The organism is Thermotoga maritima MSB8 (assembly GCF_000008545.1).
In the GTDB taxonomy this organism is placed as follows: domain Bacteria; phylum Thermotogota; class Thermotogae; order Thermotogales; family Thermotogaceae; genus Thermotoga; species Thermotoga maritima.
Map to the genome: position 1 here is coordinate 461,374 of NC_000853.1, position 230,686 is coordinate 692,059.

The 230,686-nt window shown below is 47.1% G+C and carries 223 protein-coding genes, 10 tRNA genes, 1 other RNA gene and 3 pseudogenes (2 of these 237 running past the window's edge); 120 read left to right on the forward strand and 117 right to left on the reverse strand.

Annotated features, from left to right (window positions below; all coding sequences use genetic code 11):
* The 5 genes in view from TM_RS02225 to TM_RS02245 are tightly spaced (at most 13 nt apart) and all read left to right on the forward strand, a layout consistent with a single transcriptional unit that may run on beyond the window.
* Positions 1-159, forward strand: partial view of a GntR family transcriptional regulator gene (locus TM_RS02225; protein ID WP_004081527.1) — the final stretch only. Its footprint begins 486 nt before the window's first position; 159 of the gene's 645 nt are visible here — the last part of the coding sequence; its start codon lies off the left edge, out of view; its stop codon occupies positions 157-159.
* Positions 160-165: 6 nt separating this feature from the next.
* Positions 166-1,611 (forward strand): D-tagaturonate epimerase UxaE, encoded by a 1,446-nt coding sequence (gene uxaE / locus TM_RS02230; RefSeq protein WP_004081526.1) that lies wholly within the window; start codon positions 166-168, stop codon positions 1,609-1,611.
* A gap of 5 nt (positions 1,612-1,616) precedes the next feature.
* Entirely contained in the window at positions 1,617-2,375 is a 759-nt protein-coding gene (locus TM_RS02235; protein ID WP_004081525.1) for an SDR family oxidoreductase, read from the forward strand.
* Positions 2,376-2,388: 13 nt separating this feature from the next.
* Positions 2,389-3,672 (forward strand): lactate racemase domain-containing protein, encoded by a 1,284-nt coding sequence (locus TM_RS02240; protein WP_010865122.1) that lies wholly within the window; start codon positions 2,389-2,391, stop codon positions 3,670-3,672.
* The gene (locus tag TM_RS02245; RefSeq protein WP_004081523.1) at positions 3,669-5,099 is read left to right on the forward strand and encodes a gluconokinase; all 1,431 of its coding nucleotides are present in this window, start codon (positions 3,669-3,671) and stop codon (positions 5,097-5,099) included. The genes TM_RS02240 and TM_RS02245 overlap by 4 nt, the downstream gene beginning before the upstream one ends.
* Here the strand turns inward: TM_RS02245 and TM_RS02250 are convergent.
* The 7 genes from TM_RS02250 to TM_RS02280 form a co-directional block, all read right to left on the reverse strand.
* Positions 5,087-6,463, reverse strand: a complete 1,377-nt coding sequence (locus TM_RS02250) for an aspartate ammonia-lyase (RefSeq protein ID WP_004081522.1) — start codon at positions 6,461-6,463, stop codon at positions 5,087-5,089. The genes TM_RS02245 and TM_RS02250 overlap by 13 nt on opposite strands.
* Positions 6,460-7,674, reverse strand: a complete 1,215-nt coding sequence (hydF, locus tag TM_RS02255; RefSeq protein ID WP_004081521.1) for a [FeFe] hydrogenase H-cluster maturation GTPase HydF — start codon at positions 7,672-7,674, stop codon at positions 6,460-6,462. Before hydF ends, TM_RS02250 begins: the two co-directional genes overlap by 4 nt.
* Before the next feature lie 120 nt (positions 7,675-7,794).
* Entirely contained in the window at positions 7,795-8,310 is a 516-nt protein-coding gene (gene purE, locus TM_RS02260) for a 5-(carboxyamino)imidazole ribonucleotide mutase (protein ID WP_004081520.1), read from the reverse strand.
* A complete protein-coding gene (gene purK, locus TM_RS02265; RefSeq protein WP_004081519.1) occupies positions 8,298-9,440 on the reverse strand; it encodes a 5-(carboxyamino)imidazole ribonucleotide synthase in 1,143 nt (380 codons plus the stop codon). The genes purE and purK overlap by 13 nt, the downstream gene beginning before the upstream one ends.
* Before the next feature lie 13 nt (positions 9,441-9,453).
* The gene (locus TM_RS02270; RefSeq protein ID WP_004081518.1) at positions 9,454-11,589 is read right to left on the reverse strand and encodes a BamA/OMP85 family outer membrane protein; all 2,136 of its coding nucleotides are present in this window, start codon (positions 11,587-11,589) and stop codon (positions 9,454-9,456) included.
* The gene (gene thyX / locus TM_RS02275) at positions 11,586-12,248 is read right to left on the reverse strand and encodes an FAD-dependent thymidylate synthase (RefSeq protein ID WP_004081517.1); all 663 of its coding nucleotides are present in this window, start codon (positions 12,246-12,248) and stop codon (positions 11,586-11,588) included. The genes TM_RS02270 and thyX overlap by 4 nt, the downstream gene beginning before the upstream one ends.
* A 90-nt stretch (positions 12,249-12,338) precedes the next feature.
* Positions 12,339-12,491: a hypothetical protein gene (locus tag TM_RS02280; RefSeq protein ID WP_004081516.1), complete on the reverse strand. Its 153-nt coding sequence runs from the start codon at positions 12,489-12,491 to the stop codon at positions 12,339-12,341.
* A gap of 56 nt (positions 12,492-12,547) precedes the next feature.
* Between TM_RS02280 and TM_RS02285 the strand changes: the two genes are divergently transcribed.
* The 14 genes from TM_RS02285 (at position 12,548) to rpoC (ending at position 25,900) form a co-directional block, all read left to right on the forward strand.
* Positions 12,548-12,623: transfer RNA gene (locus TM_RS02285), tRNA-Met, on the forward strand.
* A gap of 106 nt (positions 12,624-12,729) precedes the next feature.
* A tRNA-Met gene (locus tag TM_RS02290) sits at positions 12,730-12,802 on the forward strand.
* A 23-nt stretch (positions 12,803-12,825) separates the two neighbouring features.
* Positions 12,826-12,901 (forward strand) — tRNA-Thr (locus TM_RS02295).
* A gap of 9 nt (positions 12,902-12,910) precedes the next feature.
* Positions 12,911-12,997: transfer RNA gene (locus tag TM_RS02300), tRNA-Tyr, on the forward strand.
* A gap of 25 nt (positions 12,998-13,022) precedes the next feature.
* Positions 13,023-13,172, forward strand: a complete 150-nt coding sequence (gene rpmG, locus TM_RS02305; protein ID WP_004081515.1) for a 50S ribosomal protein L33 — start codon at positions 13,023-13,025, stop codon at positions 13,170-13,172.
* A 4-nt stretch (positions 13,173-13,176) separates the two neighbouring features.
* A tRNA-Trp gene (locus tag TM_RS02310) sits at positions 13,177-13,252 on the forward strand.
* Positions 13,253-13,278: 26 nt separating this feature from the next.
* On the forward strand, positions 13,279-13,476 hold the full coding sequence (secE, locus tag TM_RS02315) for a preprotein translocase subunit SecE (protein WP_004081514.1): 198 nt from the start codon (positions 13,279-13,281) through the stop codon (positions 13,474-13,476).
* 11 nt (positions 13,477-13,487) lie between these two features.
* The gene (gene nusG / locus TM_RS02320) at positions 13,488-14,549 is read left to right on the forward strand and encodes a transcription termination/antitermination protein NusG (protein ID WP_004081513.1); all 1,062 of its coding nucleotides are present in this window, start codon (positions 13,488-13,490) and stop codon (positions 14,547-14,549) included.
* A 47-nt stretch (positions 14,550-14,596) separates the two neighbouring features.
* Positions 14,597-15,022, forward strand: a complete 426-nt coding sequence (gene rplK, locus TM_RS02325) for a 50S ribosomal protein L11 (RefSeq protein WP_004081512.1) — start codon at positions 14,597-14,599, stop codon at positions 15,020-15,022.
* Between the two features lie 23 nt (positions 15,023-15,045).
* Complete coding sequence (gene rplA, locus TM_RS02330) at positions 15,046-15,747, forward strand: 50S ribosomal protein L1 (protein ID WP_004081511.1); 702 nt, start codon at positions 15,046-15,048, stop codon at positions 15,745-15,747.
* 140 nt (positions 15,748-15,887) lie between these two features.
* The gene (rplJ, locus tag TM_RS02335) at positions 15,888-16,427 is read left to right on the forward strand and encodes a 50S ribosomal protein L10 (protein WP_004081510.1); all 540 of its coding nucleotides are present in this window, start codon (positions 15,888-15,890) and stop codon (positions 16,425-16,427) included.
* 15 nt (positions 16,428-16,442) lie between these two features.
* Entirely contained in the window at positions 16,443-16,829 is a 387-nt protein-coding gene (gene rplL, locus TM_RS02340; protein WP_004081509.1) for a 50S ribosomal protein L7/L12, read from the forward strand.
* Positions 16,830-17,019: 190 nt separating this feature from the next.
* Positions 17,020-20,811 carry a DNA-directed RNA polymerase subunit beta gene (locus TM_RS02345; protein WP_004081508.1) on the forward strand — a complete coding sequence of 1,264 codons (3,792 nt, stop codon included), beginning with the start codon at positions 17,020-17,022 and terminating at the stop codon, positions 20,809-20,811.
* 16 nt (positions 20,812-20,827) lie between these two features.
* Positions 20,828-25,900, forward strand: a complete 5,073-nt coding sequence (gene rpoC, locus TM_RS02350; RefSeq protein ID WP_004081507.1) for a DNA-directed RNA polymerase subunit beta' — start codon at positions 20,828-20,830, stop codon at positions 25,898-25,900.
* 50 nt (positions 25,901-25,950) lie between these two features.
* On the opposite strand, the gene TM_RS02355 is transcribed toward rpoC, so the two are convergent.
* The 26 genes and pseudogenes from TM_RS02355 to TM_RS02480 form a co-directional block, all read right to left on the reverse strand.
* The gene (locus tag TM_RS02355) at positions 25,951-27,795 is read right to left on the reverse strand and encodes an ABC transporter substrate-binding protein (RefSeq protein ID WP_004081506.1); all 1,845 of its coding nucleotides are present in this window, start codon (positions 27,793-27,795) and stop codon (positions 25,951-25,953) included.
* A 64-nt stretch (positions 27,796-27,859) separates the two neighbouring features.
* Positions 27,860-30,388 carry a DNA polymerase III subunit alpha gene (locus TM_RS02360; RefSeq protein ID WP_004081505.1) on the reverse strand — a complete coding sequence of 843 codons (2,529 nt, stop codon included), beginning with the start codon at positions 30,386-30,388 and terminating at the stop codon, positions 27,860-27,862.
* Complete coding sequence (locus TM_RS02365; protein WP_231556608.1) at positions 30,385-31,266, reverse strand: RluA family pseudouridine synthase; 882 nt, start codon at positions 31,264-31,266, stop codon at positions 30,385-30,387. The genes TM_RS02360 and TM_RS02365 overlap by 4 nt, the downstream gene beginning before the upstream one ends.
* The gene (gene lspA / locus TM_RS09600; protein WP_004081503.1) at positions 31,178-31,738 is read right to left on the reverse strand and encodes a signal peptidase II; all 561 of its coding nucleotides are present in this window, start codon (positions 31,736-31,738) and stop codon (positions 31,178-31,180) included. The genes TM_RS02365 and lspA overlap by 89 nt, the downstream gene beginning before the upstream one ends.
* Positions 31,739-32,587, reverse strand: coding sequence for a CheR family methyltransferase (locus TM_RS02375; RefSeq protein WP_004081502.1), 849 nt, complete (start codon positions 32,585-32,587; stop codon positions 31,739-31,741).
* Positions 32,529-33,245, reverse strand: a complete 717-nt coding sequence (locus TM_RS02380) for a hypothetical protein (RefSeq protein ID WP_004081501.1) — start codon at positions 33,243-33,245, stop codon at positions 32,529-32,531. Before TM_RS02380 ends, TM_RS02375 begins: the two co-directional genes overlap by 59 nt.
* Positions 33,246-33,253: 8 nt before the next feature.
* On the reverse strand, positions 33,254-34,015 hold the full coding sequence (locus TM_RS02385) for a YebC/PmpR family DNA-binding transcriptional regulator (RefSeq protein ID WP_004081500.1): 762 nt from the start codon (positions 34,013-34,015) through the stop codon (positions 33,254-33,256).
* A complete protein-coding gene (locus TM_RS02390) occupies positions 34,015-35,352 on the reverse strand; it encodes a PP2C family protein-serine/threonine phosphatase (protein ID WP_004081499.1) in 1,338 nt (445 codons plus the stop codon). The genes TM_RS02385 and TM_RS02390 overlap by 1 nt, the downstream gene beginning before the upstream one ends.
* Complete coding sequence (locus TM_RS02395) at positions 35,345-35,713, reverse strand: response regulator (RefSeq protein WP_004081498.1); 369 nt, start codon at positions 35,711-35,713, stop codon at positions 35,345-35,347. The genes TM_RS02390 and TM_RS02395 overlap by 8 nt, the downstream gene beginning before the upstream one ends.
* On the reverse strand, positions 35,706-36,299 hold the full coding sequence (locus TM_RS02400) for a TIGR03936 family radical SAM-associated protein (RefSeq protein ID WP_004081497.1): 594 nt from the start codon (positions 36,297-36,299) through the stop codon (positions 35,706-35,708). Before TM_RS02400 ends, TM_RS02395 begins: the two co-directional genes overlap by 8 nt.
* Positions 36,296-37,285 (reverse strand): TIGR00374 family protein, encoded by a 990-nt coding sequence (locus TM_RS02405; protein WP_081625174.1) that lies wholly within the window; start codon positions 37,283-37,285, stop codon positions 36,296-36,298. The genes TM_RS02400 and TM_RS02405 overlap by 4 nt, the downstream gene beginning before the upstream one ends.
* Before the next feature lie 40 nt (positions 37,286-37,325).
* Positions 37,326-37,955 carry a hypothetical protein gene (locus tag TM_RS02410; RefSeq protein ID WP_004081495.1) on the reverse strand — a complete coding sequence of 210 codons (630 nt, stop codon included), beginning with the start codon at positions 37,953-37,955 and terminating at the stop codon, positions 37,326-37,328.
* Complete coding sequence (pdxT, locus tag TM_RS02415; RefSeq protein WP_004081494.1) at positions 37,952-38,518, reverse strand: pyridoxal 5'-phosphate synthase glutaminase subunit PdxT; 567 nt, start codon at positions 38,516-38,518, stop codon at positions 37,952-37,954. Before pdxT ends, TM_RS02410 begins: the two co-directional genes overlap by 4 nt.
* A 3-nt stretch (positions 38,519-38,521) precedes the next feature.
* Positions 38,522-39,403, reverse strand: coding sequence for a pyridoxal 5'-phosphate synthase lyase subunit PdxS (gene pdxS / locus TM_RS02420; RefSeq protein WP_004081493.1), 882 nt, complete (start codon positions 39,401-39,403; stop codon positions 38,522-38,524).
* A 13-nt stretch (positions 39,404-39,416) separates the two neighbouring features.
* The gene (locus TM_RS02425; protein ID WP_004081492.1) at positions 39,417-40,712 is read right to left on the reverse strand and encodes a hypothetical protein; all 1,296 of its coding nucleotides are present in this window, start codon (positions 40,710-40,712) and stop codon (positions 39,417-39,419) included.
* 10 nt (positions 40,713-40,722) lie between these two features.
* Complete coding sequence (locus tag TM_RS02430; protein WP_008192125.1) at positions 40,723-41,247, reverse strand: cysteine hydrolase family protein; 525 nt, start codon at positions 41,245-41,247, stop codon at positions 40,723-40,725.
* 37 nt (positions 41,248-41,284) lie between these two features.
* Positions 41,285-41,373 (reverse strand) — tRNA-Ser (locus TM_RS02435).
* Positions 41,374-41,440: 67 nt separating this feature from the next.
* Positions 41,441-42,694 (reverse strand): outer membrane porin OmpB, encoded by a 1,254-nt coding sequence (locus TM_RS02440; RefSeq protein WP_004081490.1) that lies wholly within the window; start codon positions 42,692-42,694, stop codon positions 41,441-41,443.
* Positions 42,695-42,728: 34 nt separating this feature from the next.
* On the reverse strand, positions 42,729-43,931 hold the full coding sequence (locus TM_RS02445; RefSeq protein WP_004081489.1) for an outer membrane anchor protein OmpA1: 1,203 nt from the start codon (positions 43,929-43,931) through the stop codon (positions 42,729-42,731).
* A gap of 82 nt (positions 43,932-44,013) precedes the next feature.
* A complete protein-coding gene (gene tyrS / locus TM_RS02450) occupies positions 44,014-45,219 on the reverse strand; it encodes a tyrosine--tRNA ligase (protein ID WP_004081488.1) in 1,206 nt (401 codons plus the stop codon).
* 4 nt (positions 45,220-45,223) lie between these two features.
* Positions 45,224-45,453 (reverse strand): annotated as a pseudogene (gene secG, locus TM_RS02455) (preprotein translocase subunit SecG).
* Between the two features lie 19 nt (positions 45,454-45,472).
* Positions 45,473-48,223 carry an excinuclease ABC subunit UvrA gene (gene uvrA / locus TM_RS02460; RefSeq protein WP_004081486.1) on the reverse strand — a complete coding sequence of 917 codons (2,751 nt, stop codon included), beginning with the start codon at positions 48,221-48,223 and terminating at the stop codon, positions 45,473-45,475.
* Entirely contained in the window at positions 48,220-49,368 is a 1,149-nt protein-coding gene (locus tag TM_RS02465) for a TIGR00529 family membrane protein (RefSeq protein WP_004081485.1), read from the reverse strand. Before TM_RS02465 ends, uvrA begins: the two co-directional genes overlap by 4 nt.
* A gap of 63 nt (positions 49,369-49,431) precedes the next feature.
* Positions 49,432-49,506, reverse strand: a tRNA-Gly gene (locus tag TM_RS02470).
* An 11-nt stretch (positions 49,507-49,517) separates the two neighbouring features.
* A tRNA-Leu gene (locus TM_RS02475) sits at positions 49,518-49,604 on the reverse strand.
* Between the two features lie 5 nt (positions 49,605-49,609).
* Positions 49,610-49,685, reverse strand: a tRNA-Lys gene (locus TM_RS02480).
* Positions 49,686-49,784: 99 nt separating this feature from the next.
* Here TM_RS02480 and TM_RS02485 point away from each other — a divergent pair.
* Positions 49,785-54,032, forward strand: coding sequence for an acyl-CoA dehydratase activase (locus tag TM_RS02485; protein ID WP_004081484.1), 4,248 nt, complete (start codon positions 49,785-49,787; stop codon positions 54,030-54,032).
* On the opposite strand, the gene TM_RS02490 is transcribed toward TM_RS02485, so the two are convergent.
* Genes TM_RS02490 through TM_RS02505 form a run of 4 tightly spaced genes read right to left on the reverse strand, consistent with a single transcriptional unit; the run spans position 54,016 to position 56,675 of the window.
* Positions 54,016-54,723: an ABC transporter ATP-binding protein gene (locus TM_RS02490; RefSeq protein ID WP_004081483.1), complete on the reverse strand. Its 708-nt coding sequence runs from the start codon at positions 54,721-54,723 to the stop codon at positions 54,016-54,018. The two genes, TM_RS02485 and TM_RS02490, sit on opposite strands and share 17 nt — an antisense overlap.
* Positions 54,720-55,670, reverse strand: coding sequence for an ABC transporter substrate-binding protein (locus TM_RS02495; protein WP_004081482.1), 951 nt, complete (start codon positions 55,668-55,670; stop codon positions 54,720-54,722). The genes TM_RS02490 and TM_RS02495 overlap by 4 nt, the downstream gene beginning before the upstream one ends.
* Positions 55,667-56,419, reverse strand: coding sequence for an ABC transporter permease (locus TM_RS02500; RefSeq protein WP_004081481.1), 753 nt, complete (start codon positions 56,417-56,419; stop codon positions 55,667-55,669). Before TM_RS02500 ends, TM_RS02495 begins: the two co-directional genes overlap by 4 nt.
* Positions 56,391-56,675: a thiamine-binding protein gene (locus TM_RS02505; RefSeq protein WP_004081480.1), complete on the reverse strand. Its 285-nt coding sequence runs from the start codon at positions 56,673-56,675 to the stop codon at positions 56,391-56,393. The genes TM_RS02500 and TM_RS02505 overlap by 29 nt, the downstream gene beginning before the upstream one ends.
* A 72-nt stretch (positions 56,676-56,747) precedes the next feature.
* On the opposite strand from TM_RS02505, the gene TM_RS02510 reads away from it, so the two are divergent.
* Together TM_RS02510 and prmC are read left to right on the forward strand one after the other, a co-directional pair.
* Entirely contained in the window at positions 56,748-57,056 is a 309-nt protein-coding gene (locus TM_RS02510; protein WP_004081479.1) for a metal-sulfur cluster assembly factor, read from the forward strand.
* Entirely contained in the window at positions 57,005-57,853 is an 849-nt protein-coding gene (gene prmC, locus TM_RS02515) for a peptide chain release factor N(5)-glutamine methyltransferase (RefSeq protein WP_004081478.1), read from the forward strand. The genes TM_RS02510 and prmC overlap by 52 nt, the downstream gene beginning before the upstream one ends.
* Here prmC and TM_RS02520 read toward each other — a convergent pair.
* From TM_RS02520 to TM_RS02530, 3 genes are read right to left on the reverse strand one after another with little or no spacing between them, the layout of a single operon-like run.
* Positions 57,834-58,313 carry a DUF6115 domain-containing protein gene (locus tag TM_RS02520; protein ID WP_004081477.1) on the reverse strand — a complete coding sequence of 160 codons (480 nt, stop codon included), beginning with the start codon at positions 58,311-58,313 and terminating at the stop codon, positions 57,834-57,836. The genes prmC and TM_RS02520 overlap by 20 nt on opposite strands.
* Positions 58,314-58,349: 36 nt before the next feature.
* A complete protein-coding gene (locus TM_RS02525) occupies positions 58,350-59,084 on the reverse strand; it encodes an NAD-dependent protein deacylase (RefSeq protein WP_004081476.1) in 735 nt (244 codons plus the stop codon).
* Complete coding sequence (locus tag TM_RS02530; protein ID WP_227738421.1) at positions 59,056-59,679, reverse strand: DUF4897 domain-containing protein; 624 nt, start codon at positions 59,677-59,679, stop codon at positions 59,056-59,058. Before TM_RS02530 ends, TM_RS02525 begins: the two co-directional genes overlap by 29 nt.
* A 48-nt stretch (positions 59,680-59,727) precedes the next feature.
* On the opposite strand from TM_RS02530, the gene trpS reads away from it, so the two are divergent.
* From trpS to scpB, 3 genes are read left to right on the forward strand one after another with little or no spacing between them, the layout of a single operon-like run.
* Positions 59,728-60,714 (forward strand): tryptophan--tRNA ligase, encoded by a 987-nt coding sequence (trpS, locus tag TM_RS02535; protein WP_004081463.1) that lies wholly within the window; start codon positions 59,728-59,730, stop codon positions 60,712-60,714.
* Between the two features lie 9 nt (positions 60,715-60,723).
* Positions 60,724-61,413 carry a segregation and condensation protein A gene (locus TM_RS02540; RefSeq protein WP_004081460.1) on the forward strand — a complete coding sequence of 230 codons (690 nt, stop codon included), beginning with the start codon at positions 60,724-60,726 and terminating at the stop codon, positions 61,411-61,413.
* Positions 61,391-61,894 carry an SMC-Scp complex subunit ScpB gene (scpB, locus tag TM_RS02545; RefSeq protein WP_004081456.1) on the forward strand — a complete coding sequence of 168 codons (504 nt, stop codon included), beginning with the start codon at positions 61,391-61,393 and terminating at the stop codon, positions 61,892-61,894. Before TM_RS02540 ends, scpB begins: the two co-directional genes overlap by 23 nt.
* Here scpB and TM_RS02550 read toward each other — a convergent pair.
* Genes TM_RS02550 through TM_RS02590 form a run of 9 tightly spaced genes read right to left on the reverse strand, consistent with a single transcriptional unit; the run spans position 61,859 to position 70,188 of the window.
* Entirely contained in the window at positions 61,859-63,115 is a 1,257-nt protein-coding gene (locus TM_RS02550) for a PhoH family protein (RefSeq protein ID WP_004081454.1), read from the reverse strand. The two genes, scpB and TM_RS02550, sit on opposite strands and share 36 nt — an antisense overlap.
* A gap of 4 nt (positions 63,116-63,119) precedes the next feature.
* Positions 63,120-63,680 carry a 3'-5' exonuclease gene (locus TM_RS02555; protein ID WP_004081452.1) on the reverse strand — a complete coding sequence of 187 codons (561 nt, stop codon included), beginning with the start codon at positions 63,678-63,680 and terminating at the stop codon, positions 63,120-63,122.
* 12 nt (positions 63,681-63,692) lie between these two features.
* Positions 63,693-64,547, reverse strand: coding sequence for a VIT1/CCC1 transporter family protein (locus tag TM_RS02560; protein WP_004081450.1), 855 nt, complete (start codon positions 64,545-64,547; stop codon positions 63,693-63,695).
* The gene (locus TM_RS02565; RefSeq protein WP_004081448.1) at positions 64,531-65,523 is read right to left on the reverse strand and encodes an ABC transporter ATP-binding protein; all 993 of its coding nucleotides are present in this window, start codon (positions 65,521-65,523) and stop codon (positions 64,531-64,533) included. The genes TM_RS02560 and TM_RS02565 overlap by 17 nt, the downstream gene beginning before the upstream one ends.
* 12 nt (positions 65,524-65,535) lie before the next feature.
* Positions 65,536-66,024: a hypothetical protein gene (locus TM_RS02570; protein ID WP_004081446.1), complete on the reverse strand. Its 489-nt coding sequence runs from the start codon at positions 66,022-66,024 to the stop codon at positions 65,536-65,538.
* On the reverse strand, positions 66,021-67,175 hold the full coding sequence (locus tag TM_RS02575; protein ID WP_004081444.1) for an ABC transporter ATP-binding protein: 1,155 nt from the start codon (positions 67,173-67,175) through the stop codon (positions 66,021-66,023). Before TM_RS02575 ends, TM_RS02570 begins: the two co-directional genes overlap by 4 nt.
* A gap of 3 nt (positions 67,176-67,178) precedes the next feature.
* A complete protein-coding gene (locus TM_RS02580) occupies positions 67,179-68,183 on the reverse strand; it encodes an ABC transporter ATP-binding protein (RefSeq protein WP_004081442.1) in 1,005 nt (334 codons plus the stop codon).
* A 12-nt stretch (positions 68,184-68,195) separates the two neighbouring features.
* Positions 68,196-69,137: an ABC transporter permease gene (locus TM_RS02585; RefSeq protein ID WP_004081440.1), complete on the reverse strand. Its 942-nt coding sequence runs from the start codon at positions 69,135-69,137 to the stop codon at positions 68,196-68,198.
* 13 nt (positions 69,138-69,150) lie between these two features.
* Positions 69,151-70,188 (reverse strand): ABC transporter permease, encoded by a 1,038-nt coding sequence (locus tag TM_RS02590; protein WP_004081437.1) that lies wholly within the window; start codon positions 70,186-70,188, stop codon positions 69,151-69,153.
* 122 nt (positions 70,189-70,310) lie between these two features.
* Between TM_RS02590 and ssrA the strand changes: the two genes are divergently transcribed.
* The 3 genes from ssrA (at position 70,311) to groL (ending at position 72,770) form a co-directional block, all read left to right on the forward strand.
* Positions 70,311-70,666, forward strand: a transfer-messenger RNA (tmRNA) gene (ssrA, locus tag TM_RS02595).
* 197 nt (positions 70,667-70,863) lie between these two features.
* The gene (groES, locus tag TM_RS02600) at positions 70,864-71,139 is read left to right on the forward strand and encodes a co-chaperone GroES (RefSeq protein ID WP_024103730.1); all 276 of its coding nucleotides are present in this window, start codon (positions 70,864-70,866) and stop codon (positions 71,137-71,139) included.
* Positions 71,140-71,153: 14 nt separating this feature from the next.
* On the forward strand, positions 71,154-72,770 hold the full coding sequence (gene groL, locus TM_RS02605) for a chaperonin GroEL (RefSeq protein WP_004081434.1): 1,617 nt from the start codon (positions 71,154-71,156) through the stop codon (positions 72,768-72,770).
* Positions 72,771-72,956: 186 nt separating this feature from the next.
* Here the strand turns inward: groL and TM_RS02615 are convergent, their stop codons facing one another.
* The 4 genes from TM_RS02615 to tmung are packed head-to-tail and all read right to left on the reverse strand — an operon-like array spanning position 72,957 to position 76,755.
* Positions 72,957-74,756: an AAA family ATPase gene (locus tag TM_RS02615; protein WP_004081432.1), complete on the reverse strand. Its 1,800-nt coding sequence runs from the start codon at positions 74,754-74,756 to the stop codon at positions 72,957-72,959.
* Entirely contained in the window at positions 74,728-75,657 is a 930-nt protein-coding gene (locus tag TM_RS02620) for an SDR family oxidoreductase (RefSeq protein WP_004081431.1), read from the reverse strand. The genes TM_RS02615 and TM_RS02620 overlap by 29 nt, the downstream gene beginning before the upstream one ends.
* Complete coding sequence (locus TM_RS02625; RefSeq protein WP_004081427.1) at positions 75,654-76,172, reverse strand: metal-dependent transcriptional regulator; 519 nt, start codon at positions 76,170-76,172, stop codon at positions 75,654-75,656. Before TM_RS02625 ends, TM_RS02620 begins: the two co-directional genes overlap by 4 nt.
* Positions 76,173-76,176: 4 nt before the next feature.
* Positions 76,177-76,755, reverse strand: coding sequence for a type-4 uracil-DNA glycosylase (gene tmung, locus TM_RS02630; protein ID WP_004081422.1), 579 nt, complete (start codon positions 76,753-76,755; stop codon positions 76,177-76,179).
* Positions 76,756-76,864: 109 nt separating this feature from the next.
* Between tmung and fliJ the strand changes: the two genes are divergently transcribed.
* Positions 76,865-77,299 carry a flagellar export protein FliJ gene (gene fliJ / locus TM_RS02635; protein ID WP_010865139.1) on the forward strand — a complete coding sequence of 145 codons (435 nt, stop codon included), beginning with the start codon at positions 76,865-76,867 and terminating at the stop codon, positions 77,297-77,299.
* Here the strand turns inward: fliJ and TM_RS02640 are convergent.
* On the reverse strand, positions 77,296-78,801 hold the full coding sequence (locus TM_RS02640) for a YifB family Mg chelatase-like AAA ATPase (RefSeq protein WP_004081420.1): 1,506 nt from the start codon (positions 78,799-78,801) through the stop codon (positions 77,296-77,298). The genes fliJ and TM_RS02640 overlap by 4 nt on opposite strands.
* A complete protein-coding gene (locus TM_RS02645) occupies positions 78,798-80,531 on the reverse strand; it encodes a proline--tRNA ligase (RefSeq protein WP_004081418.1) in 1,734 nt (577 codons plus the stop codon). The genes TM_RS02640 and TM_RS02645 overlap by 4 nt, the downstream gene beginning before the upstream one ends.
* 71 nt (positions 80,532-80,602) lie before the next feature.
* Between TM_RS02645 and TM_RS02650 the strand changes: the two genes are divergently transcribed.
* The 4 genes from TM_RS02650 to TM_RS02665 are packed head-to-tail and all read left to right on the forward strand — an operon-like array spanning position 80,603 to position 83,352.
* On the forward strand, positions 80,603-81,514 hold the full coding sequence (locus tag TM_RS02650) for a TIGR01212 family radical SAM protein (RefSeq protein WP_004081416.1): 912 nt from the start codon (positions 80,603-80,605) through the stop codon (positions 81,512-81,514).
* Positions 81,515-81,524: 10 nt separating this feature from the next.
* Positions 81,525-82,550, forward strand: a complete 1,026-nt coding sequence (locus tag TM_RS02655) for a clostripain-related cysteine peptidase (protein WP_015646107.1) — start codon at positions 81,525-81,527, stop codon at positions 82,548-82,550.
* Positions 82,551-82,555: 5 nt separating this feature from the next.
* A complete protein-coding gene (locus TM_RS02660; protein WP_227738441.1) occupies positions 82,556-83,161 on the forward strand; it encodes a hypothetical protein in 606 nt (201 codons plus the stop codon).
* Complete coding sequence (locus TM_RS02665) at positions 83,158-83,352, forward strand: DUF6485 family protein (RefSeq protein ID WP_004081411.1); 195 nt, start codon at positions 83,158-83,160, stop codon at positions 83,350-83,352. The genes TM_RS02660 and TM_RS02665 overlap by 4 nt, the downstream gene beginning before the upstream one ends.
* Before the next feature lie 9 nt (positions 83,353-83,361).
* On the opposite strand, the gene TM_RS02670 is transcribed toward TM_RS02665, so the two are convergent.
* Both TM_RS02670 and mnmA read right to left on the reverse strand, forming a co-directional pair.
* Entirely contained in the window at positions 83,362-84,291 is a 930-nt protein-coding gene (locus TM_RS02670; RefSeq protein ID WP_004081407.1) for a GAF domain-containing protein, read from the reverse strand.
* A complete protein-coding gene (gene mnmA, locus TM_RS02675) occupies positions 84,288-85,364 on the reverse strand; it encodes a tRNA 2-thiouridine(34) synthase MnmA (protein ID WP_004081405.1) in 1,077 nt (358 codons plus the stop codon). Before mnmA ends, TM_RS02670 begins: the two co-directional genes overlap by 4 nt.
* Before the next feature lie 81 nt (positions 85,365-85,445).
* On the opposite strand from mnmA, the gene hslV reads away from it, so the two are divergent.
* The 17 genes from hslV to TM_RS02765 all read left to right on the forward strand — a co-directional run bounded on the left by hslV (position 85,446) and on the right by TM_RS02765 (position 102,374).
* Entirely contained in the window at positions 85,446-85,976 is a 531-nt protein-coding gene (gene hslV, locus TM_RS02680; RefSeq protein ID WP_004081403.1) for an ATP-dependent protease subunit HslV, read from the forward strand.
* A gap of 11 nt (positions 85,977-85,987) precedes the next feature.
* The gene (gene hslU, locus TM_RS02685; protein ID WP_004081401.1) at positions 85,988-87,379 is read left to right on the forward strand and encodes an ATP-dependent protease ATPase subunit HslU; all 1,392 of its coding nucleotides are present in this window, start codon (positions 85,988-85,990) and stop codon (positions 87,377-87,379) included.
* Between the two features lie 10 nt (positions 87,380-87,389).
* Positions 87,390-88,019 carry a hypothetical protein gene (locus tag TM_RS02690; protein WP_004081399.1) on the forward strand — a complete coding sequence of 210 codons (630 nt, stop codon included), beginning with the start codon at positions 87,390-87,392 and terminating at the stop codon, positions 88,017-88,019.
* Between the two features lie 209 nt (positions 88,020-88,228).
* The gene (locus tag TM_RS02700; protein WP_004081397.1) at positions 88,229-88,993 is read left to right on the forward strand and encodes a class I SAM-dependent methyltransferase; all 765 of its coding nucleotides are present in this window, start codon (positions 88,229-88,231) and stop codon (positions 88,991-88,993) included.
* Complete coding sequence (gene miaA / locus TM_RS02705; protein WP_004081395.1) at positions 88,990-89,907, forward strand: tRNA (adenosine(37)-N6)-dimethylallyltransferase MiaA; 918 nt, start codon at positions 88,990-88,992, stop codon at positions 89,905-89,907. The genes TM_RS02700 and miaA overlap by 4 nt, the downstream gene beginning before the upstream one ends.
* Before the next feature lie 36 nt (positions 89,908-89,943).
* Positions 89,944-90,216: an RNA chaperone Hfq gene (gene hfq / locus TM_RS02710; protein WP_004081393.1), complete on the forward strand. Its 273-nt coding sequence runs from the start codon at positions 89,944-89,946 to the stop codon at positions 90,214-90,216.
* A 13-nt stretch (positions 90,217-90,229) separates the two neighbouring features.
* Positions 90,230-91,450 carry a GTPase HflX gene (gene hflX / locus TM_RS02715; protein WP_004081386.1) on the forward strand — a complete coding sequence of 407 codons (1,221 nt, stop codon included), beginning with the start codon at positions 90,230-90,232 and terminating at the stop codon, positions 91,448-91,450.
* Positions 91,447-92,388 carry a methionyl-tRNA formyltransferase gene (gene fmt, locus TM_RS02720; RefSeq protein WP_004081384.1) on the forward strand — a complete coding sequence of 314 codons (942 nt, stop codon included), beginning with the start codon at positions 91,447-91,449 and terminating at the stop codon, positions 92,386-92,388. Before hflX ends, fmt begins: the two co-directional genes overlap by 4 nt.
* Positions 92,385-92,597 carry a heavy-metal-associated domain-containing protein gene (locus tag TM_RS02725; RefSeq protein ID WP_004081382.1) on the forward strand — a complete coding sequence of 71 codons (213 nt, stop codon included), beginning with the start codon at positions 92,385-92,387 and terminating at the stop codon, positions 92,595-92,597. Before fmt ends, TM_RS02725 begins: the two co-directional genes overlap by 4 nt.
* Before the next feature lie 16 nt (positions 92,598-92,613).
* Positions 92,614-93,783, forward strand: a complete 1,170-nt coding sequence (locus tag TM_RS02730; protein ID WP_004081380.1) for an ABC transporter ATP-binding protein — start codon at positions 92,614-92,616, stop codon at positions 93,781-93,783.
* A gap of 15 nt (positions 93,784-93,798) precedes the next feature.
* On the forward strand, positions 93,799-95,538 hold the full coding sequence (locus TM_RS02735) for an ABC transporter substrate-binding protein (protein ID WP_004081378.1): 1,740 nt from the start codon (positions 93,799-93,801) through the stop codon (positions 95,536-95,538).
* A 58-nt stretch (positions 95,539-95,596) separates the two neighbouring features.
* On the forward strand, positions 95,597-96,562 hold the full coding sequence (locus tag TM_RS02740) for an ABC transporter permease (protein ID WP_004081376.1): 966 nt from the start codon (positions 95,597-95,599) through the stop codon (positions 96,560-96,562).
* Positions 96,563-96,575: 13 nt separating this feature from the next.
* Positions 96,576-98,126, forward strand: coding sequence for an ABC transporter permease (locus TM_RS02745; RefSeq protein WP_004081374.1), 1,551 nt, complete (start codon positions 96,576-96,578; stop codon positions 98,124-98,126).
* A 1-nt stretch (position 98,127) separates the two neighbouring features.
* Entirely contained in the window at positions 98,128-98,709 is a 582-nt protein-coding gene (locus TM_RS02750; RefSeq protein ID WP_004081373.1) for a sigma-70 family RNA polymerase sigma factor, read from the forward strand.
* Between the two features lie 6 nt (positions 98,710-98,715).
* A complete protein-coding gene (locus tag TM_RS02755) occupies positions 98,716-99,333 on the forward strand; it encodes a hypothetical protein (RefSeq protein ID WP_004081371.1) in 618 nt (205 codons plus the stop codon).
* A gap of 183 nt (positions 99,334-99,516) precedes the next feature.
* A complete protein-coding gene (locus TM_RS02760) occupies positions 99,517-100,101 on the forward strand; it encodes a hypothetical protein (RefSeq protein ID WP_004081369.1) in 585 nt (194 codons plus the stop codon).
* A complete protein-coding gene (locus TM_RS02765) occupies positions 100,098-102,374 on the forward strand; it encodes an ATP-binding protein (protein ID WP_004081368.1) in 2,277 nt (758 codons plus the stop codon). Before TM_RS02760 ends, TM_RS02765 begins: the two co-directional genes overlap by 4 nt.
* On the opposite strand, the gene TM_RS02770 is transcribed toward TM_RS02765, so the two are convergent.
* Together TM_RS02770 and TM_RS02775 are read right to left on the reverse strand one after the other, a co-directional pair.
* Positions 102,371-103,225 carry a cation diffusion facilitator family transporter gene (locus tag TM_RS02770; protein WP_004081367.1) on the reverse strand — a complete coding sequence of 285 codons (855 nt, stop codon included), beginning with the start codon at positions 103,223-103,225 and terminating at the stop codon, positions 102,371-102,373. The genes TM_RS02765 and TM_RS02770 overlap by 4 nt on opposite strands.
* 13 nt (positions 103,226-103,238) lie before the next feature.
* A complete protein-coding gene (locus tag TM_RS02775; protein ID WP_004081366.1) occupies positions 103,239-104,507 on the reverse strand; it encodes a TrpB-like pyridoxal phosphate-dependent enzyme in 1,269 nt (422 codons plus the stop codon).
* Between the two features lie 45 nt (positions 104,508-104,552).
* On the opposite strand from TM_RS02775, the gene TM_RS02780 reads away from it, so the two are divergent.
* From TM_RS02780 to TM_RS02790, 3 genes are read left to right on the forward strand one after another with little or no spacing between them, the layout of a single operon-like run.
* On the forward strand, positions 104,553-105,371 hold the full coding sequence (locus tag TM_RS02780) for a fumarate hydratase (protein WP_004081365.1): 819 nt from the start codon (positions 104,553-104,555) through the stop codon (positions 105,369-105,371).
* The gene (locus TM_RS02785) at positions 105,361-105,855 is read left to right on the forward strand and encodes a FumA C-terminus/TtdB family hydratase beta subunit (protein WP_004081363.1); all 495 of its coding nucleotides are present in this window, start codon (positions 105,361-105,363) and stop codon (positions 105,853-105,855) included. The genes TM_RS02780 and TM_RS02785 overlap by 11 nt, the downstream gene beginning before the upstream one ends.
* Before the next feature lie 5 nt (positions 105,856-105,860).
* Positions 105,861-106,991: an NAD(P)-dependent malic enzyme gene (locus tag TM_RS02790; protein ID WP_004081360.1), complete on the forward strand. Its 1,131-nt coding sequence runs from the start codon at positions 105,861-105,863 to the stop codon at positions 106,989-106,991.
* Here TM_RS02790 and TM_RS02795 read toward each other — a convergent pair.
* The 5 genes from TM_RS02795 to TM_RS02815 are packed head-to-tail and all read right to left on the reverse strand — an operon-like array spanning position 106,983 to position 112,999.
* Positions 106,983-108,221, reverse strand: coding sequence for an ABC transporter permease (locus tag TM_RS02795; protein ID WP_004081357.1), 1,239 nt, complete (start codon positions 108,219-108,221; stop codon positions 106,983-106,985). The genes TM_RS02790 and TM_RS02795 overlap by 9 nt on opposite strands.
* Positions 108,203-108,937 carry an ABC transporter ATP-binding protein gene (locus TM_RS02800; RefSeq protein ID WP_004081352.1) on the reverse strand — a complete coding sequence of 245 codons (735 nt, stop codon included), beginning with the start codon at positions 108,935-108,937 and terminating at the stop codon, positions 108,203-108,205. Before TM_RS02800 ends, TM_RS02795 begins: the two co-directional genes overlap by 19 nt.
* Positions 108,938-108,948: 11 nt before the next feature.
* Positions 108,949-109,794, reverse strand: coding sequence for a homoserine kinase (thrB, locus tag TM_RS02805; RefSeq protein ID WP_004081349.1), 846 nt, complete (start codon positions 109,792-109,794; stop codon positions 108,949-108,951).
* Entirely contained in the window at positions 109,791-110,837 is a 1,047-nt protein-coding gene (gene thrC / locus TM_RS02810; protein WP_010865143.1) for a threonine synthase, read from the reverse strand. Before thrC ends, thrB begins: the two co-directional genes overlap by 4 nt.
* Positions 110,837-112,999, reverse strand: coding sequence for an aspartate kinase (locus TM_RS02815; protein ID WP_004081345.1), 2,163 nt, complete (start codon positions 112,997-112,999; stop codon positions 110,837-110,839). The genes thrC and TM_RS02815 overlap by 1 nt, the downstream gene beginning before the upstream one ends.
* A gap of 228 nt (positions 113,000-113,227) precedes the next feature.
* On the opposite strand from TM_RS02815, the gene ilvB reads away from it, so the two are divergent.
* Genes ilvB through leuB form a run of 9 tightly spaced genes read left to right on the forward strand, consistent with a single transcriptional unit; the run spans position 113,228 to position 124,134 of the window.
* Positions 113,228-114,973, forward strand: coding sequence for a biosynthetic-type acetolactate synthase large subunit (gene ilvB / locus TM_RS02820; protein ID WP_004081342.1), 1,746 nt, complete (start codon positions 113,228-113,230; stop codon positions 114,971-114,973).
* A complete protein-coding gene (ilvN, locus tag TM_RS02825; RefSeq protein ID WP_004081340.1) occupies positions 114,970-115,485 on the forward strand; it encodes an acetolactate synthase small subunit in 516 nt (171 codons plus the stop codon). Before ilvB ends, ilvN begins: the two co-directional genes overlap by 4 nt.
* Positions 115,485-116,495: a ketol-acid reductoisomerase gene (ilvC, locus tag TM_RS02830; protein ID WP_004081338.1), complete on the forward strand. Its 1,011-nt coding sequence runs from the start codon at positions 115,485-115,487 to the stop codon at positions 116,493-116,495. Before ilvN ends, ilvC begins: the two co-directional genes overlap by 1 nt.
* On the forward strand, positions 116,485-118,149 hold the full coding sequence (ilvD, locus tag TM_RS02835) for a dihydroxy-acid dehydratase (RefSeq protein WP_004081337.1): 1,665 nt from the start codon (positions 116,485-116,487) through the stop codon (positions 118,147-118,149). The genes ilvC and ilvD overlap by 11 nt, the downstream gene beginning before the upstream one ends.
* A gap of 12 nt (positions 118,150-118,161) precedes the next feature.
* Entirely contained in the window at positions 118,162-119,778 is a 1,617-nt protein-coding gene (cimA, locus tag TM_RS02840; RefSeq protein ID WP_004081335.1) for a citramalate synthase, read from the forward strand.
* On the forward strand, positions 119,765-121,306 hold the full coding sequence (leuA, locus tag TM_RS02845) for a 2-isopropylmalate synthase (protein ID WP_004081333.1): 1,542 nt from the start codon (positions 119,765-119,767) through the stop codon (positions 121,304-121,306). Before cimA ends, leuA begins: the two co-directional genes overlap by 14 nt.
* Before the next feature lies 1 nt (position 121,307).
* Positions 121,308-122,561: a 3-isopropylmalate dehydratase large subunit gene (gene leuC / locus TM_RS02850; protein ID WP_004081330.1), complete on the forward strand. Its 1,254-nt coding sequence runs from the start codon at positions 121,308-121,310 to the stop codon at positions 122,559-122,561.
* Positions 122,562-122,565: 4 nt separating this feature from the next.
* Complete coding sequence (leuD, locus tag TM_RS02855) at positions 122,566-123,066, forward strand: 3-isopropylmalate dehydratase small subunit (protein ID WP_010865146.1); 501 nt, start codon at positions 122,566-122,568, stop codon at positions 123,064-123,066.
* Positions 123,067-123,069: 3 nt separating this feature from the next.
* On the forward strand, positions 123,070-124,134 hold the full coding sequence (leuB, locus tag TM_RS02860) for a 3-isopropylmalate dehydrogenase (protein WP_004081326.1): 1,065 nt from the start codon (positions 123,070-123,072) through the stop codon (positions 124,132-124,134).
* 17 nt (positions 124,135-124,151) lie between these two features.
* Here the strand turns inward: leuB and carB are convergent, their stop codons facing one another.
* Both carB and carA read right to left on the reverse strand, forming a co-directional pair.
* Positions 124,152-127,451 (reverse strand): carbamoyl-phosphate synthase large subunit, encoded by a 3,300-nt coding sequence (carB, locus tag TM_RS02865; RefSeq protein WP_004081324.1) that lies wholly within the window; start codon positions 127,449-127,451, stop codon positions 124,152-124,154.
* Positions 127,451-128,629 (reverse strand): glutamine-hydrolyzing carbamoyl-phosphate synthase small subunit, encoded by a 1,179-nt coding sequence (carA, locus tag TM_RS02870; RefSeq protein WP_004081322.1) that lies wholly within the window; start codon positions 128,627-128,629, stop codon positions 127,451-127,453. The genes carB and carA overlap by 1 nt, the downstream gene beginning before the upstream one ends.
* Positions 128,630-128,840: 211 nt before the next feature.
* Between carA and TM_RS02875 the strand changes: the two genes are divergently transcribed.
* From TM_RS02875 to corA, 3 genes are all read left to right on the forward strand, one after another.
* Entirely contained in the window at positions 128,841-129,572 is a 732-nt protein-coding gene (locus TM_RS02875) for a PHP domain-containing protein (protein ID WP_004081319.1), read from the forward strand.
* Positions 129,573-129,669: 97 nt separating this feature from the next.
* On the forward strand, positions 129,670-130,218 hold the full coding sequence (dps, locus tag TM_RS02880) for a DNA protection during starvation protein (RefSeq protein ID WP_004081317.1): 549 nt from the start codon (positions 129,670-129,672) through the stop codon (positions 130,216-130,218).
* Positions 130,219-130,299: 81 nt separating this feature from the next.
* On the forward strand, positions 130,300-131,355 hold the full coding sequence (gene corA / locus TM_RS02885) for a magnesium/cobalt transporter CorA (RefSeq protein ID WP_004081315.1): 1,056 nt from the start codon (positions 130,300-130,302) through the stop codon (positions 131,353-131,355).
* Between the two features lie 21 nt (positions 131,356-131,376).
* On the opposite strand, the gene TM_RS02890 is transcribed toward corA, so the two are convergent.
* The gene (locus TM_RS02890; RefSeq protein ID WP_004081311.1) at positions 131,377-131,916 is read right to left on the reverse strand and encodes a hypothetical protein; all 540 of its coding nucleotides are present in this window, start codon (positions 131,914-131,916) and stop codon (positions 131,377-131,379) included.
* An 86-nt stretch (positions 131,917-132,002) separates the two neighbouring features.
* Between TM_RS02890 and TM_RS02895 the strand changes: the two genes are divergently transcribed.
* The 5 genes from TM_RS02895 to TM_RS02915 are packed head-to-tail and all read left to right on the forward strand — an operon-like array spanning position 132,003 to position 135,193.
* Positions 132,003-132,554: a hypothetical protein gene (locus TM_RS02895; protein ID WP_004081309.1), complete on the forward strand. Its 552-nt coding sequence runs from the start codon at positions 132,003-132,005 to the stop codon at positions 132,552-132,554.
* Positions 132,551-133,930 (forward strand): MFS transporter, encoded by a 1,380-nt coding sequence (locus tag TM_RS02900; protein WP_004081307.1) that lies wholly within the window; start codon positions 132,551-132,553, stop codon positions 133,928-133,930. The genes TM_RS02895 and TM_RS02900 overlap by 4 nt, the downstream gene beginning before the upstream one ends.
* Positions 133,851-134,330 carry a flavin reductase family protein gene (locus tag TM_RS02905; protein ID WP_010865148.1) on the forward strand — a complete coding sequence of 160 codons (480 nt, stop codon included), beginning with the start codon at positions 133,851-133,853 and terminating at the stop codon, positions 134,328-134,330. The genes TM_RS02900 and TM_RS02905 overlap by 80 nt, the downstream gene beginning before the upstream one ends.
* Positions 134,327-134,995 carry a DNA/RNA nuclease SfsA gene (sfsA, locus tag TM_RS02910; RefSeq protein ID WP_004081303.1) on the forward strand — a complete coding sequence of 223 codons (669 nt, stop codon included), beginning with the start codon at positions 134,327-134,329 and terminating at the stop codon, positions 134,993-134,995. The genes TM_RS02905 and sfsA overlap by 4 nt, the downstream gene beginning before the upstream one ends.
* Before the next feature lie 3 nt (positions 134,996-134,998).
* Positions 134,999-135,193: a hypothetical protein gene (locus TM_RS02915; RefSeq protein WP_004081301.1), complete on the forward strand. Its 195-nt coding sequence runs from the start codon at positions 134,999-135,001 to the stop codon at positions 135,191-135,193.
* Between the two features lie 18 nt (positions 135,194-135,211).
* On the opposite strand, the gene TM_RS02920 is transcribed toward TM_RS02915, so the two are convergent.
* From TM_RS02920 to ftsY, 4 genes are read right to left on the reverse strand one after another with little or no spacing between them, the layout of a single operon-like run.
* A complete protein-coding gene (locus TM_RS02920; protein WP_004081299.1) occupies positions 135,212-135,625 on the reverse strand; it encodes an Rrf2 family transcriptional regulator in 414 nt (137 codons plus the stop codon).
* A gap of 1 nt (position 135,626) precedes the next feature.
* Positions 135,627-137,291 carry a peptidoglycan DD-metalloendopeptidase family protein gene (locus tag TM_RS02925; protein WP_004081297.1) on the reverse strand — a complete coding sequence of 555 codons (1,665 nt, stop codon included), beginning with the start codon at positions 137,289-137,291 and terminating at the stop codon, positions 135,627-135,629.
* Complete coding sequence (locus tag TM_RS02930; RefSeq protein ID WP_004081295.1) at positions 137,267-137,923, reverse strand: DUF2225 domain-containing protein; 657 nt, start codon at positions 137,921-137,923, stop codon at positions 137,267-137,269. The genes TM_RS02925 and TM_RS02930 overlap by 25 nt, the downstream gene beginning before the upstream one ends.
* Entirely contained in the window at positions 137,920-138,804 is an 885-nt protein-coding gene (ftsY, locus tag TM_RS02935) for a signal recognition particle-docking protein FtsY (protein ID WP_004081293.1), read from the reverse strand. The genes TM_RS02930 and ftsY overlap by 4 nt, the downstream gene beginning before the upstream one ends.
* Positions 138,805-138,917: 113 nt before the next feature.
* On the opposite strand from ftsY, the gene TM_RS02940 reads away from it, so the two are divergent.
* From TM_RS02940 to polC, 6 genes are all read left to right on the forward strand, one after another.
* Complete coding sequence (locus TM_RS02940) at positions 138,918-140,297, forward strand: DegQ family serine endoprotease (protein WP_004081291.1); 1,380 nt, start codon at positions 138,918-138,920, stop codon at positions 140,295-140,297.
* A gap of 96 nt (positions 140,298-140,393) precedes the next feature.
* A complete protein-coding gene (locus TM_RS02945; RefSeq protein WP_004081290.1) occupies positions 140,394-141,545 on the forward strand; it encodes a DegT/DnrJ/EryC1/StrS family aminotransferase in 1,152 nt (383 codons plus the stop codon).
* The gene (gene lnt, locus TM_RS02950) at positions 141,538-143,001 is read left to right on the forward strand and encodes an apolipoprotein N-acyltransferase (protein ID WP_004081289.1); all 1,464 of its coding nucleotides are present in this window, start codon (positions 141,538-141,540) and stop codon (positions 142,999-143,001) included. The genes TM_RS02945 and lnt overlap by 8 nt, the downstream gene beginning before the upstream one ends.
* Complete coding sequence (queA, locus tag TM_RS02955) at positions 142,976-143,983, forward strand: tRNA preQ1(34) S-adenosylmethionine ribosyltransferase-isomerase QueA (protein ID WP_004081288.1); 1,008 nt, start codon at positions 142,976-142,978, stop codon at positions 143,981-143,983. The genes lnt and queA overlap by 26 nt, the downstream gene beginning before the upstream one ends.
* An 82-nt stretch (positions 143,984-144,065) precedes the next feature.
* Positions 144,066-144,563 carry a crossover junction endodeoxyribonuclease RuvC gene (gene ruvC / locus TM_RS02960; RefSeq protein ID WP_004081287.1) on the forward strand — a complete coding sequence of 166 codons (498 nt, stop codon included), beginning with the start codon at positions 144,066-144,068 and terminating at the stop codon, positions 144,561-144,563.
* Complete coding sequence (gene polC / locus TM_RS02965) at positions 144,550-148,653, forward strand: DNA polymerase III subunit alpha (protein WP_004081285.1); 4,104 nt, start codon at positions 144,550-144,552, stop codon at positions 148,651-148,653. Before ruvC ends, polC begins: the two co-directional genes overlap by 14 nt.
* On the opposite strand, the gene TM_RS02970 is transcribed toward polC, so the two are convergent.
* On the reverse strand, positions 148,650-149,189 hold the full coding sequence (locus TM_RS02970; protein WP_004081283.1) for a GNAT family N-acetyltransferase: 540 nt from the start codon (positions 149,187-149,189) through the stop codon (positions 148,650-148,652). The genes polC and TM_RS02970 overlap by 4 nt on opposite strands.
* The gene (gene proC / locus TM_RS02975; protein ID WP_004081281.1) at positions 149,190-149,957 is read right to left on the reverse strand and encodes a pyrroline-5-carboxylate reductase; all 768 of its coding nucleotides are present in this window, start codon (positions 149,955-149,957) and stop codon (positions 149,190-149,192) included. It lies immediately after the preceding gene.
* 89 nt (positions 149,958-150,046) lie between these two features.
* Here proC and TM_RS02980 point away from each other — a divergent pair.
* From TM_RS02980 to TM_RS03005, 6 genes are all read left to right on the forward strand, one after another.
* Positions 150,047-150,122, forward strand: a tRNA-Thr gene (locus TM_RS02980).
* A 78-nt stretch (positions 150,123-150,200) separates the two neighbouring features.
* Positions 150,201-151,445 carry a tRNA lysidine(34) synthetase TilS gene (gene tilS, locus TM_RS02985; protein ID WP_010865151.1) on the forward strand — a complete coding sequence of 415 codons (1,245 nt, stop codon included), beginning with the start codon at positions 150,201-150,203 and terminating at the stop codon, positions 151,443-151,445.
* Positions 151,432-153,264 carry an ATP-dependent zinc metalloprotease FtsH gene (gene ftsH / locus TM_RS02990; RefSeq protein ID WP_004081278.1) on the forward strand — a complete coding sequence of 611 codons (1,833 nt, stop codon included), beginning with the start codon at positions 151,432-151,434 and terminating at the stop codon, positions 153,262-153,264. Before tilS ends, ftsH begins: the two co-directional genes overlap by 14 nt.
* The gene (locus TM_RS02995; RefSeq protein ID WP_010865152.1) at positions 153,261-153,686 is read left to right on the forward strand and encodes a thioesterase family protein; all 426 of its coding nucleotides are present in this window, start codon (positions 153,261-153,263) and stop codon (positions 153,684-153,686) included. Before ftsH ends, TM_RS02995 begins: the two co-directional genes overlap by 4 nt.
* Complete coding sequence (locus TM_RS03000; RefSeq protein ID WP_004081275.1) at positions 153,646-155,106, forward strand: B12-binding domain-containing radical SAM protein; 1,461 nt, start codon at positions 153,646-153,648, stop codon at positions 155,104-155,106. The genes TM_RS02995 and TM_RS03000 overlap by 41 nt, the downstream gene beginning before the upstream one ends.
* Positions 155,100-156,404, forward strand: coding sequence for a nucleotide sugar dehydrogenase (locus tag TM_RS03005; RefSeq protein ID WP_004081274.1), 1,305 nt, complete (start codon positions 155,100-155,102; stop codon positions 156,402-156,404). The genes TM_RS03000 and TM_RS03005 overlap by 7 nt, the downstream gene beginning before the upstream one ends.
* Here TM_RS03005 and TM_RS03010 read toward each other — a convergent pair.
* Genes TM_RS03010 through TM_RS03025 form a run of 4 tightly spaced genes read right to left on the reverse strand, consistent with a single transcriptional unit; the run spans position 156,391 to position 160,646 of the window.
* A complete protein-coding gene (locus TM_RS03010) occupies positions 156,391-157,098 on the reverse strand; it encodes a rhomboid family intramembrane serine protease (protein WP_004081273.1) in 708 nt (235 codons plus the stop codon). The two genes, TM_RS03005 and TM_RS03010, sit on opposite strands and share 14 nt — an antisense overlap.
* Positions 157,095-158,177, reverse strand: coding sequence for a Gfo/Idh/MocA family protein (locus TM_RS03015; protein WP_008192388.1), 1,083 nt, complete (start codon positions 158,175-158,177; stop codon positions 157,095-157,097). The genes TM_RS03010 and TM_RS03015 overlap by 4 nt, the downstream gene beginning before the upstream one ends.
* A complete protein-coding gene (locus TM_RS03020; protein WP_004081271.1) occupies positions 158,107-159,012 on the reverse strand; it encodes a DMT family transporter in 906 nt (301 codons plus the stop codon). The genes TM_RS03015 and TM_RS03020 overlap by 71 nt, the downstream gene beginning before the upstream one ends.
* Positions 159,009-160,646 (reverse strand): putative manganese-dependent inorganic diphosphatase, encoded by a 1,638-nt coding sequence (locus tag TM_RS03025; protein ID WP_004081270.1) that lies wholly within the window; start codon positions 160,644-160,646, stop codon positions 159,009-159,011. Before TM_RS03025 ends, TM_RS03020 begins: the two co-directional genes overlap by 4 nt.
* 81 nt (positions 160,647-160,727) lie before the next feature.
* Here TM_RS03025 and TM_RS03030 point away from each other — a divergent pair, with 81 nt between their 5' ends.
* The 5 genes from TM_RS03030 to TM_RS03045 are packed head-to-tail and all read left to right on the forward strand — an operon-like array spanning position 160,728 to position 164,373.
* The gene (locus TM_RS03030) at positions 160,728-161,738 is read left to right on the forward strand and encodes a rod shape-determining protein (RefSeq protein ID WP_010865154.1); all 1,011 of its coding nucleotides are present in this window, start codon (positions 160,728-160,730) and stop codon (positions 161,736-161,738) included.
* Positions 161,738-161,914, forward strand: coding sequence for a hypothetical protein (locus TM_RS09605; protein WP_244261692.1), 177 nt, complete (start codon positions 161,738-161,740; stop codon positions 161,912-161,914). The genes TM_RS03030 and TM_RS09605 overlap by 1 nt, the downstream gene beginning before the upstream one ends.
* Positions 161,883-162,362: a hypothetical protein gene (locus tag TM_RS03035; protein WP_244261693.1), complete on the forward strand. Its 480-nt coding sequence runs from the start codon at positions 161,883-161,885 to the stop codon at positions 162,360-162,362. The genes TM_RS09605 and TM_RS03035 overlap by 32 nt, the downstream gene beginning before the upstream one ends.
* Positions 162,359-162,703 (forward strand): hypothetical protein, encoded by a 345-nt coding sequence (locus TM_RS03040; RefSeq protein WP_004081266.1) that lies wholly within the window; start codon positions 162,359-162,361, stop codon positions 162,701-162,703. The genes TM_RS03035 and TM_RS03040 overlap by 4 nt, the downstream gene beginning before the upstream one ends.
* Positions 162,700-164,373, forward strand: a complete 1,674-nt coding sequence (locus TM_RS03045) for a penicillin-binding transpeptidase domain-containing protein (protein WP_004081264.1) — start codon at positions 162,700-162,702, stop codon at positions 164,371-164,373. Before TM_RS03040 ends, TM_RS03045 begins: the two co-directional genes overlap by 4 nt.
* Here TM_RS03045 and TM_RS03050 read toward each other — a convergent pair.
* The 5 genes from TM_RS03050 to TM_RS03070 all read right to left on the reverse strand — a co-directional run bounded on the left by TM_RS03050 (position 164,318) and on the right by TM_RS03070 (position 169,186).
* On the reverse strand, positions 164,318-165,046 hold the full coding sequence (locus TM_RS03050) for an amino acid ABC transporter ATP-binding protein (protein ID WP_004081262.1): 729 nt from the start codon (positions 165,044-165,046) through the stop codon (positions 164,318-164,320). The two genes, TM_RS03045 and TM_RS03050, sit on opposite strands and share 56 nt — an antisense overlap.
* Positions 165,043-165,693 (reverse strand): amino acid ABC transporter permease, encoded by a 651-nt coding sequence (locus TM_RS03055; RefSeq protein ID WP_004081260.1) that lies wholly within the window; start codon positions 165,691-165,693, stop codon positions 165,043-165,045. The genes TM_RS03050 and TM_RS03055 overlap by 4 nt, the downstream gene beginning before the upstream one ends.
* A gap of 14 nt (positions 165,694-165,707) precedes the next feature.
* On the reverse strand, positions 165,708-166,448 hold the full coding sequence (locus TM_RS03060; protein WP_004081258.1) for a basic amino acid ABC transporter substrate-binding protein: 741 nt from the start codon (positions 166,446-166,448) through the stop codon (positions 165,708-165,710).
* A 38-nt stretch (positions 166,449-166,486) separates the two neighbouring features.
* Complete coding sequence (locus TM_RS03065) at positions 166,487-167,803, reverse strand: NCS2 family permease (protein WP_004081255.1); 1,317 nt, start codon at positions 167,801-167,803, stop codon at positions 166,487-166,489.
* 123 nt (positions 167,804-167,926) lie between these two features.
* Positions 167,927-169,186 (reverse strand): ABC transporter substrate-binding protein, encoded by a 1,260-nt coding sequence (locus TM_RS03070; RefSeq protein WP_004081252.1) that lies wholly within the window; start codon positions 169,184-169,186, stop codon positions 167,927-167,929.
* Between the two features lie 94 nt (positions 169,187-169,280).
* Between TM_RS03070 and TM_RS03075 the strand changes: the two genes are divergently transcribed.
* The 5 genes from TM_RS03075 to TM_RS03095 are packed head-to-tail and all read left to right on the forward strand — an operon-like array spanning position 169,281 to position 175,640.
* The gene (locus tag TM_RS03075; RefSeq protein WP_004081251.1) at positions 169,281-170,543 is read left to right on the forward strand and encodes a carbohydrate ABC transporter permease; all 1,263 of its coding nucleotides are present in this window, start codon (positions 169,281-169,283) and stop codon (positions 170,541-170,543) included.
* Positions 170,544-170,552: 9 nt separating this feature from the next.
* Positions 170,553-171,005: a hypothetical protein gene (locus TM_RS03080; RefSeq protein ID WP_004081249.1), complete on the forward strand. Its 453-nt coding sequence runs from the start codon at positions 170,553-170,555 to the stop codon at positions 171,003-171,005.
* Positions 171,002-172,639 carry a carbohydrate ABC transporter permease gene (locus TM_RS03085; protein WP_004081242.1) on the forward strand — a complete coding sequence of 546 codons (1,638 nt, stop codon included), beginning with the start codon at positions 171,002-171,004 and terminating at the stop codon, positions 172,637-172,639. Before TM_RS03080 ends, TM_RS03085 begins: the two co-directional genes overlap by 4 nt.
* Positions 172,640-172,652: 13 nt before the next feature.
* Positions 172,653-174,293 carry a CehA/McbA family metallohydrolase gene (locus TM_RS03090; protein WP_004081241.1) on the forward strand — a complete coding sequence of 547 codons (1,641 nt, stop codon included), beginning with the start codon at positions 172,653-172,655 and terminating at the stop codon, positions 174,291-174,293.
* Positions 174,294-174,296: 3 nt separating this feature from the next.
* Positions 174,297-175,640 carry an NAD(P)/FAD-dependent oxidoreductase gene (locus TM_RS03095; protein WP_004081235.1) on the forward strand — a complete coding sequence of 448 codons (1,344 nt, stop codon included), beginning with the start codon at positions 174,297-174,299 and terminating at the stop codon, positions 175,638-175,640.
* Here the strand turns inward: TM_RS03095 and TM_RS03100 are convergent.
* Positions 175,628-175,942: a hypothetical protein gene (locus TM_RS03100; RefSeq protein WP_227738424.1), complete on the reverse strand. Its 315-nt coding sequence runs from the start codon at positions 175,940-175,942 to the stop codon at positions 175,628-175,630. The genes TM_RS03095 and TM_RS03100 overlap by 13 nt on opposite strands.
* A 77-nt stretch (positions 175,943-176,019) precedes the next feature.
* Between TM_RS03100 and TM_RS03105 the strand changes: the two genes are divergently transcribed.
* The 4 genes from TM_RS03105 (at position 176,020) to rpsR (ending at position 177,605) form a co-directional block, all read left to right on the forward strand.
* Positions 176,020-176,475, forward strand: a complete 456-nt coding sequence (locus tag TM_RS03105) for a metal-dependent transcriptional regulator (RefSeq protein WP_004081231.1) — start codon at positions 176,020-176,022, stop codon at positions 176,473-176,475.
* A gap of 76 nt (positions 176,476-176,551) precedes the next feature.
* Positions 176,552-176,938: a 30S ribosomal protein S6 gene (rpsF, locus tag TM_RS03110; RefSeq protein ID WP_004081227.1), complete on the forward strand. Its 387-nt coding sequence runs from the start codon at positions 176,552-176,554 to the stop codon at positions 176,936-176,938.
* Positions 176,938-177,363, forward strand: coding sequence for a single-stranded DNA-binding protein (locus TM_RS03115; RefSeq protein WP_004081225.1), 426 nt, complete (start codon positions 176,938-176,940; stop codon positions 177,361-177,363). The genes rpsF and TM_RS03115 overlap by 1 nt, the downstream gene beginning before the upstream one ends.
* A 14-nt stretch (positions 177,364-177,377) precedes the next feature.
* Positions 177,378-177,605 carry a 30S ribosomal protein S18 gene (rpsR, locus tag TM_RS03120; protein WP_004081224.1) on the forward strand — a complete coding sequence of 76 codons (228 nt, stop codon included), beginning with the start codon at positions 177,378-177,380 and terminating at the stop codon, positions 177,603-177,605.
* A 25-nt stretch (positions 177,606-177,630) separates the two neighbouring features.
* Here the strand turns inward: rpsR and TM_RS03125 are convergent, their stop codons facing one another.
* Positions 177,631-177,978: a hypothetical protein gene (locus tag TM_RS03125; protein WP_004081223.1), complete on the reverse strand. Its 348-nt coding sequence runs from the start codon at positions 177,976-177,978 to the stop codon at positions 177,631-177,633.
* A 117-nt stretch (positions 177,979-178,095) separates the two neighbouring features.
* Between TM_RS03125 and TM_RS03130 the strand changes: the two genes are divergently transcribed.
* The 7 genes from TM_RS03130 to TM_RS03160 all read left to right on the forward strand — a co-directional run bounded on the left by TM_RS03130 (position 178,096) and on the right by TM_RS03160 (position 182,971).
* The gene (locus tag TM_RS03130) at positions 178,096-178,971 is read left to right on the forward strand and encodes an MBL fold metallo-hydrolase (RefSeq protein ID WP_004081221.1); all 876 of its coding nucleotides are present in this window, start codon (positions 178,096-178,098) and stop codon (positions 178,969-178,971) included.
* The gene (locus TM_RS03135) at positions 178,971-179,681 is read left to right on the forward strand and encodes a queuosine precursor transporter (protein WP_004081219.1); all 711 of its coding nucleotides are present in this window, start codon (positions 178,971-178,973) and stop codon (positions 179,679-179,681) included. The genes TM_RS03130 and TM_RS03135 overlap by 1 nt, the downstream gene beginning before the upstream one ends.
* 5 nt (positions 179,682-179,686) lie before the next feature.
* On the forward strand, positions 179,687-180,778 hold the full coding sequence (locus tag TM_RS03140; RefSeq protein WP_004081216.1) for a glycosyltransferase family 4 protein: 1,092 nt from the start codon (positions 179,687-179,689) through the stop codon (positions 180,776-180,778).
* Positions 180,775-181,854 (forward strand): non-hydrolyzing UDP-N-acetylglucosamine 2-epimerase, encoded by a 1,080-nt coding sequence (wecB, locus tag TM_RS03145; protein ID WP_024103726.1) that lies wholly within the window; start codon positions 180,775-180,777, stop codon positions 181,852-181,854. The genes TM_RS03140 and wecB overlap by 4 nt, the downstream gene beginning before the upstream one ends.
* Positions 181,855-182,121: 267 nt before the next feature.
* Positions 182,122-182,241 (forward strand): WD40 repeat domain-containing protein, encoded by a 120-nt coding sequence (locus TM_RS03150; RefSeq protein ID WP_010865162.1) that lies wholly within the window; start codon positions 182,122-182,124, stop codon positions 182,239-182,241.
* 18 nt (positions 182,242-182,259) lie between these two features.
* Positions 182,260-182,670: a HEPN domain-containing protein gene (locus TM_RS03155; RefSeq protein ID WP_004081206.1), complete on the forward strand. Its 411-nt coding sequence runs from the start codon at positions 182,260-182,262 to the stop codon at positions 182,668-182,670.
* Positions 182,621-182,971: a nucleotidyltransferase family protein gene (locus TM_RS03160; protein ID WP_004081204.1), complete on the forward strand. Its 351-nt coding sequence runs from the start codon at positions 182,621-182,623 to the stop codon at positions 182,969-182,971. The genes TM_RS03155 and TM_RS03160 overlap by 50 nt, the downstream gene beginning before the upstream one ends.
* Positions 182,972-183,025: 54 nt before the next feature.
* Here the strand turns inward: TM_RS03160 and TM_RS03165 are convergent, their stop codons facing one another.
* Positions 183,026-184,183 carry an AAA family ATPase gene (locus tag TM_RS03165; RefSeq protein ID WP_015646113.1) on the reverse strand — a complete coding sequence of 386 codons (1,158 nt, stop codon included), beginning with the start codon at positions 184,181-184,183 and terminating at the stop codon, positions 183,026-183,028.
* A gap of 255 nt (positions 184,184-184,438) precedes the next feature.
* Between TM_RS03165 and TM_RS03170 the strand changes: the two genes are divergently transcribed.
* Both TM_RS03170 and TM_RS09780 read left to right on the forward strand, forming a co-directional pair.
* On the forward strand, positions 184,439-185,836 hold the full coding sequence (locus tag TM_RS03170; protein ID WP_004081198.1) for an ATP-binding protein: 1,398 nt from the start codon (positions 184,439-184,441) through the stop codon (positions 185,834-185,836).
* 177 nt (positions 185,837-186,013) lie between these two features.
* Positions 186,014-186,103 carry a hypothetical protein gene (locus TM_RS09780; RefSeq protein WP_321162763.1) on the forward strand — a complete coding sequence of 30 codons (90 nt, stop codon included), beginning with the start codon at positions 186,014-186,016 and terminating at the stop codon, positions 186,101-186,103.
* Between the two features lie 598 nt (positions 186,104-186,701).
* Here TM_RS09780 and TM_RS09610 read toward each other — a convergent pair.
* From TM_RS09610 to TM_RS09620, 21 genes and pseudogenes are all read right to left on the reverse strand, one after another.
* Entirely contained in the window at positions 186,702-189,074 is a 2,373-nt protein-coding gene (locus tag TM_RS09610; RefSeq protein WP_228378911.1) for an AAA domain-containing protein, read from the reverse strand.
* Between the two features lie 564 nt (positions 189,075-189,638).
* Positions 189,639-190,571 (reverse strand): annotated as a pseudogene (locus TM_RS09615) (DUF4011 domain-containing protein); the annotation flags it as partial.
* 140 nt (positions 190,572-190,711) lie between these two features.
* Positions 190,712-191,905 (reverse strand): glycosyltransferase family 4 protein, encoded by a 1,194-nt coding sequence (locus tag TM_RS03180; protein ID WP_004081194.1) that lies wholly within the window; start codon positions 191,903-191,905, stop codon positions 190,712-190,714.
* A 116-nt stretch (positions 191,906-192,021) separates the two neighbouring features.
* A complete protein-coding gene (locus TM_RS03185; protein ID WP_004081192.1) occupies positions 192,022-193,461 on the reverse strand; it encodes a lipopolysaccharide biosynthesis protein in 1,440 nt (479 codons plus the stop codon).
* A 108-nt stretch (positions 193,462-193,569) separates the two neighbouring features.
* Positions 193,570-194,478: pseudogene (locus tag TM_RS03190) on the reverse strand (glycosyltransferase); the annotation flags it as partial.
* Complete coding sequence (locus tag TM_RS09795) at positions 194,424-194,585, reverse strand: glycosyltransferase (RefSeq protein WP_024103724.1); 162 nt, start codon at positions 194,583-194,585, stop codon at positions 194,424-194,426. The gene TM_RS09795 and the pseudogene TM_RS03190, both read right to left, overlap by 55 nt.
* Before the next feature lie 181 nt (positions 194,586-194,766).
* Positions 194,767-195,933 (reverse strand): glycosyltransferase family 4 protein, encoded by a 1,167-nt coding sequence (locus tag TM_RS03200; protein ID WP_004081188.1) that lies wholly within the window; start codon positions 195,931-195,933, stop codon positions 194,767-194,769.
* A 533-nt stretch (positions 195,934-196,466) separates the two neighbouring features.
* Positions 196,467-197,513, reverse strand: coding sequence for a glycosyltransferase (locus TM_RS03205; protein ID WP_004081185.1), 1,047 nt, complete (start codon positions 197,511-197,513; stop codon positions 196,467-196,469).
* Between the two features lie 115 nt (positions 197,514-197,628).
* The gene (locus tag TM_RS03210) at positions 197,629-198,780 is read right to left on the reverse strand and encodes a hypothetical protein (RefSeq protein ID WP_004081183.1); all 1,152 of its coding nucleotides are present in this window, start codon (positions 198,778-198,780) and stop codon (positions 197,629-197,631) included.
* Positions 198,773-199,918 (reverse strand): alkaline phosphatase family protein, encoded by a 1,146-nt coding sequence (locus tag TM_RS03215; RefSeq protein ID WP_004081181.1) that lies wholly within the window; start codon positions 199,916-199,918, stop codon positions 198,773-198,775. Before TM_RS03215 ends, TM_RS03210 begins: the two co-directional genes overlap by 8 nt.
* 4 nt (positions 199,919-199,922) lie before the next feature.
* Complete coding sequence (locus TM_RS03220) at positions 199,923-201,098, reverse strand: glycosyltransferase family 4 protein (RefSeq protein ID WP_004081178.1); 1,176 nt, start codon at positions 201,096-201,098, stop codon at positions 199,923-199,925.
* A gap of 34 nt (positions 201,099-201,132) precedes the next feature.
* Entirely contained in the window at positions 201,133-202,194 is a 1,062-nt protein-coding gene (locus TM_RS03225; protein WP_004081176.1) for a glycosyltransferase, read from the reverse strand.
* On the reverse strand, positions 202,191-203,447 hold the full coding sequence (locus TM_RS03230) for an O-antigen polymerase (protein ID WP_004081174.1): 1,257 nt from the start codon (positions 203,445-203,447) through the stop codon (positions 202,191-202,193). Before TM_RS03230 ends, TM_RS03225 begins: the two co-directional genes overlap by 4 nt.
* A gap of 10 nt (positions 203,448-203,457) precedes the next feature.
* Positions 203,458-204,495: an SDR family oxidoreductase gene (locus TM_RS03235; RefSeq protein WP_024103721.1), complete on the reverse strand. Its 1,038-nt coding sequence runs from the start codon at positions 204,493-204,495 to the stop codon at positions 203,458-203,460.
* Positions 204,495-205,799, reverse strand: coding sequence for a glycosyltransferase family 4 protein (locus TM_RS03240; protein ID WP_004081170.1), 1,305 nt, complete (start codon positions 205,797-205,799; stop codon positions 204,495-204,497). The genes TM_RS03235 and TM_RS03240 overlap by 1 nt, the downstream gene beginning before the upstream one ends.
* A complete protein-coding gene (locus TM_RS03245; protein WP_004081168.1) occupies positions 205,778-207,004 on the reverse strand; it encodes a sugar transferase in 1,227 nt (408 codons plus the stop codon). Before TM_RS03245 ends, TM_RS03240 begins: the two co-directional genes overlap by 22 nt.
* 26 nt (positions 207,005-207,030) lie before the next feature.
* On the reverse strand, positions 207,031-207,441 hold the full coding sequence (locus TM_RS03250) for a glycoside hydrolase family 73 protein (RefSeq protein ID WP_004081166.1): 411 nt from the start codon (positions 207,439-207,441) through the stop codon (positions 207,031-207,033).
* A 40-nt stretch (positions 207,442-207,481) separates the two neighbouring features.
* Positions 207,482-207,844, reverse strand: a complete 363-nt coding sequence (locus TM_RS03255; protein ID WP_004081164.1) for a sigma factor — start codon at positions 207,842-207,844, stop codon at positions 207,482-207,484.
* Positions 207,837-208,070, reverse strand: a complete 234-nt coding sequence (locus tag TM_RS03260) for a hypothetical protein (protein WP_004081162.1) — start codon at positions 208,068-208,070, stop codon at positions 207,837-207,839. The genes TM_RS03255 and TM_RS03260 overlap by 8 nt, the downstream gene beginning before the upstream one ends.
* A gap of 18 nt (positions 208,071-208,088) precedes the next feature.
* Entirely contained in the window at positions 208,089-208,298 is a 210-nt protein-coding gene (locus TM_RS03265) for a DUF2922 domain-containing protein (RefSeq protein ID WP_004081161.1), read from the reverse strand.
* Positions 208,299-208,380: 82 nt separating this feature from the next.
* Positions 208,381-208,506, reverse strand: coding sequence for a DUF1659 domain-containing protein (locus tag TM_RS09620; protein ID WP_010865171.1), 126 nt, complete (start codon positions 208,504-208,506; stop codon positions 208,381-208,383).
* Positions 208,507-208,708: 202 nt separating this feature from the next.
* On the opposite strand from TM_RS09620, the gene TM_RS03275 reads away from it, so the two are divergent.
* The 6 genes from TM_RS03275 to TM_RS03295 are packed head-to-tail and all read left to right on the forward strand — an operon-like array spanning position 208,709 to position 216,353.
* Complete coding sequence (locus TM_RS03275) at positions 208,709-211,687, forward strand: SLBB domain-containing protein (protein WP_004081159.1); 2,979 nt, start codon at positions 208,709-208,711, stop codon at positions 211,685-211,687.
* Between the two features lies 1 nt (position 211,688).
* Positions 211,689-212,891 carry a hypothetical protein gene (locus TM_RS03280; protein ID WP_004081158.1) on the forward strand — a complete coding sequence of 401 codons (1,203 nt, stop codon included), beginning with the start codon at positions 211,689-211,691 and terminating at the stop codon, positions 212,889-212,891.
* 13 nt (positions 212,892-212,904) lie between these two features.
* Positions 212,905-213,510 carry an HAD family hydrolase gene (locus tag TM_RS03285; protein WP_004081157.1) on the forward strand — a complete coding sequence of 202 codons (606 nt, stop codon included), beginning with the start codon at positions 212,905-212,907 and terminating at the stop codon, positions 213,508-213,510.
* Between the two features lie 4 nt (positions 213,511-213,514).
* Entirely contained in the window at positions 213,515-214,138 is a 624-nt protein-coding gene (locus TM_RS09625) for a hypothetical protein (protein ID WP_244261694.1), read from the forward strand.
* The gene (locus TM_RS09630; protein WP_010865173.1) at positions 214,135-214,932 is read left to right on the forward strand and encodes a hypothetical protein; all 798 of its coding nucleotides are present in this window, start codon (positions 214,135-214,137) and stop codon (positions 214,930-214,932) included. The genes TM_RS09625 and TM_RS09630 overlap by 4 nt, the downstream gene beginning before the upstream one ends.
* A 14-nt stretch (positions 214,933-214,946) precedes the next feature.
* Positions 214,947-216,353, forward strand: a complete 1,407-nt coding sequence (locus tag TM_RS03295) for a clostripain-related cysteine peptidase (protein ID WP_004081155.1) — start codon at positions 214,947-214,949, stop codon at positions 216,351-216,353.
* 7 nt (positions 216,354-216,360) lie between these two features.
* Here the strand turns inward: TM_RS03295 and TM_RS03300 are convergent, their stop codons facing one another.
* A complete protein-coding gene (locus tag TM_RS03300) occupies positions 216,361-218,283 on the reverse strand; it encodes an exopolysaccharide transport family protein (protein ID WP_004081154.1) in 1,923 nt (640 codons plus the stop codon).
* Positions 218,284-218,310: 27 nt separating this feature from the next.
* Positions 218,311-219,156, reverse strand: a complete 846-nt coding sequence (gene nadE, locus TM_RS03305; RefSeq protein ID WP_004081153.1) for an NAD(+) synthase — start codon at positions 219,154-219,156, stop codon at positions 218,311-218,313.
* A 59-nt stretch (positions 219,157-219,215) separates the two neighbouring features.
* On the opposite strand from nadE, the gene TM_RS03310 reads away from it, so the two are divergent.
* From TM_RS03310 to TM_RS03325, 4 genes are read left to right on the forward strand one after another with little or no spacing between them, the layout of a single operon-like run.
* Positions 219,216-219,746 (forward strand): Holliday junction resolvase-like protein, encoded by a 531-nt coding sequence (locus tag TM_RS03310; protein ID WP_004081152.1) that lies wholly within the window; start codon positions 219,216-219,218, stop codon positions 219,744-219,746.
* Between the two features lie 4 nt (positions 219,747-219,750).
* Positions 219,751-220,233, forward strand: a complete 483-nt coding sequence (gene ispF / locus TM_RS03315; RefSeq protein WP_004081151.1) for a 2-C-methyl-D-erythritol 2,4-cyclodiphosphate synthase — start codon at positions 219,751-219,753, stop codon at positions 220,231-220,233.
* On the forward strand, positions 220,215-220,613 hold the full coding sequence (locus TM_RS03320; RefSeq protein WP_004081150.1) for a nucleotidyltransferase family protein: 399 nt from the start codon (positions 220,215-220,217) through the stop codon (positions 220,611-220,613). The genes ispF and TM_RS03320 overlap by 19 nt, the downstream gene beginning before the upstream one ends.
* On the forward strand, positions 220,570-221,058 hold the full coding sequence (locus TM_RS03325; RefSeq protein ID WP_004081148.1) for a hypothetical protein: 489 nt from the start codon (positions 220,570-220,572) through the stop codon (positions 221,056-221,058). The genes TM_RS03320 and TM_RS03325 overlap by 44 nt, the downstream gene beginning before the upstream one ends.
* 1 nt (position 221,059) lies before the next feature.
* Here TM_RS03325 and TM_RS03330 read toward each other — a convergent pair whose 3' ends face one another.
* The 7 genes from TM_RS03330 to TM_RS03360 all read right to left on the reverse strand — a co-directional run bounded on the left by TM_RS03330 (position 221,060) and on the right by TM_RS03360 (position 226,607).
* The gene (locus TM_RS03330) at positions 221,060-221,794 is read right to left on the reverse strand and encodes a hypothetical protein (protein ID WP_004081146.1); all 735 of its coding nucleotides are present in this window, start codon (positions 221,792-221,794) and stop codon (positions 221,060-221,062) included.
* Positions 221,754-222,560 carry a Cof-type HAD-IIB family hydrolase gene (locus tag TM_RS03335; RefSeq protein ID WP_004081144.1) on the reverse strand — a complete coding sequence of 269 codons (807 nt, stop codon included), beginning with the start codon at positions 222,558-222,560 and terminating at the stop codon, positions 221,754-221,756. The genes TM_RS03330 and TM_RS03335 overlap by 41 nt, the downstream gene beginning before the upstream one ends.
* Entirely contained in the window at positions 222,538-223,398 is an 861-nt protein-coding gene (locus tag TM_RS03340) for a phospholipase D-like domain-containing protein (RefSeq protein WP_004081143.1), read from the reverse strand. Before TM_RS03340 ends, TM_RS03335 begins: the two co-directional genes overlap by 23 nt.
* Positions 223,361-224,692, reverse strand: coding sequence for a tRNA (N6-isopentenyl adenosine(37)-C2)-methylthiotransferase MiaB (miaB, locus tag TM_RS03345; protein WP_004081141.1), 1,332 nt, complete (start codon positions 224,690-224,692; stop codon positions 223,361-223,363). The genes TM_RS03340 and miaB overlap by 38 nt, the downstream gene beginning before the upstream one ends.
* 72 nt (positions 224,693-224,764) lie before the next feature.
* Complete coding sequence (speE, locus tag TM_RS03350; protein ID WP_004081139.1) at positions 224,765-225,646, reverse strand: polyamine aminopropyltransferase; 882 nt, start codon at positions 225,644-225,646, stop codon at positions 224,765-224,767.
* Positions 225,647-225,659: 13 nt separating this feature from the next.
* The gene (gene speD / locus TM_RS03355; protein ID WP_004081137.1) at positions 225,660-226,052 is read right to left on the reverse strand and encodes an adenosylmethionine decarboxylase; all 393 of its coding nucleotides are present in this window, start codon (positions 226,050-226,052) and stop codon (positions 225,660-225,662) included.
* A gap of 24 nt (positions 226,053-226,076) precedes the next feature.
* Entirely contained in the window at positions 226,077-226,607 is a 531-nt protein-coding gene (locus TM_RS03360; protein ID WP_010865177.1) for a cupin domain-containing protein, read from the reverse strand.
* Between the two features lie 281 nt (positions 226,608-226,888).
* Here TM_RS03360 and TM_RS03365 point away from each other — a divergent pair, with 281 nt between their 5' ends.
* From TM_RS03365 to TM_RS03385, 5 genes are all read left to right on the forward strand, one after another.
* Entirely contained in the window at positions 226,889-227,401 is a 513-nt protein-coding gene (locus TM_RS03365; RefSeq protein ID WP_004081119.1) for a rubrerythrin family protein, read from the forward strand.
* A 12-nt stretch (positions 227,402-227,413) separates the two neighbouring features.
* Entirely contained in the window at positions 227,414-227,809 is a 396-nt protein-coding gene (locus tag TM_RS03370; protein WP_004081116.1) for a class II SORL domain-containing protein, read from the forward strand.
* A 10-nt stretch (positions 227,810-227,819) separates the two neighbouring features.
* Positions 227,820-227,981: a rubredoxin gene (gene rd, locus TM_RS03375; protein WP_004081114.1), complete on the forward strand. Its 162-nt coding sequence runs from the start codon at positions 227,820-227,822 to the stop codon at positions 227,979-227,981.
* Between the two features lie 155 nt (positions 227,982-228,136).
* Positions 228,137-228,928, forward strand: coding sequence for an SAM hydrolase/SAM-dependent halogenase family protein (locus TM_RS03380; RefSeq protein ID WP_004081113.1), 792 nt, complete (start codon positions 228,137-228,139; stop codon positions 228,926-228,928).
* Positions 228,925-229,854, forward strand: coding sequence for a hypothetical protein (locus TM_RS03385; RefSeq protein WP_004081112.1), 930 nt, complete (start codon positions 228,925-228,927; stop codon positions 229,852-229,854). The genes TM_RS03380 and TM_RS03385 overlap by 4 nt, the downstream gene beginning before the upstream one ends.
* 6 nt (positions 229,855-229,860) lie before the next feature.
* Here TM_RS03385 and TM_RS03390 read toward each other — a convergent pair whose 3' ends face one another.
* Positions 229,861-230,106, reverse strand: coding sequence for an acyl carrier protein (locus TM_RS03390; protein ID WP_004081111.1), 246 nt, complete (start codon positions 230,104-230,106; stop codon positions 229,861-229,863).
* Positions 230,107-230,139: 33 nt separating this feature from the next.
* Positions 230,140-230,686, reverse strand: partial view of a ribonuclease J gene (locus TM_RS03395; RefSeq protein WP_004081110.1) — the 3' portion only. 1,022 nt of this gene lie beyond the right edge of the window; the window shows 547 of its 1,569 coding nt (coding positions 1,023-1,569); its start codon lies off the right edge, out of view; its stop codon occupies positions 230,140-230,142.

Genomic DNA, 230,686 nt, shown 5'->3' on the forward strand with positions numbered 1-230,686 from the left:
CTGAACGAAAGATACGTCGTTTCGAACAGGGAACACAAAGAACTCATAGAGAGAATCATCAGCGGCGATAAAGAAGGCGCTATTGAAAAGTTAAAAGAACACTTGAAAAATGTGGAGGCGGAGACCATAAAGAACCTGTACACATATGAAAGGAGTTGAGAAGTTATGGTCTTGAAAGTGTTCAAAGACCACTTTGGAAGGGGATACGAAGTTTACGAAAAGTCTTATAGAGAAAAGGATTCTCTTTCTTTCTTCTTGACAAAGGAAGAGGAAGGAAAAATTCTGGTGGTGGCTGGAGAAAAGGCACCTGAAGGTCTGTCGTTTTTCAAAAAACAGCGGGCGGAGGGTGTTTCGTTCTTTTTCTGTGAGAGAAATCATGAGAACTTGGAAGTTCTCAGAAAATACTTTCCAGATCTCAAACCAGTTCGAGCGGGATTGAGAGCGTCTTTTGGAACAGGTGACAGACTCGGTATCACCACACCGGCTCACGTGAGGGCGTTGAAGGATTCAGGGCTTTTTCCCATCTTTGCGCAGCAGTCGGTGAGGGAGAACGAGAGAACGGGAAGGACCTGGAGAGATGTGCTGGACGATGCCACATGGGGAGTTTTCCAGGAGGGATACAGTGAGGGATTCGGAGCGGATGCAGACCATGTGAAGCGGCCGGAGGATCTTGTTTCGGCTGCAAGGGAAGGTTTCACCATGTTCACAATCGATCCTTCGGATCATGTGAGGAATCTTTCAAAACTTACAGAAAAGGAAAGAAATGAGAAATTCGAAGAGATTCTGAGAAAGGAAAGGATCGACAGGATCTATCTCGGTAAGAAATACTCTGTTCTCGGTGAGAAGATCGAATTCGATGAGAAGAATCTCAGAGATGCGGCGCTCGTGTATTACGATGCGATTGCCCACGTGGATATGATGTATCAAATTTTGAAAGACGAAACCCCGGATTTCGACTTCGAAGTGTCAGTTGACGAAACAGAAACTCCTACGAGTCCTCTCTTCCACATTTTCGTTGTGGAAGAACTCAGACGAAGAGGTGTGGAGTTCACCAATCTTGCCCTGAGATTCATCGGCGAATGGGAAAAGGGAATAGATTACAAGGGGGATCTTGCACAGTTCGAGAGAGAAATCAAAATGCACGCAGAAATCGCAAGGATGTTCGAAGGATACAAAATATCACTCCACTCTGGAAGCGACAAATTTTCCGTGTATCCTGCTTTTGCTTCCGCGACAGGAGGCCTTTTCCACGTGAAGACAGCCGGAACGAGTTATCTTGAGGCGGTGAAGGTCATATCCATGGTCAACCCGGAGCTCTTCCGGGAGATCTACAGGTGTACTCTCGATCACTTTGAGGAAGACAGAAAGTCCTATCACATATCTGCGGATCTGTCGAAAGTTCCGGAAGTAGAGAAAGTGAAAGATGAAGATCTTCCAGGTCTTTTTGAAGACATCAACGTGAGACAGTTGATCCACGTCACCTACGGCTCTGTTCTGAAAGATGCATCTTTGAAAGAACGGCTATTTAAGACGCTTGAACAAAACGAGGAACTCTTTTACGAAACTGTGGCAAAACATATAAAAAGGCACGTGGATCTGCTGGAGGGGTGAAAGAGGTGTTCGATCTCAGGGGGAGGGTTGCCCTCGTAACCGGTGGCTCTCGTGGGCTGGGTTTTGGAATCGCTCAGGGGCTGGCAGAGGCCGGATGTTCAGTGGTCGTTGCAAGCAGAAATCTGGAGGAAGCATCAGAAGCGGCTCAAAAGTTGACAGAAAAATACGGTGTTGAAACGATGGCTTTCCGATGCGATGTTTCAAACTATGAGGAAGTGAAAAAACTTTTGGAAGCAGTGAAAGAGAAATTTGGAAAGCTCGATACGGTGGTCAACGCTGCGGGGATAAACAGAAGACATCCAGCGGAAGAATTTCCTCTCGATGAGTTCAGACAGGTGATAGAGGTGAACCTTTTTGGAACTTACTACGTGTGTAGGGAGGCCTTTTCACTCCTGAGAGAATCCGATAACCCCTCTATCATAAACATAGGATCTCTCACCGTTGAAGAAGTCACCATGCCCAACATATCCGCGTACGCTGCTTCGAAAGGGGGCGTAGCTTCTCTCACAAAAGCTCTGGCGAAGGAATGGGGAAGGTACGGCATAAGGGTGAATGTGATAGCGCCGGGCTGGTACAGAACCAAGATGACAGAGGCTGTGTTCAGCGATCCAGAAAAACTGGACTACATGCTCAAGAGGATACCCCTTGGCAGAACGGGTGTACCAGAGGATTTGAAGGGTGTGGCAGTCTTCCTTGCTTCCGAAGAGGCGAAGTACGTGACTGGACAGATCATATTTGTAGACGGTGGTTGGACTGCGAATTGAAGGGGTGAGGCCAGTGACGGTGTATCTGGAAGGAGATCCTTTGACCGAAGAGAAGATAAAAGAAGGTCTTTCAAAATTGGTTGAAGATCTTGGAAAAGTGAAAAAAGTGCTGGTGGTGCACACAGATTACACCCGTGTGGATTTCACCCACTTAGTAGCAAAGAACCTCTACAGATTTCTCCTTGAAAGAGGTCTGAAAGAGTTTCATACGCTCAACGCAAGTGGTACACATAGGACTATGAAAATTGAAGAGTTCGAAAAGAAACTCGGTATCTCAAGAAACGAAAGAAGAGTGTTTTTCCATAACCATGAGTTTTTCAATCCTGAAGCACTGGCGTTTGTTGGCACGCTACCGGCTGGTTTCGTTTCAGAGATGACCGAGGGAGATCTGGAAGAGGAGATACCGATAAAGGTGAACAGACTTCTCTTTGAAGATTTCGACGCGATCTTTTTCATAAACGGTACAGTTCCTCACGAATCAACAGGTTTTTCCGGTGGCTTGAAGATCGTTATTCCGGGAATTGCCAGCACGGAAGTTGTAGATACTTTCCACTGGGCAGCAGTTCTCATGGGCATTCCAAAACTCATAGGCACAGTGGACAATCCCGCGCGTAAGATCATAAACAGGGCATCGGAGATGATCTTTGAGAAGATAAAAGCAAGATCCTTCACACTCAACATGGTGTACGAAGAGGAAGAAGAAGTGATTCCAAGAGCTCTCTACATAGATGAAGGATACGAAGGCTTTTTAAGGGCATACGAAAAAGCTTGCGAGCTCAGCTCTCAACTTCACGTGAAATACATAGACCGACCTCTCAGAAGGGCTGTCCAGGTGATAGGAGAGGAATACGATGAAGTCTGGACGGCGGGGAAGGGTTCCTACAAGCTTCAAAGACCAGGTGTGATGGCAAAGGGCGGTCAGATCATCATCTACGCACCGCACATAAAGAGGTTCCACTCCAACCCGCAGATGGACAAGTGGATCAGGGAAATAGGATACCACTGTAAAGACTACGTGAAGTGGTATCTGAAGAAACATCCCGATTTCAACAAGAACGTTGCAGCACATGTGATCAACGTAAGAGGAGCTGGAACGTTCGATCCAGAAACGGGTAAAGAGGAGTTCGAATTCGATGTGATTCTCGCTACCTCCATTCCTGAAGACGAATGCAGGGCAGTGAACCTTGGATACATGGATCCGTCGAAGATCAAAAAAGAAGATTTCATGGATGAGGATAGTCTCTGGATAGTCCCGGGTGGAAAGTACCTCTACGATCTGAAGGAGAGGAGAGGATGATAGCGGCCATAGACATTGGAACAGAGAGCGCTCGTCTTATGTTCAAAAGTAACGGTGAGTGGAAAGTTCTGAAAAAGTCATATAGAATCTTCTTTCCATCACCCGAGGCGGCAGAACAGGACCCGAATGAGATCTTTTCCGCTGTTTTCGATCTTTTAAAGCAAGTACCCAACGAGGACGAGGTTCTCTACGTTGGTATGAGCTCTGTGTTCCACAGCATCATCGGTCTTGATGAAAATCTCAATCCGGTTACTCCCCTCCTCAACTGGGCAGATAGAAGATCCTTTCGGGAAAAGGAAGAACTGGAGAAGAAGTACGGTGTCAGGTTCTTTTACGAAAAAACTGCGTGCCCGCTCCATCCGATGTACTGGCCTTCGAAGATCCTGTGGATGAAGAAAAACTCGAATGCGAAAAAGTTCTGTTCGATAAAAGCTTACATCGTCAACAAGATGACTAGAGAATTTGTGGAAGAGCTTTCTCTCGCATCTGGAACCGGTATGATGAACATACATTCCCTCGAATGGGACGGGGAAATCCTGGAGATCACGGGAGTGAGGAAAGAAGATCTTCCTGAGATCAAATCACCTTACACACAGTTGAGGGTGAAGGATGAAATAGCGAAAGAGCTCGGCTTCAAGAAAGTCTACCTGGTCCTCGGCGGTGGAGACGGAGTGATGACGAACGTAGGAGTGAACGTGATGGATCCTGATTCAGCCACCGTGACGATCGGAACGAGCGGCGCGTTTCGTGTTGTCATGGACAGACCGGTGATCGATCGGGAGGGGATTTCCACCTGGTGCTATCTGATCGATGAGGAGAACTACGTTCTCGGCGGGGCGATAAACAACGGTGGTATCGTTCTCATGTGGCTGAGGGACATCATGAAATTCAAAGACTACAACGATATCATAGAAGAAGCAAAGGAGTCTCCAGCTGGTGCGAACGGACTGGTATTCCTGCCGTTTCTCAACGGGGAAAGGGCACCGCACTGGAGAGAAAGATACAGGGGCGTTCTGGTAGGGCTCACTTCCTCTCACAGAAGGAGTGACATTGCAAGAGCGGCACTCGAGGGAATCTGCTTCAGGATAAAGGACATACACAACGCGGTTAAAAGAGTGGGAAGTGTTGATCCCAATCGAATCGTTGCGACGGGAGGTTTCACCAGCTCTCCGTACTGGGTCCAGCTCTTATCGGACGTTCTTGGAAAGGATATAATCGTCACAAACGTGGAGAATCCTTCCGCTTTTGGAGCCTACGTAATGGCTTTGAAATCGCTGGGAGAAGATGTGGAAGGCTTTATCGAAAAAGAGGTTCGGGTAGAGCGGGTGTTTCACCCTGATTCTGAAAGAAACGCGGTGTACGAGAGACTGTACAATGATTATAAGTTCCTGTACGAAAAACTCGTGGACTATTATTACAAGGAGTAGCCAAGCCCCGTCATCTTTTTGAGGTTGAGAACCTTCAGTATCTCTTCGACAGGAATGTTTTTCTCCTGGGATAGAATTTCAACGGCTTTCTTTATGTCCCAATTCGCTTTTTTTATTGCTTCAGAGACCGCTTCGTATCCAAACAACTTTATCAAAGGTGTGAGGTTCGAAACAGACCTTCGAAGGTGTTCCTCACACCGCTCGTTGTTCGCTTTTATTTTTGAGATGTAGCTGGCGAGTGATCTACAGGCGTTTGTGAGGAGTGTGAGAGATTTCAGTGTGAGGTGAACTATCAGAGGAGCGAACTGGTTGAGTTCTAAATTCCCAAGCGCGCAGGCATGGTTCAGGATCATGTCGTGACCGAAAACCATATGACAGATTTGCATTACGTACTCGGAAACAACCGGGTTTATTTTTCCTGGCATGATGGAGCTTCCCGCCTGCACAGCTGGAAGAATCAGTTCCCCGATCACGGTGTTTGGTCCGCTTCCCAGCAGTCTGATGTCGTTTGAAATCTTGTAGAGGTTCACAGCAAGGGATTTCAAAAGACCATGAACCTCGGCAAAAACGTCCCAGTTCTGCGTGGCGTCTATGAGGTTTTCTGCTTTAGCAATCTTCACTTTCGTCACTTCTCTCACCTTTTCCACGATCTTGAGGATGTAGTCTTTCGGCGCCCCAACTCCCGTTCCGATGGCCGTTCCCCCGATGTTTACACTTCTTATTCTTTCTTCGACTTTGTAGAGCCTCCATCTGTCTCTCGCGAGGGCATCCGCGAAGGCACCGAATTCCTGCCCTAACATGATGGGCGGTCCATCCATGAGCTGTGTTCTTCCCGGTTTTCTGATGGAGTAGAACTCCTTCTCTTTCTCCTGAATCTTCTCCTGAAGGTTTATCACTTCATCTATGAGTCTTCTGAGTTTCACGATGGTGGCGATTTTCGCACTCGTTGGGAAGGTATCGTTTGTGGACTGGTGCAGGTTCACGTGGTCTATGGGATCGACCAGGTATTCTCCTTTCTTTCCACCGAGTATTTCCGTAGCCCTGTTTGCGATCACTTCGTTTACGTTCATGTTTATGGAAGTTCCAGCCCCACCAGAGAGTGGATCCACAACCACGTGTTTTTTCAGGTCTTCCCATTCGTCACAGGCTTTCACAATGGCGTTTCCTGTTCGTTCGTCCAGATAACCAAGCTCTGTGTTCAAAAGGGCGCAGGCTTTTTTCACCATGAAATAGGCCCAGATGAAAGTTTCGTCGAGCTTTTCACCCGTGGATGGGAAGTTCATGAGGGCTCTCTTTGTGTGTATTCCATAGTAGACTTCGCCTTCTATCTCCAGTTTCCCGAGGTAATCGCGTTCCTTTCTCACACCTTCACTTCCTCTCTGAAGGGACGTATCGCCCGGTCGAGTACTCCATGGAGGTAAGAGATCGTCACACCGTAGTTCGTCATGGGAATACCGAGTCTCTTTGCCATTCTCACCCTTCTCATCATAGCTGCCCTGTTCAGAACACATCCTCCGCAGTGAATGATGAGTTTGGCACCCTCGATCTCTTCGAGATCCGGGAAATCCTTTCCCGCTATGACTTTGAAGTTCAACTGGGCTCCCGTGTGGTTCACAAGCCACCTTGGAATCTTTACCCTTCCGATGTCTTCGGTGAGAGGTCTGTGGGTGCAGCCTTCCATGATGACAACAGTGTCTCCGTCTTCCAGCTCTTCTATCTTTCTCACGCTTTCCACAAAGTAAGCCAGATCTCCTCGATATCGTGACTCCACAATGGAAAAGGTGGTGAGCTCCACGTCTTCCGGGACATCAGACGCTACTTTCATTACCACCTGAGAGTCTGTGATGACGAGTTTTGGTTTCATCCCTATGTTTTCCATCACGTACCTGAGCTCTCTTTCCTTCACCACGAGGGCGATGGCTTCTCTGTCGAGGGCTTCCCTGATCGCATGGACCTGAGGCATGATGAGCCTTCCCTTTGGAGCACCGAGATCTATGGGAACCACGAGGATCACAAGATCGCCGCCATCTATCAGATCACCGAGGTAAGGAATCTCTTCATCACCCGGAAGAATTTCGGAGATGGTTTTTCCGATATCGTCGAATCCCTTTTTCTGCAAAGCCGAAACAAGGAGTACTTTCGCTTCGTAACGGCTTTCGTAGAGTCCCTTCAGCTCTTCGGCCTTTTCTCCAAGAACGTCGATTTTGTTTACGACAACTACGAAGGGAATTTCCATCTCTTTGAAAAGATTGACAACGTCGTCTTCGTACGGTGTCGGTTCGCTGTCTGTTACGAGTATTCCACAGTCCGCTCTGTAGAATACTCTCCTTGCTTTCTCCACTCTGAGTCTTCCAAGTTCTCCCACATCATCGAGCCCAGGAGTGTCGACCAGCGTTACAGGGCCTACGGGGTAAAGCTCCATGGATTTGTAAACGGGATCTGTCGTGGTGCCTGCGTATTCACTCACGATGGACACGTTTTGTCCAACGAGTGCGTTCATGAAGGATGATTTTCCAACGTTTCTCCTTCCAGCGACAACGATGTATCTCCTGAAACCAGCGTCCGGCAATCTCACGATATCACCCTCTATAAAGAAAAATCCCCTTCGCACGACCGAAGGGGTGAGTTCCCCCTCGGTGTCGGGTGCCCTCCACCTCAGGTGGAACGGTCTTTTTCATGTTAATTTTATCACAATTTACTCTTTCTGGTTCAGATATTCTTTGTAACCAATTTGTTCTAATCTTTGGGCTTTTTCCAGAACTTCCCGTTTCATTCTTTCTTTATACTCTTTTACCTTCCTTGCGATCTCCGGATATTTGATTCCCAGAATAGACGCAGCAAGGATTCCCGCGTTCTTCGCGTTGTTTATGGCAACGGTGGCAACGGGCACACCCCCTGGCATCTGAACTATGGAGAAAAGAGAATCCAGACCGTTCAGTGTGGATGTTTTCACGGGAACACCTATCACAGGAAGGTGGGTGATGCTTGCCACCATTCCTGGAAGGTGAGCCGCTCCCCCCGCTCCCGCAATGATCACTTCTATTCCCCGTTCTTCGGCGTTCTTTGCGTACTCGAACATGCGATCCGGTGTCCTGTGAGCGGAAACGATCGTAATCTCGTAATCTATTCCGAATTCTTCCAAAATTTCAGCTGCCTGCTTCATTACAGGAAGATCGGAGTCACTTCCCATGATGATTCCTACCCTTGGCACATCGCTCCCTCCTCCGAGACGACTTTCAGTATTTTCTTCGCTCTGAGCGCTTTTTCGAGCGCTCTTTCAACGTCTCTATCCACCACCGTGAAATGTCCCATTTTTCTGTACGGCCTGGTTTCTTTTTTTCCATAGAAATGAAGCGAAAGACCTTCTATGGCCAGAGCTTCTTCCAATCCAATGAGGGCGGGTTTTCCATAATATCCTTCCTCACCGAGGAGATTCACCATCACCGCGGGGATGAGAAGCTCCGTTGATCCGAGAGGCAGGTTCATGATCGCTCTAATGTGCTGTTCGAACTGGCTCGTCACACACGCTTCGATGGTGTAATGGCCGGAGTTGTGTGGCCGTGGAGCGATCTCGTTGACGAGTATCTCACCCTGTTTTGTGAGAAACATCTCTATTCCAAAGATACCGACACCTTCTAACGCTTCTACAACACTCGTTGCAATTTCTCTGGCGATCTTCGAGTATTTTTCTTCTATCCTGGCAGGGGCTATCACTGTATCGCAGATGTTCGCATCTTCGTCGAAGTACATCTCCACCACGGGATAACATGCTATTTCTCCTTTTTCGTTTCTCGCCACCATGACAGCGAGTTCTTTCTCTATCTCAACGAACTCCTCAAGGTAGGTCTCGCCTTTTATAGCGTTTTCAAGATCTTTTTCGTTTTTTATGATGAACACCCCTCTGCCGTCGTATCCTCCCTTTCTCGCCTTTTGAACAACAGGGAAACCGAACTCCCTGACGTCGCTTTCCAGATCCTTCACAAGTTTGTATTCAGGAACTGGGATGCCGTTTTTCTTCAAAAATTCTTTTTGAACGAACTTATCCTGTATGATTTCCAGGGTGTACGGAGAGGGATGTATTTTGTAACCCTCGTTGTAGAGTTTCTTCAACGTCTGAACGTCGATGTGTTCAAGATCGTAAGTGGTGACATCTGAACCTTTCACCAGATCTTCAATTCTTTCTGAGTCAAAAAAGCCCGCGACTATCTGTTCGTCCGCCACCTGTCCAGCGGGGCTTCTGGGAGTTGGATCGAGCACTATCACGTAAAAACCCATCTTCTTCGCTTCGAGGGTCATCATCTTGCCAAGCTGGCCACCGCCGATGATACCGATCTTTTTCAAATCTCCTCCCTCCTCACCAGCTTCCCATGAAGAAGTAGAACTGCCAGTCTTTTTCGTTGAATCTGTAGGCACCGCCAACTTCCACGCTTCCAAGAAGGGGAACGACGAGATCGAGTTTCACTCCTGCTGAGGAGAGAGTGTTCATATTTCCGTTCTCTTCTATTCCGCCGTAGTCGACGAACAGTCCAGTGACGACGGGTACGTTTTCTTTCTGGAGAATCCAGTTCAGATCGGCTGAGAGTTTGAACATCTTTTCAGTCTCGAAGTAGTTGTAACCACGTACCGCGTAAGGTCCGGAAACTTCCAAAAGTTCCGTTCCAATTTCGTTGCGGACCATTCCGCCTGTGCCTTTGAAGCTCCAGAAGAGACTTTCAAAGATCGGATAGTACGCCTCACTGGTCAGAATCCCTTTCCAGTATTTCTGGTCATTCAGTCCGAAGAGACCTGCCCGCGTCAGATCGAAAGAAAGATAATACCCTTCCGTTGGAAGAATGGCCGAGTTTTTCGTGTTGTACCTGTATTTGAAGAGTGCTGCCAGTGTTCCTTTGCTGTCTTCAACCAGTTCCTTTTCGTAGAGCGCACCGACTCCAAAGGAGTGTCCCTTGTACGGAAGGGTGGAAACAATCCCTTTCAGGCTGACCGTGTCTGTTCCGCTAGAGGTAGCATAATTTGTGTATCCTGCTCCAAGTTCGAGATTCATAGGAACATCGAGTTTGATGGGAAGTTTGACCGTTCCCTCAACGCTTCTTTCGATGAATCCAAGGTTTAAGTCAATCGAGAACGACTCTCCGTATCCGAAGGAGTTCACAGCAGAGAGTTGAACGGTTCCGGAGAATCCCTGCCACCACTCACCCTCTTTTGGCATGGTCCAGCCGAGCCCACCGATGAAGTTTCTCGTCTTTTCCGCTTCCTTCAGATCTACAACAACGTCGACTTGAGTTGCGTTCTGAGAGAGTTGTGGATAGATGTTCACCGAGTCAAAGTACCTGCTGTTCTGAAGGTAGGAATACGTGAGCATGATCTCCTCTTTGTTGAGAGGTTCTCCTTCCTTTATGGTGATCAGGTTTTCCACCACGTACGGTCTGGTTCTCTTCAGCCCTTCTATTTTGACCGATCGGACGTACTTCTCATAGACATTGAACACGAGCCTGTCATCTTCCACCCTGGCTTCTACCCAGACGTACGGATAGTTGTTTCTTTCATAGAAATCCACCAGCCTGTTCATGGCAAGAAGAATCTGAGAATTCGTGTAGGTCTCATCCGTAGAGAGACCGGACGCGCGGAGCAGTTCCTGATCTGTGAAGATCGTGTTTCCATGGAAGAGGATCTCTTTGAATTTTTTCTCTCCTTCGAATATTCTTCTCTGCACCACGTTGATGACCATGATGACGACGTTTTTCTCTTCGATATCCTTCACCGTCGTCTTCTTGAAGTCCACGGATGTTTCCCGGGAGAAGAAGGGATAGGAGTTCAAAACGGAGATGAGTTTGTTCACCTCTGAAAGGGTAGGATAGAAGTCCTTTTTACTCATCGTGAAGAATCTGACAAGAGGAGAGGAAGCGTAGTAATCTCTCAGGGTCTTTATCTTTGCTTTCGACAGGATGGACACGATGTCCAGCCCATCCGTTTCACCGTTGAACACGATGTCCCAGAGAGCGTACTCTTTTACAACTATTCTGTAAGTCCCGTTCTCGAAACTTCCGTTTATCTCCACAAGGAAGTACCCTGCTTCCTGGTACCTGTTTCTGATCGCTTCGAACGTTTCTTTCAAAAGGTTCACGTTCAACGGCATGCCTTTCTCGATTTTAACGAGCTCTTCGAGTTCTTTTTTGTCCACCAGACCAGGGCCCTCTATTTCCAGTTTCCAATCTTTGACAACTGGATTTTCCTCCAGTGAGACGACAAGTCTGTAGCCCACATCAGCTGGTTCCAGAGAGGGTGTTAGAGAGGAGAAATATCCAAGGTTGAAGACTTTTTTCAGATACTCCTGAATTTCATCGGATGATACCTCTCCGAAGAGTTTTCCGACTTTTTGAACTATGAATTCGGAATTGAGTGTGTTCAATCCCTTGAAATCGACTTCTGAGATGTAAATTGCCATCGCGGAAACAGCCAGCAGAACCATCAGAAGAACCAGTTCTTTCTTCATACCTGTACCTCCTTCAGGATATCTCCTTTATAAGCATACTTAAGAAATGCCTCAAAAGTCCAGGGACACTTCTCTTTGAAAATTCTCGCGATTGCCAGAGCGTACTGTTGAATTTCCCACTGAGCGTGAGAATCTGCCCTCAGGTTCAAAAAGTTCATGAGACTTCTTGCGTTCACAGTCCAGAAAAACCTCGTGTACAGATTCAAAGGGAGCACTATCCTTGCCACTTCTCGAGGAACACCGCTTTCTATCAACTCCAGATACGTTCGATACGCTTTATCGACTATTTCTGAGATCTTCTCCGTCACCCGTTCGGGAGGGATGGTCGTTTTGTACCCTTCCAGGCGTTCGGGAGAGGGAATGTAGAATTCGTAGGAGAGCTTCGAGTATCTGCCGCTCAGTTCGTTGTAAGAAGCGATCCTGTGTCTGAACCACTGCCTCGCCACGAATATAGGGGCTTTCACGTGGAAAGTGAAGACAATATGTTCGAAAGGTGTCTCGTGACCGTGTTTCATGAGATATTCGATGAGATGTCTATCCCTTTCTTCGTCTTTCAAACCCATATCGAAAGAAACGCGGGCAGCCCGTACAGCGGAGAGGTCGTTTCCCATCACATCCACAAGTTCAACGAATCCTTTGTCCAAGATATCGATCTTCATCGATATCCTCCCTTCCGGAGAGTGCTCGTTGTTGGAGGGTGCCGGTCTTTTATAACAATACTAACATATAAGCTTAGAGGGCTGAAGTTTTCAGCCCTCCTTTTTGGTCATGATCTTGACAATCGTTTTTTCGATCCGTTCTCGGTCTATCTTATTTCCGTCCTTTAAAATCTTCAGAGCGGCTTTTATCACGAGAATTCTCGGATATTTTACGAGCATTTCCTTGATGGGATCTTTCTTCATGCTGATCACACTCCTTGACAACGGGGTTTTGTTAGAATATAATCTGATAGCGGTGTGGGCTCGTAGCTCAGTTGGCAGAGCGCCCGGCTCATAACCGGGTGGTCGGGGGTTCGAATCCTCCCGAGCCCACCAGTTCCTGAAGGAGAGCACGGCTCTCCTTATTATTTTAACACATCGTTCAAAGATGTTCGAGGTTGACAAAGAAAAGCTCTGATAGTAAAATTAATGAACGGTCTTGGGCGGCGTAGCTCAGCGGCGAGAGCGGGTGATTCATAATCACCGTGTCGTGGGTTCGAGTCCCACCGCCGCCATAGGTCATCGGAAAGGAAATAGGGCCAGCGTAGCTCAACCGGTAGAGCGACTGATTTGTAATCAGTAGGTTGTGGGTTCGAGTCCCACCGCTGGCTCCAAAAGTATGTGGTGGGGTGCCCGAGTGGCCAAAGGGGGCGGACTGTAAATCCGCTGGCAGAATGCCTTCGGAGGTTCAAATCCTCCCCCCACCACCAGATTTTTTGAGAAAGGGTGGAAGATATGCGAGTGAAAGTGGCTCTGAAATGTTCTCAGTGCGGTAACAAGAACTACTACACCACAAGGAACAAGGACAAAAGAGCAAAGCTCGAACTGAGAAAGTACTGCCCAAAGTGCAACGCCCACACGATTCATACCGAAACGAAAGCGTAATCGCAGGGCCGTAGCTCAACTGGTAGAGCGCCGGTCTCCAAAACCGGTGGTTGCGGGTTCGAGTCCTGCCGGCCCTGCCATTTTTTGATCTGAGGGGGCATCGAGAATGGAGAAACTCCGAAAGTTCTTCAGGGAAGTCATCGCCGAAGCAAAGAAAATTTCCTGGCCCTCCCGAAAGGAGTTGCTCACTTCTTTTGGTGTTGTTCTCGTGATACTCGCTGTTACAAGTGTTTATTTTTTTGTGCTTGATTTCATCTTCTCGGGAGTTGTGAGTGCGATTTTCAAAGCGCTGGGAATAGGATAAGGTGATAGGTGATGAAGAAAAAGTGGTACATAGTCCTTACTATGTCCGGTTACGAGGAAAAGGTTAAAGAAAATATCGAAAAGAAAGTCGAAGCCACCGGGATAAAAAATCTGGTGGGCCGTATTGTTATTCCTGAAGAGGTAGTTTTGGACGCCACCAGCCCTTCCGAGAGGCTCATACTTTCTCCGAAGGCCAAATTACACGTGAACAATGGAAAAGATGTTAACAAAGGGGATTTGATAGCTGAAGAACCTCCTATTTATGCTCGAAGAAGCGGTGTGATCGTTGACGTGAAGAACGTCAGAAAGATTGTTGTGGAAACCATCGATAGGAAGTATACGAAGACGTATTACATTCCCGAGTCTGCGGGAATCGAGCCGGGTTTGAGGGTTGGAACGAAAGTGAAGCAGGGACTGCCGCTTTCGAAAAACGAAGAGTACATCTGTGAACTGGATGGAAAGATCGTTGAGATAGAACGAATGAAAAAAGTGGTCGTTCAGACACCCGATGGTGAGCAGGACGTTTATTACATTCCTTTGGATGTTTTCGACAGGGATAGGATAAAAAAAGGAAAAGAAGTGAAACAGGGGGAAATGCTTGCGGAAGCCAGGAAGTTCTTCGCCAAGGTTTCGGGAAGAGTCGAAGTGGTGGATTATTCAACAAGAAAAGAGATCAGAATCTACAAGACGAAAAGAAGAAAACTCTTCCCGGGTTATGTGTTCGTGGAAATGATCATGAACGATGAGGCCTACAATTTCGTTCGTTCCGTGCCATACGTTATGGGGTTTGTCAGTTCGGGAGGACAACCCGTTCCCGTAAAAGACAGAGAAATGAGACCTATTTTGAGACTCGCGGGCCTCGAAGAGTACGAAGAGAAGAAGAAACCTGTGAAGGTCGAACTCGGTTTCAAGGTTGGAGACATGGTGAAGATAATAAGCGGTCCCTTCGAAGATTTTGCGGGTGTTATAAAGGAAATCGATCCAGAGAGACAGGAATTGAAAGTAAACGTAACTATATTCGGACGTGAAACTCCTGTTGTTCTTCATGTTTCTGAAGTGGAGAAAATCGAGTGAGAAAACGTGGGAGGAGGAATCCGCACCACGCATAGGGAGGTTCGAACATGGCGAAGAAAGTAGCGGCTCAGATTAAATTACAACTGCCTGCCGGAAAAGCCACGCCGGCTCCACCCGTTGGACCCGCCTTGGGTCAGCACGGTGTTAACATCATGGAGTTTTGTAAAAGGTTCAATGCCGAAACAGCGGATAAAGCAGGCATGATACTTCCTGTTGTTATCACAGTGTACGAAGACAAGTCGTTCACTTTCATCATCAAAACACCACCTGCTTCCTTCCTTCTCAAGAAAGCAGCGGGTATAGAGAAGGGTTCTTCCGAGCCAAAAAGAAAGATAGTTGGAAAAGTTACCAGAAAACAGATTGAAGAAATAGCGAAAACAAAGATGCCAGATTTGAACGCAAACAGCTTGGAAGCAGCCATGAAGATCATTGAAGGAACCGCTAAGAGTATGGGAATAGAAGTAGTGGACTGATGTAACGGAAAGGAGGAGGCGCAATGCCGAAGCACTCCAAGAGGTATCTTGAAGCAAGGAAACTGGTGGACAGAACAAAGTACTACGATCTTGACGAAGCCATAGAACTCGTTAAAAAAACTGCCACGGCGAAATTCGATGAAACGATAGAACTCCACATTCAAACTGGAATAGACTACAGGAAACCTGAACAGCACATCAGAGGAACGATCGTGCTTCCACACGGGACAGGTAAGGAAGTCAAGGTTCTGGTGTTTGCCAAAGGTGAAAAGGCAAAAGAGGCTTTGGAAGCGGGCGCGGATTACGTAGGAGCTGAGGATCTTGTAGAAAAAATAGAAAAAGAAGGTTTTCTCGATTTCGATGTGGCAATAGCCACACCTGATATGATGAGAATAATCGGAAGGCTCGGAAAGATTCTGGGACCAAGAGGTTTGATGCCATCGCCCAAATCTGGAACGGTGACTCAGGAAGTAGCAGAAGCGGTTAAAGAGTTTAAAAAAGGAAGAATCGAGGTCAGAACGGACAAAACTGGGAACATCCACATACCCGTTGGTAAGAGGAGCTTCGATAACGAGAAACTGAAGGAAAACATAATCGCGGCAATAAAACAGATTATGCAGATGAAACCCGCAGGTGTGAAAGGACAGTTCATAAAAAAAGTGGTTTTGGCTTCTACAATGGGACCCGGTATAAAATTGAATCTTCAGAGTCTGTTGAAAGAGTAAAGCAATCGAAAACTCAATAAGACGCCGTAGATGGCAGGGCCCGTGGGGTTAAAGATCCTGCCGGAGGCGTCCCAGAAAGGTTCTATGACCTTTTTGTGGACCCTCCGGGGTCCACAAAATTTTTTTGGGAGGTGAATCCTTTGCTGACCAGGCAACAGAAAGAACTCATAGTTAAAGAAATGAGTGAAATATTCAAAAAGACATCGCTGATACTCTTTGCCGATTTCCTGGGTTTCACGGTAGCTGATCTCACCGAGCTTCGTTCTAGATTGAGAGAAAAGTACGGAGATGGAGCAAGGTTCAGGGTTGTGAAGAACACTCTCTTGAATCTCGCTCTCAAGAACGCTGAGTACGAAGGTTACGAAGAATTTCTCAAGGGACCCACAGCTGTACTCTACGTCACTGAAGGAGACCCTGTAGAAGCTGTCAAGATAATTTACAACTTTTACAAGGATAAGAAAGCGGATCTTTCGAGGCTCAAGGGTGGTTTCCTCGAAGGAAAGAAATTCACGGCAGAAGAAGTGGAAAACATTGCGAAACTCCCATCCAAAGAAGAGCTCTACGCTATGCTCGTTGGTCGTGTGAAAGCTCCGATTACCGGTCTTGTGTTTGCATTGAGTGGTATTTTGAGGAATCTCGTGTATGTGCTCAATGCTATTAAAGAGAAAAAATCTGAATGATGGAGGTGTTTGAAGATGACGATTGATGAAATCATCGAAGCGATTGAGAAACTCACAGTTTCAGAGCTTGCAGAACTCGTGAAGAAGCTCGAAGACAAATTTGGAGTGACTGCTGCTGCACCTGTGGCTGTCGCTGCTGCCCCAGTTGCTGGAGCAGCTGCCGGTGCCGCTCAGGAAGAAAAGACAGAGTTTGACGTCGTTTTGAAGAGCTTCGGCCAGAACAAGATTCAGGTCATCAAAGTTGTCAGGGAAATCACCGGACTCGGTCTCAAGGAAGCCAAAGACCTCGTCGAAAAAGCCGGTTCACCCGATGCAGTCATTAAGAGCGGTGTTTCCAAAGAAGAGGCAGAAGAGATCAAGAAGAAACTCGAAGAAGCTGGTGCTGAAGTGGAACTGAAGTAAATTTTCGTTTGTGAAAAAAGAATGTTGCAACCCTGTACCGCCTCTTGCCGGTACAGGGTTTTTGTGTTTTAATAAATAGAGTGTGGTACAAACGTTCTTCCTCACCATGTTGTTTCCTTTCCGTTCGATCCAAGCAAAACCCGGGAGAGAAATCCTGGGAGTTTCTTATTCCACATTGAGAGGTGAGAAAATGAAAGAGATCTCTTGCGGTAGGAGGACGAGGGTTTCTTTCGGCAAGAGCCGAGAGCCCCTGCCAATTCCAGACCTCGTGGAGATCCAGAAGAGTTCCTACCGAAGATTCCTCGAAGAAGGTTTGCTTGAAGTCCTCAAGAAATTTTCTCCCATTTATTCGCAGGCGACCCGCTCAGATTTGAGAAAATCAGACAGAGGATTTGCTCTCGAGTTTGTTTCAACCAGAACTGGAGAACCTGCCATCGATCCCCTTGAATGTAAAGCGAAGGGTCTAACCTACAGTGTTCCGATATATGCGACGGCTCGCCTTACCGACATGAAAAGCGGTGAGATGAAGGAAGAAGAAGTGTTCCTTGGCTACATTCCCTACATGACGGATCGTGGAACGTTCATAATAAACGGAGCAGAAAGGGTTGTAGTCAATCAGATAGTGGTTTCCCCAGGGCTTTACTTCTCGTCTGAGTACATAGACAGAGAAGAATACGGCGGGTACTTTCTCCCTTCTCGAGGTGCATGGCTCGAAGTCATCCTCGATCCCTACGATGGAGTTCTTTACGCGGGCCTTGACGGAAAGAAGGTCAACCTTTTCCTCTTTCTGAAAACGATCGGTTACGAAAAAGATGAGGATATCCTCTCCCTTTATCCCACCTATCTGGATGCCGACGATGAAGACAGTCTCCTGCTCCACGTGGGCTCCATTCTGCTCGAAGACATCTACGATGGTGGCAGGAAGATCGCTGAAAAATGGGATATCCTGACCAAAGATCTCGCGGAAAGGATTCTGATGATAGATGACATAAATCAGATAAAAATAGTTCATCCAATAGCTCAAAATACATTTGAAAAGATGCTGGAAGTGGTGTCTTCCTCGAGCGAAGAGGGAGAGGAAGAAGAGGAAAAGACAAAGATTTACGGTTTAAACGAAGTCACCGTTGTGGACGCATATCTGGAAATTTTCAGGAGATTGCGACCCGAAGAACTTCCAAGAATAAACGCGGCAAAAAGGTATCTGCACGACCTCTTCTTCAATCCGGAAAGGTACGATCTTTCCGAGGTGGGAAGATACAAAGTCAACGAAAGACTCAGAAACGCTTACATCAGGTACCTCATAGAGGTTGAAGGGGAAGATCCCGAAGAGGCGAGGAAGAAGGTTTACAACGAAACTTCTCTCGTTCTGAAACCACTTGATATAGTCCTCGCTTCCAGAATTCTCTTCGACTACTTTGAGAGAAGATATGTCAACGATTTTGAAATAGATTCCTACGAGTTGAAGAATCTGATCAGAATCTTCAAGGAAGAATACTTGGAAAAGAGAAAAACGGCTCCCTACGATCTCAGAAAACTTGTATCTGTGTTCCGGAGAAATTACGGAGTAACATCTGATCTCGGTGTGTTTGCTGCTATCAGGTATGTTTCCAACATAAACAAAGAGCTTCCTTCGATACCTTTCGATACGAAGGATCACCTCGGGAACAAACGTGTTAGAACCGTTGGAGAACTCGTTCAGAGAGAGTTCGAGAGATTGTTCGCAAGGGCGCAGAAGGCCATTCAGGAAAGACTCACACTCATAAACTCTTTGAGTAAGGTTTCCATTCAGAGCCTTATAAACATAAAATCCATCATATCAACGGTCAACCAGTTCTTCGCGATGAACCAGCTTTCTCAGTTCATGGATCAGGTGAATCCTCTGTCGGAACTCACTCACAAAAGAAGGGTTTCTGCTGTCGGACCCGGTGGATTGAGAAGAGAATCCAAAGTCTTCGAAGCAAGAAACGTGCACTACTCTCAGTACGGAAGGCTGTGTCCCATTGAAACACCCGAAGGCGCGAACATAGGATTCATAACATCTCTGGCTATATACGCTAAAATCGATGAATACGGATTTCTCATGACTCCTTATAGAAAGGTAGTCAATGGAAAAGTAACGGATGAAGTGGTCTATCTGAGGGCCAACGAAGAAGAAGAGTACAAAATCATACCTGCCACCACACCCGTGGATGAAGAGGGCAACATAATACCAGAGAGAGTAGTGGCTCGAATGGGTGAAGATATCAGGCTTGTTCCCAAAGAAGAAGTAGATTTCATGGATGTATCGACGAAGCAACCCTTCAGTGTCTCGGCTTCACTCATTCCGTTCCTCGAACACGACGACGCCAGCCGAGCCCTCATGGGTTCGAACATGCAGAGGCAGGCCGTCCCACTTCTGAAAACAGAAGCACCCCTCGTTGGAACTGGAATGGAATGGGAAGCAGCGAAAAATTCTGGTTATGTTATTCTCGCAGAACACGATGGAATAGTGAAAGAGGTCGACGCTGCCAGAGTTGTTGTTCACAGAACGGACGAGAATGGAAATCTCATGTACGACGATAAAGGCAATCCAGTGGTTGATGAATACAGACTTCTAAAGTTTGTGAGATCCAACCAGGATACGATGATAAATCAAAAACCCATCGTGAACGAAGGCGATTTTGTGAAGAAGGGTGATCCCATAGCCGACGGTCCGGCAACCGACATGGGAGAACTGGCACTTGGAAGGAACATCCTCGTTGCCTTCATGCCATGGGAAGGTTACAACTACGAGGACGCCATCCTTGTGAGTCAGGAGCTTCTCGAAGAAGACGTCTTCACATCGATCCACATAGAAGTTTATGAAACTCAAGCAAGAGAAACGAGGCTCGGTCCTGAAGAGATCACCGCTGATATACCGAACGTGAGCAAAGAACTTCTGAAAAATCTCGATGAGAACGGAATCATCAGAGTTGGAGCGTACGTTGTGAGTGACTATGGAGTGGGTTCTCAGGCGATACTGGTTGGAAAAGTGACGCCGAAAGGCGAAGGAGACACAACACCCGAAGAAAAGATCATCAGATCCGTTTTTGGTGAACGCGGAAGAGACGTGAAGGATACATCTCTCAGGCTGCCTCACGGGGTTGAGGGAAGAGTTATAAGGGTCGATGTTTACGATCAAAACGATATAGCAGAACTGGGAGCGGGAGTTTTGAAACTCGTCAGGGTGTACGTTGCCTCAAGAAAGACGCTCGACATCGGAGACAAACTCGCAGGACGCCACGGAAACAAAGGAGTCGTTTCAAACATACTTCCAAAAGAAGACATGCCGTTCCTACCCGATGGAACACCGGTTCAGATGGTACTGAACCCGCTGGGAATACCTTCACGTATGAACGTCGGTCAGATTCTGGAAACGCACCTTGGATGGCTCGCCAAACTAACTGGAAAATGGTTCGCAACTCCTGTGTTCGAAGGGGCGAAAGAAGACGAAATTCTCAGACCGCTCTACGAAGAAAGGAAGAAGAGAGGCCTTCACCTTGGAGACGACGAAAACAATCCGAATGGAAAAGTGGTTCTCAGAGATGGAAGAACGGGAGAACCCTTCGACAATCCTGTGGTGGTTGGTTACATGTACATGCTGAAACTCATCCATATAGCCAAAGAAAAGATTCACGCAAGGTCCACAGGACCGTACTCTCTCATTCACCAGCAGCCTCTCGGTGGAAAGTCTCACTTCGGTGGACAGAGGCTTGGAGAAATGGAGGTCTGGGCTCTGGAGGCCTATGGAGCTGCTCATACTCTTGCGGAGATGCTCACCATAAAATCCGACGACATAAAAGGAAGAAACGAAGCCTATAAAGCCATACTGAAGAACATGAATATACCTGAACCTGGTGTTCCCGAAAGCTTTAGGGTTCTCATCAAAGAACTCAGAGGTCTCGCGCTCGATGTGAGACTCTACGATGAGAACGGTAACGAGATAGATATCGACAAGTACTGATTGGGAGGTTGGTAGAATGCCAATGTCCTCTTTCAAGAGGAAGATAAAGGCAATTCAGATAAAGATAGCCTCTCCGGAAGTGATAAGAAGCTGGTCTGGAGGAGAGGTCAAGAAACCAGAAACGATCAACTACAGGACATTCAAGCCCGAGAGAGACGGCCTTTTCTGTGAGAGGATTTTTGGTCCTGTGAAGGACTACGAATGTGCCTGTGGTAAGTACAAGGGGAAGAAATACGAAGGTACCGTCTGTGAAAGGTGTGGAGTCAGGGTCGAATCCAGAGAAGCCAGAAGAAAAAGAATGGGACACATAGAACTGGCAGCACCCGCTGTGCACATCTGGTATCTCGAGAGCATACCGAGTGTTCTCGGAACACTCTTGAACATGAGCACTTCAGACCTGGAAAACATCATCTACTACGGCAGTCGCCGTGTCATAGAAAGAGCTTTTATTGTGACTGATCCCAAAGATACTCCGTTCTCCCAGGGGGATGTGATCTACGAGACCGAGTACAGGATATACAGAAAAAAGTGGGATTTCGATGTTGAACAGGCGTTTGTGGTGAAGAATCCAAAATCTCCTGTTCTTTCCGATATCGATGGAGAAGTGACTTTGAAGACAGAAAAGTCCATCACAGGAAGGGAAATCACCTGGATCATTGTGAAGAACATCACCAGAGCCACACACACGGTGCTCCCTGGAATGATTCTCGTTGTGAAAGATGGCCAAGAAGTGGAAAAAGGACAGGATCTGACAAAAGAAATGACAATCGACCCTGTTTACGCTCCGTTTGACGGTCACGTGGAAATAGATGAACTTTCGAATACTATTACGTTGAAACCTCTCACAACCAGTAAGGATCAGCCGGTTGTTTTCACGATTCCTTATGGAGCGAAGATTCTTGTTTCGAACGGCCAGAAGGTGAAAAAAGGTGATCAGATCACGACTTCTACCAGCCTCCCAGCCGTCAAAGCGAGCATATCTGGTACAGTGAGATTTGGTTCCAACCTCAACATAAGAGCACTTGAAGACGGAAACTTCGAAGTCCTTTCCACCGGTGAAGTCTATGTAGAACAGGTTATAGAGGAGAGAAAATATCCTGTCTTTGAAGGAGCGCTTGTCTACGTTAACAACGGCGACCAGGTGAAGAAAGGAGATCACCTGGCTGACAGATTCCTCTTCGAGGAAGAATACCTCTCTGCCACCGAGTACAAAATCTTCGAGTCGCACTATCCAACCATGTTCGATGTTGAAGAGAGAACGGAAAACGACAGACCGATTGTGGTCATAACGGATATAGATCCCGAGGTTTCCAAAGAAACGGGTTTGAAGGTTGGCGATATAGTCACAGAAAACGAGTACGAAGCATACCTTCAGATCTATCCAGAAAAGATAGTGGCTGATGCCGGGGCACAGGCGATAAAGAAACTGCTTCAGAATCTGGATCTGGAAGCGCTTCAGGCAGAAATTGAAGCGGAACTCAAAAAGTTACCTTCTTCCAGCTCGAAGGCGATAAAGCTCAGAAGAAGGTTGAAGATGGTAAAGGATTTCCTGAAATCTGGTAACAAACCCGAATGGATGGTTCTTGAGGTTGTTCCTGTGATTCCACCCGACCTCAGGCCGATGATACAGATCGAGGGAGGAAGGTTCGCCACAACAGACCTCAACGAACTTTACAGAAGACTCATAAACAGAAACAACAGACTCAAAAAGCTTCTGGAGCTCGGGGCACCTGAGATCATTCTGAGAAACGAGAAAAGAATGCTTCAAGAAGCGGTTGACGCTCTCATTCACAACGGTTCTGATTCGGAAGGAAAGAGAAGCAGAAGAGCCGTTTTGAAAGATAGAAACGGTAGGCCTCTGAAATCGCTCACCGATCTACTGAAAGGAAAGAAAGGAAGATTCAGAAGGAACCTGCTTGGAAAGCGTGTGGATTACTCTGGAAGAGCGGTTATTGTCGTGGGCCCAAATCTGAAGATACACCAGTGCGGTATTCCAAAGAAAATGGCAATGGAGCTCTTCAAACCGTTTGTTCTGGCGAAACTCCTTGGAGAGGGTTCTTCCAGCAAAACCATGAGAAAGGTCAAGAAAGCGATCATAGAAAAAGAGATGCCGGAAGCCTGGGAAGTGCTTGAAGAAGTGATAAAGGGAAGCGTCGTTCTTTTGAACAGAGCTCCCACACTCCACAGGATGTCAATTCAGGCGTTTGAACCAAAACTCGTTGAAGGAAACGCCATACAGCTCCATCCTGTCGTGTGTCCACCATTCAACGCGGATTTTGACGGTGACCAGATGGCGGTTCATGTACCGCTTTCGGCCGCGGCGCAGGCAGAGGCAAGATTTCTCATGCTTTCGAGATACAACATCATCTCCCCAGCACACGGGAAGCCGATTTCGCTGCCGACGCAGGATATCATCATAGGTTCTTACTACCTCACAACAGTTGGTAAAGAATTCGACTCACTGAAAGAAGAAGATGTGAAATGGAAGTTCTCTTCGCCCGAAGAGGCGATGCTGGCTTACCACCTTGGATTCATAAAACTTCACACTCCGATTCTGATAAAGGTTGCTGTCAACGGCGAGGAAAAACGAATAAAGACGACTCTGGGAAGAGTGATCTTCAACGGCATTCTCCCGGAAGATTTGAGGGATTACAATAGAATTTTCGACAAAAAACAGATAAACGCTCTCGTCTATGAAACGTTCAAGAGACACGGTATAGACAGAGCTGCGGATCTCTTGGATGACATAAAAGACATCGGTTTCCACTACGCAACCGTTTCCGGTCTGACTCTCTCGTTGAAAGATCTGAAGATACCACCAGAGAGAGATGAGATTCTCAGGAAGACCTGGGAGAAGGTCAGAATAATCGAAGAGAATTACGAAAAGGGCTTCCTGACGGAGGAACAGAGAAAGAGTGAAATCATACGACTCTGGATGAGTGTGACGGAGGAGATCACAAAACTCACATCCAAAACGCTCGCAGAGGATCCGTTCAACCCCATATACATGATGGTGAACTCTGGTGCTAGAGGTAACATAGATCAGGTGAAACAGCTCGCCGGTATCAGAGGTTTGATGATCAAGGCGTACGACCCAAGATCCAGGGAAATAAAGTCCAAGATCTTCAAGGGTCAGGCGATCCACGAAGCACTCACATTCGATTACCCGGTCGATAAGAACCTCAGAGAAGGTGTTGACATCCTGCAGTTCTTCATTTCCACCTACGGTGCCAGAAAAGGACAGGTTGACACAGCAATGAACACATCCTTTGCGGGATATCTGACGAGGCGTCTTGTGGATGTAGCCCAGAGCGTTACAGTGGCGGAACCCGACTGTGGAACACATGAGGGAATCAGAGCCATGGATCTGATAAAAGAAGGAACAGTCGTGGAAAAGATGAACGAGTTCCTCTTCGGTAGAGTGCTCGCAAGGGACGTGCTTGATCCAGAAACAAAAGAAGTTTTAAAGAATCCAGAAACGGGCAAGGAATACACGAGAAACACCATGCTCACAGACGACGATGCGAACTTCCTGGCTTCTTACAAGAAAATGGTTGACGTTGTGAGGTACGAAGAGATAGACATAACAGAACTCTCACTCCCCAACATGTACGCCGAGATAGCAGAACCCGTTGGAGAGTACGAAGAAGGAACGGAACTCACCTGGGATGTGATAAAAGCTGCTAAGAACGAAGGGAAATACCGCATAAAGGTGAAGGTCTATCCTGTCGTTGGAACTGTTTACGCGGAAGAGGAACCTTTGTACGATAAAAAAGGTGAAAGACAGCTTCTCGTGTACCAGGAAGTGATAAACGAGATCGTGGCGAAGATGCTCGAAGAAAATGGAATAGAAAAAGTTTCCGTGAGACCCGATATCATTGTGAGATCGCCTCTCACCTGTGAGTCCGAGTACGGCGTCTGCGCTGCCTGTTACGGTATGGATCTTTCCAACCACAAGATAGTGAACGTCGGAGAAGCGGTGGGAGTTGTGGCCGCTCAGTCCATAGGAGAGCCCGGCACACAGCTCACGATGAGAACATTCCACGTTGGAGGAGTCATGGGTGCGAGCGACATCGTCAGCGGTCTCACAACTGTGGAGAAGACGTTCGAACCGTACGCGTTCTTGAGAGAAGAAAAGAGCGGTGGAAAGAAAGAAATCAGAAAATACTATGGATCCGAAGCCATTCTGTGTGAGGTCGATGGTTTCGTTAAAGACATAGCAACCGATGAAAGTGGTAGAACGGTGATTTACATCGAGGATTACGCCGGTAACATCCACGCTTACAAAGTACCGAAGAGAGCGAAAGTAAGGGTAGAAAAAGGCCAGAAAGTCCTGAGAGGAGAAACCCTCACCAGCGGCGCCATTGTGTGGTGGAAACTCCTGGAGCTCGAATCAGAAAAAGGTGTAATGACGGCGATGAATCTGCTGAAGATCATAAAGAACGCCTACGTCCAGCAGGGTGTGAGTATACACGACAAGCACTTCGAGATCATATTCAAACAGATGCTAAGCATGGCAACGATCGTCGATCCTGGAGACAGCGATTACTTGCCGGATCAACTTGTGCCGCTTGTGGATATAAAGAGATTCAACAGGGAAATCCTCGAAGGAAATGCGAAAGTGGAAGAGAACAGGAAGTGGGTCATAGGAAAGACGCTCGCGAAGAGGATCATCACGGAAACAGAAGAGGGAGAACTCGTGGAACTCGCGCAAAAAGGCGATGAAGTGACCGAGGAACTTTTGAAGAAGATCATAGAAGCGGGAATAAAAGAGATCGACGTCTTCGAAAAAGATAAAGTTGTGACGTACCAGATTCTCCCGAAGGAACCTATCAAGTACAAGAGAAGACTCCTGTCGCTCAAGAAAGCGGCTCTTAACTACCCCGGCTGGCTCAGCGCGGCTGCGTTCGAAGAAACTGCGTGGGTGTTGACCGCAGCGGCGATCGAAGGAAAGGTCGATCCGCTCATTGGATTGAAGGAAAACGTGATCGTTGGTCAGCTGATACCCGCAGGAACCGGTCTCGATGTCTTCGCGGGAATCCAGGTGGAAGAAACCCCAAGGGCTGCAGTGGAAGAAGAACTCGCGTGAGAAACAAAAAGAAAAAAAGAAGGGGCTCCTTTCGGAGCCCCTTTTATTTTTTACTCTTCTGCTTTCCAGAGCACGTAGTAGTCGTCGCCAGGTCTCATTGGATTGTGGTACCATCCTTTGACCCAGCTTCTCTGGACTCTCACACCGAGCGGCTGATAGAGAGGCATACCGAGGGCGTGCTTCATTGCGAACCTCTGGATCTCTTCGTAGAGTGCCTGTCTTTCTGCAGGATCGGTCTTCGCGATCGCTTCTTCTATGAGTTCGTCGAGACTTCTGCCACCAAGGTCGGGATGTGGTGTGGAAACAAACTTTCTGAAGTTTTCACCCTGTCTTCCAGAGTAAACTCCTGCACTGTGGTAGTATGTGAAGATGAAGTTGTGAGGATCCGGATAATCTGCGAGCCATCCTATGATGAAGGCAGGCACTTCTCCTCTCTTGGTTGCGTCGAGATACGTAGGCCACTGAACGCCTCTCACTTCAACTTTAAACTTCGGATTGATCATCTCGATGTATGCCTTCAGCATTTCTGCGGCTTGTCTTCTCACTTCATTTCCGGTGTTGTAAAGCAACGTGATCTTGAATCCTTTCTTCCAGACTTCACCGTTCCATGCCTTCTTGAAGTACTCCGTTGCTTTCACAATATCGAAGTGTGGAGCGTCGGGATCGTTCAGCAGCTCTTCGTTGAATCCGAGGAGTCCTTCTGGAAGGTCTGTTGGTATCTTTCTACCAAGACCTTTGAGCACTTCGTTTATGAATGTGTCGTAGTCGAACGCGTAGATGAAGGCTTTTCTCACATTCTCATCGCTGAAGAAATCGGGTGGTATTCCGTTTCCGTCGAGTTTTCCAGAGCCTATGTACTTGCTGTCTTCGGGAACGTTCCACGCGAAGTGAAGGGATGTTACCGCAAGTTCAGGAAGTCCCTTTACAACGGTGACACCGGGTTTTCCTTCCACCTGCTCGAGGTACTGGGTTGGGACAGCACAGATATCGGCGTCTCCCTGAAGGAACATCGCCCTTCTTGTGCTCCACTCGTCGATTCCCCAGATAATGACTCTTTTGATCTTCGCGGGTTCTCTCCAGTAGTTGTCGTTTCGCTCGAGGATGACTTTCTGCTGAGCTCTGTCCCATTCGACGAATTTGAAGGGTCCAGTTCCGTTCATTCTCGCGTAGAGAGGAGAATCTTCTTTTCTGATATCGTGGTACTTCCACCAGGTATCGGCTCTTCCGTCCCAGCATCCTATCTCTATACACCACTCTTTGTCGAGGACAGCACTCCAGCTGGCGCTCTGGGCGAGTATGTACATGAACGGTGCGAAGGGTCTCACAAGGTGGAACACAACGGCGTCACCTTCAACTTCGATGGCGGGATCGATGTAATCCGTGTAGATCTTTATGAGAGCGTCTCTGTACTCTGGAAGCGGCTCACCGTTTTCGTCGAAGAGTTCGCTATAAGGCTTGCCGATCTTTTCCTCGACGAAAGTTTCCAGTGAATCCACACCGAACAGGGCTTCCCAGAGCATCCACATGGGACCCGCTGTTGGATCGAAGATGAGACCTCTTTCAAAGCTGTATTCCACGTCTTCTGGTGTGAGATCTCCTCCTTCGTGGAACTTCACGCCTTTCCTGATGTAGAACTTGTAAGTTTTCCCGTCGTCCAGAATTTCCCATCTTTCCGCAAGGCGTGGTTCGAATTCTGTGAGGCTCTCTCCTTTGTAAGCGATCAGGTTCTCGTACACGTTGTAGATAACTTCACCACTCGCCGTGTCATAAGCGAAGTGTGGGTCGAGAGTGTCGGGTTCTCCAATGGTGGCGTCGATTATGGTGTCAGGGTTCTTCACTTCGGCCAGTACCAGAACTGATAGGACTGCCAGGAACAGCACAAACAGTTTCTTCATAGCGAAACCCCCTTTCCAAAAATGTGATGACTCCTTACTATATTTGAATTATAGCATACTGTGCCTATCGGGGAACGACTCTGTAGCGATATTCATCCGTTAGAGGTCTGTATCCTTCATACCTTACGACAGCCCCGTTTTTAAGGACTTCCGTTATCTCGTTTTGACCAGCCTTTTCCAGTGTCGCGGTAAAATCCACTCTGTACACGAACCTGGTGTTTTCGTTGAAGGGCCAGATTTTTATGATCTTCTGGAGGGGAGAAAGGAGTACAAGGTGAACACCATCGGGAACGTCTGTTCTCACACGGCAAACGGAAAGACCATCCGTCACGATGTTTCTCGAAACTCTTTTGACAAGCACAGGAAGGATCCTACCATACGTGAAGACATCGTCTATACGGGCAAAGAGTCCTGTGGGAACTTCATGAACGGGTGTCAACGGGAATCCCATGCTCTTTTCCTCGAGCTCGGTGATGTCTCCTATTTTGATGTTTGAACTTTCCTGCTCTACCTTTTCTCCGAAGAGGCTTCGAATCTCCAGAATATCTTTTTCCACCCTTTTGTTCAGTTCCTCTAGTGCTAGTTTTCTGTTTTCATAAAGTTTGTCGAAGGCGCCTGCTGTGATCAAGCTTTCCACAACGTTTCTCGGAACTCCGGTTACCCTCTCCTGAAGTTCCCTCACACTGCTGACCGGCCTGATTTTTTCGATCTGTTCAACCAGGGTCACGCCCACTCCTTTCACAACCGTCAGGGGAAGGTAAACGTCTTTACCGTGAAAGACCAGATCTTTCCCAGAGATGTTGATATCTGGAGGATGCACCCTGTATCCTTCATTTCTCAGTTCCTGAACGGCAAGGAAGATCTTTCCAGCGTCGGAAGAATTGTACGCAAAGTAGAGTTTGAAAAATTCTTCAAGATGATGGGCTTTCAAATATGCCGTCTGGTATGTGATGTGGGCGTACGCGACGCTGTGGGATTTGTTGAAGGCATAAGAGGAAAAGTTCAGGAGGATCTCGAGAATCTGTTCTGCGTTTTCCATGCCTTTTTCAAGAAGGCCTTTTTTCATCTTTTCAAGGAGAGGTTCCATTTTTTCTCTTTCTTTCTTTGCAATGGCCCTTCTCAAAATATCCGCTTCGGTGCCTGAGAGGCCCGCGAACATGGCGAGTCGCATGATCTGTTCCTGATAGATCAGAACCCCTCTTGTCTCTGGAAACATCTTCCTGAAAAACGCGGGAACGTTCTTCGAATTCGAAAACATAACGTCCAAGCCAGACCTCAATGGACCAGGTCTGTTGAGGGCAAGGAGAATGGAGAGTTCGTCCATGTTTCTGGGAGAGATTCTTCTGCATAGTTTTCTTGCCTGGAGACCTTCGAGCTGAAACACACCGAGAGTTTTTCCCTTGGAGATGAGATGATACGTTTTTTCATCCGAGTAATCGAAAATTTCTTTTTTGAAATCCTTTATGAACGAGAGTGTTTTAAGACCCAGTATATCGATCTTCACAACACCTATTTCTTGAAGATCGTACATGTCGTAGTCCGTTATCGGGATATCTTCTTCTGTTCTTGTAGGTAGTGGCAGAGGGTTTTCTGAGATCACGACTCCCGCGGCGTGAACACTGGGGTGGTGCGGCAGTCCGTAAACGGTTTTGTAGATTTCGTTTTTCTCTTCAAGAGACGCATCTGGAAGAACGGAGTTTATGAGGTTTTTCAGAGATTTCTCTGTGAGGTTTCCGAAGGTTGAAACTTGATAGACTTGAAAAGACTTTGATAATTCCTTTATCAGGTCTTTTCTTCTCCTGTCTTCCACATCCACATCTATATCGGGTGGTTCCTGCCTTTCTTCGTTCAAGAAGCGTTCGAAGAGAAGGTCGTATTTTATTGGATCTACCTCTGTTATTCCGCACAGGTATGCAACGAGAGAACCAACCGCACTTCCTCTTCCAGGACCGACTTTTATGCCCATTTTCTTTGCGATCTCTACCACTTTTTCCACCGTGTAGATGTACGGGGTGAAACCCTTTCTTTTTATCACCTCGAGTTCTCTTTTCAGACGGCTAATGTACTCTTCACCCAATGGTTCTGCCTTTTTTATTAGTAATTCGTTCCAATTTTTAGGAGGAGTGGGAAATCTGTGATTCACTCTGAGATCGTAGGCTTCTGCGTTCAGAATGTCGGCCACATCTTCACATTTTTCTGGAAAACCCTGAACGTCTTCGTCGAGTCCGAAGATCTTTCTCATGAAGATGCTGGCCTTTTTTTCAGAGGCATCGAGATATCTCACAGGTGTTAGTTCGCTTTCTTGGAAAACAGGTATGTCTTCGATTTCATGTGTTTCTCCGTTGTAGTACCTGACCAGGCTGTCGAATTCCTCTCTGTTTCTCGCGACGAAGATTCTGCCGTCTTTCCAGAGACCGTGAACCGGTATCAGGCCGTGTTTCCTCATGATCGTGTTGAACTTCACGGCGGCGTGGAAGTTTCTGTCGGCGAGGATGACTGATTTCAGTCCCTTTCTTTTCAAGAGAAGGGCCAGTTTTTCGAATCGAACGACTGAGCCATCGAAAGAATAGGGAGATATCACCCATGGAATCATGATCTTTCCCTCACGTATTCATGGATCCTTCTGATGGCTTCTTTGAAGTCCTCCGGCAGAGGTGAGACGAACTCCATCCATTCGCCCGTTCGAGGGTGGAAGAAACCGAGTTTCAGGGCGTGAAGCATCTGCCTTTTTATTCCGAAGATCTCATCCTCTTTCGGCTTCCCGTAGATTTTGTCTCCCATAATCGGATGACCGAGGCTTTTCATGTGCACCCTGATCTGGTGTGTTCTACCTGTTTTGGGAAAGGCGAGAACGAGTGTAGCGACATCATCGAACCTTTTCAGAACTCTGTACTCTGTGATCGCTTCTTTCCCTGTTTCAACGACAGCCATTTTTATCCTCAGAACAGGGTGCCTTGCGAGAGGAAGGTCGATAACTCCTTCATCATTTTTCATTTTGCCCTTCACCAGGAGTATGTAAGTCTTCTTCACCTTTCGATCTTTGAACTGCTTCGAGAGGCTCTGATGGGCGAAGTCGTTCTTGGCTACCACTATAACACCGGAGGTTTCTTTGTCGAGTCTGTGAACTATTCCCGGACGGAGCTTTCCCCCAACTCCCTGAAGATCTTTGCAGTGATGAAGAAGGGCGTTCACAAGAGTTCCGCTGAGTTTGGAGGGAACAGGATGAACGATCATGTCTCCGGGTTTGTCGATAACTATGATGTCTCTATCTTCATAAAGAACTTTCAATTCTATCTCTTCGGGTTGAACGGTCGCTTCCTGCGGCTTTTCAGGGAGGTCAACCTCTACTATTTCACCCTCTTTCAACTTGTAACTTGGTTTTTTAATCTGACCGTTGACCTTCACTTTGCCCTCTTTTATCGCTTTTTGAATCATTGATCTCGAGATCCATGATGGTGTCTTCTCCTTCAAAAACTGATCCAGTCTCCAGCCCTCTTCTCTTTTTTCGACTCTCCAAACTTTCATTGTCTCCACCTCTGAAAACTCCCAGTATCATAAGCGCTCCTCCGACTATGATGAACACATCCGCTAGGTTGAATATCGTTGGGAGAAAGGTCAAGTTCAGAAAATCAAGAACGTATCCGAATCTGATTCTGTCGAGAAGGTTGCCGAGAGCTCCCCCAAGAATGAAGCCCATGGCTATTCTTTCCAGCCTGCTGAACTTGAAAATATAAGGAAGCAGGGAGAGAAAAACAACAACGAACATCACGGTCCAGAGAAGCTGTTCGGAAAGATTTTTAAACAACCCGAGTGCGATTCCTCGGTTGGTTGCCTTCACGAATCTCAAAAAACCCGGAACTATGAAAAAAGTTCCGTGTATCTCGCTTGCTATCCGCTTTGTAAGCTGATCCAGAACAATTGTGAGAACCATCACAAACGCCATCTATTTCACCTTTCTGTAGATGAACGGTTTGTATATCTCGAATCCCAGTTCTTTGTAGTTGAAAATTCTTTCGGTGTTTCCGACGAAGAGGAACCCTCCCGGTTTCAGAGATTCAGCGAACTTTCGGTAAAGCTCATTTTTCGCTTCTGGTTCGAAGTAAATAACCACGTTTCGACACACTATCAGGTCGAAGTTCTTTTCGAACGGATCCTTCAAAAGATCGTGCCTTTTGAATTCCACGATTTTCTTCACAGAATCTTTTATCCTGTACCTTCCATCCGGTAGTTTCTCGAAATATTTTTCCAGGTATTCCTTTGGAGTACTGACGAAGGCCCTTTCTTCGTAAATCCCTTCCTGGGCCCTTCTTAGCACGCCGATGTCGATGTCCGTTGCCAGAATACGAGTTTTATAGGAAAGATTGAGTTCGTGAACCAGGATGGCCAGAGAATACGGTTCTTCTCCAGAGGAGCAGCCCGCACTCCAGAACTTCATTCTCAGAGAATTTTTTGCAATCAAAGGAATGATCTCATCTCTCAGTTCCCACCACTTTTCCGGATTTCTGAAGAACTCTGTCACGTTTATCGTCATCTTATCCATGAATTCATCGAGGTACTTCTTGTCCTTTATGAGCATGTTCAAATACTCTCTGTATCCCACGTTGTACTTTCTGAGAAGAAGTTCTGTTCTGCGCTTTACCCTCTGTGGTTTGTAAGAAGAGAGGTTCAGTCCGAACCTCTTTTCAACCTCTTTCACGAACCATTCGAATTCTTCCTGAGGGAATTCCTTCCACTCAAAATTCGACTGAAATTTGAAAGGCCCAATTTTCTTTTCCGATCTTTCCTCCTGCATGAAATCTACCCACCTTCCAGCTTCCTTCTACGTAGTCACTGTTGATGAAGATCCAGCCGTTTTCCTCCAGCAATGCCAAACCGGGTTTGAATTCTCCATCGTAAAGAAAACGAACCACCGTTTTTTTGTGTTCAAAGATCAAACCAATCCAGTTCGAAACACCAACTTTTAAACTTCCAAGTTCTAACCAGACACCGGGCTTTTCGTTTTCAACGAAGAGTTCAAGACCTGTATCGAACACTTTGAAGTTCAGCCCAATGTGGTAGTTATCATCGTTCGACAAAACGAGAAACACGGGTTTCTCCGTGAAAAAGAAAACATTTTCTCCGTTCCAGATTCCACCCATGAAACCAAGTCTCACATTCCAGCTCTTTTTGAACGGCACAAAGGTCGCTTTCAAAACTGCCGGTGCGTGATATTCGAACGAAAAATCATCGATTCCGAATCGGAAATAAACAGGATTGTCATAAATGAAAGGAAGGAGAGAGGGCTCCCCTTCCGAAAAACTTGCAAAGAAATCGAATCTGAACTTTCCTTCTATGAAATCTGTTTTGAGTTCAGGAGACAGTACAAAACCCACTATGGGAGTTTCATCATAAACTCCTGCTCCCACTTCGATGAAACCAGCGTATGCAGGAACAGTTGCCAGAATAAACAAAATCAGGATTATCCTTCCAGTCTGGAAAGTATCTCCTCCATCTCTTTGTCGTCCATTTCAAAGTTCGAATACACTTCCTGCACGTCGTCCATATCTTCCAGTGCGTTGAGGAATTCGAGGACTTTTTCGGCATCTTTACCCGTGACTTTCACCGTGTTTTTCGGAATGAATGTTACCTTCGCTTCCACTTCGTAACCGGCTTCTTCCAGCTTGCTCTTCACTTCTGAAAGATTCTCAGGTGCTGTGATTATCTGTATCGGATCTTCTGCGTCTTTTATGTCTTCCGCTCCCGCGTCTATAGCAATCATCATGAGCTCTTCCAGGTCTTTCACCTTGTCTCTCGAGATTTCGATAACTCCTTTTCTCTCGAATATCCAGCTCACCGAACCGCTTTCTGCAAGACTGCCACCGTATTTGTTGAACAGATGCCTGAGTTCCTGAGCAGTTCTGTTCTTGTTGTCTGTGAGCGCTCTGATGTACACAGCGACTCCTCCGGGTGCGTACCCTTCGTAGATCACTTCCTGGTAGTCTACACCTTCGAGTTCTCCCGTTCCTCTTTTTATGGCTCTTTCAATGTTTTCTTTGGGCATGTTTTCCGCCCTTGCTCTTTCAACTGCTGCTCTCAATCGCGGGTTTGTTTCTATGTTTCCTCCTCCTTCCCTTGCTGCAACGATGATTTCTCTGATCAGTTTTGTGAAGATCTTGGATTTCTTCGCATCCTGGGCCATCTTCCTGTGTTTAATATTGGCCCACTTGTTGTGACCTGACATCATTCCACCTCCTGCTGTCCTTTATATTTTAACACCACAATTGTCATATCATCGTGCTGCTGGGCATCTCCCATAAACGATTTAACTCTTTTTCTCAGTGCCTCCAGCAATTCAGCGGGTGTTTCACCTTTAAATTCCCTTAGAATCTTTTCGAGCCTTTCGTATCCGAATTCCTCACCCGCTTCGTTTCTTGCTTCTGTCAATCCATCAGAGTAGGATATCACGAATGTATCGGGTTTCAGGTGAATGGTGTGTTTTTTGTATTCCCACTCCGTTATACCAATTGGGATCGCGGAAGCTTCGATCTTGACTAGCTCTCCCTTATGCAAGAAATAAACTGGATTGTGGCCTGCGTTTATAAGATTCAAAGTTCCATCTGGAGATATCTCTATAAAAGCCATCGTTACAAAGCGATCGTTTGTCATGTCTTCACAGAGAATGGTGTTCAGCCTGTTCACAAGCTTTTCCAGATCGGGACACGTGGTGACCAGTACTTTCAGATAACTCCTCACAGCGCTCATGAGCAGAGCCGCCGGTACACTCTTTCCTGCCACATCACCCACGACTGTGAGAAATCTTTTCTCCTGTGACACGAAGAAATCGTAATAGTCTCCACCAACTTGAACAGCGGGTTGAGAGCAGGCATCTGCTTCTACGAAACCAATCTCTGGAATTTTCCGGGGAAGAAGATTTGTCTGTATCTGTCTTGCTATGTTCAATTGTTCTTCCAGTCTTTCTCGCTCTATCTCCTTTTTGAGAAAATCCAATCTGTCGAGAGCACTCGCTATGTATCTTGCCGTCATCTCAGCTATTTTCCTGTCGCCGGCGGTGAAAACCCCTCCGTCTTCTTTTCCAACGAAACACACATATCCGTAGTATTTGTTCCCTTTTATCGGTACAAACAGAAGATTTGAAAATTTCTCAGATTTCCCGGGTTCTATCAGAACAGTCTTTTCTGGATTTCCTATTTCTGGTTCTATTTCTTCTCTGTTCAGATCCCCGACTGTCAGTTCACTTTCAAGATGAACGAGATAGCTTTCGAATTTTATCACGTTCCTGAGGAGTCGAATAACCTTTTCCAGTTTGTCCTGCAAGTTCAAAGGAAATTCAAATGTTCCGAAAATCTCCGAGATTTCAAGCAGAGTTGATATTTCTTCGTACGAGCGCGAGAGTTCTTCGATCTGAGCTTCCATGAACATGGCCTGCTCTTCTAAGCTTTTTCGATATTCGTTTATCTCGTACTCCAGGATCTTCAGAAGATCATCTATTCCCTTCGAACAGTCGTGTTCAAGATTCAAGATTTCAGCGATTCTTTCGCAAATTTCCCTTTCATTCATTTAATAGATGCTTCACCTCCTCGATGAACTGGGAGGGACTGAACGGCTTTCTCATGACCTTTCTGGCACCCAGGGAAAGTGCCAGAGATTCGTCTTCTTCACCACCCTTTGCCGTGAGGACTATCACCGGAATTCTTTTCCATTCTTCTTTTTCCTGAAGCTTCTTCAACACGGTGAATCCATCCATCACGGGCATCATTATGTCGAGAACTATCAGGTCTGGTGTAAACTCCGAAAGCTTTTCCAGGGCTATCTGCCCGTTTTCCGCTTCTATCACTTCGTAACCTTCTTTTTTCAGATTGAAAGAAACGATTTTTCTCAGAACCGCCGAGTCATCAACGAGAAGAACTTTTTTAGACACGCGTACCCCTCCTTTCGAGGAGAGAAGAAAGAGGACCGTGTTCGGTCATGGCTTCTTCACATATGGGTAAGAAAAAAGTTCCTTCTTCTGCAAGGAGTAACGGGTTTATCAGTTTCTCCCTCTTTTGAGTATACCTGAAGATGTGATACTTTTTTCCACTCGATATTTCAAAATCAAGAAGACTCTCTTTGAACGAAACTTTTTTGTTCTTTTTCAAAATAGTCTTCTCCAGATCCACAGGTTTTTCTGAGATCACTAAGAAACGATACGAGTTGACCAGTTCGTTGATGTTTCCATCGAAGATCCATGCACTTTCTAAAGCGAAATCCTTTGGGAGAATGCTTTTCAGGGTTTCTATGTGTTTTTCTGAGATGTTTTTCACAAAGAGTTCCACGTAGAAAGCGAGGTTCACCACACCCACCGGCATGGCGTCGAGGAAACTCATCTTCGGTTTTGGATGGAAACCTTCCGTGAAAACGATCGAAAAATCTGCTCTCCTTATGGATCTTTCCACGAGTTTTATGGACTCAAGTGTTGAGAGAAATCTCCTCATTCCTTTTTTCTTGAATCTGAGAACGATCTTCATTTTGTCACTTCCTTCGGATAGCGGTAAATCAAGAGGAATGCTATACCAATGAATATCGGAAGGTAATAGGTGGAAATCCTCCAGATGAGAATGGAGGCGAGTGTTTTTTCGGAAGAATTCAAAATCTTGGAAAAAACGATCTGATAAACCGCTTCCACTCCTCCACTCGCTCCAGGAGTGGGTATGTAAAACACGACCAAACTCAAGAAATAGAAGAGGCCTGTGACATCAAGGAAACCTATTTTTCCGGATGTGAGCCAGATGGCAAGGTAGAGAACAAAAGATTGAACAAGCAGGGAAATGAAAGTGAGAGGAAAATCAAAAAACATAAAGCCGCTTTTCCAGAGTACTTGAACACTTTCCTTCAATTTTTCTGTCCATTCGAGAAATCTGGTATCCCAGTCTTCTGCTTTGGTGATCTTTTTGATGAGTCGATCTATCCATCTTATTCTTTTGAAAGCGTTAAAAAGACGTGCGATGAGGGGAGGATTTATCAGCGCAGACATCAAAACAGCAATGAACAATACGCTGATGAGGTACGCGAGAAGTATCAACTTTGAAGTCAAAAGTGCGTTCGAGAAGAGAAAGTTTCTGTATCTCACAAGGCCCAGAATCGAAAGAACAGTAACGGAGATCAGGTATTCTACAAATCTGGAAAGAATCACGTTCACATTGTGTTCAGATTTGAAACCCATTTTTGAGAGGTGATACGTCTGGAAAAACTGTCCTCCAAAATAGAAAGGGGTGAGCATGCTGAAGACAAAACTCATGTAATTGTTGAAGAAGGCATCGTACAGTGGAAACTTCTCTTTCCACACAAATGAGTAGAGCCATTTCATCCTGAGAGAGTCTATGACGATAGAAAAAACAAATGTTCCGCAGAGAAGGAACATGTAAAGGAGAGATTTCAAATGAAAATATCTGGAAAATTCAGCGGGATCCACTTCCCTGAAAATAAAAACAACGGCGAGAAATCCAAAAGCCAGTGCCAGAATTATGTTGATCCACTCTTTTTTACTCAGATTTTTACAACCTCCTCAGAGAGGATTCAAGAGATGCAAGCAGATCTTCAACGGTTTCCATCCAGTCTTCGACCTGGGCGACTCCGTACTCGAGCATCGGCTGTTTTGTCCAGTCCAATCTCAGGAACTTTCTCTTCAACCTTTTGAGGAGTCTTTCCGCGCCTTCTTTCGATGTTCCGGGAAGAACGATCATTATTTCGTTTCTCTTCAGGAAATCGAATCTATCAGAAGACCTCAAAAGTTCTCGAAGGAGTTCATAGACACGTCTTGCCGTACCGTCATCTTCGAAGAAGAGATAGATAACAGAAAGTGGAAATCCGTATCGCTTTGATTTTTCGAATTCGTCTTCGAGATAGCTGAGGATACCAAATGGGAATATCAGGTACGCTTTCATCATTTCGAATTTTCTTCTCAGCAGAAAATCCGGAAGGCGTGGATCGATCACGTCCAGCACACCTTCCGGAACCTTCTCAGGTACGTTCTTTGAAACCAGAATCACCCACCGACCCTGTTTTTTCAAATCGTCGGTGATGATCACATCCGCCGATTCATTTATGAAAAAACCTGCCTCTTGAACGATACTGGCTATTCGTTCACGGAGTTTTTCATCTTCCAGATCAATCTTCACTTTCATTTCACCATCTCCAGGAAGTATCTGTGCAGTCTCAAATCGTCGGTGAGTTCTGGGTGAAACGTGCACGCGAGTATATTTCCTTCTTTCACTAGAACAGGATCATAGTCGTAAGTTGCCAGAATTTCCACATTCTTTCCTGTTTCAACGATCCTCGGAGCCCTTATGAAAATGGCTCTGAACGGATCTTTTCCTACAGCGGGTATCTCTACAAACGTCTCAAAACTTTCGACCTGTCTTCCGTAGGCATTTCTTTCAACGGTTATGTCCAAAACTCCTAGTTTTTCCTGAGAGTAGTTTTTGATGCGCTTTGCGAGAAGGATCACACCGGCACACGTTGCAAAGACGGGAAGGCCGTTGTTTATTCTTTCCACCAACTTTTCATCCATATCCATCTCTTTGAGAATTCTTATCATGGTGGTCGATTCTCCACCGGGCAGAATGAGGCCATCCACCATGTCCAGCTGCTCTGGAAGTTTCACTATCAGGGTCTCAACTCCGAGTTTATGGAGAGCTTCCACGTGTTCTCTGACGTCTCCCTGAACACCCAGAACGCCTATCTTCATTCTTTACCACCCTCTCTCCTGCATTCTCACTTCGAGTTCTTCGACATCGAGCCCTCTCATCGGCTCTCCTATGTCTTCGGAGATCTTGAGGAGTATCCTTGGATTGTCCCAGTAGGTAACGGCCAGCACCATGGCTTTCGCCATCTTTCTCGGATCCTTGGACTTGAAGATACCGGATCCCACGAACACTCCATCTGCTCCGAGCATCATCATGAGAGCCGCATCCGCAGGAGTTGCCACACCACCCGCTGCGAAGTTCACAACGGGAAGTCTTCCAAGTCTCTTGACCTCTCTGAGAAGCTCGACGGGAGCTCCTATTTCTTTTCCGTAAGCGACGAGTTCTTCGTCTTCCATCTTCGTCACCTGTTTTATCTGTTCCATCACCCTTCTCATGTGCTTCACTGCTTCTACAACGTTTCCCGTTCCGGCTTCTCCCTTCGTTCTGATCATGGCTGCACCTTCCGCTATTCTTCTGAGAGCTTCCCCGAGATCCCTTGCACCGCAGACAAAGGGCACTTTGAATTCGTGTTTGTTGATGTGGAACCTGTCGTCAGCTGGTGTGAGGACTTCGGATTCGTCGATGAAGTCAACTCCGAGTTCCTCCAGTATCTTTGCTTCGGCTATGTGACCGATTCTCACCTTCGCCATCACAGGGATGGATACTGCTTCCATGATTTCCCTGATCTTTGCGATGCTTGCCATTCTGGCGACTCCACCCTCTTTTCTGATATCGGCTGGAACTCTTTCGAGGGCCATTACCGCAACGGCTCCCGCTTCTTCTGCGATCTTGGCCTGTTCAGCAGAGGTGACGTCCATGATGACGCCGCCTTTGAACATCTCCGCAAAACCCTTCTTTATGATCCAGGTACCCTTTTTGATTTCCATCGCGTTCACCTCCTCACTCTTCCTCCCAGTAGCGTTTCCCCACTTTTTTCAATCTGGGATTTTCTATCTTGTATCTTCCCACCTTTGCACAGTGTCTTCCATTGACTTCAACGATGTCTGCTGTGATGTCTACCTTCTCCCTCAGCAGGCGAGAACCGACACCATAAGCGTCTGCCGGCACTCCCAATCTTTCGAATAGATCTATCTTCTTCTCGTCGAATCCTCCGGAGACGACTATCTTCAGATCCCTGAGTCCCACCTTGTCGAACTCCTGACGAGCTCTCCAGACGAGTTCCGGACACACTCCAAAGGAGGATTCGTCTTTTGGGACCACAGATTTATCTCTCAGGTTCCCGGAGGTGTCGAACCTCACACCCCATATCTTGTTCTTTCCAGGACCTATGATCGGTGATGGATCCGTTACTCCCAGTTTGAACGGCTTTTTCATCACGTACTCGTAGAACTTTTCGATGACCCTGAAGGTTGTTCCTATCACATCGTTGTCCCAGTCCACAAGAACGATCCTGTTCACATCTTCTTCCATGTGTCTGTCAAAAGCGATGGCAGCGTCCTCGGTCTTCCCGTCGTAGCAGGCTATCAGAGCATGGGGCATCGTTCCCATGGATTTGACACCCCAGTAATCCGCGTTCGCGTCTGTAGAAACTCCAAAGGCCCCCGCTTTGAGAGCTGCGTAGCCGTCCGTTGCCTGGACCCAGTAGTGATCGAAACGGGCACTGAAAAAGAGCACGGGTTTTCCTCTCGCTGCCTTCACCACTTTCTTGACGGCCGTTGCCGTGCTGGTGGCTCTTGCGATCACACCAAGAAGAACCGTTTCGAGATACCCGAAATAGGTGGGATCTCCCTCTATTGTCATTATCGGCTCTCCTTCTTTCGCTTCCTCGCCGTCGTAAAGGGCGTGTACTTCTATTTCATCCCATTTGTCTACCCAAAGATCGTTCAGTTTCAATCTGAGGTCCCACTTTTTCTGTGTGAGCTCCAGAATCTTCTGAACGTCCATTTCAACCGAGGCAGCCTGCATTTCTTTGTCTAATTTCAAGATCTCTTCGAAGAGCTCTCTCGCTTTTTCCTCGTCTTTGTAGTATCCCGTGCAAAACTTCAGAATGGCGAGGGCCTCATCAATTCCGCAGATTACGGCGTCTTTTCTTGGAAAGAACTGATAGTACACCCGTGGGTGGCGGCTGTCTCTTTTCAGGACCTTCACGTAGTTTATGAAGTATATGTCCGAGTAGTAACCGTTTCTGATGCGGTCGATGGGAACCTTGAAGACCTCGGGGCTGAGTCTTTTCACATTGATCACCTCAAATGAATTCTGCTCCTAAAATTTCTTTCATTTCCCTCAGCGCAAAGCGGTGAAGCTCTTCATCGTAAGAAGCGACGCCTTCAGTGATTATTTTAACAGGGATATCCCTGTTTCTCAACTCTTCGACGGTGAAGAGCACACAGATGTGTGTTACAACTCCACAAACGTAAATTTCGTCTATTTCGTTGTCTCTGATTATCTTTTCAAGATTCGTGTTGTAGAAGGCACTGTATCGGTTTTTCTTCACAGAGAAATGATTTGGATAATCTTTCAAAGCTTTCTCGAGTTTTTCAGTGAGTCTTGCACCATCAGTGTTTGCAACGCAGTGTTTTGGCCAGATGTTGAATTCTCTGTCTTCAGGATCGTGCCAGTCCTGTGTGGTGATGATGGGAAGGTTTTCCTTTTTGAACTCTTCAACCCACTTCAAAATGGGATTGATCACCTTTTCTGCTCCTTCGAAGTAAAGAGCACCGCCTTCGTCAACGAAATCCCTCTGGAGGTCCACTACAAGAAGGGCTCTCACGTTTTCACCCCCTAAAAAGAAAAGCCCCGTACGGGGCTGGCGGAGGCGGTGGGACTCGAACCCACACGGGCCTTCCGGCCCACCGGTTTTCAAGACCGGCTCCTTAGCCAGTTCGGACACGCCTCCAGTTTTAAATTATACAACAAAACAAAACCCCCGGCAAGTGCCGGGGGTTGATTTGCGGTGGTGTGGATTAGAATGCAACGGAAGCTTTCAAGTAGAGGTACCAGGTGAAGTAATCGTTGATATCAGCAGTACCATCACTATTGGAATCAAACAGAGTTCCGAAGAAGAATCCTGTTGTGAGAGGTCCGTAGACGTAGCTGGTGTCGACGTTGTAACCCAGTTCGTTGGTGGCAACTTTGTATTGTGCAGCTGCTTTGACTGTAAGATTTTCAACGGCTGTGACTGTCAGGTTGGCATCGATGGTGACATTAGTAGCAGAAGCGACAGCATCATCCCAGGAAGCGCTCACATTTGCCTCTGCCATATCGGAGTCGTAAGCAAGAGCAAGCGTCACAGGCAGGCTGAAAGAATTGGCATCAAGATCGTAAGTCGGTGTCAGTTCTGCACTGAAGGTCACTTCATCGGTGACACCAGCTTCCGCTTTGAGACCAACTTTCACGAGTTTGGATCCCCAGGGTGCTGTCCAGCCATCGCCATCAACAGAATCATCGTCGTAGTATGTGGGGGCTCCTTCAGAATAGACAAAGTATGGAGACACCGTCAGAGTAACAGGTTCCATTTCAAAGGATTTGCTGTACTGTGCTTCTACCAGGTACATGCTGGTTGCTTCGTAGGCGTAGGCAAGATCGACCACGAGATTTTCAAGGATGTCTTTTCCAGTGAGATTCAAGTGGGCAGCATAGCCATAGGCGCTTGTGGCATTGTTCGTATCAGTATCATAGAACGCACCGAAGAGTGTCGCATCAAGGAGATCAAGGTTCGTCACACCGAGTTTCAGAGCAACAGCGTCGTCGAAGTAATTGTTGGTATCATTCGTGGCGTTGGTGAGATCTGTCTCAGACACAATGTCTGCAAAGTAGGCGGTCAGAGAAATTCCTTCAAGACCAAGTTTTGGCGTAAATTCAAGTGCTCTGTCTCCTACGTAGTAGAACACATAGCCATCCCCATAGATATCAGAGTTGTAGTAAGTGAGATCGAACAGATCCGTTGTGACAGCTATCTTGCTGAGAGAAGCGTCTGTTCCAAGGACGTCAATGGAAAATTCTGCTGTAATGGTAGCAGGTGCTGTTACACTGCCAGAGCTTGGAGAAATGGACACAGACAAATCACTAATACCACCTTCAAGATCGATGCCTTCTTCATCGAGGTACGCGTTGAAGTAGCCAGTTCCAGAGACATTGACTTTAACGACGTCTTCGTAGGCAAACGCTGCTGTGACTAAAAGACCCAGTACCAGGAAAAGAGCGAGCAACTTCTTCATAACATCTTACCTCCCCTCAGAATAAATTTTGGTTTTATTTACCACTGATTGCGATCAGAATGAGACCGAGAATTCCAAAGAACGCACCTGTGAGGATGCTGAGATTCCTGTTGTAAGCCTTCACGCTTTCGATTTTGTCCTCGAGTTCCGCCTTCACCTGATCGATCTTTTCGTTAGTCTCGTTGTACTTCATGTTGAGGTCTTCTTCGAGAGACGACGTTTTTCCGTAGAGGTTGACGATATCCTGTTCATGAAGATCAACCGTCTTCTGTATCTCCGCGTCCTTTTCCTTGAGAGCGGAAATTTCATCGTTCAATTTGCTTTCTGTGTCGAGGAGTTTTGTGTAGACCATGTTCAACGTTTTCTCCTGTGACTCTATTTTAGCAGAAAGTTCGGCCTTCGTGTCAAGTATTTTTTTGTTGAGATCTTCGTTGAGTGCAGCGACTTTGTTGTAGAGGTTTATGATGTCTTTTTCGTGAAGTTCGACCATTGCGGAGATTTCTTCATCTTTCCTGGAGAGTTTCTCTTCTGTCGCGGCGATTTTGTTGTTGAGTTCTTCGTTAACGGAACTGATCTTGTTGTAGATGTTTATGATGTCTTTCTCGTGAAGGTTGACTATTCCTTCGAGATCGGCGATCTTGTTTCCAAGGTCCTTTTCAAGGGCTGCGAGTTTTTCGTTCACTTCGGAGATCTTTGCGTCCACATTCTCCTTGTATCTTTCGTAGTCTCTGGAGAGATTTCCAAGTTTGAGCCCGATGTTGTTCACAACTTCTCTGTTGAGCGAGATCTCTTTGTCGAACTCCATCTCGATCTCTTCTTTCACAGCATCGATCTTCTCGAGCAGTTCTCTTTCGGTTTCTGTGAGATTGGCCTGAGTGGTACCTATCTGAGATGCAAGAGTGTCCAGTATGCCGGTGAGACCGTTAACCTTCTCCTCGAGGGCCATGTACTTGTCGGAGAGGTTTCCAACGACCTGTGCCAGATCACCTGAAGCACCCGCAAGCATCTTCTGTTCGATGAAATCGAGGAGCCTGCTCACCGCAGTCGCTGCTTCGTATCTGGTGATGTACCTGTCCCCTTTGAACTCGCCGTCCGGATAACCTATGAAGATACCCCTCTGCCACAGCTTCCAGACGTACTCGTAAGCCCAGTGATCTTTTGGAACATCAGGGAAGAACGCGAACATCGCTGAGAAGAAAACGGACAGCATTGCAACGGTAAGAAGAACTCTCTTCATGGGACAAACCTCCCTTCTCATTGATCACAGTTAAATCCTGTGGTGATTATACCATCCCGTCCAAAGGAAATTCAAGAGTTTTCTAAAGTTTTTTTGTCTCTCCACCTGATATTCTGTAGAACTTCCTCTTTCCAACTCTCAAAACTCGCTCTCCATCAGGTTCTACAGTGAATTTTATGTCCTCTATCCTCTCTCCGTCGATGTACACTCCACCTTGAGAAACGAGTCTTTTAGCCTCACTTTTGCTGGATGCAGCTCCTATCTCCACGAGGAGATCCACGATGTTCTTCTCCTGAGAAATCTCAACGACCGGCATCTCGTCAGGAATTTCTTTCTTTTGAAAGACTTTCACGAAGTGTTCCTGGGCCTTCTTTGCGTTTTCTTCACCATGGAAGAAGCGCGTTATCTCGTACGCGAGAACCATCTTCACGTCTCGTGGATTGATCGTTTTTTCCTTCATCTTTCTTTCGTACTCTTCGATCCGTTCTTCTGGGATGTCCGTGAGAAGGCGCATGTATTTTATGATGAGTTCATCAGGTATGGACATGAGTTTGCCGTACATCTCCTCGGGCGGATCGTTGAAAGCGATGTAGTTTCCGTAGCTTTTGCTCATCTTCAATTTTCCGTCTGTTCCCTCGATGATCGGCATCGTCATGACGATCTGGGGCTCTTGACCGTATTCTTCCTGTATCTTCCTTCCCACAAGGAGGTTGAAAAGCTGATCCGTTCCGCCGAGTTCCACATCTGACTGGATGGCAACGGAATCGTAGGCCTGTGCGAGCGGATACAGAAACTCTGATATGGCAATGGGAATGCCTTCTTTGAATCTCTTTGCGAAATCGTCTCTCTCGAGCATCCTCGCAACCGTGTACTTCGAAGCCAGAATGATCACATCTGCGAAGGTCATCCTGTCGAGCCACTCACCGTTGAAGCGAAGTTCCGTTCTTTTGGGATCCAGTATTTTGAAGGCCTGCTCCTGATAGGTCTTTGCGTTCTCCAGAACCTCTTCTTTGGTCAGCATGGGGCGTGTTTCGTTTCTTCCGGAGGGATCACCAATACGTGCGGTGAAGTCTCCTATGATCAGAACGACCGTGTGACCGAGATCCTGAAATTCTCTCAACTTCCTCAGAACGACCGCGTGACCCAGATGCAAATCGGGCCTTGAGGGATCCACACCGAGTTTCACGCGGAGTTTTCCTTTTCTTTTTATTCTGTCGAGGAGTTCTTCTTCACTTATGAGGTCAACAACGTTTCTTTTGAGAATTTTCACCTGTTCCTCCGGCGTCATCCCATCACCTCGTTAGAACGAAAGCTGTTACTACGCAGGAAACGAAAAAGAGTACAGACAGGACAAGAGTGATCTTTCCACCGGTGTCGAGGCCTTTTCTTCTTCCAAAAACGGTGTGAAGTCCTCCACTTCCGAAGCACCACCGAGCTCTGAGAATTTCGACATCTGCACCTGGACCATGTAGATGAGAGCCACGCTTATGATGGTGTGAACGATTAGGAAAAACGTCTTCATCACTACACCTCCCTGGGCATTATAACACGTTCTTCAAGAATCTTCCGGTGTAAGAGTGAGGATTCTTTGCTATTTCCTCTGGTGTTCCCGTTGCAACTATGTAACCACCTTCTTTTCCACCTTCAGGACCGAGATCTATGATGTGATCCGCGTTCTTTATGACATCGAGATTGTGTTCTATCACGATTACGGTGTTTCCTCTATCTACCAGCCTGTGGAGCACTTCCACGAGTTTCCTCACGTCTTCAAAGTGAAGTCCAACAGTTGGCTCGTCGAGTATGTAGAGGGTTCTCCCTGTGTCCCTTTTTCTCAATTCAGACGCAAGCTTTATTCTCTGCGCCTCACCCCCGGAGAGGGTGGTGGCCGGTTGCCCGAGTTTCACGTATCCCAAGCCCACATCGTGCAAGACCTGAAGCGTTCTCTTTATAGAGGGTATGTTCTTGAAGAACTCCAGCGCTTCATCCACCGTCATATCGAGTATATCAGAAATGTTCTTTCCTTTGTAGGTTATCTCGAGTGTTTCTCTGTTGTATCTCTTTCCCTTACAAACATCGCACTCCACGTACACATCGGGAAGGAAGAGCATCTCTATCTTCACGTAACCCTGACCCTGACAGGCTTCGCACCTTCCTCCCTTCAGATTGAAGCTGAACCTGCTCTTGTTGTAACCACGTGCCTTAGCAGCGGGGGTCATGGCAAAGAGGCTTCTTATTTCGTCGAACACCTTGGTGTAGGTGGCTGGGTTGCTCCTCGGTGTTCTTCCAATGGGAGATTGGTCAATTGCAATCATCTTGTCGATGTTCTCGTGTCCCTCAATTGAGTCGAATTCTCCAGCGGGAAGTTTGGTTTTGTGAAGGAGGTTCATCAGCGCCGGGTAGAGCGTTTCCATGACGAGGGAGGATTTTCCGGATCCCGACACTCCCGTGACACAGACGAAGACACCGAGGGGAATCTCAACGTCTATGTTTTTCAGATTGTTGTGACGAACGCCTTTGATCTTCAAAGACGCGTAAGGAAGCCGCCTCGTTTTGTTTACTGTGATCTTTCTTTTCCCCGAGAGGTATTCACCCGTCAGAGAGCTGTCTGGATTTTTCAAAAGTTCATCCACAGTGCCCTGGAAGACGACCCGACCGCCGTTCGTTCCTCCACCTGGTCCGATGTCTATAATGTGGTCAGCGTTCCTGATCACTTCTTCGTCATGTTCCACCACTATCACCGTGTTTCCAAGATCCCTGAGCTTTTTGAGGGTCTTTATCAGTCGCTCTGTGTCCCTCGGGTGGAGTCCAATAGTCGGTTCATCCAGCACGTAGATGACTCCTGTGAGACCCGAACCTATCTGCGTTGCGAGCCTTATTCTCTGAGATTCTCCTCCAGAGAGTGTGGTGGCGGATCTGGAGAGAGTGAGATATTCTAGTCCAACGTCCACGAGGAATTCGAGCCTTTTTTCTATTTCCTTCAGGAGTTCTCCCACGATTTCCCGCTCTCTTTCGGTGAGATTCAGATTCTTCAAAAATTCGAGTTCTTCTGAGATAGAAAGCTCGGTGAACTCGTGTATGTTCAAACCGTTTATCTTCACAGAGAGGGCTTCCCTGTTCAATCTTCTCCCACCGCAGACGGAACAGGTTCTCTGTACGATGAAGTTCTTTTCCAGCCACTCCTTCATTTCAGGAGATTCCGTTTCTCTGTGCCACCTCTGAACTTTTGGAACCACTCCTTCGAAACGATCATCTCCGTACAAGATGAACTCTTTCACATCTTCAGGCAGATCTTTGAAGGGAAGGTGAGGGGAAACGCCTCGCTTTTCTATCTCCCTTGCGACCCATCTCGAGAGCCTTCTGTCCCATCTGTACGGAATGATCGCACCCTCGAGAACGCTCTTCTCTTCGTCTATCACGAGGGATGGATCCACCTCAAATGTGAAGCCAAGGCCGTGACAGTTCGGACACGCACCATACGGACTGTTGAAAGAAAACAGCTTTGGTGTGATCTCTGGAAACCCAATACCACACACCGGGCACATGAGGTTTTCGCTGAAGATCTTGCTTTCTCCGGTGTCGACGTTTCTGATCTCGACGAATCCTTTTCCTTCCCTCATTGCTAGCTCGAGACTGTCCAGTATCCTGTGTTCGTTTCTGGTTTCAAGGATCAACCTATCGACCACCAGCTTCACAGTGTGTCGTTTGTTCTTGTCGAGTTCCGGCACTTCCTCGAGTCTGTAAATCTCGCCGTCTATTTCTATTCTCGCGAATCCTTTGGAAATGAACTCTTCGATCTCTTTTTTGAATGTTCCTTTCTTCTCCGTCGCAACTGGTGCGAGTATGTAGATTCGACTCCCTTCTTTGAAAGAATTGAACAAATCCTGAAGGATCTCATCGATGCTCTTTTTCTCGAGAGGCCTTCCGCACTCAGGGCAGTGGGCTTTTCCTATCCTCGCGTAGAGCACCCTCAGGTAATCGTAAATTTCCGTCACCGTTCCAACGGTTGATCTGGGATTGTGAGAGACGGTTTTCTGATCTATGGCTATGGCGGGGGAAAGCCCTTCTATTTCGTCAACATCAGGTTTTTTCAGGTTGCCGAGGAACTGTCTCGCATACGTAGAAAGTGACTCCAGATATCTTCTCTGTCCTTCGGCGTATATCGTGTCCATGGCGAGTGAAGACTTTCCCGATCCCGAAACTCCCGTTATGACAACAAGCCTATTCTTTGGAATCCTCACGGTTATGTTTTTCAGATTGTGAACTCTTGCTCCTTTCACCACGATTTCGTTCACAGGATCACCCCCAAAACGAGGGCGCCGAGGATCAGAGTCAGCACCAGTGGGAGGAACACCTTCTTTAGAATGTCGAACACCTCTACCTCGAAGAATTTCGCAGACAGCACTACACACAGATGAACCGGAGACAGTATGACACCACCCACAGCGAACATGTAGGTGTACACGGCGTACTTGCTGCTGAACACCTCCATCAAAACGGGAAGAGAAATACCAACGGCTGCCTGTGTGATACCCGTGGAGATTCCCGACACGAGAGGTAAAAATATGAGAAGGATCCAGGGAGAAAGGTTCCATCTGACAAATTCAGCCGCGATGCCTTCACCCACGCCGGAGTGTTCAACTACGACTTTGTAGATGTAAACAAAAAAGAGGACGAGAAAAACATCCCACTTATTGAAAACCTGCTTCAGAGTCTTTAGAAGGTATCTTCTCCTGAATACCGCATAACCCGATGTGCTCAAAAGAAGTGCGAACCATCCTGAAACTTTGAAAAGGAGTATGAGAACACCCGTTCCCAGAACAGGTATCAGTGGAAAAAGATTGAAAAACGATCTAGGTTTAGAGAGACAAGGAAGTTGCTTCCCATTGAAAAAAAACCATCCCAGAAAAAAGGCTATGGCGAACACAGGAAAGAGAGTCAGAGAAACCTTTCCCGGATGAATTCCGGAGAGTTCAGAGACGAGCACCACAGCGGGATATATGGGCCAGAAGAATTCTATCGTGTGTCTGAACCAGTAGTTCTTGACGGCGAGTTTCAACGAGTTCTCTTCGGGAAGTGAGTTCTTCACTATGGGAGCTGTGAAGAGAGCTCCGCCGGGCATCGGCATGAGACCTATGAGAGCGGGGACGAACGAATCCACGTTCTTCGAAAAGATAGTTCGCATTTCCTCGGAAAAGCGGCTGTAATCACCCGATTTTTCCATCATCCCTGAAAGAAGGTATATCAGAAAAACCGTCACTATGAGTGACCAGAAGGAATCTGAAGAGACTGTCCAGAAAAAGATTTCCAGAATGTTCCTCACCTTGAGAGAGAGAATCATCACGATGACACCGGAGAGCAGAGAAATGGAAAGTTTTTTAAAAACTCTCTGCACAACAATGACTGTGAAGAGGGATAACAACACCGACAGAGTGTTCAAGGCTCTTCTACCTCCACGACATAAAGAAAAAGAAGAAGGGGAAATTTCCCCTTCTTTTTTGTCTGGAGCGGGCGACGGGATTCGAACCCGCGACCCCCAGCTTGGCAAGCTGGTGCTCTACCACTGAGCTACACCCGCCTGCTCTATCTTGGTGCGAGAGGTGGGACTTGAACCCACACGGGCTTCAGCCCACTGGATTCTAAGTCCAGCGCGTCTGCCAGTTCCGCCACTCTCGCACCGCTGGTGACCCGGGTGGGATTCGAACCCACGACCCCCTGATTAAAAGTCAGGTGCTCTGCCTGCTGAGCTACCGGGTCGCCGGTACAAATGATATCACAGACTGGAGAGGATTTCAAGAGGTGAGTTGAGACTGCGAACGGTAGGTGTTAAAATATTCAACAAAGAGGTGATGTGAAATGACCGGCGTGTGCATCGGTTCCTCGAGTGTTTCATTCTACAGTGAAAAGGAGAAAGGAAATCTTCCTCACAACGGAGATCCCCTCGCCCTTCTTTCCATGATGATCCCCACCTTTCTCGATGAAGGACCAGTGGTCATCACAGGTCGAAAGACAAGAAAAATAATAGATCTGCCTCAGATATCTGAAGCAGAGGCAACGGAAATCGCTTACAGGCATCTCATAAAAAAATACGGAAAGGTCGAAGCCGTTGTCAGTGCCGGCGGGGAGAACACCATTCTCTACAGAGTGAACGATAAGGGAATCATAACCGGCATATACACGGGTAGCAAGTGCGCCTCGGGAACGGGGGAATTCTTCCTTCAGCAGCTTCAGAGGATGGGAATATCTCTTGAGGAGGCGAACAGTGTCGAGACGGAAGAGTACTATGAACTCTCCTCGAGGTGTACCGTTTTCTGCAAAAGCGATTGCACCCACGCGCTGAACAAAGGAGTTCCAAAAGAACTCGTTCTGAACGGCCTTGGAAAGGTGATGGCCGACAAGATAGTGGAACTGGCTCACAAGGCAGGAGTGAAGAAAGTCCTCCTTGTTGGTGGAACGACGAGAAACAGGCTCATGTTGAAGCACCTGGAAAGAGTTCTGGAAGTGATCGTTCCGGAAGAAGCGCTGTTCTTCGAAGCCTATGGGGCTTACCTGTGGGGAAAGCTGAACGGAGTGGTATCAAAAAAGACCTTCACGATCAAAAAAGAAGAAATTACCAGTTTTCCCACTCACGAGCCTCTCAAAAAGTACCTGCACATGGTCGAGTTCAAGGAAATGCCGTTCCAGCAGGCAAGAGATGGAGATGTGTGTGTGCTGGGAATAGACGTTGGATCCACCACAACGAAAGCGGTGCTGATGAGATACGATGATGAAGCCATCCTGGCGGGAGTGTACCTTCGAACTCTGGGAGATCCCATAAGAGCGGCACGACAGTGTTACTCTTCTATATTGGAGCAGCTCAACGGGACGAAAGTGAAGATAATCGGACTCGGTGTGACGGGCTCAGGGAGGAAGATCGTTGGGCTGTATTCTCAGACCGACGCCGTGTACAACGAGATAATGGCACATGCAAAGGCGGCTGCTCATTTCGATCCGGAGGTGGACACGATTTTCGAGATAGGAGGTCAAGATGCCAAGTACACTTATCTGGTGAACGGGGTTCCGGCGGATTACGCGATGAACGAAGCCTGTTCAGCCGGGACGGGATCTTTCCTCGAAGAGGCAGCGGGAGAGTCCCTTGGAGTCCACTACACCGAGATCGGAGATCTCGCTCTGAAAGGTGAAAATCCACCGAACTTCAGTGATCAGTGTGCGGCCTTCATAGGAAGCGACGTCAAGACGGCGGTGAACGAAGGGATCTCCAAAGAAGACATATGCGCCGGGCTTGTGTACTCCGTGTGTATGAACTACCTGAACAGAGTGAAGGGAAGCAGACCCGTAGGAAAGAAGATCTTCATGCAGGGCGGGGTTTGCTACAACAAAGCGGTGCCTGTTGCCATGGCTGCTCTCGTAGGGAAGAGCATAGTTGTTCCCCCGCACCCGGGTTTGATGGGCGCTTACGGAGTGGCTCTGCTCACCAAGGAGAATCTTGAACTCGGTTTTCTGGAAAAGAAAGAGTTCAAACTGAAGGAGTTGATTTCCAGAGAAGTCAGATACAGAGGAACGTTCATCTGTCCCGGTGGGAAAGAAAAATGCGATAGAAAGTGTGAGATCAGGATCATAGAGATCGATGGAAAGCGGTTCCCGTTCGGTGGTGCCTGCAACAGGTACGAAAACGTGCTGAGACACGCCAACATAGACAGCACGAAGTACAACTTCGTCAAAAACAGGGAGAAATACATATTCCACTTCAAGAGAGAAGTGAAGGGAACAAAGACCATCGGTTTGAGCAGATCTTTGGCGATGAACAACCTTTTCCCACTCTTCTACACCTTCCTCACAGAACTCGGTTTCGACGTTGTGATTCCCGAAAAGTCTGACAGACGCGGCTGGGAGATGATGAACTCCGAATTCTGCTTCCCGGTGGAACTTTCCCACGGCTACATGTACGATCTGATTTCGAAGAATCCGGATCTGATATTCGTTCCAAGGTTGAGAGGAATCAAAGTGGAAAATTCAGAGAACTACAACGTCTTCTGTCCCTTTGTTCAGAGTGAAGTTGACTGGCTCACATCTGCGTTTCCTGAACTGGAAGAAAAGCTCGTGACGGGCTATTTTGATTTCTCGCGCGGTGATGAAAAGGAAGAATTTCTCAGAGTGGCTGAAAGGCTTGGAAGATCACGCGAGGAAGGAGAAAGGGCCTTTGAAAAGGCCTGGAAGGCTTTCAACGAAAGGTTTAATCTCATAAAGAAACAGTGGGATGAATTCCTGAAGGTTCTTGATGAATCAGAATTCGGTGTGGTTCTCTTTGGAAGATCTTACAACGCCTTCTCTTCCGATGCGAACATGGGAATCCCCGAAAAATTCGCCACCCGCGGAATTCCCATCATCAACTTCGATTCCATACCCTTCGAGGATGAAAAGGGCTACAGAAACATGTACTGGTCATGGGGGGAGATGATTCTCAAAGCGGCACGTTTTGTCGAAAAGCATCCAAAACTCTTTGGGGTTTACATCACCAACTTCAGCTGTGGGCCTGATTCCTTCATCATCTCTTACTTCAGAGACATAATGGCGAAGAAACCATCGCTCGTTCTGGAGCTCGACAGTCACACGGCAGATGCGGGCATAGAAACGAGAATCGAAGCCTTCATAGACATTGTGAAGAGTTATCTCAGACTGCAGAGAAAGAACGAAGAGAGAAAGAGTGCGAAAAGACCCCAAACGGTTCTGGAGAAAAACACCCTCTACGTGATCACTCCGGACGGAGAGAGACTGCGACTCAACGATGAAAGGGTGAAGGTTGTTTTCCCGTCGATGGGTCAGTTCGGGTCTCAGTGTCTTTCTGCGGCTTTCAGATACTACGGTGTCAGGTCCGACGTTTGTCCTCCACCGGACGTCGAGGAGTTCAAACTCGGAAGGGGAAACTCTCTTTCGAAGGAGTGTCTTCCTCTTCAACTCACTCTTGGAAGCCTCATAAAGTACATCAGAGAGAAAGCAACCGATGACGAGATCATACTTTATTTCATGCCAGAGACGATGGGGCCGTGCCGCTTCGGGCAGTACAGTGTCTTCATGAACCTGTGGCTCGACAGGAACAACGTGAGGAACGTGACGCTCTTCGGGTTGAACTCTGAAAACGCCTACGCGGGGCTTGGAATCGCTTTCAGGATCAGAGCATGGCTGGCTATTGTCGTTTCTGATGTATTCTTCGATGTGGAACGCGCTGTGATGACGCTGGCGAGGGACAAAGAAGAAGCAAAGAAAGTCCTCGAAGGATGCAGGGAAAAGATATTGAACAGTCTTGCGAACGATTCTCTCAGGGACTTCTTCAAAACACTCGATGAAGTCTCAGAGATACTTTCGGGTGTTGAGAGAATAATGGATTACGAAAAGGCGCCGAAGGTGCTGCTCACAGGAGAAATCTATGTGAGAAGAGACGAGTTTTCCAGAAAACACCTCGAAAACCTGATGGAGAAGAACGGGATCATCATGCACATATCGCCGGTCCACGAGTGGATCTATTATACGGATTATCTGTACCTCAACAGGTTGATCTCTCCGAATTCCACCCGCGTGGACAGACTGAAGAAACGAATCGAGATCCTCGTGAAAAGGTACGTAGAGAGAAGGGTGAAAAAAATCTTGGAAAAGAGCGGCTTTTACAGGGTTCAGATGGTGGATGTGGAAGCCATTGTTGACGCGGCGAAAGACTACCTCAATCCGAAGCTCACCGGAGAAGCGATCCTCACCATAGGAACCATCCTTCATGAAATCGTGAATCACTACGATGGTGTCATCTCCATAGGACCCTTCGGTTGCATGCCGAGCAGGATAGCGGAAGCGGTTGTGAAAAAAGGCTTGAAAGAACAAAAAGAGAAGACCACAGGGGTTTTGAGAAAAGTACTGGACGAGTTCGGAGACCTTCCTGTGATACACATAGAATCCGATGGGAATCCGTTCACACCAACGGTTCAAAGCAAGCTGGAGGCATTCATGTTCCAGGTCAGAAGATTGAGAAACTACCTGAACGGTCTGCTGAACACGGAGAACACCCTGGAGGAAACTGAAGAGACTCTTCCTGAAAACATCAGGGTTGATTCATGAGAGTCTCCAGCACCTCTTCTTCTATTTCTGAAAAACGAGGATCGGAGAAAGTTTTTATGGTTCTTGGCTTTGAAAACGGCACGCGTATTTCCTTCAAAATCCTTGCGGGGCGATCGGAGAGGATCAATATTCTGTCTGAAAGGAAGACCGCCTCCTCCACGTCGTGAGTGATGAGTACGACTGTGCTTTTCATCCTGTGTACGATCTCAGAAAGCCATATCTGGAGTTTCTTTCGAGTGTAGGCGTCAACCGAAGAAAAGGGTTCATCGAGTACGAGAAGCTCCTCTCCCGATAAAACGGCCCTCAGAAGGGACAGTTTCTGTCTCATACCGCCACTCAGCTGGTACGGCCTTTTCTCTTCAAAGCCAGAAAGACCGAATCGTTCGAACAGTTCTTTTATGTTCGATGGCGGCTGTTCTTTTCTGAGAACGAGTGGGAGCACGGCGTTTTCATAGACGGTCATCCAGTCGAACAGCACATCCTTTTGAGGACAGTATCCAAGACGAGAAGTGAAAATCTCTATCTTTCCCTCGTAGGGAATCAGTCCCAGGATAGCCTTCACAACGGTTGTCTTTCCACATCCGGATGGTCCCACAAGGGAGAGGATCTCTCCCCTTTGAACCTCCAGGGAGAGATCCTCCACCGCTTTGAGTTCTCCGTATCGAACCGTGAGTTGGGATACCTTTATCACGGTAGGAACTCGTTTGTGAACGCCTTCGTCACGTCTATCATCTCTTTCAGGAATCCCATAGAGTGAAGCCATTCCGCGTATCTCCTCCAGACTTCTTCTTTCTGGTAGCCCCATTTTTCCGCGTCCGCTTTGTACTGGCCTGCGAGGTACTTTTGAGATTCTACAACGATCTTTTCATCCAGTTCCGGAGCGTATTTGAGAAGTATTTTGGCTGCCTCCACAGGGTGCTGTATTGCGTACTCGTATCCCTTGGCCGTGGCTCTCAAAAATCTTCTCACGAGATCTGGCTTTTGTTTCATGAGAGATTCGCTCGTTATCAGAACCGGTGTGTAGTAGTCAAAGACTTCGTCTATATCCTTCAGCGGGAGAAACTCTATCTCTATCCCTTTCACCTTGCTGGCAACGCCGTCCCATCCGTAGAAGATCCAGGCAAAGTCGAACACATCGTTCAGCGTTCCTGCGAAGAAATCCATCTGTCCCACGTTCACAAAAATCACCTTTGAAGGATCTGCACCGTATTTTCTCATGATGTATTCTATGGTCGCCTTCTCTATGGGAGAACCCCAGCTTCCGTATCTCTTACCCTCCCAGTCTTTCACACTTTTGATTCCTTCGTCCTTTAGCCATGCGAAACCTGAAGTGTTGTGCTGAATGATGGCAGCTATGGAGACGATGGGCATTCCTTCTCCTCTGGAGAGGGTGACCGCTTCCTGATAGCTCACGCCGAATTCCGCTTTTCCACTCGCTACAAGCTGTTCCGCCGTCAACCGAGACGGTTGAACGATCTTCACATCCAATCCTTCTTCTCTGTAGAATCCAAGGTCCTTGGCTACGTAGAGCCCCGTGTGGTTCGTGTTGGGATACCAGTCCAGTACCACCGTTACCTCTTCAGCGAAAAGTGCGAGGACAGAGATCAGAAACATCGCAATGAAGATCAGTCTCTTCATTGTACCAGCCTCCTTTCCTCGAACCAGGGTGTGAGTTTCCTGGAGAGAATATCAGCTATCTTGAAGACGACAACACTGAGCAAAACTACAACTATCACAGAGAGAAAGAGCCTGTCGGCTCTGAAGGTGTTCATCGCCCTTATCATGTATATGCCCAGACCCTTTTCTGCTCCAAGCCACTCTCCTATCACAGCGGAAACCACAGCGTATGTGGCGGATATCTTGAGCCCAGAGAGAACGTAAGGTAACGTGTGCGGCAGTACAAGGTACCTGTAGATCTGGATCTTTGTTGCCTTCATCACTTTGAAAAGATCCAGAGCGTCCTGATCGATCGTTCTGAATCCTTCGAGAGTGTTGAGTGCAACTGGAAAGAGTGTGACGAACGCTACTATGCCTATTTTCGTGCCCACGCCCAAACCGAACCAGATGATGACGAGCGGTGCCACGGCCACGATGGGTATCGCCTGTGAGATGATGAGGATCGGGTACATTACCTCTTTCACTGTCTGGAACAGATCCATCAGAACCGCAAGCCCCACTCCCAACACGAGGCCTATAACCAGGCCAGAAAAGGCCTCAAGGATCGTGTAGAGACTGTGATCCATCAAGATTTTCCACTGCGAAAGCCCTTCGAGGACTATGGAAGAAGGTTTGGGAAGAAGATACTGTGGAACTTTCGAGAACTCCCACACGAAAATCAAAGCTATAAAAAACAGCCATTTAGCGGTACTTCGATACCTTCTCTTCAATCGTGATACCTCCAGCTTTGTAATCGATGTCCAGCTGTAGAACGAATCGTTTCGCGAACTGTTCAAGGTATCTGGCAAGCTCTTTCACACGATCCATGATTTCTTCGAATTCACCTTCCACGGTGGTGTTGGAGGGACCCACTTCGTATTTCATGCCCCATGAAGAGATCTTTTCGATCGCTCTGTCGATCACCTCGTGGAGTCTTCCATCTTCCACGGCGGGAACCACCTTTATGGAAACCGTTACTTTCGGCATTTTTCCACCTCCTCAATTCGGCTCTTCTAATTTGAATTATAACATAGTATAATAGAACCGGGAGGGATGCCGATGTCGAAAAAGGTGACTAAAGAAGATGTTCTGAACGCCCTGAAAAACGTGATCGATTTTGAACTCGGTCTGGATGTGGTGAGTCTGGGTTTGGTGTACGACATCCAGATAGACGATCAGAACAACGTGAAGGTCCTCATGACGATGACCACACCCATGTGTCCTCTCGCCGGAATGATTCTTTCCGACGCCGAAGAGGCGATAAAGAAGATCGAAGGAGTCAACAACGTGGAGGTGGAGCTCACATTCGACCCACCATGGACACCAGAAAGAATGTCTCCGGAGCTGAGAGAAAAATTTGGAGTCTGATAAGAGACTGCTCTGGAAAACTCGAGGGAGTGACCGAAACTTCTGTTCTTGAGGTGTTACTCATCGTTTCCCGGGTGCTTGGGATCCGCAAGGAAGATCTCTTTTTGAAAGACCTGGGAGTTTCTCCAACTGAGGAAAAAAGGATTCTGGAACTCGTGGAGAAAAGAGCAAGTGGATATCCCCTGCACTATATCCTCGGTGAGAAAGAGTTCATGGGCCTTTCTTTCCTCGTGGAAGAAGGCGTTTTTGTTCCAAGGCCGGAGACGGAGGAACTGGTCGAACTCGCCCTCGAGCTGATAAGAAAGTACGGAATAAAGACAGTCGCAGACATAGGAACAGGAAGCGGAGCCATTGGAGTGAGCGTTGCGAAGTTCTCCGATGCGATCGTTTTCGCGACGGACGTTTCTTCCAAAGCCGTTGAAATCGCCAGAAAAAACGCGGAAAGACACGGTGTTTCCGACAGATTCTTTGTGAGAAAAGGTGAGTTTCTTGAACCGTTCAAAGAAAAATTCGCATCGATCGAGATGATCCTTTCGAATCCTCCATACGTGAAATCGAGTGCTCATCTGCCAAAAGATGTTCTTTTCGAGCCTCCAGAGGCACTTTTTGGAGGAGAGGACGGTCTTGACTTTTACAGAGAATTTTTCGGCAGGTACGATACGAGCGGAAAGATTGTGCTGATGGAGATAGGAGAAGACCAGGTGGAGGAGTTGAAAAAGATCGTTTCCGACACTGTTTTCCTGAAGGATTCCGCCGGAAAGTACCGTTTTCTCCTTCTCAACCGGCGTTCCTCTTGAACAGCTGGAGTATCAGTCTAACTTCTCCAACCGTGATACCAAGATTTTTGGCGATATCCACTTCTGAAAATCCCCTGTCGTACATCGAGACGATTCTTTTTTCTATAGCGGTTTCCAGTTCCTCTTCTTTTTCTTCGACTTTCGTTTCTTCCTGCTCTTGAATAACAGGGATAATTGGTTTTTCCATCTTTTCAGATTTTTCCCCGCCATTTTCAGAGGAGAAGATCCTTTCTCTTTCTATCTCAGACATCTTAACCATCAGCCTCGACATCACGGTGTTGGCCTCGGATATGAGTTTTCTTAACTCTTGTGTCTTCTTTTCGAGGAGTTCGAGTCTGTTGGCCGACAGGTAGCGGAACTTTCCCATGAGTTCCATGATCCTCTCTTCTATATCCTCCTGATTTGGCTCTTTCGTGTTACCGTTTCTCCCAAGGAGAAGATATGTCCACGAAAAGACCACTGTTCCCACCGTGGAAAGTAAAGTAGTCTACGAGATTCATGAGATACCTCCCTCTTCCATCACTCTTCTGGCGAACTCGACGACGTCCATGTTGTACTTCAAAGTTGCGATATCGTCGAAAGGAGTTTCTCCCAAATTCACGATAACGAGCTTTCCGCCACTCCTGACAGTTATGAGGGGAAGCTCGGCAGCGGGATACACAACGAGCGAAGATCCCAGGACGATCATCAAACTGGCTCTGGATGAAAGCCCGATCGCTTCCCTGAGGGCATCTTGCGGCAGATTTTCCCCGAAGAACACGATGTTCGGCCTGATCAAGCTGTTGCAGTCGTCACAGAGTGGAACATCCGATGATTCGAGTTTCTTTATAACATCTTCGACGGTGTATTTTTTCTCACATCTCACACAGTAATACTCCTCAACGTTTCCATGGAGTTCTATCACTTTTTTACTGCCCGCTCTCTGGTGAAGTCTGTCTATATTCTGTGTGATCACAGCCTCTATCAGGCCCTTTTCTTCCAGTTTTGCGAGCAGCACGTGTGCAAGGTTCGGTTTTGCTTGTAACATGGGGAAAATGCCTTCTTTAGCGAATCTGTAGAATTCCTCAGGGTGAGAATAGAAGAAATCTATGTCGAAGACATTCTGGGAATACTTTTTGTATATCCCATTCGGTCCTCTGAAATCTGGTATGCCGCTTGGGGTACTGATACCGGCTCCCGTGAGAGTGACGGTCAATCTGGATTCATTGAGAAGATCCAGGAATTCCTTCATTTTCATTCACCCTTTTAAAGATAACTTTTGGAAACACCATGGATGAATCTGGACGCCAGATCAGAGTGTTGTTCTCACGTTCAGATGGGGTTGGTGTGACCGATATCACAGCTGCGTCTTCAGGTAATTTCACGACGATCTCCGTTTCACCCGCTACGTTCATTGTGAGACTTCCCATGCTGGTGTCCAAGACATCACCCTTCACCTGTGCAGCTCCCCTCAGGAGCGTTGTTTCTGTGACTTCGAGCATACCTCCTGTGTCTTCAACTCTCACGTTGTAATCCAGTGGAACTATTTCTCTTCCAACTTCTTTGCTGATCTGAGAAAAGTATTTATTCAACTCCTCCTTAGATGCAGAAGCATAATTGATCTTGTACTCTTCTTTTTTCTTCTCATCTTTAAAATAAAGCTTCGCACTGGTGGTGAACGTGGCGTTCCCGGAATAATCGTATTCCATGGTGCTCCTGTAGTATACTATTTCAAAGGGAGCTCTTCCTCCCAGAAAGAAAAAGAGAAATTCGACGAGCATGAAAACAACCATGATGATCAGCAAGATGTAGATGGTTCTTGAGCTCAACCTTTTCACTCTCCTCATTCTTGATATTCTCAATTAATATTATCACAGAACATGGAGGGATAAAAGTTGAGAATACTGAGCGGCATGAGACCTACCGGAAAACTCCATATAGGTCATCTCGTGGGAGCTCTGGAAAACTGGGTGAAGCTTCAGGAAGAAGGAAACGAATGTTTCTACTTTGTCGCGGATTGGCACGCTTTGACCACCCACTACGACGATGTTTCGAAGCTCAAAGAATACACCCGCGACCTGGTGAGGGGATTTCTCGCCTGTGGAATAGATCCTGAAAAGTCCGTGATTTTTGTTCAGTCTGGTGTCAAAGAGCACGCTGAGCTTGCACTGCTTTTCAGCATGATCGTTTCTGTTTCACGTCTCGAGAGGGTTCCCACTTACAAAGAGATAAAAAGTGAGCTGAACTACAAAGATCTTTCCACGGCTGGTTTTCTCATCTATCCCGTTCTTCAGGCAGCCGATATTTTGATCTACAAAGCTGAAGGAGTACCAGTCGGTGAAGATCAGGTTTACCACATAGAACTCACGAGGGAGATCGCCAGGCGTTTTAACTATCTCTACGATGAAGTCTTTCCAGAACCAGAAGCAATTCTGTCTCGGGTTCCAAAGCTTCCAGGAACGGACGGCCGAAAGATGAGCAAAAGCTATGGGAACATAATAAACCTAGAAATCTCGGAAAAAGAACTGGAACAGACGATACTGAGGATGATGACCGATCCAGCGAGGGTGAGAAGGAGCGACCCTGGAAATCCGGAGAACTGCCCCGTATGGAAATACCACCAGGCGTTCGACATCAGTGAAGAAGAGAGCAAATGGGTATGGGAAGGCTGTACAACGGCCAGCATCGGCTGTGTTGATTGTAAGAAGTTGCTGTTGAAGAATATGAAACGAAAATTGGCACCGATCTGGGAGAACTTCAGAAAAATAGACGAAGATCCACACTACGTGGACGACGTTATAATGGAAGGGACGAAGAAGGCCAGAGAAGTGGCTGCTAAAACGATGGAAGAAGTGAGAAGGGCCATGAACCTGATGTTCTGAGGTGAAAGAATGGATCTTGTCTTCAAACTTCCCGTTTTCGAGGGACCTCTCGATCTTCTGCTCTATCTTGTGAGGAAGAAAAAAGTAGATATCAGAGAAATACCCATTTCACAGCTTGCGGATGAGTTCGTGGAATATCTGGAGCATATGAAAAAGCTGGATATGAAGATCACCTCCGACTTTCTGGAAATGGCTTCCACTTTGATGGAGCTCAAGTCGAAAATGCTCATTCCGAGGGTGAGGGAAGAAGAGAAAGAATCGATAGACAGAAAGAAGGAGGAACTCTACAGAAGAATTGAAGAATATTCTAAAGTGAAGGAAATCGTTAGCATATTGAAGAAAGAAGAGAATCTTCTGAAGAGGAAGCGGGTCAGAGTAAGAAACGTTTTCTTCGAAAAGATAGAAGGGATAGAAAAATTCAGAGAGATCCTGAAAAGAATCTGGAAAGAAGAGGCCATGCGCGAGGCCGTGCATAGAGTGAAGAGTGAAACGCTTTCTGTTGAAGAGATGATGGAGAGAATACTTGATGAAATAGATGGTGAGATCGAGATCCTGCGATTGCTTTCCAGAGCGGAGAATGTCTACGAACTGATAGTCAGGCTCTTGGCTATTCTCGAGCTTGTGAAGATAGGGAAATTGATTCTTGTGGGAGACGACAGGATCAGGAGGTACACAAATGCAGCTCAAGGCCGCTATTGAGGCACTCATATTTGCTTCAAATGGTATCACTCTGGAAAGGCTTATCAAAATACTCGAAAAAGATCCTGAGGAGATAAAAAGAGCCCTGGAAGAATTGAAGAAGGAATACGAAGACGAAGCGCACGGAGTTGTTCTGAGAGAGGTGAATGGAAGGTATCGTTTTTTCACCAAACCTGAGTACGCCGGTTTCGTTTCTAAGCTATCCGGAAGGAAGTACAAAAATCTCACCGATACACAGATGGAAGTGGTGGCACTGCTTCTCATCTCAGGACCGATTCCAAAGAGCGAAATAGACGCGTTCAGGGGGAAAGACTCATCCGCTGTTCTCTCCTCGCTTCAGAGAATGGGAATTGTCAGAAAGAAAAGAAAGGGGAAAAGCTATCTGTATCAGCTTTCCCCTTCGTTTGTTGAAAGCACCATGCTGGATGAAATATTGAAAGAGGTCTCACAGAAGCTCAGCAGCGATGGTGGCGAGTCTTGACCTTTCTCCCTTCTCCAGCTTTATCACCGCGGAAAGATCCGATTCCAGAAGTTTCAAGGCTGCGTAAACCAGTCCGTTTGTGTCTTTGTCCAGATACGGAGTGTCGATCTGGTACGGATCCCCAACGAGAACGATCTTGGTGTCTTCTCCCACACGTGTGAGGATCGTTTTCACCTCGTGTGGAGTGAGGTTCTGTGCTTCGTCTATGATGATGAACTGCTTTGGTATCGATCTTCCCCTGATGAAGGATATTGCTTCCACTTCCAGTATTTCCTGTTTCTCGAGCTCCTTGATTTTCAAACCAGAAAGAGAAGATATCAGTTCAAGGTTGTCCATTATCGGTTGGAGCCACGGTTTCATCTTCTTCTCGAGTTCTCCGGGAAGATACCCGATGTCACGTCCCATGGGAACCGTAGGACGAGTCACTATCAGTTTCTTGTAGCGTTTTTCAACGAGAACCTTGTAGAGACCGCAAGCGAGAGCAAGAAGCGTCTTTCCGGTTCCCGCGATTCCAACAAGGAAGACCAGAGGTATTTCGTCGTCCAGAAGGGCATCCATGGAAAAGATCTGTTCTCTATTCCGTGGAGAAATGCCCATAGTCTCGAAAGGTTCCACTCTCAGAACTTTTCCTTTGCGATATTTCCCGTACACTCCACCCAGATCTATGTAGAAATTGTCGAGAAGATCGAGTTTCTTTTCCACAGTTACTTTCACTTTTAACTGTTTTTTGAGTTCTTCGTCATCGATTTCGACATACCCCTTTGGCATCGTCTCCAGCTCGGATCGATCAGTCAGGTAGTCTTGAGCGGGAATACCAAGAGAGTCTGCTTTCACCCTAAGATTTATATCCTTGCTGACGAGAATGGTGGGGATCTTTTCTCTGTTCATGAGCTCTATCACGTACGCGAGAATGATGTTGTCCACGTAGCGTTCGTGAAGGAATCTTGGAACGTTCTCCACTTCTCTTTCCAAAACCATGACGCGGAGAATTCCACCGTTTTCCAGAGGAATTCCTTTTCTGAGATTTCCCTTCTTTCTGAGTTCATCGAGGTGTCGAATCACTTCTCGTGCGTTCTTTCCCACACTTCCGTGTTCTCTTTTCAGTTTGTCGAGCTCTTCAAGAACGGGAAGAGGGATGATCACGTTGTTGTCTTCGAAGGAGAAGATGGAATCTGGATCGTGAATCAGAACGTTCGTGTCGAGAACGTAGTTCTTAACCATTTTATTACCCCCGTTTTCCACGTATGAATTCGTTGACCCTGTTTTCACCAAGAAATTCAACAAGCTTCACAAAAACTCTTGCGGTCACCAGGGCATCTGGAAGAGCACGGTGCCGTATCGTGGTTTTTATTCCAAGTCTTTCGGAGAGCCATTTGAGAGAATGAGGCCTTCCAAAGATCTCTTCTGAAAGATCGAGTGTGTCGATGTAGGGATTCGTTATTGGAAAGTTTCCCGTTTCCTTTGCCATCATATCCAGAAAAGTGAGGTCGAAGTTGGCGTTGTGAAACACGAGCACCGTTCCCTTCACGTAATCCCTGAAAAGATCGTAAACTGTGTCCATGTCTGGCGCTTCCACGATGTCCATGTTGCTGATACCGTGAACTTTCTGAATCAGCGCAGGGATTCTTATTCTGGGATTCACGAGAGAGTGAAACGCTTTGTTTCTGTAGATCTTCCCCTTGAAGACAGGAACAGCGGCTATTTCAACTATCCGGTCTCCGGCAAAGGGATCGGTTCCCGTGGTTTCTGTGTCTACGACGCAAAAAACGGTGTCGTTCCATATCATGGCGAGCACTCCTCAGATTTCGATTCCAAAGATCTTCCTCGCGAGTATACCGACGAGGAAAGAAAATCCTGCCACACCGAAGCTCAAGAGGAACATCTCAAGAAAGTATTTCGCGAAATCCTTCTCTTTAACCACCGAGACAAAAAAGGTGAAAAGAAGAACTATGAGAACGGCTCCCGTCAAAGTAAGGACAAGTGATAAGAATGGGTTTTTAAGTATGAGGAATGGAGCTACCAGCACAGCGACCGTTATGATGTAAGCGATGCCTGTGTAGATGGCGGCTTTTAAGGGTTTGGATTCACCTGATCCTTCTTCCGCTCTCTGCGAAAGATACTCGGAAGCTGCCATGGAGAAGGCCGCAGCGATACCGGTTATCAAGCCGGACAATCCGACTATCTTGGTGTTTTGAAAGGCGAACGTGAGACCAGCGAGTGCCCCCGTCAGTTCCACGAGAGCATCGTTCAACCCGAGAACCATGGAACTCACGTAATTGAGACGCTCTTCGTCGAGCATGTTCAGAAGCTCTTCTTCATGCTTTTCTTCGTCTTTGAGAATATGGACTACTTCTGGATACTCTTTCTCCAGTCTTTCATAGGCTCTTTCCGCTTTTTTCTCGTTGTTTTCCATGAGTTTGAGAGTGAAAGTCAAACCAAAAAGAACGGAAAGCAGTGAGTACCAGAATATCCTGATGTAAGAAGGCTTAACATCCTTCCCGGTGATGTTTTTCAGTTTTTCGTAGTGACTTTTCTCATCTTCCGCTATCGCAAGAAGGATCTCAGCGTTTTTCTTGTTCGTTCTCTTCGATAGCTTTCGATACACGTGGTATTCAGTGATCTCGTTTTTCTGAAAATCAAGAATTTCTTTCAAGACTCACTTCCTCCTCAACCGGATTGAAACATCTGACGTAGTGGTTTTCTTCTATCTCGGAAAGCTCTGGTAGTTCTTTCAAGCACCTCTCCACTCTTCTTGGACAGCGAGGCAAGAAGGGACACACCGGTGGTATGTCGACCATCCTTGGGGGTTGCCCCGGTATGGACTCGAGTTTTTCAAGTCTTTTATCCACTCTCGGCACGCTTCTCAGGAGCATCTTCGTGTAAGGGTGTCTGGGTGAGTAGAAGATCTGATCGGATGTTCCTATCTCGACCTGTCTTCCTCCGTACATCACCATAATCCTGTCTGCCATGGAAGCGATCACACCAAGATCGTGTGTTATGAAGATGAGTCCCGTTTTGAACTCTTTTTGAAGTTCTTTCATGAGTTCCAAGATTTGTGCCTGTATGGTCACATCGAGGGCGGTGGTGGGCTCATCCGCTATGAGCACACTGGGATTGCAGGACAGGGCAATGGCTATAACCACTCTCTGCCTCATTCCACCGGAGAACTCGAAGGGATAGTTGTTCATTCTTTTTTCGGGTTCCGGTATTCCAACGAGTTCCAGCATTTCCACCGCTCTCAGATAGGCCCTTCTCTTGTCGTAGCCGAGATGATACCTGATCGTTTCCATGAGCTGGTCTCCTATCGTGTAAAGCGGATTCAGAGACATCATCGGATCCTGAAAGATCATTGCGATCTCTTTTCCTCGAATCCTGTGCATTTCTTTTTCGGGTATCTTCAGTATATCCTGACCTTTGTATATGATCTCACCGCTCACTATTTTTCCGGGAGGCTTTATGAGGCGCATTATGGATTTTACTGTCACACTCTTGCCGGAACCAGTCTCACCGACGATTCCGAGAACTTCGTTGGAATTCAGCGAGAAGCTCACATCGTTCACGGCTTTGACTATTCCCTCTTCCATGTAAAACCACGTGCTGAGGTTTTTCACTTCCAGAAGCGTTGCCAAACCGTTCACCTCCTATTTATCGAGAAAAACGAGTTCTCCAGTTGATGGATCGTACTCCGCCACACATTTTCCGTTTGAAAACACATAGATCTCCCCGCAGTAGTAAGAATTCTCAAACAGAGACTGATTTCCTTCGAAGAAACTCTCGATCACAGCTTCCAAAAACACCTCTGCTGTAGCCATCTGTGATTCTGTGGCGGAAAGCCCTATCTTTTGAAAGAACGGTTCAACCAGTTCTTTCACTCTCTTTTTCACTTTCTCCGGCCAGTCCAGGTGGAGAACTACTTCGTTTGGCGGTACGATCGCTCTGTCCTTTTCTATTATCAGAGATCTCTCTCTGGTGTCGGTGAACTTGTATCTGTAGCGTTTTTCCCGAAGAATTTCCTCGACCATTTTTTTGACTTCTGGGTCTTCAACGTATATTCTCTTCACTTCCCACTTCACTCTAAAAAACAGAATGACGATAGCGATCAACAAAATTACCAGCCAGTACCTTCTCACCTCAGCTCACCCGGGAAGTGACAGGCGACGAAGTGTCCCTCTTCAACCTCTCGAAAAGCCGGTTCTTCCTTGGAGCAAATCTCTTTCGCTATGGGACATCTTGTGTGGAATCTACAGCCAGACGGCGGATTTATAGGGCTCGGAACATCTCCCTTGAGAATGATTCTTTCCCTCTTCTTTGTTGGATCAGGTACCGGTATCGCAGACATGAGAGCTACAGTGTAAGGGTGGAGCGGTTTTTCGAACAAGTCTTTTTTAGGAGCAAGTTCCACCATCTTCCCAAGATACATCACACCTATTCTATCGCTTATATGCTTTACAACAGCCAGATCGTGCGAAATGAAAATGTACGTGAGTTTGTGTTCCCTCTGAAGATCTTCCATGAGGTTTATGATCTGACTTCTTATCGAGACGTCCAGAGCAGCGACGGCCTCGTCCGCCACGACGAGTTTGGGTTCCAAAGCCAGGGCACGTGCGATTCCGATTCTCTGGCGCTGACCACCGGAGAATTCGTGCGGGAATCTGTACACGTAAGCCGAAGGAATACCCACATCCTCCAAGATTTCTTTGATTCGTTTCTCTACTTCTTTCCCCCTTGCGATCCTGTGTGTGACGATGCCTTCACCCACTATGCTCTTCACTCTCAACCTCGGGTTCAGGGAGCTGTATGGATCCTGGAACACTATCTGCATCTCTCTTCGAAATTTTTTCCTTTTCTCCGGTAGATCATCGAGAAGAATGGACATGAACTTCTTTGGAGAACCCTTTGCCTCCTCAAAGAAAATACGGGCGTACTCTCTGTCGACACCTTCCAGTTTTTCCACATCTGACTCCTTCATGTTGACGAACCTGCTCAGATAGGTTTGCTTTATGTATTTTTTTGCCTTGGAACGCGGCATGAAGTAGTAGGTCGTGTCTTCGTTGTCCACGATGATGCGTCCCGATGTTGGCTCGTACAGTCTGAGCAGGGTCATTCCAATCGTGGTTTTTCCACAACCCGACTCTCCAACGAGGCCGAAGGTTTCTCCCTCGTTTATGCTGAAGCTGACACCATCGACGGCCTTCACCCATCCAACGATTCTCTTAAAAACACCAGCCCTTATGGGGAAATGTTTCACCAGATTTTCAACTCTGAGAATTTCCCTGCTCACGTTTCACACCTCGCTTTTTGCATGTCTCATTTCATCGAGTTTTTGCCAGAAGAAACACCTCACCTTGTGATTGCCATCCAGGTCTTCCAGTTCAGGTTCTTCAACGTCGCATTTTCCTTTTTCGAAGAATTCACATCTGGGATGGAATTTACATCCCGGAGGGAAGTTGAGCGGGTCGGGTACGTTTCCCGGAATGCTCTTCAGTCTCTCCTGTTCTACGTCTATTCTGGGAATGGATTCGAGAAGAGCATAGGTGTAGGGGTGCTTGGGTTCGGTGAAGATGGTTTTCACGTCTCCGTACTCGACCACCTTTCCCGCGTACATGACAGCAACTTTATCGGACATTTCCGCAACGACGCCCATATCGTGGGTGATCAGAATGATTGCCATTCCGTATTCTTTCTGGAGTTCCTTCATGAGCTCCAGGATCTGAGCCTGTATGGTCACGTCGAGAGCGGTGGTGGGTTCGTCCGCTATGAGAAGACTCGGTCTGCAGGAGAGTGCCATGGCTATCATAGCCCTCTGTCTCATCCCACCGGAGAGCTGGTGGGGGTACTCATCCACTCTCTTTTCAGGTTCGGGAATTCCCACTTTTCTGAGAAGATCTATCGCCATTTTTCTCGCTTCTTTTTCAGAGACGTTTTGGTGAAGAATTATTGCCTCCATTATCTGATCCCCTATCGTGAAAACAGGGTTCAAAGCCACCATGGGTTCCTGGAATATCATCGCGATCTCTTTTCCTCTGATCTTTCTCATTTCGTTCTCTGAAAGTTCGAGAAGATTCCTTCCTTTGAAGATAATCTTTCCGTCAACTATCTTTCCGTTCTGATCCAGGAGTCTCATTATTGAGAGCGATGTTACACTTTTACCACTACCGGATTCCCCAACGATGCCCAGAGTTTCTCCCTCTCTGACCTCAAAAGAAACACCATCGACCGCCTTCACTACACCGTCTTCTGTATAGAAATAGGTTTTCAGATTTTCCACTCTAAGCAGAGGCTCTGTCAATTCGATCCCTCCTTAGAATTTTAGCCTTGGATCGAAAGCGTCTCTGAGCGCATCGCCCAGCAGATTCCATCCCAGAACGAAGAGAACCATAGCGGTACCGGGATAAACGAGAGCGTACCAGTGCTTTCCTATCTCCATCATCCAGTCTCTCGAGTAACTGAGGATGGATCCCCAGTCGGCGTATCCCTGGGGGGCACCGAGTCCCAAGAAGCTGAGCACAGCGGCCGTTATCACGAGAGATCCCATGTTCATGGAAGCCCATATCAGGACAGGGAAAATGGTATTCGGAAGAACGTGTTTCAATATGATGAGAAAATCGGGCACACCTATTGCTTTCGCTGCCAGGACGAATTGTTCTTCCCTCACCTGAAGAATGTTTCCTCTGATGAGCCTTGCCGCTCCCATCCATCCGAACACGATCATTGCTATCATAACCTTGTCGAGACCCGTCCCGAGAACGGTTGTCAACACAACAGCTGCTATGAGGAAGGGGATAGAGAGAAAGATATCGGTGATCCTCATGAGAACCTCATCTATCCATCCTCCAAAGTAACCTGAGATTGAACCTATGAACACTCCTATCAAGAGTCTTGCGAGTGTGACTATGAGACCTATCTTGAAAGCCGTTCTTGTGCCCCAGACGATTCCGTATAAGATATCACGGCCACCAATGACACCGAATGGGTGATAATCAACGCAGCGTATGGGTTCTCTGTTGGGATTCTTCGCCAGGGCATCCTCTTTCGTGGTAGGGGGTTGTGGGCTCTGATTCCAGCTCACCACAGGCATCAAGTAAGGATCGGGTAGCTTGGCTCTGGTGAGCGGGTGAATGGGAGGAGCTATAACAGGCGCGAGAATGGCTATCACCACGAAGAAGAGCACTAGAGAGAACCCTATGATGGCGGATGGATCTCTAAAAAATCTCTTCATTATTCTTTTGAATTCCTGATTCACGTCGTTTCACCTCTCATCCAAGTCTTATTCTGGGATCTATAAGAGCGTACAGAATATCTATGATGAGATTTCCAACTACAAGAATTGTTGAGAAAAACAACGCAGAAGCCATCACCGAAGCGTAATCGAGCTGCAGGGCTGCCTGCGCGGTGAAACTTCCCACACCCGTTCTGTTGAAGACCGTTTCCACGATCACAGTACCGGAGAAGAGACCGATGACCATACCACCGGCGACAGTGGTGACAGGAATCAAAGCATTTCTTCTGGCGTGTTTGTTTATAACCACATCCTCGGGAAGACCCTTTGCCCTGGCGGTTCTCACGTATTCTTTATTCAGGACTTCCAGCATGCTCGACCTGGTGATTCTCAGAAGATACGCCCACCAGAGCCACGAAAGAGTTATGATGGGACCTATAAGGTGTTTCAGCCCATCCCAGAAGATGTCCAATCTGCCGTTCAAGAGTGCGTCTATTGTGATGAGCTTTGTGTAGCGATGAAATTCTGGTGATTTGATCACTTCTTCAGCCCACATACTCAGATTCCCAGGAGGAAGCCAGTTCAGTATGCTGTAGAAGATCATCAGAACGAGCAATCCAAAGACGAAATCAGGGAAAGACCAGCCAACCACGGCGAAGATTCTTATGAAATGATCGAGGAATTTTCCTCTGTGAACCGCAGCCTTCACACCAAGCCATATTCCAACGAATACGACGGGAAAAATTGCATAAAGCGCAAGTTCAACGGTGTATGGAAGTCTTCTCAAAAGAGCATCTTTCACCGGTTCTTTCCCAACAAGGGACCACCCGAGATCACCTCTCAGAGTGTTTGCGAGCCATTTGACGTATCTCACAACGAAAAAGTCGTTCAAGCCGTACTTCTCCTTTAGAGCGTCCATCTGCTCGGGCGTTAACTTGTCCAGCATGTTCGGGTTGACGTACGCTGCGAGTAATTTATCCGGCCCGAGGGACTGGATCATGGAAAAAACGATGAAGGTGACTCCTAAGAGAATCAGGGGCAAGAGCAGAAGTCTTCGTATGATGTATGCGGTCACCTGGTACACCTCCTGGTCGTAAATTGGGTATGCACCTTCATATGATTATACAACATACCCTGAACCTTCCGACATTTGGAAGAGTCTGAACAGTGGTATAATAAGGATGGATTGATAAACCAGGGGGCGAACGGGTTCGACGGGGATGGAGTCCCCTGGGAAGCGAGCCGAGGTCCCCACCTCCTCGTAAAAAAGGTGGGACAAAGAATAAGTGCCAACGAACCTGTTGCTGTTGCCGCTTAATAGATAAGCGGCCGTCCTCTCCGAAGTTGGCTGGGCTTCGGAAGAGGGCGTGAGAGATCCAGCCTACCGATTCAGCTTCGCCTTCCGGCCTGAATCGGGAAAACTCAGGAAGGCTGTGGGAGAGGACACCCTGCCCGTGGGAGGTCCCTCCCGAGAGCGAAAACACGGGCTGCGCTCGGAGAAGCCCAGGGGCCTCCATCTTCGGACGGGGGTTCGAATCCCCCCGCCTCCACCAGAAAGAGGGCGCTTCAAGCGCCTTTTTATTTTTCTTCTATCTCTTTGAATCATTGTTTATTCATTATTAACGGTAATGTTGGATTTGTGTTTGTTTTTCTTAATCAATATCCCTTGAAGAGGCTCGTAAAAAGTAGTATATTTATATTAGCAGTCGAATGATGAGAGTGCTAAACATCTACGAAGGAGGGATGGATGATGAAAGTGATACCTCTCGGTGAAAGACTCCTCATCAAGCCCATCAAAGAGGAAAAGAAGACAGAGGGAGGAATCGTTCTTCCAGATTCCGCAAAAGAAAAACCGATGAAGGCAGAGGTCGTAGCCGTGGGAAAGATCGATGACGACGAAAAATTCGACATCAAAGTTGGAGACAAGGTTATTTACTCCAAATATGCGGGTACAGAAATAAAGATTGATGATGAGGATTACATCATCATCGATGTGAATGACATACTCGCGAAAATCGAAGAGTGAAGGAGGTGTGAGATATGCCGAAGATTCTGAAGTTCAATGAAGAAGCGAGAAGAGCACTCGAAAGAGGTGTGGACAAGGTCGCTAACGCGGTAAAGGTGACTCTCGGACCAAAGGGAAGGAACGTTGTTATCGAAAAATCGTGGGGTTCTCCAACAATAACCAACGACGGTGTTTCCATAGCCAAGGAGATTGAGCTCGAGGACAAATTCGAAAACCTTGGAGCTCAGCTCGTGAAAGAGGTTGCTTCCAAAACAAACGATGTTGCCGGTGACGGTACAACAACGGCTACGGTTCTCGCACAGGCTATGATCAAAGAAGGTCTCAAGAATGTTGCAGCGGGTGCCAATCCAATTCTCCTCAAGAGAGGTATAGACAAAGCCGTTGAGAAGGCCGTTGAAGAGATCAAGAAGGTTTCCAAGAAACTTTCCGGTAGGGAAGACATCGCCCATGTTGCCGCCATATCTGCGAACAGCGCTGAAATAGGAGAACTCATCGCAGAAGCTATGGACAAGGTAGGAGAAGACGGAGTCATCACTGTGGAAGATTCCAAAACACTCGAAACATACGTTGAATTCACCGAAGGTATGCAGTTTGACAGGGGTTACATTTCACCGTACTTCGTCACGGATGCCGAGAAGATGGAAGTCGTTCTGAAGGAACCCTTCATACTCATCACTGACAGGAAGCTCAGCGCTGTGAAGCCTCTCATTCCGATCCTTGAAAAAGTCGCTCAGACCGGAAAACCACTTCTCGTCATAGCGGAAGACGTTGAAGGAGAAGTTCTGACAACACTTGTTCTCAACAAGCTCAAGGGTACTCTCCAGTCCTGTGCTGTAAAGGCTCCTGGATTCGGTGAAAGAAGAAAAGCCATGCTTCAGGACATAGCGATACTCACCGGAGGTCAGGTGGCAAGTGAAGAGCTCGGAATCAATCTCGAGGATCTCACCCTCGAAGATCTCGGAAGAGCCGATCTTGTGAGGGTCAAGAAAGATGAAACCATCATAATTGGAGGAAAAGGTGATCCGGAGGCTATCAAGAAGAGAATCGCTCAGATCAAAGCCCAGATAGAGGAAACCACATCCGAGTACGAAAAAGAAACTCTCCAGGAAAGGATGGCAAAACTCGCAGGAGGAGTAGCCGTCATAAAGGTTGGAGCGGCCACCGAAACAGAGCTCAAGGAAAAGAAACACAGAATTGAAGACGCACTGAGCGCCACGAGAGCAGCTGTCGAAGAAGGAATCGTTCCAGGTGGAGGAGTAACACTCCTGAGAGCAAGAAAAGCCGTTGAAAAGGTCATAGAAGAGCTCGAAGGCGACGAGAAAATAGGAGCCCAGATCGTTTACAAGGCACTCTCAGCCCCTATTAAGCAGATTGCTGAAAACGCGGGATACGACGGAGCGGTGATCATTGAGAAGATACTTTCGAATGACGATCCAGCCTATGGATTCGACGCACTCAGAGGAGAATACTGCAACATGTTTGAAAGAGGAATCATTGACCCAGCAAAGGTTACAAGGAGCGCCCTGCAGAATGCTGCATCCATCGCTGGAATGCTCCTGACAACGGAAGTGCTCATCGTTGAAAAACCCGAGGAGAAGAAAGAAACACCGAGCATGCCTGAAGAATTCTGATGGAAATAAAGGGGGCCCTTGGCCCCCTTTACTTTTTTAGTTTTTGTGGTATGATGAAAATATCAATAGTTCCTTTCAGGTATGGAAATCTGTTGCGGAAGAGGTCCAAGAACTCGTTTGAGTTGATTCAATACTTCCTCAGAGGTCTTAAAAAAGAAGGGGCGTTTGCCCCTTCTTTTGGTTTCATCAAACGCTGAACTTTTCTTCGAAAATCTTCGTTGTTTCCTCATCTATGTTGCATATGCGGATCTCTTCCAGAGTGGTATCAGGATGTTGATCGATGAAATCTCTTATTGCTTTTGAAAAGATTCCCACCGCTCTTTCTTTCGGAAATCCGAATATTCCTGTACTGATAGCAGGCATTGAGATGCTCTTCAATTTCAGTTCGTGAGCTCGAAGAAGAGCGTTGTAAACTGCTTTGTAGAGAAGTTCGTCCTCTCCATGACTGCCTCCTCTCCAAACGGGCCCCACGGTGTGGATCACGTATTTTGCCTTCAGCTTTCCAGCGCTGGTTACCACCGCTTCACCTGTCGGGACTCTTCCTCGTTCTTGAACGATCCTGTCGCTTTCTTCCTGGATAACGCTTCCACCTGCTCTCACGATCGCTCCCGCTACTCCTCCTCCGTGTTTCAGATATTCGTTCGCCGCGTTCACTATGGCGTCCACTTCTTCTCTTGTGATGTCTCCCTTTACGATTCTGATCTTTTTCCCTTTGTATTCCAGTTCTTTTCTCACTTCGGCCATACTTTCACCCCCGTACTTCTCGGGCCAGAGTTTTCTGAGCCTTTCAAAGAGTTCTTCCTCAAAACCTACTCTCTTTGGCTGGAAGATGACCTCATTTTTCAACTTTTCTGGAAGATAGTTCGTTTTCACGAAACCACCGAAATCATGGGGATAAAGATACCCTTCTCCGTATCCACGCTTTTTCATCTCTTCGGTGACGGGATTTCTCAGAAAAAGCGGTACGTCCTCCACAGGAAGTTCCTGGACTTTTTTCATTGCGAGATAAACAGAGTTGCTCTTGGGAGCGAGGGAAAGATAGACGGCACACTCTACAAGGTTCATCAAACATTCGGGAAGTCCCACGTGTTCGACAGCGATGGAGGTCGAAACGGCGATATGTAGAGCGTTTGGGTCGGCGAGTCCAACGTCTTCGCTGGCGAATATGATCATTCTTCGTGCTATGAATCGCGGGTCTTCTCCCATCTCTATCATTTTGACGAGGTAGTAAACAGCGGCGTTTGGATCGCTACCTCTCATACTCTTTATGAAGGCCGAAGCGAAATCGTAGTGTGATTCCTTCGTGTACCCGCTCACGTTTCCCAGCAGAGTTTCCAGGTCCTCAAGAGTTACTCTCTTGTTTTTGAACGCCTGGTGGACGATCTCCAGGGTGTTCAAGAGTTTTCTGGCGTCTCCTTCGGAATGCCTTACTATGGCTTTCTCTACCGATTCTTCCAGATCGATGTTGAGAACCTCTGTTGCTTTTTTCAAGATCTTCATCAGGTCCTCGTCAGAGAGTTTTTTGAAATAAAGAATCCTGCACCTTGAGAGAAGTGCAGGTACGATGACAAAACTCGGATTTTCAGTTGTTGTCGCAACCAGTACGATGTCTCCTCGTTCAACATGGGAAACCAGAACCATCTGCTGGTTTTTGTTCAGGCGGTGTATTTCATCGAGAAAGAGAAGCAATTTTTTTCCATATTTTCTCAACTGTTCTCCTCTTTTGAGAACGTTCTTTATTTCAGAAACCCCGTGAACGGTGGAGCTCAGATAAACTACCTCGCCGTTGAAATACCTTTTCAGCAGTGAAAAAACCGAGGTCTTACCAGACCCCGGTGGTCCATAGAGGATAGAAGAGAACATGTTGCCTGTCTTTAAAGTTCGCCGGAGAATCCCTTTATTACCGAATATATGATCCTGACCGACGAAATCCTCGAAGTCTTTCGGCCTGAGCAGTTCACTCAAGGGTTTTTCTGAAATACTCAACGGTGAGCTTCAATCCCTCCTCAAGGGAAACTTTGGGTTCCCAGCCGAGCTTTTCCTTCGCCTTCGTGTAATCGAGAATGCTCTTTCTCACGTCGCCCTTACGCGGTGGTTTATAGACAGGCTCTTTATCGTAGCCAGTGATCTCTTTCAGCAGTTTGAAGAGCTGGTTCACGGTTGTGCCCCTTCCCGTTCCTATGTTGAAGACTTCGTTGTCGCCTTTCTCCATGGCGAGAAGATTCGCTCTGACCACGTCATCAACGTAAACGTAGTCTCTGACGTACTCTCCATCACCGAATATGTGAACTTCCTCTCCCCTGAGCATCCTTTCAGTGAAGATGGCCACCACGCCCGCTTCACCGTACGGATCCTGTCTTGGCCCGTAAACGTTGGCGTATCTGAGAACTGTGTACTTCAGCCCGTACTCTCTCGCGAAGAATTCCAGATACATCTCGGTGCTGTACTTCGCTATGCCATAAGGGGATATCGGATGAGGTATCTCCGTTTCCGGTGTTGGAAAGACCTTCACATTCTCTCCGTATATCGCCCCACCGGTGGACGAAAAGATGAATTTTTTAACACCGTACTTGATGGATTTTTCAAGAAGCACAAGAGATCCGATGATGTTCGTTTTTGCGTCTCTGGCGGGTTCCCTAACAGAGATGGCGACACTAGCCTGAGCGGCGAGGTGAAAGACATACTCGGGTCTGTGTAGAGAGAAGATCCGCTCCATCATTTCTTCGTCCTCTATACTCTGTTCATAAAACAGTGCGTTTCTGTTGAGGTTTTCAACCTTTCCAGAAGATAGATTGTCCACCACAATGACACCGTATCCGTTTTCTATCAGTTTGTCCACCACGTGGGATCCTATGAAGCCCGCTCCGCCTGTTACCAGAATGTTCATGGTTGAGCCTCCTCTTCTTCATCTTCTTCCATAATTCTGGCTTCTTCAGGGATTTCCCGAACGTTCACGAGTCTTCTGCTCTCTTCGAGAAATTCCTTCAGTTCCTGCACCTTGCTCTCATCGAAATTCACCATTATGTCGTAAAATCTCTTGAATCTTTCTCTCGTTTTCGTATCCAGGAAGTGTGAGAAATGACGCGAGAGTTTTTCCGCGGTGGGTGAAGGTATTCCCATCACGTAGAAGAAAAAGTTCCTGAGTCTGTTCTGAGAACCTCTCAACGATCTTGCTCTTCTTTTACCCTTCTCGGTAAGGGTTATGTATCCATACTTCTCGTATTCGACGTATCCAAGTTCCGCCAGTCTTTTCATGGCATTCGTCACACTTGGAAGGCTCACTCCCATCTTTCTCGCGATGGTGCTCACCCTCGCCGCGGGTTGTTTCTGAAGTATCTCCTGAATCACTGCAAGGTAATCTTCGAGCGCAGGTGTCAGGGTTTTCTTCCTTCCTCTAGGCATGCTATCAACCCTCCTTCTTTATGAAACTTTTTGCTTTCTCAATATCCTCAAGAACGATCCTTCTGAGTTCATTACTTCTATTTCTCAGGAGATAACTCGGATGGAATGTTGGAATGACCTTTTTTCCTCCGAGCCAGTCGATGGGATTTCCTCTGACCTTAGTTATGGATACCTTTTTCCCATCCACGAAGAAAGACAGCGCCGTGGCTCCGAGAGCAACTATCACATCTGGGTTGATGATTTCGATCTGAGCGAGTAAAAAATGTCCACATGCCGCCTGTTCTTCAGGAGTGGGTGTTCTGTTGTTGGGAGGCCTGCATTTCACAACGTTGCATATGTAAACATCTTCTCTTCTGATACCTGATTCTCTGAGCAGTTCCGTCAGAAGCATTCCCGCTCTGCCGACGAAAGGTCTTCCCGTCTTGTCTTCTTCCTCTCCCGGTCCTTCTCCCACAAAGACAATCCTCGTATCCAGATTTCCTTCTCCTACGACAACGTTTGTCCTATTCAGATGAAGTGGGCAAGCCGTACACTTTTTCACTCTTTCTGACACTATCTCCATGAGTTCTTCCCTTGTATACAAGCCTTTCTCCCCCGGATTCTGGTAAAATATTTCTGGAAATTATCAGAACCTTACTTAATTTTATCATCCACTATAAATTTTTCCAAAAATCTTATTGGGGTGATGATTCGTGCCTTTTAGATTTAGACTTCAGAGAATATACGATGTTCGAAGAAAGGAAGAAGAAACTTTGAAAAACGATCTCTCAAAAATCAATGAAAAAGTGGAAAATACCCAGAGAATTATACAACAACTTTCCGCTGAAAAGAAGCGAATAGAAAGTAATTTTCTTCACAAAAAGGTTCTCAGAAAGGAAGATCTCCTGAATATGGAGATGCAGATGATGTTTTATGAAGAAGAGATCAAAAAAAAGCAAAGTGAACTTTCTGAACTGATGAAGGAACAGGAAGAAACGAGAAGAAAACTTTTTGAAAAAATGAAGGAGAGAAAGATTCTTGAAAAATTAAAAGAAAGAAAGATGCGAGAGTACCTTTACGAAGAGAACCTCAAAGAAAGGAAGACCATGGATGAAATAGCGGAGAGGAAATTCTGGTGGGAAAGCTAACTCTCTCTGAACCTGTACTGAAGCGCTTCTGCGAGGTGACTCATTTCTACACCGTTCGAACCTTCCAGATCCGCTATTGTTCGTGAGATCTTCAGAACTTTGTCGATCTTCCTACCCGACAGTCCATATCTTTCCACGTATCTTTTCAGGAGATCCTCACTCTTCTCGTCCAGCTGGACAAACCTCCTCAGCATTCTGTGAGACATCTGTGAATTGCAGGAAATATGAGTATCCCTGAAACGTCTTTTTTGTATTTCCCTCGCCTTCATCACCCGCTCTCTGATTGAAGAGCTTTTCTCTCCTTCGGGTTTTTTCATCATTTCCTCGAAGGAGAGCTTCGGGACGTTGATCACCAGGTCCATCCTGTCCAGAAGAGGACCCGAGATTTTCTTTCTGTACCTCATGATGTCTCTGGGAGAGCAGACACAGGGTTGTTTCGGGTCACCAAGATTTCCACAGGGACAAGGGTTCATGGCACCAACAAGCATGAAGCGGGCGGGGTAGGTGACGGTGAACTTCGCTCTGGCAACCGTGACGATACCTTCTTCGAGAGGCTGTCTCAGGGCTTCCAGCACATCTCTTTTGAACTCCGGTAGCTCATCGAGGAACAGAACACCGTTGTGTGCGAGAGAAATCTCACCGGGTCTTGGGTTGGTACCACCACCGATGATGGAGACAGTCGACGCCGTGTGATGGGGAGCTCTGAAGGGACGGAGTTTCACGATCCCGGGATAACCAGATGCGCTGTACACCTTGCTCGTCTCGAGGATTTCCTCTTCGGACATGGGAGGAAAGATCGTGGGAATTCTCTTCGCTATCATGGTCTTCCCGGAGCCGGGATTTCCTACCATGAGGATGTTGTGAAAACCTGCGACGGCTATCTCCACCGCTCTTTTCACCATCTCGTGGTCTCTAACATCGGAGAAATCGATCTCGTATTCCAAGTTCGTGTTTTCTATACCCGAATACTCGATCCGTTTCAGCGTTCTATCTCCCCTCAAGAACTCAACGCATTCTCTGAGAGATTCCACTGCGTATATATCCAGTTCTTTCACGCATTTTGCTTCCTCTTCGTTCTCTTTTGGGATGAGCACCGTACCACTGAACATTTCTGAAAGAGAAAGGAGAACGGGAAGAACCCCGTTCACCCTCTTCACTTCTCCATTCAGCGAGAGTTCTCCTATAGCGAGGATGTTTTCGCTCACCTGAACTATTCCTGTTGAAGCGAGTATGCACAGTGCGATTGGCAGGTCGAGCATGGAACCTTCTTTTCTCACGTCTCCAGGAGCGAGGTTCACCACGTATTTACCGTGTGGAAGAGAAAATCCACTGTTCAGAATAGCGCTTTTCACCCTTTTTCTGCTCTCTTTCACGGCGGTGTCACCGAGGCCAACCACGTCTATATCGTTGAAAACGCTCCTGTTGTCGAAATCTACTTCAACATCTATTTTCATTGCTTCTATTCCCTGTATCGTGGCGGAGGAGAGTTTGTTGTAGTTCACCTGACAGCCTCCTTGGGATCGTACTCCCGCTTCATCTTTTCCAGTGTCTCCAGAAGCGCACCGAAACCGTTTTTGATGTTCACCTTGACGAGTTCTTTCGAATAGCGTTTCTTCAGTTCAACAACACCTTCCTTGAGGGATCTTCCCACGTTTATTCTTATGGGAAAGCCTATGAGATCGGCGTCTTTGAATTTGAAACCAGGCGAGACTTCTCTGTCATCCAGAACAACCTCTTCTCCTTTTTCTGAGAGAACCTGGTAAATCTTCTCACCCACCTGCTTCTGTTCAGCGTCGTTCATGTTCAGAATGTCCACCACAACGGTGTAAGGGGCGATCGAAAGGGGCCAGATCATACCGTTCTCATCGTGGAAATGTTCCACAACAGCCGCCATCGTTCTGGAAACTCCCCAGCCATAACAGCCCATGATGAAAGGCTTCATCTCACCGTTTTCATCCATGAAGTAGGCCTTCATGGCTTCGGAGTATTTTGTGCCGAGTTTGAAGATGTGACCAAGCTCTATCCCTTTTGTCGCCTTGAGAGGCTCACCACAGACGGGACAGGGATCACCCTCCACCACCGTTCTCAGATCGTACCACTCGTCCACCTTGAAATCTCTGGGGTGGTTTGCGTTTACGTAGTGCGTATCCTCTTCCATACCCCCAACGACGAAGTTTTTCAGTCCTCTGACGCTGTGATCGGCCACTTTCTTCACATCCACACCGATGGGTCCAATGAATCCGACGGGAACTCCGAAGTCCTTCAGAATTTCTTCTGGGGTTGCCATTCTCAGCGACTGATCTTTCAAATGTGCTTTGAGCTTCGCTTCGTTGAGCTCCAGGTCTCCCCTTATAAGTACCATTACGTATCCTTCTCTTCCTTTGTAAAGAAGGGACTTCACAATCTTCGACGGAGGAACACCGAGAAACTCTGAAACTTCCTCGATCGTCTTCACCCCGGGTGTGGGAACCTTCTTGAGGGGTTTCTCTTCTTCCTGTTCCTGAGTGTATTCACCTTTGTATTCGGCTTTTTCGTCGCTTGCCTGGTAGCCGCACTTTTCACAGAAGAGTACGTTCGTCTCTCCTATTTTCGCAGGAACGACGAACTCGTGGGAAGCGTTCCCTCCGATGGCACCCGTTTCTGCCTCTATGATCATGTACCGCACACCAAGCCTTTCCATGATTCGGGAGTACGCTTTTTTGAACTGTTCGTACGTCTCGTCCAGAGATTCCCAGCTTGCGTGAAAGCTGTAAGCGTCCTTCATGATGAATTCTCTCGCCCTGAGAAGGCCGAAGCGTGGTCTGATTTCGTCTCTGTACTTGTTCGCTATCTGATACAGAGTGAGAGGAAGCTGTTTGTATGAACGAAGTTCGTTCTTCACAAGGTCCGTGACGATCTCCTCGTGCGTGGGACCGAGTGTGAAGTCTCTTTCGTGCCTGTCTTTGAGTTTCATCATTTCGGGACCGTAATCGTCCCACCTTCCTGACTGTTTCCAGAGTTCCGCAGGTTGAAGGATGGGCATCAGAATTTCCTGTGCCCCTATCCTGTTCATCTCTTCTCGAACTATGTTCTCTATTTTGAGAAGCACTCTTCTTCCTAATGGGAGGTAGGTGTATATACCGGCGGCTACTTTTCTTATGAAGCCTCCTCGAAGAAGATACTCGTGGCTTACTGTCTCAACATCGGAAGGGGTTTCTTTGAGAGTAGGAGCATAGAGGTCTTTCATCCGCAAGGCCGATCTCCTCCTCGATTTCGAGTTCTTTTGAAACTATTGTATCATAGATAGGAAAAGGAGGATGGGCCATGCGATACAGAAAGCTCAGCGATTATCTGAAGGAAAGATACGGTGAAAGGGTCCAGAGAATAGTGATACACGGGGGATTTTCCTGTCCGAACAGGGACGGCACGAAAGGGAAGGGTGGCTGTATTTACTGTGATGCCACGGGAAGTGGCTTCACCACTCTGATGAGGCTCCCGATAAGGGAGCAGGTTATGGAAATGAAGAAAAAATACGAAAAGCGGGGGATCAAGAAATTCATCGCGTACTTTCAGTCGTTCAGCAACACCTACGCCCCTGTTGAGATGCTCAGAGAACGCTACGAGGAAGCTCTCGTGGACGATAGTATAGTTCAGCTATCTGTCTCCACGAGGCCCGATCTCGTGCCCGAACGAGTTCTGGATCTGTTCGAAGAATTCAAAAAGCGTGTCGATGTTTCCGTTGAGCTTGGCCTTCAGACGGCAAACTATAGAACACTCAAGAAGATCAACAGAGGCCACACCCTCGCGGAGTTCGTGGATGCCGCTGTGAGAGTGAAAAAGAGAGGCATCGAACTCGTGGTGCATGTGATTTTGAATCTGCCCTGGGACGATATGGAGGATGTGGTAGAGACGGCCAAGATCCTCTCCGCTCTCGATGTGGACGGTGTGAAACTCCACTCGCTTTACGTGGTGGAAGGAACAAAACTCGCGGAGATGTACAAAAAGGGAGAAGTAAAAATCTGTTCACTCGAGGAGTACATCGACAGAGCGATCACATTTCTCGAATACCTCTCCCCAAACGTGGTCATTCACAGACTGGTCGCAGATCCTCCGAGAAAGGGAACGATCTTCGGTAACTGGGGAAAGAGCAAGATAGAAATCATCAACATGATAGAAGAAGAACTCGAGAGGAGAGATACGTATCAGGGCAAGAAGTTTGATTATCTTAACAGGTAGTCTTTTTCTCTTGATTTTCGGGTGTATTCCTGTTCACAACCACACGCTTTCGTTCCTCGTCTGGATAGCGGGGGACAACGATTTGGAGCAGTTCATCTTTCAGGATCTGAAGGAGATGATGGGAAATCCATCTTGGATAAACGTTTTCGCTCTGGTAGATTACAGGTCTTCTTCTGATACGCTCTACCGTGTGGAGGAAGGTTTGATTCCTCTGGAAACTTTCGATGAGATAAACTCAGGAGATCCGGTTGTTCTTTCTTCTTTCCTGAACGCGTACAGGGGAGAAGATCTTTCCTTACTCGTTATCTGGAACCACGGAGATTGGTGGCGTGGAGAGTCTCAAAAACAGGTTAAAGGTGTGGCTTACGATTTCGTAAATCTGGATTTTTTCACCATAAAAGAGATAAAGAGTGTTTTGAGAGACTCTCCCGTTACGGTACTGGGCTTCGATGCCTGTTTGATGGGAACGTTTGAGATCCTGTGGGAACTGAAAGATTGCGCTCGATACGTGGTTGTGTCTTCAAAAGAGGCGCCCGGGAACGGCTGGGACTACTCAGTGTTGAGGTACTCAAAAGATCTCTCTTCCCTTCTCTCGAACATCGTTAAGAGATACGGAGAGATCTACGGCACAGAATATTCTCTGAGCGTCTGGGACACTTCGAAACTGGATGAGATCATGCTGTGGTTGGACAGAGTTGCCCAGTACATGATCGAGAACAACCTTTCTCCGTGGGAGTTCGAAGTTGAAAGAAGAACTGCGGGCGGAAGTACCACCGAACTCGTAGAACTTGGAAGTTTTGCAAAATCGCTTCAAAATTCATCAGATGTTGTCCTCAGAGAGTACGGAGAAGGTCTCTACAGTGCCATAGTTTCTGCGAGGGTCTACGGAACACCTGATAACTACACGGACCTAACGATTTATCTGCCTCAGAATATGAAAAATCCAGAGTACTGGGACGATTTCGTTGCTTTAAGCGACTTCACCTCGGAGAGCTCCTGGGACGATCTCATCGAACACTGGAGGGATAAAAATTGAAAAGAGTGAACATGAACCTGGCCTGGATGGGCGTTGTCTTTTCTGCAATGAGTTCGATTCTGCTGTTAGAATATTACAGGGAGATTCTGGCAGGATCTCCCAGTTATACCCTTGGGACTGTGACTCTTTTTCTTTCTCTGATTTCCACGATTTCTCTTTTGATCGTTTACAGACAGTGGAGTGTGCTCCTGAACATCAACGTTCTGCAAACTCTGAGACTGGCGGAGCAGCGTTCTGTGAACTTGAACGAAAAGCCGTTTGTTCCAAACTGGCCGTACATTGCCTTTATAGCCTTCTGGTTTCTCGAGTTTCTCTTTGCGGGAATATGGTTTTTCTCCCTGCTTCAGTTGATCTTTTTTGTGATCTTTCTTCACTACCTGTTTGAAACTATAAGGAAACTCCAAGAGATCAAGATCCACCTTTACAGAACCCTTTTCAACATCGACTACAAACCGGTCATAAAGGAAAGGAACGTGTTATCGGTTTTTCTCCTCACTCTATTCACTCTCGGTGTGTACTGGTTGTATCTGGTTGTCAGGCTCTCTCGAGAAATAAACGAATTTCTCGATATGGACGATCGAATCATGAGAAATCTGGAGGTGAAATCGTGAAGGCCTGCCCGAACAAGGAGAGGAACCTCTCTTACTGCAACTGTTCTTATCCTGGATGTCCGAGAAAGGGCATCTGCTGTGAATGTATGCACTATCACAGACAACATGGAGAACTTCCCGCGTGTTATTTCCCGAACGACGCGGAGAAAACCTGGGACAGATCCATCGAGCATTTCAAAAGAGTGGTGTGAGGGAGAACCTCACACCACCTTTGATACGAGTTCGCACACCTTTTCGAGAAAGGCTCTGTCTTCTTCGGAGAAAGGAGAAGGACTGTACGAATCTATATCCAGTTCTCCTATGATTTTTCCATCTTTGAAAATGGGAACCACGATTTCCGCTTTCGTCTTTGGACTGCAGGAGAGATAGTTTGTTTCTTTGCTCACATCCTGAACAACGAAGGTCTCTTCTCTCTCCGCTGCCTGACCACAGATTCCAACTCCGAACGGTATCTCCACGTGTTCTGTTGGCTCTCCTACGAACGGACCGAGTTTCAGCTTTCCATCCTCCACGAAGTAAAATCCCACCCAGTCGTAGTACGAAACGTGGTTTCTCAAAAATTCGCACAGATCACCGAGAGCTTCTTTTCCTCTTTTTAAAATCTTCTCGATTTCCTTCAGCAGAGAATCGAAGTACTCTTTTTTTCCTCCGTAGTTCCCGATTTCTTTTCCTTTTCTGAACTCTATCACCGCGTGGAGCGTGGCGAGTGAAAGCTCTCTTAGAAGTCCCTTTCTCCAGAGAGAGAACACATCCATCACCACGATCTTCTCTTTCTCTCCATCCACAACAACCCAGTCTGAAAGACCCAGAAGCGACATGAGGAACACGGAGAAGTCTTCTCTTTTCAAATCGAGGAAATCTTCTCTCTCTGAGAGCGATTCTGCGCACTCTATTTTTTTGTTCCTCGAGACGTCCAGCCAGTCCCACTTGAATCTATCGAGCTCTCTTCGTTCTATTTCCCGAAGGATCTTCTCGATCTTTTCATCGTTCAATTCGAGTTTTCTCTCGTAGTTTGGGACTATCGGGCCGAACTTTCTTCTCAACTCTCTCCAGAAGTCAATCCATTTCGTTTTGTCCCACTTCAATATCTCGAGACACTCTTCCACCTTGTTCTGAACGATGCTTCTCATCGAATTCCCTCCTTTATAATCGCTCCTCCAAGGAGTGTGTCTCCATCGTAAAAGGCGGCAATCTGACCCGGTGTGACGGCGAAGACTTTCTTCTCGAAACTGACCTCCACTTCGTTATCTTTCACCTTGACAACTGCAGGAGCTTCTTCCGATTTTTTCCTCACTCTGCAGACACATCTGAACTCTTCAGGCACTTCAACATGCCAGACGGGATCTTCTGCGATCAAACCGGAGAAGAAAACATCTTCCAGATCTGATACGACAACAACGTTCTTCTCCGGAATCTTGCCCCTCACGTAGTACCTTCTTCCGAATTTTTCTATTTTGAAGCCCTTCCTCTGACCGATTGTGTAGAGAGGATACCCGAAATGCCGACCAACGACCTCTCCCTCGGGTGTGATGATATCTCCATCTTTGAGCGTTATACCTTCGTCTTTCAAAAAGTTTTCGATGCTGCCATCCGGTATGAAGCACACATCCTGACTTTCCTGTTTCTTTGCAACGTGTATTCCCGCTTCTTCTGCGATTTTTCTGATCTCTTCTTTCGTGTAGATACCGTTTGGGAAGATGAGTCTTTCTATTCTCCAGGGCTCGATCCTGGCAAGGAAATACGACTGATCTTTCTTCAGATCCACACCCTTTTTTATCACCTTTCTTCCGTACTTTTCGCTGAACTCTATTCTCGCGTAGTGTCCACTCGCAAACGCATCGAATCCCTGGTTGAGAACGTAATCCATGAGGTATCCAAATTTCACGAAACGATTGCAGTGTGCGCAGGGATTCGGAGTGAGGCCTTTGAGAAGATCCCTCTTGAACGGTTCGATGACTTTCTCTCTGAAGATCTCCTTCACATCGACGATCTCTATCTCCACTCCGAGAAAGTGTGCTATTCTCATCGCGTCGGCCGTATCCGATGGACTGCAACAGACCTTCTTCTTTATCTCTTTTTTGATGAAGAATTCATCTTCCTTCGTTTTCATGTGGAAAGCCTTTACCTCGTGCCCTTCTTTCAGCAACAGATAGAGAGCTACCGCACTGTCCACTCCTCCACTGAGTGCTACCCCTACTTTCAAGTTCGCACCTCCTCATTTAAGATGATACCATTTCCTTTATTTGAGAAATTGAGTTAAAATAACTTGAGGAGGTGTTGAACCATGAAATTTCACGGAACAACGATACTGGTTGTGAGAAGAAACGGGCAAACGGTGATGGGAGGAGATGGTCAGGTCACTTTCGGTTCGACCGTTTTGAAGGGAAACGCGAGAAAGGTTAGAAAGCTTGGGGAAGGAAAAGTACTCGCTGGTTTTGCGGGATCTGTGGCGGACGCCATGACGCTCTTCGATAGATTCGAAGCGAAACTGAGGGAATGGGGCGGCAACCTCACAAAGGCCGCCGTTGAGCTCGCGAAAGATTGGAGAACGGACAGAGTTCTGAGAAGACTGGAAGCCCTGCTTCTTGTGGCAGATAAAGAGAACATCTTCATCATATCGGGAAACGGCGAGGTCATCCAGCCCGACGACGACGCGGCCGCCATCGGCTCAGGAGGACCTTACGCACTCGCAGCTGCCAAGGCCCTTCTCAGGAACACCGATCTCTCCGCGCGGGAAATCGTGGAGAAAGCGATGACGATAGCAGGTGAGATCTGCATCTACACGAACCAGAACATAGTGATCGAAGAAGTTTAGGAGGTGTTCTTATGAAGAGTTTCGATGAAATGACTCCGAAGGAAATCGTTCAAGAACTCGACAAATACATAGTTGGTCAGTACGAAGCGAAAAAAGCCGTGGCGATAGCAGTTCGAAACAGAATCAGAAGACAGAAGCTTCCAGAAGAGTGGAGAAAAGAAGTACTTCCCAAGAACATCCTGATGATCGGACCCACGGGTGTGGGAAAGACAGAGATCGCCCGGAGACTGGCTCAGCTTTCCGGATCCCCGTTCTTGAAAGTCGAAGCGACGAGGTTCACGGAAGTGGGATACGTGGGAAAGAACGTGGACTCGATGATAAGAGATCTGGTTGAGATCAGTGTTAACATGGTGAAACAGGAAAAGATAAAAGAAGTGGAAAGGCAGGCGGAAGAGCTGGTTGAAGAGCGAATTCTCGATGCTCTCGTTCCCGAATCGAAAGCCATGCCGGTTGTCACGAATCCCTTCATAAACCTCATAACCGGTGGACAGCAACAGCAGTACACACCGGAAGACAGGAGAAGGTTCAGAGCGAAAAGGGAAGAGATGAGGGAAAAGCTGAGAAAGGGAGAGCTGGAAGATGAAGAGATCGAAATAGAACTCGAAGAAACGGTTTCTCCGTTCATGGGAATCTTCGGACCGGGTATGGAAGACCTCGGGATAGAAATCACGAATATGTTCAGCGGAATGCTTCCAAAGCGAAAGAAGAAGAGAAAAATGAAAGTCTCTGAAGCGAGGAAGGTTCTGTTGCCTTTGGAAGCGGAAAAACTCATAGACATGGACAAGGTGGTGCAGGAAGCACTCGACAGAGCTCAGAACAGGGGAATCATCTTCATAGATGAAATAGACAAGATCGCCGGGAAAGAGAGTGCGGTGGGGCCAGATGTCTCCAGACAAGGTGTTCAGAGGGACCTTCTCCCCATTGTCGAAGGTACCACGATCATGACCAAGTACGGACCGGTGAGAACGGATTTCATCCTCTTCATAGCGGCCGGCGCATTCCACGTTTCACGACCATCGGATCTCATTCCGGAACTTCAGGGACGTTTCCCGATACGTGTAGAACTGTCACCCCTCACCGAGGAGGATTTCGTGAGGATATTGAAAGAACCAGAGAATGCCATCATAAAACAGTACCAGGCACTTCTTTCAACGGAAGGTGTGGAACTCGTCTTCACCGAGGATGGAATCAGAGAAATGGCTCGAATAGCGTATCAGCTGAATCAAAGACTCGAAAACATCGGAGCCAGAAGGCTCTACACGGTCGCTGAAAAGGTCCTCGAGGAGATCTCTTTCGAAGCACCGGATATTCCAGAAAAGAGGGTCGTTGTGGATGCCGAATACGTGAGAAGAAGACTCGAAAAGATCGTTCAGGACGAGGATCTGAGCGCGTACATACTGTGAGGTGTTTCCCGTGAGGGTTCTTCTTCCTGCTTTTCTTCTGCTGCTCGCCGTTGGCTGTGCTCTGGTGAGCCCTGGAAAGGCGGATCTGTACGTCTATTTGTTCAACGTGGGAACAGACGAAAACGTTACTGTGGATCTGGAAAGCAGTCATTTATCGGTGAACGGAAAAGAGTACACGCTCAAGGATGTATTGGCCAATGAGGGAGTCCTTTTGAACACGGTGGATATACCGTTCGATCTGTCGGATTTTGAGCTCACCGTGGCGGCTACGATCGTGTTCGATGAGCAGACAGAAGAAGTGTCTTTCAAAACAACACCGGTGGTGCTTTACCACTCCGCGGGAAAGTTCAGCACCGACACGGTGCTGAGAAGCAACGCGTACCAACTCCTCGATCTCGAAAACAAGAAAATTTTCGCAGTGGAAGACCCTGTGAAGGTGTACGGTGAACTCACCAGCGAGGGAAGTGTGGTGACGCTGAGTTTCGGGGAATACGAAATGAAAGTTCCCGTTTACAATGGGGAATTCCTGTTTTATCTGCCAGGAACGGATGAAAGTTACGATGTGGATGTGTTTTTTGATAGTGATTCAACATCCCTCACCATACAGGAGGGGAGGGACGAATACGAGGTCCCGTTCTAAACTGAGGCCAAGAAGGCGGAAGCATTTCAGAGTTAATCTGGGACTTCTGACGCTTCTTTTCTTTATGATCTTTGTTTTTCTCGTGAGCTATCACAACTATCAGGTGGCACTGGAGAAGCACAATCGGTTGATGTCGAAATACCAGGAATTGAAGACAAAGATAGAGGAACAGAAAGCGCTGAACGAGAAGCTCTTAGAGGTGATAGAGAATGAAAAACTTCGTGGTCACAACCTCACACAAACCGGACAGGGAGCAGGTAATGAAAGCGAAGGAACTCGCTGAAAAACTCGGCACCATCTACGTTTCAAGAAGGAGATTGAAAGAGTTCAAAGTGGACTTTTACTACGTGGTGGAGAAGAACAGAATCTCAATAAAATGGCCCGGAGGAGAGTTCTTTTTTCATCCTTCTTCGGCTATCCTCCGGATGAGGAACATAAGAAGCGGTCAGAAGGACTACCTGATAGAATCCCTTCAACCGGAGGGAAACGAAATCGTGCTGGATACGACCTTTGGTCTTGGAAGCGAAGCCATCCTCATGGCCGCTTTTCTTCCTGAGGGTAAGGTAATCGGTCTTGAAGGATCCATTCACATATACACCATCGTGAAATACGGAATGGAAAATTTTGAGACTGACATTCGGTGGTTGAAAGACGCTTTAAAAAGAATAGAGCTTTATCACGCGAATTTCAAAGAATACATCAGAAGTCAGCCCGACAATTCTTTCGATGTGGTCTACTGTGATCCCATGTTTGAGAATCCCGTGTACGAGTCCTCTGCCATGAATCCTCTGAGGCCCTTCGCTGTGTACGACACGGTGAACGAAGAAGACATTGAGGAAATGCTGAGAATCGCGAAGAAGAAGGTGATCCTCAAAAGCCACGTGAAGGATTCTCTCTTCAAAAGAATCAGGGTTGACGAACTGAAAGGTTCCAGAAAGAGCGGTGTTCTCTATGGGGTGATATACAAGCGATGAAGATAGCCATAGTCGGTGGGCCCACTGCTGTTGGAAAGACAGATATCATGATCGAAGTCTGTGAAGAAATAGGTGCGGAGATCATCTCGATGGACTCGAGGCAAATCTATCGTTATATGGACATAGGAACAGCCAAACCAACACCAGAGCAGAGAAAGAGGGTTCTTCATCACATGATAGATATCATCGATCCTGATGAGTATTACAACGCTTTCATGTACAGGAAGGATTCTCTGAGAGCAATGGAAGACGTTCTCAGACGTGGGAAGATTCCTGTTTACGTTGGAGGAACGGGGCTGTACGCGGACGCGCTGGTTCGGGGTATATTCGAAGGAGTGCCTGCCGATGAAAACATAAGAAAAGAACTCAGAGAACTAGAGAGAAGAGAACCCGGGATTTTGAGAAAAATGCTCGAAGAGCTCGATCCTGAAGCGGCGACGCGCATTCATCCGAACGATCTCAAGAGAACGATCAGAGCCCTTGAAGTTTACATGAAAACGGGAAGAAGGATCTCGGAACTTCAAAAAGAAGCAAAGGGTGACGACAGGTTTTTCATAATTGTTTTGACTCGGGAAAGGTACGAACTTTACGAGAGAATAAACAAAAGAGTTGATAAGATGATAGAGATGGGCCTAGTAGATGAGGTGAAGAGACTCTTGGGGATGGGATATTCGAAAGATCTCAATTCGATGAAAACGATAGGATACAAAGAAGTCATTGACTATCTGGAAGGGAAGTACGATTTTGACAAGATGGTTCATCTCATAAAACGAAACACCAGACACTTTGCCAGAAGACAGATCATATGGTTCAAAAGATACAAAGAAGCTGTGTGGTACAATTTAACGTTCGAAGATGTAGGAGAAGTAAAGGAGAAACTCAAGAAGCTGATAGTTGAAAATTTTTCAGTATAATTCTATTTTGAAATCACATCGAGGGGGGAGTTGGCCTTGGCGGAGAAGTTCAACCTTCAGGACAGGTTTCTGAATCATCTCAGGGTTAACAAGATCGAAGTGAAGGTGTATCTGGTGAACGGTTTTCAGACAAAGGGATTCATCAGATCTTTCGACAGCTACACGGTCTTGCTGGAGAGCGGAAACCAACAGAGCCTCATCTACAAACACGCGATCAGCACGATCATTCCTTCTTCTTATGTGATGCTGATGCCAAAGAAACAGGAAACAGCACAGGAGGCTGAGACCTCTGAAAACGAGGGATCTTGAAGGGAAAAAAGCGGTGATCGTTGCTGTTGGTAAAGATGAAGAGAAAATAAAAGAGTCTCTCGAAGAAATGAAGGGTTTGTGTAAAACCCTCGGTGTTGAAGTTGTTGAATGGCTCTGGCAAAAGAGAGCAAAACCGGATCCGGCTACCTACCTTGGAAAGGGGAAATTGCAAAAGCTCAAAGAGGTAGTTGAATTCTGTGAAGCGGATCTTGTGGTCGTTGACGATGAAATCACACCGGTGCAGTACAAAAATATGCAATCAGAACTGAACGTAGATGTTCTTGACAGAACGCAGGTGATCCTTGAAATTTTCGCTCGCCACGCAACGAGTGAAGAGGGAAAGCTCCAGGTGGAGATGGCGAGTTTGCTTTATGAGCTTCCAAGGCTCGTAGGAAAGGGTGAGGAACTCTCCAGACTCGGTGGAGGTATTGGCACCAGAGGACCGGGTGAACCCTTGCTGGAGGTTTTGAGAAGACACATAAAAAACCGCATCGCACAGCTTCGAAAAAGATTGAAAGAAATAGAGCAAGAAAGGAACACTCAGAGAAAACAAAGGCTGGAAAAGAAAATTCCACATGTCTCTATAGTTGGATACACAAACGCCGGGAAATCTACTCTTCTCAAGGTTTTAACCGATAGTGATGTGTACGTCGCCGACAAACTCTTTGCCACTCTCGAGCCCGTCACGAGACGGTTGAAGCTGAAAAGTGGAAGAGTCATTCTCGTGAGTGACACTGTCGGGTTCATCAGAAAGCTACCTCACACCATTGTGAGTGCGTTCAAAGCGACACTCGAAGAGATAAAGTATTCGGATGTGCTCATACATCTTGTTGACGCTTCTGATCCGTATCTCGAAGAAAAGATGAAAGCTTCTGAGAAAGTTTTGGAGGAAATCGGTGCCGATAAGATTCCAAGGATTCTGGTTTTCAACAAGATCGATCTCTGTCCCAGAGAGAGGATAGAAACGCTGAAATGGAAGTATCCGGAGGCTCTGTTCATTTCAGCAGAAAAAAGGATAGGACTGGATCAGCTTCTGGACAGGCTGGAAGAAGTCATAAGCCAAAGGGATGTTCAGGAAACTTTGAAAGTTCCCCTGGAAAAGATAGGGCAGATCTACGCTCTGAAAGATCGACTGGAAATACTGAACGAAGATTACAGGGAAGGGTACGCTCTGATTACGTTGAAAACTGATCGGGAAACTCTTGAGATGTTGAAAAGGAAGGTGGCATCTTGAGAATTGTCTTTGTGGGGACACCGGAGTTCGCAGCAGAAATACTGGAGCATTTGATCAAAAACGGATTCAACGTGGTGGGTGTGGTCACCCAGCCGGACAAACCAAGAGGGCGGGGAAGAAAAGTTGCACCAACTCCGGTGAAGGCAGTGGCTGAAAAACACGAAGTTCCTTTCATTCAACCCGAATCGATAAACAAGAAAGAAGCTTTAGAATTTCTCCGATCTGTGAGGCCAGATGTTATAATAGTCGCATCCTACGGAAAGATCCTGGGTGAGAAGGTACTTTCTCTTCCAAGACTCGGTTGTTACAACATTCATCCTTCTCTTCTTCCAAAATACAGGGGTGCTTCTCCTATACAGAGAGTGCTCGAGAACGGTGAAGAAAGAACGGGCGTCACCATATACAAAATGGTGAAAGAGCTCGACGCTGGTCCCATTGCACTCCAGAAGGAAATTTCTGTAGATCCATTTGAAACTTTCGATCAGTTAGAGAAACGTTTGATAGAACTGTCGAAAGAGATGTTGATCGAGTTTCTGGAGAAACTGAAAACGGGGAACATAGAGCTGAAAGAGCAGGACCATTCTCGAGCAACCTATGCTCCAATGATAAAAAAAGAGGACCTGATTGTGGATTTTTCAAAGGACGCTGAATCGGTGAAGAACAAGATCAGAGCTTACGATTCCAGGCCCGGTGCAAGAGCTTTCTTGGGAAACGTTGAAGTGAAATTGTTCGGAGTGACAGCGATAGATAGTTCGGGAGATGAACCAGGTTTGATAAACTATATTGATAGGGAAGGTGCATGGATAGGTACCGGCGACGGAAAAGTGAAAGTGAGATACATTCAATTTCCCGGAAAGAAGAAGATGACCTTCTGGGAAGCAAAAAACGGAAGATTGATAATCGAAGGCATGAGATTCGAAAGGAGGTATGAGAGTTGAGAAGGTTGAACTATTTCATGCTCAAAGGTGCAAAAACAGAGGAAGATTACAAGAGAGTTAAAGAAGCCATCGAGAAACTCGACGGTGTTTTCAAGGTAGATTACGAAATGGCGGCTGAGGTTGTCGGCGTGGATTACGATGATGAAAAGGTCTCCAAAGAGCAAATAAAAAGCGCTGTGGATAGTTTGGGATACACACTCATCGTGTAAAGGGGAGCTGTTCAGGATGAAGACTATCGAGGTGCTGAGTCTGAGAAAGTATTTCCCGATCAGAAAAGGATTCCTTGTGAAAAAGATCGTTGGTTACGTGAAAGCGGTCGATGATATCTCTTTTTCCGTGGAAAAGGGAAAAACGTTCGCCCTCGTTGGCGAGTCGGGATGTGGAAAAACAACGACTGCAAAGACGATCCTGCGCCTCACGAATCCCACTGCGGGCCGTGTTGTGATCGACGGTGACGACACCACGTATTACTTCATGAAAAGAAGAGATGCGGAGAACTATCTGGAAACGACCTACGTGGATATATTCCGCGAAATGAGGGAAAAACTCTCACCGGATCAGATTGTGGACGTGCTCGAGGATGTGGATAAGAAGTACGCGGAGATCTTCTTTAAAGAAGCGAAAGAAAGCGAAGAGAAATTCTATCAGATCCTGCTCGACGACATCGATGAAAAGAGGATGAAATTCAGAAGGAAGATACAGATCGTCTTTCAGGATCCCATGAGTTCCTTGAACCCGAGAATGACGGTTGGCGACATCCTCACTGAGCCCATTCTGTTCCACGGACTGGCGAAAACACGAGAAGAAGCCGTAGATATGGCAAAAGATCTTCTCAAAAGCGTGGGACTCAAGGAATATCACCTCGAAAGATATCCCCATCAGTTCAGTGGAGGCCAGAGACAGAGAATCGCTATCGCAAGGGCGATCTCCATAAACCCCGAGATAGTGATACTCGACGAACCCACGGCTTCACTGGACGTTTCCGTTCAGGCACAGGTTATAAACCTGTTTCTCAAACTGCAGGAAGAGAAAGGTTTCACATATCTTTTCATCTCGCACGACCTTGGACTTGTGAGATTTATAAGCCACGAGGTCGGCATCATGTACCTCGGCAGGATCGTGGAGATGGGAAACACCGATGAGATATTCGACAATCCTCTTCATCCGTACACCCAAGCGTTGCTTTCTGCTGTTCCCGTGCCGGATCCGAAGGTTGAGCGTACAAGGAAACGCATCATCCTCAGGGGTGGGGTTCCAAGCCCGATCAACAGGCCGACTGGCTGCTTCTTCCATCCGAGGTGTCCTTACAAGATGCCTGTGTGTGAGAAAGAATATCCGGTGATGAAAGAAATTTCTCCGGGTCACTGGGTAGCGTGTCATTTACATTCGTCATAGAGGAGGTGTGATGTTATGCGTAGGTTTCTTGGTATTTTCCTTATGATTGCAGCCGTTGCACTTTTCGCAGAACTTTCACCGTTCGCTCAGTTCGAAACGTACATCGGAGCAGAGTTCACAGGACAGTACGGGGGAGTGCTCGTAGTACCGACGCTTTCTGGTCCCAGAACGTGTAACAATGTCGTGGCTCAGGAGACGAGCTCTAGAGATGTTATAGCGAGGTTCATGGCTTCCATGATCGAGCTCGACAATTACGCAAGGATCCATCCCGCTCTCGCAGAAAGCTGGGAACTCATCCAAAACGAGGACGGAAGCATGGAAATCGTTTGGCACCTGAGGAAGGGTGTCAAATGGAGTGACGGAACACCGTTCACAGCAGACGATGTGGTCTTCACAATTAACGATGTCTATTTCAACCCTGACATACCGAACGATATGCAGGATCTCTTTGCAGACAACTGGCCAGTAGCCGAAAAGCTCGACGATTACACGGTGAAGACAACTCTCAAGGAAACTTACAGACTTGCGGTAAGGTACATTGGAGGTATTCCCATCTTCCCAAAACACCTCGCGGAACCGTATGTGAAAGAAGGAAAATTCAAGGAATTCTGGACGGTTGACGCCATCAACAAGGGAGAAATCGTGGGACTTGGTCCGTTTATTCCGGTTGAGTACGTTCCCGATCAGTACGTGAGATTCGTGAAGAACCCCTACTACTGGAAGTACGACAAAGAAGGAAAGCAGCTTCCTTATCTCGACGGTATCATCTTCAAGATCATTCCGACACAGGATGCACAGAGACTCGCGTTTGAAAACGGAGAAGTCGATGTGTACGGACCTCGCGGAACAGAGTACGCAGAACTCAAAGCCATGGCAAGAGAAAAAGACTGGGTTGTGGGTATCGGAGGCCCGAACTTTGGAACCACTTTCATCAGTTTCAACTGGAACGCTCCCGATCCTGTGAAGCGGAAGTGGTTCAGGAACGATTTCTTCAGAAGGGCAGTGGCGTACGCCATCGACAAGCAGTCGATGATCGATACACTCTACAACGGCCTCGCGGTTGAACAGTGGGGCCCCATCAGTCAGGCTGCGACCGTTTATTACGATGAATCCGTTCTCAGAAAGTACCCGTACAACCTCGATCTTGCCAGAACGATGCTCAAGCTCGGTGGTTTCAAATGGGATGAAAACGGTCAGCTCCTCGACAGCGAAGGAAACCCGGTGAAGTTCATCATCATGACTAACGCCGGAAACCAGATCCGCGAAGGAATGGGTAACATCATAACAGAAGCGCTCAAAAAACTCGGAATGGATGTCACCTTCGCTCCCATCGATTTCAACACGCTCGTCCAGAAGCTTGTTGTGAACGGTGACTGGGAAGCCGTCATAATAGGACTCACCGGATCCGATGAACCTCAGGGAGGAGCCAACGTCTGGAGAATCAAGGGATCTCTCCACTTCTGGAACTACCATCCGGAGGTCAAAGACTTCGTCGATCCCAACGATTACTACCTGCCAGACTGGGAAAAAGAGATCGACAGAATCTTCGAAGAGAACGTGAAGATACTCGATCAGCAGAAAGTCGTAGATATGTTCAGAGAATTTCAGAGGCTCGTGTCTGAACACATACCGCTCATCTACACCACCCAGCAGCTCTATCTCTACGCCTACAGCAACAAACTTCACAACGTGGAACCCACCGCTTTCGGCGGTGTGTGGGGTTGGAACCAGGATTGTGTCTGGAAAGAGCAGTAATCTATCGGGAGGGGATCTTCCCCTCCCCTTCAAATTCTGTTCAAAGAGGTGATCTTGCTTGCTCAAGTACATCGCACGTAGATTGATCATCATGATTCCTGAGCTCATAATCATCTCTTTCATAGTTTTCATCATCATGGAGGCGGCTCCAGGAGATTTCCTGGACATGTACCGTCTCGATCCTTCCGTTTCTCAGCAGTTTCTCGAGAAGATGGAAAAGGAGCTTGGCCTGGACAAGCCCTGGATCGTTCAGTACGGCATCTGGCTGAAAAACGTTTTGAAAGGAGATTTTGGTTACTCGTTCTACTACAGAAGGCCCGTTTCCACACTCATCTGGGAGAGGGTCTTCGCTACGGTGATACTCTCCGTTTCTTCCCTCGCGTTCGAGTGGTTGCTTGGAATAATCGTCGGTGTTTTCTCGGCTCTGAAGAAGTACAGCATCTGGGATAAGATTCTCACAGTTGTCGCTTTCAGTGGAATTGCCCTTCCAGGGTTTTTCCTGGCCATTCTGCTCCTTTACATGGCTGCGAAGACCGGCTGGTTTCCAATCGCCGGTATGGTCTCGGTGAATCACAACCAGATGACAACCTGGGAGAAGTTCAAGGATATCGCATCTCATCTTGTTCTTCCAACCATCGCTCTTGGTTTCGGTGGTTTTGCTTCCCTCATGAGATACATGAGAGGTAGTCTTCTCGACGTGCTGAACGAGGACTACGTGGAATTTGCCCGTGCGAAAGGAATGCCAGAACGTGTGGTGATATACAAGCACGCCCTGAGGAACGCTATCAACCCCATGATCACTTTCCTTGGGTTCAGTATTTCCAACGTTCTCGGAGGAGCGGTCATCATAGAGAACATCTTTGCCTGGCCCGGCATGGGAAGGCTCATTTACCAGGCACTCCTTCAGCAGGACATTTACATCGTTATGGCGTCCGCCGTGATCAGTGCGATAATGCTCGTGATTGGTAACCTTGTGGCGGATGTGCTTCTCGCCGCTGTGGACCCAAGGGTCAGATTCGAGTGAGGGAGGAATCGCAATGGCTGAGGAAAAGACGATGATAGAGAACGGGGAAATAGAGTTTAAGGAAAGGGTCCTTTCCAGGAGGGAACTCGTCTGGAGAGCCTTCAAAAGAAACAAACTCGGAATGTTCGGGCTGTACGTTCTGATCGTCCTCTATCTCATGGCGTTGTTCGCGGATTTTCTCTCCCCGCACCATCCCTACGAACAGTCTCTCAAGCATTCCTTCGCTCCTCCCACGAAGATACACAGGGAGTACAAGGGAGAACGAGTGGGTGCCTACGTGCTTCCCACGATAAGCTACGTGGACAAAGCAACTTTCGAGAGAAAATTCTACGAAATGCTCTTCCCGAAAAGGCTCGTTCTCGATGTCTTCGGAACACAGGTTGAGTACGAAATCGGAAAAGACGGTGTAACGGGATTCTCTTTCATGCTGGACGAAGAGTATTACATCGTTCCAAAGGACGGCACCATGAAATACGCCGGTTCAACAACGAAAGTGGTTGATTACCTTCTGTTCGGATACGACGAAAAGGTTCTAACGAAAGGAGAGGCAGATATAGAAACCTCTTCCGAAGCCGCGAAAGACACGTACTTTGGGAAATACGGTTTCAGACTTGGCCTGAATTCCCCCGATGAGATCGAAAAGGTCGTCATAAAAGAGAAGCTCAACATGATCCTCGTGAAAAAAGGTGAAGACATTGAGATGATCACAGGAAAGGTGATCGACTACGACTACAAAACTTATCCGGTGAAGTGGTTTGTCAAATCCTGGGGTGGAGATGCGAAGAACCGTATAGGGTACCTCTTCTGGATCTTTCCGTTCCACTATCATCTCTTTGGGGTGGACAACTACGATAACAACGAGTACGTGAGACTCTACATCATGGGAGCTGACCAGTATGGAAGGGATGTGTGGAGCAGAATAGTGTTCGCTTCCAGGATCTCGCTTTCCATAGGTTTCATCGGAATGTTCATCACGTTCGCCCTTTCGCTCGTCTTCGGTGGTATTTCCGGCTACTATGGAGGCATCGTGGACGAATTCATGATGAGGTTCTCCGAGATCATCATGTCGCTGCCGGGTTTCTACCTGCTCATCCTTTTAAGATCTCTTCTACCACTCGATATCCCATCCACACAGGTGTATGTACTCCTTGTGTTCATTCTCTCTTTCATCGGCTGGGCAGGAAGAGCCAGGGTTATAAGGGGAATGGTTCTTTCAATAAAACAGCGTGAATTCGTGGAAGCGGCGAGGGCACTTGGTTTTCCTGACACGAGAATTCTCTTCAGGCACGTTCTGCCCAACACGGCAAGCTACCTCATCGTTGCCGCGACCCTTGCAATACCCGGTTACATTCTCGGTGAAGCGAGCTTGAGTTTTCTTGGACTCGGTATCAGGGAACCGAGTGCCAGCTGGGGGCTCATGCTCGCACAGGCTCAGAACGTCACCTACATGACGAAGTACCCCTGGCTTCTCATACCCGGTATCTTCATCTTCATCACCGTGCTTTCTTTCAACTTCGTTGGTGACGCGTTGAGAGACGCTCTGGATCCGAGGTCTCTCGGATAGAATGCTGAAATACAGACTGAGAAGTAAGAGAGTTGAAGAACTCGTTGAGTACGCGCAGGCAGGATTCAAAGAAGCCATCGACCTCATTGTTGAGAAGTATTACCCTATGGTTGTTAAGATCGCTTCCCAGTATTTTGCGAGCTGGGCCGAACACGAAGATATAGTTCAAAACGGCCTTGTGGGATTGATAAAGGCGATTTTCTATTACGATAAAACCAAAAGCTCTTTCACGTCTTTTGCATGGAGGAGTGTTGACTCCGAGATAAAGTCCTTTCTCACTTATCTGAACAGAAAGAAGAACAGGATGCTCTCAGACGCTGTGAACGTGGATGGTATGGAAAAAGAGGAAGATGACGCACCTTTTGAAGTGCCCGATAGCGAGACCGATGTTGCCAGAAGCGCATTTTCTGGCATAATTTTAGAAACAGTCCTTGAACTATTGAATGAAAAAGAAAAAGAGATCTTTCTCAGATGGCTTGATGGATGCTCATACAGCGAGATAGCGAAAGAGCTCGGTGTGAACACAAAGAAAGTTGACAACACGGTTCAGAAGGTGAAGAGAATGATTTCTGGATTAGGGTGATCGAAGATGAAAAAAGACAGTCTCGTAACGTTTTTCGCTTCTTTGATAGTCATCGCTATTTTACTCTTCTTCGTGCTGTCTGTTTTCAATTTCTATTTTTTGAAGAAGCTTGAAGCCAGGATGGACGAAGTGGAAAAACAGTTTCAAACCACACTGGAAAGTTACGAAGAGCGACTGAAGATATTAGAGGAACTTCTGAAACCCAATTCCATTATCAGTCGCTATATAACTGCGTACGAATACTTTGAAAAAGCCAGCGTGGATTTTGAAAGGATATTTTCTGAGATCGAAGACGATCCCACGACTGGATACATGAGGATTTTTGTCATAGGGAACGATCCTGTGTGGATCACCGTCAAGGACGGAAACGAAGTGCTCTTTTCAAGGGACGTGAAGCCAGGTCTTTCACCTTACAGGTTCTTCTACTACAAAAAACCGAAGATCTCCACAGAATACGATATTGTAATACCACGAGACGCCACCTTAATAGTGGGGATTCCAAACAGGGTGTTCCTGCTCGTTTTCGGGGTCGGGACAACCTACCATCCCACGAAGATCGTTCAGGTACAGCAGACCAGAATAGACAACATCGAGCGTGATTTGAAGCTTTACATACCTAAATAAAAACACAAGGAGGGACTTTCGTCCCTCCCATACTTTGTGTCTTGTCTTCATCGGGTCAGGGGGGATCGGGGGGATGAGGGACACGCAAGTTAGAATTTAACCGATCTCCGTAACATCCTCTTGAAACGATGAAAAAGAACGCCTTAAATTTTCTTGAAAAACCCTTGAAAAAGGAGGGGTGAAATGAAGTACATTTTGATCAAAGGTTTGAGGTTTTTCGACTACCCGGGGGGCTGGTTGTTTTTTCGGAAAGAACTGGACAGCGCAAAACTTGAACTTTTGAACCACGTCTTGAGGACATTTGAAGGAGTGTTTGTGTTTATAAACCTCTTTTCAGAAGAGGTGGATCCTATCATCGCTGAAAAATTCATAAAGGACTATATTCCTCAGAATTCGATTGTTCTGGATGAGATCGTGGATTATCTCGATGTTTCTGTTGAACGAAGGCTGGATTTTTCCTACCCTGAGTTCACGTCTTCTCCCCTCTCTGAAAAATGTGAATGCCTCGTGTACGATGGTGAAAGATTCGAAAGAATAGATCTTTCGGGTTTCAAAGTAAGGCTCGAAGAAATAAGTGTTTTCAGCGAATTGATGGAAGTTCCCGAGGAGTCTTTTACCCTTTTGAAAGGGATCCTCTGGGATCGGGAAGTCGAGAGAATAAAGAACAAAAGAAGCGTAAAGTTCGTTGGTAAAATCTTGAAAAAGAAAAACCGGCCAAAGCTTGATGCATTGCTGCTGGAAGAAATCGAAACGGGGGATGAAACATGAAAATAGAGCGTGTACACGTTGAAGGGTTTGGAAAATTCGAGAATTTTTCTTTCCCCCTGAAAAGCGGGTTGAACATCATCTTCGGAGGGAACGCAGCTGGAAAAACCACCCTTGCGAATTTTATAAGATACTGCCTCACGGGAGAGCTTCCCGAACTTGAGAACTACAGGCCATGGTTTTCGAACAGGTTTGGGGGATATCTCGAGACGAGTGAGGGAAGGGTGGAATTCGGTCAGGGAAGACTGGATCCCGAACTGTTTTCCTTCACTTCTTTCATATCGGAGGGAGTGGACAACACCCTCAACGGTTCGAAAAAGGTCGCTTCCTTCCTTATGGAAAGCTACAGAAACAGACCCGAAGCAGTGGAACTTGAAAGGATATTGAACGAGGATTTCTCTGTCTTGATGAAGAAGACGAAAGAACTGGAGGCTGAGATCTCAAACCTGAAAGAGAGAGTTGAGGCCTGGAAAGAAAAAAGGCGATCGCTCCTTCTGGTTTTGAAGAGAAAGAAAGAGCTTTCGCGGGATCTTCAGGAGAAGAGAAGACTTCTGGAGGAAGAGATCGATAGATTCGAGAGTGAAAAATCTGAGAGATTGTCTTCTATCGAAGCCAGAATCAATGAGGTGAAAGCGGAGCTTCTCCGTGTTGAAAAAGAACTCGAGGAGATCGAAAGGGAAACAGCGGTTCCTGAGGAAAAAGTTCGTGAAGCGATCGAGCTTGCCCAGAAACTGGATTATTTGAGAGAGCGCGGTGAAGAACTGAAAAGAGAGATAGAATCACTCGAGGAAAAATCGAAAGATACGGAAGAAAGACTGAAGACGATCATGAAAGACTTCTCCGTCAGCAGTCTTGAGGAACTGAAACTCAAGTTGGAGAACATGAAGTTACAGATAGAACTGGTGGAAAACGAGCAGAAAGCAAAGCTGAACGAGATAATAGGTCATCTCAGAGAGCCTCTCAGGGAAATTGATGAAAAACTCGAAGAAATTCAGGCAAAGATCGAAAATACAGGTGACCACATGAAGCGCTTCGACAAAACACTTTCTATTTTCAGGGTTTTTGTTGCCGTCTTCCTGACCTTTGCTCTGGTTTCCATCATTTTTGCCTTTCTCAAGCCGGGATACCTGTTCTTCTATCTGACACTGGCAGGAACAGGTGCCTCTGTGATTTCCATGTGGAACTATTACAGGTTGAGAAAGAAATTGTTTGAACTTGAAAGTGAGTTCATGAATCTTTCGACACAAAAGAGGTCTTTGATCGAGAGAAAGAACCAGATCGTGAGCAAGCTGAAGGAAACCGCAGGTGTTGATAACATCGAAGAACTCGAAAAATTTTTGAGGGATCAGATCGTGAAGAAGGTCTTCGAAAGAATACCGTTTCTTTCGAAGTACGGAAGTGAACCACGAAAGGCGGTTGAAAACGTGGAAGAACAGATGAGAGAACTTCTGATTTTGAAAAGCTCCGTTGAGGCTTCTCTGTCCGACAAGAAAAAGAATCTGGAAGAACTGCAGGAGTACTCCAGAGAGCAGGAAGAAGTACTGAAAAACACGCTGAAGGAAATAGGAGTCGACAGCGAAGATAAATTGAAGGTGTTGAGAGACCTTCTGGAAAGACGTGCAAATCTGAGAAAAACCAGAGATTCACTGGAAAAAGAAATCGCTAACCTCATGAAAGAAAAAGAAGAGATAGAATCAAGCAGATCAAACGCGAGAATAGAAGAACTCAAAAGAGAAGTGGAACAGATAGAAAGTGAACTGGAGAAACTCGTGGTTTCACCTCTCGAGGAACCTTTCGATGTTCTGGAAGCTCTCTTCAGGAAGAAGGTTGAACTCGAGATTCTTGAGCGGGCCATTGGTTACATTCCCGAGTTTAAGGATCGGATCAAAAAAGAACACGAGGAACTGTTGAGGGGTTACACAAGGGATCTGGCAGTAGAGTTGACGGATGTTTACAGAAGGTTCTTCAAAGAAAATCAGGTTTTCAAGGTTTCTCCGGATCTGATGGTGACGATTAACGTTCCCGAAGAAAAAAAGGTTGTCGATGTGTTGAACACCTCCGCTTTGAAACTCCTGAGTTTTCAGATGAAGAGGTTCATAAGTCGTGTTCTGGAGATTGAGAGTCCCTTTGTTGTGGACAACACTTTTGTCGATCTGGACGATGAGAAGATAGATCTACTCTGGCAGGAACTGAAAGAGGTGTCCAAGACCAGACAGGTTGTACTATTCACCAGCGACAGGAGGCTTTTGAAAGAAGAACCCGTTTTGAAACTCTAACTGCAGATCATCTCTTTGCTGCACCTTTCACATTCGAGCTGAACGGTGGTGTGGGTTATCCCGTATTTTTTCAATCTTTTTTCTATTTCGTCTATGATCTTCTGGGCGTCCTTCAGCTCCATGTTGTCCACTTCAACGTGACACTCGAAGTGGATTTCTTTCTCTCCCACTCTCCAGGCGTGAAAATGGTGGGCGTTCCTCACACCTTCTATTTTTTCAATTTCCTCCTTTATTTTCTCAAAGTCCAGGTTCGGTGAGGCTTCCATGAGAATTTCAAGAGACTCCTTCACTATCTCATAGGCTTCTTTGAACATGTATAAGGCTATAACGAAAGCGAGAACAGGGTCGAGCCAGTATATTTTCCAGACCCTCATGAAAACAGCCCCAAGAACCACAAGGATCGAGGACAGTGTATCCGCGATGAGATGCAGGTACGCAGATCGAACGTTCATACTTTCTTTGCTGTGGGTGTGAAGAAGGATGACAGAAAAGAAGTTGGCAGCGAGACCTATCGAGGAGACGAGGAGAAGCACCGACGTGTGAACGGTGGCGGGACTCAACAATCTTTTCACCGCTTCGATGACAACGAGTGTTGAAACAACGAAGATGGATACGGAGTTCAAGAAAGCCACAATGATTTCGCTTCTTCTGTAGCCGAAGGTGTACTTTTTGTTCTTTGGTTTCTCGCTGATCTTCATCGCGATGAAACTTCCAAGAAGACTCATGGTATCGGAAAAATTATGAAGGGAGTCGCCCAGAAGGGCGAGACTCCCGGATATCAAGCCACCGACCACTTCAGAGAGTGTTATGATGGCGTTCAGCCATATGGAGAACAGCAGTTTCTTCTTCACGTGTTTTTCCTCCTCACACGTACGCTGTAAGATCGAGCAGACCGTGGCCGCTCAGAGTGAATACTATCACACGTTCTTTTCCTTCTTCTTTCGCTTTCTTTGCTTCCCTTATGGCTCCTGCGATGGCGTGAGCGGATTCCGGGGCGGGAATTATCCCTTCGAGCTTTGCGAAGATCTTCGCTGCCTCGAACGTCTCGTCCTGATCGAAAGCCTGTGCCTCCACGAGTCCTTCTTTCACGAGTCTTGCGATTATCGGAGCGGAGCCGTGGTATCTGAGACCTCCCGCGTGTATCTTCGGAGGAATGAAGTCCTTTCCAAGGGTGTACATTTTCAGCAGAGGTGTGAGTCCTGCGGTGTCACCGAAGTCGTAATCGTAATTCCCTTTTGTCAGGGATGGACACGCGGCGGGCTCGCAGGCAACGAACCTGATATCCCTTCCGGAAAGTTTGTCTGGAACGAAGGGAAGTATCGTTCCTCCAAAATTCGATCCTCCTCCGTGACATCCCAGTAAGATGTCTGGTTTTTCACCTATGAGTTCGAGCTGTTTCTTGATCTCGAGGCCTATAACCGTCTGGTGGAGCAGAACATGGTTCAATACGCTTCCGAGGGAGTACTTCGTGTTCGGATCAGACACGGCCACTTCCAGTGCTTCACTGATGGCGATGCCAAGACTACCTGGATTGTCTGGATCTTCACTCAGGATCTTTCTTCCGAAATTCGTTTCTTCACTGGGACTTGGAGTTACCTTTCCTCCGAAAAGGTTCATCATGTATTTTCTCATCGGTTTTTGCTGGTAGCTGACCTTCACCATGAACACTTTTACTTCCAATCCGAACTTGGCACCGGCGTACGAGAGAGCGCTGCCCCATTGTCCCGCTCCCGTTTCTGTGACGAGTCTTTTGACTCCTTCTATCTTGTTGTAGTAGGCCTGGGCGATGGCCGTGTTCGGCTTGTGGCTTCCAGTGGGGCTCACTCCTTCGTACTTGTAGTAGATCCTCGCCGGAGTCTGGAGGTACTCTTCTAAGAAAGTGGCTCTGATGAGGGGAGTGGGTCTGTAAACGGCGTATTCTTTCAGAACGGGCTCGGGTATTTCGATGAACCGCTCTTCTGAGACCTCCTGTTCGATCAGACTCATGGGGAAGATAACAGAGAGCTTCTCGGGTGAAATGGGTTGTTTCGTTTCGGGGTCCAGCGGCGGATCGAGTTTGAACGGAAGATCTGCGAGTACGTTGTACCAGTGCTTTGGAATTTCCTCAGGTTTCAAATTCACAACAATTCTCATATTCCCCCTCCTTCAGTGATATAATCTCTCTTGAGGTGAAGAGCTTTGATAAACAAACATGTTATTTCCGAAAAGATCAAGAAGGCTATCGTTGAAGCCAACATAAAGATCAATCCAGAGGTAGAGGAAATCATCGAGCGGTACGAAGGTCCCTTTTCAGATATAATAAAGGAAAACTACCGCGTTTCCAAAGAGGAAAAACTTCCACTCTGTCAGGACACAGGGATAGTGGAATTCTTCGTCTTCATCGGTCACGAGGTAAAACTGGAAGAACCCATCGAGGAAACTCTGAACAGAGCCGTTGGAGAGGTGTACAGCGAGTATCCTTTTCGTTATTCGGTCGTCTCCGATCCGCTCTTTGAGAGAATCAACACTGGAACGAACACTCCCGCAATCGTCCACATCTTCCAGGTGAAGGGGAAATCCCTTGAGATCAGATTTCTGGTGAAAGGTGGGGGCAGTGAAAATCTCACGGTTCTTCGTATGATGACTCCCACCTCGGATGTGGAGAAAGTCAAAGAATTCGTTATCGAGCACATCAAAGAACACGGAGCAAAGGCCTGCCCGCCGCTTCACGTGGGTATCGGAATCGGAGGAACAGCCGATAAGGCCCTTCTCCTCTCGAAGTTAGCGCTTACGAAGAGCTTCAAAGAGAGAAACAAAGATCCAAAGTACGCAGGGCTCGAAAAGGAACTTGAAAAGGAACTCAACTTTCTCGGAATAGGCTTTCAAGGTCTCGGAAAGGGTATCACCGTTTACTCTGTTCACATAGAACATTTTCCGACCCATATCGCCACCCTACCGGTTGCCGTTTCGGTGGATTGTTACCTCTGCAGAAGGGGGAAAGTGACTTTTGAGGATTGAAGATCTGAAAGCCGGTCAGGAAATTCGCTACTCCGGTAAGCTCATCGTGATGAGAGATCAAGCTCAAAGACGTTTGAAAGAGATCGTCGATAGAGGAGAAGAACCACCGGTGGATCTCAGGGGTCAAATTGTCTTTTACGCGGGCCCCGCCAAAACGCCGTCTGGAAAGCCCGTGGGTGCCATAGGACCCACCACGAGTGCTCGAATGGACGACTACCTGGAGATGCTTTTCAAATTGGGAGCCATCGCAACGATAGGGAAGGGAAAGCGTTCAAAAAAGGCGATAGAGGCCTGTAAGAAGTGGAAGAGGGTTTATTTCGTTACCCCAAGCGGTACGGCCGCTGCCCTCTCGAAAAGGGTGAAGAAATCGAGAGTTTTGGCCTTTGAAGACCTCGGTCCCGAAGCGATCTACGAGATAGAAGTGGAGGATTTTCCTCTCATCGTGGCGATCGACAGCAACGGGAACACGATTTTCAAGGAGTGAGGGATGTGGATGCGCTCGAGATACACAGATTTCTGAAGGGAAAGATAAGAACTGCCCTTCCTGTTGAAAAGGTTGACAGGGAGACGCTATCTCTGCTCTACACACCCGGTGTCGCAGATGTTGCCAGAGCCTGTGCTGAGGATCCAGAAAAGACCTACGTTTACACCTCAAGATGGAACACGGTTGCCGTTGTTTCAGACGGAAGCGCTGTTCTGGGACTCGGTAACATAGGGCCTTACGGTGCTCTTCCAGTGATGGAGGGGAAAGCCTTTCTTTTCAAGGCCTTCGCCGATATCGACGCCTTTCCCATCTGTCTTTCCGAATCCGAGGAGGAAAAAATAATCTCCATTGTGAAGAGTTTAGAGCCGAGCTTTGGCGGCATAAACCTTGAGGACATAGGAGCGCCGAAGTGTTTTCGAATCCTTCAGCGCCTCTCGGAAGAGATGAACATTCCTGTTTTCCACGACGACCAGCAGGGAACCGCCGTTGTGGTGTCCGCAGCTTTTCTCAACGCGCTGAAACTCACGGAGAAAAAGATCGAAGAAGTAAAGGTGGTTGTGAACGGTATAGGAGCTGCTGGCTACAACATCGTGAAGTTTCTGCTCGATCTTGGTGTGAAAAACGTTGTAGCTGTCGACAGAAAAGGCATCCTCAACGAAAACGATCCGGAGACCTGTTTGAACGAGTACCACCTCGAAATCGCACGCATCACCAATCCGGAAAGGCTATCCGGTGATCTTGAAACAGCCCTGGAAGGTGCTGATTTCTTCATAGGTGTTTCGAGGGGAAACATTCTGAAACCAGAGTGGATAAAGAAGATGAGCAGAAAACCTGTGATATTCGCCCTCGCGAATCCTGTTCCCGAGATAGATCCAGAACTCGCAAGGGAAGCGGGTGCCTTCATAGTTGCAACGGGAAGATCAGATCATCCAAATCAGGTGAACAACCTTCTCGCTTTCCCCGGCATTATGAAAGGAGCCGTGGAGAAAAGATCGAAGATCACGAAGAACATGCTTCTCTCCGCCGTGGAAGCCATCGCTCGCTCGTGTGAACCAGAACCAGAGCGCATCATACCGGAGGCTTTCGACATGAAGGTTCATTTGAACGTCTATACTGCTGTCAAAGGTTCAGCGTGAGAAGAATTTCAACCTTTTCTCTCTTTGCCATCCGAGAACAACGTAATCTGAGTTGAATATTCTGAACACAAAAACTGTGGTGACAATCGAAAAGATGAGAAGGTACAGAATTCCTGAAACAATGAGACCGTAGTCTCCATAGAAAGCCAGCTTTGGAGACATTATGGGATGGGAGAAAGGAATCAGGAAAACGATCACTTTGAGAACTCCTGGAAGGTTCGAAAAATCCATTATCATGTTCGCTATCATCGGAACCAGTGCGAGTATCGAAATGGGAAACGTGAGAAGCTGAGCGCTTCTGTAGTCTTTTGCCATCATACCGAGTAGCATACAGAGAGAAAGGCCGGCTAAGATGGAAAGAAAGAGACTCGACCCCATCAGCAGGAAATCCACAGCCTTAAAGTTCAACCCCATTCCCTGAACATTCTGCGTCAGAGAATTCAGGTAGCTGTAAAAGCCTGCCATGTATATTCCCGCAAGGATCAGACCAACGATCGCACTTCCCACGATCTTTGCGAGTGCGATGTGTTCTCGCTTCACGGGCATCGTGAGGAGTGTCTCGAGGGTCTTGTTCTCTTTCTCCATCGCGAGTGAAGAGATGAGGGAAGATCCCGACATGATTATCAGCATCATGATGAGAATGGGAATCATTATGTTTTGAGAGTAGAAGACGTTCATTATCGCTTCTGGTGAGTGATTTTTGAAGAGGCTTCCCCTCAAGTAGGTGTGTTGAACGATCTCGAGTGGATCGAACAGAAGCTGGGCTTTTTTCGGATCGTTCAGTAAGAATGAAGCAAGCTGCACCTTGAGGGATTCGATCAGGGATGAGATCGTACCCGTGGAGACCGCTTCTGACAGGCCGGTTCCTCTCAGGTACCACACAATTTCCAACCGCGCTTTTTCACCTGATTCCAAGCTTTGAGAAAAACCTTTGGGTATCACAATGATCGCAGGAGCCTTTTCCTTCTTCACAGCTTCTTCCGCTTCTTTCAGATCACTTCCTGCGTACACGATATCCACCATATTGCCGAGTGCTTTTTCTGCGAGTTCGGCGATCGTTCCTGTGTCTTCCCTCACGATCGCCACCTTCTGACCAACAGTGGATTTCTCTACGGTGCTTTTGAACACGTTGCCCAGTGAACCGTACAGAACAGCCACCACAATGACAGAGACAATTGCTCCCAGATTGAGAAGTTCTTTTATCTCTTTCTTCAGAAGTTTTCCGAACATTTCACCACCTCCTCGAAGACCTCTTCGATGTTCTGTGCTTTGTACCTTTCCTTGAGTTCTTCAACGGTTCCCGTTTCCACAATCGTTCCGTTGTGAATCAGCGCTATTCGATCACAGAGGAATTCCACTTCGAGCATGTTGTGAGAAGAGACCAGTATGGTGAGACCTTCCTGAGATGCCTGTTTCAATATCTTTCTCACTTCTCTTGCGTTGAGGACATCGAGGCCGGAGGTGGGTTCGTCGAGGATGGCGAGACGAGGATTCACCATCAAAGCCCTCGCTATGAGGAGTTTTCTCACCATACCTTTGCTGTAGGTTGAGACTCTGTCTTTTATCTTTTCACCGAGACCGGCGATCTCCGTTGCCCGTTCGACCATCTCTTCTATCTCGCTTGAGCTGGAAGCGTAGAAACCCGCAACGAATCTCAGGTATTCGATTCCCTGCATGTTCCTGTAGGCGCCCGCTTCTTCGGGAAGGTAGCTGATCAGCTTTCTCACTTCGTGTGGTTCTTCAACAACGTTCTTTCCAAATACGGTGACGATTCCGGAGGAAGGCTTGATCAGCGTGGAGATGATCCTGAGTGTGGTGGTCTTTCCCGCACCGTTCGGTCCTATGAGACCAAAGATCTCTCCTTCTTCGATCTCAAAAGAAATTCCCTTCAGGATCTCTTTCTTTCCAATTCTTTTTCTCAGATCCTTTACAACCACTGCCCCCATCGATACACCCCCTATTCTGAAACTATCATCCCCCTGTTGTTCACCCTCAGCTTCAGAACGTCCTTGAGATAGGGAATCCCTTCAAAGTCATTTATATTGGAACAAACAGAAGGACCGGATCCGCTTACAAACCAGTACTCGGGATTTTTTGATAAGATGGCTTCCACAAACTCTTTCATCTTCTTATTGCCGTTTATCCTGTAGTTCTGGTGAAGTCGATCTCCCACGTATTTCAGAGCCTCTTTGATCTTTCCAGCTGCGATCTTTGCAAGGAACTGGCATGAATTCTTTATGTTGAAGACCGCATCTTCGAAAGGGACCTTCTCCGGAAGGATCTTTCTCATCTCGTTTGTACATACTGGAAAATTCGGAACAAGAAATGTGAGAGAAAGATCGATCTCGAACTTTTCAAAATCAAGATGACTTCCGTTTTGATAACAGACCACAAGCCCCCCTGTGAAAGCGGGTACAACGTTGTCAGGGTGTCCTTCCAGCTCCACAGCGAGTTTCATGAGATCTTCCCGTGAAAGATTTCTGCCCGTTCCTTCGTTCGCAATGTGGAGTGCCGCGACGATCACAGCGGCGCTCGATCCAAGACCGCTCGATACAGGGATGTTGCATGTCTGCTTGATCCTGACTGGCGGAACTCTGTACCCGGTTTTTCTCTCAAAGAACCTGAGGACTTCGAAAAACAGATTGTGGTCCTTCAAATCCGAAGCGTATTTTCCAGTACTTTCTATGGTTGTCTCTTTTGTATCGAAAGAAAACTCCACTTCGTTGAAAAGATCCAGCGCGAGTCCAAAGACGTCGAATCCCGCTCCGAGATTGGTCGTTGTGGCCGGTACCAGGACCTTCATATGTCGAGTACCTCCAGAATCTCTTCTACTCTTCCTTCTATGATCCTTGGGGGTTCAAGCTGTGAGATGACGATGTTCGGATCTTTCAAACCGTTCCCTGTGAGGGTACACACAACGATCTCTCCACCCCTGAAGATTCCCTGTCTGTGCTTCTTCAAAAGCCCCGCTATCGATGCAGCGGATGCGGGCTCACAGAAGATCCCTTCTTTCTGAGCCAAGAGTCTCTGTGCGCGCAGTATTTCTTCGTCGCTCACCATGTCGATGTCTCCACCCGATTCATCGCGTGCCCGGACCGCTTTTTCCCAGTTCGCGGGGTTACCGATCCTTATTGCAGTGGCGACCGTCTCCGGGTTTTCTATGGGATGACCGCGAACTATGGGGGCGGCCCCTTCCGCCTGGAATCCCATCATCTTCGGCAGTTTGGTGGAGAACCCATGCTGATAATACTCCTTGTATCCCATCCAGTAAGCGGAGATGTTGCCCGCGTTTCCCACGGGGATGAAGTGGTAGTCCGGTGCATCTCCGAGCTCGTCGACTATCTCAAAAGCGGCCGTTTTCTGACCTTCGAGTCTGTAGGGATTGATACTGTTCACGAGTGTGATGGGATATTTGGATGTGATCTCCTTGACCAGTTCCAGACACTTGTCGAAATTCCCTCTCACCTGAAGCACCACGGCGCCGTATATCATCGCCTGAGCCAGCTTTCCGAGTGCGATCTTCCCTTCTGGTATCAGAACGATCGCCTTTATTCCTGCCCTTGCGGCGTACGCGGCAGCGGATGCGGAGGTGTTCCCCGTTGAAGCGCACATGATGGCTTTCGAGCCTTCTTCCAGTGCCTTTGCGACGGCAACGACCATTCCTCTATCTTTGAAGGACCCCGTCGGATTGGATCCTTCGTACTTCACGTAGATGTTTATTCCGAGTTCCCTGCTCATGTTCACAAGAGGTATGAGAGGAGTGTTCCCTTCATTCAAAGAGAGCATAGGGGTTTTGTCTGTTACGGGAAGAAATCTTCTGTACTTTTCGAGTATGCCCAATTTCATCACTCCCTGTCCAGTTCGAATCTGCTGTGTATCGCCTTCACGGCATCCTCCACGTATTTTCCGTCTATGATCACAGAAATCCTGCTGCTCGATGCACTGATCATATCGATGTTGATCCCCTCGTTCGCCAGTGTTTCAAAGAGAGTAGCGGAGATTTCCGGTGTTGAAGTGAGGTTCACCCCTACGATGGAGACCTTTGCGAGTCCTTTTTCAATGATGATCTCTTTTGCTTCGCTTCTTGTTTTCAGAAGATCGATGTCGAGTTTTCCAAGCTGGGACTCCGGAACGATGAACGCCACGGTGTTGTACTCCCCGCTCTTCATTCCCTGTATGATCATGTCGATGTTCACTCCCATCTGAGAGAGAGTTCTCATAATCCGTGCTGCGACACCGGGTTTGTCCGGTACATCCTTCAGAACAACCTTCGCCATACCGTCTTCAAAGGTAACCGCCCTGACGATTGGATTCTCCACTTTTGTCCCCTCCCATATAAGGGTTCCACGAGTTTCTTTGTGTGCGTTCTTTATGAGAACCTTGACACCATACTTTCTCGCGAATTCCGCCGCTCTCGCCTGCAGCACCTGGGCACCGTGTCTCGAGAGCTCGATCATCTCTTCCCAGGAGAGCTCTTTTATCACCCGCGCGTCTTTTACGATCCTGGGATCCGCCGTGTACACCCCGTCCACGTCTTTGTAGAGCTCACACAAATCCGCTCCCAGTGAGTAAGCGAGAGCGATCGCTGTGAGATCTGAGCCACCCCTCCCAAGTGTGGTGATATCCCCCGTTTCGGTTATACCCTGAAACCCGGCGACAACGGGTATGAAATCCTGCTTCAGATACCTCGAAATGATATCCGTGTTGATGTCGATGATCCTCGCTGATCCGTAACGCTTGTCGGTTATGATCTTCAGCTGATTTCCAGTGAAAGAGATCGCTTTGTAGCCTCTCTTTCTGAGTGCGATGCTCATGAGAGCCACACTCTGTATTTCTCCCGTCGAGAGGAGAAGATCCAGTTCTCTCGGGTCGGGGTTTTCATCTATCGTCTTTGCGAGTTCTATCAGGTGATCTGTGGTGTCTCCCATGGCGGAAAGCACGACAACGGGCTTCACACCGCTCTTCTTTCTCTTTATGATTTTCTCGGCCACTTTCTCGAGTTTTTCCACATCGGAGATAGCGGCTCCACCGAACTTCATCACCACAACCGAGAACTTCTCGGCACCGCCGAGCACCTTGTATTTCGCCACTCTGAAAAGATCCGCTATCACGGCGCTGGCGGTGGGATATCCACCCGCTCCCCTTCCCTTCAGCAGAAAATCTCCAGCGAGATCAGTTGAAACTTCTATCGCGTTGTCTACACCATCCACGTTGAAGAACGGATCCTCTGGTGTCACTTCTCTCAAACGTACCTCGTATCTGTTTGTTGAAAAATCGAGTTCCCCGATCAGCTTCAGCTTTTTTCCGGAGCGAACGATCTCTTTTAGATACTCCGGATCTATTCTGGTTATGCCCTCGAACTGCACGCTGTTTATGCCCGGAAACCTTCCCGTTACCACACCAGCTAAGACGGAGACCTTGTACGCCACGTCGTAACCTTCGATGTCGTTTGTGGGATCAGCTTCAGCATAGCCAAGTTCCTGTGCTTCTTTCAGAACTTCTTCGAAATGTCTTCCCTTGCTCATCTCCGTGAGGATGTAGTTCGTCGTTCCGTTCATTATTCCGCGTATCCTGGTGACTTTCTGAAAGATCAGATAATCCTGAAGGAGAGATATGATGGGAATACCCCCACCCACGGATGCCTCGAAGAAAAGCTTCCGTTTTTTTATGTACTCTGAGAACTCGTTGCCGTATTCGGAGATGAGATTTTTGTTTGGAGTTACGACGATTCGCCCCAGCTCCAAGGCACGTCGCACAAGATCGACCGCCACATCCGTTCCACCTATTGCTTCTACAACCACATCGCTGTTCAAAATGAGGTCATCGAAATCGAAAGCTATCTCCTCTTTCGGAACACCAAGCAGTTCGTACTTTTGAGGAGAGCGATTTATCACCTTCGAAATGATGAACTTTTCACCGATCCTTTTTTCTATTTCATTTCCTCTTTCTTTCAGTATGCGGTATATACTGCCACCCACAGTTCCAAGCCCTGCGATTCCTACCCGCACTTTTCTCACTCCTTGGGAAGAGTTTGTGAACATTTTAAAGGATCGATATGTTCTCATCTTATCCTAAATTTTACATTTTCATGATAAAAATGCTACTTCTAACAAAAAATTCGATTCAACAACTTGACATTTTAAAGTGAGTGATATACCATTCCTAAAAACCCCCCGTGATTTATTTATTATTCCAGGTCTGGTATAATCATTCAATCTCCGAGAGGAGTGGTTCACGTGAAGATGAAAGGTTCAAAGATGTTATTCGAAGCCCTTCTGAAAGAGGGAGTCGATACGATTTTCGGTATCCCTGGTGGTGCCATCATCAACGTATACGATGAACTCTGCAATTACGAAGATAAGATAAACTTCTATCTTTTCAGACACGAACAGGGAGCCACACACGCGGCAGACGGTTACGCGAGGGTCACGGGAAAGCCCGGAGTGGTCATCGTCACTTCCGGGCCAGGTGCCACGAACACGGTCACAGGCATAGCCACCGCCTACATGGATTCGATTCCGATCGTGGTGATCACCGGTCAGGTTCCCACCTCTTTCATAGGAACAGACGCCTTTCAGGAAGTGGATGTCACGGGAATCACCATGCCCATCACCAAGCACAACCACCTCGTTACGAGTATAGAAGAACTTCCTTACGCGATAAAAGAAATGTTCTACGTTGCCACAACGGGAAGGCCGGGACCTGTCCTTCTGGACTTCCCAAAGGATATACAAACTGCCGAGGGGGAATTCAACTATCCTGATACGGTGGAAATTCCGGGATACAAACCCACGGTGAAAGGCCATCCCAAACAGATAAAGAAGGCGGTTGAACTCTTGAAAGAATCGAAGCGCCCCGTTGTCATTGTGGGTGGTGGAGCGAATCTTTCCGGTGCCATGGATCTTGTGAATCAGTTCATCGACAAATTCAAGGTTCCCGCTGTCAGCACGCTCATGGGACGCGGTGTGAATCCTTCCGACGAGAAGCTTTACTACGAAGGAATCGGAATGCACGGTACTTACTATGGGAACTACGCCGTGGCCAACGCAGATCTCATCATCGCCCTCGGTGTGAGATTCAGCGACAGAATCCTCGGAAATCCCAGGACATTCGCGAAGAACGCCAGAATAGTCCATGTTGATATAGATCCCGCCGAAATCGGAAAGAACGTTCGGGTAGACGTGCCCATAGTCGGCGATCTGAAGAGTGTCCTTGAGGAATTCCTGAAGTACGAAATCGAGACGGACTTCTCGGACTGGATCGAAGAGCTCCAGGAGATAAAGAAAAAGTACCCGCTCACCTACAAGAGGGATGGGAAGCTCATAAAACCCCAGTACGTTGTGGAAAAGGTGAACGAGGTCTTTCCAGACGACACGGTGGTCGTTGCGGATGTGGGGCAGAACCAGATGTGGGTTGCTCAGTTCTACAAGTTCAAACACCAGAGGTCTTTCCTGTGTTCCGGAGGACTCGGAACGATGGGATACGCCCTTCCCGCTGGAATAGGAGCCAAGATAGGAGCCCCAGACAAGGAGGTTGTAGTCTTTGCCGGAGACGGCGGTTTCCAGATGAACATACAGGAGCTCATGACGATAAAAAGGTACAACCTTCCTGTGAAGATCATCGTGATGGACAACAAAGCGCTGGGAATGGTGAGACAGTGGCAGCAGCTCTTTTTCAACTGCAGATACTCTGCCACCATTCTGTCTGACAACCCGGATTTCGCGAAGATAGCGGAAGCTGTTGGTATAAAAGCAATGAGAATAGAAAAGCCCGATCAGGTCGATGAAGCGATCGAGAAACTCGCAAAATCCAAAGAGCCGATGCTCATTCACGCCGTCGTTGATCCCGCCGAGAACGTTCTTCCGATGGTACCACCGGGAGGAGACGTGGGAACACCGCTCATTGAAGCCCCATACGACGAAACCTTCGTGGAAAGAGTTCTGAAGGTCATCGAAGAGAGCAGGAGAGGTGATGAAAGATGACGGACCAGATTCGAGAGCATCTTGTGTCCATGCTCGTTCACAATAAACCCGGTGTAATGAGGAAGGTGGCGAACCTGTTCGCCAGAAGGGGGTTCAACATCAGCAGTATCACCGTTGGAGAATCGGAAACTCCGGGCCTTTCGAGGCTTGTGATAATGGTGAAGGGCGACGACAAAACGATAGAACAGATAGAAAAACAGGCCTACAAACTCGTGGAGGTTGTGAAGGTAACTCCCATCGATCCCCTTCCGGAGAACCGCGTGGAAAGAGAAATGGCTCTGATCAAGGTGAGGTTCGATGAGGACAAACAGGAGATCTTCCAGCTCGTCGAGATATTCAGGGGTAAGATCATCGATGTTTCCAGAGAAGGCGCAATCATAGAAATCACTGGTGCGAGAAGTAAAGTGGAGGCTTTCATAAATCTTCTTCCTCAGAAGCAGGTGGAGGAAATAGCGAGAACAGGTATCGTAGCCATGAACAGGTGGAACGTAAAAGAAGGGGAGGGATTCTGATGGCAGTGATTTATTACGACAAGGACGCGGATCTCAATCTGATCAAGGACAAAAAGATCGCTATCATAGGGTACGGGAGTCAGGGGCATGCGCACGCGTTGAATTTGAAAGACAGCGGTCTCAACGTTGTGGTCGGATTGAGAGAGGGAAGCAAGAGCTGGAAGAAGGCGGAGGAACAGGGTCTCACCGTGAAAACAATAGAAGAGGCGGCAAAAGAGGCCGACATCATCATGATACTCATTCCCGATGAACACCAGCCGGAGATCTACAAAAAGTACATAGAAAAACACCTCACCGAGGGTAAGATGCTGATGTTTGCCCACGGGTTCAACATCCACTATCATCAGATCATTCCTCCAAAGAACGTGGATGTGACAATGATCGCTCCAAAGAGCCCTGGTCACATCGTGAGAAGAGAATACGTCGAAGGAAGGGGTGTGCCGGCTCTTGTAGCGGTCTATCAGGACTACACCGGTAAGGCCAAAGATATAGCGCTTGCCTACGCCAAAGGTATCGGCGTGACGAGAGCTGGTGTGATAGAGACGACCTTCAAGGAAGAGACGGAAACGGACCTGTTTGGAGAGCAGGCGGTCCTCTGCGGTGGAGTAACGGCTCTCATAAAAGCCGGTTTTGAAACTCTCGTGGATGCGGGTTATCAACCGGAAATTGCCTACTTCGAGTGTCTCAACGAGCTCAAGCTCATCGTTGATCTCATCTACGAAGGTGGTCTTTCCTTCATGAGATACTCCGTCAGCAACACCGCAGAGTACGGTGACTACATCAGTCAGGAAAAGATCGTTACAAAAGAAGTGAGAGAGAACATGAAGCAGATGCTCAAGGACATTCAGACAGGAAAGTTCGCTAAAGACTGGATACTCGAGAATCAGGCGGGAAGACCCTACTTCTACACCATGAGAAAGAAAGAATCAGAACATCTCATAGAAAAAGTGGGAAAAGAACTCAGAAAAATGATGCCATGGCTCAAGGAGAGGAACGTCGATGAGGAGTGATGTGATAAAAAAGGGCCTCGAAAGGGTTCCTCATAGATCACTTTTGAAGGCACTCGGAATAACGGACGACGAAATGCGAAGGCCTTTCATCGGCATAGTGTCCTCGTGGAACGAGATCATTCCCGGCCATGTCCACCTTGACAAGGTTGTCGAGGCGGTGAAAGCCGGTGTGAGAATGGCCGGGGGAGTTCCCTTCGTCTTTCCAACGATCGGGATCTGTGACGGAATAGCAATGGATCACAGGGGGATGAAGTTTTCCTTGCCCTCGAGGGAACTCATAGCGGACTCCATAGAGATCGTTGCAAGCGGTTTCCCCTTCGATGGTTTGGTCTTCGTCCCCAACTGCGACAAGATCACACCCGGCATGATGATGGCCATGGGAAGATTGAACATCCCGTCCGTTCTGATATCCGGCGGTCCCATGCTCGCAGGTCGCTACAACGGCAGAGACATCGATCTCATCACCGTCTTCGAAGCGGTTGGTGGATACAAAGTGGGAAAAGTCGATGAAGAAACGCTCAAAGCGATAGAAGACCTCGCGTGTCCCGGTGCCGGTTCGTGTGCTGGATTGTTCACCGCGAACACGATGAACTCTCTGGCGGAAGCTCTCGGAATTGCACCGAGGGGGAATGGGACTGTACCGGCCGTCCACGCGAAGAGGTTGAGAATGGCGAAAGAAGCGGGGATGCTCGTTGTGGAACTCGTGAAAAGAGATGTAAAACCAAGGGATATCGTCACTCTGGACTCTTTCATGAACGCTGTCATGGTGGACCTCGCAACGGGAGGTTCCACGAACACAGTTCTGCATTTGAAGGCGATAGCCGAGAGTTTTGGAATAGATTTCGATATAAAGCTCTTTGACGAACTCAGCAGGAAGATTCCTCACATCTGCAACATCTCTCCCGTTGGTCCGTACCACATCCAGGACCTTGACGATGCTGGTGGTATCTACGCTGTGATGAAGCGTCTCCAGGAAAATGGTCTTTTGAAAGAAGACGTCATGACCATCTATTTGAGAAAGATTGGAGATCTCGTCAGAGAGGCTAAGATCCTGAATGAAGATGTGATCAGGCCCTTCGATAATCCGTACCACAAAGAGGGCGGACTCGGTATCCTCTTCGGGAACCTCGCTCCAGAAGGAGCGGTTGCCAAACTCTCCGGTGTTCCCGAGAAGATGATGCACCACGTTGGTCCGGCCGTCGTCTTTGAAGACGGAGAAGAGGCGACAAAAGCCATTCTATCTGGAAAGATCAAAAAAGGAGACGTGGTTGTGATCCGCTACGAAGGGCCGAAGGGCGGTCCCGGGATGAGAGAGATGCTCTCACCCACCTCCGCCATCGTGGGGATGGGCCTTGCGGAGGACGTGGCTCTCATCACAGACGGTAGGTTCTCGGGTGGATCGCACGGTGCCGTGATAGGTCACGTTTCTCCAGAAGCGGCAGAAGGCGGTCCTATAGGTATCGTGAAAGACGGGGACCTCATCGAGATAGATTTTGAAAAGAGAACCCTGAATCTCTTGATCTCAGACGAAGAGTTCGAAAGAAGAATGAAAGAGTTCACGCCTCTGGTGAAAGAAGTGGACAGCGATTACCTGAGAAGGTACGCATTCTTCGTACAGTCGGCGAGCAAGGGGGCAATCTTCAGGAAGCCCTGAGGAGGTGGTCTTTTGAGTATAAAGGTCTACGATACAACGCTCAGGGACGGTGCGCAGGCCTTTGGAGTTTCTTTCTCACTCGAAGATAAGATCAGAATTGCCGAGGCACTCGATGACCTCGGTGTTCACTATCTTGAAGGGGGTTGGCCTGGCTCCAACCCGAAGGATATAGCGTTTTTTGAAGCTGTAAAAGGTATGAACTTCAAGAATCTGAAAGTGGCGGCCTTCAGTTCCACAAGAAGGCCCGACGTAAAAATAGAAGAAGACGCGAACATTCAGACCCTCATAAAAGCGGAAACACCTGTTTACACGATCTTTGGAAAGAGCTGGGATCTTCACGTGGAAAAAGCCTTGCGAACGACACTCGAAGAGAATCTGAAGATGATATACGACACAGTTTCATATCTCAAAAGATTCGCCGATGAGGTGATATACGACGCGGAACACTTCTTCGATGGGTACAAGGCGAACAGAGAGTACGCCCTCAAAACTCTGAAGGTGGCTGAAGAAGCGGGGGCTGATTGTCTCGTTCTCGCTGACACGAACGGTGGAACGCTTCCACACGAGATCGAGGAGATCATCGAGGATGTGAAAAAGCACGTGAAAGCTCCGCTCGGAATACACGCTCACAACGATTCGGATGTGGCGGTGGCGAATACACTCGCGGCTGTGAGAAAGGGAGCCGTGCACGTCCAGGGGACCATAAACGGCCTTGGAGAGAGATGTGGAAACGCGAATCTCTGTTCGGTGATTCCGAATCTCGTCCTCAAGATGGGTCTTGAGGTTATACCAAAGGAAAATCTGAAGAAACTCTTCGATGTGGCACACCTCGTTGCAGAACTCTCCGGAAGACCCCACATCGAGAACATGCCCTATGTGGGTGATTACGCCTTCGCTCACAAGGGAGGAGTCCATGTTTCTGCCATAAAACGCGATCCAAGGACTTACGAACACATCGACCCGGAACTCGTGGGGAACAGAAGGATCATATCCATCTCGGAACTTTCCGGTAAGAGCAACGTGCTGGAGAAGATAAAGGAAATGGGATTCGAAATAGATGAGTCATCGCCCAAGGTCAGGGAGATCCTCAAAAAGATCAAGGAATTGGAAGCGCAGGGGTACCACTTCGAGGGTGCGGAGGCATCTTTCGAGCTTCTCGTCAGGGATATGCTCGGGAAAAGAAAGAAGTACTTTGAGTTTCTCGGTTTCACCGTGATGACCATAAAGAACAGGGATGAGGAGAGTTTCTCCGAAGCAACCGTGAAGGTCAGAGTCCCGGACGAAGTTGCGAAGAGACTGGGACACGACGAACCCTTTGAACACACAGCAGCGGAAGGAGAAGGACCGGTAGAAGCCCTCGACAGAGCGGTGAGAAAAGCCCTCGAGAAATTCTATCCATCTTTGAAAGACACGAAACTCACGGACTACAAGGTGAGAATCCTGAACGAGCAGGCGGGCACCAAAGCGACAACACGGGTTCTCATAGAGTCCAGCGACGGAAAGAGAAGGTGGGGAACTGTGGGCGTCTCACCGAACATCATAGAGGCTTCCTGGACCGCTCTTCTCGAATCCTTAGAGTACAAGCTTCACAAGGATGAAGAGGAGATGAGAAACGATGAGGAGAATTAAGATCTTCGATACAACGTTGAGAGACGGAGAGCAATCCCCGGGAGCTTCGATGTCGATTGAAGAAAAAGTAGAAATGGCGCTCATGTTGGAGGATCTCGGCGTCGATCTCATCGAAGCCGGGTTTCCCGTTTCATCTCCCGTGCAGTTCGAGGCTGTGAAAAGAGTTGCGAGCGCCGTTCAGAAACCCATAGTGGTGGGACTCGCAAGGTGCGTTGAAAAAGACATAGACGCAGCATACGAGGCTCTCAAGGATCGACCAAAGGACAAACGTATGATACACGTTTTCATAGCGACTTCTCCGATTCACAGAAAGTACAAGCTGAGAATGGAAAAAGAAGAGATCCTCGAGAGGATCAGAAGATACGTCGGTTACGCCAAACAGTTCTTCGACCTCGTGGAGTTCTCGGCGGAAGACGCTTCGAGAACGGAGGTTCCCTTCCTGATAGAGGCTTACAAGACGGCGATCGAAGCCGGAGCCACTACGATCAACGTTCCGGACACGGTGGGGTACGCCCTTCCCGACGAGTTTGGAGAACTCATAAAGACTCTGAGGGAGGGTGTGCCCGGTATAGAAAACGTCGATCTCTCTGTGCACTGTCACAACGATCTCGGACTCGCCGTGGCGAACTCCCTTGCCGCCGTTCAGAACGGAGCCACCCAGGTCGAGGTGACTTTGAACGGCATCGGAGAAAGGGCAGGAAACTGCGCCCTGGAAGAGTTCGTGATGATCCTCAAGGTGAGGAAAGACAAACTTCCCTACGAGACGGGTATAAAGACGGAGCTCATATACCCCGCTTCCAGACTCCTCACACACATAACGGGGCTCATCCCGTCCAGAAACAAACCCATAGTGGGAGAGAACGTGTTCCTTCACGAGTCGGGAATACACCAGGACGGTGTGCTGAAACACAGAGAAACCTACGAGATCATGAAACCTTCAGATATCGGCAGGTCTTCCGAGACGCTCGTGCTTGGAAGACACTCCGGAAAACACGCCCTCAGGAAGAAACTGGAGACATACGGCATCAAACTCGACGAAGAGACTTTCCAGAAAGTGTTCGAGAAATTCACAGAACTCGCCGACAGAAAGAAAGAGGTTTACGACGATGATCTTTTCTCGATCGTCTCTGAAGTTTTGAGGGAACCCATCAACGGTTACAAACTCGTTCACTTCCATGTACACACCGGAAACACACTGCTTCCAACTGCGGCGGTCGTGCTTCAGGTTGGAAACGAGAAGAGAGAAGCAGCAGAGGCAGGAAACGGACCGGTGGATGCCATTTTCAAGGCCATAGACAAAGCGCTCGGTATACAGCCCAAGCTCGAAGAGTACATAATTCAGGCGGTTGGAACTGGAAAGAACGCGCAGGGAGAAGTCAAACTCACGTTGAGAATAGACAACGAACTCTACAGTGGAAGGGGAGTTTCCACGGACATAGTGGAGGCCTCCGCGATAGCTTACATAAACGCGATAAACAAGTACCTCATCGCCAAAGGTCTTCTCAGAAAAAACGGAGGTGCTGAGTGAGATGACACTCGCAGAAAAGATACTCTCTCAAAAAGCGGGAAGAAAGGTGGAACCGGGAGAATTTCTCCTTCTGGAGCCGGACATCGCTCTCGCGAACGACATAACGGCTCCGCTTGCGATAAAGAAGTTCAAGGAGTACGGTGGAAAGAAAGTGAAGTATCCAGACAGAGTGGTGCTCGTTCCAGACCATTTCACCCCCAACAAGGACATAAAGTCCGCCATGCAGGTGAAGATGATGAGAGAATTTGCCAGAGAGCAGGGGATCGAAAAGTTCTTCGAAATAGGCAGGATGGGTATTGAACACGTGCTGCTTCCAGAAGAAGGAATCGTGAAATCCGGAGATCTCGTGGTCGGTGCGGATTCACACACCTGTACCTACGGAGCCCTTGGAGCGTTTGCGACCGGAGTGGGGTCCACCGACATCGCGGGCTTCTATCTCATAGGAAAGGTATGGTTCCGTGTCCCCGAGAGTATAAAGGTGACTCTTCGCGGGAAGTTCAAGGATCTGGTGACTGCCAAAGACCTCGTGTTGAAGCTCATCTCGATACTCGGTGTAGATGGAGCCAACTACAAGGCGATAGAATTCTCTGGACCGGGTGTGAAAGAGATCAGCATGGACGGCCGTTTTACCATTTCGAACATGGCGATCGAGGCGGGAGGAAAGACGGGACTGTTTCCGGTGGACGAGATCACCATTGCCTACGAAAGAGAAAGAGGCATAGAAGTGGAAGAGATGTACCCGGACGAAGACGCAAAATACGTGAGAGAAGTGGAAATGGACCTTTCTGAGCTCGAACCTCAGGTTGCATATCCCTTCCTCCCATCCAACGCGAAGGACGTTTCCGAAGCTGAGAAAGAGAGAATAAAGATAGATCAGGCGGTGATAGGAAGCTGTACCAACGGAAGGATAGAAGATCTCAGACTTGCCGCGCAGATTCTGAAGGGAAGGACAGTATCACCGGACGTTCGATGCATCATAATTCCGGGATCCCAGAAGGTTTACAAACAGGCTCTCAAAGAAGGACTCATCGACATATTCATCGACGCGGGCTGCGCCGTTTCCACGCCCACATGTGGACCCTGTCTTGGCGGACACATGGGAGTGCTCGCAGAAGGAGAGGTTGCGATCTCCACAACGAACAGGAACTTCGTTGGAAGGATGGGACATCCGAACAGCAAGGTTTTCCTGGCATCTCCTGCAGTGGCGGCGGCCAGCGCAATAAAAGGATACATCGCAGATCCGAGAAAGCTGTGAGGTGATGGTGGTGAAGATAAAGGGAAAGGTTTTCGTTTTTGGGGACAACGTGAACACGGACGAGATCATACCGGCTAGGTACCTCAACACTTCTGACCCTCAGGAACTCGCAAAATACTGTATGGAGGACGCGAGACCCGGCTTTGGAAGACGAGACGATATAAAAGGATCGATCATCGTGGCAGGAGAGAACTTCGGATGCGGTTCCTCGAGGGAACACGCTCCCGTTGCCATAAAGGCGGCTGGAATCTCCTGTGTCATAGCCAAGTCTTTTGCAAGGATTTTCTTCAGAAACGCTATAAACATCGGTCTCCCCATCGTCGAACTGAAAGAAGCCGACGAGTTCGAAGAGGGAGACATAGCAGAGGTGGATCTGGAAAACGGAGTGGTGAGGAATCTCACGAAAGGGAAAGAGTACAGAATAAGACCCTATCCTGAGTTTCTCATGAAGATCATGGAAGCGGGTGGATGGCTTGAATACTGTCTCAAAGAAGTGGGGGAGTGACGAATGAAGATAGCGGTTTTACCTGGAGACGGTATAGGTCCTGAAGTTGTAAGGGAAGCTCTGAAAGTGCTCGAGGTGGTGGAAAAGAAAACGGGGAAAACCTTTGAGAAAGTCTTTGGACACATCGGAGGGGATGCCATAGACAGATTCGGTGAACCCCTTCCTGAGGAGACAAAAAAGATATGTCTGGAAGCCGACGCGATCTTCCTTGGAAGCGTCGGAGGACCTAAATGGGACGATCTTCCTCCGGAGAAGAGGCCGGAAATAGGGGGGCTTCTTGCCCTAAGGAAGATGCTCAACCTTTACGCAAACATCAGGCCTATAAAGGTCTACAGATCGCTTGTGCATGTCTCTCCTCTGAAAGAAAAGGTGATTGGATCCGGGGTCGATCTTGTGACCGTCAGGGAACTTTCCTACGGAGTTTACTACGGCCAGCCGAGGGGATTGGATGAAGAAAAGGGATTCGACACCATGATCTACGACAGAAAAACCGTGGAACGGATCGCGAGAACTGCCTTTGAAATCGCAAAAAACAGAAGAAAAAAGGTCACCTCCGTCGACAAAGCGAACGTCCTCTACAGTTCTATGCTGTGGAGGAAAGTTGTGAACGAAGTAGCGAGAGAATACCCTGATGTGGAGCTGACGCACATATATGTGGACAACGCTGCTATGCAGCTCATCCTGAAACCATCGCAGTTCGATGTGATCCTCACAACGAACATGTTTGGAGACATTCTCTCGGATGAGAGCGCGGCACTTCCTGGTTCTCTTGGTCTTCTGCCGTCCGCGTCTTTCGGTGATAAGAACCTCTACGAACCGGCAGGAGGTTCCGCTCCTGATATAGCCGGAAAGAACATCGCCAACCCGATCGCACAGATCCTCTCTCTCGCCATGATGCTCGAGCATTCCTTTGGAATGGTGGAAGAGGCAAGAAAGATAGAAAGAGCGGTTGAGCTGGTGATAGAAGAGGGATACAGAACCAGAGACATCGCAGAGGATCCAGAAAAGGCGGTTTCGACCTCTCAGATGGGAGATCTCATATGTAAAAAACTCGAAGAAATATGGTGAAGGGCCCTTCAGGGCCTTCACATTTTCCATGTGTCGGTGAGTCTTCTCACCTTCACGATAGAGCCTTTCTTCATCTTTCTGATCGCCGCCACCGCTGCTCTGAGTGACTCGACTGTGGTCAGGTATGGGATCTTCCTCTTCAGCGCCGTGGTTCTTATCATGTATCCGACGGTTCTTCTTCCTTCAACTTTGAAGGGTTCCTTTCCATGAGAGACGGCGACGAGCGCAGGTTCATCACTGGACTGGGTGATCACAACAAGGGATATCTTTCCCTGCTCCAGAAGATCTATCACGTCCGGTCTTCCTTCTCCCACCTTTGGAACCACCTTCACTTCCACACCGTGTGACTGCAGAGCCTTTGCCGTTCCTCTTGTTGCGTATATCTCAAAGCCCATGTCTGCGAGGTGAGCCAAGAGAGGAACGGCTTCCCTCTTGTCTTTGTCTGCGACGGTTGCGAGAATGGCTCCCGTTGTTGGCAGGGGGTTTCCGGCGGCTATCTGAGCCTTCGCGAATGCCTCTGCGAAATCTTCACCGATTCCCATCACTTCTCCTGTGGAGCGCATCTCTGGCCCGAGAAGTACATCCGTTCCCGGGAACTTATGGAACGGTATCACCACCTCTTTCACAGAGAACATCTTCGGCCAGGGAGTTGGGAGGATCTCACTCTCTCCCAGTTTATCAACTTTTACCCCTGGTCTTGTGGGATATGGGAAGTACTCAGAAAGGAGCTCGGGCAGGTTTCTTCCCACCATGATTTTGGCGGCGATTCTCGCCACGGGGATTCCGATCGCTTTGCTCACGAAAGGAACTGTTCTCGATGCTCTGGGATTTGCCTCTATGATGTAGATCTCCTCGTCTTTCACCGCAAGCTGTATGTTCGCAACTCCCACAACCTTCAGCGCTTTTACAAGCTTGTAAACGGTTTCCTCTATCTCTTCCACGAGTTTCTCAGAAAGACTCACAGGGGGCAGAACACACGCGGAATCTCCCGAATGGACTCCGGCTTCTTCTATCTGCTCCATCAATCCTGCTATCCACACGTATTTTCCATCCGACACGACATCTACGTCGAGTTCTATCGCGTCTTCAAGAAATTTGTCTATCAGAACGGGGTATCCCGGTGAGACAACGGCCGCTTCCTTGACGTACATTTCGAGTTCCTGAGGAGTGTCCACAATGGCCATGGCCCTTCCTCCGAGCACGTAGCTCGGCCTCACAAGAACGGGGTATCCAAGATTCTCTGCTACCCTCAACGCTTCTTCCACGGACGATGCCGTTCCAAATGGAGGGCACTTCAACCCGATTTGTTTCAGAAGCTTAGCGAATTTTTCCCTGTCTTCGGCGATCTCAATCGATTCGAAGCTCGTTCCTATGATGTTCACCCTCTCTTCTACGAGGTATTTTGCTATCTTCAGTGGTGTCTGACCGCCGAATGCCACCACCACTCCCTTCGGTTTTTCGTTCCTCACGATCTCCAGAACATCTTCAACGGTGAGCGGTTCGAAGTAAAGCCTGTCTGAAGTGTCGTAGTCAGTCGAAACGGTTTCGGGGTTGGAGTTGACCATTATGGTTTCGTATCCTTCTTCCTGGAAGGACCACACTCCGTGGACGTTCGTGTAGTCGAATTCTATTCCCTGACCTATCCTGTTGGGACCGGATCCCAGAATCATGATCTTCTCTCTGTCTGAAGGTACCGCTTCGTTCTCCACGCCGTTGTAGGTGGAGTAGTAATACGGGGTCTGTGCCTCGAACTCAGCGGCGCAGGTGTCCACCATCTTGTAGACGGGAAAGATCCGGTTGTCTTCTCTCATCTTTCTGATTTCTTTTTCTGAAACACCCCATATCTCCGCAATTTCCCTGTCTGAGTATCCCCACTGTTTTGCTTTCTTCAGGATCTCCACATCGAATTTCTTCAACTTCAGCTCTTCCTCGAGCTCTATACACGCTTTCATCTCTCTGAGGAACCATCTGTCGATCTTAGTGAGTTCGTGCACCTCTTCTACATCCATTCCGTTCCTGAACGCGGCGAAGACGTAGGAGATCCTTTCCGGCGTTGGATTTGCAAGGTGTTCTCTTATGTGTTCAAGATCCAGTTTGGGAGCGGCATCGAGTTCAAGGGATCTGAGGGCTTTTCCCAAGGCTTCTTTGAAGGTCCTGCCTATCGCCATCACTTCTCCTACGGACTTCATCTGGGTGTTCAGTCTTGGGTCAGCCCCGGGGAACTTTTCGAGCTGGAATCTCGGTATCTTCACCACGACGTAGTCTATGGAGGGTTCAAAGGCGGCCATCGTTTTGCCGGTGATGTAGTTCGGTATCTCATCGAGAGTGAAACCAACGGCAAGGAGAGCTGCGACCTTCGCGATGGGATAGCCCGTTGCCTTCGATGCCAGTGCGGATGACCTGGAGACCCTTGGGTTCATCTCTATGACGACCATTCTACCGGTCTCTGGATCCAAAGCGAACTGGATGTTCGATCCACCCGTTTCTATACCGATCGCATCGATCACTTTGTAAGCTGCGTCCCTCATTCTCTGGTACTCAACGTCCGTGAGTGTTTGCGCAGGTGCCACCGTTATGGAATCTCCGGTGTGTATTCCCATGGGGTCGAGATTCTCTATGGAACACACCACAATGAAGTTTCCAGCTCCGTCTCTCACCACTTCGAGTTCGTACTCCTTCCAGCCGAGGACCGACTCCTCTATGAGGACCGTGTGAACCGGACTTTCTATGAGACCCTTTGTCACGATGTCTCTCAGTTCTTCTTCGTTGAACGCGATTCCACCACCTGTTCCACCAAGGGTGAAACTCGGCCTTATTATGACGGGGTAGCCGAATTCTCTTGCCGTCTCCAGTGCATCGGCGAGGTTGTTCACGAGTCTGCTTCTCAGAACCTCAAGGCCTGCCTTTTCCATGGTTTCCTTGAAGAGTTCTCTATCCTCGGCCTTCTTTATCGACTCGAGCTTTGCGCCGATCAACTGAACGCCGTATTTATCGAGGATTCCCCTTTCGGCAAGTTCCACAGCGAGATTCAGGGCGGTCTGTCCTCCGAGGGTGGGGAGCAGGGCATCTGGTCTTTCTTTTTCAATAATCTTTTCGAGGAACTCCACCGTTAGAGGTTCTATGTAAACGGCATCGGAAAACTCCGGATCTGTCATTATGGTCGCGGAGTTGGAGTTAACTATGATCACCTCGTAGCCGGCGCTTTTGAGAGCCTTCAGGGCCTGGGTACCTGAATAGTCGAACTCCGCAGCCTGACCGATTGTGATCGGACCGGATCCTATAACGAGGATCCTCTTTATGTCTTCTCTCTTCGGCATTACCTTACCTCCTTTATGAGGCGTTTGAATTCTTCGAAGAAGTACTTGGCATCGTGAGGTCCGGGAGAGGCTTCAGGGTGATATTGAACAGAAAAGGCTGGATAATCAACCAGCCTCATTCCTTCCATCGTTCCGTCGTTCAGGGAGATGTGGGTGATCTCGACTTTTATTCCCTGAGGACTGATTCCTTCGAGGACGGATATCTTCTGAAGATTTTTCGTGAGAACGTTCGCGTCCTGATCCTCGCTTCCCAGTTCTGGAAGGCCGAAACTCTTTGGATCCACAGCGAAGCCGTGGTTGTGCGTTGTGATCAGAACACGACCGGTTCTCAGATCTTTAACGGGATGGTTGATGCCTCTGTGACCGAATTTCATCTTGTAAGTCCTTCCACCAACGGCGAGGCCAAGGAGCTGATGCCCAAGGCAGATCCCCGCGAGTGGAATTTCTTCTTTCAGAAGGTCTTTGATCAATCTGATGGTTTTCAAAAGGGCGGCGGGATCACCGGGACCGTTCGAGATCAGAACACCGTCGGGATTCAGCTTTTTGATGTCGTCTATATCAACACTGTAAGGAACTCTCATCACTTTTGCTCCCACTCTCTTCAGGTCTCTGAGAATACCCCATTTGACACCGGAATCGAGTACCACCACTGAGAAATCTCCTTCCGGGTTTTCTACGATGACTTCCTTCGGTGAAACAAGACCGGCTAAATCCCTTCCAACGATACTGGGGCTTTCTTTCACCCGTTTTACAAGGGAATCCGGATCGAGATCAACGGTCGATATGGCACCTTTCATAGCACCTTTCACTCGAATTTTCCTGGTGAGTGCTCTGGTGTCCACTCCTTCTATGGCCACGATGTTGTACTTTTTCAAGTAATCGGGGAAAGACATGGTGGCTCTCCAGTTGGAAGGGGTATCCACGCTTCTGTAGACAACAAAACCGGCAACTTTTATTCCATCTGATTCTACGTCTTCGTCGTTCACTCCGTAGATTCCTATTTCCGGGTAGGTCATGACGACGATCTGACCGGTGTAGGAGGGATCGGTGAGGACTTCCTGATAGCCTGTCATTCCCGTGTTGAAGACCAGTTCACCAAAAGTTTCACCCTCTGCACCCAGACTCTGTCCAAAAAAAAACGAACCGTCTTCTAAAGCGAGAAGTGCTTTTTTGGACATGTTGCACCTCCTTCCCTTTCTCAGAGATTATACCCGCTGAAAGGACCTCCCGTCTTTTTCTTTACTTTGAATTAAAGGAAAGTCACAGGACTTTAATTTGGAATAAACATTTGAAATTTGAGGATTTTCATGCAATGAATGCAGGGTTCTGAAAACTAATAAACAATGGCTTAAACATCACCTTCCAAACCAATCAAAGGAGTGACGATAAATGAAAACCGATACGGAATGGCTTCTTTGTGATTTCCATGTACACACGAACATGAGTGACGGGCATCTTCCTCTGGGAGAAGTGGTGGATCTGTTTGGAAAACATGGAGTGGACGTGGTTTCCATAACAGATCATATAGTCGACCGAAGAACTCTCGAGCAGAGAAAGAGGAACGGAGAACCGCTCGGAGCGATCACAGAAGATAAGTTTCAGGATTATTTGAAACGTCTCTGGAGAGAACAGAAAAGGGCCTGGGAAGAATATGGAATGATCCTCATACCGGGTGTTGAGATCACGAACAACACGGATCTGTACCACATAGTCGCCGTGGATGTGAAGGAGTACGTAGATCCTTCACTGCCTGTAGAAGAAATTGTGGAGAAGTTGAAGGAGCAAAACGCTCTTGTTATAGCCGCGCATCCGGATAGAAAAAAGCAAGATGAAGAACATCTTTCGTGGTATCTCTGGGCGAACATGGAGCGTTTCAAGGACACGTTCGACGCGTGGGAAATCGCGAATCGTGATGACCTGTTCAACTCTGTTGGTGTGAAAAAGTATCGATACGTGGCGAACTCCGATTTTCACGAACTTTGGCACGTTTACTCCTGGAAAACCCTTGTGAAGTCGGAGAAAAACATCGAGGCGATAAAGGAAGCAATCAGAAAGAACACGGATGTGGCGATCTATTTGATGAGAAAAAACAGGTTGAGTTCTCTGTCAGATGTGATATAATGAATGAAACTTTGGAGTAAAAATAGAACAACTACGATTTGTTACAAACACGAAAAGAACGCGTACTGAGTTAAGAAAGTGAGCAGGAGGTGTTACTATGGCGAGAGTGGCGAGGGAAATGGTGGAAAAAGCAGGGGTTGATGTCGATAAGCTGCTGGAACTTCTGATCAAGAATGCGGCGGCCGAACTCACGACTTATTACTACTACACCATCTTGAGAGCGAACCTCATAGGACTTGAGGGAGAAACCATCAAAGAGATTGCGGAAGTTGCAAGAATCGAAGACAGAAATCACTTCGAAGCACTTGTTCCAAGAATCTACGAGCTCGGTGGAAAACTTCCAGATTGCATGAAGGAGTTCCACGATCTCTCTGCATGTCCACCAGCAAGACTTCCGGACAAACCAACTGTTCAGGAGATTCTGAGGGTGCTCGTTGCCGCTGAAAGATGTGCGGTGAAAGGGTACACCGAGATATGCAACATGACCGCGGGTAAAGATCACAGGACCTACGAACTGTCTCTTGCTATTCTGAACGAAGAGATCGAACACGAATCCTGGTTCTCCGAGTTCCTCGGAGAGGGGCCATCTGGTCACTTCATGAGGCGTGGTGAAACTTCGCCGTTCGTTTCGAAATTCCTCAAGTGAAGATTCAACAATTCAGGCAGGCGCACCTTTGGGTGCGCCTTTTGTTTTAAAATAGGATCAAAAAGATCGGGAGGGATCGCAGTGGAGGAAAAGAGGCTGTCTGCTAAGAAAGGTCTCCCCCCAGGAACGCTCGTTTACACAGGGAAGTACAGGGAAGATTTTGAGATTGAAGTGATGAATTACTCCATAGAGGAATTTCGCGAGTTCAAAACCACAGATGTCGAATCCGTTCTTCCCTTCAGAGATTCTTCAACACCCACCTGGATAAACATAACAGGCATACACAGGACGGATGTGGTTCAAAGGGTAGGTGAGTTCTTTGGTATTCATCCTCTCGTGCTCGAAGACATCCTCAATGTGCATCAGAGACCAAAAGTGGAGTTTTTCGAAAACTACGTGTTCATCGTTCTGAAGATGTTCACCTATGATAAAAATCTTCATGAACTGGAATCGGAGCAGGTCAGTTTGATACTCACAAAAAACTGCGTTCTTATGTTTCAGGAAAAGATAGGGGACGTGTTCGATCCCGTACGGGAAAGAATCAGATACAACAGGGGAATCATAAGGAAAAAGAGAGCGGATTACCTCCTCTACTCACTGATAGATGCACTGGTGGATGACTATTTCGTCCTGCTGGAGAAGATCGACGATGAGATCGATGTACTGGAGGAAGAAGTGCTCGAAAGACCTGAAAAAGAGACAGTTCAGAGGACACATCAACTCAAGAGAAATCTGGTTGAACTGAGAAAGACGATCTGGCCGTTGAGAGAAGTGTTGAGTTCTCTTTACAGAGATGTTCCTCCTCTTATAGAAAAAGAAACGGTCCCATATTTCAGAGATGTATACGATCACACTATCCAGATTGCAGACACCGTAGAAACCTTCAGAGACATCGTGAGCGGTCTTCTTGATGTGTATCTTTCGAGTGTAAGTAACAAAACAAACGAAGTGATGAAGGTGCTCACCATCATAGCGACGATCTTCATGCCTCTCACCTTCATAGCGGGTATCTACGGAATGAACTTCGAATACATGCCGGAGCTCAGATGGAAATGGGGCTATCCTGTGGTTCTCGCTGTTATGGGTGTGATCGCTGTCATCATGGTGGTCTACTTCAAGAAAAAGAAGTGGCTGTGATTTGTCAACTCGACAATTGATCTATTCCCGATGCCTCACAATGTCTTTCGAGATTCTTCTCTTCCAGAGAAGATAAACAAGTATCACAACTGCAAAAAGAACGATCCCCAGAATTTTTGAAAACTTCAGGAAGACCCTTCCAGCTATCAGACTGGAGAAAAAGAATGTACTCTCGTAGAGCAAGTCTCCAAGCCATATAATGAGGAGTGTGGGGAAGTTTCTTCCCGTGTAGCCCGCCAGAAACGGAGTGAACTTTCCCACCCAGGGAACGAATTTGCAAAGCGGCAGCAGTATTTTTTCTGAAAAAATGTAGACGTTTAAAAACTCCACAAGTATCTTTTGTACGAATTTCCACCTGAGATTGAAAGGCACAGATTTGAGCTTTTTTCCAGCAAAGAATGTCACAGTATCCCAGCTCAAAAGCCCCATGTAGATTGTAAAGAAGGACGGAAAAATCTTCAGCTTTCCAACGGAGATCAGTGCTGTTGCTGTTAAAATTGGAATGGGAGTGCCCGAGTTGTCGAAAAGGAACGTTGCAAAGAAGAGTAACAGATATTTCAATCTTTTCATCCCTCCCGTGAAATATAATAGCGCAAGGAGGTGATGAGAAAATAAACGAAGTGCTGGTGAAGGAGCGAGAAGAAAAATTGAACAGGGTTTTAGTGGCTCTTCTAGGAATTCCAGTTGTTTTTTCCATTATTCGAGCCAAAATCGTCGAAACGATAGGATATTTCATATTCTGGCTCGGTGGTTTTTCACCATACGTTTATGAGAAGATAACCCATCAGGAGATACCTGAGAGAACGAAATTGATGCTCTCTTCATCGGTATTTCTCCACTCTGTGATGGGACAGTTTTTGAACTTCTACGAGAAGATATTTTTCTGGGACAAGATACTTCACTTCTACGGATCTTTTGTCATAACGTACTTTTTTTACCAGATTCTGACGAAAAAATCGAGATTCTGGGACGAGGTGCCGGGTGCCGTTTTGATGGCGTTCCTTCTTGGGGTCTTTTCCGGGGTCCTTTGGGAAATAGCCGAATTCACGACGGATAAGATACTGCCAGACTACAACACACAAAAAGGGCTGGACGACACCATGCTGGATCTCATTTTTGATCTTCTAGGATGCTACACGATGGCAAAGATTGTGTACAGGAAAAAGACTGGACGATTCTTCTGGAGACCTCGTTCATGAAGAAGGCCTATCTCTTTCTCACACTCGAAGGTGTCTTCTCTCTGTTCTACGCGCTTCTAATACAGGGACCTGTGTTCACAGGTCTTGCGATGCTTTTCAATCTGGACGAGTTTCTCCTGAGTGTCGCCGCTGCAATCCCTCCCATGATGCAGTTTTTTCAGCTGTTTGCCTCTTTCTTTGTTCAGAAATACAGAAAGAGGCGTTTTCTGGTCAACGTGTTCAACGCTTTCAGCAGATTCAGTTTCGCTTTTCTCATCGTTTTTCTACTGCTTGGGAAAACAGAACCGTTGATTTTCATCGTTGCGCTCGTGATTTCCCAGATCTTCGCGGCCCTCTCCAGCAGTACGTGGAACTCATGGATGAGAGATCTCGTTCCTCCAGAGGAAAGAGGAAGGGTGTTTGGAAACAGAAACATGTTTCTATCCATAGGAAATGCTCTCATTATATACCTCTATTCTTCTATAGTTGATCATTTTTCTTCGGGTTTTGTTCTTGTGCTTCTCATCTCCACAGTGGGAACTGTCCTTTCTATCCTTGCCATGAACAAAATACCGGACGTTCCAGTTAAGGAAACAGGAACGGGAATTCCTCTCAAAGTGGTATTCAAGGACGAAAACTTCATGAAATTTGTCTTCTTCACCTTTTACTGGAACATGGCAGTCACGTTCTCTTCTGCTTTCTATCACTATCATCTTTTGAAGAACCTGGGTGTGGATTACACGTACATCGCTTACATGATGATCGTGAACAACTTTGTGGCGATGCTGGTTTACAGGATCCTTGGAAAAGTGTCTGACAGGGTAGGACACAAAACGATAGCCGAGTTCGGTATCATCCTTGCTTCTTTCGTCTCCGGTATGTGGTTTTTCATGAACACCAATACTTACAGAACCCTGATGGTAGCGGACGCCTTCCTTTCTTCCATCGCGTGGTCCGCTATAAACCTGTCACTCGCCATCCTTCCTATGGAGGTTGCTTTCGAGTCTGATCCCGTTTTCTTCGGTTTGAACGCGTCTTTTGCCAGCGCTGGAAGTCTTATAGGCTCATTTGCAGGTGGAATCACGGCGAAATTTCTCTCTGATATTTACGTAAATCTCCACGGTTTCGAAATTTTTGGACTTCAACTGCTCTTTTTGATGGCAGGAATCTTCAGATTCTCCGCTGTGTTCTTTTTGAGAAAAGTCAAGGTGAAGAAGTACATCCCGTTCAGGGCCTTCATGTTGAGTACCCTTTCTGTCACTCTGAGGCGCCCTGTGTACAGAATTCTCGATGTGTATCTACTTTTGAAAAGGGGGAATGAACGTGTACGAAGGCTTGTTAGAAGATCTAAGAGAAGGAAGAGTAATACTGACGAGCAAGGCGGGGAACAGGGTTAACGGCATGACTATTGGATGGGGCTTCTTCGGGATCATATGGGAGGAAGAGTATTTCATCTCCGCTGTGAGACCTCAGAGATTCACCTGGCGTCTTGTGAAGGAGAGCAAAAGATTCACCCTGAACTTTCTAAGCGAAGAATACAGAGAAGCGCTTAATTACTTTGGACGTGTGAGTGGATACCAGGAGAACAAGTTTGAAAAGGGACTTCTTCACTTAGATGAATTGGAAGGATTCACCGCTCCCATTAAAGAAGCCCACACGCTGATCGAATGTTCTGTGACCTTTGCTAGCAACGTGGAACCATTCGTTCTTCCCGTGGAAATCATCGATAAATTCTACAAAGATCATGGATTCCACACACTGTTTTTTGGGAAGATCGAAAAGGTGCTTCAAAGATGAGACTGATACTTCCAGCTGATACGGAAGGGATCTTTCTGGAAAGAAAGAGCAGATTTACGGGAGTTGCTCTTGTCGAAGGGAAAAAGACCCTGATACACATCCACAATACAGGGCGCCTTCCGCTTTTGAAAAAAGGAAAAAGAGTTCTCCTGAAGCGTGCAGAATCCGATCGAAGGAAGACCGGCTGGGACCTTCTGGCAGTCGAACACAGAAATGAATTCGTCTTTGTCCATTCGGGTTTCCACAGTATCGTGGCCGGGAAGATTCTGGAAGAACTGTTCCCGGGCTCCACGATAGAAAGCGAGAAACGCTTTGAAAACAGCAGGTTCGATTTCCTGATCGACAGGAGGACCTTTGTGGAAGTGAAGGGATGTACGTACGAAGAAGATGGTGTCGCGATGTTTCCAGACGCACCCACAGGACGCGGAAGAAGACACATCGAGGAGCTGATCAGGTCTGTGAAAAGCGGTTTTAAGGCTCTTTTGTTGATCCTGGTTTTCCTCGAAAGCGACTGTTTTCTTCCGAACAGAAGCGTTGACCCGGCTTTTTCAGAGATTTTCTGGCGCGCTCTAAACAGCGGTGTTAATATCGACGTGTTCAGGGTAAAATACGATGGAGAGTACCTGTGTTCAACAGAGAAACTGTCGATCTGTGAGGAGGTGTAGCGCATGGAGAATCCCACCATTGAACAGCTGGTGAAGAGGTATGTGGAGATCAAAGATCTCATGAAAGAACTCAGGGCAGAGAAGAAAGAGATCGAGGAAGTTTTGAGGGAATACGCTCAGAGAACGGGGATAAAAGAGTTCAAGGTGGATGGAAAGAAGGTCTTTTTTGAAGAAAAACTCAGCCTGAAAGTAAAATGAGCCCGCTGGAAGCGGGCTTCATTGTTTCATTTTCTCTTCTTGTTCTCTCACCAAATCTTCGAGAGTCACACCGCTTAAAATCTTCTCTATTTCGTTCTCTACCCTTTTCCACAGGGCCCTGATAACGCAGTCCAGCTCGTCCGGACAGCCAGGCATGTCGAAGAAAACCTTCGACTTCCTGTCCAGAAGAAACACGATCTCAGAAACCTTTATTTCTTTTGGCGGACGCGACAGCATGTATCCACCGCTTTTCCCTCTTCTTGTTTTCACCAGCCCGGCTTTTTTCAGGGTGTACAGGATTTTTTCTGCGAATTCCCTTGGAACTGACTGTTTCGCTTTCTCCAGTATTTCTGTCATCGAAAGGTAGTTTCCGTACTCTTTTGCCATCACGATCATGAGCCTGAGCGCGTATTCACTACGCATCGTGAACATCTCAATCCCTCCACACGAAGACTCTGGACACGATCTTTCTGTTTTGGAGCGCCTCTCTTATGCTATCCAGGTATATATCGATTTTTCTTCCCATGATAACTCCGCCGATGTCTTCCACAACGAAGACTCCACCACTGGGGGTGTCTCTGAGCTCTGGTATGTAGAGAACAGAACCCAGGGGGAAGATGGTGGTGTCCGCGGCCGCTGTCTTCCAATCTTCAGGGATTTTGCCGGATTTTGTGAGTCTGAAGGCGGGGTGTTCCGGTAATTTTCCATCTTCCCACTCCGTGTAGAAACTGATTTCGAACTCACCCATATTGGAGAAGAAAAGGAGCATGGGGTCCTTGGGCTCTCCTTCCACGTACAGTTCAAAGACGACGTTCTTTCCACCGTATCCTATGGTGTCACCCGCACTCACCCAGTCACCAGCGTTCACCGAAACCACAGCGAGATTTCTGTACACCGTTTCCACATCGTTTCCGTGATATATGACAACGGTTCCGTTGCTTACACTCTTCACTCGCCCTGGAAGCGCAGCTTTTACCTTCTGTCCATCGCTTTCCACTTCGACTCCCGTGGAAAAAGTTCCATCGGTTTTCAGGCCAAAACCGGAGACGATCACCTTCGGATCGGGTTTTTCTCCAACTGGAAAACTTGTCGAAAGATTCGTGACGGGAACCTTTATGATTCTCCCTGCTATGAGCTTCCTCGGGTCGTCTATGCCGTTCAGCTTCATGATTTTTTCCACACCGTCGGGTCCAAGGTTGAACGCGTTGCTGATCTTCGCGAGGGTGTCGCCCCGCTCCACTCTTACAAACACGTATCCTTCCTCTATTCCAAGGATCCTTGCGATCTCATAACTCCTCACGAGTCTTCTGAACTCGTCGAGGTATTTTTTCAACTGCTGTGAGTAACTCTCAACATCTATGTTCGCGTAGCTGGAAGGCTTCTGATCTTTCAGATTTTGAACGATCTGTTCCAGCGCCTTCTGGTTGGTTTCGAGATAGGAAAGCTTTTTCTCGATATCAGATATCCTGCTTTCCAGCTCATCGTTTGAAACGTTCACCACCTTCGCTTCCGTTTCGCCCTGTGAAAGAACGCGTAAGGCCACTTTGGAGAGAAGTTTTTCAGTACTTTCCAGCCTTTCTTCTATTCGATCCACCACCGAAACGTTCTTTTCCAGAGTGGAAACCCTCTCTTCGAGATCGAGAAGGATGTGTTTCAGATCTTCTGAGACTTCCGGGGAACTTCCGAGTGAAACAATACTCACTTTTCTCTCCAATTCTGAGATTTTCGATTTCATGTCTTCTATCTCGGAGAAGATGGAGGCGGCTTTTTCCACTGCAGGAAGTTTCATGGAGATGGAGTAGTAACTGTTCTCGAGATCGCTCATTTTGCTGGAGAACTCTTCCTGCAGGGAAGATAGATCCTCTTTGAGATATCTTACATCCCTTTTCAGCGCTTCCAGCTCTTCCTGAGAACTTTCCTGTGCCTTCATCTTGTTTTCCAAGTCCAGCATCTTCTTTTCGATGGAGTCTATCTGAGTGTTCAGCTGTCTTATCTGGTTTTCTAAATTGTTCAATTTTTCCTCCAGTTCGGGAGATACGCATGCTGCGAGAAATATCAGTATCAGAGAAAACATTAAGATCTTCTTAATTCCTGCCATCTTTCCCTCCCCACCTTCGCGTAAAGGGATTTGCCGTCGTACTTTCTCAGAAGGAGTTCGTACCACCTCGCGGCTTCTTTCCTGTTGCCCAGGATTTGATTCAAAACACCCAGATAGAAAAGTATCATGGGTTCGTCCGATTCTTCGTAATAGTCGTACTTGTAGTGGCTTTCGAATTCCTTCAAAGCTCTTTCGAGATAGCGCTTTTCTTCTTCTGACTTTCCCAGCTCTCTGAACAGCCAGGCGATCTTCAGATAAGAGATCGCTACTTTTTTTCTCTGGTTCAAAACAGAGTACACCATTCCACTCAAAGCGTAGCGCTTGATCGCTTCCACGTGGTTCTCCACGTTTTTCAATTCGACCTTTTTCTTGGCCTCTTCGAGCAGTTTTTTCAGCTTTCTTTCCGTCTCTTCTCCTTTTATGGTGATGGTCTCGAAATCTTTGTCGAACGCAGAAAAGTAGCAGTTCGGACAGGTCACCACTTCGTAAAACATCGGGTTCACATCTTCAAAAACAGGTTTCAAGTCGATATCTCTGGCTTTGATCTTTATGGAGTCGAAAAAGACCATCTTCTTTTTGAACTTCGTTCCACAGAAAGGGCAGGTGAATTCTTTTTCCCAGAACTTGCTCATTCTGAAAGCAATACCTCCACAAAGGCCTCAGGATCGAAAGGCCTCAGGTCTTCTGCCTTTTCTCCGACACCGATGAACTTTATGGGAATTCCCAGTTCCCGGGCAATGGCCAGAGTTATTCCGCCTTTCGCGGTTCCGTCGAGCTTTGTGAGAATTATACCGGTGACATTCACTGCTTCTTTGAATATTTTTGCCTGAACAAGTCCGTTTTGGCCGGTGGTGGCGTCTATCACGAGGAGCGTTTCGTGCGGAGCGTCGGGGATCTTCTTCTTGACAACTCTGTGAACCTTCCGCAATTCCTCCATGAGATTCTTCTTCGTGTGAAGTCTTCCGGCGGTGTCTATTATGACCACATCTTTGTTTCTGGCGAGAGCGTGAGCCACCGCGTCAAAGGCAACGGCGGCCGGATCTGCTCCTTCCGAGTGGGATATCACCGTGGCACCGACACGTTCTCCCCATATCTTCAGCTGTTCTATGGCGGCTGCTCTGAAAGTATCCGCCGCAGCGAGCACCACACTCTTTCCTTCATCCACGAACATCTTTGCGAGCTTTCCACAGGAGGTGGTCTTTCCCGTTCCGTTGACACCAACAACCATGATCACGAACGGGGGTTCAGGAGGAACGTTCAGCTTCGTATCGAAGTTCAGAATTTCCAGAATGATTTCCTTGAGAGACTCGAGAGCGTCTCCGTCCTTCTCTTCCAATCTCTCCAGAATGTATTCCGTTGTCTCGACTCCCACGTCCGCTTGAATGAGAAGTTCTTCCAGCTCCTCGCGGGTTTCATCGTCCAGCTTTTTTCCTTTGAGGAGCTTCACCACTCGTCCAAAAAACGTTTCTTTCGTCTTCTGGAGTCCCTTTTTCAAAAAATCGAAGAGTCCCATCCTTTCTACCTCCTGGTTTCCCGACTAATATTAAGCATACCATACGTTTTTGAACCAGTCCTTCGGAGTGTGTGTCTAAGAAACCGGAAACCTTTCGAAGGGAGGGGTAAGAGATGAAGAAATTCTTTCTGACCATCGCTGTGGCACTGATACTCACCAGCGTCTTTCCATACGTCAACCCCGACTACGAAAGTCCCATCGTTAATGTGGTCGAAGCGTGTGCACCGGCCGTTGTGAAGATAGACGTTGTGAAGACGGTGAAGACTTCCTTCTTCGATCCTTATTTTGAGCAGTTCTTCAAAAAGTGGTTCGGTGAACTTCCACCCGGTTTCGAAAGGCAGGTTGCCAGCCTCGGATCGGGCTTCATCTTCGACCCAGAAGGTTACATACTCACCAACTACCACGTGGTAGGTGGAGCGGACAACATCACTGTGACCATGCTCGACGGAAGCAAATACGACGCGGAGTACATAGGAGGAGATGAAGAGCTCGACATCGCGGTCATAAAGATCAAAGCCAGCGATAAGAAATTCCCCTATCTGGAATTCGGTGATTCTGACAAAGTGAAGATCGGTGAATGGGCGATAGCCATAGGAAACCCCCTCGGCTTCCAGCACACGGTGACTGTGGGAGTGGTCAGCGCTACCAACAGGAGGATTCCAAAGCCAGATGGAAGTGGTTACTACGTGGGACTCATCCAGACCGACGCGGCGATCAACCCGGGAAACAGTGGAGGACCCCTTTTGAACATACACGGTGAAGTGATAGGCATAAACACCGCTATCGTCAATCCTCAGGAAGCTGTGAACCTCGGCTTTGCCATCCCGATCAACACGGTGAAGAAGTTCCTTGACACCATACTCACCCAAAAGAAGGTTGAAAAAGCCTACCTCGGCGTGACGGTCATGACCCTCACCGAAGAAACGGCGAAAGCTCTGGGGCTTGAATCTACGAGTGGTGCTCTGATAACGAGTGTTCAGAAAGGATCTCCTGCTGAAAAGGCCGGGCTCAAAGAAGGGGACGTGATCCTCAAGGTTGACGATCAGGACGTGAGAAGTCACGAAGAACTGGTCTCCATCATACACACTTACAAACCGGGAGACACTGCCGTTCTCACTATAGAGAGAAAGGGAAAGATCATGAAAGTTCAGGTGACGTTCGGTTCCTCATCTGAAGAAGAGAAAACAACGACTGGTGAGGAAAAAATCGATGCCCTTGGTATCACAGTGTCGAACATCACGCCGGCCGACAGGGAGACTTATTCGATCCCGGAAGAGATAAACGGGGTCATAGTGAAGGAGAGCACCGGGAAGTTCGGTCTACAGAAGGGAGACGTAATCACCACAGTGTACGTGAACGGCAAAAGGTATGATATAAACTCTGTAGGGGATCTCAAGAAAGTTACATCCATTGTTAAAAATGGTGACTACATCGCCCTTTACATTTACAGGAATGGAGCGAAAGTCTTCGTGAGCTTCATCTATCAGAGATAGAGAACCTCCCCTCAATGTTAATACAGCCCCCTTTGGTGATCTTTCCCCCTCCGGTGGAGGGGGATTTTTTGATATCATTGAGACGAGGTGATATCGATGATTCCGTTATCAAGGCCCGATATAAACGAGCAGGACATCGAAAGGGTAGTGGAAGTTTTAAAAAGCGGAAGGCTCAGTCTCGGTGAATACACGAAGCGTTTTGGAGAGATGGTGGCCGAATACACGGGTGCCAGATTCGGCTGGGCGGTGAGCAGTGGAACAGCTGCGCTCCATCTCATCCTGGAGAGTCTCGATATCGACGAGGGAGATCTGATCCTTGTGCCTTCCTTCACCTTCATCGCTTCTGTTAACGTAATCCTAATGAAAAGGGCAATTCCCGTTTTCGTGGATGTGGATGAGAGAACTCTGAACGTTTCTCCAGAAACACTGGAGGAGGCGGTGAAAAGGTGCCTCAAAGGATTCAAACAGGGAAACATTGAGATAAAAGGAAAACCCCGTCTCTTCATGGCCGTTGATGTTTTTGGGCATCCCCTCGACTGGGACGGGATTCTCGACGTCTGTCAGAGGTACGGCATCGCGGTGGTGGAAGACTCCTGTGAAGCTCTTGGATCCGAGTACAAAGGAAGAAAGGTGGGCACCTTTGGAGTGGCCGGCGCTTTCGCATTCTACCCGAACAAACAGATCACCACAGGAGAGGGCGGTGTTGTTGTGACGAACGATGAAAAGATACACACCGCTGTGAAGAGCATGAGCAACCAGGGAAGAGGTGAAGGAGACGAATGGCTCTACCATGTGCGTTTCGGTTACAACTACAGAATCGACGAGATGTCGGCCGCGCTTGGATGCTCTCAAATGGAAAGAATCGATGAGATCGTAGAAAAACGCGCAGAAGCGGCGGAGAGATATTCAAAGATGTTGAAGGAGTTTTCCTGGGTAAAGGTGCCCGTCGTGGAAGATTACGTCACTAAGATGAGCTGGTTCGTCTACGTCGTGAGACTGGAAGGTCCAGATAGAAACCGTGTGATGAGGTACATGGAAGAAAAGGGAGTCCAGGTTAGAAACTACTTTTATCCCGTCCACTTTCAACCATTCTACGAAAAACTCTTCGGCAGCATGAAAGGACTGCTTCCCGTGACGGAGAGGGAATCTGAGAAAACGCTCGCCATTCCGTTCTTTACGAGCATCACAGAAAGTGAACAGAAGACGGTGGTGGAGATCCTCAGAGAGGCGGTGGAGAGGGTTGGTTAGCCTCTTTCTCAGCGTTCTCTCTGGCTTTCTCACCGCTCTTTCGATGCCGGGATTTCTCTCCGGAGCTTTGATCTGGTTTTCTCTGATTCCGCTTCTGTACGCGGTGGAAGGCAGGGGAGTGTGGAAAAGGGCGTTTCTTTCTTTCGTTTACTTTTTCACTCACGTGCTGATATCTTTCTTCTGGGTACTTCCAACTCTGACGGAGAACGTGCCCCTTGTCTTTGGAAGATACCCTTCCTGGCTTGGAATCGTGGTGTTTGTGCTGATGGGAATCATCGAAGCTGTTCCATTTCTTGGTTTTGGATTTCTCTCGTACTTTGCACCGCAGTCGATCGTTCTGAAGACTCTTTACCTTGCCTCCGTCTATACCATCTTCGAGTATCTCCGCGGTGTGGGAGAACTCGGATTCACCGGAGGAAGGATCTCAGAAGCGCTTTACAGCCACACCGGACTGATACAGATCGTTTCCATCACAGGGACTCTGGGCCTCGTTTTTTTGATAGTTTCTCTGAACGTCCTCTTCTATGAGTTCTTGAGAAGAAGAAAAGGCCTTCTCATCTTTCCTGTGATCTTCTTCGTCTATCTGTTGAACTCTTCTGTTGTGCACCTTCTTCCCGTTCCTGAACGTGGTTCTTTCAAGGTGGTTGCACTCCAACCAAATGTTCCTACTTCCCTGAAATATTCTGTGTCGAGTGGAGAGATGCTTGAACTTCTCGAGTCGATGACGAAGGATTTTCATGGAAGCATCGTGATCACTCCCGAGGCGTTCTTTCTGGAGGATGTGCGTTATTCTCAGAAGCTGAGAGAGCTCTCGGAGGAGAACACCTTCGTGATAGGATTTCCCGCGGACAACCAGAACAGCGTTTTCGTTCTGGAAGGTGGAAGATTCAGAAAGGTCTATTCCAAGGTGAAACTCTTCCCCTTTGTGGAGAAACTGCCGTACCCAAGGGTTTTTGGGGTTTTCAGTTTCCTGAAAGGATTGTCCTACTATGAACCTGGGCGGAATTTTTCCGTCTTCAACGTTGGAGAGAGCCCCCCGCTCTCTGTTCAGATCTGTTTTGAAAGTTACTTTCCGGAGGTATCACGCGCTTTCGTGAAAAACGGAAGCGAACTCCTCATCGTTGTGACGAACGATGGGTGGTTTCACTACAAAGCAGCGCTGCTGAATCACTTCGTCCAGGGAGTGTTCAGGGCCGTTGAAACGAGAAGACAGTTCCTTCAGGTGGCGAACACCGGGATCACAGGTCTCGTTGACGAGTACGGTAGAATAGTAGATGCTCTTCCTCTGCGGGTGAGACTGGCAGGAGAGTTTCACATCAAAGCGAGAAAAGGCGAAACGTTCTACGTCAGATACGGAGACTGGTTTTTTTACCTCTCTGTGATTCTGGCGGTAGTCAGTGTTTTCATTTCCAGAATGCGAGGTGAAAGGAATGAAGGTATCGGAATTCGATTATGAACTTCCACCAGAACTCATAGCGCAGGAACCTGTGGAACCACGGGACGCTTCCCGACTCATGGTGCTCCACAGAAAGACGCAGAGAATAGAACACCGTATATTCCGGGAGATAATAGAGTATCTTGAACCCGGCGATCTGCTCGTTCTGAACGTATCGAAGGTGATACCAGCCCGTCTCTACGCGAGGAAAAAAACGGGTGCCAGCATCGAAATTCTTCTGATAGAGCGTTTGGAGGAAGGTATCTGGAAGTGCCTTGTGAGACCGGGTCAGAAGGTGAAAAAAGGAACGGAACTTGTAATCGATGAGGATCTGTCTGCCGTCTGCCTCGGTCGGGGTGAAGATGGAACGAGGATTCTGAAGTTTCAGCCTCAGGACGATAGATTGATCTTCGAGAAGGGCAGGACACCTCTTCCGCCGTACATAAAAAACGAAGTTCCTCTCGAGAGGTATCAAACCGTGTACGCGAAAGAAGAAGGCTCCGTCGCTGCGCCGACCGCGGGGCTTCATTTCACACCAGAACTCATAGAGAAGTTGAAGAAAAAAGGGGTTCAATTCGCCGAAGTCGTTTTGCACGTGGGAATAGGGACTTTCAGGCCCGTGAAGGTTGAGGAAGTGGAAAAACACAAGATGCACGAGGAATTCTACCAGGTTCCAAAAGAGACGGTCAGAAAACTCAGAGAGACAAGGGAAAGGGGAAACAGAATTGTAGCGGTTGGGACAACAACGGTGAGAACCTTGGAGACAATCGCCAGACTTCCTGAGCAGGAAGAATACGTGGGAAAAACCGATCTATTCATATATCCACCCTTCGAGTTCAAACTCGTCGATGCCCTGGTTACCAACTTTCACCTTCCTCGTTCCACTCTTCTCATGCTGGTTGCGGCGTTCGCGGGGAAGGATTTCGTCATGGAAGCCTACAGGGAAGCCGTGAAAAGAAGATACAGATTCTTCTCTTTCGGCGATGCGATGCTGATTCTGTAACGGTTTGGAAAAAACACCCTTCTCTTAAACATAGGGTATAGAAAACGAAAATATGTGAACAGTATAATGGAGGTTGGGTTCCTTGAGGATCCTTGGGGTAGATCCCGGCTACGGAATTGTAGGAATAGGCATCATTGAAGTATCTGGAAACAGAATCTCTCACGTTTTCCACGGAACGATAGAGACTCCCAAAAATCTTCCAGCGGAAAAGAGGTTGAAGCGAATCTACGAGGAGTTTTTGAAAGTTCTTGAACGTTTCTCTCCAGACGAATGCGCCATGGAAAAGCTGTTCTTTGTGAAAAACGTTACCACGGCCATAGGTGTGGGGGAGGCACGTGGTGTGCTTTTTCTCGCTCTCGCGGAAAAAAACATACCTGTCTTTGAATACGCGCCGAACGAAGTGAAGGTTTCGCTGTCGGGGTATGGAAGGGCAAGCAAGAAACAGATTCAGGAGAACGTAAAGCGTTTTCTGAACCTTTCGGAGATTCCCAGACCCGACGATGCAGCGGATGCACTCGCCATCGCCTGGTGTCACGCCCTTCAGAGCAGAGCAAGGAGGGTAACACATGAAAAAGATTGAAAATTTGAAGTGGAAAAATGTCTCGTTTAAAAGCCTGGAAATAGATCCCGATGCAGGTGTGGTTCTCGTTTCCGTGGAAAAATTCTCCGAAGAGATAGAAGACCTTGTGCGTTTACTGGAGAAGAAGACGCGGTTTCGAGTCATCGTGAACGGTGTTCAAAAAAGTAACGGGGATCTAAGGGGAAAGATACTTTCCCTTCTCAACGGTAATGTGCCTTACATAAAAGATGTTGTTTTCGAAGGAAACAGGCTGATTCTGAAAGTGCTTGGAGATTTCGCGCGGGACAGGATCGCCTCCAAACTCAGAAGCACGAAAAAACAGCTCGATGAACTGCTGCCTCCCGGAACAGAGATCATGCTGGAGGTTGTGGAGCCTCCGGAAGATCTTTTGAAAAAGGAAGTACCACAACCAGAAAAGAGAGAAGAACCAAAGGGTGAAGAATTGAAGATCGAGGATGAAAACCACATCTTTGGACAGAAACCCAGAAAGATCGTCTTCACCCCCTCAAAAATCTTTGAGTACAACAAAAAGACATCGGTGAAGGGCAAGATCTTCAAAATAGAGAAGATCGAGGGGAAAAGAACGGTCCTTCTGATTTACCTGACAGACGGAGAAGATTCTCTGATCTGCAAAGTCTTCAACGACGTTGAAAAGGTCGAAGGGAAAGTATCGGTGGGAGACGTGATCGTTGCCACAGGAGACCTCCTTCTCGAAAACGGGGAGCCCACCCTTTACGTGAAGGGAATCACAAAACTTCCCGAAGCGAAAAGGATGGACAAATCTCCGGTTAAGAGGGTGGAGCTCCACGCCCATACCAAGTTCAGCGATCAGGACGCAATAACAGATGTGAACGAATATGTGAAACGAGCCAAGGAATGGGGCTTTCCCGCGATAGCCCTCACGGATCATGGGAACGTTCAGGCCATACCTTACTTCTACGACGCGGCGAAAGAAGCTGGAATAAAGCCCATTTTCGGTATCGAAGCGTATCTGGTGAGTGACGTGGAGCCCGTCATAAGGAATCTCTCCGACGATTCGACGTTTGGAGATGCCACGTTCGTCGTCCTCGACTTCGAGACGACGGGTCTCGACCCGCAGGTGGATGAGATCATCGAGATAGGAGCGGTGAAGATACAGGGTGGCCAGATAGTGGACGAGTACCACACTCTCATAAAGCCTTCCAGGGAGATCTCAAGAAAAAGTTCGGAGATCACCGGAATCACTCAAGAGATGCTGGAAAACAAGAGAAGCATCGAGGAAGTTCTGCCGGAGTTCCTCGGTTTTCTGGAAGATTCCATCATCGTAGCACACAACGCCAACTTCGACTACAGATTTCTGAGGCTGTGGATCAAAAAAGTGATGGGATTGGACTGGGAAAGACCCTACATAGATACGCTCGCCCTCGCAAAGTCCCTTCTCAAACTGAGAAGCTACTCTCTGGATTCCGTTGTGGAAAAGCTCGGATTGGGTCCCTTCCGGCACCACAGGGCCCTGGATGACGCGAGGGTCACCGCTCAGGTTTTCCTCAGGTTCGTTGAGATGATGAAGAAGATCGGTATCACGAAGCTTTCAGAAATGGAGAAGTTGAAGGATACGATAGACTACACCGCGTTGAAACCCTTCCACTGCACGATCCTCGTTCAGAACAAAAAGGGATTGAAAAACCTATACAAACTGGTTTCTGATTCCTATATAAAGTACTTCTACGGTGTTCCGAGGATCCTCAAAAGTGAGCTCATCGAGAACAGAGAAGGACTGCTCGTGGGTAGCGCGTGTATCTCCGGTGAGCTCGGACGTGCCGCCCTCGAAGGAGCGAGTGATTCAGAACTCGAAGAGATCGCGAAGTTCTACGACTACATAGAAGTCATGCCGCTCGACGTTATAGCCGAAGATGAAGAAGACCTAGACAGAGAAAGACTGAAAGAAGTGTACCGAAAACTCTACAGAATAGCGAAAAAATTGAACAAGTTCGTCGTCATGACCGGTGATGTTCATTTCCTCGATCCCGAAGATGCCAGGGGCAGAGCTGCACTTCTGGCACCTCAGGGAAACAGAAACTTCGAGAATCAGCCCGCACTCTACCTCAGAACGACCGAAGAAATGCTCGAGAAGGCGATAGAGATATTCGAAGATGAAGAGATCGCGAGGGAAGTCGTGATAGAGAATCCCAACAGAATAGCCGATATGATCGAGGAAGTGCAGCCGCTCGAGAAAAAACTTCACCCGCCGATCATAGAGAACGCCGATGAAATAGTGAGAAACCTCACCATGAAGCGGGCGTACGAGATCTACGGTGATCCGCTTCCCGAAATCGTCCAGAAGCGTGTGGAAAAGGAACTGAACGCCATCATAAATCATGGATACGCCGTTCTCTATCTCATCGCTCAGGAGCTCGTTCAGAAATCTATGAGCGATGGTTACGTGGTTGGATCCAGAGGATCCGTCGGGTCTTCACTCGTGGCCAATCTCCTCGGAATAACAGAGGTGAATCCCCTACCACCACATTACAGGTGTCCAGAGTGCAAATACTTTGAAGTTGTCGAAGACGACAGATACGGAGCGGGTTACGACCTTCCCAACAAGAACTGTCCAAGATGTGGGGCTCCTCTCAGAAAAGACGGCCACGGCATACCGTTTGAAACGTTCATGGGGTTCGAGGGTGACAAGGTCCCCGACATAGATCTCAACTTCTCAGGAGAGTATCAGGAACGTGCTCATCGTTTTGTGGAAGAACTCTTCGGTAAAGACCACGTCTATAGGGCGGGAACCATAAACACCATCGCGGAAAGAAGTGCGGTGGGTTACGTGAGAAGCTACGAAGAGAAAACCGGAAAGAAGCTCAGAAAGGCGGAAATGGAAAGACTCGTTTCCATGATCACGGGAGTGAAGAGAACGACGGGTCAGCACCCAGGGGGGCTCATGATCATACCGAAAGACAAAGAAGTCTACGATTTCACTCCCATACAGTATCCAGCCAACGATAGAAACGCAGGTGTGTTCACCACGCACTTCGCATACGAGACGATCCATGATGACCTGGTGAAGATAGATGCGCTCGGCCACGATGATCCCACTTTCATCAAGATGCTCAAGGACCTCACCGGAATCGATCCCATGACGATTCCCATGGATGACCCCGATACGCTCGCCATATTCAGTTCTGTGAAGCCTCTTGGTGTGGATCCCGTTGAGCTGGAAAGCGATGTGGGAACGTACGGAATTCCGGAGTTCGGAACCGAGTTTGTGAGGGGAATGCTCGTTGAAACGAGACCAAAGAGTTTCGCCGAGCTTGTGAGAATCTCAGGACTGTCACACGGTACGGACGTCTGGTTGAACAACGCACGTGATTGGATAAACCTCGGCTACGCCAAGCTCTCCGAGGTTATCTCGTGTAGGGACGACATCATGAACTTCCTCATACACAAAGGAATGGAACCGTCACTTGCCTTCAAGATCATGGAAAACGTCAGGAAGGGAAAGGGTATCACAGAAGAGATGGAGAGCGAGATGAGAAGGCTGAAGGTTCCAGAATGGTTCATCGAATCCTGTAAAAGGATCAAATATCTCTTCCCGAAAGCTCACGCTGTGGCTTACGTGAGTATGGCCTTCAGAATTGCTTACTTCAAGGTTCACTATCCTCTTCAGTTTTACGCGGCGTACTTCACGATAAAAGGTGATCAGTTCGATCCGGTTCTCGTACTCAGGGGAAAAGAAGCCATAAAGAGGCGCTTGAGAGAACTCAAAGCGATGCCTGCCAAAGACGCCCAGAAGAAAAACGAAGTGAGTGTTCTGGAGGTTGCCCTGGAAATGATACTGAGAGGTTTTTCCTTCCTACCGCCCGACATCTTCAAATCCGACGCGAAGAAATTTCTGATAGAAGGAAACTCGCTGAGAATTCCGTTCAACAAACTTCCAGGACTGGGTGACAGCGTTGCCGAGTCGATAATCAGAGCCAGGGAAGAAAAGCCGTTCACTTCGGTGGAAGATCTCATGAAGAGGACCAAGGTCAACAAAAATCACATAGAGCTGATGAAAAGCCTGGGTGTTCTCGGGGACCTTCCAGAGACGGAACAGTTCACGCTTTTCTAATCCAGAAGAAGCGCCATAACGAGCACATCCTCAAAGGAGCCGTCATCTCTTCTGACGGCCTTTCTCTTTATTCCCTCGAGTTCGAAGCCGAGTTTTCTGTAAAGGCTTATAGCCCTTTCGTTCGACTTCAGAACTTCGAGCTGGATCCTTATGAAACCATTCCTGCGTGCCCATTCTATGGCGCTTGTGATCATTCTGGTTCCGATTCCAATGTTCCAGTATCTCTTCTTCACGCTTATACCTATTTCTCCCACGTGCTTCGTCCTCTTTCTTCCGAACCCCGTGAAGGTCAGCAGAGAAACGATTTCTCTGTTGATCTCGCCCACTATCATGAGCTTTCCAGGGTTGCTTCTGTACATTCTTATGTAGTTCCTTTCCGTGGAAACATCGTAAACCTCGTCCGGGCGGGTGATCAGAAAATCCGTTTCCGATGTTACTTCTTTCAGGTACTCTACGATTCTTCTTGCGTCCCAGATGCTGGCTTCTCTTATCAGGAGCAGAGAACCGTCTTTCAGGAGTTCCTTTCGTGGAAACATTCACTTTTCCTCCAGTTCGAGCGCTCTTCTGTAAGAAGAGATCAGAGATTCTATGACACCGCTTCTCACAGCGAACCTCTCCATTGTGATGAGTCCTTCTATGGTTGTTCCGGCTGGAGAACTCACCCTGTGTTTCCACAGAGCCGGGTGTTCGCCCGTCTCTGTTAAAAGCTCCGCGGAACCTTTGAAGAGCCTATAAACAAGTTCTTTCGCCGTGTCGAGTGGGATGCCCATCTTCAGCGCAGCGTCGAGAAACGCCTCCACCACGACGAAGATGAAAGCGGGGCCACTTCCGGTGAGGGCAGTGACGGCTGAGAAGAGCTTTTCCTCTATTTCAACGACGAAACCGAGTTTCTCAAGGAGTGATTTGACGAGTTCTCTTTCTTCAAGGCTCATATCAGCGCTGAAGGCGGTGGCGAGCACCCCTTCTCCCACTCTCACAGCAACGTTCGGCATAATCCTTGCCACCTTGTGAATACCGTACTTTCTTATCTCTTCGATTTTCAAGCCGGCAACTATCGAGAGCAGGATTCCGTCGAAACCTTTCAATGCGCTAAGCACGATGGGAGCGTCCTGAGGTTTGACTGCGAGGACTATCAGATCTGCCTCACGAACTTTTTCCAGATCGGCAATTTCGTATGGAGGAGCATTGAATCGAGAGAGTTTTTCACTGTCCTTTTCAACAAGGAGAATCCTTTCGGCCTCCTTCGAAAATTTCTCTGCGAAGATCGAACCCATGTTACCAACACCGACGATACCGATTGTCATGATCTTCCCTCCCGGTCTTTTTGGATATTATACAACCCAGGAGGTCTTGAAAATTCCTGTGCGGCTGGTAAAATAGAAACCAGAGGGAGGCCAGCGTAGCTCAACCGGCAGAGCGGCGCATTCGTAATGCGCAGGTTGTGGGTTCGAGTCCCACCGCTGGCTCCATTTCTTTTTAATGGAGGGGTGTGAAGCATTTCCGACGAATTTGAAGAAAGATTTCTGAGCTTTTTGAAGGAAGAAAGGTTGCTTGAAGAAGGAGAACATGTGCTTGTTGCAGTCTCCGGCGGAATAGATTCGATGACCCTCCTGTACGTTCTGAGAAAATTCTCCCCCCTTTTGAAGATCAAGATCACAGCGGCTCACCTCGATCACAGGATAAGAGAGTCTTCCAGAAGAGACAGGGAGTTCGTGGAAAGGATCTGTCGCCAGTGGAACATACCTGTAGAAACGTCAGAGGTGGATGTTCCTTCTCTCTGGAAAGATTCGGGAAAGACATTGGAAGAGATCGCAAGAGAGGTGAGATACGATTTTCTGAAAAGAACGGCAAAGAAAGTCGGAGCCTCGAAAATCGCCCTCGCACATCACAAAAACGACCTTCTGGAAACGGTCGTTCACAGGCTGATAAGAGGAACAGGCCCCCTTGGTCTTGCCTGCATCTCTCCTAAAAGAGAAGAGTTCATCAGACCTTTTCTTGTCTTCAAAAGGAGTGAAATAGAAGAGTACGCCAGAAAGAACAATGTTCCTTACGTTGTTGACGAGACCAACTACAACGTCAAATACACGAGAAATTTCATCAGACACAGAATAGTCCCTCTCATGAAAGAATTGAACCCAACTGTGGAGGATGCCGTCTATAGACTGGTTTCTGTCACCCATTTGCTGAGAAATTTCGTTGAAAGAACTGTGCAGGACTTTGTTGAGAGGAATGTCTATTTCTACAAAGACTACGCCGTGTTCGTTGAGCCGGAAGATCTTTTTCTTTTCCTCGAAGTCACAAGATGGGTGTTGAAAGAGATGTACGGAAGGGTACCAGAGTATGAAAAACTGATCGGAACCTTGAAGTCGAAGAGAGTAGAGCTCTGGAGCGGAATTTTCGTGGAACGATCTTTCGGTTATGTAGCTGTGGGGAAGACAGTTTTCAAGAAAAAATACCGTGTTGAAGTGAAAGGTGACATGTTGGAGATGGAAGGGTTTAAAATAAGAGTGGTGAATAACAGAAACGATATGAAATTTTGGGTCAGAAACAGAAAAGAAGGTGATAGAATAATAGTCAACGGCAGGGAGAGAAAGCTGAAGGATGTTTTCATCGAGAAAAAAGTCCCAACTTTTTACAGAGACAGGGTTCCTCTCCTCGTCGATGAAGAAGATCGGGTTCTCTGGGTTCCGGGGATCGCCCGATCAGACTTTTTGCCAGAAGATGTGGTTGTGGAACTTCTGGAATACCCTGTCGGTTATGTGAAAGGAGGTACATATTTTGAACAGGTCTAACATCTGGAATCTACTGTTCACGATACTCATAATAGTCACACTTTTCTGGCTCGCCAGATTTTTCTACGTCGAAAACTCACCTGTGTCTAAGCTTAGCTACACGAGTTTTGTTCAGATGGTCGAGGACGAAAGAAGCGTGGTCTCAGAAGTTGTGATCAGGGACGACGGAGTACTGAGAGTTTACACCAAAGACGGTAGAGTTTACGAAGTGGACGCTCCGTGGGCCGTGAACGATTCGCAGCTCATAGAAAAACTGGTTTCAAAGGGAATAAAAGTCTCGGGAGAGAGAAGCGGAAGCAGCTCCTTCTGGATAAACGTCCTCGGCACTCTCATACCGACGATACTCTTCATTGTCGTGTGGCTCTTCATCATGAGGAGCCTCTCTGGAAGGAACAATCAGGCGTTCACGTTCACAAAGAGCAGGGCAACAATGTACAAACCCTCTGGGAACAAGAGGGTCACCTTCAAGGACGTTGGAGGAGCGGAAGAAGCCATAGAGGAACTCAAAGAGGTAGTTGAATTTCTGAAAGATCCCTCTAAATTCAACAGGATCGGCGCAAGGATGCCCAAGGGGATCCTCCTTGTAGGGCCTCCAGGTACCGGTAAAACGCTCCTTGCGAGGGCAGTTGCGGGCGAAGCGAACGTGCCGTTCTTCCACATCAGCGGTTCTGACTTCGTGGAGCTCTTTGTCGGAGTCGGTGCCGCGAGGGTGAGAGATCTGTTTGCACAGGCGAAGGCTCACGCTCCATGTATCGTCTTCATCGATGAGATCGATGCCGTTGGAAGACACAGGGGAGCGGGACTTGGAGGAGGACACGATGAAAGAGAGCAGACCCTGAACCAGCTTCTCGTGGAGATGGATGGATTCGATTCGAAAGAGGGCATCATAGTCATGGCGGCCACAAACAGGCCCGATATCCTGGACCCTGCACTTTTGAGGCCCGGAAGGTTCGACAAGAAAATCGTGGTCGATCCACCTGACATGCTCGGAAGAAAGAAGATACTCGAGATTCACACGAGAAACAAACCGCTCGCGGAAGACGTGAATCTGGAGATCATAGCGAAGAGAACGCCGGGATTCGTCGGGGCGGATCTGGAAAACCTCGTAAACGAGGCGGCGCTTCTTGCGGCGAGGGAAGGTAGAGACAAAATCACGATGAAGGACTTCGAGGAAGCCATAGACAGGGTGATAGCCGGACCCGCAAGAAAGTCGAAGCTGATCAGCCCGAAGGAAAAGCGCATCATAGCGTACCACGAGGCGGGACACGCCGTGGTATCCACCGTGGTTCCAAACGGGGAACCCGTTCACAGAATTTCCATAATCCCCAGGGGATACAAAGCCCTCGGATACACGCTTCATCTTCCTGAGGAGGATAAGTACCTTGTTTCAAGGAACGAACTTCTCGACAAACTCACAGCTCTACTCGGAGGTAGAGCAGCAGAAGAGGTGGTCTTTGGCGATGTGACGAGTGGGGCAGCCAACGATATAGAAAGGGCCACGGAAATTGCGAGGAATATGGTGTGTCAGCTGGGAATGAGCGAAGAGCTCGGACCCCTCGCCTGGGGGAAGGAAGAGCAGGAAGTCTTTCTTGGAAAAGAGATCACACGGCTCAGAAACTACAGTGAAGAGGTAGCGAGCAAAATCGACGAAGAAGTGAAAAAGATAGTGACGAACTGCTACGAGAGGGCGAAGGAGATAATAAGGAAATACAGGAAGCAACTGGACAACATCGTGGAAATACTGCTGGAGAAAGAAACGATAGAGGGAGACGAGCTGAGGCGGATACTGTCCGAGGAGTTTGAAAAGGTGGTGGAATGATGGATTTTGATTTCCTTGAGGGGAAAAGGCTTACGGAAGACGTGGCTCTCGATGAAACTATGGTGTGGAACGAAGACATCGAGATGCTTGATCTCCATCTCGTCGCGACTTCAGCCCTGATAGGGGTAGTTCACAGAGTGTCGTACGAGCTGTTGAGCAGGTACCTTCCCAACGATTACACGGCTGTTGTGGTGGAGACCCTGGCAAGACACGTGAAGGCTGTTCCAACGGGAACGAGAGTTGCTGTTGGTGTCAGGGTGGTTGGAGTTGTGGGAAACAGGGTGAAGTTCAGAGGAATCGTGATGAGCGGTGACGAAAAGATACTGGAGGCTGAATTCGTCAGAGCGATAGTTCCCAGGGAAAAGCTCCGGAGGTTAGCCCTTGAGAAGGCCGAGAAGACCTCAAGACTTTTTGGAATATGAGAAGGTGTTGAAATTCAAAGAGAGTGAAAAACAGATCGAAGAAACGGAGACAAAGGGCGACGTTCGAGTCGCCCTTGTTGTTCCTTCCGGCTACGAAGTGGCAGCCTCTGGACTCGCCTTTCACTACGTCCAGAAGCTCCTCAACTCCCATCCGAGGATCAGGTGTGAGAGATTCTTCTACGACGAGACCTTCAAGAAGTTCTACTCCCTTGAAACGCAGACACCTATAGATGAGTTCCCTATATGGCTTTTCTCCGTGAGCTTCGAAAACGACTTTTCAAACCTCCTCGATATTCTGAAGAAAAAAGACGTTCCTCTTTCCTGGAAAGAAAGAGAAGATTATCACCCTCTCATAATAATTGGCGGGGCGGTCACCTATTTGAACGAGGAATTCCTCATTCCGGTGGCGGATGCCGTCTACTACGGTGAGCTGGAAAAATACCTGGATCTGTTCACGGAAGCCCTCACAGGAGAAACGAAGCAGGAAATCTTGAGTTCTCTTTCCAGGATTCCCTCTGTAGAAGTTCCCTCTCTGAAAGAACACAGCGAAATAGCAACAGGAGTTGATCTGAACGATTTTTTGCCTCACTCCAGCGTTGTTCCATCGCGGGGAGTTTTCCCTGGAAAACTTCTGGTCGAGGTGGGAAGGGGATGTATAAGGCGCTGTGCTTTCTGCATATTTGGAAAGAATCTGAAGCCAGCAAGGTTCGTGAAACCTGAAAGATTCGAAGAGCTGGTGAAAAACACCCCGTACAGTGAGTACGGTCTCATAAGCGCCACCATAACCGATTACCCCTGGCTCGAGGATCTCCTCGATACAGTGGAGAAATATCAACTGAAGATCTCGGTTTCTTCCCTGAGGCTGGATCGACTCTCGGAAAGGCTGCTCAGGACTCTCAAAGACTCCGGTCAGAGATCTTTTACGATCGCCCCAGAGGCGGGATCGCAGCGAATCAGGGACATCCTTAAAAAGGACATCACTGATGAGCAGATAGAAAACGCCTTGAAACTGGCAAGAAAACTGGATTTTGACAGGGTGAAGATGTACTTCATCTACGGACTCGAAGAAGAAACGGAGGAAGATCTTGAAGCCTTCAAGAAACTCGGAGATCTCGCGGTTCGGCTCGGATACAGGGAGGTCCACATGAGTTTCAACCCGCTCATACCAAAGCCGGGAACGGAGTTCGAAAGAAGAAAAATGGAACCGGTTGATGTTCTGAGAAAAAAAGAGAAAATTCTGAAGAACTTACTCAAGGGCTTCAGAGTGGATTTCGAAAGCATCAGAGAATCTGTAGTTCAGTACACGATCGCACACGCCGGTAAAGAAGAGGTAGAAAGCTGGCTGAAATTCTTCGAAAAATCGGATAAAAAATTACTTGGTAAGTTGATTTACGAAGAGGGGAGGAAAAGACTGTGTTGAAAGAAAAACTTCTGAGCAAAACGGCCCTTCTCGGAGTGATCGGCCTCGGGTACGTGGGACTCCCGCTCGCCGTTGAAAAGGCAAAAGCGGGATACAGGGTGCTGGGGTTCGATATCCAGAAGAAGAGGGTCGACATGGTGAACCGCGGGGAAAACTACATAGGAGACGTGGTCGACGAAGACCTCAAAGATCTCGTGGAAAAAGGTATGATCAGGGCCACCACAGATTTTTCTGAGATGAAGAACTGCGACGTCGTCACGATATGCGTTCCAACACCGCTCGGGAAGTACAAGGAACCCGACCTCACCTACGTCATAAATACTGCAAAGGAGATTGCAAAGTACCTCCACAGAGAAATGCTTGTTGTGCTGGAGAGCACCACCTACCCGGGAACCACCGAGGAGGTCGTCCTGCCCATCCTGGAATCCACCGGGCTGAAAGTCGGGAAGGATTTTTATCTCGCCTTCAGTCCTGAAAGGGTGGATCCCGGAAACAAAATTTACAAAACGAAGAACACGCCGAAGGTAGTCGGTGGTGTGACGGAAAAATGCACGGAGCTTGCGAAGATCCTCTATGAAAACGTGCTCGAGGCACCCGTTCACACCGTCTCTTCACCGAGGGCGGCGGAGATGGCGAAGGTGCTCGAGAACACCTTCAGACTGGTCAACATCTCCCTCATAAACGAAGTGGCCATCGTCGCGCGAAGAATGGGAATCAACATCTGGGAAGTGATAGACGCTGCTGCAACAAAGCCCTTTGGATTCATGCCCTTCTATCCCGGACCTGGTGCGGGAGGGCACTGCATCCCGATAGATCCCTTCTACCTCGCTTACAAAGCGAAGGAGTACGACGTGAGGCTCGACCTCGTGGAGATGGCCGGTGAAATAAACGACTTCATGCCCGAGTACGTGGTGATGAGAGTTCAGGACATCCTGAACGAGAGAAAGAAACCTTTGAACGGCTCGAAAGTGCTTCTTCTTGGAGTCGCGTACAAGGGTGATATAGACGACACGAGGGAGTCGCCTGCGCTGAAGGTCTGGGACCACCTCGAAAAGAAGAAAGCGGTAGTTGAATTCTTCGATCCTTACGTTCCGGAAGTGAAGAGAGGAGACAGGATTCACCGACGGGTCGAACTCACTGAAGAGTACCTGAAAGGCGTGGACATCGTGGTGATCACGACCGCCCACAAGAACGGAGTTGATTACGACTTCGTTGTGAAGAACGCGCCCGTGGTCTTCGACACCAAAAACATCACAAAAGACGTGAAAGAAAACAGAGACAAGATCATCCTGCTTTGAACCTTCTGATCGCTTCATCGATCTCCGGGATCTGTCTGATCAGGAAGATGTAAGAGAGAACGACGAGTAAAACGACGGCTATCGCGAGGACCCTCCAGAGGGTCCTCCTTTTCCATGAGAAGGGGCTCATCGTGTATCCAAGAAGCATTCCAGACAGGAAACCTCCAAGATGAGCCGCGTTGTTGATGTTCGTTCCCGGAAGGAATCCGTACACAACGTTGATCAGAATGATGGGAAGAAGAGACACGCCGGTCACAGGTTTCATGAAGAAGGGAGTGTCCTTTCGAAAACCCGCCGCGAAGAGTATTCCGATGAGGCCAAAGATGGCACCACTAGCCCCGACGGAGATCGTGTCGTGGTAGAACACGTGCGTTGCCAGATTACCCACGATTCCGGTGAAGAAATAACCGACCAGGAACTTCTCCGTTCCGTATATATCCTCCACGATCAAGCCAAAGTAGTAAAGCGCGTATGAATTGAACAGTATGTGGAGTATTCCTCCGTGGACGAACAGAGCGGTGATCAACCTGAACCAGTCTCCCGCATCGACTCTGGGACCGTACTGAGCTCCGTATCTCAACAAAAGCAGCATCTGAAGAACAGGATCCCTGGTCGAGAAAACACCAGAAAAGGTCATCATCACGAATATGAACGCGTTGAAGAGCAGAATGAAATAAACGGCCCTTTTTCTCATCGAAGCTTTACTCCTTTCATCTCTTCTGTGGAGAAGTCGAAGGGGTACTTCACCGGTCTTCCTTCCAGGAAAGACCTGTATATTCCAAGAACTATCTCCACCGCTTTTTTGCCGTCTTCTCCAGAGATGTAAGGCTTCCTGTCGTTCGTCACGGCCTCGTAGAAATCTCTGTACACGTACTTGTGACTGTCTCCGTACACCGTGTCCGGATCCGGTAGATTCATGAACGGATGACCCTCTTCTCCTTCGAATCTCCAGGTGAGGATCCTGTTGACGGCGATTCCACCGATAACCACCGTTCCTTTCTCACCGAAGATAGCGAGTGTCTCTTCTAAGTTTCTCGGAAACACGTTGCTCGTTGCTTCTATCAGGCCCGTCTTCCCGCCTTTGAACTTCACGATGGCGAAACCTTCGTCTTCCGCCTCTATGTACGGGTGATTCGTGTTCGCTATGTGCCCGTAGATCTCCTCTATCTCTCCTCCGAGGAACCACTGAAGAAGATCTATGGCGTGCGTGGACTGGTTCATCAGGACCCCGCCGTCCATCTCCCAGGTACCTCTCCAGCTCGCCTGTTTGTAGTAATCCTCGTTTCTGTTCCACCTCACGGCGACAGACGCGTAGAAGATCTTTCCAAACGCCCCCGAATCGAGTTTTTTCCTCACTTCCTGAACGGGTGGATTGAATCTGTTCTGGAAGAAAACACCGAGTTTTAGATTCTTTTGTTTCGAGAGTTCTACCATCTCGTTCATGTGCTTTGTCGAGAGGGCCATGGGTTTTTCCACGAGGACGTGTTTTCCAGCTTCGAGCGCTTCCATGGTGATCTGGTAGTGTTTTCCGCTCTCGGTGGCTATGGAGATCACGTCTACGTCTTCTCTTTTGAGGAGCTCTCTGTAGTTCGTCATTGTCTCGGGTCTTCTCAAGCCCGACTTTTCGAAATGTTCGGCGGCGCGGTTCGCCCTTTCTTCCACGAGATCACACACCGCCACCGTTTCGAACAGGTCCTGCGTTTCAATCAGCGCTGGGACGTGTTTCTTCTGTCCGATCCTTCCGCATCCCACGAGTGCTATCCTCAGTTTCATAATGAACCTCCCTTTCGAAGATCAAAAGACCAATCACCACAAGCACAACTCCTCCCACAAGAAGAGCGGAGGGAAGTTTCAGTTTCAGCAGGTGTTCCGCCACGGCCGTTACAACTGGTATGTAGTATATCATGTTCGTTGTCGTTCTGCTTCCCAGTCTCTCTATTGCTTTGTTCCAGAGAAAGTAGGCAAGACCCGAGCAGACGAGTCCCAGATAAAGAAGAGAAATCACAACGATTGAGTTCATCTCTCTTATCTGCTGGAACTTTCCGGCTGAGAAAGGAAGGAAGAACACGACGCCCCAGAACATGATCCCCGCGTTTTCTCTGAAGGAGAGACTCCCGAGACTTTCTATGTGGTGAGTGTAAAAGACCCACGACAGAGCCGCGCCGAAGGCGAGAAGGTCTCCGAGGGGATTCAGTTTCAGAACGAACCTGCCGTTCAAAACGACGAGGGCCACCCCGAGAAAGGACAGGATCACACCCAGGTACATCTTCGAAGTGGTTTTCTTTTTCTGAACGAGATGCGAGAAAAGGAGAAAGAATACAGGAGCTGAAGACACTATGATTGCTGCGTTGGTGGGCTCTGTGAACATGAGGGCGGAATTCTCAAACGCAAAATAGCTGAACACTCCCCAGAAACCAGCCATCACGATATTTTTATTGAAAAGCTTTGGTCTTCCACCGGATATGAGGAAAAGAAAAAAGAAAGCGAAGATGAACCTCAGAAAACCTGCAAAGAACGGATCCAGAACCTGAACTACCACTTTGGTGGCAAGAAAAGAGATCCCCCAGAACACCACAACGAGCCACGCGAAGAACCTTTCCAAAATCATCTCTCCCTTCTCAGCACCTCACCGATCTTGGGAACGAAGTCCTTCTTTCTGGACATAACCCCCTTCAACAGAAAAAGACCGTCCTTCTTTTCCGCGTTGAAGGCTTTTTCCACTAACTTTTGATCTCCATCCATCATCAGAAGACTCGCTTCTTCCACAGGATTCGTGAAGAGCACAAAGAAATGTTTGACACCGAATTCTCCCTTGAGGGTCTTCAGTGTGTTCATGAAACGTTCCTTTTCTTTCAAAAGTGTTGAAAAGTCCGACGTCATTATCTGAGAAACGGCGAAGGATTCTTCTCCCATCTCGTAGACTTTCACGTCGCGCTTCAGCAGTTCAGCGGGATCGACGTCTTCCGGTATCTTCATCCCTTCCTTCAGCAGTTTCTTCGCGAATTTTTCCAGATCGAGTTTGGCAACATCAGCCAGGAAATTCGCCATCTTCCTGTCTTTCTCTGTCGTCGTGGAGAGTTTGAAGAAGAGTGTATCGGAAACGATACCCGAGAGCAGAATTCCGGCTATCTCCCTTTCCATCTTCACACCGTTTTTCAAGAAGAACTCTGCCACTATTGTTGAGGTGCTTCCGACGGGTTCGTTGTAGAAGAAAACGGGATTCAGAGTGCTCAGTCCACCGAGCCTGTGATGGTCTATGATCTCGAGGATTTCCGCTTTCTCGACTCCTTCCGGTGCCTGGGTGATCTCGTTGTGATCCACAAGGATCACCTTTTTCCTCACATCTTTGAGCAGGTCCGTCCTAGTTATAACACCACAAAGCCGCCCTTTCTCGTCTTCTACGAACGCTGCTCTTATCTTCGAGGTGAAGACGATCTCTTTTACTTCCTCGAGTGTGTCCTTCTTCGTCACCGTGGGGAATTTCTTGCTCATCACGAGGGTCACGGGGAGTGAAAGGTTTATGAGCTTTGCGGCGCTGAACGCGTCGAACTTCACTCTCAAAACGGCGGCGTTCTTTTCTTTTGCTATTTCAAGCACTCTGTTTGATACTGGGGCGTTGTTCACGACTATCATGAGTTTTGCTCCTTTTTCCAGAAGAGCGATCTGGGCCGGTTCGTTGTCTCCCACGATCACCACGTCACCTATCTCTATCTTTCCCAGGAGCACATGAAGGGCATCCACCGCTATGTGAACCTTTCCGGATACGGTTTTTTCTTTCATGTAGTCACAGACAACCTCTGCTTTCAGTATCCTGACTAGCTGATCGAACGGAACCGGGTGTATAACCAATGGTTCTATCTTCAATCTCCTCACGTAGACTCGAGCAATGTTGCTTTCAGTGACCACTCCTATCATTTTCTCCTTTGAAACCACCGGAACGTTTTTTATTCCTCTGCTTTCCATGAGCATGGCCACATCGTAGGCGGATGTGTCCGGAGTGACGAAAATGGGATTTTTCAGCTCGAGATCTTCAACGGTGGGTTCGAGCGTTTCAATGTGGAGGGGTGGATTCATTCCGAAATATTTGAGCACGAAGAGGGATTCGTTTGTGAGATCGCCGCTTCGAGCTGGAATGAATGTTTTTCCCTTTTCCACATTGTTTTTGAAGTGCGCGTACCCTATCGCAGAGCAAACGCTGTCGGTGTCCGGATTCTTGTGGCCTATCACGTACACTCTTTCCAATGCTTTCACCTCCGCTACTAAAAAAATTCTATCAGATGATATAATCCTTATCGAGAACGTGACCATGGGAGGAGGAATACGGTGTTGAGAAAAGACATAGGAATAGATCTCGGTACGGCAAACACCCTCGTCTTTCTCAGAGGGAAAGGCATCGTGGTGAATGAACCATCGGTGATAGCGATAGATTCGACCACAGGTGAGATACTGAAGGTCGGTCTCGAAGCGAAAAACATGATAGGAAAAACTCCCGCCACGATCAAGGCCATAAGGCCCATGAGGGATGGCGTTATAGCGGACTACACCGTGGCCCTTGTGATGCTCAGGTATTTCATAAACAAAGCCAAGGGCGGAATGAATCTGTTCAAACCTCGTGTGGTTATAGGAGTTCCCATAGGAATAACGGATGTGGAAAGGAGAGCCATTCTCGATGCTGGGCTCGAGGCGGGTGCCAGTAAGGTCTTTCTCATAGAAGAGCCCATGGCGGCTGCTATAGGCTCAAATCTCAACGTCGAAGAGCCCTCCGGGAACATGGTGGTGGACATCGGTGGAGGAACGACGGAGGTCGCCGTCATCTCCCTTGGAAGCATTGTCACGTGGGAGTCGATACGTATCGCTGGAGACGAGATGGATGAAGCCATAGTTCAGTACGTGAGGGAGACCTACCGGGTGGCGATCGGTGAGAGAACGGCCGAACGGGTGAAGATAGAGATAGGGAACGTCTTCCCATCCAAAGAAAACGATGAGCTCGAAACGACGGTTTCCGGGATAGACCTTTCCACTGGACTGCCCAGAAAACTCACTCTGAAAGGAGGAGAGGTGAGGGAAGCCCTCAGGAGTGTGGTGGTAGCCATAGTGGAGAGCGTGAGAACCACTCTGGAAAAAACGCCTCCCGAGCTCGTTTCCGACATCATAGAACGCGGAATTTTCCTCACCGGCGGCGGGTCTCTTCTAAGAGGGCTCGACACTCTGCTTCAGAAAGAAACGGGGATCAGTGTCATCAGGTCCGAAGAGCCGCTCACCGCTGTGGCTAAAGGAGCGGGAATGGTTCTGGACAAGGTGAACATTCTGAAGAAGCTTCAGGGTGCCGGGTGATGAAAAGACTGATCCTTTTTCTTCTCTTCCTCACCGTTTTCTTTCTGAACGAGACTTTCAACGTGTCTGAAAAATTACAGCCCCTTTTTTACAGAATAACTTTCCCCTTCCTGAAGCTGAGAGCCAACGGTTCAGGAAGTGATTTTGAGGTTTCAAAACAGGATCTATCCAGGTGATGTTTATCTGGGAACCAAGAGCGTGGGAAACCTTTTCTTTGTGACCGGGAAGGGAGAAGGTTTTTTCTACATTCTGGGAGAAGCGGAAGAAGGTGCCATCGTTCTCGATCCGCTGGAGAAGAGGTTCCTTGGGATAGTTGTGGAAAAAGGTCCTATTTCAAAGGTTATGAGAGTGTTTTCTGAGGATTTCGTGGAAAAGGTGAGGGTGGAAAACGATCGCGAGTCCGTTGTGGGAGTCGTCAAAGGGGAACGTGTTCCCAGACTCTCTGTTATAGAAGACATAGACGTGACGGGCTGGAAGGTGTACTTCGAAAGCGAAAAATGGAACGTGGCCTTCAAAGAGTACCTGTTCATAGGAACCGTGGCGGGACGTGATGAGGAGTACTTTCTGCTGAACGTGACACGGGACGTTCCGGACAGGGTGATCGTCATCGGGGTGGTAGAATGATCTATGTTCTTGCCTTTCTCAGCATCTTCTGGGACTACGTCTTCCAAGACGTTTTGAGTTTCTTTCCCGCCTTTCTGGGCCTTGCCTTCTGCAGGAGAACCATTCCTCTTTTGTTTATTGTGATTTTGATCAGACTCTTCGCAATTCCAGGATACTGGTATATTTTCGTTTTGATCGTATTTTTGATCCTTGACGCCTTGAGGGAGCATTTCTCTTCAGTGTTGCTCCCCGCTGTTGTCCTTGTGGCTGTCGGCTGTCTTGTCGGTGAAATTCGGATGCTGACGGTTTTGCTTTCCGCCGCCACTGGCATCGTGTTCATTCTGGGAGGATCGAAGCGGTGAAGAACAGGTTGATTCTGATCCTGATGGCCCTATCGTTTGTCTTGATCATCATGAAAGCTTTCCAGGTGCAGATCCTCGAACACGAGAAACACAAAAAGTACATAGACCTTCTTCAAACAAGGCTCGTGAAAATACCCGCTCCACGGGGAAAGATCATCTCAAGTGATGGAAAAGTGCTCGCAAAAGATGAAGTGGTGTACGTCCTCGATCCGTGGCTGAACAGCATAGATGAGCTGAAAAAAACAGGCCTCTTCACTCCCGAGGAGATTCTTTCACTTGTCAAAGGTGAATCCATAGTCATCGACAAAGCGAGAGCGGATGTGATTTCGAAGGCTGGAATGCGGGTCGTCATGGATTACAGGAGAAAGTACGAGCCGCTTGCACCGCATGTGGTTGGTTACGTGAACGCAGACAGGGCGGGAGTGTACGGTGTGGAGAGTGTGTACGACGAATTCCTGACGGGAACGGACGGTGTGAAGATGGTCTTTGTGGAACCATCCGGTGCGATATCTTCTGAAGTTCTTCGAAGCCCCCCGAAACCCGGCGAAGATGTAACACTCACAATCGATACCAGGATACAGAAAGTTGCCGAGGAATCTCTCGAAAAAATCGGGAATCCGGGCTCTGTGATCCTCTCCGATGTCAGAACAGGTGAAATTCTTGCCCTCGCATCGTTCCCAGAATATAACCCCCAGGACTTTTACGAAGGCTTCACTAAAAGAGAGTGGGAAAGGTTTGCTAGAAATTCACCTTCTCCTTTGATCAACAGAGCGATATCGTCCGCGTACAGCCCAGGGTCTTCCATAAAGATACTCTGGGCCGTAGCCGCTTTGCTGAACGGTGTCGATCCGGAAGAGAAGATCAACTGCCGTGGAGTGTTCGAATACAGAAACAGCAGAGGTGAAGTGGTGGCGAGGTACAGGGACTGGAAAGAAGAGGGTCACGGCTTCACCGATCTCAGAAAGGCGATCAGGGTTTCCTGCAACGTCTACTTCTATCAGCTTGGGCTGAAGCTCGGTGTGGACAAAATGGTGGAGGTTGCGAAGAAGCTGAGCATCTTCGAAAAGACAGGAATAGACCTTCCAGGTGAAAAGAGCGGTACACTTCCATCACCCGAGTGGAAAATGTCCAAAATAGGAGAACCCTGGTATCCCGGTGACACCATCCTGATGTCCATCGGACAAGGGTACCTTACAGCGACTCCCATAGAGCTTCTGAAACTCGTTTCACTTGTGGCAAACGAAGGAATCTTCTACAGACCACACGTGGTGAAAAGAATCGGCTCGAAAGCGGTGAAACCGGAGATCGAAACGCAAGTTCAGATCGATGAGAAGATATGGAACTTTATCAAGGATGCCATGGTCGATGTGACGTCCTTCAAAGGGAACGAGAAGGAAGACCCCGGAACGGCGTACCACGTGTTCGGAGACTTTCCGTACAGAGTGGCCGGGAAAACAGGCACCGCCGAGGCCGGAAGCGGTGCTCCTCACTCGTGGTTCGTGGGTTTTGCTCCTGCGGAAAATCCAGAAGTTGCGATCGTGGTGATGGTGGAACACGGAGGATACGGTTCCGGTGCAGCATCCCAGATAGCAAGAAGGGTTCTGGAAGAATACTTCAAACTGAAAGAAAGTGCTCAAGAAACTCCCGTGTCCTCTCGTTCTCGGGATTAGAGAAGATCTTTTCGGGAGGTCCCATCTCAACGATTCTTCCCTCGTCCATGAAAACCACCCTGTCGGAGACGTCACGGGCGAACCTCATCTCGTGCGTCACGATCAGCATGGTCATACCGGATTGAGCCAGATCTTTTATGACGTCGAGCACCTCTTTCACGAGCTCTGGATCGAGAGCGGAAGTGGGTTCGTCAAAGAGCATGAGTTCCGGGTCCATCATGAGGGCCCTCGCTATGGCCACCCTCTGCTGCTGTCCACCGGAGAGGTTTCCGGGCTTTTCGTTTATCTTTTCGATGAGTCCAACCCTTTCCAGGAGCTTTTTCGCTTTTTCTACAGCTTCGTCTTTTTGCATGTTCTTCACTTTCATCGGAGCGAGTGTGAGGTTGTTCAAAACAGAAAGGTGCGGAAACAGGTTGAACTGCTGAAAGACCATACCTATGGAACTTCTTATCCTGTTTATGTTTCTGTGGGTGATGAGCTCACCTTTGAAGTAGATCTTCCCCCGCTGATACTCCTCGAGCAGATTTATACAGCGAAGAAGGGTGCTCTTTCCGCTTCCGCTTGGACCGATGATGGAGATCACTTCACCCTTTTTCACCTCGAGATCTATTCCCCTTAACACGTAGAGTTTTCCGAAGTACTTGTGAAGATCTTCGATTTTCAAAACGGTCATACTTTCAACCTGCCTTCCACGAACTTCACCAGCCTGGAAACGGAGAAGGTGATGGCGAAGTAGATCAGCGCCACACCACCGTATATGGGAAAGCTCATGAATGTTCTGCTCACGATGTACTGGGCGCTTCTCATGAGTTCGACGGTTCCTATCACCATGGCAAGGGAACTGTCCTTTGCGAGGGCAATGAATTCGTTTCCAAGAGCCGGAAGTATGTGCCTGAAGGCCTGGGGAAGAATCACGTAGATCATCGCCTGTGCGTGTGACATGCCGAGAGATCTCGCCGCCTCGTACTGTCCCTTTGGGACGGATTGTATCCCCGCCCTCACGATCTCGGCGACGTACGCACCGCTGTTTATTCCGAGAGCAATAACGGCGGCTGTGAACCTGTCGAATTCGAGCCCCAGTTCGGGAAGTCCAAAGTACACGAGAAACAGCTGGACCATCAGGGGTGTTCCCCTGAGAAACTCCACGTAGACAGAAGACGGGTACCTTATGATCCGGTACTTCGAGAGCCTTCCCATGCCGACGAAGATCCCTATGGCGAGCCCTATGAGAACGGCCAGAGAAGTAAGCTGAAGGGTGCGCAGGGCACCCTTCAGAAGGAGCGGTAGATTATCCACAATTACGCTCAACCATTCCGGCATCTTTCATTCCTCCATCACTCTGAGAACCATTTTTCTATAAGCACGTCGTACGGACTCTTTTTGAGCTCTCTCAAAACGCTGTTGATGAATTCCAGAAGATCCGTGTCCTCTTTCCTCACGGCGATGCCGTACTGCTCGCTGGAGAGCACCCCACTCGAGATAACAAGATCCGGATTCTTCGCCACGAAAGCCCTTGCCGTGGCGGAGTCCAGAACCACCGCGTCCGCTCGGCCTCTCTTCAGCTCGAGGAACGCGTCCGTGAATTTATCGAACCTGACGACCTTGATACCATCGTACTTTGAAACCTCTATGTCTCCGGTGGTACCGATCTGAACGGCCACGGTTTTCCCTACGAGGTCTTCGTAGGTCTTCGGTCGGAAGTCACTGTCTTTCCTCACCACGATGACCTGTCCCGCGTCGAAGTACGGATCGGAGAAGGCCACGACCTTCTTTCTCTCCTCTGTGATCGTCATACCGGAGATGATCACGTCGATCTTCTTTGTGAGCAGGCTCGGAATGAGTCCGTCGAAGGTCATATCGACGATCTTCAGTTCGACGCCGAGTCTTCTCGCGATTTCCTTTGCGAGATCGACATCGAAACCCACGATGTTGCCGTTCTCATCAACGAACTCGAACGGAGGAAAATCCGCAGAGAGTCCGACGAGCAGGTACCCTCTGCTTTTGATCTCGTCGATGGCTCCAGAAAAGATCACGATCGAAACCAGAAGAATCGAAACCGCAAGTAGTTTTTTCATATTATCACCTCCGATTTATTATAACACAATGCTGCATATCAATGCTTTATGAAGAGCAACCACAAAGCGAAGGCGAGAGCGAGAATCCACGTGAACCAGTGTACTTCTTTCGATTTCCCGGAGAAGAGCTTCACCAATGCATAGGAGATGATGCCGAGCGCTATTCCGTTGGCTATAGAGTATGTGAGCGGCATAGTTATGACGGTAATGAACGCGGGGAGCGCTTCTGTGATGTCATCCCATTTCACTCTTCCAAGGTTTCCGATCATGAGCGCCCCAACGAAGATCAGAGCGGGAGCGGTCGCGTATCCAGGAACCGTCTGGGCGAGAGGGGCGAAGAAGAGCATGGCGAGCATACATAGGGCAACGACGAGAGCCGTGAGACCAGTTCTTCCTCCTTCAGCGATACCCGCACCGCTCTCGATGTACGTGGTCACTGTCGAAGTTCCAAAGAGTGCACCTACAGAAGTTCCTATCGCGTCCGCGAGGAATGCCCTGTTCGCCCTCGGAAGCTCTCCGTTCTTCATGAAACCAGCGCTCTGAGCGAGTCCTGTGATGGTACCGAGTGTGTCGAAGAAGTCAACGAAGAAGAAGGTGAGAACAACGATCCAGAAGTCGAGGCTCAAAAATCCAGAAAAGTCGAGCTTCATGAACGTCGGAGATATATCTGGAACGGGACCGACGATTCCCTGGTACTTCGTGACTCCTATGCCGGGGATGGCACCCACAAGCGTGGCCACGAGAATCCCTATCATCACCGCTCCCGGGATCTTCCTGTGGTAAAGCGCCACGATCACCAGGAGCCCTACGACCGTCACGAGCACACCGGGATTCGTGAGATCGCCGAGAGTAACGGAAGTGGCAGGATTGGATACAACGATTCCCGCGCTTCTCAACCCTATGAACGCGATGAAGAAACCGATACCCGCGGAGATGGCCACTTTTATGGACTCGGGTATGATCCCGGCGACGAACTTTCTGAACCCAACGAGTGTCAAGCCTATGAAGATCAGACCTTCAACGAACACGGCAGCGAGGGCCACTCTCCAGTCTATCCCCATGCCGAGACACACGGTGTAGGTGAAGTACGCGTTCAGTCCCATACCGGGTGCGAGCGCGAAAGGATAGTTCGCGAAGAAGGCCATGACGAGAGTGGCTGTGGCGGATCCCAGTATCGTTGCGACCATGAAGGCTCCGAAGAACTGCTGGTACAGGGGGCTGCTCGCGTCTACACCAACCGCCTGAACGAGGATGGAAGGATTCACAAAAACGATGTAGGCCATGGTGAGGAAAGTAGCGATACCCGCGAAGATCTCTGTTTTCACGTTCGTCCCGTTCTCTTTGAGACGGAACACACAGCTCACCTCCGATATAAAAAATTTAAGGGGATCTCTGGATCCCGTACTTTGTTTTGATTTTCTCATGTTTTCTTTAAAGGAGTTTTAAACAAAAGAAAAGCGGGAGGAACAGCCTCCCGCTCACTCGCCGTATTCTTCCTTGAGATACTCCCTTATCTTCTGATCCGCCGTCTTTATCGCAGTTTCCATGTCCACCTTTCCGTTGATGAAATCGGAGAACATGTTTCCAACCACCGTTCTGATCTCGTACCATACACCGATCTGTGGATCGAACACGGCGTTGTCTATCTGCTTCAATGGTATTTCGAGCAGAGGATCGGACTTCGCCGCTTCCTTCCAGATCGACGTTTCGAGGGCGCTTCTTCTCACGGGAATGTAACCCGTGTTGATCGCCCAGTAAGCGGTGACTTCTGGTGATATGAGGTACTTCATGAACTCCCAGGCTGCTTTCTTTTCCTCTTCGCTTGCCGTGTTGAACATGATTATATCCGTTCCGGCAAATGGAACTTTGTTCGTCACCCAGGTGGGAACTGGAGCCCAGCTCCAGGTGAACTTACCCTTCGTGGATTTCTCAACGTAGGGTCTTCCCGCTATCGTGCTTATGTACATCATGATCTTCTGCTGACCGAAGATCCCGTCGAGGTATCCACCCTGGGAGTACGCGATACCATCGTCCACCATCTTCTTCACGAAAGCGAGAACGTCCCTTGTTTCCTGACTGTCGATGTTGGAGACCCACTTTCCATCGACCTGTTTCAGGATGGAACCACCGCGGAGTGTGAGGAGTATCTGGAAGAAGTCAACGGTCGTTCTGAAACCAAAACCGTACTGATCGATCTTTCCGTCTCCATCGAAGTCTTCTGTCATGATTCGCGCCGCTTCGTAAAGCTCATCGATCGTTTTGGGAACATCCACGCCGTACATCGCAAAAGCGTCCGCGTTGTAATAGAGCACGTAGAGACTCTTGTTGAACGGAACCGCGTAGATGGTGTCTCCCCACATACAGTTGTCCCTCAAAGGTTTGAAGATGTCTTCCCACTCTTCCTTCGTGAGGCCTATCTTCGGGTCGTTCACGAACTCGTTCAGAGGCTGCACAACACCGCTCTGGATGAGTTTCGCCGTCCAGTTGGAATAGGCCTGCGAGATCGTGGGAAGTTCTCCTGCCTGCGCTGCCGCGAGGAGCTTCTGAGAGAGTGCACCGTAGTTTCCAACGTAGACCGCTTCGACCTCGATATCCGGGTGGAGTTCGTTGAAGGTGTTCACTATCTCCTGGAGAGTTTTACCGTGTCCCCCGCCCATGGCGTGCCAGAACGTGACCTTCACCTTCGCGAGGGCAAAAACACTGAGAATCACCATGAGAGCAACGAGAAATTTCTTCACAGGAATCCCTCCCTTCTCGATGTTTTCCCCTTGAATTATACCGCATAGGTTATAATTTGATTGTGAAGAAACTCAAGGAAAGAGAGGTCTGAGTATGAAACCTTCGAAGAAGCTGAGAGAAGCGGTTCTTGCGTACCTCTTTCTTCTTCCGTCCCTTGTGGTTCTCGGGATGTTCGTCTTCTGGCCGGTTGGATTCTCTTTCGTTCTGAGCTTCTTCAAGTGGGATTTCAGGAACATGAAGAATCCCTACTTCACAGGTCTTGACAACTACATCGAGATCTTCAAGTTCGACTACCCACCGAAGTATTCTTTCGTTTTCACTGTTTTGAACACCTTCTTTCACCTTGCGGTCGCCGGCGCGATCGTGATGTTGATCGTTCACCTGATCAAGAAAAGAACCCTCTCAGGTATCATCTCCAACGCCGCTGTAGTACTGGTATACATCGCTTTGAACCTCTTCAACGTGGAAAATCCCATCCTTTCCTTCCTGGTCGCGGCCATCTCCTGGAGCTGGCTGGTGTACGACTTCAAACGGGTGGAGTTCAAGAACACCTGGCTCTGGTTCATTCTGTTTCTTGCGGTCTTTGTTTTCGTGGAGCTGAACTCGTCTCTTCCGGGACTGGTGAACTTTTTGCTCGACGCGAAGGACAAGAATCTCTTCCTGAAGGCGCTCACCAACACACTGTACTACGTGATACTGAGTGTGCCTTCACAGATCTTCATTTCTCTCATGATCGCCCTTCTTCTGAACAGCAACGTGAAGTTCAGGGTGTTCTTCAGGACCGCCTACTTCATACCCTTTGTCACATCGGTTGTGGCCATATCTCTCGTCTGGAAGTGGATCTTCAACGACGAATTCGGTCTTTTGAACTACATCCTCTCTCTGTTCAACATAGAACCCATCTCCTGGCTGAAAGACGAAAGATGGACCATTCCCACGATAGCCATCGTCTCCGTCTGGAAGACCGTCGGGTACGATGCGGTGATCTTCCTTGCGGGGCTCCAGAACATAGACAGGTCTTATTACGAAGCAGCGGAAGTGGATGGTGCGAGTTCTTTGCAGAAGTTCTTCTACATCACCTGGCCGCTTTTGTCGCCGACGACCTTCTTCCTGCTCATAGTTTCCCTAATAGGAGCCTTCAAGGTCTTTGCGGAAGTCTACGTTCTCTACGATGGGCTTCCGGGACCGTACAACAACAGCGGAATGACGCTCGTGTACTACGTGTTCGACCTGTTCTACAGACAGCAGAGAATGGGAATTGCCTCGGCGGCAGCCTACATCCTCTTTGCGATCATTCTGATCTTCACCTTCATCCAGTACAGGGTTGGAAGAAGAGCAGTCGAGTATGTCTCGTGAGGTGATAGCGTGAAGAAGCTGGTCGTATACATCCTTCTCATATTCGGTGCCGTTGTCATGCTGGGTCCTTTCATCTGGATGCTGCTCACCTCCTTCAAAGCACCTTCGGAGGTTCAGCAGTGGCCCCCGAGCTTCTACACGAAGAACTTCGCTTTCTCGCGCGATGTGAAAGTGATCCTGAAACCAGGTGTCCAGAGGGTCGCAAAAGGAGTCAGCTTGAGAGAAGCGTACGCTCTGAAAACAGCAGAGGAAAATCTGCTCACCATCACGGTGAACGACGACCCGTTCCACAGAGGAACGATGACGATCCCCCTCAAAGGGGCAAAATACACAACAGGGGTGGATGTTGAAAGAGTCAAAGAACTCTCCTCGAAATCCCCGGTGGAATTCTCCTGGAAAACACCGGAAGAGTTTTTCGAACAGTTCTTCATATACTACAAGAGCGGTGGGCAAAACTGGTGAACGAAATTCTGAGTTCAACTGAAGGGGCTCTGAGAACCATCTCTCAGATGAAGCGCTTTGTGAACATCAGAATAAAAGATGAGGAGGAAAAGGAAAGATTTCTCTCGTTTCTCGAGGCTGTGAGCGGAGAACTCTCTTCTTTCCAGGAAAAGGTGCTCGGTATGAAGGCGGGTACCACTCTCATTCTCTCCGACGAAGAAGTGAAGAAACTCTATGAACTTCTCGATGGTTTACAGCTCGAATATTCTGGAGACAACCCACTCGTTCCTGTCTACAGAAAGAACGTGGCCTCTCCCTTCGAAGAGGTGAAAAGAAACGTTTCTTACTACCTCGAGGTCAGCGGCTTCTTCCAGAGCGTTCAGAACCTCGCTGTGGAAAAAGACATCGTCGCCCGCTCGATGAAAAAAGATGAAAGAAAGACTCTCTTTTTGAAAAAGATCGAAGACTTCCCCGACAGAGAGCTCGTGGAAAGACTCCTGGAGGAGTCGGAAAACCCCGTTGAGGACTACGTCTCTTTGAAAGAGAAAGAACTCTCGGAGAAACACCGCGTGGATCTTCTCACCATCGCTTCGGTGAAGCCGGTTGTTTCTTCTCTGATCTCCCTCGCACAGGAAAACGGAATCGAAACAGAGAGTTTCTCGCAGATGATCGCTGAAATGGACGTCAAACTCACTGGAAGCAGCACCTACAAAGTGTTGAAGTCGAAACTCTCTCAGCTCGATCTGAATGAAAACTTTCTCAACGAAGTGGCCAGTTATCTCAGAAACGTTGCATTTCTCAGAAAGGCCTACGAGGACGCGATGAGCTCGTGGAAGATCGTGGACGCCCCGGATTTCGTGAAGGAAGTCCGGGTGAAGGGTGGAGAAGTGATAGAGATCCTTCTGGAGGGTGTTCCTTCTGTCTTTCTGAGCGACGAGACCATCGACTCTGTGAAACTCAAGTTCTCGTTCTCCGAGGTGCTGGCCAACATCTTTCAGAACTACGTCGATGCCTGGAACGCCGCTCCTTTCCCGAGGTACTACTTCAACACGTTCTTCGTTGCGACAACAACGACACTGCTCGAGGTGGTCACCGCCTCCCTTGCCGCGTACGCCTTCTCCTGGATGGTCTTTCCCGGAAGGGACTTCATCTTCGGACTCTTCCTTGCAACCATGATGATCCCAGGTGAGGTGCTCCTCGTTCCCAACTTCATCACGATCTCGAAACTCGGCTGGATTGACACCTACTACGCCCTCATAATCCCATGGATCGTCAGTGTCTTCGCGATATTCCTTCTGAGACAGCACTTTTTGACCATACCGAGAGAACTCTTCGACGCGGCGAAGATAGACGGGTGTTCTCACTGGAGATTCCTCTGGCAGATGGTGGTGCCTCTCAGCAAACCGGCTGTCATCACTTCTGCACTTCTCAAATTCGTTGGAAGCTGGAACGCGTTCCTGTGGGTCCTCATCGTCACGAACAGCGAAAAGTACAGAACACTGCCCGTTGGACTCCAGGCGTTCAGTTCAGACGTGGGAACTCAGTACAACCTGCTCATGGCGGCCGCTACGTTCTCGATACTCCCCGTGGTGATACTCTTCATCTTCACCCAGAAGTACTTCATTCAGGGAATCGCGAGGACCGGATTGAAATGAAGGAGGCGATGATATGAAAAAGCTCGTTCTTCTGATTCTGATTCTTTCCTGTGCGGTCTTTGGAGAGCTCTTCTACGGAAACCTTCACTCGCACACGTCTTACTCCGACGGTTCCGGAACACCGGACCAGGCCTACGAGTACGCGAAAAGGTACCTCGACGTTCTCGCGGTGACGGACCACGCTTACTACTTTGCCCAGAAGATCAACGGAAAGACAAAACCCTATTTGACAAAGCTCGCTGCGGAGAGGCACACAAAAGACGGTGAATTCGTCGCACTTCAGGGTTTCGAATGGACCGCGGGAGTGGGGCACATAAACGTGTACGAGTCTCTCGAGTGGATCGACAGAAACCAGGAAAGTTCTCTAGAAGGTTTCTACAGGTGGCTCGTTGAACACAAAAAACTCGCCCAGTTCAACCACCCCATAAGCACCTTTGGCACCTTCGATTCGTTCCGCTATTTTCCTGAAGCGGACCAGTATGTGAATCTGATCGAGGTGGGAAACGGGAACTGGTCCTCCGGAGACGTGATAAACGAAGAGATGTTCGGAAACTACATCCTCGCTCTGAACAAAGGATGGCACCTCGGTGCTACCGTGGGACAGGACAACCACAAGCCCAACTGGGGGAGCGCGAACGAAGGAAGAACCGGTATCGTAGCAGACACTCTGACCTACGACGACATCATGGACGCTCTCTGGAAGAGACACACTTTCGGAAGTGAAGACAAGAACGTCAAAGCGCTCTTGAAAAGCGGCTCCCATCTGATGGGGGATATCGTTTCTGTGGAAGATCTCTCTCCACAGAAGATCAGTCTCGAGTACGAAGACACGGAAAAACTCCTCTATCTTGCCGTTATCTCTCAGAGTGGGACCGTTCTGGAGCTCAGACCTAACACGGAGCGACTGAACTTGACCCTTTCGGTCACGCCTCCAGATGGATACGAGTGGTACTTTGTCTACATGAAACAGTTCGACGGTGATGAGATAGTCACCTCACCGATCTGGTTCCAGACACCTTCTCCTGTCTACGTGAACAGTGTGAGAGTCTCTCCAGAAGAGATACACGACGGTGAATCGGCGAAGGTCTACTTCGAGATCTACAACGTGACCGGTGAAGACCAGAATGTGAAGCTTTCTGTTCTTCTCGATGAAAATCCGCTGAGAGAAGTGGAACTGAGTTTTTCACCGTACCAGGTGAAAAGATTCGTCGTTCCCACGGGATCGCTGGAGAAAGGCTACCATCGTGTTTCCTTCGTTGTGGATGGAAAACTCGTCCAGTCGAGCGGTTTCTCTGTGAAAGAAAAACAGAAAGGTGTGATCATGATCGACACGCTCCACGAGAACGATCACCTGGAAGAACTCAAAGCGCTCGCAGAAGAGCTGGAAAAGAGAGGCTACAACGTGAAGTACCCGAAGGTGATGCTGAAGGACCTGGAAGGTGTGGACATCCTCATCATCTCAACTCCCAAAGAAGGTGGATTGAGCTTTGCAAAGAAGCTTTCGAACAAAGAGATCGAGGCCATTGAGAACTTCAAGGGCAAGATCTACATCGTCCCGGGTGGCGACGAAGAGTACAGGAAGCTCTATCTGGAGAAGATAAAAGGGGAGGTCGTCACGCTCGAGGAATTGAGAAAGAAACTGCTCGAGGAGTGATAGATGTTGAAGAGACTTGGAATAGTCGGCTTTGGAGCGAGCGCCATCGGGTTCATCAACGGTCTCATAGAAAGCGGTAAGGTGAAAGACTACAGGATCACCGTTCTAGAGAGAGGAAAAGACTACTCCCACAACACCATCTCCGGTGTGAGAATGGATGGGAAGATCTTCATCTCCCACGGCATGGGAGGGGAGATATACATTCCCCTTGAGATTCAAGCGAAGACGGTGGAGTTTTATCTGAAGTTCTCCGGCTACACTCCCACCGTCGATAAAAGAGTGGGCATCGTGAACTACCTGAAGTCCTTCGAAAGGGATGGCAGGAAGATAGAGTTCGGAGAATCCTTCTCGGACGAGGAGATCTACAAGCGCTTCTATCACCACGGTTTCGAGCCGGTGAAGTCCTATTTCTTCCATCTGGGAACGGACATTCTGAAGGAGACGAACAAAAACATATACGAGTACTTCTCTTCCTTTGAGAACATAGAGTTTCTCTTTGGAACCACCGTGGAGGACGTTGAGTTCGGTCCTCCCCACAGGGTGCACACGAACAGGGGAGACTTCGAGTTCGACGAGCTCGTGATCGCCGTTGGAAGAAGCGGACACAGACTCATGGAGCGTCTCAAAGAGAAGTATCCACAGCTTGTCAGGCCGAACCAGTTCGTCGACATCGGTGTCAGGTACGAACTTCCAAACCACGTGATGGATCCGTTCTCCGATATGTACGAGGTGAAGGTTCGCTACAGGACCAAAACGGGTTACATCTGCAGGATCTTCTGCCAGAATCCGGCAGGAAAGGTGACACTGGAAAAATACGAAGACTTCACCACGGTGAACGGCTATTCTGACAGCCTGCATAAGACGGAGAACACGAACTTCGCCATTCTCGTCACCACGCGCTTCACAGAGCCGTTCAAGGATCCCACGGGATACGGTGTCAACCTCGCAAAGCTCGCAAACATCTTAGCCGGCGACAAAGAGAAAGTGATTCTGCAAACGTACGGGGACTTCAAAGAGTTCAGAAGGACGAAGAGGCTCGGAAGGGTCCACCCCACTCTGGATTCTGAGAGTTACATTCTGGGAGACGCGAACCTCGTCTTTCCGTCGAAGATCAGAGAATCCCTCGTGGATTTCGTGGAGAACCTGGAGAAGGTCATACCGGGGGCTTCCTACTTCGACAACCTGCTCTACGCCGTCGAGGTGAAGTTCTACACGAACAAGTTCCTGAACGACATCGTGGAAGGTCTCCACGTGGTGGGAGACTGCTCCGGGTGGACCAGATCGATCCAGTACGCCACCTCGATGGGATACATGAGAGCTGTTGGAATGAAGATTCAATCCCTGTGAGACAGGATAGCAAAGAACCCCCACTCGATGAGAAGAACGGAGAAAAAGACGACAAAACCCTCCCAGAAAGTGAACCTGTGCACGTTGAAGATGTGAAGAAACAGAACGGTGGCTATGGCACAGGAAACAAGACCGTTCGGGAAGCCCTTTTTCACGAGCGCACTGATTCCCGCGTATCCGAAGAGAGCGGCAAAGACGATTCCAAGAAACTTTCCAAACGAAACATCGAACACGTTGAAGACGGAAAGAAGAATGAGCACACCGAGAAGTATCAGAACCATTCCAAAGAATCTCAAGTCCATCCCTCCCTCATCTGCACTCGAGAATATTCTACCACTTTGAAACCTGTGTTAGAATAACCTTAAAGGGAGGTAGAAATATGTTATCACCAACGGAAAAAAGGTATCTCCTCGCCGTTCTTTTAACAACGGAAGAGGGAAGCACGAGGCTGAAGAGAGTATCGGACTTTTTGAAAGTGAAAATGCCCTCCGCGAAGCAGATTCTGGAAGACCTCGCATCGAAAAAACTGATAAACTACGTGAGAAGGGGCCCCATTTCCCTCACAAAAAAGGGTACAGAACTTGCCCAGAAAGAACTGGAGCGCTTCAACAACCTGAAGGAGTTTTTGAAGAAGATCCTGTTCCTCGATGAGGAAGAGGCAGAAAAGGGTGCGTGGGAGATCTTCTTCAACCTCGAGGAGAGTATCGCCGATAGGGTCGTTGATTTCATGAACTTCCTCACCCACTGTCCACACATAACGCCGATATGCATAAAGGGCTTCAAAGAATATCTGGAAACAGGAGAGTTTCCAACTCTTTGCAGACTCAGAAGGTGATGGTATAATCGTGAAAGTGAAATCCCGCTCCACCCATCCGGAGGTGGGGCCGAATGTCCGAGGGAGGTGAGTTTCTGTGGCTTACGTGAAAGAGAGGATCTACGAGAGCATGTTCATCATCGCACCGAACGTTCCAGAGGAAGAGAGAGAAAATCTCGTCGAAAGAGTCAAGAAGATCATCGAAGAAAGGGTCAAGGGAAAGATCGACAAAGTGGAAAGGATGGGTATGAGAAAGTTCGCCTACGAGATCAAGAAGTTCAACGAAGGAGACTACACGGTGATCTACTTCAGGTGCGATGGTCAGAACCTTCAGGAGCTGGAAAACTTCTACAGAGTGACGCCCGAGATCATCAGATGGCAGACCTTCAGAAGGTTCGACCTGGAAAAGAAAGAGAGAAAGGCGCAGAGAGAAAAAGCAGCTGCTGAAGCTACCGAGTCGAGTGAAGGAGGATCCGAAGATTAATGTCTTTCTTCAACAAGATCATACTCATAGGAAGACTCGTGAGAGATCCCGAAGAGAGATACACGCTCAGCGGAACTCCAGTCACCACCTTCACCATAGCGGTGGACAGGGTTCCCAGAAAGAACGCGCCGGACGACGCTCAAACGACTGATTTCTTCAGGATCGTCACCTTTGGAAGACTGGCAGAGTTCGCTAGAACCTATCTCACCAAAGGAAGGCTCGTTCTCGTCGAAGGTGAAATGAGAATGAGAAGATGGGAAACACCCACTGGAGAAAAGAGGGTATCTCCGGAGGTTGTCGCAAACGTTGTTAGATTCATGGACAGAAAACCTGCTGAAACAGTTAGCGAGACTGAAGAGGAGCTGGAAATACCGGAAGAAGACTTTTCCAGCGATACCTTCAGTGAAGATGAACCACCATTTTGAGGGAGGTGTGTTTGATGGCTTACAGAAGGAGAAAGAAGAAGATCAAGAAGTGCAGACTCTGCGAAATGAAATTGGATTACGTTGATTATAAAGATACAAGGCTTCTCAGTGAATTTCTCACCGACAAGGGAAAGATCATACCAAAGAGGCTCACCGGAAACTGCTCAAAGCACCAGAGAATGGTAAAGGTGGCCATCAAAAGGGCAAGACAGATGGGACTCCTTCCATACCTGAAGATATGAAAGAAGGGCGCTTCGGCGCCCTTCTTCATTCCCCGTCCTCTTCGGTGTCCGCTTCGAAGAAGATCTCTTCGATATCGGGAATGCTGTTCTGCCACTTTTCGAAGACTTTTTGAGCTGTTGCGTATTCTACTCCTTCCAGCATCACGCCTTCCGGAGTGTCGTCTGCTTTGAAGATGTAGACTTCACCGAGATCTTCGATCATGTCTCTTGCGTCGTTCAGGAAGACCTCCTCGCAGACCCAGAAGAGATTTCCTTCGTCTTCCACTTCTCCCAGCTTGTGGAAGAAGACTTCGTTTCCATCCTGATCGATCAGGCTGAAAACTTCCGTTTTGTGTTCGTGTTCATGTTCATGCTCATGTTCGTGCATACTCATAATAAAAACCTCCTTGACAAAAAACTGGGCTCTGAGAAATACTACCATTTGTGGAGGATAAAATCAAGTAGCCGGTGTGGTCTTCCAAAGACTCGATCTTCGGGAGGTTCTGAAACCGTGGAAATAAAGCGTCTCACAGAGAGAGTGGCCTACGTTCCAAATCCGGTGAACATAGGTGTCGTGTACACAGAAAACGCTGCCGTTCTCGTGGACAGCGGGCTCGATGAGAGCGTGCCAAGAAAGATTTCTCGACTTCTGCAAAAGCCTCCTCTGTATCTCATAAACACCCACTCTCACGCCGACCACTGTGGTGGGAACGCCTTTCTGAAAAAGCGCTTCTCCACCCGCGTGTTCGCCCCAAAGATGGAAAAAGAGATCATAGAAAACACCGTCTTTGAACCTTTCTACCTGTACGGTGCTTATCCACCGAATGAGCTCAGAAACAAGTTTCTCATGGCAGAACCCTCCGCTGTCGATGAAGTGATCGAAGAGGGAACCATCACGATCGAGAGCGTGGATCTTGAGATAGTACCTCTTTCCGGACACTCGACGAACCAGATCGGAGTGGCTGTGGATGGCGTTCTTTTCTGCGCAGACGCCGTGTTTTCTGAGGAAACACTGAGAAAACACAGAATATTCGTCATCTACAACGTAGAAAAATTCCTTGAAACGCTCGACTTTCTTGAAAAGACAAGCTACAGCTACTACGTTCCGTCTCATGGAGAGGTGACTCGAGACATCGGTGAACTTGTGGAGAAAAACAGAAAGGCAGTGGAGAACATCATCAACGCTGTTCTGGAAATCACAGTAAATCCTCTGAGCACAGACGAACTGATGAAACAGCTCTTCGACAGATTCGAAATCACCCTGGAGAATCTCACACAGTACATACTCTACAGATCCACCGTTCACGCGTATCTGAGCTTTCTTCTGGACAGGAAAGAGATAGAGAGGGAATTCAGGAACAACGTTCTTGTGTGGAGGCGGTGCTGATGCTGGTGAACTGGATGTTCCTTGGACTCGAGTATCTCGTGGGAGTTCTTCTTGTTTTCTTTGCGATACGTTTCTTCGGCCTGAAAGGGATGTACGCTCTTGGAGCGATTCTTGTTCTCTACATGAACGTTGCCGTTTTGAAGGCGTACGAACTGTTTCCCGGTGTTCAGCTGTACGCCGGGGTTTTCCTCGGACCTTTCTTTGTCACGCTGATCGCCATCGTGACCGAGGTGTACGGGTACAGAGAGGCGCAGAAGCTGGTGGCGGTGGGTTTCTTCGCCCAGGTCGTGTTTCTGGTGGGGATGCTGATCGCGCTCGGTTACATCCCTTCCAGCGAAGATTGGGCGCACGAACACATGAAGGCTCTCTTTCTTCCCGTCTGGAGAACCACGCTCTTCAGCTGGCTCGCGTTCGTCGTGTCTGGTATATTCAAGGCGAGGTTTCAGGATTTTTTGAAGCGAACGAAGGGCCTTTTCGGAAAACACCTGTGGCTCCGCGACAACACCGCAACGAAACTGGCCCAGCTTGTGGACAACGTGATCTTCTTCTACGGAGCCCTCACCGGGTACTTCTCCCTGAGAACGATCACGGTCTTTCTGATCTGGACCACACTCTTTGAGTGGCTCTTCGACTACCTTGACACGTGGGTCGTAGTGAAGGGTGTGGGGTGGATGTTGAACAGCAGTGAACCTTATCTTCAGAAGGAGTGAGCGATTTGAAGGTTCTTGTCATTGGATATATGCACCCGAGAAACGACAAGAGGGTCTTCAGAACGGTTCAGGCTCTGTCCAAGAGAAGTGAGGTTATTTATCAGTACTGGACGGAGAAAGAAGAGCTACCTTTTAAGGAGAATAACATCAGATACATCCCCGTGAAATGTTCGAACAGGGGAAATATTTTCCAGAAAGCCGTTAAAAGAAAACAAGTCGATGAAAAAATCCGTCATCTCGTAGAAACTGAAGATTACGATATCCTCTACATGCATCACTTTCCGGCTACAAAACCTCTAAAACCCTTCGTTGTGGCTAAAAAGCGTGGAAAAAAGATTGTCTACGATATACACGAGTATCATCCTCAGAATTTTCTCAGTACTCTTCCCAGGCCTTTGAGTGATCTGAAAGGATTTGTAATGTGGAGGATATTCAAAAAACAGCTTCAGCTGTCTGACCTGTGTATCTTCGTCTCTGAAGAAACACGGAACGATGTTGTGGCAAAGACCGGACTGGATCCGGAGAAGACTTTCATTGTACCAAACTACGCATCGATGAAAATCGAACCAGATCCGGATAAAAAGAAAATGGAAATCGTTCTGGTAGGAAAAACACCGAGAAATCTCATTCACGAAAAGAAACTCATAAGAGCACTTGTTGAAAGAGGATTTTCTTTCAGAATAATAGGAATGGATTCAGAAGCATTTTCTGATGTTCCGCACACGTACACATCTTTTCTGCCGTACGAAAAGATGATGGAGGAACTCTCAAAAAGCATGTTTTCATTGATATCTTATAAACCTACTGGCAAAGAAGATAAGAACTATTTGTACTCTTTACCGCACAAGTTCTACGACTCCATCGCTGCCGGAACACCCGTTATCGTGAAGAATTCTTTCGTTTCGATGGCAAAGATGGTCGAGGATCTGGGAATAGGAGTTGTTATAGACCCGGCAAACGTTGAGGAAAGCCTGAAGAGAATAGAAAATGCATGTCAAAGATACGAAGAGATACTGGAGAATATCAGAAGACATCAGGAGGGATTCGTGTGGGACGAGAAGAAGGAAGAAGAATTTCTGGAAAGAGTTATGGGTTGAGAGTACTCTCACTGGTCGGTGCAAGGCCTCAGATCATAAAAGAGGCGATGCTTCACAGGGAATTCAAAGAAAAGGGGATAGAGGAGATCCTCGTTCATTCCGGACAGCACTACGACTACAACATGTCCAGCGTGTTCTTTGAAATTCTTGAGATCAGACAACCTCACTACAATCTCAACGTGGGATCTGGAACCCATGGAGAAATGACGGGAAAGATCATGATCGAGTTTGAAAAGGTCCTCCTCAGTGAAAAACCTGATCTTGTTCTGGTCTACGGCGACACCAACACGACTCTGTCTGGTGCGCTCGTGGCTGCAAAACTCAAAATACCTGTCGCCCACGTTGAGGCAGGGTTGAGACAGCATCCCAAAGACATGCCCGAGGAGATAAACAGGATCGTCACAGATCGTGTCTCTCAGCTTCTTTTCTGTCCGAGCAAACTCGCGGTGAGGAATCTCGAAAGGGAAGGAATCACAGAAGGAGTTTACTTTGTGGGGGATGTAATGTACGATCTTTTCCTCAAAATGGAGGATAGATTCAGATACGATGTGTTCGAAAAGCTGGGGCTGAAAGAGAACGAATTCGTTCTTGTCACCCTTCACAGGGATTTCAACGTGGACGATCCAGTAAAACTGAGAAAGATCCTGGAACAGCTCAAAAGGGTTTCCAGAGAAAAGAAGGTGGTATTTCCCATCCATCCCAGGACGAAAAATAGAGTGAAGGAATTCGGTCTTGAAAACCTCCTGGAAGGTATGGTTGTGATAGACCCGGTGGATTATCTGAACCTCATGGGACTTGTAAAAAGGTGCTGGAAAGTGGTGACAGACAGCGGAGGTCTTCAGAAAGAAGCGTACTTTGCAGGGAAAAGAGCGATAGTCGTGATGCCGGATACGGGCTGGAGAGAACTCGTCGAAGCAGGCTGGAACAAGTTAGCCAGCGAAGAGAATCTCTTCGACGTGACCATGGAAGAAGACCGTTCGGAATATCCATCAGGACTGTACGGTGACGGAAACGCCGCTGGAAAGATCGTTGAGGTGATAGAGGAATGGTTTCGAAGCCTTCGAGGAATTCATTGAGTCTCTTTGAGTGAAGAAAGAGCGCACAAGTCCCGGTGATAACACAAACTAAAAAATCCAGAACTACACGAGAAAAACATCCACCCGTGGTTTCAGATACACCCGAGAGTCGTCAGAATCCCTCTAAGGGATTGAAAGGAAGTCATGAAAAAGCTCTGTCTATGCTGTGGAGCGAGAGTGTGAGATGGAGCAGTAAAATGTGGTGAGTACCTGGTTTCGGGAGATCTTGACGATACCCTCAGAATCTGAAGAGTCTCTGATGGTAGATTGATCAAAACGTTGAAAGAGCACACAAAAATCGTGAGATCTGTTACCTTTTCACCGAATGGAAAATACCTGGCTGTAGGTGATATTTGCGGCACCGTTGAGATCTGGCGTGTTTTATAATAGTTTGAGAAGTCCCCATTGAAAGGTGGTATTGATCTGGAGAGAAGCAAAGACTGGTTGGATGCGGCAAAAGATGATCTGGAGCATGCAAAACACGATTTGGAGCACGGCTTCTACAACTGGGCATGCTTTTCTTCCCAGCAGGCAGCAGAAAAAGCCGTGAAAGCTGTGTTCCAGAGAATGGGTGCACAGGCATGGGGATATTCTGTACCGGATTTTCTCGGGGAACTCTCCAGCCGTTTTGAAATCCCTGAAGAACTCATGGACCATGCCCTTGAACTGGACAAAGCTTGTATCCCCACAAGGTATCCGGATGCCCTTCCTTCCGGCTCCCCCAGAAACAGGTATTCCAGAATTGAAGCCGAAAGGCTGGTGAACTATGCTGAAAAGATCATCCGATTCTGCGAAGATCTTCTATCCAGAATATAAAAGGGAAAAGGTCCTGGGAATCATCAGAAATTCCCTTCCACAACTCCTGAAGAAACTTCCTGTGAGACTTGTGGTACTTTTTGGCTCTTATGCGAAGGGAAATTTCACCGTCTTCAGCGATGTCGATCTTCTTGTCGTGTACGAAGACCCGTTCAGAGAAGACGCTTATAAAATAGTGAAAAGGACCATCAAATTGAAAGGACTGGAACCGCACGTCTATTCTCTGAGTGAATACAAACAGATGGAAAAGACCATCTCGAAGATGATCGAGGGTGGAGTGGTTGTTTATAAAGCGTTATAGAAATCTCGACAACCTCGACAAACTCGACAGACATCGAACGGGATCGACAAACCGTCAGATCTCCATGTAACTGAACTTTCCAGAGATCCTGTAGCCTTCCTTTTCAACAAGGAGTATCCGCTTTTGAAGGAGTTGATCCATGACTGAGTACGCCGTTGTTCGCTTGAAGCCCTCTTTCTGAAGTGTTTCTATGATCTTTTCTCTGGAGTAGACAGAACCTCTCAGGACTCGAATGGCCTTTTTCTGGTTTTCTGTCAGGTTCAGAGTCAGCCCGGTGTACTCTGATATCGTCCTGTTGATCGTGTTGATCAGATCCTCTTTACTCAACAGTTCCTTGTGAATGTTGTCGTAGATCGCCTTTGTCAGTATCCACAGGCCGTCTCTTGGGTTTCCATCGGAAAAATCGGCCACTATATCGAGCACTCCGTCTTCGATGAGTTCAATGTAAGATCCAAGCCTTTTGATGATCAACTCTTTGATCTCAAGTTTCTTCAGAGGCTCAACAAAAACGATGTCTGTGAATATGTTTTCCAGATTTCCTGCTTCGTTCCATCTCAGTCTGTCGGCAGCGTACTCTCGGTATATAGAAAAGGGAAGAGAAAGTATGACGACAAAGTCCTCCATGATGATGAAGTTCTTTATCGAATCTATCACCCTGAGAACGTCTTCTTTCTTTTCCTTGTCCAGTTCGTCTATGATCAGAAGGAATTTTCCTTTTCTCTGAACCGTCTGTTTTATCAGTTCTCCGAGCTTTTCTCTGGCTTTGAAGAAATTGAACCTCGGTCTGATCGATTTTTCATGTGTCAGGCTGGCGTTCACACCAAAGGAAACACCGAGGGAAAAGCCCTTTATGGTTGAAACTTCATCCGTTATCCACTTTCTAACCTCTTTTGCAAGATCCGACACTTCCTCCACCTTCTCCAGGGAAAGCGCCAGACTGTGCAGAAGATCGTAGAGTATACTCTCCATGGAGTCTCTGAGCGAGATGTTCACCCTGACCGTGAAGACTCCTTCCGGGTTCACGAAGTTGAGTACCGTCGTTTTTCCAATGCCCGTTTCTCCAGAAACACCCACGATCCCAAAAGGTTGATGAAGTGCTATTGAGTTCAGATAGTTTATCTCCCTGGCCCTGTTCACCAGATATTCTGATTCGCCTTCTCTGAGCGGTCTGTCCACCAGAACACTCAAAAGATCGGCCACCGTTTGCTTCACAAAATCACCCCTGTATTATTTTCTGTTTTGTTTAGATTATACTACAAATTCCTGTTACCGTCTCGACACCGTCGACAAACTCGACAGACACCGGACAGGTTCGACAGCTTTCTCAGGCGGACGTGACTTGAAAATCAAACACGTCGATATTTATCGAACCAATTCGATAAATTCGTACGTTTTTATCGAATGAGATAGATAAATTCGAACGAGTATGGTAAAATAAGATGAAATCTCTCCAGGGAGTGGTTCGCAGTGAGGATGGACGAGCTTTACATTATGAACCCCTGGTGGCGAGACCCAGAGATCATAAACACTGATCGGCACATATCGATGTTCGAAAACAGCACATTCAAATACTTTCCAGAAAATCTCTTCAAGAAGATTCCGCTGAACAAACCCGGGATATACACAATAAGAGGGCCTCGCCAGGTAGGAAAAACTACGTTCTTAAAACTCTACATAAGGAAGCTTTTAAGAGACGGTGTGAAACCATCGAACATTTTCTTTTTCACATGCGACGCCGTGAAAGATAGGTTCGAATTGATAGAAACGATGAAGGCCTATTTTCAGATTTTCGAAAGGAAAGCCGGTGAAACAAGATACCTATTCATAGATGAGATAACCGCGGTGGAAGACTGGCAGAAATCCATCAAATATCTGGTAGATATCGGTTTGCTTGAAAATTCCCTCCTCATACTCACAGGTTCCTCTGCTTTCGATCTGAAGAGATCGAGTGAAAGACTTCCAGGAAGAAAGGGTTACGGTGAAGACCTGGTGTACCTTCCTCTCACCTTCGGAGAATTTCTGGAAAGTCTTGGAATCTCAGTGGAAAGAATGTCAGTGGATGATATCTTCTTGAAAAGCGAGGAAGAACTTCGAATTCTGTATCTCAAGAACTCTTTTCTGAAGGAGTACTTCGTGAAATACCTGAACACAGGTGGATTTCCAAAAGTGATAGATGTTTTCCTGAAAGAAGGCAAGATCGACGAGATCACGAAAGGAGTTTTTCGAGATTTCATCCTGGGAGACGCGGAGAAATACCTGGGGTCGAGGATTAAGGTCATAGAGATCTTCAAAAAACTTCCAGATATAGTGGGACAGCGTTTTTCATGGAACTCCCTTGTTGACATATTCAGTGGCGCTATAGAAAGTGTTGACACGATTCAGAAATATTTCGAGTATCTTGGTTACAGCTTCATTCTGATGAACGTGTTTTTCGTGGATATTTCCAGAAAAACTGTCAGATTGAAGAAACAGAAGAAGACGTATCCCATCGATAGAGTTGTGGTCGATATCATTGAAGAGATCAGCGGAAAGCAGATCAAGCTTCCCCAGATTGTGGAGATGCTAACTCTGAGACATCTCATGGGAAACGGAAAGACCTTGCCGAACGGCATGAACCTTTACGACGGACCATTTTTCTGGTATTCGGATCGTGGCAATGAGGTAGATTTCGTTTTCGAACACGGAGATTCTCTCATACCGGTTGAAATCAATTTCCAGAACAACATACACAGGTCCGATTATGCTGGGATGAAGAAAGTCTTCAAGAAAGGAATCGTCATCACCCAGGATGCGATCTTCAGAGACGAAAACATCGTGGCGGTACCGGCATGGCTCTTCTTTGCAGTGTTTGAAGGAAACGAATAGTAACCTTTGTCTTCACGCTGTTCAAAGAAATCTCTGTTCTCAGTCCATAGCGCTCCCATAAATGTCGATCAGTTCCCACCGCCAGGGATAACGATCTCAGAAGCCCCGGTGAAAGCCGAGACGACGCAGTTGCAACAAGGCTGGTGAGCTTGCTGAAAAGATCGTCTGAGACTCGTGGTGCTCTTCGCTTCTCACGCAAAGAGAAAAATCACCGCCTTCAGTGATATCGATCTCCTTGTGGTTTATGATGATCCAACACAAAGATGATCGAAAACGGAGTGGTTATTTACAGGAAAGAAGATATTTGAAGAGATTCTATGTACTGTGTTCGAAAGAGACTGACCTACAGAAAGGTCAAATTTTGACCTGTGGATGGGTCAAATCGAACTATAGTTTCTCCGATGAAGTTCTACTAATGATTTCCAGAATTTTAAGTTCTGTATTGATATATGATACATCAGAATGGGAGTGGATGATAATACAACAAAAATTGAAGAAAGACTCTGCTATCTGATGGAACTGTGGAAGGTAGACTGTCTTCCTCTGGTTTCTACCGTGTCTTTGTAATTCTTCATCTCTCCCACTGGGATTTTCACAAGTACGGCAGTTGAAACTCTCTTTCGAGAAAATTATGCTGGACAGTATGGTGTTGTGCTCGCTGGTGTGATGAAACTATCTGGATGCTTTGGTATTGAAGATGGTTCAATTTATAAAGACGAAAAGAATCAAATATCTGTCCGATTGTGATAAGGCTTAGATACTGCTTTCGTTGCCCGGGGTTGATTGATATACTTTCTTGAGGACAAATTGCTGCACAGAAAGGATTAGTTAGGACTGCTCTCGCAAATGTGTGATAATTATCATTCTATTTTAAATGTTCAATAATGTTTTTTAACACTTTTTCGGGGTCTCTATACCACTCAATTGTCCACAGCCTCTTTAGCTTCCATCCCAAACTTTCAAGAACCTTAAACTTAAGGACTTCTCTATCAATCACATCCTGAATCATTGCGTGGTTTTTTCCGTCGTGTATAATACCTATTTTGTATCTTCCGGGATCTTCAGGATCCTCAATTCCAACACTCACCTGACATAGTCCCATTCCTATGTTGGTATCTGTCAGAAAACCTATATTATTCAACTGTCGAGCTATTGAGGTGGGAATGATATCATCTGATTCCCCATAAGATCTACAGAATTCAAGCTTACAGTTTTGTTCGGCGTATTTAAGGTAATTTCTAAGTGCCGCTACTCCTTTATTCTCAGAATTCGCTCTGGAAAGATCCTCAGAACGCAAACTGGTAACCAGTATGATTTGATAACGAGCTCTTGTGATGAGAACGTTTAACCTTCTCCAACCTCCTTCATTGTTCAAGGGTCCAAAATTGTAGAACAATTCCCCAGAAGGTGTTCTGGCATATCCAATGCTGATAATAATCGTATCTCTTTCATCCCCCTGAACATTTTCGAGTGATTTTATGAAAAATGGTTCGTTTGATTCTTTAAAAATGACATCCATAAGGTGTGGATACTCCATCAAACGCCTTTGAAGAAGATTTTCTATCAAATCACTTTGAGAGGTGTTCATTGTGACAACGCCTATCGAGCGATCTGGATGCTTTTGGAAATGTTCAATAACTATGTCCACCACTTTCAGGGCTTCCATCGTGTTCACTCTTTTCCCTGCGCGGTCCCAGGTGCCGTTTTCAACATAAACGAGTTTTATACCTTGATCAGAGTTTCTGTATTTTGGTGATGGAAAGGTTATCAGCGGGTTCTCTCCGTAAAAATAGTGATTTGAGAACGCTATCAAACGTTCATCACGACTTCGATAGTGCCATCTTAGATACCCCTGTTTGAACACACGCGGTAAAGCTATGCATTCATCGAGAAAAGAGTCAAGAGGTTCCCTTTCGTCTTCATCATCTTCCAGTTCATAATAGGATTTGAAAAAGTTAGTGGGAGGGAGTTGCTTTGGATCTCCTGCAACTATTATCTGTTTTCCGCGAACCACAGCAGAGATTGCTTCAGGAGTTCTTAGTTGTGACGCTTCGTCAAATATCACGATATCAAAATAGTTGATAAACTTGTCTAAGTCCAGAAAAGAAGAAACAGACAGTGGACTCATTAGAATGCAGGGTTTGACGAATCTGAGAATGTCAGATATTTCCAGGAGAAATTTCCTTATGGGTTTATGCCGCCGTTTTTTCTGGGTTTCCCTCATCAGAATACGTATCTGCTGCGAGTGATTTGTATCTGCAAGTATCGTTCGAAATTTCTTTGCGAGTAACGATTTCACATATTGCACCCATCTTTTTCTGAGTGCTTCTTCCGCCTTCTCAAGTGTCAAAATATCCTGTTCATATCTTTCACTTGAAAAGTCGCGGAGGTTTTTATCAAGAGTGCAAACATTATCTATCCATTGCTTGTAGAATGATTTCTCAAAAATTCGTCGAATATTTTTTACGTGTTCTTTTTCCACACTCCGTATGAAAGTCTTTAGCTCCATCTTCTCAAGACTTTCAAGTGTCTCTTGAAGCTGTATCCATTCGTGGAGTTTTGATTCATTGGCTATAAGATGATCTATTTTGCGAATAAGTTCATCAACAGGAGCTGTCTGAAGTGTTTTTTCGCCCACAAATCCATCTGGCCACAATCTGTTCAGATCTTCCATATATTTTTTCAATTGTGTGTCTTCAAGAATCTCAATTGCCCTTGAGATCAGATCTTTTGAAACCCTGGTGAGAATTAGATCGTTTTTGATGATCTTTATTGGAAGTTTTTTTCTAATTTTCAGCGCTATATCTAATTTTATGAGCGCAAAATCGATTTCTTCTAGTTCTTTCGTTCTGTATTCATCAAAAGAAAATTCCTGATCAGGAATCTTTTCCTTGAGATCGTTGTATTTTATTTCCGTGTCTATTAGATTCTTGGATATTTCATAGAGTCGTTGAATTTCTTCGAAGTTATGAGGATACCTGAGATTTCTGTTTACGAACTTCTTCCATTTCCAGTAAGATGGATTCAAAATACGTAACCAGCTTCTGGAAAAGCGTTCCACTGGCTGAAGGATCTCAGTCATTTCTTCAATTGATTTTTCTGTGTGCTGGAAATATTTTTTCATCAGAACTTTTCTTTTACGCAAAATCTCAACAATTTCCCTCAGTGTGGAAAGTTCTTCGATTTCAACTTGAAACCATCTACCCGGGAGCACGTCTACATTTTTCAGCGATTTCAAAAGATAGAGAATCTTTTGAAAATCTTCGAAGCGCAGATTTCCTATATCTGTAAATCCAGCCTTTTCCAGCATTTGTTTCATGTTCTTTAAATTCATCTTGACATACTCTAACATCTCTATCACTTTTAATGGATAAGAAAGGATGTTTTCTGAGAATTTGAACCCTTTCCAGGGGTGCTGAGATTCGTTGTATACATCGGCGAGCTGTTCCAGTTTTTCCATCAGTTGGAGAATTTTTTCAAATCTCTCTTTTGAAATCTCCGCTATCGATGAAAGATGGAGGGAGTGAATTACTGGATAGTCTTTTAACCCTTCCAATCTTGAAATGGCATCGTAGATGGACATTCCGAGCGGATGATCAGTTCTATGCAGAGAATTAAGAAGGTTGTTCAGATTGTTCTTCAAATGTTCAAATTGTTTCAGCAGATCTGCTGGCTGTTCAACATCCTGGAAATTTTGAAGAAGATCGATGGTTCTTTTTAGATCAAACATGAGCTCTTGTTTGGACTTTCTAGTGCTGTGAATTTCTAAACAGAATCTACCCAAACCAGCGTTTTTCAATCGATTGTAAACCACATCGAGAGCGGCCTTTTTTGCACTCACAAAAAGCACTGTTTTCTCACGAGCTACAGCATCCGCTATGATGTTGGCGATAGTCTGGCTCTTGCCGGTACCAGGAGGACCATGGATAACCACATTTTCTCCTTCTCTTACCATTTCTAGAATTTTTCGCTGACTCGAATCGGCTCTCAGAATAGGTACCAGAGGTACGGAGGACACAGACTCAGTACTGCTTTTGGAAAGAGATAGTACACCTGAGAAGGCATTTATTAAAGGATGTGTCAGCGCTTCCGTATTTTGCATCATCTTCCCCAGATCGCTGTACAGAACGAACATTTCCGGATTCAATGATATGATCCAACATTGAGGAATCACTTTCCAGATGGTGAATTGAGTCTTTAAATTTCCCAGATGTTCGATTATTTCATTAAAGTTTTTGGAATCAATCTCTTCTATCTGTGGTAAGGGAAGATCGTATTTCTCGCGAAATAGTAACTCCAAAACTGGATTAAATTGAATTCCTTCTCCAAAGAAGTTGATCCTGGATACCTGGTTTGTGTGTTTGTTCTTTTCAAATTCGCAGGGGACCATCACTACAGGAGCCGACAGGTATGGTGTTTTAAAACCAGGATCATTCCATTTGAGGACTCCAAAGGTCATGAACAGTGTTACAACCCCTTTTTCTTCAATAGAAAGTTTTGAAAGGGAATATAATCTGCTTATTTTTCTTACAATTTCCTCTTCGGTGCCTTCAAAATTTATTTCCCCAGGTTTTTCAAGAATGTATCTATCGGTTGTTAAATCATATTTGAAAACGGGAAGTTTTAATCCCCTTTTGACCAGCAAGTCGAAAAGGTCTGTCATCTCTGAATCCTTGATTAAAAGTTTCGATACCCGAGCACGATCTACTGCCAGCAAGGGATTTGACAAACTCAAATTTAACAGCCGTTCTCTCCATCTTTGAATCTGATCGAGAACCTTTTCTGTTACCCCAAACCTATCCCTCCATACTTTATTTAAGATTCTATCATGAAGCTTTTATTCCCCTTTTTGAAAACAATCCTCTGATCGTTGTCTTACGATTTCAGTACCACCCGTTTGTGCACATCTATTTCCTTTTCCACTATATTCCTCCAGGTGAATCCTTTCGCTCTTTCCAGGATTCTGTTTACATCGTATCCTTCATTCAAAACCTCAACCACTCTTCTTGCGAATCTTTCTTCGAATTGATCTCCTTCCTCGACAACGTACTCTGGAAAACCTATTGCTTCTGGAATTCCTCTGTTGCTACTTCCAATCACACATGTACCGCAGGCCTGTGCCTCGAGAATGACACAGGGCCATCCTTCATTTCTGCTTGGCAATACCATCACGTCCATTGCGTTCATGTACTTTGCCACATCTTTCTGTGGAAGTCTTCCTGTGAAGATGATGTTCAAGCCTTTCGTTTCTTTTTCGATCTTTTTTCTCAACGGCCCATCTCCAACTATGATGAAGAACGTTTCTGGTATCTCTTTTGCAATGAGATGGAATATCTCTCCCAGTTTATCTGCTCGCTTTATCGGTATGAGGTTTCCTACAAAGCCCACGTACTTGTAGCCTTCTCTGTGTATTCCAAGTTCTTTTCTTACAGCTTCTTTGTCCATGGGTTTGAATATCGTCTCATCGTAGCCGTTTGGAATCACAACAGCGTTTTTGCCGGAAAATCCTAAAGATTTTGCTTTTTCAAGAAGCGCCTTACTAACAAATATCGTTGCCGATGCGCTTTCAAGGATGGAGACGTATATCTCTTTTCTGTGTGGCATGAAAAGATTAACATCACTTCCGTGTAAGGTGACAATGAAAGGTTTTCTGTACTTTTCTGCTAAGATCTTTGCTGTCAAACCTGCTGGAACACTGTACATACCGTGAGCGTGTATCAGATCGTACTCATTAAGATTGAAAGCTTCTTCGATCATTTTCTTATATTCTTTGCAAAGTACTGTGAAGTAGTTGCGAAGAAGTCCATATTTAATGAGTCTTAGTAGATTTATTTCAATGGATACTGGATAAAATTTTACATTCTCGACCTCTTCTAAAGTTTTCTTGTTACTGTGACCTCGTAATAATTTTTCTAATAACGACGCAATTTTGCTATTGTGATGTCCTAATGAAATAGTATCGAGGTTTACATTGAAAGATTTATAGTGCCTCAATCTTTGAACAACAAAGATACCTGAATTTGAATTATTGTTCAAAGGGAAAAGATTGGTGATGATAAGAACTTTCATGTGAAGTACCCCCAGAAGTTCCTAATCTTTGTAATTAAACATTTAACACTTTAAAGTATTCTACCAGATTTGTGTGAAAAACGACGGATTCGAACGAAATATGTGGTAACCAAAACTCATTTGCGGTGAAAGGTGGTTTTCAAAAATTCTACACCGATGGACACTACTTTAAGGAATTCACTTTTGTAGGCAAAGATTGTGACAAAGACACCAAAAACAGATGAAAGAACAGGCAAGAGCAGATTCTGGGAGAATGTATGCAACACTGCCGAGAAGACAAAGAGTGATACAAGACAGTAGACTTTCTTCAGATCGTATGGAACAGGGTACAACTTTTTGGACACACTCGACTCGATAGCAAACACGATTATGAAAGATAGCCCCGTAGAAACAGCAGCTCCTTTGGCTCCAAGTGTGGGAACAAGAAGGAAATTCCCAGCAAGATTGAACAAAGCAGCTGCACCATCGCTCACGATGAACCAGTAGGTTTTCTTGGAAAAATCGATTCCCCTTGCGACAACAATGGCCATGGTTATCATCACAGGGTTTAATATCAGAAATGGAGAAATTGCCGCGGCTGGGCGGTAGGATCTTGCGAGCAGAAGGAAAATAACGTCCTTGAAGGAAAGAAGAAGAAAACCAGCGGAAAAGACAAGAAAGGCCATGTAGTCAAGAGCTCTTTTGAAGATCATTTTGTCTTCAGGATTTTTCTCGTACTGTTCGTATGCGAAAGGGTACCAGAGTGTGGAAAAACCAGTTGTAAGCAAGCTCATCGCTGAAACAATCTTGAATGCTGCAGAGTACAAACCGATATCAGAAAAACTCGTGTAAAGTCGAAGAACAAATCTGTCTATCCAGTTTAGAAGCCACAAAAGAAGACCTGAGAAAACGAAAGGATATCCATACTTTATGACCTCAAAAACGAGTTTTTTGTCTATTTTTACAGGAAACCAATAGGACCTTTCAAAGAGCATACCGACAGCAAGTGCCACAACGTTTGAGAAAAGCTGTGCGTAAAGCAAAGTGTAAAAATCACGGCTCACAAGTAAAGCGTAGAGAACAATAAAACCCATCTGACTCAAAGACTGAATTACCTGAATCGCAGAGAAAAGAATGGCTCTTCCCTTGGACCTTACGAGGTTCAAATTGAAGGTTTGGAAAATTCCTGTTATGAGCGTTGCGATCAAAATGACATGAGCTTTTGAATCAGGTGTTCCTACCAGAAATGTGTTTATGGAAGATCTGAAAATGAAAACAACAAGACTAAGCAAGATACTCAAAAGAACCGGTGGCATCACACTGCTCCACAAGAGAACTGGTTTTTCCTCTTCTGACTTTTGTGGAAAGAATCTGAGGAAAGAATTTGGAGTTCCAAGGAGGGCTACAAGAAGAAGGATGGAATACACTGTGGAGAACATGGTGGCTTTCCCAAACTCTTCGGGATTGATCATCCAGGTTGTGATGGGCGTGGTGAAGAAAGAAATGAGCGCTCTGAACCAAGTTCCAAGAGAAAAGGAGATGTATTTTTTCAAAAGATCTCGTTCGTTGGGAGTCATAGGGATCCTCCTTGCTTGGTATTGAAATTTATTTCTCACTTATCGTGATGTGTCCTTGTCTATGCTCGCTGAGAAAAAACTTCACAATTCTCTGCTCTTTGATCATCATCAATATTCTGGAGTTTTATCTCTCATGAGTTTTTTTATAAGCCTCCTGCACGCAGCTTTGAGTCTTGAAAGATGAAGCCAGATGGTAAGGAAAACGCGAGGAGAAAACCTAAACAATGAAAAGTAGACTCTGTCCTTTTTGGTGACCTTTGAAACCAGTCTCGTTATAGATCTGGCATCTCTTACCACCATCTGGAACAACCCGGGATGATGTTGCTCTAGCCCTTTTAGAAATTCCTTGATCGGAGATTTTTTTGAGTTTCTCAGCTGGAAAAAGACTAAGCCCAGAAAGTTGAAAATTGACCACTCAAGAACAGCTTGTAGTAACTCGCTCGTGGGTTCATCATCCGAGATCAATTCTTTCTGTTTTTCATAAAGTTGCTTGAGAGCAGGGTAGAAATCGAACTGCCTGAAATTGATGGTCTTAGTCAATGAAGCGGGACGCTGAACGTAGTACGACAACGTTTTACTAATCGCAAGCACTTTGGGATTCTTCAAAAGAACCCTCCATTCAAATTCAAGGTCCTCACCAGTGTAATATTTTTCAGCATAAAGGAAATCGTTCTGACTCAGAAAGTGTCGCGAATATGCAGCGCTGCCAGTCCACACCCACAACTGCTTTTCAATTAGGATTTTTCGAAGAATGGCAATCCCATCCAGTAAATCATACGAATCGGTAAGCCTCCATGGGAACTGCCAGCTCAGTGCAGAACCTGATTCGTCAACCACTAAAAAATTCCAACAGAAGACATCTGCCTGGGCTATGGACAAGGCTTTTTTCAATTCTTCAACCAAAATCGGGGCTACATAGTCGTCCCCATCGAGGAAGATCACGTACTGTCCCTGTGCTTCTTTCAATCCTCTGTTTCTCGCTGAACTTGGGCCACCGTTTTCTTTTGTGATGACTTTGTAGTTGCTAAAACCGCTGTTGGAAAGTACTTCATAAGCACTTCTTTCGTTCGATCTGTGGAACCATCGTTAACAACTATTATTTCCAGATCCATATCTGTCTGCAAAAGTACGCTCTGTTAAAGCCCTGACTATGTATTTTTCCACATTATAAGCGGGTATTATGAAACTCGCAAACACATCCATTGCCATCCTTCGTAATTACTTCCGGACCAATCTGAGTGATGGGAAAGTTCCGAAAGCACTGAATATAACTGGTAATGAAAAATTCTACCACTCCTACAGACTTCAGAGAACATTTCCCTTAATGCGAAACTTCTTAGACCCTTTCTTTTTCTCCAAAAGCTCAAGATACAGTTTCTCATATTCTCTGACGGTTCTTCTGATATCGAACCTTTCCGCTACTAACTTCCTTCCATAATCCGACAGTTCAGCGCGTTTTTTCTCATCTCTTGCAAGCTCAACAATCGCTTTTGCAAGCGCATCCACATCTTTCGGAGGAACGAGTATTCCAGCTCTTCCTCCTTCAAGAATTTCTGGTATTCCCCCAATGGCCGTCGCTATCACTGGAAGTCCAGCCGCCATTGCTTCCGCCACTACCAATCCGAACCCCTCGTAGTCAGAGCTCAGCACAAATATATCAGCCTGTGAAAGCAACTCTGGTACGTCTGATCTTACACCGAAGAACTTGACCTTCTCTTCCAAACCAAGCTGTTTGACAAGTTCTTCTATGTCTCTTCTCAGCTCTCCATCACCTACGAGCCACAACTCAAGGTTTGGACAAGACTGGACAGCTTTGCTGAAGGCACGAACCAAAAGTGCGTGGTTCTTTTCCCTTGAGAGCCTTGCGACATTAATCAGTATGGTTTTATCCCTATCCACTCTTTTCGGTTGATCGATCGAGAATTTTTGCACATCTATTCCGTTATAGATGACTGGCGTTGAAATTTTACGACCGTATAGCTTCTTGACACTTTCTGCCACTTCTTGTGAAATGCTCACTGGTACAAAGCCGAAGAACTTGAAAGCGATTCTATTGAAAAACCTTGTTATACCTTTTGCATCTTTTTCTGCAACAGTATGAATTGTATGGACTTTGACGGGTATGCGACAGAGTAAAGCTGGTATTAGGGCAATTCTAAGAGCAGAGAGGTGGGAATGTATGATGTCTGGCCTGATCTCACGGAGCAGGTTATATGTTCTTCTCATATTCTTAATAGCTCTCAGTAATCGTCTAATTACTTTGGAGGGAGCGATCGCCTCGTAATCAAGTACAATCGTGTAAACCTGGTAACCTTTACTTGTAAGCTTTTCAACTAAAAAACTGTCCGTTCCTGTTATTCTCATGACAGCTACGTCAAACCGGGATCGATCAGCAAATTCAACCATGTCCGAGACTAACTTCTCGGCCCCTCCAACTGCTAAACTAGGAATGATGTGAAGTACTTTGATCATAATTCAGTTTTCACCTTCCTTTCTAGCTCTATCGCCCTAAGACTTGTTCCATACCCACGTTTGAACGTACCCAACACGAATGGCGTTTCTACCTCTCAGTTTCCACGCATTCGGATAGTGTCATATCGGTTGTGTAAACCTTGATACTTGTTTCAGTGAGCATCTCTTCCTCTGGCCAGTACGTGTCCTGGATGACATTTAGCACGCTGACTTCAAATTTCGATCGATCTGAGAACCCTGCCAGATCAGTCACTAACTTTTCGACACCACCTGCGGCAGGGGAACCACACGGAACAATTTTATCATCCCGACTGCTTCCCGCTGTCATCCTGCGGAAGAACCGTTTCGATCTTCTTACTCCAGTACCGGATCACGGATGAAAGGTATTTCTTGATCCTTTATAAGCGGGAATTACGAAGCTTACGAACATGCATCCAACACTTCCTTCTTCTCTTTAGTTACTGATATCTCTCCCGCGAACTCATTTTACTTAAGACTCAACCAGAAGACTCTTTTGCTCTTAGAACAACCGTTCAATCACGCCGAAAGGCCTGTATAATTTGTTCGTAAAGCTCGGTCTCTCTTTCGACGACCTTCACCCATGTGAATCCTTTTGCCCTCTCCATGAGCCTGTTCATATCGTATCCTTCTCTTAAAACCTCAACCACTCTTTTCCCAAACCTCTCTTCAAATTTATCTCCTTCCTGAACAACGTACTTTTCGAATCCTATTGCTTCTGGTATCCCACCATTACTACTTCCAATCACACATGTACCGCAGGCCTGTGCCTCGAGAATGACACAGGGCCATCCTTCATTTCTGCTTGGCAATACCATCACGTCCATTGCGTTCATGTACTTTGCAACTTCCACCTGCGGCACCCTTCCAGCAAAGACAACATCGAGCCCTTTCATCTCTTTCAGTATTTTATCTCTCAATGCCCCATCTCCAACGATCAGAAATCTTGTGTTTGGAAGTTCTTTTGCTATTTTTCTAAATATCTCAGGCAGTTTATCTGCCCTTTTTATGGGTATCAGATTTCCGACAAAACCCACGTAGTGTGTGTTTTCTTTGTATATTCCAAGTTCTTTTCTCACGGTGTTTTTGTCCATGGGTTTGAACACATCCGGGTCGTACCCGTTTGGTATCACAGTTGCGTTTTGACCAGAATAGCCAAAAGATTTTGCCTTCTCAAGAAGTGCTCTGCTTACAAAGATGCATCTTGCGGCGTTTTCTAGAGTTTCCAGGTATATATCTCTCACATCTAATGGTTCTTTGAAAATAGATAATTTTAACTTCAACCTTCTTAATTCAAGCAAAACATAAGCAATAATCGCCACATCGCTAGTGGATAAAACGAAGAAAATGTTTGGTTCTCTAATCAGAAATAGACTTCCCAGCACCACTAGTTTATGTTTTCTGAATAAGGCATACTGCATTATAACTAAAAACGTTACAACTACCCCATAAAGCGTTCTGATGAGAGGAGGTTGCTCCGAATATTTTAATTCTAGTAACAAAACAGACATAACCATAATCAATAAATGTCCTATTCTTTCTTTTATCTTTGTCGTGTTCATCAACAAAATCTCCTCCTGTAAAAAGATTCCAATCAGGGAAGTAACATCGTAGTTTTTCGATATTATAAAAGTTCTTTATCTTGAAATTAATGAAGTGTTAGAGTGTGAATTCTTATTAGTTTCGCTTATTTATTTTCAAATGTTGCGCATATGGAAAGTAATATTTATATATTCTCTCTATCATCTTTTCATCTAAAGTAATGTTTTTACCTGATATTTCTTGTAGTAGTTCTGATTTATAGTTTGCTTTTTCACACAATTGAATATGCATAAGAGCGTACAGAAGCTCTATTGGGAAACTTCTTGCCAAGAAGCTTACAGGTATATTTTTAATATTCCAGATAAAGAACTTTAGAAATCCAAAACCATTTATTCCTTTTTCAAAAAATCCCCTTGTATTCAAGAATTTATTGAAACACTCTATCTTATTATTGCATTTAAAAAAATCCTTTAAAAAATCAAGCAATATCATTTCAGAAAAAAATAAATACTTTTCTAGCATGTCATAAAGCGCTTGATCATTTATAAAGGATTCATACAATGGTTCCAGTTTGAGAAAAGTACACTTACCAATAAAACTAACAAAATTCTCTATGTCTTCCTTTTTCCAATGCGGTAAAATTTCAAATGAGTGCTTCTTAAGATAGTCATACCTTTTTCTATATGATGGTATAAAAATGCCATTTTTATAGAGTATAGCTGTCAAAAGATCTAAGGAATTTCTTATAACAGAATAAAACCTACATTGGTGTGTTTTACATTTTCGAATCCCCCAAAAGACAGAATAATGTCGATAGAGAAGAATATTGTGGATATCCTTCAATCTAATCTTTCTCTCTCCAAGGTGTTGTTTCTGAATATTATCAAATGGGAGATTGCCGTATAGAATGCAAGAATTGGTTAGGGTTTCCCACATCAAAACTGTATTTGCTTCTTTTAATACTTCCGGATTTACGATTGAAAAATCAACATGAAATGACTCTGATAAAAAAGGAAAATGCCTAATTTTATCTTCTATTATCCATTTTAAAATGTTCTTTCTCAAAATACTAAGTCTTTTCGTAGAAATAACGATAAACTCTAGATCACCAAGAATTTCATACCCTCCGGGTGTTTCGAGAATAGTTAATTCTCCTCTTCCACCGCTACCTGTGAGAAGCAAAACGACAACATTTTCTTTTCCACAAGCGGATAATAAAACCTTGGCAATCTGTTTTATAAAATCTTTTAATGTATCAGGGTAGTTTAATTCTTCCAACCTAAACATTTCTATTTGCCTCCAATATATGTTTAATGATTCTGCTAAAATCTATAGAATTTAAATATTTTGGAGGATTTCCTTGAAAAAGATTATCGATTTTGAAAGCCCTTGAGAACGCAGCGATACCATGCTGGCGTTCAAATTCAGGCAAATAGCCATGATATCCTTTCATTACACTATAACCAAAATAATTTGGATGAAATGTAAAACCTTCATTCAGAACGAATATCACATGCCCGTGTTCTTCATGCACTACACCAAATTTTTTCCTATCGTTTGATGATAAAATTTTACCTGGTAATTTGTTTAAGAATTCCTCTATCTCTAAATAGAGAAAGCTGTCAAAAATCCACGCTCTGAAATATAGACTGTCGTAGAAATAAACAATATATTTACCAAAAAATTTTCCAAAATAATGTTCAAAATCGGATAAATTAACCTTTGCTTTGTAAGGAGACATTCCATGATCAGAGAAAAGGATTACATGAAATCCATTTTCCTTGAGGAATATCAATAAGTCTAAAAGTTTTTTCGCAAATAGATCCAAGAAGTAATCGTACTCAGGGGATTCGGGACCATATTTGTGACCTATGTGGTCTATTATATTTATCGTGAAAAGAAGCGGATGATCTGTGTTCTTTGCTATGTTAAACATTTTGTTGAACATAGTTTCCATTCTTTTTTCTTCATTTCTTGGCAGCGTCCTATCCAATTCTTCAATATAACCTCTGAACTGAGTATTGTACAGTATAAAACCTTCCTTTGCTAATTCTCGAAATGCATATGTTCCCTTGCGCAAGAAATATTTTCTTCTTCCAAGAGGAATCATATCTTCTAACCTCAGAATGATCTTCCTATAACCTTTTCGGATAAGATTGAGTTTTAATTTCCACAGAATACTATCTATTGTCTTATGAAAACGAAATTTGATAGTATCAAATTTCGTAGAGCATCCGAGACTCCATTCACCGAAGAATCCCACATCGTCAGGTGTTTTTCCATAAAGCAGTTCATAGTGTTGATTTACACTATAACCAAGCCCAGGTATCAGTCTGTATAGATTCAATATTTGACCAATATTTCTGCTTTTGAAATAAGGTAGCGCATCAATAAATAAAATGGCTAATTTACCTTTGTTGTTCATATTTCTACCTCCGAAGAATACTTTCGAGAGTTTCCAAAAATCTTTTCTCAAAAGCCAAGATTGAAAATTCTTTGAGAAATCTATCACGTGCATTTTTGGAAAAAACGTCTCGAAGTTCTTTGTTTTGAATTAGTTCACACAGGGCACTTGCCAACTCTCTCTTATCTTTTTTCACCACAAAACCTGTCTCTCCATTTTTCACTATCTCACCACTACCACCAGCATCAGTTGTAACCACGGGTTTTCCAATCATAGATGCTTCAAGTAATATTGTAGGAAAAGGGTCATCTTCAACAGATGTGGAAATAACAATGTCTGCTTTCAACATTTCATCAATTATATTTGCACTAAATCCTTTAAAAAATACTTGCTTTTCTAGATTCTTCGATCTCACAAACTGTTTCAATTTCTTGAAGTATTTATAGTCCTGCTTTGACCGCGGCTCTCCAAAGAACCAGATTTCGAAATTTCGAACACCTCTTTTGACCAAAAGATCTACAGCTTTCAAAGCAAGGTGCTGTCCTTTCCAGTATGTGATGAAAGCAGGATGAATTATTAAAACCTTATTATTGTTATACTCGTATCTTACATTTTCTTTTTCAATAGCATTCAACTCGTCAGGTATACCATTATGAACAACATACAATTTCTGTTGTACGTCTTTCAGGTGTTTATTGGCCAAATGTTTTGAAACGCAAATAACAGCATCTACAAACTTCAAATAAATTTTATCTAAAATTAGTTGACGTATAATGCTACGTTGGTAACCGTGTTCATGCCAAATAACCACTGCTTCACATGGTTTCCCATAAGTGCGAACCGTTTCATAGTATAGTACCAAAGATCTCAAGTTGTTCAGATATATAATATCCGGCTTAAGAATGCGCAAATAATCCCAGAATTTTTTGGATAAAATCTTGATTTTTCTAAGATTTTTAAGTAGATGATGTGGTAATTGGAATCTCCTTCCTGCTATAACAATGCTGTTTTCACTTAAATCAGGAAAGTTCATAATACTTATGTTAAAATTAAGGTTTCTCAATTTTTCATAAAGAATTCCCCTGGAACCTAATAAAACATATAACTCAAATCCTGTTTTTTGAAAAATTTGACTTACCAAAAAGAAGATTTTTTCGGCTCCACCCCATTCTCCAACGGGATTTACAAGCAATACTTTCATATTCATCCTCCCAAAAGGTTAGTTTTTTATCACATTAAGCATGATCAATATTTATAATTTCTTTAAATATTTTTAAATAAACTTCATAGTAAAAAGTTTCGAGAAAAAATTGACGAGATCTTTGAGAGTAATTTTCTAAATCTTTCTTTATCTTAATAATCTGATCTAAGGTCATATCAAAGTTTAATGGCAAATAGACAATCTCGCCTGTTTTACCTGCTTCCACAAATTCCGGGAAACTACCTATGTTACTTGCTATCACAGGTGTTCCAAACATGTATGCTTTTGGTAAAACACCGCTTTGAGTTGACCTTCTATAGACGTTCCAAATGCAAAAACTTTCTTTATAGGCTCGGTTTATCTCAGAATTTGGAAGAGGTCTTCCATGGGCAATTTTTAAAATTTCCTTCTCAATCATTTCTTGTAAAATTTTGTCTTTTTTTAATAGTCTGCTCAGATCAGTACGAGTCGCTATTTGGAATTTCATATCTACTCCCTGTTTGTAGATATGCTTTATCAATTCAATGTAAACGTCGAAAGCATGTCCCTTCACAGCATGTCCTATGTAGGAAAAATACTGTTTCTTTGTGATATCCACTTCTTCATCCAGTTCATCGTCGAACAACAATGGGATCATTAAAACATTTTCATTGTATTTGATATCTTTGTTCTTGTATAGGTTCAATGCGTACTTCGATGGTACAATCACAAGATCTGAATTCTTAAGCAATCTTACCGAGAAAAAGTGAGCAATTGTTGCCTTCAATGCTTGTTTTATGCCTTCCTTTAGATACTGTCTAAAACTTTCCCATGGTTCATGATAAAGGTAAATAACCTTTGAACCTTTTCTTTTTAAAATCTGAGCGTATTTGTGATTAATTGTGGAAACATTAACAAACAAGATAATGTCCGTGTTCCCAATAGATTCTTCGGGATACCATATTATTGGGAATTCTATATCTTTTATCATTCTTTTGTATTCTTTATGCAACCAGAGAAATACATCATATCCAATTTCACGGAATAATTTGGCATAGGCAATAGTATGAGATAAATGTCCTGGCGAAAAGTTCAAAGAAGATATAATCGCTTTCAAAATTCATTCACCACCTTATTATATAAATATAAGCTTATTCCAGCAATAAATGCTATGTAGGACGTTGCAAGCGACTCAGAAAAAGTTAGAAAAATGAACATGACAAAAAGCTCTATTAAATAATTTCTTAATTTCTTTTTTTTAATACGAAACACCGATAAGATAAAAATGCTCAATATGCTAGCAGAAAACAAAAGCCCAAAAATCCCAGAATCGTAAACTGGAGAAAATATACTCCCAGTAGGGTAAATAGGAACCCCAGAGCCGAAAACGTTTCCAGAAACAAATGAACTGAAATTCCTAATAAAACCACTCAATCGGCTTTTAAAACTTTGATCAACAATAAAGATAAATAGTGAACGATTTTCAAGCATTTTGCTTATATAGTAACCAACTTTGCCAAAATTGGAGAAATCATGTTTTGTGACAAAGTTCATCAATAATGGAAGAAATAATATCAGAGTTACAATCAAAACACATATTAATATTATCTTTTGTACTTTTCCAAAATTAGATTTTCTTGCTGACAAAAAAAGCTTTATCAAAAAATAAATTATGACCAAAACAAAACCCGTTAAACTTGCACTTGCTAGTATCATTACAAGTGCAAATAAGGTTAAAATCATAGCTTTAACAGGTTTGATACTTCTAAGGTTTTTGTAATAATCAATCATCAAGAGAAAAAAGATACAAACCTTTGCCATATAGGCTGGCTCAGGAGCAAAGCCTATGGCAAAGTTTCTTCCGTAGACAATTGTATTTCTGGGTAATACGAAGTCGATCAAAACTTTTTTTGTTATAACCTGTGCTATCACAATCATAAACCACAATAAAATTGAAAAACTCAGAATATTTGGTGAAAATCTTTCAAAGTAGATTATTACGATAGGTATTATGATCATGAAATTTATATATTTAAAAATAGTACGCAAATAGAATGTTAATTCTCCACCCTGAAAAATGAAAAATACTGTGACATTAAGAATACAGATTAAAGATAAGAATATTATCATCAATGTTATTTTGTGAAAATGAATATTTCGATTTTTAACCAAATTAAATATAAGTAAAAGTGATCCTACCAATACTGCCCATGGTTGACTGTCAGAAGATGCAGGTAGTCCAAATGTGACATATGGGAAAAGCACTGTTACGAAGAATAGGTTTACCAAAAAGTTTTCTAAACTTATTTTCCTCTTTGTCTTATACAATTGCTTTTCCATAGAAAGCATATGAGAAGACATTTCGTTCATTCTGATGTATTCACCTCACAGCCGAGCTGACGCCTGGTCCAAATTCAGCAGATTTTTTTATAAGTTCCCAATTTTGCTTAAACCATTCTACAGTCTCAGCGAGCCTTCCGTCGAAATCTGGATCAGGATTAAAACCAAGGACTTTCTTTGCTTTTTCGTTGGATGCGAGCATTCTTGGCTTGGTATCCCATTTTCTTCGTGGTTTGAAAACAATACCAGCGGTATTTCCGGTGAGTTCGTTCACTTTCTCGGCGAGATACTTTATCTTCACTTCCCTTCCGGCTGCGAGATTGAAAGCCTCACCTATGGCTTCTCTGTAATATCCCATCCTCAACAATCCGTCAACAATATCACCTACGTAAGTGAAATCCCTCGTCTCTTCACCCGTACCTGTGATGGGTAACGGTTTACCAAGCATTGCCCAGTATATGAAATTTGGGATAACGTTCCTGTACTGTCCAGGGACTTCGCCGGGGCCAAAGGAGTTGAAGAAGCGTGCTTTTGTAATGGGAATGTCGTACATTTTGTAGAAGTAATTGCAGTAAAGTTCCCCCAGAGCCTTCGTAATCTGATAAGGCGTGCTCATCCAGGAGGATATAGGCAGATCTTCCTTGAAAGGCATGGGAGCATCGCTAGGATAAATGGAACAGCCTGAAGATGCATAGACGAACCTTTCAACTTTCCCATATATTCTGGTGTATTCCAGAAGTTTCAAAGTGCCAAATCCATTTACCCAAAGATCCTTTTCAGGATAATCAACGGAATTCTGATTGGCAAAAAATGCCGCAAGGTGAAATATTATCTCCGGTTCCTCGTTGAACACTCTCTTTAAGTCGACATCGTTTGTTATATCACCCTCTATGAACAGCAGATTCGGGGCATCTTGAGGAAGAAGCCAGGTATACCCGGAACTCAGGTTATCTATAACTATCACAAAAGCTCCTAAATCTAACAGTCTTCTAACCAGATTCGATCCAACCGCTCCAGCACCACCTGTGACAAGAACTCTCTTCCCACTGTAATAATCCAAGTACTCTGTTTTCCCCATCATTTATCCCTCCTCAGAGCATCCAAGAATATTTTTTCATATTTCTCTGCTGCTTTTCTGGAGGATAGATTTTCTTCTATGTATCTCCTACCATTCCTTCCTAATGACTCTCTTAATTCCGGGTTTTTATAAAGGAGAAGAATCTTCTCAGCCAAGGATTTATAATCACCAGCCGGGATGGCAAAACCAGCATTTGCCTTTTCCACAAGCTTTGGTGCATCACCCTCTAAATTCATGACGGCAATGACAGGTATACCTGCTGACATAATACTCAAAATCTTTGAAGGAACCACAGGAGTTTTTACATCTTTTGTTAACGTTGCTAGCGAAACATCAGATGAGTGAAGAACCAAAGGATAGATTTCTCTTGGTACTGAGGGAATAAATCTGATATTCTGTAGGTTCAAACTTTCTGCAAGTTTCTTTGATTCTTCAAGTCTTACACCGTTTCCTACGATGATGAAAACAATATCTTTATACTCTTTCAATTCATTCGCAGCTCTTATAATCACCTCCATATCTTGTGAAAATCCTAAAGTACCAGCAAAAGATACCACGAACTTTTCTGTTAATCCATGTTTAATGGAAAAGTCATTTATTTTGTCTCCTGGTTTTATTTCGTTTTCATCCACCCAGTTTTCCATGACAAGTACTTTTCTTCCATCTCCGTTTAAGACGGACTTCACAAATTCTTTATTCCTTTCAGAATGGACTGTTATTAAATCAGCAAGCTGATACGCTTTCTTCTCAACTTGTTTAAAAAGCCTTATGAGAAGAGGATTCTTCAGAATACCTAAATCTATCGCTGCTTGTGGAAATAGATCTTGCACGTTAAGCACAAAGGGAGCATCCTTCAATCTTTTTACTTTCCAAGCAGTTTTGTATAAAGTTATAGGAGGAGAGTAGACAAGAGAAACATCCACCCTTTTATTTCGAAGGTATTCTTTGGCATAACTAAACATCTTGAGAGCTATTTCGAAATGTTCAACACCTCTCCGTAACAATTGATGCCTTTCTATGTAAGGTAATCTGACTCTTATAACTTCGATATCAGCACAATCACTTATATTTTCGATAACAAATTTTTTATTCTTCATCCTTCTTAGATATTGGTTGTATGTTTCTTTCGGAATGTTATAACGTGGGATTCCAGTAAGAACGGTCACTTCATGTCCTCTTTTTGAAAGTTCTCTGGCCAGGTAGAAATAGAGGTGGGAAGCTGCTCCTATTTCTGGTGGAAAATAGTTGTTGATCAACAGAATCGATAATTTTCTTTTTTCTTTCACTTCGCCCCTCTTCTCCATAACACAGCCTCCAGTGTCTGCAGGATGATTCGAAGATCAAGAAAGATGTTTCTGTTCTTCACGTACCAGAGGTCGTAACTGAGTTTTTTCTTCACTTCTTCAAGATTGGAGGAATATTTGTACATGAGTTGTGCCCAGCCGGTGATACCTGGTTTTACCCTGTGTCTCAAACTGTAGAAAGGAATCTGCTTTTCGAAGATCTTTACGAACTCTTCCTGCTCTGGTCTTGGACCGACAACGCTCATCTCACCTTTCAATACGTTCACAAACTGAAGCGCCTCGTCTATTCTGAATGGTCTTATGATTCTTCCAATCTTGAGTATCCTGTCTTTTTCCTGGTCTGCGAACTTCGGTGTTTTCTCCTGCTTTTTCCTCATACTTCTGAGTTTTAGCATCGTGAATGTTTTCCCATCTTTCCCAACCCTCTTTTGCCTGAACACAACGGGCCTTCCATCTTCCAGGTATATAATTATACCAACAACGAGCATGATGGGGGAGAAGACAGCAAGGGCGATCAGAGAGACAGCGATGTCCAGGATTCTTTTTGCCGGTGAGTCATCATTCACAGCGCTGAAGCAAACCTCGTAGTACTCTCTGAACTTTTCCAGGACTTTCATGGGGATTCTCTTCAGGGTTTTTTCCACAAGGTTTGGCAGGTATTCCACACGTTCGATGTTCACCTTCTTCAGAACGTCTTCGAACTCTGGGTCTGCAAGAAGGACTCCGTCGTAATGGACGAGTTTTCTTTTCAGAACTTCAACCGTTGGGTTTATGTACTCTGCAAAGCGGTACTTTCCCGTCGTTTTTTCTTCTATTTCTTTCAGGATGGGTTCTATTTCTTCTTTTCTTCCCACGACAAGGAACGTTTTTGTGGGCTGGTTTTTGATGAGGAGTTTTCCAAGAAGGGTGTTCAGAGGAGGGATCAAAACGACAGAGACCAAAAAGTTGTAGAAGAAGTTGTATCGGGTGATGTCTTTTTCGAAGAGGGGATAGAAGAAAAGGATCAGTATGAAAGAAAAAAGAGTGCCAACAGTTGTTCTTATGATTTGTTCGTTGTAGTTTTGAACATTTTCAAGGTCGTAGAGCCTGAAGGCAAAGAAAGAAAGTGTCATACACAGCGAAAAGAGTATTCCCACGTACCAGTTAAAAAAAGGGAGGTTGAGTGCAGAAAGCACCACAAGATCGAAGACAATCAGTTGATACAAAACATTCGCCTCCCCTTAATTAAAAGTTATTCAACACAATTGTAAACATCAAGGCACTTTTCCGCGTACATTGGATCTGTTGCGTACCCATATCTTTGAAGAAGCCTGAAGTATTTCTCTGGCTCTTTTCTACACTCCCAGGCTCTATTATAACACTCTTTTATCAGAATCAGGTATGCGATCATACTGTTTTCTGGACTGACAAAGGATTGAAACGTGTCGATCGTCTTCACACCGTCGAATTCTTTCGTTTCTGCTCTAACACCACCTTCGAGCCAGGAGAGTTTCTTTATGCCGAAGAGGTTGTTTCCCACCGTGTGTCTTCCCCAGCCAGTTTCGAGGGCGGACTGGGCAAGAAGGATCTTTCCGTCTATTCCCGTGAGTCTTTCAAGGAGGAAGGCGCTTTCGCTGAACCTTTCGAGGAACCTTTCCTTCATGATATCACCTCCAGAAAGAAAGCGGGGGAGACCCCCGCCTTCAGAGATTTTCTTCTTCGAAGTCCATCAGTTCGCAGCGTGATTTGTACTCTGTTTTCAGAATGTCGAACGGAGCGTCGCTGCATCCCGGGAGAGGGATCCCCTGAATGAGGTCGATCACTTTTCTGTTTATGGTGGATTTCAAATGAGCGGAGAAGCTTCCTTTGTCCTTGTTCCATGTTTTACGAGCATAGCAGAAGATAGAGCATATCGCCTGGTAGAGATCTTCGAAGGAAGAAATCTTTTCCCTGAACTTTTCGAAAAAGAATCCTGCTTTCTTTCTTATCTCGTTCTGGTATCTTTCGTAGAGTTCATCGATGGTGAGTTCTTCGTCTTTCAGTTTCTTCGTATTTCTCTTAGGCATTGTTCCACACCCGATCGTTGAAGAAGTCCACCACGAAGTCTATGGCGTAGTCCAGGATGTGATCTAAGATATCGTAGTCGAAGGGAAGGTCGATTCCGAAGCTGTCGAAGAGACCGAAGACGATCTCTTTCACTTCCTCCTTCTTGGACTCACCGTCCCCCGGTCTTTCGACCAGGGAGACGGCGAGCGGGAGGACGTCCTTGAGAAATGGAAGTATTGTCATCATACAGACGCCCTCCCTTCGTCAGTGAATTAGATCAAAGAATTCGTTTGAGTTCGTTTCGACTATCACTGCTCTGTCGATCGCGTAGCCTTCCAGAACTTTTGAGTCCAGAAGCGTCTGCATGGCTGTCTGAACCTGATCCGCTGTGAGTCCGTCAGCTGGGCTGTTGACTATTATTCTTCTTCTCTTCCCTTCTGCCTCATTGTAAAAATCCATGTACAGTCTCTTCATACCACTTCACCTCCTCATATGGTTTCGTACGTGACGAGCTGAGCGGAAACGTAAGTGTAGCTCGAGAGAGAGTCGAGGGTGTTCACCGCGTTCGCAAGATCCTGTCTGTCGCATTTGGACTGACGGAGATGGTCTGTCTCCTCGTTACGGGGTTTCCGTTTTCGTCCACTTCACCTGTTGCCCACACGATCCTGAGGGCCTTTTCCATGATAACACCTCCTGTGAATTTTTTGTGGACTGCGCAGCCCCTCCAATAAATAAGTCCTGACAGGGATGTTAAATCACATATAAAATTTTGTATATTCAACATATTAGTGAATAAAAATCGCTAAGCGAATTATTTCTGGTTCGGTCTTTTTTCAGACGTAAGGTATAATTTTCAACAGAAAAGACGAAGAGGAGGGTTCGAGATGAAAAGAGCGCTGATCTTTCTGTTTCTTCTGATTGCGGTGTTTTCTCTGTCCTACACCATAAGAAAGGGAGACGTTTTGAGGATCGAAGTGGTGGGATACCCAGATCTGACGAGAAGTTGCGCAGTGGACATAGAAGGTGCGATCACGTTTCCGTACGTGGGACGTGTGAAGGTGGAAGGCCTCAGCGTGGATCAGGTGACAGATCTCCTCAAAGAGAGGCTCTCCAGGAGTTTTTCTGAACCTGAGGTGATCGTGTCTCTTCAGCAGATTGCTCCAAGGAACGTCTACGTCTCCGGTGTTGTGAACAGAGTGGTGAACATGGGAATAGAAGATCTCAGCGTTTCCGAGCTTCTCTCTCTTCTTTCTGTGGATCTTTCCTCCGTTGATCTTTCGAAGGTGAAGGTTTTGAGAGATGGGAAGGTTTTTGAACTGGATCTCTCCTCGCTTCTCTGGGGTGAAGCTCCCGAGAAAGACGTGATGCTCCAGGAGAACGATCAGGTGATACTCCCGGAAAAGAGCTACACGGAGTTCGTGAAGATCGTTGGAGCTGTGTCAAAACCAGGTATTTACCCCTACAGAAGGGAGATGACCTTGCTCGACGCTGTAGCGGCAGCGGGCGGTACCACGCAGGAGAGTTCAGGAAAGATAATCGTCCTTTCGAAAGACGAGACGGTTGAAGTATCGGAGAAAGATATCTATCAAAAGAACCTCCTTTTGAAACCAGGAGACACGGTCCACGTTCAAAAGATCGACGAGAGGTTCGCCTACGTTGTGGGAGCGGTGGCAAGACCGGGAATGTACACCTTCTCCAGAGAAGAGTCTCTCACGCTCAAAAATCTCATCGCAAAAGCCGGCGGAGTCTCCGTCGATAAAAGGTTCATCGAGAAGGCCCTCATCACAAGAGGTGGAGAAACTCTCGAGTACGACCCGGACGTTCTGGACGAAAACGTTGAGATAGAAGTCGGCGACGTGGTCGAGATAAAGAAGTTCGAAAAGACAGAAGTCTATGTTTCCGGATACGTTTCAAGGCCCGGGGTTTACGAGATCTCCCCAAAAGAGAACGTGACCCTGGAAAAGCTCCTCTCCATGGCAGGAGGCATAAAGGGTACTCTGGAAGAGGTCGACAGCATCGTCGTGACAAGAGATGGCAGTGTGATCACACTCTCACCGAACAATCTGGATTTTTCTGTGAAGCCAGGAGACGTGGTGAACGTGAAAGAGTTCGTCCCGAAGAAGGCCTACGTACTGGGATACGTGAGAAATCCGGGGCTTTACACCTTCGGAAAGAACGAGGCGTTCACCCTGAGAAACCTCATCGCAAAGGCGGGGGGCTTCGTTGACGAAGGCCAGGTCGTGTCCGTGAAGGTGGCAGGAAAGGAGTACTCCCCGGACGAGATCGTAAAGGAAGACATCTTGCTCGAAGATGGTGTGTTCGTCTACGTGGAGAGGTATACGGACAGGTTCGTCTACATGGTGGGAGACAACGTCTCAAGGAATGGAAAGATGAGTTTCGAGAAGGAAGAACCCTTCACACTTTCGACCGCTCTTAAAAAGTACGGGATCGAGGACTTCTCTTTGATAAAGAGCCTTTCGCTTTTGAGGAATGGCAGAGAGATGACTTTCGATCCGGAAAAGATCCTCACAGAAGACGTTCCCCTCGAAAAGGGTGACACGATCCTTGTGAGAACGGTTCAGACAAAGAGGGTCTACTTCACAGGGGACGTGTACGGCTACGTTGACTTTGCAAAGGACGAGGATATCACACTGGAAAAGGCGCTCGCAAGGTTTGGAAAGGTTCAGAGAAAGTACATCGCAGGTTTGAAGGTGATCATGGATGGAAGGGTTCAGAAGTTCGATGAACTTGTGGATGTTCCGCTTGAAGACGGTGCGGTTGTTGAACTGAATCTGAAGGAGTCGATCAGGGTCTACGTGGACGGCTTTGTGAGAGCACCCCAGATGGTCGTGTTCGAGCCGGACGAAACTCCCGTGCTCGACAGGGCGATCGTGAAGGCAGGAGGTTACAGAGAAGACACACTCTTTGAGGCAGGAAACATAACTGTTCTGCGAGACGGCCACGAGATCACCGTTCCAAAAGAGCAGACAAGTTCCTTTGAACTCGAGGATGGAGATCTTGTCTTTGTGAAGTACAGAGAAAAAACCCACGTGTACGTCTTCGGTGAAGGGATCACGAACACACTCGTGACCTTCGAGGACGAAGAGACTCCCACTCTGAGGAGCGTTCTTGGAAAGGTCGGTGGTGTGAAGAGCACGGGCTCTGAGAGGATAGTCGTTGTGAAACCGGACGGCGAAAAAGAAGAGGTGGACTACGAAGAGGTGATAAAAACAGGTGGCCCCGTTCTTGAAAGCGGCAGTGTGGTCTTCGTGCCCCTTGAGACGGAGAACTTTGCCTACGTGGTCGGAGAGGTGGCACGTCCAGGAGCGTACGAGTTGAAAGGAGACGTGACGCTTCTCAAACTCATCGCACAGGCAGGTGGCCTGAGCAACTGGGCACTGAGAACGAAGGTGATCTTGAGAAGAGGAGAGAAAGAGTTCACCTACGACTTCACCAGCATCGAAGAGGTCCAGAACGTGAAGGTGGAGCCAGGAGATGTGGTGTACGTGCCACCCGTTGAGACGAACTACGTGTACGTTCTTGGAAACGTGAAAAACCCCGGCATTGTGAAGGTGGACAGGTATTCCACCGTGTTCGATGTGGTGATGAGGGCAGGAGGCTTCACAGAGAAAGCGGCAGCAAGCAGGATCTTCCTCTTCAGGGGAGGGCCGCAGGGAGAGGTGACCGTCTGTGATCTTTCTGGAGTTTTGTCTGGAAAAGGTGGTGGAGTGAACCTGAACGTTTCGCCGGGTGATGTGGTCTTCGTTCCGGACAACCCGCTCATACAGGTGACAGAGGCACTCTCCATCGTGAACACCATATTCAGCACTATAAGAAACGTCAAAGACGTGATGGGGTGGTAATATGAAAAGGAACCTTTTCCTTCTGATCCTCCTTCCGGCGCTTGTCTTTGCCGGAGGGAGCGTTTCTTTTGATCTTTCGTACGAGGGCTCTTTCAGGTGGACAGGGGAGCTGGACTGGACTCTGCCACTTTTCAGGGACTGGGCCTTCAGTTTCGAGGTCGGTGTGGGAAAGGGATACGGAATCGTTCACACCGGAATCATCGACGAACTCAAAAAGTTCGTGGAGTTCTACTACTTTCCAGAAGCGTTCGTTTCCGGAAAGATCGGTCCCTTCGAGTTGAAGGCGGGCATACTGAACGAAGAAAGAGGCCCCGGAATTGACAAACTCTTTCTGGACGACAACTCCCGCTTTTACGGATTTCCCGGTGTTTCTTTGAAGTACAGACAGGACAACTGGCACGTGGAATCTCTCTGGCTCAACATAAACGAGGAAAAGAGTTTCAACTACAGAACGGTTGTGTTTGATTTTGGTCTCTTGAAGATCGCCTACGAGGACGCCGTGGTCTATCTGAACGAGGTGTTCAATCCGTATTACTTCTTCGTTCCACTTCCACCGATCGCCATCCAGGAGATCTGGCTGTCTCAGGAGGGAGCACCCTGGAAAGATGAGAGCAAAAACGCAAACGCCCTCATGGGAGGATGGATCGAGTTCAACTTCGGTGCGGGAAGAGTCTATTTTGAAGCCCTGATAGACGACATGAGCCTGAACAGGCTTCTTGGAACAGGAAGTTATCTGAATCCGGACAAGGTCGCACTCCTTCTTGGAGGAGAGTACAGAACTGGTGCGTGGAAGATCTACGGGGAGGTGTCCGGTGCGAGCGCGTACACCTTTGAGAGAACACAGGAGAATCTTCCGTACGAGTACACCTATTTTGACACGGGAAAGATCGAAGAGAGGATGATCGGATACAAATACGGCGAGAACTCCTTCTCTTTGAAACTCGGTGTGAGAAGGTTCTCTGGATGGTGCACGCTCGATCTGATGTACCACTACCTCGTCTACGGAGACAGAACACCGGAGACGCCCTGGCATGGAAAGGAGATGCCACCCGACACCAAGTGGCTCATAGGAGACCTCACAAAAGAGCACACGCTGAAGGTTTCTGCAGAAAGCGATTTTGGAGAGTACGGTGGAAAGGTGGAGGTCTGGTGGAGCAGTCTTGAGGGGATTGGAGCTGGGGTTTTTTTGAGTTTCAAGATGTAGCAGGAGGGGTGAAATGATACGAAACATCGTCTTCGATCTTGGAGGAGTTCTGATCGACTGGAGGCCTTGCGAATACCTGGTGGAGTCCTTTCCAGAGGACGTGGCAAAGGTTCTGGAGAGGGAGATCTTCAAGCACGAAGACTGGAAGAAAATGGACAGGGGAACTCTTCCAGAGAACGATCTCTGGGAAAAGAAAAAGAAAGAACTTTCAGAGTACAGAGAGTACGTTGAAAAACTGGAAAGGGAGGTCCCGAAACTCTTAAAACCCATAGAGGAGAACGTGAAGTTGCTTTCTATTTTGAAGGAAAAGAACTTCAAACTGTACGTTCTTTCGAACTACGGGAAGATCTATTTCGAGATGGTGAGAAGAAGATATCGATTTTTTGACTTTTTCGATGGGATGGTGATCTCATCGCACGTTGGTTTCATAAAGCCAGAGAAAGAGATCTATCTTGAGTTGATCAGAAAGTATAAGATCACACCGAAGGAGAGTCTTTTCATAGACGACATGGAGGAGAACGTAAAAGCAGCAGAAGAACTTGGCTTCAACACGATACACCTTCCAGAGCCTTCCAGGTTGAAGGAACTCCTGTTTGAAACTCTCAAGATCGGCAGGTGAGAAGATGAGGTGGCCTGTTTTTCTCTTCGTGATGCTTTCCTGCGTTCTTTTTTCTGAGCCCCTCGTCACACAGATGAGTCCACAGTTCGTGTATGAGAGTCTTGAGAGCAAAGAAGCGCTTCCCGGTGTTCTTCCTGTGCCGTCCGGTGAGAAGGGAAATGGAATCTCTTTTCGTGTTTCACCGTTTTTCTACTCTGGAAACTTCGAAGGAAAGACGAAAACGGGCTGGTTTGTTCTGTCGGATCCACCCTGGGAAAACTTCTATCTGTACGAGAACACCCCACCGCTTTTCAGTGTCATTCTGGAAGGAAACGTGGGGGATCTTTCTTTCTACACGGAAATTCCCTTCAACAACAACTACAACTACTTCTACAAGGAGTCTTTAAACAACATTCCACCTTTGTGGAAGGAGATAGCAAGTCCCGACTCGAACTTTCCTTACACTGCTTACGGTGTCTATGATGGAGACTCCTTCTACGCTGTCATCGGAAGGTCGAAGATCAGATGGGGAAGTTCTGAGTTTCCGGTTGCGATATCGGACGTGAGTCCTATTTCAATCACTTCACGTTTTCTACAAAAGGAAAGATCCAGTACACGTTCCATCTTGTATCGATCAACCCGGTTTTGACAGAAGATGAGTGGGAAAAGCAGAGTTCTTTTGTCCCAGTCAACGCGGATCCTCTTTCTCCTTACACGGAAAAGGTGAAAACACTTGCGGCGCACAGACTGGACTTTCATATCAGAGAGAATCTGAGACTCGGTGTGGGAGAACTCACGATGATCGGTGGGAAATACCCGGATCTTTTCGCTGTGAGTCCCTTTTCGATCTGGCACAACAACTACAACGAGGGTTACACGAATTCAATGGCATCTTTCGACTTTTCCTGGGTCCCAAAAAAAGGCTTTGAAGTTCACGGAGAGTTCGTTCTCGACGATCTTGTGGGAACAACAGAGAATGAGTCAAAACCCACCGCTTATGCGTTCAACGTGGGTGTGAGAAGAGCGCTTTCCACCGGATCTTTGAAAGGCGTGCTCGGTGTGGAGTACGCTCTGGCTACAAAATTCGTCTACAACACGTTCCTTCCCTACTTGAAGTTCAACAACAGGATCGTCTATCTCACAAATCTCCCATCTTCCAGAACGATCGTTGACTATCCTGTAGGTTTTGCCTTCGGGCCGGACGCAAAACTTTTGAACGTATCTTTTGATCTTTTCAAAGAGAACGTCAGTCTTGAAACGGATTTCTTCTACCTTGTGAAGGGGCCGAACACACTCTATACGGAATATCCGACGGCGGAGGAAGGGGAAACGAAAACCATTTTCGGGGCGAGTTTGAGGGGGAAAATCGGGCACGTGAGTTTTTCTCTTCTTTTTTCAGGTAGTGAGTTTCTGGCTGGTCTTGGGATCGAATTTGGCTTTTGAGGAGGAAGAGAAGTTTGAGATGGTTTCTTTTGATTGTGGTTTCTGCTCTTTTTCTTTCTGGATGTATGCCGGAGATCTACACACACGCGTCCACACCTTCCACAATAATCGCGGATAATGAAACCCACATCGCTGGGAGATACGCTTTTGTGGACGTTCAGGTGCTCGACGAGTACGGTCTTCCCGTCTCAGGTGAGGATGTTTCTTTCTATGTGGATGGTGCCTTCCTTGGAGAAGCAACCACCGACACAAGCGGTGTAGCAAGAATAGGTTTTTTCTCTCCATCGGAGAAAACTTACACATTCACAGCGGTGGCAGGTGGTGTGAGCAGGTCTTTTGATGTTAGTTTCACAAAACCGAAGTGGCTTTTCATCGTGTGGATGGCAGCAGACAACAATCTTTATTACTACTCCGAGGATGACCTTTCCGAGATGAGAAACGCCAGTGGAAGTGTTTCTGTGGTTGTTGTCTACGACGGGATAGGGATCGGCGATGGAATGCTGGTGCTCGATGAGAGTGGAAACTTTCAGGCTGTTGTCGGAACGATGGGGATAGACTTCAACAGTGGATCGTACACAAATCTGGAAGCCTGGCTTGAGATGATTCTCAATCAATTCGATGCCGACCATTACGCCCTTGTGATCTGGGATCACGGGAGTGCGTGGATCGGTGACTCATACTACATCTCAACGAAGGTGATCGGATACGATGACTTTCAAGGAACAGCCATCGCTGTTTCGAACCTGAGGAAAGCACTTGAAAACGCTCTTTCTGGAGACAAACTCGACATCCTCGGGTTTGACGCGTGTCTCATGGGATCTCTTGAGGTGATATACGAACTCAGAAACACAGCAGATTATATCGTGGCATCAAGTTTCAACGAGCCAGCTGAAGGATGGGATTATTCCTTTCTTGGTGAGATAGCACCAGATAGCACCCCACTAGACGTGGCAAGGATGATAGTTGACAGTTACAGAGAGTACTATTCCTCTGATACTTATCAGAACGAACTGAGCCTTGCGGTGTACGACACCTCGCAGGTGGAGGTGTTTGTTTCTGATTTAAACTTGTTCATCAGTGATCTGAAAGCAGATCTGAGCAAGGTCGATGCGGTTTATTCTGATGTGGTGAAGAGTTATATTGACGATTACAATCAGACAGTTCTTGTTGATCTTGGGGATTTCATAGATAGATGGGTGTCATCGTCAAGGATCACTACTGCTCCAGATTTGAGCTCTGTTGTCGTTTATTCCTACGGTGAGATAGCCGGCAAGACACTCTCTTTTCCCATCAGTATCTTCATGCCAGAAAGCATGTCGTGTTATCAGGACTATCAGACAGACTATCAGACACTTTCCTTTCCGTATGACACTCAGTGGGACGAGTTTCTGGAATACTGGTTAAACCAAAAAGGCGGCTGAGCCGCCTTCATTCCACATACGTTGAATTTTTCTTCGTCAGGCCGTTCAGGATGAAACCGTCGATTTTTTTCAAAGTGTGGAGTGTTTTCAGGTCTTCGGAGAGGGTGTGTTCCAGTCGGATCACGATGTAGACGGTGTCGCTCTTTTCTGCAATTGGGAGAAAGTCGGGTGTCCTCTTCAGGGATGGAGCGTCAACGATGATTTTGTCGTAGCGCTCTTTCAGTTCTTCGAGAACGTCGGGATTTTTCAGAAGGTCGAAAACGTCTTTTCTGTCGAAAGTGCCTTCCACTTTTTCTTCTGTAAGGAGTAATACCTTTTCTTTTTTTGAGAGCAGTTTTGCCATGTGTTTTGCGAGTGTGCTCACTCCCGCTCCGTCTTCGAGTGCGGTGATGAAGGTAACCTTTCCTGATTTCACGGCGGGGATTCCAAGGGCTTTTTCCATCACCTCTTCGTTCTGTGTTAGTGGAACTCTTGCGACGATCTTTTCCAGGCCAAGAAGATACTCTGCTTCACTTTCAGACTTGATCCTTCTGTCTGAGAACTCGGCAAAGAAAACAGCGAGGATTCCAAGGAATATCCCCAGAACACCTCCAATTGCGAGCGTGAGTTTTTTGTTGGGTTTGGATGGTTCAAGAGGTGGCACCGCCCAGTCTATGACGTTCGCGTTGGCGGTGATGGCGGCTTCGGAGATGAGAGACTCGTACTTTGCCTGAAGCAGTGTGGTGTAGATCGTTTCTTTCACCTTGTAGTCTCTTTCGAGTTCTATCAGTTTCTGTTCGAGTTCGGGAAGTTTTGAAAGTTCTTTTTCCATGTCCTCGTAGAGTTTCTTGAAGGCTTCGTACTGAGACTGATACAGGATTTTCTCCGACTCTGCCTTTATGAGACTGCTGAGTGCTTCTTCGTAGACGGGGTTGCCTGTTTTTTTCACCTGGGAGGTGAGAAGTCTTTTGAGCTCTATTTCGAGCTGTTTCTGTGTCTCCTGGAGTTCAGCTTTTTTCTGCACCACAGCCGGGTTTGTCTCTGTGTAACGTTCCATGAGACCAGCAAGCTCTATCTGAATGTTGATCATATTGCTTTTGAGTTGAGAAATGATAGGATCGAAGGTGATGCTGTCTTTGATCTGCTCGATTTCGATGTCGAGATCTTTGAGTTCTTTCGAGAAGAACTCAGACTGTTTCTGTGTTGCTTCCATGGCGATTCTGGCTTCTTCCATCTTTTGAAGAAGAGAAGCGTACCTGTCTATCAGAACCTGTGTCTGTGCTTCAACAGAATAAATTCTGTTCTGCTCTTTGAAGACCTTGAGTTTGCTTTCTGCTTCTTTGAGTTCTTGCTCCACCTTCGGGATTTGCTCTTCGAGAAAGTCCATCTTCGCTCCAAGCTGGCTCTTTGCGATGTTTTCACTGATCTTCGTGTAGTTTTCAACGATTTTGTTTGCTATTTCTGCTGCAAGTTTGGGTTCGTGCCAGGTAACCTTGACTTCCAGTATGCTCGAGTTTTTCACCGGCTCTACCGTTATGAGTTTTTCCACCATGTAACTGTAGAGAGAGAGTTTCAGATCGTCTTCTGTGAGGCCGTTTTTCTTTGCCTTCTCTATGTCTTTTTCGTCGAGGAGTTTGTGAACAAGATCGAGTTCGTCGATCACGGCTATGATGTTTCGTCTTGAGAGCATGATCTGTATCTCGTCTTCCTGACTTCCACCACCGCCCAGGAGGCTGGAGAGTCCTCCAAGCAGTCCTTCAATGGAAAGTCCTAGTCTCATACCCTTCTGTGTCGAGACTTTCACCCTCGCGTAAGCTTCGTACTGGGGTGTCGCAAGGAAAAGATAGATCCCTGTTGCAAAGACTGTCAGAACAAGAACAAGCCAGAAGAGCTTTGACCTTCTTTTGAACATCAAAAGAATGTCAGAGAGTGTGAGTTCTCTTTCTTCCACGTTTTTCCCTCCCTGGTGTGTTCTGTATCATATTCTATCAAAAGTGATGGGAATGTCTCTTCTGTACTTTTCTGAAAGTTCCAGAATCTTCTTCACCCTCTCGACTTTTTTCGGGTCCTCGTCTGAGAGGTCTTCGTTTTTTTCGAGTTTCATCAGAATGCGGTCGAGTTCCAAGTAACTCATGTTGAACGCCATCTCGTCTGTGATGCCGGGAATGAGATCGGGAGAAGGGGGTTTTTTCAGGATCTTTTCTGGAACGTTCATCTCTTTTGCGAGTTCGAAGACCTGTGTCTTGTACAGGTGCATGATGGGTTCTATGTCGACTGCCTCGTCACCCCACTTCACATAAAGGCCCGTCAGATACTCCGTTCTGTTCGTTGTTCCCACGACGGCGTATCCTCTCTTTTCTGCCTCGAAGTAGAGAAGGCACATTCTGATTCTGTGCTTTATCCTGTAGTACGCAAGACCTTTCAGGAACTCTTCAGGGCCGGTGTTTCTGAGATCGTCCAGGAAAGGGTCTTTCGAGAGTGTGTTCCACCTGTTCAGGACGTACCTTTTCACGATCGAGTCTGGAAGGAAAAGTCTTGGGGGAAAGAGTCTGTAGACACCTATCTTTCTCAGAATGGGTGTGATCGATCTTTTTCTGTACTCAACACCCAGTCTCTCACAGAAATCCACGGCATCCTTCAATGAATCTTTCGAGGAGTCCCTTTCAGGAAGGATGAGCGCAAAGACCCTGTCTTTTCCCAGTGCCTGAACACACAGCGAGAGAACGACGGCGGAATCCACCCCACCGCTCACACCAACGACCGCTCCTCTGTAGTTGTATTCTTCTATCTTTTCTTTTATGAAACTGATGAGACTTTCTTTCATTGTGGTCACCCTCTGGGATTTTAACATGTAGAATATGTGAATAGAGGAGGGGGATTTACATGACGGTTTTGATCATCGTAATTCTCATCATCGTTGTTTTTATCCTGACAAGAAACCTTCTGAAAATGTCACGCGAGATCCAGGAACTCAGGGGAAAAATTGAGAGCAATGCTATGAAAATGTTTGAAGAGTGGAAGAAGAGCGAGTGGGAACTCCAGAGAAGAGTTCTTGAGGCAAATTTGAAAAGAGAATACGAAGTGAAATTTCAGGAGTGGAAGATGGAAGAGGAGAAAAGGATCAGAGAGGATGCCATCAACAAAAGCAAAAGTGTGATAATGGGTCAGGTTACAGAGCACCTGATACCTTTCTTCCCAGAATTCAGATACAATCCAAAAGATGCAAGATTTATAGGAACTCCAGTGGATTTTGTGGTCTTCGATGGTTTGAGTGAAGGAAACTTGAGAAGAATAGTGTTTGTTGAGGTCAAGACGGGAAAAACGGGAAATCTGAACACCAGAGAAAGACAGGTAAGGGACGTGGTGGAAAAAAGAGAGGTTTACTGGGAGAAACTGCACTATCGTGGAGAGTGATCCCATGTTCATCGGCTTTGGATACGACAGACATCCGCTCGTTGAGGGAAGAAGGCTGGTCCTTGCCGGGGTGGAGATAGACGCACCCCTTGGAAGTCTTGGACATTCCGACGGAGATGTTCTCTCACATGCGATCATAGATGCCCTTCTGGGGGCAGGGTGTCTTGGCGACATAGGAACGTGGTTTCCGGAGACGAAGGAGTACAAGGACGCAAACAGTCTGGACCTTTTGAAAGAAACGGTGAAGATACTGGAGGAGAGAGGATTCAGTGTGGTCAACGTGGACGCAACGGTTGTGGCCTCCATCGTGAAACTCTCCCCCTACAGAGAAAAGATCGTGGAAAACCTCAAAAGTGCACTTGAAACATCCCGTGTGAACGTGAAGTTCAAGAGCGGAAACACGCTGGGGTTTGAGGGAGAAGAAAGGGGAATCTCCGCATATGCGGTGTGTCTTGTGGAGGAGAAAGGATGTACGAAGAGTACATAAGGGCCTGGGTAGAGAGAAAAAAGAAGGAAGAAGAAAAGATGAAGTTGCTGGCTCATAAGGCTCTTGAAGAGGCAAGGAAGGTCACCGGTGTACTGAGAGAAAAGTACGGTGCAAAAAGGGTGGTTCTTTTTGGCTCTCTTGCGAAGTACTTAAGAGGGGCAGGAGAGTTCACTGAGCGATCCGATATCGATCTTGCGGTGGAAGGCCTTCCGAAAGAGGAGTACTTCAGGGTGCTCTCTGAAATCAACAGGCTCTCTGAGTTCGAGGTAGATCTGATCGATCTTGAAGGATGTCCTGCGTTCCTCAGAAGCCTGATCGAGAGGGAGGGAATGGAGATTGAAGAGGGAACAGATTCTCTCACTGATAGCGGAGATAGATGACCTTTTAAACGCTCTCAATATGGTCGTGAAAGAGATAGAAGAGAAAAAGAGGGAATTTTCGGATAAAGAACCAGATCAGTTCATCTTGAGAGCACTCGGTAGCCTTCTTCATGATTTCTACACGATCATAGAAGATATTTTTGAACTGATATCTTCGGAGATGAACGGGGTGAGGCTGGACAGCTTTGATTGGCATAAGAGACTGCTGAACAAAATGACGCTCGAGATACCGGGGCTTCGCCCTGCCGTGATTTCAAAAAGGCTCAAAGAAATGCTGGACGAATATCTGAGATTCAGACATGTTTTCAGAAACGTGTACGGTTATCTTCTGCAATGGGAGAGGATGAAGCCTCTTCTGGAAAAAGCAGGCGCTGTTTACGAGCGCTTCGAAGAGGAAATAGAAAGATTCAAAGACTTTCTGAGAGAACTTGCTGAAAAAATGTGAGTTAGGGCACTCTTCCTGTGGGATTTCTCTTTCCGTTCAACACAGCCTGTGCGATCTTCAAAAGCCACTCTTCATCCGAGAAGACAAGCACCCCGCCACCCCACGGATCGTTCACGCTGATTTTCTTTGTATCCTTATCCAGAAGGACTACGGAGCTTTCCAGAACTTCCCTTCTGAGATCTTCGTAGTCTATCTCCTTTCCATAGGCCCAGGAGAATCTTACTGGCCTTCCCACGAGCACGTTTCCCTTCGTGTCCATAACGAACGTTGTGGTGTAGCCGAGTTTTTTCAGGTACTCGTACTTTTCCATATCTTCCACCATCACAGGGTAGGTGGCCTTTCTCGTGATGAGAGCGGTGACAACCTGATCATTGACGGGGCCTGTTGCGTTGAAGACAGGAACGACACCGGCGATGGAGAGCCCCTCTGCAAGGAGAGAGAGAACCTGTGCGGTGATGTATGGGGAGGAGGAAACTTTCAGGAGGGGATCAGGGTCTGTTCTTCTCAGAACGTCGAAACTGCCAAATACGTAGTAAGAGACTCCCCTTTCTTTCAGGATCTTTCCCACAGCGATCCCCACATCCCTTGAGAGGTTCAGGTTTCCAGAACTTCCAAGACATAGAAGGGAAACATCCTTCAGTATGCTCTGAAGGGGAACGCTCACCGCCACAGAAGTACTGGTGCTCTCCGGTATCTCACTCATCAAGACAATCTGTGGAAATGCGCTCAAGAACATAAGACACACCAGAATCGTTGTTAGTGAGCGTGACAATATCCGATGCCTCCTTCACCTTCTCTATGGCGTTTTCCATTGCAACACGAAGGCCTGCCTCTTCGAACATGAACAGGTCGTTCTCGTTGTCACCGAAGACGACGATCTCTTCCTTTTTCCAGTTCATCCTCTCTCTCAAAAACCTCAGGGCCTTTCCCTTGTCCACGTTCTTCGGAACGATTTCAAGGTAAGTAGGGAAGGACTTGAAGACCTTCACCACATCTTTGAACCTTTCAGAGAGAATCTCTTTCAACTCGTCGAGTCTTTCCGGGGTATCGATGAGAAGAAGTTTCGTCGTTCCCATCTTTGAGACGAGTTCAGAAAGGTTCGGTTCAACGCGGTAGTCCACGTTCGAGTGTCTTGCGTAGCTTTTTATCTCTTCGTTGTCCTTTTCGGAGTAGAGCACATCGTCAATGTAAGCCTGCCAGTGAACGTTGAGCGGTTTTATGTATTCTATGATGTCTTTTGCTACCTCAGGCGGGATCTTCTCGTTCAGGATCACGCCTTCTTCTGGAAGGTACACTATCGCACCGTTGTAAGCGATCGTTGGAAAGGTTCTTTTGAAGTACTTCTTTTCCACGTTCAGTGTGGAAACGAGCATTCTTCCGCTTGCAAAGACAACATAGCACTTTCTGGAAAGTTTCTCTATGTTTCTTCTGTCCTTTTCTGATATCTCCAGGTTGTCGTTGAGAAGTGTTCCGTCCAGGTCAAAAACGAACACCCTGTACAAAGTATCCCCTCCAGATCCTGTTGAACTCTTCCTCGAAAGATTCTACGTACTCTCTGTTACTCGTTTCGAACATCACTTCCACATTTCTGTGAAACCCGCTCTCTGTGAAGTTGGCAGAACCCGTGATCAGGATCTTCCCATCAATGACCAGAAACTTATGATGCATGAGGGGCTCTTTCACCTCGAGAACGTGGAAGGTTTCAAGGGGAAGTTCTCTGAGCCTTGAAGACTCGAACCACTCGTCCGTGATGATGTAGATCTCCACTCCACGGGAGGAGAGGAACTTCAGTGTGGCGAAGACGTCTTCGTCTGTGAAGGCGTAGCTGCAGAGGAGAACGTATCTTTTTGCCTTCCACAGGGCATCGAGAACGATCTTTTCCCCGTCAGCGATCGGTATGAGAAAGAACGTTCCCTCCTCTGTTTCGAGTCTGGCCTGCGGCCTTTTCCCGAAGACGAGCCAGTCGTATATTCTCTCAAAGAAAGTCGCTATCTCTTTTGAGTGGAACACGATGAGGTTGTTCAGATGTTCTTCGAGACTGGGCCTGTTGAAGTTCGCAGAGCCGAAGATCACCGTTTTGTGGTCGAGAACGATGAACTTCGAGTGAAGAAGCCCATCTGAGATGTGAACGAAGGCACCTTCTACGGGAACTTCTGTGGCCATGCTGCACTCTTTCAGGCCAAGATAATCAGGGTCGATCGAGTAGGCGACCACCGTCACATCGCTTGCAGACTCCAGGTGTGAGATGACAAGGGAAGAAAGATCGTCCACCGTGCTGAAGTAGACCTGTGAAAGAAGAACTTCACTCAGAAGAAGAAACGGGAGAAGGAGTCTTTTCAACCCAGACCACCTTTCCGTAGAGGGGCCCTGCAGTGATCTTTTCCACTTTCACGTCCGCAAAGCGCCCTATCATCCAATCTTCACCTTCGAAGGCGATGATCTTGTTCCTGATGTCGCGGCCGTAGAAGAGGCCGTTCTTTGCCTGCGCTTCGACGATGATACGCACCGTCTTTCCTCTGTATCGCTCGTTGAGTTTTCTGTTGATCCTCTTCTGGAGGTTCATGAGAAACTGCATACGTCTCACCTTTTCTTCGTAGGGCACGTCGTCTTTGTAGTACTTCCAGGCTACAGTTCCCTCACGTGGAGAGTAAATGGCAAGGTTCAGACGCTCGAACTGTGCCTTCTCTACAAGGTCCACCGTCTCCATGAAGTCCTCTTCCGTTTCTGTGGGAAAGCCCACGATGATGTCACTGCTTATTGCAACCTCTGGCACCTTCGATCTGATCTTCTCGAGGAGGGCAAGGTACTCTTCCTTCGTGTACCTTCTGTTCATGAGTTTCAAAATTCTGTTGCTTCCGGACTGAACGGGAAGGTGAACGGACTTTGCCACTTTCGGGTTTTTTGCTATCACCTCTATGAGTTCATCGGAAAAGTCCGTTGGATAGGAGGTGAGAAACCAGATTCGCTCTATTCCCTCGATCTTCGAGGCTTCCTCGAGGAGTTTTGCAAGAGAGGAGCCATCCTTCAGGTCCTTTCCGTAGGCGTCCACGTTCTGGCCGAGGAAGGTAACCTCACGGTAGCCCTGCTCTGCGAGTTTTTTCACCTCTTCCAGGATGTCCGCCATCGGTCTGCTTCTTTCCCTGCCCCGTGTGTAGGGAACGATGCAATAGGTACAGAACCTGTCACAGCCGTGGATGATCGTGACCCATGCGTGGTGCCTGCTCGTTCTTATCCTTGGGAGTTCGTGTGTGTACTCGTCCAGGTGGTCTTCAAAGAGCGCCACCTTTTCTCCTTCGAGTGCTTTTTTGACGGCCTCTGTCACCCTCGGAACGGCACGGGTTCCAAGAACAAAGTCCGCTCCTTTTTCGAGGAACTTTTCTCTTTCCTTTTCTGCGACACATCCTGCGACGCCAACGACGATCTTCTTTTTCTTCTTCAGTTTCAGGACCTGTCCCAGTTCGCTGTAGGCTTTCTCCTCGGACTTTCTCCTCACCGCACAGGTGTTTATGATGACCACATCCGCCTCCTCAGGGCTCGAGGCGGGGGTGAAGCCCTCTTTTACAAGAAGACCTGCCATCGCTTCCGAGTCGTTCTCGTTCATCTGACAGCCGAAGGTCTTTATGTAAAATCTCATGTTCGACCTCCCAGTTTGCTCAGACTAATTAGATTATACCAGAAAGGAAAAACCCCGCCGAAGCGGGGCTGTTCACATCAGTCCGAGTTCTTTCTTCACGAAATTCGGGAGGGCAAAGGAGGCAACGTGGACTTCTTCGTTGTAGTACTTCAGTTCTTTGTTGAACTTTCTCACCTTTTCCGGGTCGAAGTCTTTTATCGGGTCTATTCCCTTGGAGGCGAAAGTGTAGGACCACATGCCGGAGGGATAGGTGGTCATGAAACCAAGGTAAACCCTTGTAATCGGAAAGACCTTGCTGATCCTCCTGTAGGCGAGTTTGAACCATCCGATGTCGTAGAACGGATCCTCCGTTTCTGCAGAGAAGACTCCGTCTTCCTTCAATGCGTCGTAGCAGGCCTGGTAGAACTCCTCGGTGAAGAGGTGCCCGCCCTGACCCGCCGTCGGGTCCGTGGAGTCTATGATGATGACGTCGAACTCGTTTTTGAACTTCCTCACGTATTCGGCACCGTTTGCTATCACGATCTCCGCTCTGGGATCGTCGAAACCACAGGAGGTCTGTTTCAGATATTTCCTCGCCGCTTCTATGACGAGGCCATCGACCTCGCAGAGAATGGCTTTTTCTACGCTATCGTGCTTGAGGACTTCTCTGAGCGTTCCCCCATCTCCACCACCGATGATGAGCACCTTCTTCGGATTGGGATGAAGGAACATGGGAACGTGTGCGAGCATCTCGTGGTACATGAACTCGTCTTTCTCTGTTGTCATTGTGATTCCATCGAGTGCGAAGACCACACCGAGATCGGGGTTTTCGAAGATGTCGATCCTCTGTATATCGCTCTGTCCTGAATAAATCACGCGGTTCATCTTCATGAAAAGACCCACGTTGTTTCCCGTGTAGTACTCGAAGTACCAGAGGTGCTGTCTTGGCTGAAGTTCCCTTTCCAGTTCCTTCAACGTTCTCACCTCCTCAGACGGCGGCCTTGTGCGGCGAGTCCTCCGGGATTCCTATCTCGTCGTACCTGCCTCTTTCATGCTCCACCACGTGAACTCTCTTTGCCTTCAGCGCTTTTTTCAGATGTTCGAAGGCTTTCCAGGGATCGACATCCTCTCCGCAGGTGAAGAGATCGATAGCAGCGTACCCGTACTCTGGCCAGGTGTGAATGGTTAGGTGGGATTCAGATATCACCACCACACCACTCACCCCATAGGGGAGGAACCTGTGAAACGTTGACGTGACTATTGTTGCTCCACTTTCATAGGCTGCCTGCTTCATCTCCTGTTCTATCAGCTGCACGTTGTCAAGAACCTCTCTGTCACATTCGTAGAATTCCGCCACCAGGTGCCTTCCCAGACTCTTCATGTTAATCCCTCCCCTCTGAAATTTTTAGTCAATCATGATCCAAAGTAACACCGCCTTTTTCTTTCCCGGATTCTTCACGTAATGCTTTTTGTCTGCTTTGTAGTAGAAACAGTCTCCTTCTTTCAATCTGTAGCGTTTGCCGTCGAGGTAAAGATCTATCCTTCCCTGAATCACAAAGCCGAACTCTGAACCTTCATGGTACGATTCTTCCTCCGTCTGTGCGCCGGGTTCCAGTGTCACGAGAATCGGATCGATCTCTTTGTCTTCCACACCGCTCATCAGAATCTCACTCTTCACACCCTCTGGCTCGTCGTAGACCGGAACCCTCTCTTCCTTTTTGAACACAATCCTCTCTTCTTCCACGTCGGAGAAAAAGTGCTTCAAATCTGTACCCAGTGCTTCTAAGATCCTTTCAAGAGTATCTATGGATGGAGACGTCTTGTCCGATTCGAGCTGTGAAATGAAGCTTCTTGAAAGATCTGTGCGCTCTGCGAGTTCTTCTTGTGTGAGTCCTCTTGAGAGCCTTAATTTCCTGAGTTTTTCTCCGATCCTCACAAAGTTCCCAACCCCTTTGTCCACTATAGTTGACAAACTTGTTCAGTATCACAGACATTATTATACCCACCCCCCTTTCGTTGTCAAGGTTAATTTTGTGTTACTTAAGTTACATTAAGGTAACTTATCTTGGAGGAATGATCTAAAAGCAGATCGCAATCTTTTCTCGATTCAATTAGAACAGCCTCATCGTTTAATGTAACTATTCAAAATCATTACAGTTTATAATTATGTGGTAAAATAAATCCAGGAAATACCATGGAAATAGGGAGGTGCAGGGTATGAGAGAGATGACGAAGAAGTTCCTTGAGGACGCTTTCGCAGGGGAGAGCATGGCGCACATGAAGTATCTGATCTTCGCGGATGAAGCAGAGCAGAGGGGACTGAAGAAACTCGCGAATCTCTTCAGGGCGATCGCGTACGCGGAGTACGTCCACGCGAGGAACCACTACAGAGAACTCGGAAAGATCTACAAAGAGATGGCCGAAAACGTCCAGCAGTGCATCGACGGTGAAACCTTCGAAATCGATGAGATGTACCCGGTTTACAACACCGTCGCACAGTTCCAGGAAGAAAAAGGAGCGGAAAGAAGCACCAAGTTCGCCTGGGAAGCCGAAAAGATCCACGCGGAGATGTACAAAAAGGCCAAAGAACTCGTGGAAAAGGGAGAAGACTACACAGCGGAGAAGATCTACATCTGTCCCGTCTGTGGTCACACCGTTGAAGGAGAGCCACCAGAGAAGTGTCCGGTTTGCGGAGCACCGAAGAGCGCTTACAGGGAATTTTCAATTTAAAGGAGGGATAGCATGAAACTTTCTGATTTCATCAAGACGGAAGATTTCAAGAAGGAAAAGCACGTTCCGGTCATAGAAGCACCCGAGAAGGTGAAAAAAGACGAAAAAGTTCAAATCGTGGTTACCGTGGGAAAGGAGATCCCGCACCCGAACACAACAGAACACCACATCAGGTGGATCAAAGTTTTCTTCCAACCTGATGGTGATCCATACGTTTACGAGGTGGGAAGGTACGAGTTCAACGCGCACGGAGAGTCCGTTCAGGGGCCGAACATCGGCGCTGTTTACACAGAGCCTACTGTCACAACCGTGGTAAAATTGAACAGATCGGGAACGATCATAGCCCTCTCCTACTGCAACATACACGGCCTCTGGGAAAGCAGTCAAAAGATCACTGTTGAAGAGTGAGGTGAGTTCTGTGAAGAAGTACAGGTGCAAACTCTGTGGTTACATCTACGATCCTGAACAAGGAGATCCCGACAGCGGAATCGAACCGGGGACACCCTTCGAGGATCTTCCAGACGACTGGGTCTGTCCGCTCTGTGGAGCTTCGAAGGAGGATTTTGAACCGGTTGAGTGATCTGGAAGTCTTACCGTCAGAGAAAGGGGAGGCTGGCCCTCCCCTTTCTCTTTCCCCACGACCCGGCGGGCTCGGGCGGGATCCGAAAAGAAAATGATAACTCTCGTTATAATAATACCATAAAGTAGATAAACAAAAAATCTGGGGGGAGAAAGATGATCGGATTTCTCACAGACTGGGGCTTGAAGAGTCACTACGTGGGAGTCGCGAAGGCGGTGATCAAGAGGATAAACCCCTCCGCGGAGATCATCGACATCACGCACGAAGTAGAACCTTTCAACGTGAGAAAGGCGAGTCACGTTCTCTACAGAGCCTCCCTCGATTTTCCTCCTTCCACCGTCTTTCTTGTGGTTGTCGACTACGGCGTTGGAACTTCAAGAAAGGCGATCGTGATGAAGACCAAGAACGACCAGTACTTCGTGGCACCCGACAACGGAGTTCTCACGGTTGTAGCTGAAGAATACGGAGTTGCCGAGATCAGAGAGATAGAGAACAGAGAGCTCTTCTACAAGAAGAATCCTTCCTTCACTTTCCACGGAAGGGACATCTTCGCACCGGTTGCCGCCCACCTCGACATGGGACTTCCGCTGGAGAGAGTGGGAGACAGACTGCTCTCGTACGAGGTTCTCAAGATGAGAAAGCCTGTTGTCGAGAACGAGAAAGTCATCGGAGAAGTGGCGATAGTTGACACCTTCGGAAACGTGTCGACGAACATTCCCTTCGATCTCTTTTTGAAGCTCAGTGTGGATTTCGACGACGTGGTGAGAGTGAGAGTGGGAAGAAAAGAGTTCAAAGCGGCTGTCGCGAAGGCCTTCGGAGATGTGGACACGGGAGAACTGCTCGTTCATCCAGACAGCGCAGGTTTCCTCGAAATCGCCGTGAATCTGGGAGACGCGAGTCAGGTGCTTTCGGTTAAAGAAGGAGACGAGATCGAGATATGCAGATGAAACAGGTTCTTCTTGAGGCAAGGCAGGATTTTCTGAGTCTTCTCAAAAGAAGAGGCTGGAAGGAGAAAGACCTGAATATACTGAGAGGAATCTTCCTTGGAGAGCTTTCCAGGGTGGACGTGCCGGCTGACATCTTTGAGCTTGCTATCAAGGAGGCCGTGAAGGGGAACTTGAAGCTTTCTTCGAAACTCCTTGGAGTGAGTGAGATAGACACTCTTGAGATCCTCTTCTGGTACCTGCCGAAGAAGTATCCCCTTCCTTCAGAGAGGCTCAAAAAGAGGCTGAAAGCCGAAAGCGTGAAAGAGTTCATCGAAGAAGCCAACAGACTTAGGGTGAAACTTGGAAAGAAGGATTTCATGGAGCTCTACCTTCATCTCGAAGAAGCGGAAGAAGAGGAAGAAAAAAGAGAGAACACGGATCTTCTGGAGAGAGTTCGAAACCTTTCGATTGAGAAACTATCAGAGAGTGAGATTGAGGAGTTGAGATACTTCTACTCCTTGCTCGATCTTCGAGGAAAGGAATCCGTGAGAACGCTGAACGTTCACCCGTACATTCTTTCTGCCATCATCAGAAACCCTTCTGCACCGATCGTCATCGATGGAAGCAACCTGCTCTGGCGTGGAGGACTCTCCGTCTCTTACATCTACGAGGTGTTTGAGAGGCTTGCTGTTTTCAGGGAGTTCTTCTTTCCCTACAGGATCGTTTTCGACAGGAACGCGGAGTTCGTGCTGCCAGTTCACGAGAGGAAGGGATTCGAAAGGTGGAAAAACTCTCCGAACGTTCTCTTCGAATCTCCAGCGGATGGCCTCATCATCTCCCTTGCGAACACCATGGACGCGGTGGTTCTGAGCGGTGACAGGTTCAGAGATCACGGTCTTCCCAGGAGGGTTAGGGTCCTAACACCGGAGGAGATAGAAAAGGGGTGAGCGAGCTCACCCCAATTTCTTTTCAATGTAGCTGACGATGTCGCCGACCGTTGAGATCTTTTCAAGATCGGCGTCATCCACCTTTACACCGAACTCGCTTTCGAAATCCATCACGAGATCAACGAGGTCGAGGGAATCCGCACCGAGATCGTCTATGAGTTTTGCCTCCTCTGTGACCTGTGACTCATCCACTCCGAGTTTTTCAGAGATTATGCTCTTCACCTTTGAAAAGATCTCCTCTCTGCTCGCCACTTTTCCACCTCCTCTTAGAAGTGTCGAAAAAAATTATAACACAATCACATTCTCAAGTAAGACCCTTTCACCCCAGCGCTCGACGAACCAGCCCGGATTCAGGGTGTGAACGGGCACTATGTAATCTGGGTTCAGTTCGTTCAAAATCTTTTCCAGACCCTGAGGAGAGACGTGGCCCGAGGCGTGGAACTCTTTTGTGAAGACAATGTTTCCGTTCACTTCTCTTATGCCGAAAGGAATTATATTGAAGTACCTGAGCCAGTTCATGAAGCGCTTCGCGTCGATCTCCTGCTCTTCCGTGTAGGCTTCGCTCGTCGAATGGATATAGACGGCGCCGTTCAGAACTCTTTCGTCGAGATCGAGGATGTGCGGGAAGTCCCAGTATCCCGCGACCATGGTGTGTTTTTCTGGATGCAGGTTTATTTCCTCTGGTGAGAGAAGGATCCCTTCCTCTCTGGCTCGAAGCAGTGCGTCTTTTTCGAGGTTTATGTAGGTGACCTTCCCGGGGTGGTAGACACGAACGAAAGACCTTTCCTCATCCGTCAGCTTCCAGAGTGGTTCCACTCGTTCCATCTCGAGA

What these genes read in the sequence shown, in the direction of transcription:
- TM_RS09625 (WP_244261694.1), top strand. Translation starts at nt 213,515, where the DNA reads ATGAGGTGGCCTGTTTTTCTCTTCGTGATGCTTTCCTGCGTTCTTTTT.
- speD (WP_004081137.1), bottom strand. Translation starts at nt 226,052, where the DNA reads ATGAAGAGTCTGGGAAGGCACCTGGTGGCGGAATTCTACGAATGTGAC.
- TM_RS03160 (WP_004081204.1), top strand. Translation starts at nt 182,621, where the DNA reads ATGCTGAAAAGATCATCCGATTCTGCGAAGATCTTCTATCCAGAATAT.
- ilvD (WP_004081337.1), top strand. Translation starts at nt 116,485, where the DNA reads ATGAGGAGTGATGTGATAAAAAAGGGCCTCGAAAGGGTTCCTCATAGA.
- TM_RS02400 (WP_004081497.1), bottom strand. Translation starts at nt 36,299, where the DNA reads ATGAAGATCGTTCTCAGATTCAAGAAAAAAGGAATGAGGAGATTTCTC.
- TM_RS02555 (WP_004081452.1), bottom strand. Translation starts at nt 63,680, where the DNA reads ATGATATGGAACGACACCGTTTTTTGCGTCGTAGACACAGAAACCACG.
- TM_RS03385 (WP_004081112.1), top strand. Translation starts at nt 228,925, where the DNA reads ATGAAACAGGTTCTTCTTGAGGCAAGGCAGGATTTTCTGAGTCTTCTC.
- TM_RS02800 (WP_004081352.1), bottom strand. Translation starts at nt 108,937, where the DNA reads ATGGGGGCAGTGGTTGTAAAGGATCTGAGAAAAAGAATTGGAAAGAAA.
- TM_RS02280 (WP_004081516.1), bottom strand. Translation starts at nt 12,491, where the DNA reads ATGAAGAAAGATCCCATCAAGGAAATGCTCGTAAAATATCCGAGAATT.
- TM_RS02940 (WP_004081291.1), top strand. Translation starts at nt 138,918, where the DNA reads ATGAAGAAATTCTTTCTGACCATCGCTGTGGCACTGATACTCACCAGC.
- leuD (WP_010865146.1), top strand. Translation starts at nt 122,566, where the DNA reads ATGGTGGTGAAGATAAAGGGAAAGGTTTTCGTTTTTGGGGACAACGTG.
- pdxS (WP_004081493.1), bottom strand. Translation starts at nt 39,403, where the DNA reads ATGGAAATCAAAAAGGGTACCTGGATCATAAAGAAGGGTTTTGCGGAG.
- TM_RS02945 (WP_004081290.1), top strand. Translation starts at nt 140,394, where the DNA reads ATGATTCCGTTATCAAGGCCCGATATAAACGAGCAGGACATCGAAAGG.
- TM_RS03280 (WP_004081158.1), top strand. Translation starts at nt 211,689, where the DNA reads ATGAAAAGGAACCTTTTCCTTCTGATCCTCCTTCCGGCGCTTGTCTTT.
- TM_RS09620 (WP_010865171.1), bottom strand. Translation starts at nt 208,506, where the DNA reads ATGGAAAAGGCCCTCAGGATCGTGTGGGCAACAGGTGAAGTGGACGAA.
- ilvN (WP_004081340.1), top strand. Translation starts at nt 114,970, where the DNA reads ATGACGGACCAGATTCGAGAGCATCTTGTGTCCATGCTCGTTCACAAT.
- TM_RS03090 (WP_004081241.1), top strand. Translation starts at nt 172,653, where the DNA reads ATGAAAAAGCTCGTTCTTCTGATTCTGATTCTTTCCTGTGCGGTCTTT.
- TM_RS02390 (WP_004081499.1), bottom strand. Translation starts at nt 35,352, where the DNA reads ATGAATGAAAGGGAAATTTGCGAAAGAATCGCTGAAATCTTGAATCTT.
- hslU (WP_004081401.1), top strand. Translation starts at nt 85,988, where the DNA reads ATGAAGAGTTTCGATGAAATGACTCCGAAGGAAATCGTTCAAGAACTC.
- TM_RS03250 (WP_004081166.1), bottom strand. Translation starts at nt 207,441, where the DNA reads ATGAAGGAAAGGTTCCTCGAAAGGTTCAGCGAAAGCGCCTTCCTCCTT.
- TM_RS02755 (WP_004081371.1), top strand. Translation starts at nt 98,716, where the DNA reads ATGAAAAAAGACAGTCTCGTAACGTTTTTCGCTTCTTTGATAGTCATC.
- TM_RS02730 (WP_004081380.1), top strand. Translation starts at nt 92,614, where the DNA reads ATGAAGACTATCGAGGTGCTGAGTCTGAGAAAGTATTTCCCGATCAGA.
- TM_RS03310 (WP_004081152.1), top strand. Translation starts at nt 219,216, where the DNA reads ATGACGGTTTTGATCATCGTAATTCTCATCATCGTTGTTTTTATCCTG.
- TM_RS02915 (WP_004081301.1), top strand. Translation starts at nt 134,999, where the DNA reads ATGGAGAATCCCACCATTGAACAGCTGGTGAAGAGGTATGTGGAGATC.
- hslV (WP_004081403.1), top strand. Translation starts at nt 85,446, where the DNA reads ATGAAATTTCACGGAACAACGATACTGGTTGTGAGAAGAAACGGGCAA.
- proC (WP_004081281.1), bottom strand. Translation starts at nt 149,957, where the DNA reads ATGACAATCGGTATCGTCGGTGTTGGTAACATGGGTTCGATCTTCGCA.
- TM_RS02385 (WP_004081500.1), bottom strand. Translation starts at nt 34,015, where the DNA reads ATGTCAGGTCACAACAAGTGGGCCAATATTAAACACAGGAAGATGGCC.
- TM_RS02625 (WP_004081427.1), bottom strand. Translation starts at nt 76,172, where the DNA reads ATGCCTAGAGGAAGGAAGAAAACCCTGACACCTGCGCTCGAAGATTAC.
- TM_RS03040 (WP_004081266.1), top strand. Translation starts at nt 162,359, where the DNA reads ATGATCTATGTTCTTGCCTTTCTCAGCATCTTCTGGGACTACGTCTTC.
- ftsY (WP_004081293.1), bottom strand. Translation starts at nt 138,804, where the DNA reads ATGGGACTCTTCGATTTTTTGAAAAAGGGACTCCAGAAGACGAAAGAA.
- TM_RS02670 (WP_004081407.1), bottom strand. Translation starts at nt 84,291, where the DNA reads ATGAGAAGCATCGTTCAGAACAAGGTGGAAGAGTGTCTCGAGATATTG.
- leuC (WP_004081330.1), top strand. Translation starts at nt 121,308, where the DNA reads ATGACACTCGCAGAAAAGATACTCTCTCAAAAAGCGGGAAGAAAGGTG.
- TM_RS03320 (WP_004081150.1), top strand. Translation starts at nt 220,215, where the DNA reads ATGTACGAAGAGTACATAAGGGCCTGGGTAGAGAGAAAAAAGAAGGAA.
- TM_RS02620 (WP_004081431.1), bottom strand. Translation starts at nt 75,657, where the DNA reads ATGAACATTCTGGTAACAGGCGGAGCGGGCTTCATAGGATCCCACGTG.
- TM_RS03135 (WP_004081219.1), top strand. Translation starts at nt 178,971, where the DNA reads ATGCTGGTGAACTGGATGTTCCTTGGACTCGAGTATCTCGTGGGAGTT.
- carA (WP_004081322.1), bottom strand. Translation starts at nt 128,629, where the DNA reads ATGTCCAAAAAAGCACTTCTCGCTTTAGAAGACGGTTCGTTTTTTTTT.
- TM_RS02360 (WP_004081505.1), bottom strand. Translation starts at nt 30,388, where the DNA reads ATGATTCCATGGGTGATATCTCCCTATTCTTTCGATGGCTCAGTCGTT.
- TM_RS02795 (WP_004081357.1), bottom strand. Translation starts at nt 108,221, where the DNA reads ATGTTCGGAAAACTTCTGAAGAAAGAGATAAAAGAACTTCTCAATCTG.
- queA (WP_004081288.1), top strand. Translation starts at nt 142,976, where the DNA reads ATGAAGGTATCGGAATTCGATTATGAACTTCCACCAGAACTCATAGCG.
- TM_RS02745 (WP_004081374.1), top strand. Translation starts at nt 96,576, where the DNA reads ATGGCTGAGGAAAAGACGATGATAGAGAACGGGGAAATAGAGTTTAAG.
- TM_RS02650 (WP_004081416.1), top strand. Translation starts at nt 80,603, where the DNA reads ATGCGATACAGAAAGCTCAGCGATTATCTGAAGGAAAGATACGGTGAA.
- TM_RS02920 (WP_004081299.1), bottom strand. Translation starts at nt 135,625, where the DNA reads ATGTTCACGATGCGTAGTGAATACGCGCTCAGGCTCATGATCGTGATG.
- TM_RS03220 (WP_004081178.1), bottom strand. Translation starts at nt 201,098, where the DNA reads ATGAAAGTATTGCTTGTAAATCCCGTTGGAGAATGGGGTGGAGCCGAA.
- TM_RS03200 (WP_004081188.1), bottom strand. Translation starts at nt 195,933, where the DNA reads ATGATCAAAGTACTTCACATCATTCCTAGTTTAGCAGTTGGAGGGGCC.
- TM_RS02765 (WP_004081368.1), top strand. Translation starts at nt 100,098, where the DNA reads ATGAAAATAGAGCGTGTACACGTTGAAGGGTTTGGAAAATTCGAGAAT.
- TM_RS02970 (WP_004081283.1), bottom strand. Translation starts at nt 149,189, where the DNA reads ATGTTTCCACGAAAGGAACTCCTGAAAGACGGTTCTCTGCTCCTGATA.
- TM_RS03380 (WP_004081113.1), top strand. Translation starts at nt 228,137, where the DNA reads ATGATCGGATTTCTCACAGACTGGGGCTTGAAGAGTCACTACGTGGGA.
- dps (WP_004081317.1), top strand. Translation starts at nt 129,670, where the DNA reads ATGGCGAGAGTGGCGAGGGAAATGGTGGAAAAAGCAGGGGTTGATGTC.
- prmC (WP_004081478.1), top strand. Translation starts at nt 57,005, where the DNA reads ATGGACACCAGAAAGAATGTCTCCGGAGCTGAGAGAAAAATTTGGAGT.
- TM_RS02440 (WP_004081490.1), bottom strand. Translation starts at nt 42,694, where the DNA reads ATGAAGAAGTTGCTCGCTCTTTTCCTGGTACTGGGTCTTTTAGTCACA.
- TM_RS03100 (WP_227738424.1), bottom strand. Translation starts at nt 175,942, where the DNA reads ATGGACTTGAGATTCTTTGGAATGGTTCTGATACTTCTCGGTGTGCTC.
- TM_RS03210 (WP_004081183.1), bottom strand. Translation starts at nt 198,780, where the DNA reads ATGTTTAGGTTGGAAGAATTAAACTACCCTGATACATTAAAAGATTTT.
- groES (WP_024103730.1), top strand. Translation starts at nt 70,864, where the DNA reads ATGAAAGTGATACCTCTCGGTGAAAGACTCCTCATCAAGCCCATCAAA.
- TM_RS03260 (WP_004081162.1), bottom strand. Translation starts at nt 208,070, where the DNA reads ATGATGACAATACTTCCATTTCTCAAGGACGTCCTCCCGCTCGCCGTC.
- TM_RS02700 (WP_004081397.1), top strand. Translation starts at nt 88,229, where the DNA reads ATGAAAAACTTCGTGGTCACAACCTCACACAAACCGGACAGGGAGCAG.
- thrB (WP_004081349.1), bottom strand. Translation starts at nt 109,794, where the DNA reads ATGAAGGTCCTGGTACCGGCCACAACGACCAATCTCGGAGCGGGATTC.
- TM_RS03235 (WP_024103721.1), bottom strand. Translation starts at nt 204,495, where the DNA reads ATGGGGAAAACAGAGTACTTGGATTATTACAGTGGGAAGAGAGTTCTT.
- pdxT (WP_004081494.1), bottom strand. Translation starts at nt 38,518, where the DNA reads ATGAAGATAGGCGTTCTGGGTGTTCAGGGAGACGTCAGAGAACACGTG.
- rplA (WP_004081511.1), top strand. Translation starts at nt 15,046, where the DNA reads ATGCCGAAGCACTCCAAGAGGTATCTTGAAGCAAGGAAACTGGTGGAC.
- TM_RS02355 (WP_004081506.1), bottom strand. Translation starts at nt 27,795, where the DNA reads ATGAAGAAACTGTTTGTGCTGTTCCTGGCAGTCCTATCAGTTCTGGTA.
- groL (WP_004081434.1), top strand. Translation starts at nt 71,154, where the DNA reads ATGCCGAAGATTCTGAAGTTCAATGAAGAAGCGAGAAGAGCACTCGAA.
- TM_RS02735 (WP_004081378.1), top strand. Translation starts at nt 93,799, where the DNA reads ATGCGTAGGTTTCTTGGTATTTTCCTTATGATTGCAGCCGTTGCACTT.
- polC (WP_004081285.1), top strand. Translation starts at nt 144,550, where the DNA reads ATGAAAAAGATTGAAAATTTGAAGTGGAAAAATGTCTCGTTTAAAAGC.
- TM_RS02775 (WP_004081366.1), bottom strand. Translation starts at nt 104,507, where the DNA reads ATGAGAATTGTTGTGAATTTGAAACCTGAGGAAATTCCAAAGCACTGG.
- rpoC (WP_004081507.1), top strand. Translation starts at nt 20,828, where the DNA reads ATGCCAATGTCCTCTTTCAAGAGGAAGATAAAGGCAATTCAGATAAAG.
- TM_RS02750 (WP_004081373.1), top strand. Translation starts at nt 98,128, where the DNA reads ATGCTGAAATACAGACTGAGAAGTAAGAGAGTTGAAGAACTCGTTGAG.
- miaA (WP_004081395.1), top strand. Translation starts at nt 88,990, where the DNA reads ATGAAGATAGCCATAGTCGGTGGGCCCACTGCTGTTGGAAAGACAGAT.
- TM_RS03255 (WP_004081164.1), bottom strand. Translation starts at nt 207,844, where the DNA reads ATGCCTAAGAGAAATACGAAGAAACTGAAAGACGAAGAACTCACCATC.
- TM_RS03265 (WP_004081161.1), bottom strand. Translation starts at nt 208,298, where the DNA reads ATGAAGAGACTGTACATGGATTTTTACAATGAGGCAGAAGGGAAGAGA.
- carB (WP_004081324.1), bottom strand. Translation starts at nt 127,451, where the DNA reads ATGCCGAAGAGAGAAGACATAAAGAGGATCCTCGTTATAGGATCCGGT.
- ilvC (WP_004081338.1), top strand. Translation starts at nt 115,485, where the DNA reads ATGGCAGTGATTTATTACGACAAGGACGCGGATCTCAATCTGATCAAG.
- TM_RS03055 (WP_004081260.1), bottom strand. Translation starts at nt 165,693, where the DNA reads ATGCCGGAATGGTTGAGCGTAATTGTGGATAATCTACCGCTCCTTCTG.
- TM_RS02445 (WP_004081489.1), bottom strand. Translation starts at nt 43,931, where the DNA reads ATGAAGAGAGTTCTTCTTACCGTTGCAATGCTGTCCGTTTTCTTCTCA.
- TM_RS03205 (WP_004081185.1), bottom strand. Translation starts at nt 197,513, where the DNA reads ATGAACACGACAAAGATAAAAGAAAGAATAGGACATTTATTGATTATG.
- TM_RS03185 (WP_004081192.1), bottom strand. Translation starts at nt 193,461, where the DNA reads ATGACTCCCAACGAACGAGATCTTTTGAAAAAATACATCTCCTTTTCT.
- TM_RS02930 (WP_004081295.1), bottom strand. Translation starts at nt 137,923, where the DNA reads ATGAGCAAGTTCTGGGAAAAAGAATTCACCTGCCCTTTCTGTGGAACG.
- TM_RS02410 (WP_004081495.1), bottom strand. Translation starts at nt 37,955, where the DNA reads ATGAAAGTGAAGATTGATCTGGAAGATGAAAAACTCCGTGAACGAATA.
- uxaE (WP_004081526.1), top strand. Translation starts at nt 166, where the DNA reads ATGGTCTTGAAAGTGTTCAAAGACCACTTTGGAAGGGGATACGAAGTT.
- TM_RS03075 (WP_004081251.1), top strand. Translation starts at nt 169,281, where the DNA reads ATGAAACCTTCGAAGAAGCTGAGAGAAGCGGTTCTTGCGTACCTCTTT.
- TM_RS03095 (WP_004081235.1), top strand. Translation starts at nt 174,297, where the DNA reads ATGTTGAAGAGACTTGGAATAGTCGGCTTTGGAGCGAGCGCCATCGGG.
- TM_RS03240 (WP_004081170.1), bottom strand. Translation starts at nt 205,799, where the DNA reads ATGGAGAAGAGGGGCGAAGTGAAAGAAAAAAGAAAATTATCGATTCTG.
- TM_RS03180 (WP_004081194.1), bottom strand. Translation starts at nt 191,905, where the DNA reads ATGAAAGTTCTTATCATCACCAATCTTTTCCCTTTGAACAATAATTCA.
- TM_RS02375 (WP_004081502.1), bottom strand. Translation starts at nt 32,587, where the DNA reads ATGCAGGAGGAAAGATCGGAAAAGAAAATTGGGCCTTTCAAATTTCAG.
- TM_RS02505 (WP_004081480.1), bottom strand. Translation starts at nt 56,675, where the DNA reads ATGCCGAAAGTAACGGTTTCCATAAAGGTGGTTCCCGCCGTGGAAGAT.
- TM_RS02530 (WP_227738421.1), bottom strand. Translation starts at nt 59,679, where the DNA reads ATGAGGAGAGTGAAAAGGTTGAGCTCAAGAACCATCTACATCTTGCTG.
- sfsA (WP_004081303.1), top strand. Translation starts at nt 134,327, where the DNA reads ATGAGACTGATACTTCCAGCTGATACGGAAGGGATCTTTCTGGAAAGA.
- TM_RS03230 (WP_004081174.1), bottom strand. Translation starts at nt 203,447, where the DNA reads ATGAACGAAATGTCTTCTCATATGCTTTCTATGGAAAAGCAATTGTAT.
- TM_RS03370 (WP_004081116.1), top strand. Translation starts at nt 227,414, where the DNA reads ATGAAACTTTCTGATTTCATCAAGACGGAAGATTTCAAGAAGGAAAAG.
- TM_RS02245 (WP_004081523.1), top strand. Translation starts at nt 3,669, where the DNA reads ATGATAGCGGCCATAGACATTGGAACAGAGAGCGCTCGTCTTATGTTC.
- tyrS (WP_004081488.1), bottom strand. Translation starts at nt 45,219, where the DNA reads ATGACGCCGGAGGAACAGGTGAAAATTCTCAAAAGAAACGTTGTTGAC.
- TM_RS02900 (WP_004081307.1), top strand. Translation starts at nt 132,551, where the DNA reads ATGAAGAAGGCCTATCTCTTTCTCACACTCGAAGGTGTCTTCTCTCTG.
- TM_RS02345 (WP_004081508.1), top strand. Translation starts at nt 17,020, where the DNA reads ATGAAAGAGATCTCTTGCGGTAGGAGGACGAGGGTTTCTTTCGGCAAG.
- nusG (WP_004081513.1), top strand. Translation starts at nt 13,488, where the DNA reads ATGAAGAAAAAGTGGTACATAGTCCTTACTATGTCCGGTTACGAGGAA.
- rpmG (WP_004081515.1), top strand. Translation starts at nt 13,023, where the DNA reads ATGCGAGTGAAAGTGGCTCTGAAATGTTCTCAGTGCGGTAACAAGAAC.
- lspA (WP_004081503.1), bottom strand. Translation starts at nt 31,738, where the DNA reads ATGGCGTTTGTGATGGTTCTCACAATTGTTCTGGATCAGCTTACAAAG.
- TM_RS02550 (WP_004081454.1), bottom strand. Translation starts at nt 63,115, where the DNA reads ATGGTTAAGAACTACGTTCTCGACACGAACGTTCTGATTCACGATCCA.
- TM_RS02875 (WP_004081319.1), top strand. Translation starts at nt 128,841, where the DNA reads ATGAAAACCGATACGGAATGGCTTCTTTGTGATTTCCATGTACACACG.
- TM_RS09605 (WP_244261692.1), top strand. Translation starts at nt 161,738, where the DNA reads ATGAAAAGACTGATCCTTTTTCTTCTCTTCCTCACCGTTTTCTTTCTG.
- TM_RS03215 (WP_004081181.1), bottom strand. Translation starts at nt 199,918, where the DNA reads ATGAACAACAAAGGTAAATTAGCCATTTTATTTATTGATGCGCTACCT.
- nadE (WP_004081153.1), bottom strand. Translation starts at nt 219,156, where the DNA reads ATGAAAGAAAGTCTCATCAGTTTCATAAAAGAAAAGATAGAAGAATAC.
- TM_RS02485 (WP_004081484.1), top strand. Translation starts at nt 49,785, where the DNA reads ATGACCGGCGTGTGCATCGGTTCCTCGAGTGTTTCATTCTACAGTGAA.
- leuA (WP_004081333.1), top strand. Translation starts at nt 119,765, where the DNA reads ATGAGGAGAATTAAGATCTTCGATACAACGTTGAGAGACGGAGAGCAA.
- TM_RS02760 (WP_004081369.1), top strand. Translation starts at nt 99,517, where the DNA reads ATGAAGTACATTTTGATCAAAGGTTTGAGGTTTTTCGACTACCCGGGG.
- TM_RS02270 (WP_004081518.1), bottom strand. Translation starts at nt 11,589, where the DNA reads ATGAAGAAAGAACTGGTTCTTCTGATGGTTCTGCTGGCTGTTTCCGCG.
- TM_RS03010 (WP_004081273.1), bottom strand. Translation starts at nt 157,098, where the DNA reads ATGAGAAAAAGGGCCGTTTATTTCATTCTGCTCTTCAACGCGTTCATA.
- TM_RS02495 (WP_004081482.1), bottom strand. Translation starts at nt 55,670, where the DNA reads ATGAAGAGACTGATCTTCATTGCGATGTTTCTGATCTCTGTCCTCGCA.
- TM_RS02525 (WP_004081476.1), bottom strand. Translation starts at nt 59,084, where the DNA reads ATGAAGGAATTCCTGGATCTTCTCAATGAATCCAGATTGACCGTCACT.
- ispF (WP_004081151.1), top strand. Translation starts at nt 219,751, where the DNA reads ATGTTCATCGGCTTTGGATACGACAGACATCCGCTCGTTGAGGGAAGA.
- rplK (WP_004081512.1), top strand. Translation starts at nt 14,597, where the DNA reads ATGGCGAAGAAAGTAGCGGCTCAGATTAAATTACAACTGCCTGCCGGA.
- TM_RS02995 (WP_010865152.1), top strand. Translation starts at nt 153,261, where the DNA reads ATGATGGATTTTGATTTCCTTGAGGGGAAAAGGCTTACGGAAGACGTG.
- TM_RS03115 (WP_004081225.1), top strand. Translation starts at nt 176,938, where the DNA reads ATGTCTTTCTTCAACAAGATCATACTCATAGGAAGACTCGTGAGAGAT.
- thrC (WP_010865143.1), bottom strand. Translation starts at nt 110,837, where the DNA reads ATGAAATTGGGCATACTCGAAAAGTACAGAAGATTTCTTCCCGTAACA.
- TM_RS03330 (WP_004081146.1), bottom strand. Translation starts at nt 221,794, where the DNA reads ATGTTCTTGAGCGCATTTCCACAGATTGTCTTGATGAGTGAGATACCG.
- TM_RS03285 (WP_004081157.1), top strand. Translation starts at nt 212,905, where the DNA reads ATGATACGAAACATCGTCTTCGATCTTGGAGGAGTTCTGATCGACTGG.
- leuB (WP_004081326.1), top strand. Translation starts at nt 123,070, where the DNA reads ATGAAGATAGCGGTTTTACCTGGAGACGGTATAGGTCCTGAAGTTGTA.
- TM_RS03365 (WP_004081119.1), top strand. Translation starts at nt 226,889, where the DNA reads ATGAGAGAGATGACGAAGAAGTTCCTTGAGGACGCTTTCGCAGGGGAG.
- scpB (WP_004081456.1), top strand. Translation starts at nt 61,391, where the DNA reads ATGCAGCTCAAGGCCGCTATTGAGGCACTCATATTTGCTTCAAATGGT.
- TM_RS03060 (WP_004081258.1), bottom strand. Translation starts at nt 166,448, where the DNA reads ATGAAAAAACTACTTGCGGTTTCGATTCTTCTGGTTTCGATCGTGATC.
- miaB (WP_004081141.1), bottom strand. Translation starts at nt 224,692, where the DNA reads ATGAGATTTTACATAAAGACCTTCGGCTGTCAGATGAACGAGAACGAC.
- TM_RS02905 (WP_010865148.1), top strand. Translation starts at nt 133,851, where the DNA reads ATGAACGTGTACGAAGGCTTGTTAGAAGATCTAAGAGAAGGAAGAGTA.
- TM_RS03275 (WP_004081159.1), top strand. Translation starts at nt 208,709, where the DNA reads ATGAAAAGAGCGCTGATCTTTCTGTTTCTTCTGATTGCGGTGTTTTCT.
- rplL (WP_004081509.1), top strand. Translation starts at nt 16,443, where the DNA reads ATGACGATTGATGAAATCATCGAAGCGATTGAGAAACTCACAGTTTCA.
- secE (WP_004081514.1), top strand. Translation starts at nt 13,279, where the DNA reads ATGGAGAAACTCCGAAAGTTCTTCAGGGAAGTCATCGCCGAAGCAAAG.
- TM_RS02540 (WP_004081460.1), top strand. Translation starts at nt 60,724, where the DNA reads ATGGATCTTGTCTTCAAACTTCCCGTTTTCGAGGGACCTCTCGATCTT.
- TM_RS03050 (WP_004081262.1), bottom strand. Translation starts at nt 165,046, where the DNA reads ATGACCGTTTTGAAAATCGAAGATCTTCACAAGTACTTCGGAAAACTC.
- TM_RS02510 (WP_004081479.1), top strand. Translation starts at nt 56,748, where the DNA reads ATGTCGAAAAAGGTGACTAAAGAAGATGTTCTGAACGCCCTGAAAAAC.
- rpsR (WP_004081224.1), top strand. Translation starts at nt 177,378, where the DNA reads ATGGCTTACAGAAGGAGAAAGAAGAAGATCAAGAAGTGCAGACTCTGC.
- TM_RS03020 (WP_004081271.1), bottom strand. Translation starts at nt 159,012, where the DNA reads ATGATTTTGGAAAGGTTCTTCGCGTGGCTCGTTGTGGTGTTCTGGGGG.
- TM_RS03105 (WP_004081231.1), top strand. Translation starts at nt 176,020, where the DNA reads ATGTTATCACCAACGGAAAAAAGGTATCTCCTCGCCGTTCTTTTAACA.
- TM_RS03015 (WP_008192388.1), bottom strand. Translation starts at nt 158,177, where the DNA reads ATGAAACTGAGGATAGCACTCGTGGGATGCGGAAGGATCGGACAGAAG.
- thyX (WP_004081517.1), bottom strand. Translation starts at nt 12,248, where the DNA reads ATGAAGATCGATATCTTGGACAAAGGATTCGTTGAACTTGTGGATGTG.
- TM_RS02925 (WP_004081297.1), bottom strand. Translation starts at nt 137,291, where the DNA reads ATGGCAGGAATTAAGAAGATCTTAATGTTTTCTCTGATACTGATATTT.
- TM_RS03125 (WP_004081223.1), bottom strand. Translation starts at nt 177,978, where the DNA reads ATGAGTATGCACGAACATGAGCATGAACATGAACACGAACACAAAACG.